Here is a 230,686-nt window from a genome sequence, read left to right as displayed (position 1 = left end):
GGCGAAATCGGCCAGGTATTCCTGACGTCTCGGATCGCTGTCGTCCTTGAGCAACACCGCGCTGTTGTTGGGCCCCTGATAGGTGGTGTAGCGCACCAGATCGCGCATCAGGCGAATGAACGGCAGGTTGATCGACTCCCGCAACGCTTCGCGCAGGGTCGGATTACGGGCGTTATCCTCCCGGCGAAAATTATTGAAATGGTGCAGGCCGCCCCCGGTGAAAAAGCTTTCGCTTGGGCTGGCCGAATACTGACGATCGAGGGCAGCAGCGAGCATCTTCGAGAGGTCGCGATCGGTGTTCTGAATCAGGTAATCCACGGCCCAGCGGCTGAGTCGGTCGGACTCCTCGACCGGGACTTTTTTCAGGGCGCTATTGGGCTGATCGGCGTACTTGTCGTGGAGCTCGGCAATGATCTGCAAGTAGGTCGTCAGCACGCGCATCTTGGCCGTCGAACCCAGCTCCAGCTTGCTGCCCTCGTTGATGTCGAACGGCTGATCGGTGCTGTCAGTTTGCACCCGCACCCGCGAGCCATCCGGGTCGCGCTCAAACAGCGTGAAGCTGTAACGCACCGCCTGGGTGCTGGTGGGTGTCAGTAGATGCTCGCCGATCAAGCCCATCTGACCGGCAAATTCGGGTTTGGCAAGGTCGCGCAAATACTGACCGACGCTGATCTGCAGGTCGTTCTGCAGCGTGCTGGTGGCCGACAGATCCAGGCGATCGAGGTCGTAAAGCGAACGGTTGAGCATGTTCGACAGCCGCGTGCGCGCGACAGTGATGCCTTTGTTGCTCTCAATCGGCTGCACGGTCGGCTGCTGCACCCAGTCGCGATAGGTCACGCTGGCCGCCAGTGCGGCGTCGGCCAACGGTTGATCGATGACATTGTTCTGTGCGAGCACGCGCAGATGGCTGTCGGTCAGATCCGCGAGCTCCTTGCGACCCTTCGCCAGAAAGTGTGAGGGCCTGCGTTGGGCGATCACCAACGACAGGACTTCGCGCAGCGCCAACCCTTTCGCCGCCAGGGTTTTATCGTCTTTGGCCGTCGAAGCCAGCAATTGATTGGTGCGGTCGAAGTCCGCGCCGTACCAGACCCGCAAACCTTCGGCCATGCCGTGGACTTCGCCATGACCAGGAACCGCCGACAGCGGCACGCTGTTGAGATAGTCACGCACCACTCGCTGCCGGGCTTCGAGGGTCTGCTGCCCCGGCTGATAGGCGCGAACGCTGGCGGACACCATCTGACGAATCTTCTCGCTGCCCGACAGCGTCAGGCCGTCCGGCGAGTGCCGGTACTTCTCCAATTGAGTCGCTAGCGTGCTGCCACCGGCCGATTGCCCCGGCAACCCCACCACCTTCGCCACTTGGGAAAGCGCCGCTTTGAAAAACCTTGGCCAGTCCACTGCCGGGTTGGCGAGCGGGCGCTGAGCGTCCAGCAAGTCGCGGTTTTCGATGAACAGCAGGCTGTTGACCAGCACGGGCGGGATGGCGGCGAAGGTCGGATACAGCTGCTGCGGGTAGGTGTACTGATACAGCGGCTCGGCGCGGCAGTCGGTAATGGTCAGGCCGGACTGAATCTTCTCCTGATACGGCACGAAGAAGCCGCGCTTGGCGTAGGCCATAAGATCGGGGGAGAAACGCGCCTGGGCGCTGATCAGGTAGTCACGCTTGAGCAAGCGCGGCAGGAATTCGCCGAGAGCGGAATAGCCCAGACGCTTGTCGAAAGGCCCGTCACCGGGATACACAATCGCGTCGCTGGGACCGGCTTCGACGCGGTAGCTCAGGCCTTGGGCCAGGTGACTGAACTCCTGGGCCTGCAAACGGGAGCTGCGCACTTCGGTCGAAACCACAAATCCCAGGATCACCGCTGCCGTCAGCACCGCCACCAGCAGAAACCGCCACACGTAACGCCGTGGGCGAGCATGGGCTGGCATTGATCCGTTCCCCTGACCGTCAGCCTTGACCGCAGCCTTCTTCGTATCGGAATGCCAAAAAGCGCCCATATCGTTGGCCTGGTCAAACCTGCACATCGCACTTGTTACAAGCGTAGACGCTGGTGGGCACGGAGGGGATTTTGTGCGCAGGGGCGTAAGATCTTTCCGATGTGCAACCTTGGTTCCGGATCGAGGTGGAGCTTATTTGACGAGCGGATGGAGACTCGGAACGGTACGAACCGTGGTGAGAGGCTGTCCGTCAGGCAGTGCGCGACAGCCCCATCAAACCTTCACCACCCGCGCCGCCTTCGGGCTGCCCAACCGCTTGTTCAACTCCAGCCAGTTCGACAACAGCAGCATCAACCCCAGGCCAAGCAACGCGGTGATCACGCGCATTTGCCAGGCGTCATCCGCCAGCGCGTTCGCCATGTCGGCCAGCGGGGCGAGTAGGACGCCGAGGCAGAAAATTTCCAGCGAATAGCGACCCATTCGGCAGGTCTGCTGGACAGGCCAGTTGTCGAGCCAGGTTACCGACGTCGGCAGCGTTTTTGCGACGACATACACCAGCGCAAGGAAATGCAGCAGGCGCACCGGAGACAGGTCTGTCTTGCTGATCGGGTAGATCAATTCAGTGAGCGCGGTAGGCAGGAGCGCGTCATGCACGTCAGGAAATTTCCACAGCACGGTGATGACGCCGGCCATCAGCAGGTAAGCCGCCGCTATGAGAAACAGCGGCTGTTGCCAAAGCGGCCGAGCAGGGGCGATTACGATTGGCGCCCGTTGGGTATGCAGGGCGAAGGCGCCGCCGAGCACGAAGATCAGCTGCCAGGCGACCGGATTGAAATACCAGTAACCGCCGCCTTCGTAGGCGCTCAGGTTCCAGCCGAGCAGCGGCACCATCATGTACAGCGCAATCGACAGGACGATCGCCAGCGCTGCGTTGCGCAGCATGATAGGCAGGATTAGCGGCAACGCGCCCATCAGCAGGATGTACAGCGGCAGCGGGTCGGTGAGGTTGGGTTTGAAGCGCAACAACAGTTCATCGGCCAGCGCCTGCTGCGGGTTGCCGACGAAATACTCCAGGCCCATCTCACGCACCATGTCGCGGGTTTCGACGTGATTGTTGGCGACGAAAACGATGCCCATCAGCAGTGTCAGCAGGAAAATGTGTGCGACGTACAGCACCCATGTGCGCCGCAGGATACGCAGGCAAGCCACCACGTAACCGTCCCGTTGCGCCACGCGGCCATAAGCGAGTACGGCGGCGTAGCCGGCGAGAAACACGAACACTTCGGCGGCGTCGCTGAAACCAAAATTGCGCAGCGTCAGTTGCGCTAAAGGGTTGGCTGGCACGTGATCCCAAAAAATGAAAATCAGCGCCAGACCCCGAAAGAAGTCGATGCGATGGTCGCGTCCGTTCGTCATGACGGTGGGCCTTGCAAAGGTGTTTAAAGAAGAGGGGCCAGTGGCGGCCGTGGTTCCTTGCCGTCAGCAGGGTCTGATCGGCGGCGCGCAGGGTGGCGGGTTTGCGGGGTAAAAGCAAAGGGTGGATGTTGCAGGATGTCTCGATTTGAGACGCTTCACACAGCGAGACAGACCCTTCTTGGCTGGCACCGTCGCGATTGCTTCAATCAGGCAAGCCAGTCCTGCGACTCAAGCGCTCTGCGCTTGAAGAAAAATCGAAAACAGCTCGGATTGCGATTTGATGCCAAGTTTGCTGTACATGTGCTTTTTATGGACGCGCACGGTTTCCGCAGAGATGGCGAGCTTGCGGGCGATTTCCTTGCTCGAACAGCCGCTGAGCATCAGTCGTCCGACGTCCAGCTCCCGCGCAGTCAATTGCGCGCCACGGCTGTGCTGAGCCGATGCTTCGAGCTGTTTGCGCCAGTTGCTCATCGGCAACGGCGTATCGAGCAGCTCTTGGTCGGTTGCCGCAGCTTCAATTTCGAAGGGCAGACGCTGGCGTAACAGGGCGATGACCCACGGCTCGATCATCGACAGCAGGGCAATCTGTTCGGCGCTGAATCGTTGGGTTGAGCCCAGGGACAGGCACAGGGTGCGGTCCTGGTCGATCTGGCAATTGAACTGAATTTCATCGGCGACGACGTTCAGCCGAAAGTAGCGCTGGTAATACTCGGTGAGTTCGAAATGCTCGGGCGCGACTTCGGCAAGGCGGAAAAGGCCGCTTTGCGAGCGCTCGCGGCTGGCGACGTAGAAGGGGTCGAGCAGGTACAGGCCTTTGAGGTAATCCTGAAACAGCTGGTCGGGGCTGCCATCTTCACCCGGGCTCTCGGCGAAAACCTGCGGGCGCTGCCCGGAGCTGAATTGCAGCGCGACCCAACTATCGAAACTGACGTACTGATCAAGCAGCCGCACCAGTTGGGCCCAGAAATTGGGGCGGTCCAGCGCTTCAATCAACTGCCCGACCGAGCGATGCCAGGCCATGTCCTGAAGTGCGATTGTCATCCTCTACCCCTATTGGGTTACTACAGCTGCGTAATTCCCCGTAACACTTACTGATGCGCATACTGCCCGCAGAGCCAATCATCAGGCCAGCATTTTGTGCCTGACCGGCCCGCGACCTTATAAGGAGAACCCATGAAGGTGGAACTCGCCCAATTGACGGGCCAGGACAACGACACCGTCCACAATCTCAAGCGCGCGCTGAATGCCATTGCGGCATGCGCTGACGACACTGCGCTGATCGTGTTCCCGGAAACGCACCTGATGGGCTTCCCCTCCAGCGAGACCGTTGCCCGGGTATCCGAAGCGCTGGACGGCCCCAGTGTCAGCGCCATTCGTGAAGCGGCGCGGGCGCGCGGTGTCTCCGTCGTGATCGGCATGGCCGAAAATGACAACGGCGCGTTCTTCAACACCACGTTGCTCATTACCCCCGAAGGCATCGCCCTGCGTTACCGCAAAACGCATTTGTGGGCGTCCGATCGCGGCGTGTTCAGCGCGGGCGATCGATACGCCACCTGTGAGTGGAACGGGCTGCGGGTCGGCCTGTTGATCTGCTACGACATCGAGTTCCCGGAGTCGGCCCGCGCGCTGGCGCAACTCGGCGTTGATCTGATCATCGTCACCAACGGCAACATGGACCCCTACGGTCCGACCCACCGCACCGCAATCATGGCCCGTGCTCAGGAAAATCAGGCGTTCGCGCTCATGGTCAATCGCGTCGGCGAAGGCGAGGGCGGGCTGGTATTCGCGGGCGGTAGCGCACTGGTTGACCCATTCGGGTCTTTGTTGCACGAGGCGGGTCGGGAAGACACGCAACTCACCGCCGAACTCGACCTTGGGCAGCTACAGGCTGCGCGTCGCGATTACCGCTACCTGGATGACCAGCGCCTGCGACTGCCGGGCGAAGTCATCGAACATGCCAACGGCGTGCGCGAGCTGATCATTCCCTGAAGCGTCAGAAGAGACATCTCTAACAAGCCTAATAAGAAGAATGAACCCTCACTGCCGCGTCGATCGCGGCAGTGGATGCACGCCCTCCAACTAAAAATACGCCTTTGTTCTGCCGCACTTTTCTCTGCCATAAAACCTATAAATTTCGGAGTAGTCGCTCATGGCTCGTTTGCAACGCACCCTTTCATTAGGGTCGGTGGTGCTGTTCGGCATCGCCTACATGACCCCCATCATTGTGCTCGGCACCTTTGGTATCCTCGCGCAAACCACCGGGGGCATGGTCCCCGCGTCTTACCTGGCCGCTCTGGTTGCCATGTTTTTCACGGCCATGAGTTACGGCCGCATGGCGGCTGCGTTTCCGGTGGCCGGCTCTGCCTACAGCTACGTGCGCAAAGCCATCAGCCCCAAGCTGGGGTTTATTGCCGGCTGGGCGGTGCTGCTGGATTACCTGTTCTTGCCCATGGCGATCTGGCTGATCGGTGCCGCGTATCTGGGCTCTGCGTTCCCGTCTGTGCCACAGCCGGTGTGGGTGCTGACGTTCATCGTCGTGACCAGCCTGATCAACATCGTTGGCCTCAAGCTCGCCAATACCATCAACGCCTTGCTGATGATCGTGCAGTTCCTGGTGCTCGCCGCCTTCGTGGCGCTGTGCATCCATTACATCGGCGGCGATGCCAGCAAACCGTTGTGGACGCTGTCGCCCTTCCTGAACGGTGACATGCAGATGCCGTTGATCATGAGCGGAGCGGCGATTGCCTGTTATTCCTTCCTGGGCTTCGACGCCGTCAGCACCCTGACCGAAGAAACCCGCGATCCGCGTCGCACCATTCCCCGGGCGATCATGCTGATCACGCTGATCGGCGGGTTGATCTTTGTCGGCGTGTCGTACTTTGTGCAGCTTGCCCATCCCTCCGCTCAGTTCGAAAATGTCGACTCGGCCGCCTATGAAATCGCGCGCAATATCGGCGGCGACGTGTTCGTGACGATCTTCCTCATTGGCCTTATCGTCGGGCAGTTCGCGTCAGGGCTTTCCGCCCAGGCCAGCGGCTCGCGCCTGCTCTATGCGATGGGTCGCGACGGGGTGTTGCCCAAGTCGTTCTTTGCCAGCCTGAGCGAACGATTCGGCACGCCGGTCAACAGTATTCTGTTGTGCGCGGTGGTGGCCTTGCTGGCGCTGAAACTGGACGTCACCACGTCCACCTCGTTCATCAACTTCGGCGCGTTTCTGGCGTTCAGTCTGGTCAACCTGTCGGTCATTTTTCACTACTGGATTGCGGCCGAGAAACGCGGGCCCCGCGAGCTGCTGCTGTTCCTGATCTGCCCACTGATTGGCCTGATTGCCGATCTGTGGCTGATGATCAGCCTGGACAAACTGGCGATCATGCTCGGTCTGGCCTGGTTGGCCATCGGCTGTGTGTACCTGGCGTGGCTGACCGGCGGATTCCGTCGTCAGCCGCCGGAAATGGATTTTCAAGAAGCGGCCTAGTGACACGGCGGGCGATGCAGCGCGGGCGCCATCCACAGGCGCCCTTTTTGTGCGAGCAGATCCTGAACGCAACCCTGGATTACTGAGGTTCCGGCATCAGCATCGGCTTGCGGTCCAGCGTCTCGCTGACCATTCGATAGATGTCTTCTTTGCCGTCGTCATTGCAGCAGCGGATCTCGTGGAGCACTTCGCGCTCTTTGGGAGACAGCCCGATGTAGTTCCACTCGCACGCCTGGCGCATGAACACGTCGTGGTCATTGACCGGCATGACGTCGTCAGCGGCTTCGTGAAAAGCCTCCACGATCGTGGCGAGCAGGCTGACAAGTTGCTCGGCGTCAGGCTTGCCGTCGGTTGCCTGGACCAGACGCTGCAGATGATTCAACGCGCTGCGGGCGTCAATCAGCTTCATGTGTGCGGGGACGCTCATTTCGTATCGATCAATCAGGTGCATGGCACTACCTCCTGGTGTTGTTCATTCCGTTCCCGTCCGTGACGGGGCTGGGTCGTCAGGGCGCGAACGTTAGCGGCAGGGGAGGCGCCGGAAAAGCCGAAAGTTGTAACGGTTACAAAATCGTTTCCGATTGAACTTTGCTGAATTGATACTGTATAACGTATTACATGATTGCTTACATTCTGGAGAAAGACGATGAAAGCCGACATCCATCCCGACTACCGCCAAGTGCTGTTCCACGACACCGCTGCCGATGTGTTTTTTCTGATCGGCTCCACGGTTGACACCGACCGCACGCACACCCACACCGATGGCAACTCCTACCCTTACGTTGCCCTCGATGTGTCCAGCGCGTCGCATCCCATGTACACCGGCCAACAGCGCAAGACCACCACCGAAGGCCGTATCGCTGGCTTCAACAAGCGCTTCGCCACCTTTGGCTCCGGCGCCAAGAAAGAGGAATGACAGCAGCACCTCCCGCGCTCCGGGCATCGCCAGTCGATCACCCGGGCGCGGGATTTTTTTTGCCGTTTTTCACTGTATTCCGTCTTGCAGGCCACCTTGGCACTGGACTATCGGGCCAAATTGCTTTTAGCTCTGCGGCCTGAAATTCAGGAGCATCCCCCTTTGAAAAAGTCAGTCGCCATCGTTTTCGGTGGGCAATCCTCCGAGCATGAAGTGTCGTTGCAGTCGGCGCGCAACGTGATCAACGCGATTGATCGCAACAACTTCTCCATCATCCTTATCGGCGTCGACAAGCAGGGCCATTGGCTGCGCTTCGACGAGCAGGATTACCTGCAGAACCCCACCGATCCTGCGCACATCAAACTCAGTGAATCCGGCCGCCTTCTTTCGCTGATGCCAGGCGCCAGCGGGCCGCAGTTCGTGGAAGTGCAGACCGGCGCAGAGGTGCCGCGCATCGACGTGGTGTTCCCGTTGATCCACGGCAGTTTCGGGGAAGACGGCTGCCTGCAGGGCATGTTGCGCCTGCTGGACATTCCGTTCGTGGGCCCGGATGTGCTGAGCTCCGCGGCCTGCATGGACAAGGACGTGACCAAACGGCTGCTACGCGATGCGGGTATTTCGGTTGCGCCGTTTGTGGTCCTTCACCGTGGCGAGACGGTGGATTTTGTCAGCGTCTCGGCACAACTGGGCCTGCCGCTTTTCGTCAAGCCGGCGTGTCAGGGATCGTCGGTCGGCGTGAGCAAAGTCGTCGACGAAGCCGGTTATGCCGCTGCGCTGAAGCTGGCTTTTGACTACGACAACAAGGTGCTGATCGAGCAGGGCATCGTCGGTCGTGAAGTGGAATGCGCCGTGCTGGGCAACCACGAACCGAAGGTCAGCGTGTGCGGTGAAGTCGTCGCCAATGACGAGTTTTATGCCTACGACACCAAGTACCTGAACGACGGTCAGGCGCGCATCGCGATCCCCGCGCAGATGCCCGAAGACATGAGCGAAGCCGTGCGTGAAGTGGCGCTGCAGGCCTATCGCGTGCTGGGCTGCGCCGGCCTGGCGCGGGTGGATTTTTTTGTCACAGAGGCACGGGAAAGTATCATCAACGAGGTCAATACGCTCCCCGGTTTCACCTCCATCAGCATGTACCCGAAACTCTGGCAGGCCAGCGGATTGAGCTACGCCGAGCTGATCGACCGGTTGATCACGCTGGCGCTGGAACGCGCCGAAGAAACCCGCGCGCTGAAGACCGAGGTGGTGCTGTGACGGTGAAAACGCTCCGTATCGCCGCCGCGCTGCTGACCCGTGCCGATGGCAAAACATTGCTGGTGCGCAAACGCGGGACCGAAGCGTTCATGCAGCCGGGCGGCAAGATCGACGCCGGTGAGTCGGCGCTCGATGCGCTGGCCCGTGAGCTGAACGAGGAATTGGGGCTGGTCATCGCGCCTGAACACGCGCGGTTTCTGGGCGAGTTTTCGGCGTTAGCGGCGAACGAACCGGGCTTCGAAGTGAACTGCCAGCTGTATGGCGTTCAGGTTGAGGACCCGGTCAATCCGGCGGCCGAGATCGAGGAAGCCATCTGGGTCGACGGCGGAAATATCGACCAGTTGCATCTCGCGCCGCTGACACGGGATTCGATATTGCCGCTGTACCGAAGCCTGCAAAACGCCTGATTTGCAGGGCTACATTGCACGGGGTAAGCAGCGTGGCGGATTAACGAACCGCGCTCACCCCATCCAGTGTCGAAAACGACGTGTCCTTCGCCGTCAGCAGGAAGTCACGCATGTAGGGCGCGTCCAGCATGTCTGCGCGAATCGCCGCGTACAGCGTGGCGAACAATCCTTTTTCCCCCAGCCGCTTGCCCTTCACGTAGCCGCGTGAGCTGTATTCATGCAGCGCCCAGTGCGGCATCCCACAGACGCCGCGTCCGCTGGCGACCAGTTGCATCATCATCACCGTCAGTTCGGACGTGCGCACCTGCGCCGGTTCGATGTCGGCCGGTTCGAGAAAGCGGGTGAAGATGTCCAGACGGTCGCGCTCGACGGGGTAGGTGATCAGGGTTTCATTGATCAGGTCCTCCGGCACCACATAAGGCCTGGCCGCCAGCGGATGCTGATTGGCGACTGCGAGCATGGCCTCGTAGGTGAACAGCGGCACGTAGGTAATGCCTGCCAGCTCCAGCGGGTCCGAGGTCACCACCAGATCCAGATCGCCACGGGCCAGGGCGGGCAGGGGCGCGAAAGCGAAACCCGACGCCAGATCAAGCTCCACCTCCGGCCAGGCATCGCGGAACTGATCGATCGTCGGCATCAGCCACTGAAAGCAACTGTGGCATTCGATGGCCATGTGCAGGCGCCCGGCGACACCGCCGGCGAGCCTCGAGATATCGCGCTCGGCATGGCGCAGTTGCGGCAGCACCGAGTCAGCCAGTTGCAGCAGGCGCAAGCCCGCGCTGGTGAACCGCACCGGTTTGGTCTTGCGCACGAACAGCGGCATGCCCATGCGCTCTTCCAGCTCTTTGAACTGGTGAGACAGCGCCGATTGGGTCAGATGCAATCGGTCAGCCGCATCAACAAGGCTGTCTGCTTCGCGTAATGCATGCAGGGTTTTCAGGTGGCGAATTTCCAGCACCGATGGCGCTCCATGAGTAAATTTTGTGATCAACACGAATTTAATGAGTTTGTCTCATGTAAGGGGAAGTGTCGACAATGGCGCCATCTTTTGAAGGAAGCAGTCAGCATGGGCCAGGTCAACAACTCTAATTTTCCTCACATCGGCGTGGCCAAGGGCTTCAAGCACATCCTCGAGACGCTGGGTGACGGCGTTGAGGTGGATTCAGTGCCGACGTTCACCCCGGATCAACGCTTTAACCTGAACTGGGCGCCGCTGTTCGATGAGGTTGATGAAGCCCGCGCGCAGGGCCAAACGATCCGGCCGGAGCTCATCGGCCCGTTGACGTACCTCTGGCTGGGGCAAGCGGAGGGTGAGGGCTTCGACAAGCTCGACCTGCTGGATCGTCTGCTGCCGGTGTATGGCGAGATCCTCGGTCGGCTGGCGGGCAAGGGCGTCGAGTGGGTGCAGATCGATGAGCCGATCCTGACCCTGGACTTGCCGCAGGACTGGAAGAACGCCTTCGAGCGCGCCTACCACGCCCTGCAATATTCGCCGCTTAAAAAGCTGCTCGCGGTTTCGTGTGGCGGTCTTGGGCTGGGCAGTAACCTCGGCCTCGCGGTGTGCCTGCCCGTGCAAGGGCTGCATGTCGATGTGCTCAGTGCGCCTGAACAAATGCCCTTGGTGCTGGACCGCCTGCCGACCTACAAAGTGCTGTCATTGGGCGTTGTGGGTGAACTGGACGCGGCCAGCGCCAACGCTGAAGCTGCGCTGGAAGTTGTGAAGGAGGCTCAATTGCGCTTCGCCGACAACCTCTGGGTCTCGGATTCGATCAGCACCCCGGCAACAGCGGCCGCGTGAATGCAGGGCGAGATGACCGTTTTGCTACCGCTCAGCCCTCTTCATCAAACTGTCACGCAACTGTGGCAGCGCGCTTGAGCAAACTTCATCAGACTCGCGGCCTACTGGGGTTCTGTGTGTCGGTGTTTTTCCATGCGGGTTTTACTTTTTCTGGCTGCGCTCTTGTGCAGCCTGCCGTCCTTTGCGGCCTCTCGATGCGATGTTGACGTTCCCACGCAAGTGGCCGAGCTTGATGACGTGCACTTGGCGTATCAGAGCATCGGGCGTGATTCCGACCCCGCGCTGCTGTTGGTCATGGGCCTCGGGGGACAACTGATTCACTGGCCGGACGAGGTGGTCGTCGCCCTGTGTCAGCAGGGCTTCCGGGTCATTCGCTACGACAACCGGGATGTCGGATTGTCGACCTGGGTCCAGGCCCCCTCGAGCGCCAACCTCACCTATGAAGTGCTGCGCTACAAGATCGGCCTGCCGGTGTCGGCGCCGTATTCGCTGACCGACATGGCTCAGGATGCGTTAGGCCTGATGGACGCGCTGCATGTTCAGCAATTCCATGTGCTGGGGGCGAGTATGGGCGGCATGATTGCGCAGCATCTGGCCGACATGGCGCCCAAGCGCGTGGAGAGTCTGACGCTGATCATGACCAGCTCCGGCGCGCCCGGCCTGCCGATGCCCAGCCCGGCGTTGTTGCAACTGCTCGCCCGTCGTGGCGCGCCGGACCGGCAGACCGCACTCGAGCAGCAGGCTGATTTGCTGGCTGCGTTGGGCAGCCCGGAGGTCAAGGATGATCGACAGATGCTCCTGCATCAGGCGGCGGTTTCCTACGACCGGGCGTTCAATCCTGAAGGCGTGAAACGGCAGATTCTGGCGATCCTCGCCGAACCCAGCCGCGTGGAGCTGTTGAATCGGCTGCGGGTGCCGACGCTGGTCGTGCACGGCACGGCGGATCCGCTGTTGCCGGTGATGCACGGCATTCATGTAGCGGCGCACATTCAGGGCAGTCAACTGAAGCTCATTCCCGGCCTGGCCCACCGTTTTCAGGAAGCCTTCAAAGCCCCGTTGCTGGCGGCGGTGTTGCCGTATTTGCGCGAGCATCGCGAGGACGCTTCCCACGTCGCCCAGCTCTGATGCAACTGCGGGCTTGACCCGTCTTCTGAGGACAGGCGCCTCGGTGTAGGGTGTGAGCGCCGTCGTGATCGGCGTATCGTGCAACTTTTCCTCCCTTGCACGAGGCTGCCATGAGCATTCCGCTGAAAATCGACTTCATCTCCGACGTGTCCTGCCCCTGGTGCATCGTCGGCCTGCGCGCGCTGGACCAGGCGCTCGAGCATCTGGGCGATGAAGTTCAAGCCGACATCCACTTCCAGCCCTTCGAACTCAATCCGCAAATGCCGCCGGAAGGCCAGGACATCTTCGAGCACATCGCCGAAAAGTACGGCTCGACCCGCGAGCAATTCCAGGCCAATGCCGAAAACATTCGCGAGCGCGGCGCAGAACTCGGGTTTGTCTTCAAGCAGGGCGAGCGACGCATATTCAACACCTTCGACGCCCATCGACTGCTTCATTGGGCCGAGCTGGAAGGCAAGCAACACGCGCTGAAAGAAGCGCTGTTCACCGCCTATTTCAGCCAGCACGCCAACGTATCCAGCCATCAGGTACTGGCGGATGTCGCGCAGAAAGTGGGCCTGGATCGAGTGCGCGCCGAGGCCTTGCTGGGCAGCGACCAGTACGCCAGCGAAGTTCGCGAACTGGAACAATTGTGGGTATCGCGGGGCGTGACTTCGGTGCCGACTATCGTCTTCAACGACCAGTACGCCGTTTCCGGTGGGCAGCCTGTCGACGTGTTCGTCAGCGCCATTCGTCAGATCGTGGGCGAAGAATCGAGCCTGGTTAACCCGGTCGACTAAAGCGGTTAGTCGACCATGACGGGCAGCGCGCCTGTGGGTATTCCTGGCTCTCAGGCTTTGGACACTTATCAACACGCGCGCTGCTGACCGTCATCTGCTGTTACTCATCGACCATTGCATTTCAAAAAACACTTGCTCCTCCCAGCCACTTTCGGATATCAATTTGTACATGATTAGACAGGTTCGATTCGACAAGAAAAAACGCGTGGTGGATGAGCTGGCGCGACGCATCGAGAGCGGCCAGATGGGGTCGGGCGAATTGTTGCCCGGTGAGAACTTGCTCGCGCAGGAATTCAACGTCAGCCGTGGCACGCTCCGGGAAGCGCTGTCCGAGCTCAAGCGACGCAACTACATCGCCACGCAAACCGGCGTCGGTTCGATCGTGACCTATGACGGCATCTCGCTGGATCAGCGTGCCGGGTGGGCACAGGCCCTGGCCGACACCGGCGCCAAGGTCAGCACCGAGATTCTGCGTCTGGTGGCGGTGCAGCGGCCTGATCTGGCGGGCCGGTTTGGCACAGCCGAGTTCATCGCGCTGGATCGCCGTCGAACTGCCGGGGATGGCAGCGTGGTTTCCCTGGAGCGTGTGCTGATTCCGGCCTGCGACGGCCTGGAAAATCTGCCCCGCGACGGGCTGATCGAAGATTCGCTGACAGTCACGCTGGCCGCCCACGGCTATGTCGGTGATCGGGGCGATCAGTGGATCGGCGCCGAGCCCCTGAGCAACGATGACGCGGCACTGATGTTGCGGCAGCCGGGCTCGGTGTTTCTCAAGGCGACGCGCACCACGTTCGATCGCCGCGAACGTTTCATGGAGCACGTGGAAAGTCTTCTGGACCCCGTGCATTTTCGTCTGCATCTGGCTTTTGGATCGTCTACATGACCGCACTGATCGACACCCGCGACCGAGGCCTCGGCGCTTTCTACGGACTGGCACTGGGCGATGCGCTGGGCATGCCAACGCAGTCCCTCAGTCGCGAGCAGATCAGGCAGCGATTCGACCGCATCACAACCTTGCAGGCCGCCGGTGCCGATCAGCCGATTGCGCCGAACATGCCCGCCGGGTCGATCACCGACGACACCGAGCAGGCGGTCCTGGTCGCCGAATTGCTGGTTGCCGGAGAAGGGCGCATCGAGCCTTCGGACCTGGCGCAACACCTGATTGACTGGGAGGCGGTGATGCAGGCCAAAGGGTCGCAAGACCTGCTGGGCCCGTCGACCAAGCGCGCCATCGAGATGATTCTGGCCGGGCACAGCCCTGAGGAGGCCGGGCGTTTCGGCACCACCAACGGCGCCGCCATGCGCATCACGCCGGTGGGCATTGCCTTTGATGTGCGCGAAGAAGCGCGCTTCATCGAGGCGGTCAAACAGGCCTGCCAGGTCACCCACAACACCACTCTCGGCATCTCCAGCGCAGCGGCGGTGGCCGCGGTGGTCTCGGCGGGCATCAGCGGTGCCAGCCTCGGCGAAGCCCTGGAGGTCGGCGCGCGCATCGCCCGAGAGGCCGAGGGCTTCGGCTACTGGATCGCCGGGGGCCGCATTGCCGCGCGCATCCAGTGGGCCAGAGACCTGTGTGCCGGGTGCAGCAACGAACAGCTGCCCGATCTGATTTATGACGTGATCGGCACGTCGGTCGCCTCCCAGGAATCGGTGGTCGCGGCTTTCGCCCTCGCGTATCAAGTGGCTCGCGGGCAGGTCTCGGCATTCGATGCGCTGTGCATGGCCGCCAGTCTGGGCGGCGACACCGACACCATCGCCGCCATTCTAGGGGCGATGCTCGGTGCCTGCGCCGGAATGGGCGCCTGGCCTGAGCCGCTGATCAAACAGATCCAGACCGTCAACGGACTCGACCTGTATCCGGTTGTCGAGCAGTTGCTGTCCCTGCGCGGGGTCTGATCCGACCAACGCCAGCCCGTTTAACGAATAAGACCTACCTCGCGGCTCTATGCAGCGGCGAGTCAGGGCTTTTTGCAGCCTGCAAAAGCCCACGCTGACACGGATGTCGTTTGCTTTGCGCACTGCCCACAACCAGAACAAATGGCACAGGAGCATTCACATGACGTCATCCAACGCCGCTCAAGGCGCAGGTCAGCTTGAAACACGCGGCATCGAACCGGTTCCGGAAAACGAATGCAACGGCCACCCGTTGCAGCTTTTCTGGGTGTGGTTCGCGGCCAATATCAGCATCCTCGGTCTGCCGCTGGGGGCGACGCTCGTGGCCTTTCGCGGGCTGTCGATCGGGCAGGCGATCATCGTGGCGATCCTCGGCGCGGCCGGCTCGTTTGCGGTGGTCGGGGTCATTTCCATTGCCGGCCGCCGGGGCAGGGCGCCGAGTCTTACGCTCTCGCGGGCCATCTTTGGCGTGCGCGGGAATATCGGTCCGACCATCGTTTCGCTGATGTCGCGTCTGGGCTGGGAAACCGTGAACACCACGACCGCCGCTTTCGTACTGCTGTCGCTGTGTTCGATCCTCTTCGCCACACCGGTGGAGGCCAAGAGTGCGCCGGGCCTGACCCTGGTGTTCATCGCCATTTTCGTGCTGATGACGCTGACCGTTTCCGGCCTCGGCCACGCCACTTTGCTGGTCATCCAGAAATGGGCGACGTACATCTTTGGCGCGTTGAACATCATCGTCGGCGGCTTCCTGATCGCGCACATCGACTGGGCCGCTGTGTTCAACGCTGCGCCTGCACCGGTGAGCGCGATGATCATCGGGATCGGCACCATGGCGGCAGGCACGGGCATCGGCTGGGCCAACGCAGGCGCTGATATGTCGCGCTACCAGCATCGCAGCGTCAAGGCCACGCGGCTGGTGGCCTCGGCGGCTTTCGGCGCCGGCATCCCGCTGGTGTTGCTGATCACCCTGGGCGGACTGCTGTCGGTGGGCAACGACCACTTGGCGTCGGCCACCGATCCGATCATCGCGATCCGCGAGCTGCTGCCGACCTGGATGGCCGTGCCGTACCTGATCACGGCGTTCGGCGGGCTGCTGCTCTCGAATAACCTGTCGGTGTACTCGGCAGGGCTGACCACGCTGACGCTAGGCCTGAAGATCAAGCGCGTGCATGCGGTGATTGTCGACATCGTGGCAATCTTCGCCGGATCGATTTACTTCATGCTGATCGCCGACAGTTTTTACGGCCCCTTCATCACGTTCATTTCAATGCTCGCCGTGCCGATTACCGCGTGGGTTGGGATCTTCATCGTCGACCTGATGCACCGCCACTACTACTCACCGGCTGACTTGATGGACGTTTCGCCGCGCAGCGCCTATTGGTATCGCGGCGGCATCGAGTGGCGTGCGCTGGGTGCGTGGGCCCTGGCCATCGTGCTCGGTTACAGTTTCACCACCGTCGCCACCACGCCGGAGAACGTGATATTCAAGGGCTTGCTGTCGGACTCATGGTTTGGCCATAACGGGCTGGGCTGGATCGTCACCTTCCTGGTGGCGGGTGGTCTGTATGCCTTGCTCGGCGGTGCCCGTGACCGTCGTGTCGTTGCAAAAGAGGTTGTTCATGCCCGCTAGATTGCTCTACACCGGCCAGGTCGTGGTCGATCTGGTCATGGCCCTTGACGCTTTGCCACGTTCCGGCGGCGATGTGCTCGCCCGTTCGGCGGCTTTCGAAACCGGCGGCGGATTCAACGTGATGGCCGCGGCACGGCGCAGCGGTATGCCGACGGTGTACCTCGGTCGCCACGGCGCGGGGCGTTTCGGCGATCTGGCGCGGCAGGCCATGGCGGCGGAAGGCATCGACATCGCGGCGGCGTCCACGGCTCAGGACACGGGCCTGTCGGTAGCGCTTATCGAGCCTTCGGCCGAGCGTTCGTTCATTTCCTACGTCGGTGCCGAGGGCGGTTTGTCGGCTGAGGATCTGCACGGCGTTGATGTGCAGGCTGAGGATTTCGTGTTCGTCAGTGGCTACAGCTTGCTGCACGAAGGCAAGGTGTCGACGCTGCTGGATTGGCTCGCGCAGTTGCCGGGAGGGGCGGGCGTGGTGTTCGATCCGGGGCCGCTGATCGATTCGCCGCAGGCGTCCGGCATGTCGGCGGTGTTGCCATTGATCACGCTGTGGACGAGCAATGCCGAAGAGGCGCTGCGCTTCGCCGGGTGCGAGACGATCGATGGGGCCCTCGACAGGCTGGCGCACTGGCTGCGCACTGACGCGCTGATTATTGTGCGCGACGGGCCGAACGGCTGCTGGATTCGTCAGGGTCCCGAGGTCCGACACGTTCGGGGGTTTCCGGTGACGGCCATCGACACCAACGGCGCCGGCGATGCCCATGCGGGGGTGTTGCTGGCCGGGCTGGCGTCAGGGCTTTCAGCGTCGCAAGCGGCATTGCGCGCCAATGCGGCTGCGGCCATTGCCGTCAGCCGCTGGGGCCCGGCGACTGCGCCGACGGCGGCAGAGGTGGATGAGCTAGTGGGCAGCACTGACTTTTAAAACCCGGTCGTCCATGTGCCGCTTTGTGGGGCAGATAACGCGGTCCTTGTGGGAGTGAGCTTGCTCACGAAGACGGTATTTCAGCCACTGAAGAATGGGTGAATATACGCGGACTCTGTGGGAGTGAGCTTGCTCACGAAGACGGTATTTCAGCCGCTGAAGATTAAGCGGATGTACTGTCCCCTTCGCGAGCAAGCTCGCTCCCACAGGTCATGTGTCGGCAGATATCTCGGCGGTGTCGGCATGCTCGATCAGAGCGCCCTCCTAAGGCCAGAATCACCAAGCGGAGATAGTGCTCACCCCAACCCGTATTTCTTCACCTTGTCGAACAACGTGGTCTTGGCCATGCCCAGCTCCTGGCTGGCCTGACTCAGATTCCCGCCGCTGCGCTGCAACGCCTCGCCCAGCAGGTTCTTCTCAAACGCTTCCACCGCTTCGGCAAAATCAAGGCTCTGGGTGGCGACTTCCGCACCGGCGGTCTTGAAAGCCGGCAGGCCCAATGCGTACCGCTCGGCGACGTTGCGCAGCTCGCGGACATTGCCCGGCCAGTCGTGGGCCAGCAGCGCCGAGCGGGTCTGTGCATCCAGCTGCGGCGCTTCACGGTCGAAACGCAGCGACGACTGCTGCAGAAAGTGCTCGAACAACTGCAGGATGTCTTCGCGGCGCTCCCGCAAGGGCGGCAGTTCGAGGGTCACCACGTTCAGCCGGTAATACAGGTCGCTGCGAAACTGGCCCGCCTTGCTCAGCGCATTGAGCTCCGACTTGGTCGCCGCGATCACTCTGCAATCCACCGCCACACTCTGGTTTGAACCAAGTCGCTCCAGCGTGCGCTCCTGCAACACCCGCAGCAGTTTGATCTGCAGGTTGATCGGCATGCTTTCCACTTCGTCGAGAAACAGCGTGCCGTTGTGCGCGTGTTCGATCTTGCCGATGCGGCGTTTGCCGGCGCCGGTGAACGCGTTGGCCTCGTGACCGAAGATCTCGCTCTCGAACAGGCTTTCTGGCAGGCCGCCGCAGTTAAGTGCTACGAACTGATGGTCATGGCGGCGGCTGAAGTCATGCAGGCAACGGGCGACAAGTTCTTTCCCGGTGCCGGTTTCGCCTTCGATCAGCACATTGGCCGAGGTGTCCGCGACGTTGGCGATCAGCGCGCGCAGGGTCTGCATCGCCTGGGAGCGACCGATGATCTTGCCTTCCAGGGAGTTGCGCTCGGCCAGTTGGCGGCGCAGCGACCAGACTTCCCGAGCCAGACCGCGCTGCTCCAGGGCCCGGCGGGCGGCGTCGACCAGGCGCTCGGGAGAGAAGGGCTTTTCCATGAAATCGTACGCGCCATCGCGCATTGCGCCGACGGCCATCGACACGTCGCCGTGACCGGTAATCAGCACCACAGGCAGGGTCCGGTCGCGTTCTTTCAGGCGCTTGAGCAGCTCAAGCCCGTCCATGCCCGGCAGGCGAATGTCACTGATGACGATGCCGGCGAAGTTCTCGCTGACCAACGCCAGCGCTTCTTCCGCGCTGCCCACGCCCTGGCTGTGAATGTCTTCCAGCGCCAGCGCCTGTTGGCAGCCAAGCAGGACATGCGGGTCGTCTTCGACGATGAGGACCGTCAGATCAGTGTTCATGGTGTATTCCAGTGCGTGCCCGCGAAGCGGTGTGTCAGGTTTTTGGACAGGGTGACTGCCTCACTGCTTTCGCGAGCAAACAGGCTCCGAAAATGTCCAACAATGCGTTGATCTCTCATACACCCGCCGCCCCGGGATCGACCAGAGGCAACACCAGCACGAACATCGTGCCGCCCTCGGCCGGGTCTTCAGCGTTGAGCGTGCCGCCTGCCGCAGCGGCGAGGCTGGCGGACAGCGTCAGGCCCAACCCCAGTCCCTGTTCGCCGGGCTTGGTGGTAAAGAAGGGTTCGAACAAATGCTTGCGCGCTTCGGCGTCGATGCCGTGGCCGTTGTCCCGCACCCGCAGCCGATAGCGGCCCTCGAACACGTCACCTTCCAGCCACAGAACCGGCAGCGGCTGCGCCTGCATGGCGTCCAGTGCGTTGCCGATCAGGTTGACCAGAATCTGCTCAAGCCGGGTCTGATCAATCGCCAGTTCGACATCATCGATCTGCTGATGCAGCTCCAATGACGCATTGTCCAGGCGCGCCGCCAGCAACTGCAGTGCAGCCTCGACCGCCTTGCTCAGGGACGCCTGGCCCTTGTCTTCTCCTCGCCGGGCGAAGGCACGCAGGCTGGCCGTGATGCGGCCCATGCGATCCACCAGATCGTTGATGGTGCGCAGGTTGGCACTCGCCGTGTCCAGCGCGCCCCGTTCGAGAAACCGAACGGTGTTGCCCGACAACGTGCGCAGCGCGGCCAGTGGCTGATTCAGTTCATGGGCGATGCTGGTGGACATCTGGCCGATGGCGGCGAGTTTGCCGGCCTGGATCAATTCATCCTGGGCCTGGCGCAGGGTTTCCTCGGCCTGGCGACGTTCACGAATCTGGCCCTTCAGGCGTTCGTTGCTCGCGCGAAGGTCGGCGGTGCGGTCGGTGATGCGCCGTTCCAGCTCGTTGTTCGCCTGTTCCAGCGCTTCACGGGCGGCGAGGCGGGTGGAAATCACCTTGCGGCGCTCGTTCCAGGCAATCAGCAGAAACGCCACCAGCGCGCAGGCGACGGCGACCAGCATTCCCTGATTGGCGGCTTCCCGGCGCAAGTCTTCCAGCGGCGTCAGCAGGGTCAGGTGCCAGGGCGTGTCAGCCAGTTCGCGGGTCTGCGCCAGATAACTCACCACCGTGTGCTCGTGATCGACGCTGGTGTTCGCAGGAAACGTCAGCTTCTCGACCCCGTCGGCAATCGATTCACGTTCCAGCGGCACCAGCTCGTTGAGCGGCCACCAGTAATACTGCAGGCTGCGCGCCAGCCGCTCTTTGATCTCGGCGGTCAGCGGGCGGACTGATTTCAGCCGTCGGGCCGGGTCGCTGGAGAGAATGATGATGCCGTTCTCGTCGCTGACAAACGCTTCCAGGCGCGCGCGCTGCCAGCGTTCTTCCAGGGCTTCGAGCCGGACCTTGATCACCGCGACGCCGATGATCTTGCCTTTCTCTTCCAGCCCGTGGGCCAGGTAATAACCCGGTTCGCCGGTGGTGCTGCCAATGCCGTAGAAGCGGCCCGGCAGACCGCGAATCGCGTCCTGATAATAGGCACGGAAGGACAGGTCTTCACCGAGGTAACTGTCGGCATCGCGCCAGTTGCTGGTCGCCAGCACCCGGCCGGTGGTGTCCAGCACATAGATGGCCCGACTGCGGCTGCGCCGGTTCAGGCCTTCGAGGTAATCGTTGACCTTGGCGCGCAACTCCGCAGACGGATTGTTGAGCAGGTCGGAAACATTGGATTCCAGCTCCAGCACGCTGGGCAGGTAGTTGTACTTGTTGATCTCGCTCTCGACGGTGCGCGCGTGCAGCTCCAGCTGACGCTGACCGTTTTCACCCAACGCCTTGATGGCGTTCTTCTCGCTGTACAGATACGTGACGTAACCCAGCGCAATCATCAGCAGGATGATCAGCGGCGGCACGAACAGATGGCGGATCAGTCGGGGTTTCACGGCGAGTGATGGCGGCGCGGCGCGGTAGAGAGGGGGGTCGCATTTCATCACAGTCGTCCTGGACCGACCAGCCGCTCGTTTCATCATTCATGAACGAGCGGCCGGTGGTTTTTACGCCCTCGAAGGGCTAATGCTTTTAGTGCTGCAGGATTTTGTTGAGGAACTGCTGAGCCCGCTCGGAACGCGCGTTGACGTCGCCGAAGAACTCTTCCTTCTCGCAGTCTTCGACGATCTGACCCTTGTCCATGAAGATCACCCGATCCGCCACTTTGCGGGCGAAGCCCATTTCGTGGGTCACGCACATCATGGTCATGCCTTCGTGGGCCAGTTGCACCATTACGTCGAGCACTTCGTTGACCATTTCCGGGTCGAGCGCGGAGGTCGGTTCGTCGAACAGCATCACCACCGGGTCCATCGCCAGCGCGCGGGCAATCGCCACACGCTGTTGCTGACCGCCCGACAGTTGCCCCGGATGCTTGTGGGCGTGGGCCGACAGACCGACACGTTCGAGCAGTTGCAGGCCTTTTTTCGTGGCTTCTTCCTTGCTGCGGCCCAGCACCTTGATCTGCGCGATGGTCAGGTTTTCGGTGATGGTCAGGTGCGGAAACAGCTCGAAATGCTGGAACACCATGCCGACACGCGAGCGCAGTTTCGGCAGATTGGTCTTCGGGTCAGCGATCGACGTGCCATCGACCACGATGTCGCCTTTCTGAAACGGCTCCAGCGCGTTGACGCACTTGATCAGCGTGGACTTGCCCGAGCCCGACGGACCGCAGACCACAATCACTTCGCCTTTTTTGACCTCAGTGCTGCAATCGGTCAGCACCTGGAAGTCCCCATACCACTTGTTGATATTTTTGATGGAAATCATACGGCTAACCTTTTTTGCATGAACTTGACCAGGCGCGACGCGGCGAAGCTGATCGTGAAGTACACCAGACCGGCGACAATCAGGAACTCGTTGGAGCGCCCGATGATGTCGCCGCTGGAGCGTGCCGAGTTGAGGAAGTCGACCAGACCGACCGTGTAGACCAGCGAGGTGTCCTGAAACAGGATGATGCTCTGCTGCAACAGCAGCGGGGTCATCTTGCGGAACGCCTGGGGCAGGATGATCAGGCGCATCATCTGGCCGTAGGTCATGCCCAATGCTTGAGCGGCGCCCATCTGGCCACGGGAAATCGACTGAACGCCGGCCCGCACGATTTCACAGAAGTAGGCCGCCTCGAACATCATGAACGCCACGACGCAGGAGGTGAACGCGCCGATCGGCGTGTCTTCGCCGGTGATCCAGCGCAGCACGAACGGCACCGCCAGGTAGAACCAGGTGATGACCAGCAGCAGCGGAATCGAACGGAAATAGTTGACGTAGGCGCCGGCAACACGTGACGCCAGCTTGTTCGACGACAACCGCATCAGCGCCAGAATCGTGCCGATGATGATGCCGCCCACGATGCCCATGGCCATCAACTGCAGCGTCATGAGCATGCCGTTCCACATGCCCGGAATCGCAGGAATCACGCCAGAGAAGTCCATTATTTACCTCCCACGGAGATCAGGCCCGGGACCGCGACTTTCTTCTCGACCAGACGCATGAGCAGCATCAGGCTCATGTTCAACGTGAAGTAGATCAGCGTCGCCAGGGTGAAGGCTTCGAACAGGTTCGCGGAAAACTCGGCGGTCTGTTTGGTCTGCGCGAGCAATTCCATCAGGCCGATCAGCGACGCCACGGACGAGTTCTTGAACACGTTGAGGAATTCGGAGGTAAGCGGCGGAATGATGATCCGGTACGCCTGGGGCAGCAGCACGTTCCAGTAGATTTGCGGCAGCTTGAAACCCATGGCGCGGGCGGCGGATTCCTGCCCCACCGGCAACGCCTGAATACCGGTGCGTACCTGTTCGCAGACACGTGCGGCGGTGAACAGCCCCAGGCACACGACAACACTCAGGAACGCCGAGGTGGTCGGATTGAGGTCTTGCTTGTACCACTCCTGCAGATTCTCAGGCAGCAGATCCGGCACCAGGAAGTACCAGATGAACAGCTGCACCAGCAGTGGCACGTTACGGAAAATTTCCACGTAAATCGCGGCGATGGAAGAAACGATGCGGTTTGGCACCGTACGCATCACCCCGAGCACCGAGCCCAGGAGTAACGCAATGATCCAGGCAGCAACGGCAATGGCGATGGTCCAGCCCAGCCCGGTGATGTACCAGTCCAGGTAGGTCTCGCTGCCGACGCCCGTGGACTTGAAGAACACGCCCCAGTCCCAGTTGTAATTCATCAGGGTCTCCCCCTTATCGATCGTTATGCACGCACACGCCAGGTAGCGGCTTCCGAAGACGCAGTGCGTCTCCGGAAGTCAGGCTTTTCACGTTGTCAGAATGGCGGAGCGAAGGACTCAGGCCTTCTTGTCCGGCGCCGGCTTGTCGTTCGGGTTGGCGATCAGCGCTTTGAGCTGTTCGCTCATCGGGAACATCAGGTTCAGGCCTTTTGGCGGAATCGGCTGGGTGAACCACTTGTCGTAGATCTTGTTGATCTCGCCCGATTTGTAGGTCGCAACGATGGCGTCGTCGACGGCTTTCTTGAACGCAGGGTCTTCCTTGCGAACCATGCAGCCGTAGATTTCGTAGGACTGAGGGGTGCCGGTGACGGCCCAGTCGGTCGGCTTCTTGGCCTTGGCCATTTCGCCGGCAAGCAGGGCGTCGTCCATCATGAAAGCAACGGCGCGGCCCGATTCCAGCATCTGGAACGACTCGCCGTGGTCTTTGGCAGAGATGACGTTCATGCCCATCTGCTTGTCGGCGTTCATCGCCTTGAGGATGCGCTCGGACGTGGTGCCGGCCGTGGTCACGACGTTCTTGCCTTTGAGGTCGTCGAAGTCTTTGTAGGACGAGTCAGCCTTGCTCAGCAGACGGGTGCCGATTTCGAAGATGCCGACGGAGAAGTCGACTTGCTGGGCGCGCTCGGCGTTGTTGGTGGTCGAGCCACATTCAACGTCGACGGTACCGTTCTGCACCAGCGGGATACGGGTCTGGGAAGTGACCAGGTTGTACTTGACCTTCAGATCAGGCATGTCCAGGTCTTTCTTGATCGCTTCGACGATCTTCAGCTGGATGTCAGCGGAGTAGCCCACTGGCACGCCGGAAGCGTCAGCGATGTAGGAAAAAGGAATGGAGGAGTCGCGGTGACCGAGGGTGATGGTGCCGGACTCTTTGATTTTCTTCAGAGTGCCCGTCAGTTCGGCGGCGAAAACAGGGGTGGTGATCAAAGCGGCAGCAATGGCTGCGCCCAGGATGTGGGGAACGATGCGCATCTGGTTTACCTCGACATTGTTTTTTTTATTGGGCCGGTGTTGGACGGCCCTATCGTTTCAGAGCGCTTCAACGGCGGCCCAGTGAGGCGACACGCTACATCGAAGCAATCGTGCAAGAGTGTAGAGCATGAGTCATGCCAGAGAGGTGACTGGGGCTAAGCGCATGAAAGTTAGGGATATTTACGCAGAAGGGATGTGTGAGCAGGAACTCGGCCGTCCGGGATTCCGAATCGGGAGGGGGAGGGTGTTCGGGAATCCGAATGGTATCGCAGGGGTTTCAGAGTGGGTAACCAATGGTTTTGCCGTGTGACTTCTGACGCTTTCCCGGCTGAAGCAGGTCCTACAAAATCGCGTCATTTCAGTAGGACCGGCTTTAGCCGGGAATTTGGTCTGGCGAATTATGCGTGGATCTTTGGTGCCGACACTGACCAGTCAAGCCGGTCAATCGCCCCGGTGCTGCTTGCGACATTGTCCAGGTACCGCTGAACGTTCTCGTGCTCCTGGGCATTGGTGAACAAACCAAGCTTGGTCCGGCGCCACAGGATGTCATCGGCCTTGGTCGCCCATTCCTCGCTGCACAGGTAATCCACTTCGCGGCTGTACAGACCGCCGCCCAAGTGTTCGCCCATATCGCTCAGTGTCTGAACGCCCTCCACAATGCGCCAGCTGCGGGAGCCATAAGTAATGGCCCAACGCTTGGCGATCTCTGCCGGCAGCCAGGTGCAACGCTGTTGCAGCTCGGCGGCCAGTGCCTGAGGCGTGGTCATGCTTTCACCGCCCGGCAGACTGGCTTTCGCGGTCCAGCTTGGCTTCATCTGCGGGAAGAACGGCGCGAGTTGCTGCATCGCCGATTCCGCCAGCTTGCGGTAGGTGGTCAGCTTGCCGCCGAACACGGAGAGGATCGGCGCTTCTTGAGCACTGCCCGACAGCGACAAGGTGTAGTCGCGGGTGATCGCCGACGGGTTGTCAGACTCGTCATTGCACAGCGGACGCACACCCGACCACGTGCTCAGAATGTCGGCGCGGCTGAGTTGCTTCTTGAAGTGGTCGTTGACGATTTTCAGCAGGTAATCGGTCTCGCCTTCGGTGATCGCTACTTTCCCCGGATCGCCGGAGTACTCGCGGTCAGTTGTACCGATAATGGTGAAGCGTTCCAGGTACGGAATGGCGAACACGATTCGCTGATCTTCGTTCTGCAGAATGAACGCGTTTTCGCCTTCATACAGCTTCGGCACGATCAAGTGGCTGCCCTGAATCAAACGAATGCCGTACTGCGATTCGAGCTTGAGGTCTTCACGAATGAACTTGGCCACCCATGGACCGGCTGCGTTGACCAGCGCTTTGGCGCGAATGGAAAACAGGCTGCCGTCCGCACGTTCCATGTTCATGTGCCACACGCCGCCGCTGCGACGGGCGCCCAGGCAGCGGGTCTGGGTATGAATGTGCGCGCCTTTTTCACGGGCGGCCATGGCGTTGAGGACCACCAGACGAGCATCGTCAACCCAGCAATCGGAGTACTCGAAGCCCTTGGTGATCGAGCTGTTCAGTGGACTGTTGGCGCCAAAGCGAATGGTCTTTGATGCTGCCAGCTTCTCGCGTTTGCCAAGGTGGTCATACAGGAACAGCCCGGCGCGGATCATCCACGCAGGGCGCAGGTGCGGGCGGTGAGGCAATACGAAGCGCATTGGCTTGACGATGTGCGGCGCTTTTTCCAGCAGCACTTCGCGTTCGGCCAGCGCTTCGCGAACCAGACGGAATTCGTAGTGTTCCAGGTAACGCAGCCCACCGTGGATCAGCTTGCTGCTGGCTGACGAGGTGTGGCTGGCGAGGTCATCCTTCTCGCAGAGAAAGACCGAGAGGCCCCGGCCCGATGCGTCTGCCGCGATACCGACACCATTGATGCCACCACCGATCACGGCAACGTCGTAGACCTCGGAAAGGGGTGGGGTCGGCAAACTGGACTGGGCCATCGGGGCCTCCTGAGTGTTCGATCGCGTTCGAATGCTGCGCTATGGGGAGGGCGAATTCGAACATTTATGTTCATTTCCGAAAATAGTAGCGCAATAAGGCGAACACAGCCACTCAGTATTTATTGAAAATACTGATGGGAGAGCGAGGAAAGGAACAAAAGTGAACATCGGAAGTGAAGCGAGCGCTGGAATCGCGCTCGCCCATGGATCGAGGGTTAAACCACTTCCAGCCGAATCTTGTTCTGCGTCAGCAGTTGCGCCAGTGCGGGCACAGGCGTCTGGTCAGTCACCAGGCAGTCGATCAGCGTGATCGGCCCCAGGCGAACCATCGCGTTACGGCCGAACTTGCTGGAGTCAGCAGCCAGAATCACCTGACGCGCGTTGGCGATGATCGCCTGGGAAACGCGCACTTCCTGATAATCGAAATCCAGCAGACTGCCGTCCTCGTCGATCCCGCTGATGCCCACAAGGGCGAAATCGACCTTGAACTGCGTGATGAAATCCACACTCGCCTGACCGACCACGCCGCCATCCCGGCGCACATTGCCGCCTGCCAGCAGCACTTCGAAGTCGTCCTTGCCGCTGAGAATCGACGCCACGTGCAGGTTGTTGGTGATGATCTTCAAGTGGTTGTGGTTGAGCAGCGCCCGGGCGATGGATTCGGTGGTGGTGCCGATGTTGATGAACAGCGACGCATGATCGGGTATCTGCGCAGCGATGGCCTCGGCGATGCGTTGCTTCTCATCACGCATCTGGTCGGCACGCATGGCGTAGGCAGTGTTTTCGATGCTGGAGTCGTAGGCCGCGCCACCGTGGTAGCGACGCAGGAGGTTCATTTCCGCGAGCTGATTGATGTCGCGGCGAATGGTTTGTGGGGTCACGACGAACAGCTGCGCCATTTCCTCGATGCTGACGTAGCCGCGCTCACGGACCAGCTCGAGGATCTGCTGTTGACGGGGTGGCAGATTCATTTTTTATCCTTCGGGCACGGGCGCCCATGATGCCGCAGGCAGCCATTACCTGTCAGCCGGAAAAAATGCCTCCGCCGCTCCGTTCAGGATCGCGCTTATTCAGCTTCTTCGTGGGGTTCCCAGTCGCGCGTACGGTCCACCGCCTTGCGCCAGCCGGCGTACAGTTTTTCCTTCTCGGCGTCATCGCATTGCGGCTCGAACTTGCGCTCGATGACCGCCTTGCCCTTCAGCTCGTCCAGCCCGCTCCAGAACCCGATCGCGAGGCCGGCCAGGTATGCCGCGCCCAGTGCGGTGGTTTCGCGCATTTTCGGGCGCTCCACCGGCGTGCCGAGAATGTCGGCCTGGAACTGCATGAGGAAGTTGTTTGCCACTGCGCCGCCGTCAACGCGAAGAGCCTTGAGCGGCTCGCCAGCGTCCTGTTGCATGGCGTCGAGCACGTCGCGAGTCTGGTAGGCGATGGACTCCAGCGCCGCACGAATGATGTGATCGACCTTGACGCCACGGGTCAGGCCGAACAAGGCGCCCCGTGCATACGGGTCCCAGTAGGGCGCGCCCAGGCCGGTGAACGCAGGCACCAGATAAACGCCATTGCTGTTCTTCACTTTGGTGGCGAAGTATTCGGTGTCCATGGAGTCGTTGACGATCTTCAGCTCGTCGCGCAGCCACTGCACGGTGGAGCCGCCGTTGAATACAGCACCCTCCAGCGCATACGCCACTTCGCCGCGCGGACCGCAGCCGATGGTGGTCAACAGGCCGTGATTGGATTTCACGGCTTTCTTGCCCGTGTTCATCAGCAGGAAGCAGCCGGTGCCGTAGGTGTTCTTCGCCTGACCCGGCTCGACGCACATCTGGCCGAACAATGCCGATTGCTGATCGCCGGCGATCCCGGCGATGGGGATGCCGCTTTTGCTGTGGCCGTAGACTTCGGACGACGACTTGACCTCCGGCAACATCTCCCGGGGCACGTCGAGCACATCGAGCATGCGCTGATCCCACTCCAGCGTATGGATGTTGAACATCATCGTGCGCGAGGCGTTGGTGTAATCGGTGACGTGCACCTTGCCGCCGGTAAATTTCCAGATCAGCCAGCTATCGACAGTGCCGAAGAGCAGCTCGCCACGGCGGGCGCGCTCGCGGCTGCCCTCAACGTGATCAAGAATCCACTTCAGCTTGCTGCCGGAAAAGTACGGGTCGATGACCAGACCGGTGGTGTCGCGGATGTAGTCTTCCAGACCGTCGCGCTTGAGCTGCTGGCAGATCTCGGTGCTGCGGCGGCATTGCCAGACCACGGCGTTGTAAATCGGCCGGCCGGTGTCTTTCTCCCAGACCACCGTGGTTTCACGCTGGTTGGTGATACCGATCGCGGCGATCTGGTTGTGGTGCAGGTTGGCCTGGGCCAGCACCTTGGTCATGCACGCAGTCTGGGTGGCGAAGATTTCCATCGGATCGTGCTCGACCCAACCAGGCTGGGGATAATGCTGAACGAACTCGCTCTGTGCGCTGCTCACCACGTTGGCATCACGGTCAAAAATGATGGCGCGGGAACTGGTGGTGCCTTGATCCAGAGCGATGATGTAATTCTTATTTTCGGTGTCGGTCATGGTGAATGCCTGTGATGAAACGAGATTCCGGAAACTGCCGTCCGTTTTGTTGCCTGTGCCAAGTGCCTTTGCGCACTGAATACCGGGATGGCGTCAAGGAAGCAAGCGGGATATTCGTATTCGAAAAAATATAGACGTAAACGAACCTTGTCAAAGGTCGAAAGCGAACCTTATCGATGAAAGTTTCGAGTCGCCGATATTAGTGGATAAGTCCTGCGCAAACGCAGGCATTTCGATAACCGATGGCCTAAAGTATCGGCAGCAAACAAGAAAGTGTCTGGCTGTCTGGAGCACTGCATGACCCCTGCATTGGATTTACTGAAAAAGGTTCGCGCCGAACATCGCGTGCACAGTTACGAGCACGATCCCAAAGCCGCCTCCTATGGCCTGGAAGCGGCAGAAAAACTGGATCTGGCCCCCGCTCAGGTGTTCAAGACCCTGCTGGCCAGCACCGAAAAAGGCGAGCTGCTGGTCGCGGTGGTCCCCGTCGTGGGCTCGCTGGACCTGAAAGCGCTGGCCCATGCCGCAGGCGCAAAAAAAGCAGAAATGGCTGACCCGGCCGCCGCCCAGCGTGCCACCGGTTATCTCCTGGGCGGGATCAGCCCGCTGGGACAGAAGAAAAGGCTGCGCACCTTCATCGATGAGTCCGCTCAACCCTTCGCGACGATTTTTGTCAGCGCGGGTCGACGCGGGCTTGAAGTCGAGCTGCCCGCCGCCGTACTTGCACAACACACCGGTGCCTCCTTTGCCCGGATTGGCCGGGAATGATTCGCCAGGTTCGTCAGAAATGCCTGACCCTTTCATGCGGTGATGCTGGCCGCAGATCCGCAGCGCCCGAACCGGGTCGCCGCATTTCTTCACACGGGGATGCCTTCCATGCAGCTTGAATTCCATCAGGTCGATGCCTTCACCGACCGCCCGTTCTCAGGCAACCCGGCAATGGTCTACCGCCTTGACGCCTGGCTTTCCGATCAATTGATGCAGCAGATTGCTTCCGAGCACAATTTGTCGGAGACCGCCTTTCTGGTCCGTGAAGCCCCGGCCTGGCACATCCGCTGGTTCACCCCGACCCATGAAGTGCCGCTCTGCGGGCATGCGACCCTCGCCAGCGCCTTCGTGCTGTTCGAGAAGTACGGCGAGAAGGCCGAAGTGATTCACTTCACCGGTAAATCCGGGCCGCTGAGCGTGAGCCGTGAAAGTCATCGGCTGGTCCTGGACTTTCCGTCGATGCCGCCCGCCGAACAGGGGGTGACGTTGGATATCGAGCGGGCTCTCGGCACCGCCGTCGTCGACGTGCTGAGTGCTGCGGAATTGCTCGTGGTGCTGGAATCCGAGCAGGCGGTTCGCGACTGCAAACCCGACTTTGCCGCCCTCGCGCGGTTGCCATGGCCGGGTGTGATCGTGACTGCCAAGGGTGACGGCGAACGCTACGATTTTGTCTCGCGCTACTTCGCGCCGGGCATCGGCATCAATGAGGACCCGGTCACGGGCTCGACCCACTGCAGCCTGATTCCCTACTGGTCGGCGCGTCTGAACAAGTTCAGCCTGACGGGTTATCAGGCATCGGCGCGGGGAGGGGAGCTGTTCTGCCGGCTGGAGGGTGACCGAGTGAAGATTGGCGGGCACGCGACGCTGGTGGCCAGCGGAGCGTTGATACTTGGATAGTGGATGCGGGGCTGAAGGTGCCTGATCGAGAATGACAGGCCTTCAGATCGCGACGTCCCGATGCACCGGTACGCTGCCCGAGGTTGGAAACAGCACCAGATGCTCGGCCGAGACTTCGAAGCCGACCTGATCCCCGGCGCGCAGATCCACGTGGCTGGGGAACAACGCCTCCAGCTGCGTGCCGGTCGGCAGTTGCAGGCGATACAAAGTGGCAGCGCCCTGAAACGTCAGGCTCGCAACGCGGGCCTTGATCGGGCTGTCGGGCGCATGAATGAGGTCGTCAGGACGCAGCAACACATCCATCGGGGTGCCGCGCGCGCCGGCGTAGGCACGATTGCCCCGCAGCACGCCCAATTCGGTCTGCACCGACTCGGCATCGATCAAGTGCCCGCGAATGAAATAACCCTGTCCGACGAAACTGGCGACATAAGGCGTCGCCGGCTCGTGATAGAGGTTGTAGGGCGTGTCCCACTGTTCCAGCCGACCGTCCTTGAAAACGCCGACATGGTCGCTCACGGCAAAAGCCTCTTCCTGATCGTGGGTCACCAGGATCGCGCTGGTGCCACGGGCCTTGAGAATGTCGCGCACCTCGTGGCTCAGGCGCCGACGCAACTCGCCATCCAGGTTTGAAAACGGCTCATCCAGCAGCAACAACTGCGGCTCCGGCGCGAGTGCGCGGGCCAGCGCCACACGTTGCTGCTGTCCTCCGGAAAGTTCGTGAGGGTGACGCGCGCCCAGTGCGCCCAGGTTAACCAGCTCCAGCATCTCCTGAACCACCTGCTTCTGGCGCGGATGGTTGCGGATGCCGAAGGCGATGTTGTCGGCGACCGTGAGGTGCGGAAACAGCGCGTAGTCCTGAAACACCATGCCGATGCGGCGCTTCTCCGGGGCCAGGGTAAAACCGGCCCGTGAAATGACCTCGCCGGCCAGCGTGATCTCGCCTTCGTGTACCGGCTCGAAACCGGCGATGGCGCGCAGGGTGGTGGTCTTGCCGCAGCCGGACGAACCCAGCAGGCACCCGATGTCGCCGGCATTCAGGTGCAGATTGAGGTTCTGCACCACCCGTTGGTCCTGATAACCGCAGGCGAGGTTATGCAGGGTCAGCAGCAGGGGCTGGCTCATGGGGCAGTAAAGGCCGGCGCCACGAGGAATTCAAGCAGGGCTTTCTGCGCATGCAGCCGGTTCTCGGCCTGATCCCACGCCACCGAACGCGGGTCATCCAGCAAGTCTTCGCTGATCTCTTCGCCACGGTGCGCTGGCAGGCAGTGCATGAAAATCACGTCTTCAGCCGCGCGGTCGAGCATTTCGCGGGTGACCTGGAACGGCTTGAACAGGGCCAGACGCTTGGCGGCTTCCTCTTCCTGCCCCATCGACGTCCAGACATCGGTGGAGACCAGATGCGCACCTTTCACCGCTTCGTGGGGGGCACGAGTCAGGGTCACGCGATCACCCGCCAGGGCCAGGAAATGCGCGCTGGGTTCGTAGCCTTCCGGGCAGGCGACCCGCAACTGAAAGTCGAACTGAATCGCTGCTTCTATATAGCTGTTGCACATGTTGTTGCCATCGCCGATCCACGCGACCGTTTTTCCCTGGATGGAGCCGCGATGCTCGAGGAATGTTTGCATGTCGGCCAGCAACTGGCAGGGATGAAGGTCATCGGACAGGCCGTTGATGACCGGTACGCGGGAATGGGCGGCGAATTCGGTGAGGTTGCTGTGGGCAAAGGTCCGGATCATCACGGCATCGACCATCCGCGACATGACCCGGGCGCCATCGGCAATCGGCTCGCCACGGCCCAGTTGGGTGTCCCGAGGAGAGAGGAAGATGGCCTGGCCGCCCAGCTGGATCATCCCGGCCTCGAACGAGACACGGGTCCGCGTCGAGGATTTCTCGAAGATCATCGCCAGGATGCGGCCCTTCAACGGCTCGAAGAGCACGCCTCGATTTCGCAGGTCCTTCAGCTCAACGCCGCGACGAATCACCCCGACCAGCTCAGCGGGGGTGTAGTCCATCATCGAGAGAAAGTGCCTTGCGCTCATCATTAACTACCTTGTCTGCAACAGACCGCAGATCCTCAAAGCCGGGTTTTTTTCGGAAAAACGGGCGAGACCTGCGGCGAAAGCCGCACGGGGCGACGAATAGGGAAGGCGCGAGGGTATAAGAAAATGTCGCCTGATGCCAAGGCCCGCCGTGACGGAAAATCGTCGTCGGACGTTCGGTAGCCTGAAAGCGGCGTTCGCAGGACGCTTTTCATGTAACGAAGTGCTACAGTCATGTTTCTGCGCAGGCCTTTCGCCATCGCATTAGTCCTGATCAGATCGCTCGCATGTGACACCCTTTGGCGTCACTGCGATTACTGCCTGATCCGTAACAGTCGCAAACCACTTTGCAGCCTTATGCGACATGCTTCACGCCGCGGAAACCCGGACGTTTCCTAAACCATCGGCGTGGGTTATAAAGGCCGCTTATGTCCTCCAAAGAGGTGGGGAATGGATTCAAAAGAGCAACAACTGACGGAACTGCTCGGGCTTACGGCTCGAACCCTTACGCACCTCACGGCGTCCATGACGTCGATGTCGTTCGAACTGATGCGCAGCGAAGACGAGGTCACACGTTCTGCGGGGCGTCGGATGATCGATCGCATGGCCACCATCAGCGCCGGACTCGACGAGCACTGGCGGCTGATCGGCGAACTCACCGGCATCCAGGTGTCTCAGGAGCAGATCGAAACGGTTCATGAGGTGCAGATGCAGCGCAAGGTGGTCACGCCCATCGGTGGCGCTGCTTCCTGAGTGACGCTTCCTTCATCGGGTGAGCTATCGGCTCGCCTGATGCAGCCCGATTCACGGCACTGACGTTTCTGGCGCATCGCCCGGACAGGTCCCATAGTTTTGTATCCGCGATCGGCTTGATCGCCCTATAAAAACTCGAGACTGGCGATGACCAAGACTCTCCACCACCGTGCCTGTCACCTGTGCGAGGCGATTTGCGGCCTCACCCTCGAAACCACCCTGCAGGACGACGCCACCACCCTGATCACCTCGATCAAGGGCGATGCGCAGGACACCTTCAGTCGCGGGCACATCTGCCCCAAAGCCGTCGCGCTGCAAGATATCCAGAATGACCCCGATCGCCTCCGGCAGCCCATGCAGCGCATTGGCAACGACTGGCAGCCGATCGAGTGGCAGGTGGCGTTTGATCTGATCGCCGAGCGCCTGGCCGATATTCAGGCGCGCCATGGTCAGAACGCGGTGGCGGTGTATCAGGGCAACCCCAGCGTGCATAACTATGGGCTGATGACCCACAGCAATTATTTTCTAGGGCTGCTGAAAACCCGCAATCGTTACTCCGCAACGTCTGTAGACCAGCTTCCCCATCACCTGACCAGTCACTTGATGTACGGCCACGGTTTGCTGCTGCCCATCGCCGACATTGACCACACCGATTTCATGCTCATCCTCGGCGGCAATCCGCTGGCGTCCAACGGCAGCATCATGACCGTGCCCGACGTCGAGAAGCGCCTCAAGGCGATTCAGGCCCGTGGCGGCAAAGTCGTCGTGGTCGATCCGCGACGCAGTGAAACCGCCGCGATCGCCGATCAGCACCTGTTCATCCGTCCCGGCGGCGACGCGGCGTTTCTGTTCGGCGTGCTGCACACCCTGTTTGCCGAAGGCCTGACCCGTGAAAGCCACCTTGCCGTTGATGGCCTGGAGGACGTCCGCGCGGCGGTCAGCGAGATGAATGCCGACGCCATGAGCCCTCGATGCGGTGTGCCTGCCGAGCAGATCAGGCAGCTCGCGCGGGACTTCGCCGCTGCCGAAAGTGCGGTGTGTTATGGGCGTATGGGTATTTCCACTCAGGCGTTCGGCACGCTGTGCCACTGGCTCGTGCAACTGATCAATCTGGTCACCGGCAATCTCGACCGTGCAGGCGGTGCGCTGTGCACCGAGCCCGCGCTGGATCTGGTGGCGTCCACCTCCGGCGGCAGCTTCAATCGCTGGCAGAGCCGCGTCTCGCAACTGCCCGAGTACGGCGGCGAGCTGCCGGTTTCTGCACTGGCCGAGGAAATGCTGACCCCTGGAGAAGGGCAGATCAAGGCGCTGGTTACGGTCGCGGGCAACCCGGTGTTGTCGACGCCCAACGGCCGTCAGCTTGACACCGCGCTTGAAGGGCTGGAATTCATGGTCAGCGTCGATTTGTACATCAACGAAACCACGCGGCACGCAGACCTCATCCTGCCATCGACGTCCGCGCTGGAAAACGACCACTACGACACCACGTTCAACATGTTCGCCGTGCGCAACGTCACCCGCTTCAACCGCGCGATCCTGGCCAAGCCCGAAGGCGCGCTGCACGACTGGGAAATCTTTGTCGGCCTCGCCCAGGCGTTCGCACTGAAAACCGGTCGCGAGCTGAAACCGACGATGCCGCCGGCGCAGATGGTCGATCGCGGTCTGCGCGCCGGGCTGTATGGTGATGCTTCGCCGTTTAAGTTGTCCCTGGAAACACTGGCGCAGTATCCCCACGGCCTGGACCTTGGCCCGCTCAAGCCCAACCTCGCTGCGCGCCTCAAAACGGTCAATCAGCGCGTGCAGGCCGCGCCGCCGGTGATCCTTGCCGATCTTGCTCGCTTCGCAGCGCAGACGGCTCCGCACGTCGACGGCCTCATGCTCATCGGTCGGCGCCACGTGCGCAGCAATAATTCATGGATGCACAATTACCATCGTCTGGTGAAAGGCAAGCCGCGGCATCAGTTGCTGATGCACCCCGACGACTTGCTCAGCCGAGGGTTGGTGGACGGACAGCGAGTCAGGGTCAGCTCGCGGGTCGGCGTGATCGAGGTCGAGGTCATGGGCAGCGCCGACATGATGCCCGGGGTCGTCAGCCTGCCCCATGGCTGGGGCCACGGTCGTCCGGGCGTGAAAATGGACATCGCGGCGGCACAGCCAGGTGAAAGCGCGAATGACCTGACTGACGAGCGGGCGCTGGACGGAGTTTCCGGTAACGCCGTGCTGAACGGGGTGCCAGTCACGGTTGCGGCGGCATGACGGTCATCGGGGCGATCAAGGCCAAGACCGAGCGTTATGCTCGGGAATCGTTTAGAATGCGCCACCGTGTCGACACATACAGTCGTAAAGTTTAGCCGAGGTGCTCCATGGATATTATCGAAACGATCAAAGATCAGATTGCCAGCAACACCGTTCTGCTTTACATGAAAGGCGCTCCGAATGCTCCCCAGTGCGGCTTCTCGGCCAAGGCTTCTCAGGCACTCATGGCGTGTGGCGAAAAGTTCGCGTACGTCGATATCCTGCAGAACCCTGAAATCCGCGCCAATCTGCCGAAGTACGCCAATTGGCCAACTTTCCCGCAGCTGTGGGTCGGTGGTGAGCTGGTCGGCGGTAGCGACATCATCACTGAAATGCAGGCCGACGGTTCGCTGCAGAAACTGGTGAAAGACGCTGTTGCGAAGAACGCCACTGCCTGATTTCGGCAGTCGCAAAAAAGCCCCGCTCTCTGCCGAGACGCGGGGCTTTTTATTGGGCGATGCTTTAAGACGATGTCCGGGACTGGAATCAGTCCTCTTCGCCCATCTGCGATTGCAGGTAGTTTTCGATGCCGACCTTGTCGATCAGGCCCAGCTGGGTTTCCAGCCAGTCGATGTGCTCTTCTTCCGACTCCAGAATGTCTTCCAGCATCTCGCGGCTGCCGAAGTCGCCAACGGTTTCGCAGTGCGCGATGGCTGCTTTCAAGTCGGCGTGGCCCTTGCGCTCGATGCGCAGGTCACACTCAAGCATTTCCTTGGTGTGCTCGCCGATCAGGATCTTGCCGAGGTCCTGCAGGTTTGGCAGGCCTTCCAGGAACAGGATGCGCTTGATCAGCTTGTCAGCATGTTTCATTTCGTCGATGGATTCGTGGTACTCGTGTTTGCCCAGCTTGTTCAGGCCCCAGTCTTCGTACATGCGCGCATGCAGGAAGTACTGATTGATCGCGACCAGCTCGTTACCGAGGATCTTGTTGAGATGCTGGATGACTGTGATGTCGCCTTTCATGATCGGGTCCTGTCGAAGGTATAGGTAATACAGGCGGCAAGTCTGAGCCCCCTCTATAACTCTGTCAAACCTAAGTTATTGAATAATAAGTGAAAATAAATAGGAATAAGAATGTTTGTGTTCCGCATCTTGTTGCTAAGCGATTGAATTAAAGGCATAAAAAAACCGGACAGTGTCCGGTTGTGTTTGAAATCGGTAATTCAGGCAGCTGAAAATTCTGCGGGGTAGGCGAGGGCGGCATGACTGGTTTGCAGCTCGGTCAGGGTTTCACGCACCACTTCCTTCGCCAGGCAGGCACATTTGCCGCATTTGCTGGCGACACCCAGGGTCTCGCGGACGTCACGATAACTGCAGCATCCTTCCATGATTGCTTCACGGATTTGTCCGTCGGTAACACCTTGGCAGAGGCAGACATACATATAAGAAACCGTCGCTGAGTGATTGGCTCAATGCGAGGGATACTAATGTTAATGAGAATGCTTGTCAAAACTACTCAGGCTTCTTCGCATGGCTACCGATGAGTGGTCGGCTGAGTTCCAATGCTCGTTCAGAGTGTGCGGTGAGGCGTAAACAGGTCCTGCCTAACGGCAGAACGTTTCGCCTTCGGCGAGTTACTTGGAAAAGCACCCCAAGTAACCAAGGGTGCTTGCTCCTGGTTGGGCCCGACTTCGTCGAGTTCCTTCACTCCGGTCTCGCTCCGTGGGCCCGCGCCGAACGGACATCCATGTCCTGACGGCGCTCTCGCGGCATCCATGCCGCTCGGCCCACTGCGCGAGACCTGCGTTCAGCCTGCACCCAAGTCGCGATTGGTGGTGTTTGAACGCTATGTGTATGAAGATCAAAAGCAGATCAAGGGCTTCCCGGCTGAAGCCGGTCCTACAGTCGGAGCCGATTCTAAGGGGGGGCTGATCGTTCCCGCGCTCTGCGTGGGCATGCATCCCGTGACGCTCCGCGTCACCTGAGCCCGGTCCCGCTGAATGCACCCGCTGCTTTTTAGTGGGACCGGCTTTAGCCGGGAAGGGGCCGGTCGGGGCGCTGACGGAGTGTGAGCCGTTCACTGCCTCTCGCTCCCCATCCCATAAAAAAACCGGCCACTTGGGCCGGTTCTTCAATCGCGCAGCAGCATCGACTTAGTCGTTGAAGTCGTGCCAGCCGCCCATTTCTTTCCACCGGTTGACGATGCCGCAGAACAGCTCGGCAGTCTTCTCGGTGTCGTAACGGGCCGAATGGGCTTCGCGGCCATCGAAATCGATGTCCGCCGACTGGCAGGCTTTCGCCAGGACAGTCTGACCGTACGCCAGGCCCGCCAGGGTCGCGGTGTCAAAGCTGGAGAACGGGTGAAACGGATTACGCTTCATGTCGAGCCGCGCAACTGCTGCGTTGAGAAAGCCCAGGTCGAAGCTGGCATTGTGACCCACCAGAATTGCGCGCTTGCAGCCATTGGCCTTTAGCGCTTTGCGAATGCCGCGGAAGATGTCGGTCAGCGCCGTTTCTTCGCTCACGGCCATGCGCAGCGGGTGATCCAGTTTGATGCCGGTGAACTCCAGTGCCGCCGCTTCAACGTTGGCGCCTTCGAAAGGTTCGACGCGGAAGAAGTAGGTGTGGTCCGGAAAGACAAAGCCTTTCTCGTCCATGCCAATCGTCGTGGCCGCGATTTCCAGCAATGCATCGGTGGCGCAATTGAAACCGCCAGTTTCTACGTCAACGACAACGGGCAGGTAACCGCGAAAACGGGCAGCCATCGGGTGCCGGGACCCTGTACCGCCACCGGAGCCTTCTTGCTCGTCTTCGTAATGTTCTTCACTCACGCGTGTTCCTCCAGCAGGCGCCAGCGCAGTTTTTCACCGGCGCGCAGCGGGATAACAGAAAGCTCGCCAAACGGCAGGCTGGCGGGGGCCGTCCACTCGTCACGAACCAGGGTAATGGTGTCAGTGTTGGCCGGCAGGCCATAAAAGGCCGGGCCGTGGAGACTGGCGAAACCTTCCAGCTTGTCCAGCGCATTGCGTGACTCGAATGCCTCGGCGTACAGCTCGATGGCGGCGAATGCGGTGTAGCAGCCGGCACAACCGCATGCCGCTTCTTTGGCGTGCTGCGCGTGGGGCGCCGAGTCCGTTCCGAGGAAGAACTTGCTGCTGCCGCTGGTGGCGGCATCGAGCAGGGCGACCTGGTGGGTGTTGCGCTTGAGGATCGGCAGGCAATAGAAGTGGGGACGGATACCGCCCACCAGCATGTGATTGCGGTTGTACAGCACATGGTGCGCAGTGATGGTCGCGCCGACATTGGCTGACGCTTCAGTGACGAACTGCACGGCGTCGGCGGTGGTGATGTGTTCGAACACCACTTTCAACGTCGGGAAACGCTCGACGACACGGCGCATGTGTTCATCGATGAAAATTTTCTCGCGGTCGAACACGTCGATGTCGCCGCGGGTCACCTCGCCGTGGATCAACAGCGGCAGTCCCACTTCGGCCATCGCCTCGAGCACCGGGAAGATCTTGTCGACGCTGGTCACGCCCGAATCGGAGTTGGTGGTGGCGCCTGCCGGGTACAACTTGGCGGCGTAGACGAAACCACTGGCCTTCGCGGCGCGAATCTCTTCGGGCTGCGTCAGGTCGGTCAGGTAAAGCACCATCAGCGGCTCGAAGCGACTGCCTTGCGGGCGCGCAGCGAGGATGCGCTGACGATAAGCGTCCGCTTGCTCGGCGTTGCGTACCGGCGGCACGAGGTTCGGCATGATGATCGCGCGGCCAAAAGTGCGCGCTACGTCGGCGACGGTGTGGGGCAAAACAGCGCCATCTCGAAGATGGATGTGCCAGTCGTCGGGGCGCAGGAGGGTCAGGCGTTCGGACATTGGGGATTCCAGGCGGGTCAAACTCGCTGGGAATGCTACCGGAAAAGACTCCTCCAGGCACTCGCTATCAAGTTTTGCGGGAAGTTACCGATAGCCACGTGTAAGTCATAAATCCTGTTACACGTAAATTCAGTGGAGCCTCCCGTGCGCCAGCGATATCTAGCTCTGCTCAGCGCGTTTGCCAGCCTGCCGGCCATGGCGCTCACATTCCAGACCCGTCTGGAGAATATTGAGTGGAAGGTGGAAGGCGACCAGTTCGAGTGCAGGCTGACGCAGCCGATCACCGATTTCGGTGCTGGAGAGTTCGTGCGTCGCGCGGGTGAGCAGCCGACGTTTCGCTTGAAAGCCAATGGCTACAGTCTGGCGTCCGGTTCGGCCATGTTGATTGCCGCCGCGGCGCCGTGGCAGCCGGGTCGCAGTGACCTCAATCTTGGCGCGGTGAGAGTCAGCGGCGGCGAGATTCCTTTCAATACCAACCAGGCCCAGGCCACACGCCTGATCGCGGGCTTGATGGAAGGGCGCAGCCCGGTGTTTCGTCATTCTCTGCGCGATGGCGGCGGCGCGATGGAAGTCCGTCTGTTGCCAGTCAAATTCAGCAAGGCCTACGGCGAGTTTCAAGTGTGTACGGCGAAGCTGTTGCCGATGAATTTCGAGCAAGTGCGTCAGTCCGAGATCGGCTTCCCTGGCGGCGGCATCGAGCTGGACGCCAAGGCCAAACGCCAGCTGGACACCGTGCTGGCTTATATGAAGGCTGATCCGACGGTCAATCACGTCGAACTCGATGGTCACTCTGACAACAGTGGTAACCGATTGACCAACCGCGATCTGTCGCGGCGTCGTGCGCTTTCGGTCATGGACTACCTCAAGGCCCAAGGCATCCCGGAAGAGCAGATAACCCTGCGCTTCCACGGCGAGCAGTACCCGCTGGCGCCCAACACCAACAACGCCAATCGCGCGCGCAACCGCCGGGTGAACATTCACCTGGAGCGTGTGGCGCAGCAGACTCCGGCCATACCGCCCGCTGCTGCACCCGCTCCGGCGCCGGCCCCATTGCCTGGGCCTGCCGCAACGCCAACCCCCGGCGCTGCGCCTGTGACAGCAGCCAGTGCGACCCCCGCCAAGGCGTCTTGATGCTGCGCGGCCAGGTCGTCTGACTGACAGAATCTGTCGCTTTGTCGTCAGAAGCTGTCGCGACACTGTAAATTCCTGCGCGTGATCGGTAAACTCGTCGGTTTTCCGTACAACGCGTTGGAGTGATGGCATGGCGGACGTAAACAAGGTAGTTCTCGCGTATTCCGGTGGCCTGGATACTTCGGTAATCCTCAAGTGGCTGCAAGATACGTACAACTGCGAAGTGGTGACCTTTACCGCTGACCTGGGTCAGGGCGAAGAAGTCGAGCCGGCACGCGCCAAGGCACAAGCCATGGGCGTCAAAGAAATCTACATCGACGATCTGCGCGAAGAATTCGTGCGTGATTTTGTGTTCCCGATGTTCCGCGCCAACACCGTCTATGAAGGCGAGTACCTGCTGGGTACTTCCATCGCGCGCCCCCTGATCGCCAAGCGCCTCATCGAAATCGCCAACGAAACCGGCGCCGACGCCATTTCCCACGGCGCTACCGGTAAAGGCAACGACCAGGTCCGCTTTGAACTGGGCGCCTATGCGCTCAAGCCTGGTGTAAAAGTCATTGCGCCATGGCGCGAGTGGGACCTGCTGTCCCGCGAGAAGCTCATGGACTATGCCGAGAAGCACGCGATCCCGATCGAGCGCCACGGCAAGAAAAAATCCCCGTACTCGATGGACGCCAACCTGTTGCACATCTCCTATGAAGGCGGCGTGCTGGAAGACACCTGGACCGAGCACGAAGAAGACATGTGGCGGTGGACAGTTTCCCCGGAAAACGCGCCGGACAAGCCGCAGTACCTGGAGCTGACCTACCGCAACGGAGACATCGTGGCACTGGACGGCGTTGAAATGACTCCGGCCACTGTACTGGCCACCTTGAACCGCATTGGCGGCGAGCACGGCATCGGTCGTCTGGACATCGTCGAAAACCGCTACGTCGGCATGAAATCCCGCGGCTGCTACGAGACCCCGGGCGGCACCATCATGCTGCGCGCTCACCGTGCGATCGAGTCGATCACCCTGGACCGCGAAGTCGCTCACCTTAAAGACGAGCTGATGCCGAAATACGCCAGCCTGATCTACACCGGCTACTGGTGGAGCCCTGAGCGTCTTATGCTGCAGCAGATGATCGATGCGTCGCAGGCCCACGTGAATGGTGTCGTGCGCCTGAAGCTGTATAAAGGCAACGTCATCGTGACCGGTCGCAAGTCCGACGAGTCGCTGTTCGATGCCAACATCGCGACGTTCGAAGAAGACGGCGGCGCCTACAACCAGGCAGACGCTGCGGGCTTTATCAAGCTCAATGCATTGCGCATGCGGATTGCAGCGAACAAAGGCCGCAAGTTGTTCTGATCGTTGTCGTGATTGATGTGCAGCCCTTGTTCAGGGCTGCACTCATTACAGCTGTCCTCCGTATGCCGCTGCCGCTGCCGCTGCCGCTTCACCTGCAACCGTTACTGATCCGACACCGGCCGGTTGTTGCCGTCGTTCAAGAGCAGTAATACACGCTCTTGCGCTGTGCGTTATCTCCTGCCTCAATCTGGCAAATCTGTCTCCCCGCCAGCGGCTTTCTCAGCCGTATCCCCCTGCGAAGTTGTACGAAACTCAAAACGATAGGCTTTGCCGATGTCCCAGATATCGCGTACGCCGACACCCAGTAGTTGAGCGATCTCCGGAACGGTGTAACCCAGCGCCGAGTAATGCATGGCATGCCCGGCAGTGGCGTCGTCCAGGGTTGCCGGTTCTCGTTGCCGGGATGCGCGTGACCGGCGAACAGGCTGGAAGTAGCGGATTTTCAGGCCGTTCTCGCTGGCCAAACGCTTGATGTCCTTTTGGTTCATGCGCAGCGAGTATTGCAGCGCGGCGACACCAGCTCCCTTGGCCACAAGGCCCTTGAGCAGGTCGACCTTGGTGCACAGCTCGGCTTCCGGATCGGCCTCTCGGGTTTGCCTCGACGCTTCCGTCTCCCGCGACTCTCCTTCTGCAATAACGTTAATGACGCCGCCCTGGGAAACATAGCGCTCTACCGCCTCCGCCAGTTTGATAGGGTCACTGCTTGCGCCAATGGAGTATTTTATTTTCTTGGTCATGGTAGGTTCCTTTGAACATATCAACTAAACAGCCTTCACTGCCGGGACGTTCACGCTTAAGAGCGTTTAAACACTGAATGGCTTATTCAAGCCGAAGAGCGGCCTGCGCACGGATTACTGTCATATAGAAGCGCCAGTATTTATGTGTGCAATAATCTTATATTGTGATAAGAGCCACTAACTATTAGTGGGCTGAACCATTCGCTCATCAAAAAGTAACGACTGGTAATAGGTTTGGCAAGTAAAAAGCCAAAAAATAGGGGGTTTGTTTTTTAATTCCTTTCGGTGAAGTTCTTTGCGGTAATAATAATCCGTTAGTTATGTAGTATTTTTCTGGAATGGCCTGAGGGTGCTGGATGTTATCGTCTGAATGGTATTACGTGAGAGGCGGGCCAGCCCCTCGTTTTAATAGGGGGTGATGTGAGGCGGTCGTTATAAGTTGGGTAACCCGGTTCGAGGGAGGGAAAGTGACGTAACTATCTGGCCCCCTCCCGGTACCCCGTATCAAGGCGGGACCAGTTGAAAGTTAATCCGGACTGTTCAGAAATTTCTGAACACGCTGTAGGTCCTTTCGAGTATTTAAGATGTAATCAAACTCTTCGAGTTCGCCTGTGTCATTTAACCAAGTGTGTGCGGTCGCATACGGTTCCCATGGCCTGCAATATTTTATGATTTTTGTTTGCTGGCGGCCCGGCAATATGGGCATATGCTGAAGCCATACGCCCAAGGTGAATGGGCTTAAACCCATTGGCCTGAGTCAGTGCCCACAGAGATAACCATTTTTCCCGAGCGTCCAGGAAAGCCCTGGATTTCCGCGTATTCAAACCCGTCGGCGGAGCAGGCGGTTCGCCGACCTGCCTTAGGACAAATCGCGCTATCAACCCGGATTCATATAGTGAGAACTGCTCAGCGTATTCAGGATTCAAAAATTACCACTTGCGGTCTCGGACATTATGCGGTCACGTACTGAGACGGGATTGAACATCGTAAAAAATAGAGCGGATAGGGCAGGTTTTGTAGGATTTTTCTGTTGGTTGAGTGAGAAAGGTCTTTGCCTGCTGATCTGCAGGGAGGAGCGCCATGCAAAGCACTAAACGACTAAGCTATTGTGCGGGCTCTGAAAATTCGAACAGCGAAGAATGGACTGCTCATGAATAAAGTGTTGATCGTGGATGATCACCCTGTCATCAGGCTCGCCGTACGCATGTTGATGGAACGCCATGGCTACGAAGTCATTGCCGAGACGGATAACGGCGTGGATGCGTTACAACTGGCGCGCGAGCACTTGCCGGACATTGTCATTCTGGACATCGGTATCCCCAAGCTCGATGGCCTTGAGGTTATCGCCCGATTGTCGGCGATGACGCTGGCCTTCAAGGTGCTGATCCTGACTTCCCAGGCACCGGGGCATTTTTCAATGCGCTGCATGCAGGCGGGTGCTGCAGGTTATGTCTGCAAGCAGCAGGATCTGACCGAGTTGCTCAGCGCCATCAAGGCGGTGTTGTCCGGCTACAGTTATTTCCCCAACCAGGCGTTGCACACTGTGCGCTCCAGTCTCGGCAATGCCAGTGAGGCGGAGATGGTGGATCGTCTGTCGGGAAGGGAAATGATGGTGTTGCAGCAGTTGGCCCGTGGCAAGACCAACAAGGAAATCGCCGACGGCATGTTCCTGAGCAACAAAACCGTCAGCACGTACAAGACGCGCCTGCTGCTCAAGCTCAATGCGCATTCGCTGGTCGACTTGATCGAGCTCGCGCAACGAAACGGGTTGGTCTGATGGCCGTGAGAGGACGGTGTCTGAGGGCGGCGTCATCAGCTGATGCCGCCAAGCCTCTCTGTCGGGAGAGGCCTGCTGCTCGAGTTCCGTCCAGGCCGGCTCAGAAATCGAAGTCGTAATCCGCAAGCTGACGTTGCAGGCGACGCTCTTCCAGAAGGTTGTCGATCGTGCGGCGCTTGCTGAGGTTGGTCTTGGCGGTTTCTACCGGCGCGGGCGGGACTTCGTCCGGGTCCTCGATCACGAAGTCGTCGTCAACTTCGACTTCGATGGTGTCTTTTTCATCGCTCATGATTCAGCCTCAGGCGTGAACGGTCGTTGGCGCTCCTTATAACGACAAACCCTGCGCGGGTAAAAAAGATTTTTTTAATCGATCAAAGCCTTGAGACGCTATCGTTCAATCGTCAGAGGTCTTGGCCTTGTACTCGCACAGGTCTTCGATCCGACAACTGCCACACCGGGGCTTGCGCGCGATACACACGTAACGCCCGTGAAGGATCAGCCAATGGTGCGCATCCATGAGGTAATCCCTTGGCACGAATTTCATCAGCTTGTTTTCAACTTCCACCACGTTCTTTCCTGGCGCGATGCCGGTACGGTTGCTGACGCGGAAGATGTGCGTGTCGACTGCCATCGCCAACTGGCGGAACGCGGTGTTCAGGACCACATTCGCGGTCTTGCGGCCCACGCCGGGGAGGGCTTCGAGGGCCTCTCGGGTCTGAGGCACCTCGCCGCCGTGCAATTCAATCAGCAAACGGCACGTTTCGATCACGTTTCGGGCCTTGCTGTTGTACAGGCCAATGGTTCTGATATAGGCAGACAAACCCTCGACACCCAGCGCGTAAATCGCCTTAGGCGTATTAGCGACCGGGTAGAGACGCGCCGTGGCCTTGTTGACGCTGACATCGGTGGCCTGTGCCGAGAGAATCACGGCGATCAGCAGCTCGAACGGCGTGGTGTAGGCCAGTTCGGTTTTGGGATCGGGATTGTCTTCGTGCAAGCGACGAAAGATCTCAAGGCGTTTGGCGGCGTTCATGGGGTGGGCTTTTCCTGAAAAGACGGTGCTGCGGGCGCCGGGTTCTGCAATTGGGCCAGCGCGTGCTCTGCCTCGTCGAGGCCACGCTGCAGCTGCACGAGTTGCGCAGCTTGTTCGGCAATCGGCGGGTGACCAAAGGCTTTCAACGACTTCAGCAGTTGAGCTCTGCTCATGGCGACCTGGGCGCGTGCCTGTTTTAACGCCGCGTCACTGCCTGTCGACGGTTTTGAGCGAATCCGCGCCAGGGCAGCTTGCGCCGGATCTGGCTGGAGAACGGCCGGCGTGACGGTCCGTAACGGGCGAGCCTGGCGTTCGGCCTGGCGTCGCTGCTCATCGCGCTGCAGGCGGGCCGAGCGCGCATCAAAGCGTTGCCGCGCACGACTGCGTTTGACGGCCCTGACGGATCGCTGCTCTTCATCCATCGCGCAATCACCAATGAACGGCACGGAGGTCACTGGCAACGGCAGCATGTCGATGCAGTCGACCGGGCAGGGCGCAACGCACAGATCACAGCCGGTGCATTCCTGAACGATGACGGTGTGCATCAGCTTGGCGGCGCCAACGATGGCGTCCACGGGGCAGGCTTGAATGCATTTGGTGCAACCGATGCATTCGGCCTCGCGAATGAACGCGACTTGCGCCGGCGCGCGGCCTCGTTCGATGTCCAGTTGCAGCACCGGCACTTTCAGCAGTCGAGCCAGTGCTGCGATGGTCTCGTCGCCGCCGGGTGGACATTTGTTGATGGCTTCGCCGCTCGCAATGCCTTCGGCGTAGGGCTGGCAGCCTGGATGGCCGCACTTCCCACACTGGGTTTGCGGCAGCAAGGCGTCGATGCGCTGAATCAGGCTCATGCTTGGACCAGATCGACGACCCGAGCGGGCCGTCGATAACGTGCAGAATGTTACGGTTCGGGTCGGGTTACTTGATGCGCTGACCGGGCTTGGCGCCGCTGTCAGGGCTCAGCAGGTAAATCTCTTCACCGCCAGGACCCGCTGCCATCACCATTCCTTCCGAGATACCAAAGCGCATTTTCCGCGGCTTCAGGTTGGCGATCATCATGGTCAACCGACCCTCCAGCTCCGCCGGGTTCGGGTAGGCACTCTTGATGCCGGAGAAGACGTTGCGCTTCTCGTCGCCTATATCCAGCGTCAGGCGCAGCAGCTTGTCGGCGCCTTCGACGTGCTCGGCTTTCTCGATGAGCGCGACGCGAAGGTCAATCGCCGCAAAGGCGTCGAAGTCGATCTCCGGAGAGAGCGGGTCTTTCGTCAGCTCGCCATTGCCCTGCGGTGCCGCACCTGTGTCGGTGGCGCTGGCGGCCAGGTCTTCTTTCGATGCGTCGGTCATGGCTTCCACTTTTACGGGGTCGATGCGGGTCATCAGCGGCTGGAACGGGTTGAGCTGATGATTGCTCAGCAGCGTCTGGTGGTCGTTCCAGGTGAGTGGCGCGACGTTGAGGAACTGCTCGGCGTCTGCGGCCAGATTCGGCAGCACAGGCTTGAGGAAGATCACCAACTGACGGAACAGATTGATGCCCAGGGCGCAGATCGCCTGAACCTCGTCCTGTTTGCCTTCCTGCTTGGCCAGCGACCACGGCGCCTTTTCGGCAATCCAGGCGTTGGCGCGGTCGGCCAGCGCCATGATTTCGCGCATCGCGCGGGCAAAGTCACGCGCCTCGTAGGCGTCGGCAATGCTCGGCGCTGCGGTGCGGAAAGCGTCCGTCAACTCGGGCTCGGCATTGCCGGCCACCAGCAGACCTGCGTTGCCTTTCTGAATGAATCCCGCGCAACGGCTGGCAATGTTCACCACCTTGCCGATCAGGTCAGAGTTGACCTTCTGCACGAAGTCTTCAAGGTTCAGGTCGAGATCATCGACGCCACGGCCCAGCTTGGCCGCGTAGTAGTAACGCAGGTATTCCGGCGACAAATGTTCGAGGTAGGTGCGTGCCTTGATGAAGGTACCGCGGGATTTCGACATCTTCTGGCCATTGACGGTCAGGTAGCCGTGTACGTTGATGCCGGTAGGCTTGCGGAATCCCGAACCCTCGAGCATTGCTGGCCAGAACAGCGCGTGGAAGTTGACGATGTCTTTGCCGATGAAGTGGTAAAGCTCGGTGGTCGAATCCTTGCGCCAGAACGCGTCGAAGTCCAGCTCCGGACGGCGCGCGCACAGATTCTTGAAGCTCGCCATGTAGCCGATCGGCGCATCCAGCCATACGTAGAAATATTTGCCCGGCTCGTCGGGGATCTCGAAGCCGAAATACGGCGCATCGCGGGAGATGTCCCACTGCTGCAGGCCGGAATCCAGCCACTCGGCGATCTTGTTCGCCACGGCGTCCTGCAGTGTGCCACTTCGCGTCCAGCTCTTGAGCATGGCATCGAACGCAGGCAGGTCGAAGAAGAAATGCTTGGAATCACGAAGTACCGGGGTTGCACCGGAAATCGCGGACTTGGGGTCTTTCAGGTCAGTCGGGGCGTAGGTGGCACCGCACTTCTCGCAGTTGTCACCGTACTGGTCTTCGGTGCCGCATTTCGGGCAGGTGCCTTTGATGAAGCGGTCGGCCAGGAACATTTTCTTTTCCGGGTCGAAATACTGCGTCACGGAGCGCGTGGCAATGTGGCCGGCGTCGCGAAGATGTTTGTAGATCTCGCTCGACAGCTCGCGGTTTTCTTCGGCGTGGGTCGAGTGGAAGTTGTCGAAATCCACCAGAAAGTCAGCGAAGTCGGCGCTGTGCTCGGCCTGCACGTTGGCGATCAGTTGCTCGGGCGTGATGCCTTCTTTTTCGGCGCGCAGCATGATGGCCGAACCATGGGCGTCGTCTGCGCACACATAAATGCACTGGTTGCCGCGGTGCTTTTGAAAGCGCACCCACATGTCGGTCTGGATGTACTCGAGCATGTGGCCAAGGTGAATGGAACCATTGGCATAGGGCAGGGCGCTGGTGACGAGAATCTTGCGTGGCTCGGACATTGGGCTCGGCTACTTGAAGTGAAACGGAGGTCGGCCACTATAAAGGCCTGAGCGTTTTTTTTCATCCCGCGCTGCATGTCGGAATCTGCCGATGTGCTTGAAAGAAAAACGTCGCTGCGCTCTTTATCGGGCATACAAGGTAGGATGGCCGCCTGTTTTACTCAGTCTTTAAGGAGTCACCCATGAGCGCTGTCAATCGCGCAACGGTGGAAGCCGTCCTTCGCCAGTACATCGATCCTTACCTGAATCAGGACCCGGTCAGTGCCGGGTGTGTCCGCGCCATCGAGATCGACGAGAGTCGCGTGAGCGTCCAGCTGGAGTTGGGATACGCGGCCGCGCTGTTCAAGAACGGCTGGGCGCAGATGCTGCAGATGGCGATTGAAGGGCTGGATGGCGTCGCCTCGGCGAGCGTCCAGATCACGTCGGTGATTCACCCTCACAAAGCCCTCGGCCAAATCCCCGGCCTGGCCAACGTAAAGAACATCGTGGCGGTTGCGTCGGGCAAAGGCGGCGTCGGTAAATCCACGACCGCGGCCAACCTGGCGTTGGCGCTGTCCCGGGAAGGTGCGCGTGTGGGCATTCTTGATGCCGATATTTACGGCCCGAGCCAGGGCGTCATGTTTGGCATTGCCGAAGGCACCCGTCCGAAGATCAAGGATCAGAAGTGGTTCGTGCCCATTGAGGCCCACGGCATTGAAGTGATGTCCATGGCGTTTCTGACCGATGACAACACACCGATGGTCTGGAGAGGGCCGATGGTTTCGGGAGCGCTGCTGCAGCTGGTGACCCAGACCGCCTGGAATGACCTGGATTATCTGGTCATCGACATGCCGCCTGGCACCGGCGATATCCAGCTGACCCTCGCGCAGAAGGTGCCGGTCGCTGGCGCCGTCATCGTCACGACCCCGCAGGACCTTGCATTGCTGGACGCGAAGAAAGGCGTAGAGATGTTCCGCAAGGTCAACATCCCGGTGCTGGGTGTCGTTGAAAACATGGCCGTGCACATCTGTTCGAACTGCGGTCATGCTGAGCATCTATTCGGCGAAGGCGGAGGGGAGAAGCTGGCGACCCAGTATGGCGTCGAGCTGCTGGCCTCGCTGCCACTGTCCATGTTGATTCGAGAACAGGCCGATGGCGGCAAGCCCACGGCGATTGCCGAGCCTGAGAGTCAGATCGCAATGGTGTATCAGGAGCTGGCGCGTCATGTGGGCGCGCGGATCGTGCTGCAGGAAGCTGCCACGGCGGAGATGCCGAGCATTTCTGTCAGCGACGATTGAGGCATTAAGCCGGCAGGCGAGATGCGCGATGTGTCGGATGCTCGGCATGTCGCGCTGATGGGGTTTCAGGTGGAGGTTGCAGGCGGGATGGGCAGAAGTGCTTTTTTGACAGGCATAAAAAAACCCCGCTTTTGAGGGCGGGGTCTTTTAAGCGAATCAGTACAAGTTAGATAACTTGAACTTCTTCAGCTTGCATGCCTTTCTGACCGCGGGTAGCGATGAAAGAGACCTGTTGGCCTTCTTTCAGGCTTTTGAAGCCGTCGGATTGGATAGCTTTGAAGTGAACGAACAGGTCGTCACCGGATTGTGGAGTGATGAAGCCGAAGCCTTTTTCATCGTTGAACCACTTAACGGTACCAGTTTGGCGATTAGACATGGTGTATCTCCTTGGACAAAGTTAACTGCGACTCAGGAAATGCCCTGGCCGAGACTGAGTGCAAAGAGCAGGAAAAATTCTTGGAGATGGTTGGATCGAAATTCAACATCGTGTAGATATTCTCAGTGACACAAGCAACACAGTGGAGCCACCTTACCCCACTTTTTCAGATGTGCAAAGGGGCTGTCTGCGATTTTTTCTTGAGGTGGCTCAACGCCCTTAATGCACACGGCGCGCAATCTTTGAACCCGGAGCGTTCGACCGGTAAGATGCCGGACATCTTTTTCACCTCGCTATTCAGGACACCGCCATGAGCATCAAATCGGACAAGTGGATTCGCCGCATGGCGCAGGAACACGGCATGATCGAGCCGTTTGTGGAGCGTCAGGTGCGCGGCGAAGGCGCTGATCGAGTGATCTCTTTCGGTGTCTCCAGCTACGGCTACGATGTGCGTTGCGCCGACGAATTCAAGGTGTTCACCAACATCAATTCGGCGACGGTGGACCCGAAAAATTTCGATGAAAAAAGTTTTGTCGATATTAAAAGCGATGTCTGCATCATCCCGCCGAACTCGTTTGCACTGGCGCGCACCGTCGAATATTTCCGCATTCCGCGTAACGTGCTGACCATCTGTCTGGGCAAAAGCACTTACGCGCGCTGCGGCATCATCGTCAACGTGACCCCCCTTGAGCCTGAATGGGAAGGCCACGTGACGCTGGAGTTCTCCAACACCACCACGCTGCCAGCGAAGATTTACGCCAATGAAGGCGTCGCACAGATGCTTTTCCTGGAATCCGACGAAGAGTGTGAAGTCTCCTACAAGGACCGTGGCGGCAAGTATCAGGGCCAGCGCGGTGTGACGCTGCCGCGTACCTGATAGCGCCATTTGTCAGCCAGTCACTGAATTTGTCTCGGAATTCGCACTCTATTGACTGAACTGTTCCCATCCGCACCATGCGAATGGGACCAACGCTCAGGAGTGCCCTATGAAGAGACACATCAACACCAGCAGCAAGGAACCCGACCCGAGTGCCAATCAGGTTGGTTTGCTGGCTTGGTCGCTGTTAGCGCATCCACACCTCAATAATATGGTCGCCGGGGGCATTCCCGGGCAGCCAGACCCGGACAGTCCAAACGAGTACCCCCAGCCTGACGAAGGCGGCGTGCCGACAATCCCGGACGAGCCGCCACCCGCGCCGGTTGCCTGATTCATGTCCCGTCGGTGCCGCGGCATTGGCGGGCACAATCTGTCCCCGGGTTGGTCGTCAGCCAATGACCAGCGGTGCCTCGGCGCACGTCGACCCGCGATCTCGAACTCCCCGCTCTTATCAAACCGCCTCCCACACCGCGCCATCTCCTACCACATAGATTTTGCTGTTCTCAGCCCGATCGATATTCATTCCCCCCGTGAACGCGCCGAATGCTGGCAGCAGGCTCACCCGTGGCAGCACGTAGAAGCACGGCAGCCGCAATCGCTGGCGTCCCCGTCCATATAGCCTGTACGCCGGGTGAACATGGCCCGCCAGTACGTGAAAGTCGGGGTGTGGGTCAGGTTCATGCTGTAGCGCGTATGGTCCCAGAAACATCGGCTCCTCGACGACGTCCATGCGCAACGCCGGTGGCGGGTCCCCTGCTCGCTTGTCATGGTTCCCCCGAATGAGGGTGATTGCCAGATCGTGGTGTTTGTCACGCCAAGCCTGAATGGCCGACAGTGTGCGCGCCGCATGGGATTCCGGAGCATGAAGAAAATCCCCCAGAAAGATCAACCGATCGCAGTCGTAGCTCGCCAGCAGTGCATCCAGGCGCTGAAGGTTATCGTCGGTGGTGCCATGGGGCACTGGCTGGCCCAGCCGTCGGTAGGCAGCGGCCTTGCCAAAGTGGGCGTCGGCGATCAACAGCGCGCGCTCCGCCGGGTAATAAATGGCTTTGTCCGCCAGTAACCACAACTCCGCACCTGCCAGCTGAATCGAAAGATACGGCCTCACGTCATGACCTCAGGTCCGGCGGCTTTTTCCAGATCGCTGACCATGCGTGCGATGCGGTCGGAGAGTTTTTCGGTACTGAGGCTTTCGCGCATGCGTTCGACCAGCAGCGGAAAGGCCATCGGGGTGGGGCGTTTGATCACGTGCAAATCCAGGGTCCGGTTATTGATGCGGCTGAGGGTTTGTTCGAGACGGGCGACATCGAGTTCCTGTCGCAGTACTTCCTCCTGCGCTTGGGTCAGCAACAGGTTGCTGGCGTCGTACTGTTTGAACACTTCGAAAAACAAGCCGCTGGAGGCCTGCAGTTGTCGATTGCTCTTCGGGGCGCCGGGGTAGCCGGAGAACACCAGCCCGGCGATGCGGGCAATCTCGCGAAAGCGGCGCAAGGCCAGTTCACCGGCGTTCAGGCTGGCAATGATATCGGCGAGCAGCTCGTCTTCGGAAAACAGCTGAGTCGTCAGACGTTCATTCCAGTCGATCGGGGTGGCGCTGAGCAGTTCGAAGCCATAGTCATTCACGGCGATGGAGAAGGTCAGTGGCGTGTCCCGACTCAGTCGCCAGGCCAATAGGCTCGCTAGCCCCAGGTGAACATGCCGTCCGGCGAAGGGATACAGAAACAAATGCCAGCCTTCCCGGGACTTCAGGACTTCCGCGAGCAGCGTGTCCTTGCGCGGCAACGCTGACCATTGCCGTTGCACCTCGAGCAACGGGCTGACGATGTGCATCTCGGGACTGCTGAAATCGCCCCGGGCAGCCGCATCGAATTTCTCGACAACGGCATCGGCTAACTCGTTGGAGAGCGGCATCCGTCCGCCATTCCAGCGTGGGACGGCGGCTTTTTTACTCGTCGCCTTTTTCACGTACGCGGTCATGTTCTCCACGCGTACCAGTTCCAGCAGACGACCGCTGAACAAAAAGCCGTCGCCCGGTTTCAATCGGGCGATGAAACCTTCTTCAACGCTGCCGAGGGATCCGCCTCCGCCGCCCTTGCTCCAATACTTCACGTTGATGCTGGCGTCGCTGACGATGGTGCCCACGCTCATGCGGTGGCGGCGGGCAAGGCGCGCATCGGGGACGCGCCAGATGCCGTCTTCGTCCGGCTCGACGCGTCGATAATCAGGGTACGCCGTCAGCGACAAGCCGCCGTAGCGCACGAACGCCAGCGCCCATTCCCATTCTTCGTCGGTCAGGTCCCGGTAGGCCCATGCGGTGCGAACTTCGGCGAGCAACGCGTCGGGGGTAAAGCCGCCACCGAGGGCCATGCTCACTAAATGTTGTACGAGGACATCCAGCGGTTTGTGGGGTGATTCGCGGGGTTCGATCAGGCGGGCGTTGACGGCGTCACGGGCAGCGGCGGCCTCCACCAGTTCCAGGCTGTGGGTCGGCACCAGCGTGACCCGTGACGGGCGGCCTGGCGCGTGGCCCGAGCGTCCTGCACGCTGCATCAGCCGCGCGACACCCTTGGCCGAGCCGATCTGCAGCACTCGCTCGACTGGCAGAAAGTCCACGCCCAAATCGAGGCTGGAGGTGCAGACCACCGCTTTCAGGTGGCCTTCTTTAAGGGCGCGTTCAACCCAGTCACGAACCTCGCGGGACAGCGAGCCGTGGTGCAGCGCGATCAGCCCGGCCCAGTCAGGACGGGCTTCCAGCAGCGCCTGATACCAGACTTCCGACTGCGCCCGGGTATTGGTGAACAGCAGGCAACTGGAACTGCTGTCCACTTCGGCCAGCACCTGGGGCAGCATGCGCAAGCCCATGTGCCCGGCCCAGGGGAAGCGCTCGATGGAGGGCGGCAAGAGCGTGTCGACGATCAGTTCCTTGACCACTTTGCCGTGAACGGTGGTGCCGTGGTCGCCCACCAGCACCTGTTGCGCATGATCTTGATTGCCGAGGGTTGCGGAAAGGCCCCAGATGACCAGCTCGGGATTCCACTGGCGCAGCCTGGCCAGCGCCAGTTGCAACTGGATGCCGCGCTTGTTGCCGATCAGCTCGTGCCATTCATCGACAACGACCATCTTCAGCGTCGACATCGTCGCCTGGGCATCGGCGCGGGTCAGCAGCAGTGTCAGGCTCTCCGGCGTAGTGATCAGCGCGGAGGGCAGGCGCCGACCCTGTTTGGCGCGTTCGCTGCTGCTGGTGTCGCCCGTGCGCAGGCCGACGCTCCAGGGAATCTGCAAATCCTGCAGCGGACCTTCCAGCGCCCGTGCGGTGTCGGCAGCGAGGGCGCGCATGGGCGTAATCCACAGCACGCTCAGGGGAGCGGCAACGGGCTTGCGCTTGCGCGGCTTCTGCTCGGTCGGTTCGGGCGCAGGTCTGGCGAACTGGTTGAGTGCGGCAAACCACACAGAGTAGGTCTTGCCCGCGCCGGTGCTGGCGTGCAGCAGCCCCGACTCGCCGCGAGCAACGGCGGCCCAGACTTCCTTCTGGAAGGGGAAGGGTTTCCAGCCACGCTCGGCAAACCAGCGCTTGGCGAAATTGACGGCTTTTGGCATGCGCAGGCTCTGGGAGGGGTTAAGTCAGAGACCGTCGGGAGGGTGCAATAGTTTGATGGAATATCCGTTTGGATCGATTGTTGTCGGGCAGAGATGTACCGGCTGTATCGGGCATTGTGGGACGGCGGGTCAGCAACGGGTAGGCTGACTGACAGAATGCCTTCGCGAGCAAGGTGGAACGCCACCCCGGTCGCTCCCACAGGTTATGCATGCGCGCCTTACAACGGTGAGGCGTCAGGCCCGCAATTATTTCAAATTCCCACTCAAAAACTGCTGCAAGCGCTCGCTCTTCGGGCTGCCCAGCACGTCGTCCGGGTGGCCCATTTCTTCGATCTGGCCTTGGTGCAGGAACACCACCTGATTGGCAACCTTGCGGGCGAAACCCATTTCGTGGGTCACCAGAATCATGGTCCGGCCTTCTTCTGCGAGGCCTTGAATCACCTTCAACACTTCGCCGACCAATTCAGGGTCGAGCGCTGAAGTGGGTTCGTCGAACAGCATGATTTCCGGTTCCATCGCCAGGGCGCGGGCGATGGCCACGCGCTGCTGCTGGCCGCCGGACAGAAACGCCGGGTATTGATCGGCGACGCGCGCGGGCAGCCCGACCTTGTCCAGGTATTTATGCGCGCGGGCCTCGGCCTCGGCTTTTGACACGCCCAGCACCCGGCGCGGGGCCATGGTGATGTTTTCCAGCACCGTCATGTGGCTCCACAGGTTGAAATGCTGGAACACCATCGCCAGCCGCGTGCGAATCCGCTGCAGCTCGGCTGGATCGGCAACGCGCATACCGCCGGCGTCGCTGACCATGCGCACGGGCTGGCCGTCCAGGCTCATGGCGCCGTCATTGGGTTGTTCGAGAAAATTGATGCAGCGCAGGAAGGTGCTCTTGCCCGAGCCGCTGGCGCCGATCAGGCAAATCACGTCGCCAACGCTTGCCTTGAGCGACACCCCTTTGAGCACCTCGTGGTCACCGTAGCTTTTGTGCAGGCCATCGATGGTCAGTTTGTACATGAAGGGCAGTCCTCAAGGAGAAAGTAAGTAGCCGCTGCGGTAGGCTTCGGTGCCGGCGACATGGGCGATGACCATGCCGGCGGTCGCCATGCGTCGCAATGAGCGGGCGTACATAAGGCCAGCGTTGGCCGTGTGGATCGGGGTCACCGTGTCGCTGATCGGGTCGATGACCTCAGCGATCAGTTGCCCCGCCTCGACGTATTCGCCGGGCAGTGTGCAGAACACCAGCAGACCGCCGACCGGCGTGGCAACAGGTTCGACGCCCGCAAGCGGAGTCGCCGGGTAAATCAGTTCAGGGGGCGCAACCGGCTCGCCGGCAATAGCGCCATGGTGCATCAGGTAACTGATGATCGCCTGGCAATCGCGGCTGGCGAGAGCGTGATTGACATCCCCCTGGCCGCGCAACTCTAGGGTCACGGAAAAACTGCCCAGCGGGATCGGGAAGCGCTTGGCAAACCGCTGCTGCAGTTGCCACCAGACCAGCGTGAAACATTCGTCGAATGACTGCCCGCCAGAGTCGGTCGCCAGCAGGCTCGCCTGGGCGCCGAGATAGCGCGACAGCGCCTCGACCTGCGGCCAGGCCTCGGGCGTGGTGTACAGGTGCTCGACGGATTCGAAATCACAATGCAGGTCCAGCACCACATCAGCGTCACAGGCCAGCCGTTGCAACGTCAGGCGCTGGGACTCCAGTTGGGTGCTGCCGACGCAGTTATTCAGTGCGGCCAGCAGGGTTTTCCGGATCAGCGTGATGTTGCCCTTGGGGTCATCGGTCAGCAGCGCTTCGACTTCATCCCCCACTTGCTGGCCGAGGTCGACGAAGCGGCGATTGAAATTCTGCCCGCTCTCAAGCTCGTAACGGCCCAGCGGCATGTCCATCAGGACCTGTTCCAGGCCGACCGGGTTGGCCACCGGAACGACCACCACTTCGCCGAGCAACTGGCCCGCGTTTTCAAGCTCGGCCAGTCGCTGCTTCAAGTACCAGGACACCAGCATGCCCGGCAGTTCGTCGGCGTGCAGGGACGACTGGATATAAACCTTGCAGGCGCCGTTTTCCGGGCCGTAGTGAAAGCTGTGGATCTGCCGCGCGGTGCCGGGCACCGGGGCCAGCAGGTCATGGGTCTGGTGTCGCATGCAGGGTTCCTAGTGAGTCGGGCCGAGGAAGGCCAGCCAGCGGCGTTCAGCCAGTCGGAACAGGCCTACCAGAATGAACGTGACCGTGAGGTAGATCAGCGCCGCGATGCCAAACGACTGGAACGTCAGGAAGGTGGCCGAGTTGGCGTCGCGCGCGACCTTGAGGATGTCCGGCACGGTGGCGGTGAAAGCCACGGTGGTCGAGTGCAGCATCAGGATCACTTCGTTGCTGTAATAAGGCAGCGAACGGCGCAGCGCCGACGGCATGATCACGTAGGCGTACAAGCGCCAGCCGGTCAGGCCGTAAGCCTTGGCCGCCTCGACTTCACCGTGGTTCATGCTGCGAATGGCGCCAGCGAAGATTTCGGTGGTGTAGGCGCAGGTGTTCAGCGCGAAGGCGAGGATGGTGCAGTTCATCGCGTCACGGAAAAACGCGCCGAGCATTGGCTGCTCACGTACGGCGGCGATGCTGTAGATGCCGGTGTAGCAAATCAGCAACTGGATATACAGCGGCGTTCCGCGGAACAGGTAGGTGTAGAACTGCACCGGCCAGCGCACCAGCGGATTGCGCGACACGCGGGCGATGGACAGCGGAATCGAAACGATAAAGCCAATGGCGATGGAGGCACTGAGCAGCCACATCGTCATGGCCAGGCCGGTGATGTTCTGGCCGTCCGTATAAAGGAAGGCGCGCCAGTACTCTTGCAGCAACTCGATCATCGTTGAGCCTCCCGGCTGCCGGCGGCATAACGCCGTTCGGCCCAGCGCAGGGCGAAGTTGGACACGCTGGTGATGACCAGATAGATCAGCGCGGCGAGTACCAGGAAGTAAAACAGCTGATACGTGCTTTTACCCGCGTCCTGCGCGGCCTTGACCAGATCGGCCAGACCGATGATCGACACCAGCGCCGTGGCCTTGAGCACCACTTGCCAGTTGTTGCCGATGCCGGGCAGGGCGAAGCGCATCATCTGAGGGAACACCACCATGCGAAACCGTTGGGAACGGCTGAGCCCGTAAGCCGTAGCGGCTTCGACCTGACCGCGCGGTACGGCGAGGATCGCGCCGCGGAAGGTCTCGGTGAAATACGCGCCATAGATGAAGCCCAACGTGATGACGCCGGCAGAGAAAGGGTCGATCTCGATGTAATCCCATTCCATCGCTTCGGTAAGCGTGGTCAGCCAGGTTTGCAGGCTGTAGAAGATCAGCAGCATCAGCACCAGGTCCGGTATACCCCGGATCAGCGTGGTGTAGATCTGGGCCGGAACCCGCAGCACGGCGGCTTTTGACAGTTTGGCACTGGCGCCCAGCAGGCCGAGCACAATGGCCAGCAGCAGCGACATTACCGATAATTTGACGGTCATCCAGGTGCCTTGCAGCAACAGCGGGCCGAAGCCTTTCAGGCTGAATGCTGACAGTCCCAGGTTTTGCAGGAGAGTTTCGAACATGTGCAACCTATACAGTCAATAAAAACGCCCGTTAACTTCAGCAGCGGATTCTGGCTGAAATCAACGGGCGTCTGTTTGCTTATTTACCGCTGTACAGATTCAGATCGCCGAAGTGCTTCTTCTGGATCTCGGCGTACTTGCCGTCATCGTGTAACGCTTTGATACCTTTGTCCAAAAGCGCTTTCAGGTCCTTGTTACCTTTCGAGATGCCGACGGCCGTTTTGGCTGGCAGCAGGGGATCGTCGATTGGCTTGCTGACTTCGTAGTCAGCGCCTTGTGGCGACTTCAGGAAGCCCAGCTCGGCTTGCAGCATGTCTTGAACCGAGGCGTCCAGACGACCCGAAACGAGGTCGGCATACACCTGATCCTGGTTGGCATAGGCCTGGGTTTTCACGCCCGCCTTGTCCAGAACGGCCTTGGCGTAGGCTTCCTGGATGGTGCCCTGCTCGTAACCTACGGTTTTGCCTTTGAGCGACGCAGTGTCAGCGGTCAGGCCGGAACCTTTTTTGTAGACCAGCGAGGTAGGGCCGGAGAACAGTTCGCTGGAGAAGTCGATGACTTTCTCGCGGGCCGGGGTCACGGTCATGGAGGAGATCACGCCGTCGAACTTGTTGGCTTTCAGGCCCGGAATCATGCCGTCGAAATCGCTTTCGACCCACTTGCACTTGACCTTCAGTTCAGCACAGATCGCGTTGCCCAGATCGATATCGAAGCCCACCAGGCTGCCATCGGCGGCTTTGGATTCGAATGGCGCATAGGAAGGATCGACGCCGAAACGCAGCTCCTTGTATTCCTTGGCCATTGCGTTACCGGCGGCCAGACAGATGGCGAGTGCGGAAAGGGTCAGCCATGCTTTTTTCATCGTTCAGTCCTTAAAACCAAATTGAGCGTTGGGAACACGCGAAGGCTTGCTACCGGCAAAAGCCAGACCGCAAATAGACAGCAATTTCCGAACCAAACAAACGAACGCGCGTTTTAAATGTACGGAGTTGTCGCAATGATGACTTAGAGCCATCTTTTGTCTTTTTTTGAGGCCCCGCAGGCACCGGCAGAGTAGCCGCATCCCGTTGAGAGTGGGCGAAAAAGTTGCAGCCTCAAAGGTCTGCAGCGGTGCTTTTAACAGCTGAGGGGAGATTCGAAACGCCTTGTGGGGCGTGCCGTTGAAAGACTGGGGCTTGTAGTGCGCCCCATTTCAGCGCATTCGACACGGGCGCGAGCCAGCCTCGCGCACCGCTACGGTGCTCAGGCCAGCAGGTCCTGAAGCGTCGCCAGGCTGTCGGCTTCGGCAACGGGTTTGTCGAGGCGCCACCGCAGCATCCTCGGGAACCTGACGGCGATGCCGCTCTTGTGCCGTTTTGATAGCGCAATGCCCTCGAATCCCAACTCGAACACCAGGGTCGGGGTAACACTTCGGACCGGGCCGAACTTGTCGACGGTGGTCTTGCGGATGATCGCATCGACTTTGCGCATCTCTTCGTCGGTCAGGCCTGAATACGCTTTGGCGAAGGGCACCAATGTCCGTTCGCTGGATTCCGGCGGGCCGTCCCAGACCGCGAACGTGTAGTCGCTATACAGACTGGCGCGGCGGCCGTGCCCACGCTGGGCGTAGATCAACACCGCATCGACGCTGAACGGGTCCATTTTCCACTTCCACCACACGCCCATGTCCTTGGTGCGCCCGACGCCGTACAGCGAGTCCCGCGCCTTGAGCATCATGCCTTCCACGCCGAGACTGCGGGAGGCCTCGCGTTGCCGGCCGAGGTCGAGCCAGTCGGTGCCGGTCAGGACGGGAGACGGCATCAGCACCGGGCTCTGGGCGTTGGCGATGACCTTTTCCAGCTGCGTGCGCCGCTCATGTTGCGGGCGGCTGCGCCAATCGTGGCCTTCCCATTCCAGCAGGTCGTAAGCCAGCACGACGACCGGCACGTCTTCCAGAATCTTCTTGCCGAGGGTTTTGCGGCCGATCCGCTGTTGCAGCAGGGCGAAGGGCTGCACCGACGGCGTCGCTTCGCCGGGCGTGCCTGGGGCAGGGGTGTCGAGGGCGAATTCGCCTTCCTCGGCATTCTCCGCAGCCGGGGCTTTCCAGACCACGATCTCGCCGTCGATCACCGTGCCGTCGGGCAGGCATTGGGTCAGGCTGTGCAGTTCGGGGAAGCGATCCGTGACCAGTTCTTCGCCCCGCGACCAGATCCACAGGCGACCTTCGCGCTTGACCACCTGGGCGCGGATGCCGTCCCACTTCCATTCCACCTGCCAGTTTTCGGCAGCGCCCAGCAGGTTCTCGAACTGGTCGACCGGTTGCTGCAAAGCGTGGGCGAGGAAGAAGGGGTAGGGCTGGCCACCTCGTTGTGCGTGTTCGTCGGCCGACTCTTCGGCGATAAGCTTCAAATAGCCTTCGGCGCTGGGGCGGTGGGAAAGATCGGTGTACCCCACCAGCCGCTGGGACACGCGCTTGCTGTCGATATCGGCCAGCGCGGCGAGGGCGCGGGTCACCAGCAGCTTCGAAACACCGACGCGGAAACTGCCGGTGATCAGCTTCAGGCAGACCATCAGGCTTTGCGGGTCCAGTTGCGACCAGAACGTCGGCAGGCGCTCGAGCAATTCTTCCGGGGGCAGGCCACGCAGGGGCAGCAGATGGTTTTCCATCCAGCTGGCCAGGCCTTCCTCTGAGCTGTGCTCGGCTTTAGGGAGCAACAGCGACAGGGTTTCCGCCAGATCGCCTACCGCCTGGTAACTCTCCTCGAACAGCCATTCCGGCAGTCCGGACAGCAGCAGCGCCTGCTCACGCAACATGCGCGTCGGCACCAGTTGCCGTGGGCGTCCGCCGGACAGGAAGTACACCGCCCACGCGGCGTCTTCGGGGGCGGCCTTGCTGAAATAGGCTTTCATGGCCGCCAGTTTGGCGTTGCTGGAGGTGGTGGCGTCCAGGTCGGAATACAGCTCGGCGAAGGCCTTCATGACGAGGCCTCGCCTGTCGATGCAGGTTCGGGTGCGGGTTCGGTCTTGGCCGCTGCGTCGTCCTCTTCGTCGCCGTATTCGGTGGAAAAGCCTTGGGCGTCGAGGCCCAGTTCCCGCAGGTAGCGCACCAGCACGGCCACCGAGCCGTGGGTGACCATCACTCGCTCAGCGCCGGTGTTTTCGATGGCCCAGAGCAGGCCGGGCCAGTCGGCATGGTCCGAGAGGGCGAAGCCGCGATCGACGCCGCGCCGACGTCGTGTGCCGCGAAGCATCATCCAGCCGCTGGCGAAGGCGTCGCTGAATTCGCCGAATCGGCGCATCCAGGTGCTGCCGCCGGCGGATGGCGGTGCGACGATCAGGGCGCTGCGCAAGGCGGGGTCGGTTTTTTTGAAGTCACCGGCGTAGTGGGTTTCCGGGATGCGCACGCCGGCCTCGCGGTAGACGCGGTTCAGCGGCTCGACGGCGCCGTGGACGAGGATCGGGCCGATGCTGGGGTCGATGCCGTGGAGGATGCGTTGGGCTTTGCCGAATGAATAGGCGAAGAGGACGCTGGCTTTGCCGGCGGCGGCATTGGCGCGCCACCATTCGTTGATGCCGGCGAAGATTTCCGATTGGGGCTGCCAACGGTAGATCGGCAGGCCGAAGGTGGATTCGGTGATGAAGGTGTGGCAGCGCACGGGTTCGAAGGGTTCGCAGGTGCCGTCGGGTTCGACTTTGTAGTCGCCTGAGGCGACCCAGATTTCGCCCTGGTATTCGAGGCGGACCTGGGCGGAACCGAGGACGTGGCCGGCCGGGTGAAAGCTGAGTTTGACGCCGTGGTGGGTGATGCTTTCGCCGTAGGCGAGGGTCTGAAGGTTGATGTCCTGGCCCAGTCGGGAGCGCAGTATGCCTTCGCCGGGTGCGGCGGCGAGGTAGTGTTCATTGCCGGTGCGGGCGTGGTCGCCGTGGGCGTGGGTGATGACGGAGCGTTCGACCGGGCGCCACGGATCGATGTAGAAATCACCGGGCGGGCAGTAGAGGCCTTCGGGGCGGGCAATGACGAGATCCATGGTTTGACCGGGTTTGGGGACTTGTCAGGTAGAGCGGTGGCGGGGCGCAGAAGTTCGGGGTTTTGAAGCAAGATCAAGATCAAGATCAGGATCAAGATCAAGCGCGTCGGCCTAACGGCTCGACTGTTTCGCCTTCGGCGAGTTACTTGGAAAAGCACCCCAAGTAACCAAGGGTGCTTGCTCTCGGTTGGGCCCTTCGTTCCTCAGGGTTCCTTCACTCCGGTCTTGCTCCGTGGGCCCGCGCCGAACGGACATCCATGTCCTGACGGCGCTCTCGCCGCATCCATGCGGCTCGGCCCACTGCGCAAGACCTGCGTTCAGCCTGCACCAAAGTCGCGATTGGTGTCGTCTGGGCTATTTGTGTTTGGAGATCAAAAGCAGATCAAAAGCAGATCGAAAGCTTCCCGGCTGAAGCCGGTCCTACGGCGCCGCAGGTCCTGCTGACCACACGCGCTGCTTTTCGTATGACCGGCTTTAGCCGGGAAGAGGCCATTTCAGGCACCATCAATCTTGGATGCACGCATCGCTTTTAGTGGGACCGGCTTTAGCCGGGAAGGGGCCATTTCAGGCGCCACTTCTTTGATCGTTCCCACGCTCTGCGTGGGAATGCATCCCGAGACGCTCCGCGTCATCCCGGATGGCTCGGCTATTTACTTCCCGGGCGTCAGCGTCAAGCGTTGTTTGCCGTAGGCTTTTTCGAAGTTTTCCGGTTGCATCGGCACGGACATGTACAGGCCTTTCATCCAGGGGTCGATGCCGTTGGCGTTGTATGGGCTCGCGGGGTTGCCGGATTGGCCCGCGGCGTTTTGCGCCATCATCGGTTCTTGTTGGGCGAAGTCGACGATGATGCGCATGGCCGGGACGACGGCGGCGTTGAAGTCCTGGCCCCAGTGGAAGCCCGAGGCGTTGAGCGTGGTGTGGTCGCCGCCGGTGGCGATCGGGCCTTTGGTCACGCTTGCCTTGCTGCCGCCCAGCGCAGCGGTGAGTTGGGCGCTTTGAGCGGTCCAAGTGGTCTGGTGCAACTTGCCCCACTGCCAGGCCTTGTGATCGGCGCCCAGTTGGCTTTCACCGACGGTGATCGCGGCGGCCAGGCTACGGGCGAGGATGGCGGGTTTGTCTTCTTTTTGCGGCGTTTTCACGTCGTCCCAATACGGACTGTCTTCGCGGCCCAGCAGGTGATCGGCCTGGGGCGAGTAGGACAGGTCCGCGCTTTGCACCAGCGCTTTCCAGGCAGGGCTGGTTTCCGGGCCGAGTTCGTCGAGGAAGGTCTGGCGGGCGCTTTCTTGCAGGAACAGTTCGTAAATCGCCGCATCAGCCGAACCCGGCGACAATCGGCCGTCGAACGCCATCAGGCGGGTCAGCGCTTCGCGAGCCTTGTCGCGGTCTGGCGCGGGCAGGGCGTCGATGGCCTGTTTCAGCGGCGCTGACATGCCGGGCTCGGAGAACATTTTCTTCAGTTTGGCGGCGAAGCTTGTGGTCTGGTCGTATTGCATGGCGACGGTGCTGCGGGTGTCCTGCTTGCCGGCATTGGCCAGTTCGGCGATGCGTTCGGCGCGCTCCGGATAGTCCCAGGAATTGGACAGCTGCATGCCATAGCCTTTTGGCACGGTGCGCTGGTTGGCGGTGGCGATCCAGCCTTGCTGCGAATCCTGATCGTACGGATGCAGCATCGCGTCGGCATAGCCGTCCCAGTCGAACCGGCCATCCCAGCCCGGCGAAGGAATCAGGCCGAGTCCGTCGCGGCGGTTCGGGTATTTGCCGGTCACTTGCCAGCCGGTGTTGGACGCATCGGCGAACACAATGTTCAGGGTGATGGCGCGGATTTCCCGGGTGGTGTCGAACGCTCGCTGCACGTTTTGCGCGCGGGTCAGATCGAAGAGGGCGTCGAGGGTTTTGTCGTCCTTGGCGTCGGGCATCTGCAGGGCAACGCCCAGGCCGCTGGCCAGTTGCGCAGAACTCGCGTTGAGCAGCGGGCCATGACGGGTTTCGTAGGCAGGCTCGCGCACCGGGCTCTGGCCTTTGACGAAGTAGGTTTCCTCATGGGCGCCCGCCGCGACCCATTTGCCGTCGGCCATGACCATCAGGCGGTTGTTCTCGCGCTTGAGCTTTTCCAGGAACAGGTCCTGATTGTCGCCCATCGCCGGGCCCATGCCCCAGGCCAGTTTGCCGTTGAAGCCGGACAAGACCAGCGGCAAGCCCGCAACGGTCGCGCCTGCAGCCTGGTATTTCGGCGAGCGGATCTGCACGAAATTCCACATCGACGGCAGGGTCGGCGCCAACTGGCTGTCGGTGGCCAGCAGGCTCTTGCCGGCGCGGGCGCGCTGGGGCGAGATCACCCAGTTGTTCGACGCCGAAACGCCCAGCAGGTTGAGGTCCGAAAGCTGCAGCGCCGCTTTGTCCAGATCGCTCAGGCCCGGCAGTTGGCTGCCCAGGTTCAGGCCTTTGAGCTTGTCGGCTTCAGCGAAGGGCAACGCTTCGTCGGGGTAGGTCGGCAGCAGCCAGGCCAGCTTGTCCGCGCCGACTTTCTGCGCCAGCACCAGCGAGGAAATCTCCTCCTGCAGGTTTACCGACAGGCTGAAGTTAAGCAGGCTGAAGATCAGCGCCGAGTCTTCGGGCTTCCAGTATTCAGGCTTGTAACCCGAATCAGCGAGGTCAGTCGGCAGTTTGTCGCGGTAGCGGAACAGGTAAGCGTTGACGCCGCGCGCGTACACCTCGAAGAAGCGTTTCAGGCGCGGCGACGAAGCGGCATACAACTGGCCGGCGGTCTGCTTGAGGTTGGCGGCGCGCATCATGCGGTCGAGATCGAGGGCGCCCGGCCCCGCGATTTCCGACAGTCGGCCCTGGGCGAGCAGGCGCATTTGCATCATTTGCGTAATCCGATCGCTGGCGTGGACATACCCGAGGGTAAACAGCGCGTCATGGAACGTACTGCTTTCTATCAGCGGCATGCCCAGATTGTTGCGGCGAATGGAAACGTTCTGCGCCAGCCCTTTAATGGCAAACACCCCGCTGGCAGGCGGCAGGCTGTCGCGGTCTTCACCGCCCAGCTGGCAACCGGCCAGGCTCAAAAGTCCAATCATGGCAGCGGCCGCGCTCATGCGCGTCTTCAAAGTTGAAAGGGCTGGCGAGGCCATGATGGAGCTCCTGCGGGGGTGGACGTAGAAAAGGCGCTACGTTAGAGAGCAGGCGGGCGTCACGCAAGCCGGGGGAGGGAGTTTATTTTCGGGTTTCAGAGGGGATATCAGCGCGTCCCCTGAACCCTGTCGACCCTGGGATTACGGCTTCGGGGGATTGATCTTGTCCACCAGTGCGTAGGCCCGCTTCACCGCATCGCGATTGGCCACCGCGTCAAACCAGCGCTTGAGGTGCGGGAAGTCATCCAGGTTCTGCTCCTGAAACGTGTGCGGCACGATCCACGGGTAGATCGCCATGTCTGCGATGCCGTAGTCCTCGCCCGCAACGAAGGAGCGATCGGCCAGACGCTCGTTCAACACGCCGTACAAGCGCGCGGTTTCGTCGACGTAGCGCTTGATCGCGTAGGGGATTTTTTCTTTGGCGAACCGGTTGAAATGGTGATTCTGGCCGGCCATCGGGCCCAGGCCGCCCATTTGCCAGAACAGCCATTGCAGGGTTTCCTGCCGGCCGCGCAGGTCTGTCGCAATGAACCGGCCGGTCTTCTCGGCCAGGTACAGCAGGATCGCGCCGGACTCGAACAGGCTCAGCGGTTCGCCGCCGTCAGCAGGCTGGTGGTCGACGATGGCTGGGATTTTGTTGTTGGGGGAGATCTTCAGAAAATCGGATTCGAACTGCTCGTTCGCGCCGATATTGACCGGGAAAATGGTGTACGGCAGACCCGCTTCTTCGAGGAAAATCGAAACTTTGTGGCCGTTGGGGGTGGTCCAGTAGTGCAGATCGATCATTGCGCGCTCCAGGTGAAGTCATCACGACTGCCATTAAGGCTGCACCTGTTTTACGCCTTCAAACGTCCAGCGTACAAATGAAAACGGCCTGAAGATCAGGCCGTGGAAGGAACCGGTGCGTTACGCGCCGTGGCACTTCTTGAATTTTTTCTCGCTGCCACAGGGGCAAGGGTCGTTGCGGCCGACATCCTTGAGCGTGTTGCGTACCGGCTCTTGAAGGGCGTGGCCGCAATGCGGGCCGTGCACGTGGCCGTGGTCATGATGGTGATCGTGATGGTCGTGATCGTGGTCACAATCGGGACCGTGCACGTGGGCTTGCTGGTTCATGGGGTTACTCCGGAATCAAATCGCCGGGGATTATGTCGCCATTGCGCCCGATGCGCACGCTGTGTCCGAATAAAAATCCGGTCTTGAGCTTGCCTTCCAACCGGTAATGCACTGGCTGATTGGCTTTGCCGAGCACCTTGGAGATGTCCTTGAGGTGCTCCCACAGATTGGTGCGGATCGGCACGGAGAAGTTTTTGTGGCTGTTGGCTTTGACGATGAACCAGTCGCTGTAGACGCCTTCGCTGAGCAACATGTCGTTGAGCAGGATCTTGTAGCGCAGGCCGCGGACCAGCAGGCTGGAGTCGTTGGGGTTGTCGACCCGAAAGCGCAGCTTGAAGTCCTGACGCAGCAACTTGGCCTTGACCACCTCGACCTTGAGCAGCTTGACGTCGGGGTCTTCGAAGCCGCCGGTTATCCAGGTCGAGCAGCCCGACAGCGCCAGGAGCGCGAGGAGGCCTGCGATTCTGAGGACGTGTGCTGCAAACATCATGGGTCGCTCCCTTTGTGTCCGGTCTGATAGGCCCGGTCTGACCGCCACTGCACGTGACTCGCCGTTCTCCACAGCCTGCGCCATACTCGCGCCATGTGTCGAAGGAGTATTGACCATGAAGCTCTACGAAATCGTATTTTCCGGCCAACTGGTGCCCGGCGCGCAGCCGGATCTGGTCAAGGCCAACCTGGCGAAGCTGTTTCAGGCGGACGCTCAGCGCATCGCGTTGCTGTTCTCCGGCCGTCGGCTGGTCCTGAAAAACAACCTCGATGAGACGGCCGCCGAAAAGTACCGCTCGACCCTCGAACGTGCCGGAGCCATGGCCCAGGTCGTGCCCATGGCGCATGTCGTGGAGGCCCCTGTTGCAGAAGCGCCGGCCCAGGTTGAAGTAGAAGAGGTCGAACTGGCTCCGCCGCCCGACGAGCCGAGCTGGACGCGCAAGCCCTCAAGCCTGACGGCTCCGCCCAACGACGCCACGCCGACGCGCAAAGCCAGTGTCAAGCCGCGTGATGTTTACATGGCTGCGTTTGTGGACGTCGAGGCGCCTGACTACACGCTCTCCGAGCCGGGCGAGGACGTGCAGGATCCGAGAATGCCGACGCGTGCGCCGCAGTTGGACCTGTCCGGCTTGAGCCTGGCTCCGGCGGGCGCTGATCTGGGTCAGGACAAGCCGGTTGAGCACGTGCTGGTGCCGGACGTTTCCCACATCCGCCTGGCCTGAGGACTGCCTGTCATAGAGTTTACTGCGTTGCCGCTGACAGGTCAGGCGAGATAAGCCGAACAGCACTTCTTGAACTTTTGCCGGCTGCCGCAGGGGCAGGCGTCGTTACGACCGGCTTTGAGCGAGACTGTCGGGTCGATGAAATACCAGCGTCCCTCATGCTGCACGAACGCCGAGCGCTCGCGATGACAATGCTCGCCGTCGGCATCGTGCCAGCGGGCGCTAAAGGTGACGAACGCGTGTTCTGGCTGGCCGCCGATCAACTCGGCGCCTTCCACCTCAAGGCCCAGCCAGGTGCTCTGGGCGCTCCACTGGCTGATGGCATCTCGGTTCAGCCCGGGCTGCTGCGCCGGCATTGTGGTGTCCAACAGATAGTCCACCAATCCCAGCACATAAGCGCTGTAGCGCGAACGCATCAGCGCTTCGGCGCAAGGGGCAGGCTGACCGGCGTGATAGCGACCGCAGCAACCGTCGAGAAGATTGCCGCTGCCGCAGGGACATATTGCGCTGCTCATGATGCGTCTCTCACCACCAGTACTTGCCGTAATTCTCCGGATTGGCCCAGAACTTCGCGTTCAGCCAGTCCGGCACCTGTTTGTATTCCCGCAGATCGTAGGTGAACAGCGTGAGCACTTGTTCATCCCGGGAAAACCGTTCACTGGCCTGGAGTGCCAGCGAGTAGAAATCGGTGGATTGCCAGCCGCAGGCATCAAGGTCGGCCAGCACGGCGATCCGGCTGGCATTGAGGTTGCGGATTCCGCCCAGCAACTCAAGCCCCGCACGCTTGGGTATGTGCTCCAGACAGTCCACCACCAGCGCCAGATCAAAACGCTGCCCGGCCAGATCAGCGGGCAAAAGGCCCGGTGCCGCCTGGGCCAGTTCGGTTTGCGGATGCGCTTCGCGAAAAGCCTGCAACGCCGGAAATTCCTCGGCGCCCACCAGCAGCAAACGCTTCGGCGCATAGAGGTCGAGCAGGGCGGCGAGGGCCTGTTGCGGCGTGCGGCTGGAGAAGCGATCAGTCATTGGAGTTCCTCGGTCAGGCGGGCAAGGGTAGCGCGCTGAACTTCGATGGCCTAGTGCTTGAACTTTTTCATTTCGCAATATGACAAAGCGTACGGAGTGAAGGCAAAAGGCTATTCCCCAAAGAAGAATCCGAATTGTGCGGTGAAATCCCGTAAACCCCTGAAATCGGGGTGGCGAACGGCCCCACACGCGTCTTTACTGCATTTCAGTCGGTTTTAGCCGATACCAAAGGAGAAGAACTGTATGAGCATGATTCGGACAGCGTTACCTCTGATTTTGGTTACCAGTGTATTGACGGGCTGTGCGGGCCTGCAAAAGACCGACTGGCCACTGTGTGCGGCCGGTGGCGCGCTGACTGGCGCGGCGATCGGCGCCTTCCAGACCGCCTCGGTGGCGGCAGGCTTCGGTGGTGCGGTGGGCGTGATGGCAGGCGCGTATTGCTGGGCCCACGGGGACGGTGATGATGACGGCGACGGCGTCCTCAACAGCAAGGACAAATGCCCGAACACGCCGAAAGGCACCCCGGTCGATGCGACCGGTTGCCCGATCGTGACACCTGCGCCTGAGCCAGTTGCTGCTCCGGTGGTGCTGCCGAAAGAAGAAATCATCACCATTCGTGACGTGCACTTCGAGTTCAACAAAGCCACGCTGACACCGGGCGACAAACAGCAGCTGGACATGGTCGCAACCAAACTCAAAACCGAAGCCCCGAACGTGCAACTCCACGTCAGCGGCCACACCGACAGCGTGGGCAGCGATGCGTACAACCAGAAACTGTCGCAAAAACGCGCGCAATCGGTGACCGACTACCTCGTCAGCGCCGGCATCCCGCGTGCCTCGTTTGCGTCTGTAGAAGGTGATGGCGAAGCGCGGCCTGTGGCCGACAACAAAACCGCCGACGGCCGAGCGCTGAACCGCCGCGTCGAGATCAAAATCAACCGTTGAGACAAGGTTGATGCTTCAAAGGAAGCCCCGGTGTGAAAGCCGGGGCTTTTCTATTTCCGGCACTCAGCTTTGATGTTCAGAAAAACCATTGTCCAGACCGGCCCCTTCCCGGCTAAAGCCGGCCCCACTAACAGCCGCGTGTGCATTCAGTGGGACCGGCTTCAGCCGGGAAGCCTTTGATCCGCTCTTGATCTGCTTTTTGATCTTCATACACAAAAGGCTCAAACACTGCAGAACGCGACTTGGGTGCGGGCTGAACGCGAGCAACTTTTGAAACCTGCCTCTGGCATAGTCCCCCGCCTCACCGTACTGTGCGCAAACCGTTTTCACCGCACAAAACCAAAAACTGCAGAGGCACCACATGAGTGTGATTTGGGGAACAGGGAAAGTACTGACAACAGCATTCTGGCTACTGATAATCACCAGCCTCACCATCGCCATGCCACACCCCTTCGACCTGCTGTTCAAACTGGCTGGCGGCCTATTGCTGCTCACCCACATCATCGAACTGATCAGCTACAACGCCAGCCTGCGCGGCCGCCCCCATCCCTGGCGCGATCGCCTCCAGATTCTGCTCTTCGGCCTATTTCACCTGAACACATTCAAACGCCCACAGGCGGAGGTACACCATGCGTAACGCGATGCTGATGACGGCAGGCCTGCTGTCCGCCCTGACCAGCCCCTGGATCATGGCCCAGACCATCTCCGTCGAAACCCACTCGCTCATGCGCCTGCCCTCCAAAACCAGCGTATTGCAACTGGACCGACTCGAAGTCGCCGACTACGGCACCCTGCTGATCCCGGCCGGCCTTACCGAAGTCAAAGTCGGCCAACTTGTCATGGGCCATGAATCACGCATCGCCATCGTCCCGAGCGGCGAGGCGTTCAGCCTGCAGGTCAAACAGGCCGACCTGGGCAGCGGCGCCGAAATCACCGCGCGGGGCGCCCCGGGCACCTTCGAAAAACCACCGACCCCAGGCCGCAACCTCAACCTGCGGATCGAACAACTCAACGCTGACCAGCTCTTTGTCGACGCACGCGGTGGTGCGGGCTCGCCCGGTTACGTCGGCCTTGACGGCGGCAACGGCATCGATCCGGGCTGCACATGGGGTTCTGCCAGTCGCGGGATCGACGGCGACAATGGCGGCAACGGCCGTGACGGCGCGCCGGGTGCGCTCGTTCGTCTAGAACTGCCAGCGACCTTCGGCAATGACCGCATCAAAGTCAATGTCCAGGGCGGTGCGGGTGGTATCGGCGGAGACGGCGGTCGCGGCGGCAAAGGCGGCGCGTCCAAAGGCTGCGTGGTCTACCGCGCTGACGGCGCCAAGTCCGGCAAGAACGGCGACAAGGGCCAGTCCGGCGCAGCAGGGCCAACGGGCGCTATCGTGGTTCGTAACTTATAAGCCCGATAGCCCACAGGCGTTATATACCGTCCAGACGGCTCTCTTTCGTGGAGCCGACACGGTTCATGTGGGAGTGAGCTTGCTCACGAAGACGGCCTTTCAGCCGCCGGATATCCAGCGGGTGGACCGCCTTTTCGCGAGCAGCTCTTCCCCAACTCTCAAAGCATTGGCCTGATGGTAGCGATCGCCACAACGGCCACCCCCACCATCAGATTGATCCCCATCAGACGCCGCATCCCGCCCAGCGCAGCGGCACCCTCAGCCCATTGCTCGGCGAGCACAGCCTTGCGCAACTGCGGCAGGTTCAGCGTCGACACGCGCAGAAACAGCGCCACCATCACCACATACAGACCCATCATCACCTGCACATAGCGTGGCGCGGTCTGAAAGCCGCTGAAGTTGACGTTGATCATGCCAATGCCGGTCACCGCAAGCATGATCACCGCGCACCAGACCCATACGAAGAATCGCGGCAGCACCTGCAGCCACAGCTTCAACCGGGCCGGGCCTTCAAGGGCCGCGATGACCGCCGGTCGAAGAATCATCCAGGCGAAAAACATGCCTCCTACCCACACAATCGCTGCTAACACATGCAAGGCGTAGACAAAGGCTACAGGTGACATCGAGAACTCCGATCTGCGCAGAAAGAATTAGCGCGGTATGATAGCCGCCCGCTGCGACTACTGAAGATATATCCAGCGGTTTTCGTGTTTTCATTCAGCACCCGTGACGCCGAGCCAACGACCCAGCCCATGATCAGCACCGAACTCAAATCCCAGATTCAGGGCGCCTACTCGCGTTTCCTCGAAGCCAAGAGCCTCAAGCCTCGTTACGGCCAGCGCCTGATGATCGCTGAAGTGGCGAAGGTGCTGGGCGACGTCGACACCGACGAAGAAGGCCGCCGTTCGGGTGATCCCGCCGTGGTAGCGGTCGAGGCGGGGACGGGCACCGGCAAGACCGTGGCCTACGCCATCGCGGCCATTCCGACCGCCAAGGCCGCTGGCAAGCGCCTGGTCATCGCCACCGCGACCGTCGCGCTGCAAGAACAGATCGTCTACAAAGACCTGCCCGACCTGATGCGCAACAGCGGCTTGAACTTCACGTTCGCGCTGGCCAAGGGCCGTGGCCGCTACATGTGCCTGTCCAAGCTCGACATGCTGCTGCAGGAGGGCGACGCCCAGAGCGCGACCGCGCAGCTGTTCGAAGAAGAAGGCTTCAAGATCGAAGTGGATGAGGCCAGCCAGAAGCTCTTCACGACCATGATCGAAAAGCTCGCCGGCAACAAATGGGACGGCGACCGCGACAGCTGGCCTCAGGAACTGGCCGACCAGGACTGGGCGCGCCTGACCACCGATCACAGCCAGTGCACCAACCGCCATTGCCCGAACTTCCAGCAGTGCGCCTTTTACAAAGCCCGCGAGGGCATGGGCAAAGTCGACGTCATCGTCACCAACCACGACATGGTCCTGGCCGACCTGGCGCTGGGCGGCGGTGCGGTCCTGCCCGATCCTCGCGACACTCTGTATGTCTTCGACGAAGGCCATCACCTGCCAGACAAGGCGATCGGCCACTTCGCCCATTTCAGTCGCCTGCGCTCCACCGCTGACTGGCTGGAGCAAACCGCCAAGAACCTCACCAAATTGCTCGCCCAGCACCCGCTGCCGGGCGACCTGGGCAAACTGATCGAACAGGTCCCCGAGCTGGCCCGGGAGATCAAGACCCAGCAGCAATTCATGTTCACCGCCTGCGAGCAACTGGCCGACTTCAAGCAAGGCGAAGACATGGAAGGCCGCGAGCGTCCGCGCCATCGCTTCGTCGGCGGCGTGGTCCCCGAACACATGCGCGAGATGGGCATCGAGCTGAAAAAAGGCTTTGCCCGACTCGACGACCTGTTCACGCGTCTGACCGAGCTGCTGAAAGAAGGCATGGACGGCGAGGTCAACATTGGCATCGCCAGCCATCAGGCGGAAGAGTGGTATCCGTTGTTCGGCAGCTTGCAGGCCCGCGCCCATGGCAACTGGGAATTGTGGACCGCCTTCACCGCTGAAGACCCGGAAAACAGCCCGCCCATGGCGCGCTGGCTGACCCTGGCCGACAGCGGCTCGCTGTTCGACATCGAGGTCAACGCCAGCCCGATCCTCGCCGCCGAAATGTTGCGCCGCAACCTGTGGAATGTGGCCTACGGCGCGCTGGTGACCTCGGCCACCCTGACCGCGCTGGGCAAGTTCGACCGTTTCCGCATGCGCGCCGGGTTGCCAAAAGACGCCGTTACTGCCGTGGTGCCGAGTCCGTTCCACCATGCCGACGCAGGCGTGCTGCGCGTGCCGGACCTCAAGGCCGACCCCCGCAACGCGGCCGAACATACGGCCGCCATCATCCGTGAACTGCCGAATCTGGTCGAAGGCTCCAAAGGCACGCTGGTGCTGTTCTCCTCGCGCAAACAGATGCAGGAAGTGTTCGACGGGCTGGAGCGGGACTGGCGCAAGCGGGTGTTCATCCAGGGCAACCTGTCCAAGCAGGAAACCCTGAACAAGCACAAGGCGCGGGTCGACGGTGGCGATGAAAGCGTTCTGTTCGGGCTGGCCAGCTTCGCTGAAGGGGTCGACCTTCCGGGCGCTTACTGCGAGCACGTCGTCATCGCCAAAATTCCCTTCGCCGTGCCGGATGATCCGGTCGAAGCCGCACTGGCGGAGTGGATCGAAGCGCGAGGCGGAAATCCGTTCATGGAAATCGCCGTTCCCGATGCTTCGCTGCGGCTGATCCAGGCCTGCGGTCGTCTGCTGCGCACCGAACAGGACCGCGGCATCATCACGCTGCTGGATCGCCGGGTCGTAACCCAGCGCTATGGCAAAGCCATCCTCAATGCACTGCCGCCATTCCGGCGCGAAATTTCCTGAACCCGTGTTGCAAATGAAACATGGTTGACCGGGTCTTATTCCTGGTCCGTCCGGATGCGCGCGACCTCTGTCGTGCTCCGGGCCTCAGATGATCAAGGAGCTTCCGATCACATGATTCGCCGTTCACTGTCCGCCATCATTGCCACGCTGTGCGCTGGCATGGCCCACGCCGCACCTGACGTGCAGCAGACGCTGTTCAATTTCGTGCGGCCCGCCGATGTGGTGAAGGTCACGACCCAGGATGCCGGGTTTCCCCAGGCGAACGCCGAACAGACCGCCGAAGGCGAAGTGCTGCGTCGTGTGGTTTTCAATCCGGTCGCGAAACCCAGCCTGCAACTGACCCCGCAGACCGGCGTCTGGGACTGGAGCCACGACAGCGCCATGACCTTGCGCCTGCAAAGCGCGATGGATTGGGCGTTGACGGTGTACGTGCAGATCGAAAGCCGCGACGGCAAAATCCTCACCAGCCGCATCGACCTGCCGGCCGGCCCGGCGCAAACCTTGGTGCTGCCGCTCAAGGCCAGTTCGCCGATGACCCAAGGCATGCGCGCCGGCCCACCGATGCCGTGGATGTACGAAGGGCAGCGCGTGTTGCTGGCCAACACCGAAGGTGAGCTGAACAGCGCTGAAGTTTCATCGGTCACCGTGTCGATGTCTCAACCCAACGTTGCCCAGTCCGTCTTGATCGAGAAGTTCGGCGTGCAAGAGGGCGACGCGCTGCAAACCGCGGCCTACAGCAACCTGGTCGACGGCTACGGTCAGTTCACCCGGGGCAAGTGGCCGGAGAAGGTCACCAGCGACGACCAGCTCAAGACATTGGCGGCCAAGGAACAGCAACAACTGCAAACCTGGCTGAAAGACCGCCCGGCCCACGACAAATACGGTGGTTTGCTCAGCGGCCCGTCCTTCGAAGCGAAGGGCTTTTTCCGCACCGAGAAGCGCGACGATCGCTGGTATCTGGTGACGCCGGAAGGCCATCCGTTCTACTCGCTGGGGGTAAACGCCGTCTCCGCTGACGACAGCCAGACCTACGTCGAAGGCCGCGAAGCCATGTTCACCGGCCTGCCCGGCAGTGACGATCCGCTCGCCGTGTTCTACGGCAAGGGCGATGACAACCGCGAGACGGGGGCCAACCGCAACCGTCAATTCGATCAGGGCCGCTGGTTCGATTTCTATGGCGCCAACCTGCAACGCACGTACGGCGTGCCCAAGTGCGTGGAAGTCTCAAAGCCGGTCGAGCCGGCTGACGACGAAGACGAAAGCCCGGCTGCCACTCCTGCAACGACCGTATCCACTGGCGACAGCTCTGCCGAGCAGAGCGCGCCGGCGCCTCAGCCGGAAAAGCCCGCTACGCCCGCGCCTGCCATTGAATGCAAGCCGGTGATCGTGGACAGCAAGCGCTGGGTTGATCACACCCTGCAACGCTTGCAGGCCTGGGGCTTCAACACCGTTGGCAACTGGAGCGATTCGTCGCTGCAGAACCTGGAAAGCAGCAAAAAAGACCGCGTGCCCTACACGCTGCCGCTGTCCATCGTGGGCGACTACGTGAGCATCAGCACCGGTCTGGATTGGTGGGGCGGCATGCCTGACCCGTTCGATCCGCGCTTCGCCATGGCCACCGAGCGGGCCGTTGCCATCGCTGCACGCGACCATCGCGATGATCCGTACCTGATCGGTTACTTCGCGGATAACGAATTGGCCTGGGCGGCGCCGGGCAACGATCCGAAGGATCGCTACGCATTGGCCTACGGCACGCTGAAGTTGACCACCGATGTGCCGGCCAAGCGCGCGTTTCTCAAGCAGTTGCGCGACAAGTACCGCAACGAAGAAGGGCTGTCCAAGGCGTGGGGCATCCATCTCGCCGCGTGGGAGTTGATGGAAGACCCGGGTTTCGAGCCGCCGCTGCCCAGCGCAGAGCACCCGGAGATCGAAAACGACTTCCGGTATTTCCAGCGCGTGTTCGCCGAGACCTATTTCAAAACCATTTCCGACGCGCTCAAGTGGCATGCGCCGAACCATCTGCTGCTCGGTGGCCGCTTTGGCGTCACCAGTCCCGAGGCGGTTGAAGCCTGCGCCAAGTTCTGCGACGTGCTGAGCTTCAACGTCTACACCCTCAAACCCCAGGACGGCGTGGACTTCGCGAAACTGCGCGTGCTCGACAAGCCTGTGATGGTCACCGAGTTTCATTTCGGCTCCCGTGATCGCGGGCCATTCTGGGGCGGAGTGCTCGAAGTGCCCCGTGAGGAAGATCGCGGCCCGGCGTACGCCAATTTCCTGAAAAGCGCGCTGGCCGAGCCCTCCATCGTCGGCGTGCAGTGGTTCCAGTATCTGGATCAGCCTGTCACCGGCCGCTTGCTCGATGGCGAGAACGGCCATCTCGGGCTGGTGGGCATCACCGACGTGCCGTACCAGGGCTTCGTTGAGGCAGTGCGCAAGGCCAATGGACAGGTCGTGGATGTGATCGGCAAACGCCCTTAACCGGGCGGTTCCCAAAGCATTCAATCGCTGGAACAATGTTCGCCATTTTTGCAGCCCGACCGGAGAGCCAGACCGTGCAGATTCAAGGCCATTTCGAGCTTCAGTTTGAGGCCGTACGCGAAGCGTTCGCCGCGCTGTTCGACGACCCGCAGGAGCGTGGCGCTGCGCTGTGCGTGCAGATTGGCGGCGAGACGGTGCTGGATCTGTGGGCGGGCACGGCAGACAAGGACGGCGGCGAGGTCTGGCACAGCGACACCATCGCCAATCTCTTCTCCTGCACCAAGACTTTTACGGCGGTCACGGCCTTGCAATTGGTGGGCGAGGGCAAGCTGAATCTGGATGAGGCTGTCGCCCGTCTCTGGCCCGAGTTTGCGGCCAACGGCAAACAGTCCGTCACGCTGCGCCAGTTGCTGTGTCATCAGGCCGGGCTCCCGGCGATCCGTGAAATATTGCCGGCCGAAGCGCTTTACGACTGGCAGGCCATGACCCGCGTATTGGCTGCCGAGGAACCCTGGTGGACACCGGGTCAGGGCCACGGGTATGCCGCGATCACTTACGGCTGGCTGGTGGGCGAGATGATTCGTCGCGCCGACGGCCGCGGGCCGGGTGAGTCCATCGCTGCGCGTATTTCACGTCCGCTGGGCCTGGACTTCCACGTCGGTCTTGCCGACGAGGAGTTTCACCGCGTCGCCCACATTGCCAGAGGCAAGGGCAATGCCGGTGATGAGGCCGCGCAGCGACTGCTGCAGACCACGATGCGCGAACCTGCGTCCATGACGGCGAGGGCGTTCACCAACCCGCCGTCGATCATGACCAGCACCAACAAGCCGGAATGGCGGCGCATGCAGCAACCTGCCGCCAATGGCCATGGCAACGCGCGCAGTCTGGCCGGCTTCTATAGCGGCTTGCTCGACGGCAGCCTGCTGGACGGCGACTTGCTCAACGAGCTCACGCGCGAGCACAGCATCGGCCAGGACAAGACACTGCTGACCCAGACCCGCTTCGGGCTGGGTTGCATGCTCGATCAACCCGCGGTGCCTAACGCGACGTTCGGGCTGGGTGCCAAGTCATTTGGCCATCCCGGCGCAGGTGGCTCGGTTGGCTTCGCCGATCCCGAGCGCGATGTGGCGTTTGGGTTCGTGACGAACACCCTTGGTCCTTACGTGCTGATGGATCCGCGCGCTCAGGGTCTAGTGCGCGTGCTTGGTGAGTGTTTGCAATAACTATCGCCGTTAAGTGCTTGTTCTACCGACTGTCAGTTAAATCTGGATAACCGAGCCGTAGGGCGGTTTCTTTTTCCAAAACGGTCTTTATGCGTGTTATATGAGCGCTGCTTCGTTCATTTTCTGATCAATTATTCATGTGGGTCACCCATGTCAGCTAACAAAAGCCTCGCATTCGCCATCTGCATCGCCGTCACCGGCTGTGCGCAAACCCCTAAGGATCAGTCGGCCAGCAATGACCACTGGTGGTCGTTCGGTTCGGGCAAGGGCGCCGATGCAGCGCCCGCAGCCCCAGCGCCAAACCCGGCGGCTGCCCAAGTGGCAAAGGCCCAGGCCGAGACCGGTACACGTTGGTACTGGCCGTTTGGTTCTGACCACGGCGAAACCGAGAAGAAGCCAGAAGTAGCAGCCACTCAACCGGCGGCTGCGCCGGCGGTTGCCCAGGCCGGCGACGCCAACAAGTGGTGGTGGCCGTTCGGCGCAACCGAAGCCAAAAAAGACGCCGCGCCGGCTGTTCCCAAAGTCGACCCGAAGGTGACCCAGGCCTGGCTGGATCTGAACGAGCCAAAAATTCGCGAAGCGATCAAGGACAGCCAGTTCCAGCTCGAGCGCCGTGACGACATCCTCGTGGTCACCGCGCCGGTCGACAGCACCTTCAACCCGAAGCGTCCGGAAATGCTCCTGCCGACCAACCTCGGCCCGATCAGCCGCATGGCCAAGATCGTTGAAGTCGACCAGCGCGCCGCCGTTCTGGTGTTGGGCCACAGCGACGTCTCCAGTGATGCCGATCTCAAGATCAGCCAGCAGCGCGCCCAATCGGTTGCGGCGATCTTCCGCCTCAGCGGCCTGCAGCGTAATCGTCTGAACCTGCGTGGCATGGGCGCCGACATGCCCCGTGCGGCCGGTGACAGCGCGCCGGGTCGCGCACTCAACCGTCGCGTGGAAATCATCCTGACGCCGCAGGACACCATGGTTGCCGAAATGGCCAAGTACAACCTGCCGCCAGCGCCGACCCTGCTGGCCGTGCAGACCGCCAACGCGCCGGCGCCGGCACCGGTTGCTGCGCCGACCAAGGCTGCTGCGCCTGCCAAATCGGCTGCACCGGCCAAGAAAGCCGTTGCTACCAAGGCTTCCGCAGCCAAGGCGCCTGCGGCCAAGAAAGCACCTGTGAAGAAAGCAGCGCCGGTGAAAGCCAAGGCAGCGCCTGCGAAAGCAGCGGCCAAAAAACCTGCCCCGGATGCTCAAGCCAGCAACTGAGGTTAAGATCGGGATTCTGTTCACGAATCTCGATTAAGGAAGGCAGTGATGAGCCAGCGTCTGGCCGATATGCGTCGCAACTATGCCCGCGAAGGGTTGACCGAAGCCCAGGCTCCGGGAGAGCCCTTCGCACTGTTCCATCGCTGGTTCAACGAAGCGGTCGAAACCGAGCAAGCGCCGGTCGAGGCCAACGCCATGACGCTGGCGACCGTCGACGCTGACGGTCGCCCCCACTGCCGCGTCCTGCTGCTCAAAGGCCTGGACGCTCAGGGCTTCACGTTTTTTTCCAACTACGAGAGCGCCAAAGGCCAGCAGCTGAGCGCCCGTCCTTTTGCCGCCATGACGTTTTTCTGGCCCTCGCTGGAACGTCAGGTGCGCATCGAAGGCCGCGTATCCAGGGTCAGCCACGAAGAATCCGACGCCTATTTTCAGGTACGCCCCCTCGGCAGCCGCCTGGGTGCCTGGGCATCCCCGCAAAGTCGGGTGATCGCCAACCGTGAAGAGCTCGAAGGTTTGCTCAAAGCCACCGAGGCGCGTTTCATGGACACCCAGCCTGACTGTCCTAATCACTGGGGCGGCTATCGTCTGGTGCCGGATCGCATCGAATTCTGGCAGGGGCGTCCAAGCCGTCTGCATGACCGCCTGAACTATCTTCTGCTGGAAGATGAGTGGCAGCGCGAGCGCCTCGCGCCCTGAGTGCGGGTCTTTCGGACTACCGTGCTGTCAGTTCCAGGGTCGCTGTCACACTTTTCTTTGAATCAATTTCCGGCGCCGTCGTCCACTGAAGTAGACGTCGGCGGGTTGCTGTATCACGCCTGAATAAACGTAAATTATCGGTACAGGACCGTGACATCGATTGGCGTCGCAGAGTCTAATGGCTACCTGTACCTCTGGAGATAACTGTTATGCGTAAGTCTGTTCTGTTGGTTGCTTCGTTCACCGCCATGGCGCTGACGCTGGGCGGCTGTACTTCAAGCCTCACCGGCGACTCGTACTCGCGCGACGAAGCTCGTCAGGTGCAGACCGTACGGCTGGGCACGATCGAATCGTTGCGTCCGGTGAAGATTGAAGGCACCAAAACCCCGATCGGCGCAGGCGCCGGTGCCATCGTCGGTGGCGTGGGTGGCAGCGCCATCGGTGGGGGTCGCGGCAGCATCGTGACGGCCGTGATCGGTGCAGTCGCTGGTGGTCTGCTGGGTTCGGCAGCGGAAGGCGGCCTGACCCGTGCTCAAGGCGTCGAGATCACCGTGCGTGAAGACGATGGCACCATGCGTGCTTATGTGCAGGAAGTTCAGGAAAACGAGATCTTCCGTGTGGGTGAGCGCGTTCGCATCATGACCGTCAACGGCACCAGTCGCGTCAGCCACTAAGCCGCGCTGCATGTCTCGAAGCTGGGCGTAAAATGTCCGCTTGCGAAAACGCCCCGATCATTCGGGGCGTTTTGCATTTCAGCGTTTCATTTCAACGCTGCTGAGCGCGTGCTGCGACTGGCCATTGCGGTGATGCCGTAGCCGATCAGCGCGGCAAGAACAGACCCCGTCAAAATCCCCATTCGATCCATCCCGGCAAACTCGCTTTGTCCCGGCACGAACGCCAGTGAGCCGACAAACAGGCTCATGGTGAAGCCGATCCCGCACAGCATCGAAACCCCCAGCACCTGCCCCCAGTTTGCGCCGGTCGGCAGTGATGCGAGCCCCGTCTTGATTGCCAGCCACGTCAGGCCAAACACACCGATGACTTTGCCCAGCAGCAGACCCAGGGCGATGCCGAGTGGTACGGGATGGGTGAAGCTCTCCAGTGTCACGCCGGCCAAAGGGACGCCGGCGTTGGCGAACGCGAACAGCGGCAGAATGAAATACGCCACCCAGGGATGCAGGGCGTGTTCGAGTTGCTGCAAGGGGGAGGCGACGTCTTTGGGCGTCCGCAGCGGAATGCAGAACGCCAGCACAACGCCGGCCAGCGTGGCGTGGACGCCACTCTTCAGCACGCAGACCCACAAGACGGTGCCGATCAGCAAGTAGGGCGCGAGTCTGGTCACGCCCAGGCGGTTCATGGTGATCAGCCCGGCAATCGACGCGCCTGCCAGCGCCAATGCCAAGTTGGACAGTTCGCCAGAGTAGAACAGCGCGATGACAATGATCGCGCCCAGATCATCGATGATCGCCAGGGTCATGAGAAACAGCTTGAGCGACACCGGCACCCGTTTACCCAGCAACGCCAGCACGCCCAGGGCGAAGGCGATATCGGTGGCCATGGGAATCGCCCAGCCACTCAGGGCGGCGGGATTGTCTGAGTTAAGCGCCCAGAAGAGCAGGGCAGGGATAACCATGCCGCCGATGGCCGCCGCGCCCGGCAGGACAATTTGCGAGGGCCGGGAGAGGTGACCTTGCAGCACCTCGCGCTTGACCTCCAGCCCGATCAGCAGGAAGAACAACGCCATCAGGCCGTCGTTGATCCACAGCAGCAACGGTTTGGCGATTTGCAACGCGCCGATCTGGGCAACGACCGGCGTTTCGAGCCAGCCGTTATAGAGCCAGGACAGGGGAGAATTGTTGATGATAAGGGCGAGGGCCGCGGCGGCGATCAGCAGCAAGCCACCGGCGGCTTCCAGCTGGAAGAAACGTCTGAATGTATTGCGTACGGGCAAGGTCACGCTCCAAGGGCAGCCTAAAAAGGAGCGCCACCCTAACGCGCGTTCTGGTGTCTGAAAACAGGATCTGAAGCCGAATTTGTAATCAAAAATAACGCCCTACAGACACCGCTCACGAATCCTAGGGATTCGTTTCCGAGTGCTGTAGGGCGATGCCTTTGAGTGGCTTATTCAGTGATGCCCAGGATATTTCGGGCCAACGCTTCGGCGATGCGGATCCCGTCGACGCCGGCCGACAGGATGCCGCCGGCATAGCCTGCGCCTTCGCCTGCCGGGAACAGGCCTTTGACGTTGAGGCTCTGCAGGTCCTCGCCACGGGTGATGCGCAGGGGCGAGGAGGTGCGCGTTTCGATGCCGGTGAGGATCGCGTCGTGCTGCGAAAATCCTCTGATCTGTTTCTCGAACGCCGGCAGCGCCTCACGAATGGCTTCGATGGCAAAGGCGGGTAATGCGTCGGCAAGGTCGGTCAGCTTGACGCCCGGCTTGTAGGAAGGTTCTACGCCGCCTAACGCCGTTGACGCTTTGCCCGCGATGAAATCGCCTACCAGTTGCGCCGGTGCCTCGTAGGTTTCGCCGCCCATGATGTAGGCGTGGGACTCCAGTCGCTCCTGCAGTTCGATGCCGGCCAGCGGGCTGCCCGGATAATCCTGCTCGGGGGTGATGCCGACGACGATGCCGGAGTTGGCGTTGCGCTCGTTGCGCGAGTACTGGCTCATGCCGTTGGTGACCACGCGGTTGGGCTCAGAGGTTGCCGCCACCACGGTGCCGCCGGGGCACATGCAGAAGCTATACACCGAACGGCCGTTCTTGGCGTGGTGTACCAGCTTGTAATCGGCAGCGCCAAGCTTCGGGTGACCGGCGTACTTGCCCAGGCGCGCGCGGTCGATCAGACCTTGCGGGTGTTCGATGCGGAAGCCGACCGAAAACGGCTTGGCCTCCATGAACACGCCGCGCCCGTGGAGCATGCGGAAGGTGTCCCGGGCGCTGTGGCCCAGCGCCAGAATGACGTGCCGCGAGTTGATGCGCTCGCCGCTGTCGAGCACAACGCCTTGCATCTGGCCGTCTTCGATCAGTACATCGGTGACCCGCTGCTGGAAACGCACTTCGCCGCCCAGCGCTTCGATCTGATGACGCATGTTCTCGACCACGCCGGTCAACCGGAAGGTGCCGATGTGTGGCTTGCTGACGTAGAGAATCTCTTCCGGCGCGCCGGCTTTGACGAACTCGTGCAAGACCTTGCGACCGATGAATTTCGGGTCTTTGATCTGACTGTAGAGCTTGCCGTCGGAGAACGTCCCCGCGCCGCCCTCGCCGAACTGCACGTTGGACTCCGGGTTGAGCACGTTCTTGCGCCACAGCCCCCAGGTGTCCTTGGTGCGCTGACGGACTTCGGTGCCGCGTTCGAGGATGATTGGCTTGAAGCCCATCTGCGCCAGCAACAGGCCGGCGAAAATCCCGCACGGACCGAAGCCGACTACCAACGGACGCTGGCTCAGATCGGCAGGGGCGTGGCCGACCACTTTGTAACTGACGTCTGGCGCCGGGCCGATGTGTTTGTCGTGGCTCAGGCGCTGGAGCAGGGCGGCTTCGTCGCGCACCTGGAAGTCGATGGTGTAAATGAACTGCAGCTCGGTGGATTTCTTGCGCGCATCATAGCTGCGCTTGAACAGGGTGAAATCCAGAAGCTCGTCGCTGCCGATGGCCAGGCGTTGCAGAAGTGCAGGGCGCAGTTCGTCGTCCGCGTGGTCCAGCGGCAGTTTGAATTCGGTGATTCGTAACATTGAAAGATCCGGTTTCGGGCCGCAGGATCGGCCCGGGAGCACTACAAGAGCGCGCGATTATAAGCCACATTGAGCAGGGAGCGGTGGCCCGAGCGACGACATCCGCCACGCAGCCGCCGTTTAGCTTTGCACCGAGTCAGCTGGGAAAACTTGATCTCAAGGCTAATGGGGAATATGTGGGAGCGAGCTTGCTCGCGAAAGCGTCTTGTCAGTCAGCGCTGTGAGCGCCTGACCTACGGCATTCGCGAGCAAGCTCACTCCCACCAGTGTTGCGCCTGTACAGATTCAGGTTTGAGGTTTCAGGTTCAGCGAAAGGCTATCAATCGTTACGCATCGCCCCGAAGTACGCGCAACCGCGCTGAACCTGGCCGTTGACCCGGAGTTCGGCGGTCAGGTGCTGCACCGAGCCGTTCGACGGGTCCACACAGCGCAACGGCGCGACGTAGAGCTCGACGTGTTGATTGTTGGCGTCGGTGATCAGGTTGAAGCGGCCCTCGGGCATCTGCTCTTCCATGTACGGCACGGCGAACGGCTCCTGGCCTTCGCGCTCAAGCACCAGACCCTTGCCGCTGGCGTTGAGGTTCCATTTCGGGCCGTTGCCGCTGGCATGAATCGTCAGGCGCTTGAAATTGGGGTCCTCGCAGGCACCGCTTGGGCGCTCGACGCGGTAGAGCTGGTAAATGTCAGCCTGACCGTCACTGCCCTGGGCCTTGCTCGCGACGAAGTTGCCACGTACATCGGCGAACGCCTTGCCGTTCTTGTCCACCACCGAAGCGGCTTCCTGCAGGACGCCGGTGTTGCCCTTGTCGGTCACTGCATAGCGGCGCTGTTCGTTGCACGGGGCGAAGAATAGCTTGCCGCCGTCACCGCTGAGGGTGCCCTGCATGCGGATCATGCCAGCGGTCGACACCTTGCTGTCACTGGACGACATGGGCAGCAACTGGCAGCCGGCAAACAGGGGCAACAAGGCGAACATCAGAGCGGAACGAGCAGCGGACATGGGGCGGTCTCCAGACAAGTGCCGCCACGTTACTCAGCCTGCTCGCTCATCACAAGGGGCGATTAGCCGACGCGATACGTCTGTCCGGTTTGTAGCCCTTCGACACTTTTTGCGTACGCCAAGGCTACATCCGCTGCGGGAACCGGCTTGAAGCCACGAAAGTACGGCGCGTAGCTGCCCATGGCTTCGACCAGCACGTTGGGGCTGACCGAATTGACCCGCATGCCCCGCGGCATCTCGATGGCGGCGGCGCGCACGAAGGCGTCGATGGCGCCGTTGACCAAACTGGCTGACGCTCCGGTGCGAATCGGATCGACGCTGGTAATGCCGGTGGTGAAGGTGAAGGACGCACCGTCGTTGGCGAATTCCCGACCGATCAGCAGCAGATTGACCTGACCCATCAGCTTGTCCCGAAGGCCCAGGGCGAAAGAGTCGGCGGTCATCTCGCCCAGCGGCGCGAAGGTGACATTGCCGGCCGCGCAAATCAATGCGTCGAAAGGGCCTGTCCGTTCGAATAGTTTGCGGATCGAGTCGCTGTCACTAATATCGACGTGCTCGTCCACGCCGGTTCTGCCGATGCGAACGATCTCGTGGCGTGGCGCCAACTCTTTCTCGATCGCCGAGCCGATGGTGCCACTGGCGCCAATCAATAGAATTTTCATGATGCGGTTTTCCCTGGTATGGATCAGGCGCTCAGTGTGAGTCGCCTTTTCCCACCGAAACAGGGGCTAAACGGCAATCCCGGTTTGTCAGAAAGGAAACAATCATGAGCGAAATGGACGACCTGGCCGCGTTCGCGATGCTGGTGGAGGCCAACAGCTTCACCCTGGCCGCGCAATGGCTTGACACCAGTACCAGCCAACTGTCCAAGCGCATCAGCAAACTGGAAAAAAACTTCGGCGTGACGCTGCTCCATCGCACTACCCGCAGCCTGACGCTGACCTCGGCGGGCGCCATTCTCCTGCCCGAGGCCCGCGCGCTACTGGCCCAACGCGACCGCGTTCGCGACGCCATGGCCTACCTGAGCGAAAGCCTGATAGGCACCGTTCGCCTGACCGTGCCGGTGTCGTTGGGCGAAACCTTCTTCGAAGGCCTGCTCACCGAATTCGCCCACACCTACCCTGACGTTCAGGTGGAACTGGACCTCAACAACCACTTCCGCGACATGCGCCGTGATGGCTTCGACCTGGGCATACGTTCCAGCGTGGGGATCGACGAACGCCTGGTGGCCAAGCCCTTGCTGTCGCTACAGGAGCTGACCTGCGCCAGCCCGGATTACCTCGCCAGACACGGCACCCCGCAAACCCCGGAAGAACTGCGGGTTCATCGATGCCTGCTCAACAGCCATCACGCCGGCCGCGAATCCTGGGCTTACCACCAGAAACACGAACTGACCCGCGTCAACGTCCGCGGCACCTTCGCCAGCAACCACTACGGCCTCCTGAAAAAAGCAGCCCTCGTCGGCGCCGGCATCGCCCGCCTGCCGTCGTACATGGTCCATGAGGAACTGAAAGAAGGGCGGTTGCACTGGTTGCTGCGTGATTACCAGACGCCGGTTTCGTCCCTGTACTTGGTCCACCCCTTTGAAGGAAGGCTGCCGAGGCGGGTGCAAGTCATGGCGGATTATTTGAGTGAATGGTTCGAGCGCAGCACTGCGGCGCTGGAACAGCTCTGACTTCTGGGGTTATCAAATCGAGCGGGGACAGATTAATTTACGGTGAAGCGCTGTAAATAAATCAGTCCCTTGTAAACAGAAATCAAAATTGATGTCGCAGCCACTGGCCTATTCCCGGCTAAAGCCGGTCCTACAAAAAGCAACGCGTGCAGCCAGTGGCACCGACGGCGACTCCTGTAGGACCGGCTTTAGCCGGGAAGCTTTTGCTTTGGCAATTGATCTTCTACGCGATAGTCCAGACACCGCAAAACGCGACTTGGGTGCAGGCTGAACGCAGGTCTCGCGCAGTGGGCCGAGCCGCAGGGATGCGGCGAGAGCGCCGTCAGGACATGGATGTCCGTTCGGCGCGGGCCCACGGAGCGAGACCGGAGTGAAGGAACCCTGACGAAGGAAGGGCCCAACCAGGAGCACAAAGCCCTTGGTTACTTGGGGCTTTATCAAGTAACTCGCCGAAGGCGAAACGTCTGCCCCCAGGCAGACGCCCTTGATCCTGCTTTACCCGCCTAAATAAGCATCCCGCACTTTCGGATCAACCAGCAACTCCGCCCCCGACCCCTGCATGACCACCCGGCCATTCTCCAGAACATACGCACGATCAGCGATCTTCAACGCCTGATTCGCATTCTGCTCCACCAGAAACACCGTCACCCCATCCCGCCGCAACTGCTCAACAATCTCGAAAATCTGCTGAATAATAATCGGCGCCAGACCCAGCGAAGGCTCATCCAGCAACAACAGCTTCGGCTTGCTCATCAACGCACGCCCGATCGCCAGCATCTGCTGCTCACCGCCGGACATCGTGCCGCCGCGCTGATTGAAGCGCTCCTTCAGACGCGGAAACAACTCAAGCACCTTATCCATCTGCACCTGATAATCGGCCTTGTCCGTGAAGAACCCGCCCATCGCCAGATTCTCCTCCACCGTCAGACGGGCGAACACACGACGGCCCTCCGGCACCACCGCAATACTCTTGCGCATGATCACCGACGACTCCAGACCGACCAGTTCCTCACCCATATAGCGGATGCTGCCACTGTGCGCGCGCGGCGAACCGCACAGCGTCATCAACAGCGTCGACTTGCCCGCGCCATTGGCGCCGATCAACGTGACAATCTCACCCTGCTGCACATCGATGCTGACACCGTGCAATGCCTGGATCTTGCCGTAGAACGTGGAAACGTTATCAAACTGCAGCATTTACGCTTCCCCCAGATAGGCTTTGATCACTTCAGGATTGTCACGGATCTGCTCGGGCGTGCCATCGGCCAGCGGCGTACCCTGATTGATCACCACGATATGGTCGGAAATGCTCATGACCAGCTTCATGTCGTGCTCGATCAGCAACACCGTCGCGTTGTGCTCGTTACGCAGCACGCCGATCAGCGCTTTCAAGTCTTCGGTTTCTTTCGGGTTCAGACCGGCCGCCGGCTCATCGAGCATCAGGATGCGCGGGCGCGTCATCATGCAGCGGGCGATTTCCAGACGCCGCTGCTGACCGTAGGCCAGTGTGCCGGCAGGACGATTGGCGAACTCTTTTAGATCAACCGCTTCCAGCCAATGCTCGGCGTACTCCATCGCCTCGCGCTCGCTTTTGCGGTACGCCGGAGTCTTGAACAGGCCGGACAGGAAATTCGTGTTGAGGTGGCGATGCTGGGCCACCAGCAGGTTTTCCACCGCCGTCATTTCCTTGAACAGACGCACGTTCTGAAACGTACGCACCACGCCTTTGCGGGCGATCTCATGGCCGGCCAGGCCCTGAATCGGCTCGCCGTCCAGCAGGATCGTGCCGGAGGTGGGTTTGTAGAAACCGGTCAGGCAGTTGAAAACAGTGGTCTTGCCGGCGCCGTTCGGGCCGATCATCGACACGACCTGCTTCTCGTTGACGGTCAGACCGACGCCGTTGACGGCCAGCAGACCGCCAAAGCGCATGCACAAGCCGGACGCTTGCAGAAGTGGACGGCTCATCAGCGCTCCCCCTTGAGTTTCATGACGGGACGCTGCATCGGCAGGAAGCCCTGAGGACGCCAGATCATCATCAGCACCATCAAGGCGCCGAAGCCGAGCATCCGGTATTCGCTGAATTCGCGAAGCAGTTCAGGCAACAGGATCATCACGACCGCAGCGAGGATCACGCCCAGCTGCGAGCCCATGCCGCCCAATACCACGATGGCGAGGATGATCGCCGACTCCAGAAAGGTGAACGACTCCGGTGTAATCAAACCCTGACGCGCGGCGAAGAAACTGCCGGCGAAACCGGCGAATGCAGCGCCGAGGGTGAAGGCCGACAGCTTGATGATGGTCGGATTCAGGCCCAGCGCGCGGCAGGCGATTTCGTCTTCACGCAGGGCTTCCCAGGCGCGGCCGATGGGCATGCGCAACAGCCGGTTGATCACGAACAGCGCCAACAGCGCCAGCAGCAGGGCGATGAGGTAGAGAAAGATCACCTTGTTGATGGAGTTGTATTCCAGACCGAAGTATTCGTGGAACGTCTGCATGCCTTCTGCAGCCTTGCGCTCGAACGTCAGGCCGAACAGCGTCGGTTTTTCGATGTTGCTGATGCCGTTCGGACCGCCGGTGATGTCGGTCAGGTTACGCAGGAACAGGCGAATGATTTCACCGAAACCCAGCGTCACGATCGCCAGATAGTCGCCACGCAGCCGCAGGACCGGGAAGCCCAGCAGGAAGCCGAACGTTGCCGAAGCCAGGCCGGCCAGCGGCAGGCAGATCCAGAAACCGAAGCCGAAGTAGTGCTGCAGCAGGGCGTAGGTGTACGCGCCCACGGCGTAAAAGCCGACGTAACCGAGGTCAAGCAGACCCGCCAGACCGACGACGATGTTCAGGCCCAGGCCGAGCATCACGTAGATCAGGATCAGGGTCGCGATGTCCACCGCGCCGCGCGAGCCGAAGAACGGCCATACCAGCGCAGCAATCACCAGCGCGCCGAGGAACCAGCGTTGGGTGGAAGGCAGGGTCAGGAAGTTGCTGGTCTTGTCCGACATCAGCTGTTTCTGCGGACGCGAACGCCACATGGCGCTGATCTGTTCGTTGAACAGCACGCGCAGGAACATCAGCAACGCCGCGGCAAAAATCAGCAGCACGGTGGTGGTGCTGGCGCCGACCACCGCGAGATTGATCCCGACGATGTCCAGTTTGAGCCCGAGGATCGGGTAAGCGACGGCCAGCACCAGCACTGCGCTGAAGAGGGCCGATTTGAGATTCCTGGTCATACTTTTTCAACCTCCGGACGGCCGAGCAGGCCGGTTGGCCGGAACAACAACACCAATACGAGAAGACCGAACGCCACCACATCCTTGTACTGGTCGCCAAAGATGTCGGCGCCAAAGGCTTCGGCGATGCCCAGCACCAGACCGCCGAGCATCGCGCCCGGGATACTGCCGATGCCGCCCAGTACTGCGGCGGTAAAGGCTTTGATGCCGACGAGGAACCCCGCGTTGGGGTTGATCACGCCGTACTGCATGCTCAGCAGCACCGCAGCGACCGCCGCCAGGGCGGCACCGATGACGAAGGTCAGGGCGATGATGTTGTTGGTGTTGATCCCCAGCAGGTTGGCCATCTTGATGTCTTCAGCGCAGGCACGGCAGGCGCGACCCAGGCGAGAGCGGGAGATGAACCAGGTCAGACCGAGCATGGCCACCAGCGTGACGATGAAGATGAGGATCTGCATGTAGGAGATCACCACTTCATGGGTGCTGCCGGGGCCGAAAACGAAGTTGCCGGGAATGAGGTTGGGGATCGATTTGTCTTTCGAGTCCTGCGACAACAGCACGGTGTTCTGCAGGAAAATCGACATGCCGATGGCGGAAATCAGAGGGATCAAACGGTTGCTGCCGCGCAACGGGCGATAGGCAACTCGCTCGATGGCATAACCGTAGGCGCTGGTCACCACAATACTGGCGACGAAGGCTGCGGTAATCAGCAGGGGCAGGCTGTCCAGGCCAAGCATGGTCAGACCGGCCAGGGCGATAAACGCCACATACGAGCCGATCATGTACACCTCGCCGTGGGCGAAGTTGATCATGCCGATGATGCCGTAAACCATGGTGTAGCCAATGGCAATCAAGGCGTAAGTGCTGCCAATGGTCATCCCATTAACCAGCTGTTGAAGAAAGTGATAGAGATCTATCGGCATTGCTGAGTGCTCCTAAAAACCTGCCTGGTGTTTCACTGGTGGTGTCTTTTTCCCGCTCGCGCGTCGTGATCTACGTCCGCGTCCGGCACGAGCCCAGTGGTTCACTGGTGCGGTTTCAAGATGTTCAGGGGTCGGAATTCTTGTGAAATTCGCTGCCCAGCTAAAACAAAGCCCACTGCGGTTGCAGTGGGCTTCGGGTAAGCATGAAGGCTGCGTTATTTCACAGGGGCTTCAGTCTTGGTGCCATCTTTGTGCCAGGTGTAAACGACGAATTTGAAGTCTTTCAAGTCACCCTTGGCGTCGAAGCTCAGATCGCCGGTAGGGGTTTTGAACGTACCGGTGTGAATGGCGGCTGCCACCTTCGCGGTGTCTTCGGACTTGGCGGTCTTGATCGCTTCAGCAATCACTTCCACGGCAGCGTAGGCCGGGAACACGAACGGACCGCTCGGGTCTTCTTTCTTCGCCTTGAACGCAGCAACCAGCTCATTGTTGGCCGGGTCCTGATCGAAGGATTTCGGCAGGGTCACCAGCAGACCTTCGGACGCGTCCTGAGCGATCTGCGAGATGGAGGCGTTGCCCACGCCTTCCGGACCCATGAAGCCGGCTTTCAGGCCTTTTTCCTGCGCCTGACGCAGAATCAGACCCAGCTCAGGGTGGTAGCCGCCGTAGTAAACGAAGTCGACGTTGTTTTGCTTCATCTTGGCGATCAGCGAGGAGAAGTCCTTGTCGCCGGCATTGATGCCTTCGAACAGGGCGACTTTCACGCCGTCTTTTTCCAGGGTTTGCTTGACGGCAGTGGCGATGCCTTCACCGTATTGCTGTTTGTCGTGGATGACCGCAACGATCTTCGGCTTGACCTGCTTGGCGATGTAGTCGCCGGCAGCCGGGCCCTGTGCACTGTCCAGGCCGATGGTACGGAAGATCATTTTGTAGCCACGGGCAGTGATTTCCGGGCTGGTGGCCGCCGGGGTCACCATGATGATGCCTTCGTCTTCGTAGATGTCCGAAGCAGGCTGAGTGGAGCTGGAGCAGAGGTGACCGACCACGAACTTGACGCCGTCGTTGACCACTTTGTTGGCGATGGCGACCGCTTGTTTCGGGTCACAGGCATCATCGTAATCAACCGCTTCAAGCTTCTTGCCGTCGATGCCGCCTTTGGCGTTGATCTGGTCGATGGCCATCTTGGCGCCGCTGAACTGCATGTCGCCGTACTGGGCCACAGCACCGGTTTTAGGGCCGGCAATGCCGATCTTGATTGTGTCAGCTGCGAACGAGTGACTGGCAACCCCCGCCAGAACCAGTGCGGCAAACAGCTTGGAAATCTGATTAATACCCTTAGTCATGATGCTCCACTCTTGCGTTGTCGTTTTTATAATCCTGACGGCCAAAGCTGCAGGACCGGATTGAATCTCCAGGCCGCACCCCCAGCAACTGTACCGGAACAGTTTAGAGCGCCGGTCGATCGCTTGAATAGCTGGCTGCGGGGGGCAAAACCTGTGGATGTCGCTTAATCGACAGAAAGATACACAATCTAGCCGGCTCTATAACCCTGTCGGGCAACGAACCGGTCGGCTTGGGCGAACTTCCCTGCAATCAATCACTTGAATCCGGGTTTGTCCGTACGGAGGGCGGCGCTATCATTGCGCCGATTTTCCAATACGGTGAAAACCCATGACGCAAGAACCTAGCACCCTCTATGCCAAATTGCTTGGCGAAACGGCTTCGATTACGTGGAATGAATTGCAACCATTTTTTGCGAAGGGTGCCCTGTTGTGGGTCGAGCCCAGCCTGGATTTGATCGCCGTGGCCCAGGCATTTGCCGAGAACAGTGAGGCGCAAGTGGCTGCGTGGCTCAAGAGTGGGGACGTCGGCAAGGTCTCTGAATCAAAGGCTCTGGATCTTTTCGAGCGCAATCCGCCTCTCTGGGCAGTGGTTGTCGCGCCGTGGGTGTTGATCCACGAGAGGGCGTGACGCTGGTCACTGCTCAAAAATGGTGCGTCGGATGATGGCAAAGTGGGTAATGCGGTAACTGCCGGTGTGTCGTCGGTAGCGGAATGTCTCACCGAATCCATGCTTCATTTTGGGAAAACCATCAGGGTCGCTCCGGGATTTCTGGCGGACGTTCAATGGATGGGTATCAGCGGGGCGAATGTTCACAGACAGAGTGCCAAGGCGTGACTAGATTTCAGGCAAACCGGAGGCGTCAGCCGGGATAGCCTCCTATAACAAGAAAGAGAGCGCCCCATGGATCAATCGACTCAGGCAAGGAACGCTTGGCGCGTTCTGTTTCTGCTGTTTCTGGCCAACCTGTTCAATTTCTTCGATCGCACGATTCCCGCGATCATCATCGAGCCCATCCGCAAGGAATGGTCGCTGAGCGACTTTCAGCTCGGCATCATCGGCACCGCCTTCACCCTGGTGTACGCAGTGGCGGGTCTGCCGTTGGGGCGCATGGCCGACAACGGTTCGCGTCGCAAGTTGATGGGGTGGGGGCTGGCGGTGTGGAGCGGCCTGACGGCGGTAAACGGTCTGGTCGGCAACTTCTGGGCGTTTCTGCTGGTGCGCATGGGCGTCGGGATCGGAGAGGCGAGCTATGCGCCAGCGGCCAATTCGTTGATCGGCGACCTGTTCCCCGCCCACCGCCGCGCCCGGGCCATGGGCATCTTTATGCTGGGATTGCCCCTGGGGCTGCTGCTGGCGTTCTTTACCATCGGCGCGATGGTGCAGGCGTTCGGCAGCTGGCGCGCGCCGTTCTTCATCGCCGCGGTGCCGGGGCTAGTGCTGGCGGTGTTCATGTTCTTCATTCGCGAGCCGGCCCGGGGCGCCGCTGAAAGCGTGGCCATTTCCCAGGAGAAAATCGACCGGCCGATCCGCCGCGTGCTGTCGATTCCTACGTTCCGCTGGCTGGTGCTCGCCGGTCTGGCGTTCAACTTCGCCACCTACGCGTGCAACTCGTTCATGGTGTCGATGCTGCAGCGCTACTTCCTACTGCCCTTGCAGGAAGCCGCGATGGCCACCGGCATGATCGTCGGCGTGACCGGTCTCGTTGGCCTGACCGTCGGCGGCTGGGTGGCGGACAAGCTGCATCAACGCTGGAGCAACGGCCGCCTGATGTTTGCTGCCATGAGCATGGTGGTTGCGACGCTGTGCACCGGTTATGCGCTGCACGCCGGGCGCATCGAGATCGGCGTGTTCGTCGGGGTGTTCAGTCTTGGCTGGCTGTTTTCCTACAACTTCTACACCTGCGTTTACACCGCGATTCAGGACGTGGTGCAGCCCCGACTGCGCGCCACGGCCATGGCGCTGTTCTTTGCTGGTCTGTATCTGCTGGGCGGCGGGCTGGGACCGGTGGTGGTAGGTCTGTTGTCGGACCATTTCGCTCACTCGGCGATGTACGCCGCACAGGTCGAGCAGATGACCGAACTGTTCAAGGCGGTGGGGCTGCACGATGCGATGTATTTGATACCGGTGGCGTTGTTTTTCGTCCTGGTGTTTCTGGTGCGCGCGTCGAAGTGCTTCAGCGCTGATGCGTTGCGGATGCGCGAGGGGATGGTGGCGGATGAGCCGGTGAGGCAGGGGGTGAAGCCGTCCGTGGCGTGATCCCCCGATCACTCCCACACCACAGCGGCCTACTTTAAAGTAAGTGCACATGCGCTCTGTGGGGTCTAGAAGATCCCGAGCCGAGCGCTATCCCGTGGGAGCGAGCTTCCTCGCGAAGGCTTAAGTTCAGTCAGTAGAGAAAATGGCTGAACGTCCCGGCCTCTTCGTGAGCAAGCTCACTCCCACATTTCCTGCGGCGAACCTGATTAGCCAGCGACCAGCACCCGAATCGCTTCAAGGCGCAGCGCGGCTTTTTCCAGCATCGCCAGGCCTTGCTCACGTTGTTCACGCAATGCCGCCAGTTCGCTGTCGCGCACGGTCGGGTTGACCGCTTGCAACGCGGTCAAACGCGCCAGCTCTTCTTCGGTGTCTGCCGCCAGACGTCGCTGCGCTTCCGCCACACGTTCAGCGTGCTTCGGCGCGATTTTGCTTTCGGCGGCGTTGATCTGCGGGTTGAGCACGTCGCGCTGTGCCTGAATGAACTTGTTGGCGCTGGCCCGGGGCACGCTCTCCAGCTGATCGTTCAGGGTGGTGAAGGACACGCGGCCCGACAGGTCGTTGCCGTTGCCGTCCAGCAGGCAACGCAGCGCGGCCGGCGGCAGGTAGCGGCCCAGTTGCAGCGAGCGCGGCGCGACCACTTCACTGACGTAGAGCAATTCCAGCAACACGGTGCCGGGCTTCAGCGCCTTGTTCTTGATGAGTGCCACGGCGGTGTTGCCCATCGAGCCGGACAGCACCAGATCCATGCCGCCCTGCACCATCGGGTGTTCCCAGGTAATGAACTGCATGTCCTCGCGGGCCAGCGCCTGATTACGGTCGTAGGTGATGGTCACGCCTTCGTCGTCACCCAGCGGGAAGCTGGCGTCGAGCATCTTCTCGCTCGGCCGCAGGATCAGCGCGTTCTCCGAGTGATCCTCGCTGTCGATGCCGAACGCGTCGAACAGGGTTTCCATGTAGATCGGCAGGGTGAACTGATCGTCCTGCTCAAGGATGGCCTCCACCAGCGCTTCGCCTTCGCCGGCACCGCCGGAATTCAGCTCCAGCAGACGGTCGCGGCCGGTGTGCAGTTCGCTTTCCAGACGCACGCGCTCGTTGCGGGCCTCGGTCACCAGCGCCTGCCAGTCGCCCTCGTCGCCGCCTTCCAGCTGCGGCAACAGGCGCGGACCGAATGTATGTTGCAGCGCGTTGCCGGTGGGGCAAGTGTTGAGGAATGCGTTGAGCGCCTCGTGATACCACTGGAACAGCCGCTCTTGCGGGCTGGTTTCCAGATACGGCACGTGCAGCTCGATGATGTGCTTCTGGCCGATCCGGTCCAGACGACCGATCCGCTGCTCCAGCAGGTCCGGGTGCGCAGGCAGGTCGAACAGCACCAGGTGATGGGAGAACTGGAAGTTGCGGCCTTCACTGCCGATTTCCGAACAGATCAGCACCTGGGCGCCGAACTCTTCGTCGGCGAAATACGCCGCCGCGCGGTCACGCTCAAGGATGTTCATGCCTTCGTGGAAGACTGTCGCCGGAATACCGGAACGCACGCGCAGGGCGTCTTCCAGGTCCATCGCGGTTTCGGCGTGGGCGCAGATGACCAGCACCTTCACGCGCTTGAGCATTTTCAGGGTGTCGATCAGCCAGTCAACGCGCGGATCGAAACGCCACCAGCGCTCTTCTTCGCTGAGCTCGCTTTGGGCCTGGAAGCTGACTTCCGGGTACAGGTCGGCGTGTTCGCCAATCGGCAGCTCCAGGTATTCAGCCGGGCAGGGCAGGGGATACGGGTGCAGCTTGCGCTCCGGGAACCCTTGCACGGCGGCGCGGGTGTTGCGGAACAGCACGCGGCCGGTGCCGTGACGGTCAAGCAGTTCGCGGATCAGGCGAGCGCTGGCTTCGGCGTCGCCGGCGGCAACAGCGGTCAGCAGCCCTTCGGCTTCGGCGCCGAGGAAACCACGGATGGTCTCGTTGGCTTTTGGCGACAGCGTGCCTTTGTCCAGCAGCTCCTGAACGGCTTCGGCGACCGGGCGATAGTTTTCGCTCTCGGCGCGGAAGGCGTGCAGGTCGTGAAAACGGTTCGGGTCCAGCAGGCGCAGGCGGGCGAAGTGGCTGTCCTGACCGAGCTGCTCGGGGGTTGCGGTCAGCAGCAGCACGCCGGGAATGACCTCGGCCAGTTGCTCGACCAACGAGTACTCGCGGCTGGCCTTTTCTTCGTGCCAGACCAGGTGGTGGGCCTCGTCGACGACCAGCAGATCCCAGCCCGCCGCGAACAGCGCGTCCTGGGCCTTCTCGTCTTCAACCAGCCACTCCAGCGACACCAGCGCCAGTTGCGTGTCTTCGAACGGGTTGCTGGCATCGCTTTCGATGAAGCGTTCGGCATCGAACAGCGCGACCTGCAGGTTGAAGCGGCGGCGCATTTCCACCAGCCACTGGTGCTGCAGGTTTTCCGGTACCAGGATCAGCACCCGGTTGGCGCGGCCCGACAGCAACTGGCGGTGGATGACCAGGCCGGCTTCGATGGTTTTACCCAGCCCCACTTCGTCCGCCAGCAAGACCCGCGGCGCGATACGGTCGGCGACTTCACGGGCGATGTGCAACTGGTGAGCGATCGGTTGTGCGCGCACGCCGCCCAGGCCCCACAGCGAGGATTGCAGCTGGCGGCTGGTGTGTTCGAGGGTGTGATAACGCAGGGAGAACCACGGGAGTGGGTCGATCTGCCCGGCAAACAGGCGGTCGGTGGCCAGACGGAACTGGATGAAGTTCGACAGCTGGGTTTCCGGCAGGGTCACGGGCTGGTTCTGCGCGTTGAGGCCGTGGTAGACCAGCAGGCCGTCGACGTCGTCGACTTCGCGGACGGTCATCTTCCAGTTTTCGAAATGGGTGATGGTATCACCCGGCGAAAAGCGCACCCGCGTCAGCGGCGCATTGCGCAAAGCATACTGGCGCGTGTCGCCAGTGGCCGGATAGAGCACGGTCAGCAAGCGGCCGTCCTGAGCCAGAACGGTGCCCAAACCCAGCTCGGCTTCGCTGTCGCTAATCCAGCGTTGCCCCGGTTGATACTGCTGCGACATGCTGCCTGACTCCCGCCTTGAAAAAGCCGACTATGTTAACGGAACAAGGCGCCCAGGCCAAAGCCACATTGTAAAAACGCCCGGATATAGTGGGTGGCGCGCCTGAGGCGGGCACTTGCTGCGAAAAACATAGTCGAAACTCGCGCTTGAATCGGCTCAAGTCGACGAAACGGCAGCCGACAGCTTGATAACAGGAGACCATTACCATGCTGCCACCGCTGATCCCACTGAGCGCGGCCCCCGTGACTTCGCAGCTGGACCCGGTCAAACCCACCCCGGACATCCCGCCGGTAACGCCGATTCAAAAGAGTTCGAGCGAAACCAACATCGACATGGGCGAACGTGACCGCGAGCAGGCCGAATTGCTGCTGCGCGAAGAACAACGTCGCCATCAACGCCGCCGCAGCGACCGGCGCGTGGCCGACCGTCACCCTGATCTTCAAGAAGGCCCGGCCATTCCCGGGGATTTCCTCAATGCCGACGACACCGTGCCGGTGGTGCCGATCATTGACGACGAGCCGCGCCAGGGTTTGTGGGTCGATCTGAAAGTCTGAGGCGCTGGTCAGCGCCGCCTCGATTGCGCATTATTGGCGGCAACAGCTATTCACGAGCGATACGCCATGAGCGATGACGGAAAACTGGTAGACCTGAGCGCCGAGCGCGCCAAGCGTGTTCACGACCTCAATGACAAACGCCTCAACGAAGTCCGCAGCGCTTTCGAGCAGGCTATGCCGCTGGGCAAGGGCAAGAAGAAAGCCAAGAGCAAACCGAAAAAACGCTGACCCGCCTTCCGTTCGTCCCCCGTCTGCCGGCTGCTGTTTGTGATTCACGCCGGCATTGACCTGAGTCAATTCCTCTCGTCACCCCACTGATTACTCTGCGCCCATCAAACAGCCTCGGGCAGAAGGAGTGCGCATGTTTCTCGACCACGCAGTGATAGCCGGCGTCATGACGGTGGGGCTGACGATGGTGATTTATTCAAGCGTCGGACTGTTCATCTGGAGAGACCCACCCCCGCGCGGAAGACGCTGAGTCTTCTACACAAAGAGCACGCAAGGCATTTTGGGCAACTTCGGTTGCCCATTTTTTTGCGTGGTGGCCGTGCGTGCTGACTGCTGCGCCGGAAGGAGGCTGGCGCCGGCTCAACCCACGGTGATGGGTGGCAGATCGGCCAGGGTCACGGTCTGCAGCTTGCGTGGCGCGAGGATCTCGGCCTCGCCATCCACCACCAGTTCATCGTTCTGATTGAACACGCGAGTGGCGATGCGCACGCGGAATTTCGGCAGTTTCTCGAGGATTTCCAGGCGCACGGTCAAGGTGTCGCCGATCTTCACCGGCTTCTGGAAGGTCATCTGCTGACCCAGGTAAATCGTGCCCGGGCCAGGCAGTTCGCAAGCCACCGCCGCGCTGATCAATGCGCCGCTGAACATGCCGTGGGCGATGCGATCCTTGAACATGCTTTTGGCCGCGAATTCGGCGTCCAGGTGCACCGGGTTGCGGTCGCCGGACATCTCGGCAAACAGCTGGATATGACGCTCTTCAACGGTTTTGCTGTAGCTGGCAGTCTGACCGACTTCAAGGGCTTCGTAGGGCGTGTTGGTGACTTGGGTCATGGGGTGTCCTGTGACAATTAAGAAAGATGAACCACTGACGTCATTCGCTGCGGCGCGGCCTTGGCTGCTGCAGCGCCTGGTCAAGCCAGGCGAGCAGATCCCGGGTGACTTCTTCACGGTTGGTCTCGATGAGGATCTCGTGACGCGCCTGCGGATAGACCTTCAGCGTAACAAACGGGTGGTCGGTGCCGCTCAGAGCGTCGGCCAGATGCGTGAGACGCTTGCCATCGCTCACCGGATCACATTCGCCACCGATAATCAGGATCGGCAGTCCGGGATCGATCTGCGCCAGGTTCGAACGCTTGCTGATCTGCTGCAGGCCCCCGAGCAGGTCCATCCACAGTTGATTGGTGCAGCGGAAGCCGCACAGCGGGTCGTTGCTGTAGGCGTCAACCTCGGCCGGGTCGCGATTGAGCCAGTCATAGCAAGTGCGCGCAGGCTTGAAGCGTTTGTTGAAGGAGCCGAACGACAAGTGTTCGATCAGCGCACTGCGCCCGGTCGGGCCTTTCCGCCAGCGTTCAACACGGGCTACCAGCGCCGCCGAGCGATAGAAGGTGACGGGATGGTAATTCGAACCGCTGAGGATCACGCCCTGCAAACTGGCGCTGTGGTGCAGCAAATAACCCTGGGCGATGTAACTGCCCATGCTGTGACCCAGCAGGAACACCGGCACCCCCGGATGACGCACCGCAATCGACGCTTTCAGCGTGGCGAGGTCGCCGACCACTTTGTTCCAGCCGTCCTGATCGGCGTAATGGCCCAGGGTGCCATAGGTGGCCGAATGGCCGTGGCCACGCTGATCGGCGCCATACAGGGCGAAACCTGCCCGCATCAATGCCTTGCCCAATCTGTCATAGCGCCCGGCGTGCTCAGCCATGCCGTGGGAAAACAGGACCACCGCCCGGGCATTGCCCATCGGCCTCCAGGCATGCACATAGAGGCGACTGTGATCTTGAGCGTCCAGCCAAAAAGCTTCGTGTTCCATCGCGGTTCCCTGGCCCCTGTAAAAAGTTGTCTCAAAAAACGCAGTGGCGAGCGCTTCGCTTGAGTGTATAGCGGTAGCCGGATGGCAGGCTGGTTACCCGCAAGATTCACACCGGTGATGACGCGGCGACGACTATTTGCCTTCTATGCCATAGCTGCTAACGTCCGGCAAACGCCCGTTTAAATTCCACGGGGCCAGCACACTCAGGTAAGAGGATAAAAACAACATGCAACCTGACTTCTGGAACGACAAGCGCCCCGCTGGCGTTCTTTCTGAGGTGGACCTTCAGGCGTATAGCTCGGTGGTCGAGGTCTTCGAGCGCAGTTGCCGCAAATACGCCGATCGCTCAGCCTACAGCAACATGGGTGTCACCCTGAGCTACGCAGAGCTTGAACGCCAATCGGCGGCGTTCGCCGGTTACCTGCAACAGCAGACCGACCTCAAACCCGGCGACCGCATCGCCGTGCAGATGCCCAACCTTATCCAGTACCCCATTGCCGTGTTCGGTGCCATGCGCGCCGGCCTGATCGTCGTCAACACCAACCCGCTGTACACCGCCCGGGAGATGCGCCACCAGTTCAAGGATTCCGGTGCGCGCGCACTGGTCTACCTCAACGTCTTTGGCAAGAACGTGCAGGAAGTGCTGCCGGACACCGATATTCAGTACCTCATCGAAGTGAAAATGGGCGACATGCAGTCGGCGGCCAAAGGCTGGCTGATCAACACGGTGGTCGAGAAGGTCAAGAAGCTGGTGCCGGCGTATCACTTGCCCCAGGCGATCCCGTTCAAACGTGTGCTCAAGCTCGGCAAGGGCGATCGTCTGCAGCAGGTGACGCTGGCGCTGAAAGACGTTGCTGTATTGCAGTACACCGGCGGCACCACCGGTTCGCCGAAAGGCGCGATGCTGACCCATGGCAATCTGGTCGCCAACATGCAGCAGGTCTACGCCTGCATGCAGCAGCATGGGCCGGACGGGCAGCCGATCTTCAAGCAGGGCAGCGAGATCATGGTGGCGCCGCTGCCGCTTTATCACATCTATGCGTTCACCTGTAATTGCATGTGCATGATGGTCAGCGGCAATCACAACCTGCTGATCACCAACCCGCGGGACATCGGCGGCTTCATCAAGGAACTGAAGAAGTGGAAGTTCTCGGCGATGCTCGGCCTCAATACGCTGTTCGTGGCGCTGATGGACCATCCCGAATTCAAAAACCTCGATTTCTCTACGCTGCGCCTGACCAACTCCGGTGGCACCGCGTTGGTTAAAGCCACCGCCGAGCGCTGGCTGCAGCTGACCGGCTGCCCGATCGTCGAAGGCTACGGCCTGACTGAAACCTCTCCCGTCGCCACCGCCAATCCTTATGGCAATCAGTCCAGGCTAGGGACGGTAGGCATGCCGGTGCCGGGCACCACGGCGAAGGTCATCAGCGACGACGGGATCGAAATGCCCGTCGGTGAGCGCGGCGAGCTGTGCCTCAAGGGGCCGCAGATCATGCGCGGTTACTGGAACAAACCGGAGGCGACCGCCGAGGTGCTGGACAGCGAAGGCTGGCTGAAAACCGGCGATGTCGCGGTGATCGACCCGGACGGGTTCATCCGCATCGTCGATCGCAAGAAGGACCTGATCATCGTTTCGGGCTTCAATGTCTACCCGAACGAGATCGAGGACGTGGTTTCGCGGCATCCGAAAGTGGCGAACTGTGCGGTGATCGGCGTTCCCGACGACCGTTCGGGCGAAGCTGTGAAGCTGTTCGTGGTGCCGAGGGATGCAACGCTGACCAGCGAGGAGTTGAAGGCATACTGCAAGGAGAACTTCACCGGCTACAAGATCCCCAAGCAGATCGTGCTGCGTGAGTCGTTGCCGATGACGCCGGTGGGGAAAATTCTGCGGCGGGAGTTGCGGGATATCGCCTGAGGTTGCGGCGATTGCTCATCAGCTTCTAACCCAGGAAAAACGGCGTGTTGATCACGCCGTTTTTTTTGCCTGGTACTCTCCTGCTGAGTTTAATCGGAGTGCGTAAATGAACATCGACGTAGGACATTTCCGACATTTAGGTTCATTGCTCTAAACGTGACCGTCGCATATTCAAGAGTCAGATATGTGACTGGAGAGCCCGCTTTTGGCTCTAGGCGGCCTCTGGCAAAGCTGATACGCTCGCCCCGCTTTTTGTGCCATCGGTCAACAAAAAGCGGTGACTACAAAATTCCAAACACAAGAAATCATCGCATTAAGTGATGTGTAGAAACGCTGTCGCTGAGGAGTCGGCTTTTATGCTCGAAAACTTCTGGAAGGATAAATATCCGACAGGTATCGCCGCCGATATCGATCCGGATCAGTATCCGAACGTACAGGCCGTATTGAAACAGTCCTGCGAGCGTTTCGCCAACAAACCTGCGTTCAGCAACCTGGGCAAGACCCTCACCTACGGCGAAATGTACACGCTGTCCGGTGCCTTCGCTGCGTATCTGCAACAGCACACCGACCTGCAACCCGGCGACCGCATCGCCGTGCAGTTGCCCAATGTGCTGCAGTACCCGGTCGCGGTGTTCGGTGCCATTCGTGCCGGGCTCATCGTGGTCAACACCAACCCGCTGTACACCGCGCGGGAAATGGAACACCAATTCAACGACTCCGGCGCCAAGGCGCTTGTCTGCCTGGCGAACATGGCGCACTTGGCCGAGAAGGTCGTGCCCAAGACCGGCGTCAAGCACATCATCGTCACCGAAGTTGCCGACCTGCTGCCGCCGCTCAAGCGCCTGCTGGTCAACAGCGTCATCAAGTACGTGAAGAAGATGGTCCCGCCGTTCCACTTGCCCAAGGCGGTCAAGTTCAACGACGTGCTGGCCAAGGGTCACGGCCAGCCGGTGCAGGATGTTTCGCCGAACGGTAACGACGTCGCGGTGCTGCAATACACAGGCGGCACCACCGGCGTGGCCAAGGGCGCGATGCTCACCCACCGCAACCTGATCGCCAACATGCTGCAATGCCGGGCGCTGATGGCGGCCAATCTCAACGAAGGCACGGAGATTCTGATCACGCCGTTGCCGCTGTACCACATCTATGCGTTCACCTTTCACTGCATGGCGATGATGCTGAGCGGCAACCACAACGTGCTGATCAGCAATCCGCGTGATCTGTCGGCGATGGTGAAAGAGCTGTCGAAGTGGAAGTTTTCCGGCTTCGTCGGGCTCAACACGCTGTTCGTTGCGCTGTGCAATAACGCCGACTTCCGCCACCTGGATTTCTCCTCGCTGAAGCTCACCCTCTCGGGCGGCATGGCCCTGCAAACCGCCGCGGCCGAGCGCTGGAAAGAAGTGACCGGTTGCTCGATCTGCGAAGGTTACGGCATGACCGAAACCAGCCCGGTGGCGTCGGTCAACCCGTTCCAGAAGATCCAGATGGGCACCATCGGCATCCCCGTGCCCTCGACCCTGTGCAAGACCATCAATGACGCTGGCGAAGAGCTGCCGTTGGGCGAAGTGGGCGAGCTGTGCATCAAGGGCCCGCAGGTCATGAAAGGCTACTGGCAGCGTCAGGACGCCACCGACGAGATGCTGGACGCCGACGGTTGGTTGAAGACCGGCGACATCGCGATCATTCAGCCGGACGGCTACATGCGCATCGTTGATCGCAAGAAAGACATGATTCTGGTCTCCGGCTTCAACGTGTACCCGAATGAACTGGAAGACGTGCTGGCGACCCTGCCGGGTATTCTCCAGTGCGCGGCCATCGGTATTCCGGACGAGAAATCCGGCGAGGCGATCAAGCTGTTCGTGGTGTGCAAACCGGGCACGACCCTGAGCAAGGATCAGGTCATGGAGCACATGCGCGCCAACGTCACCGCTTATAAAGTGCCGCGCAGCGTGGAATTCCGCGACGCCCTGCCGACCACCAACGTCGGCAAGATCCTGCGCCGCGAACTGCGTGACGAAGAGCTGAAAAAGCTGGCGCTGAAAAAGCCGGCGTAAGTCAGCCGTTAAACCCACAAACCCCGCCAGCGTGCGGGGTTTGTTGTTTAAGGCGGGCATGGATTGTCACGGCGGTATCGCTGAATGCCCTGGCCCCTTCGTGAGCAAGCTCACTCCCACAGGTCCAGCGGCCTTCCCGAGACTGAGTCCATCCCCATCCTGTGGGTTGGTAAAAGACCTCGAATTGGCTGCGATCCTGTGGGAGCGAGCTTGCTCGCGAAGGCTTAGTTTCATTCACTAGAGAAAGCGGCTGAACCCCCCCGGCCCCTTCTTGAGCTCACTCCCACAGGGTTCGCGTTGTGCCACATTGGGTGGCCTGCCACATGCTCTATGAGGGCATAGAGATGCAGACCTGCCTCCACCCCACCAAATCTGCGACAATCCGCGCCCTGCATTCAGATAGAAAGATTCCGCGCCCTGATGACCGACGATTCGACTTCCATCGACCAACTCTTCAAAAACCTCGACCACGCGATGATCAGCGATCGTCATCGCTTGCGCCGGCAATTGCATGAGCTGCGCAAGAAACCGGACGAGACGAAGCGGGCGCAATGGGTCGAGCGCGTGCAGGCATCGTGCGCCCGTGTGCAGAGTCGCGCCCAGAGCGTGCCGACGATGCGCTACGACGAAAACCTGCCCATCGCCGCCAAGCGCGACGAGATCAAGAAAGCGATTCTTGAACATCAGGTGTTGATCATCGCAGGCGAAACCGGCTCGGGCAAAACCACTCAGTTGCCGAAAATCTGCCTGGAAATCGGTCGCGGTCAGCACGGCCTTATCGGCCATACCCAGCCGCGTCGAATCGCAGCCCGCAGCGTTGGCAGCCGGGTCGCCGAAGAAATCGGCACGCCGCTGGGCGGTCTGGTGGGTTATCAGGTGCGCTTCGAAGATCAGAGCGATGAAAACACCCTGATCAAGCTGATGACCGACGGCATCCTGCTCGCCGAAACCCAGCACGACCGCTATCTTGAGCGCTACGACACGATCATCGTCGACGAAGCCCACGAACGCAGTCTGAACATCGACTTCCTCCTCGGTTACCTGAAAACCCTGCTGCCCCGTCGCCCGGACCTGAAAGTCATCATCACCTCGGCGACCATCGACCTCGAACGCTTCTCCGAGCATTTCGACAAGGCGCCGGTCATCGAAGTCTCGGGTCGGACCTTTCCGGTGGAGACCTGGTACCGGCCGATGACCGCCCAGCAGGACGAAGAAGGCAACAGCATTGAGGAAGACCTGACCGTCGATCAGGCGATTCTCGCCGCGCTGGACGAGCTGGCCGCCTTCGAACGCAGCGAGCGCAAGTCCCCTGGCGATGTGCTGGTGTTTCTGCCCGGCGAGCGGGAAATCCGTGACGCCGCCGAGATGCTGCGCAAGGCGCAACTCAAGCACACCGAAATCCTGCCGCTGTACGCGCGCCTGTCGCCGGCCGAACAGCAGCGTATTTTCCAGTCTCACCCGGGCCGTCGCGTGGTCCTGGCTACAAACGTTGCCGAAACCTCGCTGACCGTGCCGGGCATCCGCTACGTCATCGACACCGGCACCGCGCGCATCAGCCGCTACAGCTACCGCGCCAAAGTGCAGCGCCTGCCCATCGAAGCGATTTCCCAGGCCAGCGCCAACCAGCGCAAGGGCCGTTGCGGTCGGGTCGAGCCGGGCCTGTGCGTGCGCCTGTACAGCGAAGAAGATTTCCTCTCGCGGCCTGAATTCACCGATCCGGAAATCCTGCGCACCAACCTCGCGGCGGTCATCCTGCAGATGCTGCATCTGCGACTGGGCCAGATCACCGATTTCCCGTTTATCGAACCGCCGGACGGCAAAGCGATCAGCGACGGCTTCAACCTGTTGCAGGAGCTGTCGGCGGTCGACCGCGAAAACAACCTGACGCCGATGGGTCGACAACTGGCCCGCCTGCCGGTGGACCCGCGCATGGGGCGCATGTTGCTGGAAGCGGCGAAGCAAGGCAGCTTGCAGGAAGTGTTGATTGTCGCCAGCGCCATGTCGATTCAGGACCCGCGCGAGCGTCCGCCGGAGCGTCAGCAGGCTGCCGACCAAGCCCACGCCCAATGGAAAGATCAGGACTCCGACTTCGCCGGGCTGGTCAATCTGTGGCGCGGCTTCGAAGAACAGCGCCAGGCTCTGACCGCCAGTCCGCTGCGTAACTGGTGTCGCCGCAACTTCCTCAACTACCTGCGCCTGCGGGAATGGCGTGACTCCCATCGCCAACTGAGCCTGATCTGCCGCGACCTGCAATTAACGGTCAACAAAGAGCCAGCCGATTTTCCGAAATTCCACAAGGCGGTGCTCTCGGGCCTGCTCAGCCAGATCGGTCAGAAGACCGAAGACGGCGATTACATGGGCGCCCGTCAGCGGCGGTTCTGGGTGCATCCGTCATCGGGGCTGGGCCGCAAGCGCCCGCAATGGATCATGGCTGCCGAGCTGGTGGAAACCACCAAGCTGTATGCGCGCATGGTGGCGAAGATCGAGCCTGACTGGATCGAACCCCTCGCCGGGCACCTGATCAAGAAAAACCACTTCGAACCCCACTGGGAAAAGAAGCGCGGCCAGGTCGTCGCCTTCGAGCAGATCACCCTGTTCGGCCTCATCGTCGTGGGGCGTCGGCCGGTGCATTTCGGGCCGATCGACCCGGTGGTGTCCCGCGAGTTCTTCATTCGCGAAGGGCTGGTGCGCGGCGAGATCCAGTCCCGGGCCAAATGCCTCACGGCCAACACCAAGCTGCTGGAGCAGCTCGACGAACTGGAAGCCAAGGCGCGGCGCCGCGACATCCTGGCTGACGAAGAAACCCTGTACCGCTATTACGACGAACGCTTGCCAGCGGATATTCACCAGACCGCGACGTTCGACGCCTGGTACCGGATGGAAAGCCAGAAGAACCCGCAGCTGCTGATCATGCGCGAGGAAGATGTGCTCGCCCGTGAAGCCAGCGAGGTCACGGCCAATCAGTACCCGGACACCTTGCGTCTCGGCGAACTGACCTTGCCGCTGACTTACCATTTCGAGCCCAACCACCCGCGCGATGGCGTGACCCTGCGGGTGCCGGCGCCGCTGCTGCTGTCGTTGCCGGCCGAGCGCCTGGAATGGCTGGTGCCGGGGCTGCTGGAAACCAAATGCGTGGCGCTGGTGCGCAATCTGCCCAAGGCGCTGCGCAAGAATTTCGTGCCGGTGCCTGACTTCGTCAAAGCCGCGTTGCAACGGATGGTCTTCGCCGAAGGCTCGTTGCCCCAGGCGTTGGGCCGTGAGCTGTTGCGCATGACCGGCGTGCGAGTGACCGACGAAGCTTGGGCCGAAGCGGCACAACAGGTGGAAAGCCACCTGAAAATGAACCTTGAAGTGGTCGACGCCAACGGCAAGTTCCTCGGTGAAGGCCGTGAGCTGGATGAGCTGACCGCCCGTTTCGCCGAGGCCGGACAAGCCGCGTTGGCGGTGCCTCAATCGGCGAAAGGTCAGCAGCCGGTCGAGGCCAAGGGCTTTGCGGCAGTGGCCGAAAAGACTCAACAGCAGATCGCCGGCCTGTCGATGACGGTGTATCCGGCGCTGGTGGAAGAGGGCGGCGCGGTCAAGGAAGGGCGTTTCTCGACCCAGGCCGAAGCCGAATACCAGCACCGTCGAGCCCTGCAACGTCTGCTGTTGCAGCAACTGGCAGAGCCGACCAAGTTCCTGCGCAGCAAGTTGCCGGGACAGACCGAGCTGGCCTTGCTGTACCGCGATCTGGGTCGGGTCGATGCATTGATCGAAGACATTCTGCTGGCGAGCCTCGACAGCTGCATTCTTGAAGGCGAAACGACGTTGCCCCGAGACGGCGCCGGCCTGCTGTCCCTGGCCGAGCGCAAGCGTGGCGGTCTGACCGAGCATGCCGAGCGGCTGGCGAGGCTGACGCTGGAAATCCTCAAGCTCTGGCACGGCCTGCAAAAGCGCTTCAAGGGCAAGATCGATCTGGCCCAGGCCGTGGCGCTGAATGACATCAAAGGTCAGTTGAGCAAGCTGGTGTATCCCGGTTTCGTCCGCGAGACGCCGGCGGTGTGGCTCAAGGAACTGCCGCGTTACCTCAAGGCCATCGAAATCCGTCTTGAGAAACTCGGCAGCCAGGCGCAGAAGGACCGGGTATGGAGCATCGAACTGGGCAATCTCTGGGCGCAGTACCAGACCCGCGCCGACAAACACGCTCAGGAAGGCAAGCGCGACCCGGAACTGGTGGTGTATCGCTGGTGGCTGGAGGAATACCGCGTGTCGCTGTTTGCCCAGCAACTGGGGACCAAAGTACCGATCTCGGACAAGCGCCTGAACAAGCAATGGACCCAGGTAGAGGGTTGATCCCCTCGGCCCGCAGTCCCGATTACATTACCCGATAGCGCGAAATGGCGGCCGTTATGGCAAACTTCGCGGCTAAACTTCATAGCGTCACAAACATCCGTCGTCCGCCAAGCGGGTTGCTGCCTCGTTGCATTGGGACTTTCGTCCCAGAACCACCGACGCCCCGCTTGTGCTGGCTGTTCAGCTGCTGCCGTCAATGAGCTGCTTTTATCTCGAGAGGAACGACCGTGTACGAAGTCGTGATCAGTGGCACCGGGCTTTTCACCCCCGCCAACAGTATTTCCAACGATGAGCTGGTGCAGTCTTTCAACACCTACGTTGCCCAGTTCAACGCCGAAAATGCCGCCGCGATCGAAGCGGGCGAGGTTCAGGCACTGACGGAATCCAACGCGGCGTTCATCGAAAAAGCCAGCGGCATCAAAAGCCGTTACGTGATGGACAAGGACGGCATTCTCGACCCCCAGCGCATGAAGCCGCGTCTGCCCGAGCGCTCCAATGACGAATGGTCGATTCTCTGCGAGATGGGCGTTGCCGCGGCCAAGCAGGCCCTGCAGCGTGCCGGCAAGACCGCCGCTGACATCGACGGCGTTATCGTCGCTTGCTCAAACCTGCAGCGTGCTTACCCGGCGATCTCCATCGAAATCCAGGCGGCGCTGGGCATCCAGGGCTTCGGCTTTGACATGAACGTGGCGTGCTCCTCGGCCACGTTTGGCATTCAGACCGCCTGCAACAGCGTCAAGCTGGGCCAGGCCCGGGCGCTGTTGGTCATCAGCCCGGAAATCTGCACCGCGCACCTCAACTTCCGCGACCGCGACAGCCACTTCATCTTTGGCGATGCAGCCACGGCGGTGGTGGTCGAGCGCGCTGACCTGGCGACCTCCGAGCACCAGTTCGACATCGTCGGCACCAAGCTGCTGACCACGTTTTCCAATAACATCCGCAACAACTTTGGTTTCCTCAACCGCACGGCGGAAGAGGGCGAGGGCAAGGCGGACAAACTGTTCGTGCAGGAGGGCCGCAAGGTGTTCCGCGACGTCTGCCCGATGGTCGCCGAACTGGTGGCTGCGCACCTGGACGAGAACCAGCTGAACGTCGGCGACGTGCAACGGTTCTGGCTGCATCAGGCCAACCTGAGCATGAACCACCTGATCGTGAAGAAACTGCTGGGCCGCGACGCCACGGTCGAGGAAGCCCCGGTGATCCTCGACCGCTACGCCAACACCAGCTCCGCCGGTTCGGTCATCGCATTTCACGAACACCAGGACGACCTGCCAAGCGGCGCGCTGGGCGTGCTCAGCTCGTTCGGTGCGGGGTATTCGATTGGTAGTGTGATTCTGCGCAAGAAGTGATGCGTGCGGCATGACTGCCGGCTAAACATGTGGGAGTGAGCTTGCTCACGAAGAGGCCATGACATCCGCTAAATCTTCAGCGGCTGAAATGCCGCTTTCGTGAGCAAGCTCACTCCCACAGGTACGGTGCCAGCTGCGCGAGAGGGAATCTCTCGTACAGTTGTGGGATCCGCAGAAGATCCTAGAGTCCACAAAAAAAGCCCGGCGCTGCTCTGTCGGAACGGATGATGGGGATCCGACAGCGCAACGGCGGGCTTGAGGTCTGTAGCGGCTTCAAACGGCAAGAACACGCCGCTTGAAGCTTTCAGCTTGTCACTTGCAGCTTATAGCTCGTAGCTGCCTTTCTTAGAACTTCGCCAGCACGTCCAGTTGCAGCGTGTTCGCATCCTGATCACGCGGCAGCGCAGAAGTCGCGAAGTCCGCTTTGGTCAGGAAGTACGTCGCGCCGACCGCGAAGTTCTTGTCGATGTCGTAGGAAATAGCCAGCTTGTGACCGCGCGAACCGGTAGTGCCGTTGGCAAAGTCGGAGTCGGTGAAAGCACCCACCACAGCGTTACGTTGGGTATCGCGGTAGTTGTAGTCCAGACCGAAACCGAACACCTTGGTTTTCACACCGGCCAGCCAGGCCGTGTCTTCGTCGCTGTTGGTGGCGCTGTTGACCACGTACTGACCGTACAGGCCGACCGGCACGACAAAGCCGGTCAGGTCCAGTTGACCGAAGCCTTCATACAGACGGAAGTCAGTGGTGTTGTTGCCGTTGATGCTCAAGCCACAGAACGTCGTGCTGGTGCTGGCAGCGGCCGGATTACAGTCGTTGGAGTTCTCGTAGTTGTAGACCGAGCCACCGACCGTCATCTTCACGTTGTCGGTGATGGCGATCCGCGTACCCAACTGAGCGGCGTTCAGGCGCAGGTCGTTCTTGAACTGCGTCCCTTCGCCGCTGATGTTGTCCTTGAGGGTGTAGGTACCGGCGCTGCCGAACAGCTCGAAGCCCTTGTTGATCGGCAGGCTGTAAGTCGCGGCCAGCCCTTCAGGGTTGATGTCGTTGTCCCAGATTACGTCGCCTTCGCTGACCCATGGCTGAGCCATCTTGCCGCCGATGACGTGCAGGTTCTGGATCGCGGTCGGGTGATAGTCGATGAAGCCCTGATCCAGCCACAGGTCTTTCTTGGTGAAGTAGTCGTTCTGGTCAACGTTGGTGGAGTTGGCCTTGTTGTCGCCACCGGTGGCGATACGGATACCGGTGCTGACTTGCGGGTTGATCTCGCTGTAGGCGCCGAGACGCACACGGATGCGCTGACGGTTTTTGTCCTGGCTGTTGTTCTGGTCGTCGATCTTGACCGTCTCTTGCCGAACGCGAACGTCGCCTTTGAATTGAGTCTTCGCTGCCCATGCCACTTTCTGCTCGAAGGCAGACAGTTCGGAGGACTTGGCAGCGGTGGCGGCGGCGATCTGGTCGGACGTCGCTTTCTGGGCCTGTTGCTGAGCCAGCTGGTCTTTGGTCAGCTCGGTTTGCAGTTCGGCGTACTGGGCAGGTGAGATCGAGCCGTTGGCCTTGAGCATGTCGAGCAGTTTCGCGTCGACTGCGGCGCTGGCCGGAACGCTCATGGCCAGCAGCACACCACCACACAGGGCTGCCGCAGTTTTCGTGGAAGCAAGACGCATATCAATCTCCGTAACTGAGAAGGGATGACCGAATCATCCAGGGATCAACCGACCATTGGCGGGCGGGGAAAGGTCAGAGCGCTTAGAACCTGATGCTCTAAAAACAGGCGCCAGTATTGCGGCCGTTTATGACGAAACAGTGGCAAGGTGATGGCATGTGGATGACATGTGAAAATTTCGTTGGACCTGCGGGCTAGAGCGTTCTGTCGAGTAAATTCACGTGCAGACCCTGTGAATAAGTGATACTGCGCAGACGTTAGCGCGACCACACGACTGCACCAGGAGTGGCGAAATGTCGTTACACCGTTTGGATAAATTGTCGGACCTTGCCCCTGAACAGTGGGACGCCCTGATACCTGGCGACTCACCCTTTCTGCGCCATGCCTTTCTCAGTTCGCTGGAAGACAGCGGCAGCCTCGGGCCCCGTTCCGGCTGGCGCGCCGAGCACTTGCTGCATTACGAGGGCGAGCAACTCATCGCTGCGCTGCCGGCGTACCGCAAGTGGCACTCTTACGGCGAGTACGTCTTCGATCACGCCTGGGCGGACGCCTGCCGGCGCGCCGGTCTGGCCTATTACCCCAAGCTGCTGGTGGCCGTGCCGTTCAGTCCGGTCAGCGGGCCGCGCCTATTGGCAAAGACCCCCGAAGATGGCCGCGAACTGCTCGCCTGCCTGCCGGGCTATGCCCAGGGCGAGGAGCTGTCCAGCGTTCACGTCAACTTCACCGACCCGGTCGCCGACGCATTGCTTGCCGAACAGCCCGGCTGGCTGCAACGCATCGGCTGCCAGTACCACTGGCAGAACCGCGGCTATCGGGATTTTCAGGATTTCCTCGATGCCTTGAGCTCACGCAAGCGCAAGCAGATGCGCAAAGAGCGCGAGCAAGTGGCGGGGCAGGGCTTTGATTTCGACTGGCTGGAAGGGCACGAGCTGAGCGAGGCGCACTGGGATTTCGTCTACGCCTGCTATTCCAATACCTACGAAGTGCGTGGGCAAACGCCGTACCTCACGCGGGAATTCTTCAGCCTTGTGGCCGAGCGCATGCCCGACGCGATTCGTGTGGTGCTGGCGCGACAGGGTTCGCGGCCGGTGGCGATGGCGTTCAGCCTGATCGGCGGCGACAGCTTTTACGGCCGCTACTGGGGCTGCCTGGCCGAGTTCGACCGGCTGCACTTCGAGACGTGTTTCTATCAGGGCATGGATTACGCGATCGCTAATGGCTTCAAGCGCTTCGACGCTGGCGCCCAAGGGGAGCACAAGTTGATTCGCGGTTTCGAGCCGGTCATCACCCACTCATGGCACTACCTGGCGCACCCGGGACTGCGAGAAGCGGTGGCGGATTTTCTGACCCAGGAACGGGCGGGGATTCTGGCGTACGCCGAAGAAGCGCGCGGGGCGTTGCCGTATCGGCAGGTGTAGATCGACCTGTTCGGGTCCGATCAAGGGTGAACAGCTTTGTTGGCTTCGCCCTGACATCGCTGTCTCGTGGCAAGCTCAACCCTTGTGGGAGTGAGCGTGCTCACGAAGACGGCATCGGAACCTCCCAGGACATCCGCCCCGGGCCTTTTTCTTCAAGGGTCAATCCACCCCGACAAACCCACCGGTCTGATGCGCCCACAGCCGGGCATACAACCCTTTGTGCGCCAGCAGCTCGCCATGGGTCCCGCTCTCAGCGATCACGCCGTTTTCCAGCACGATCAGGCGGTCCATCCGTGCGATGGTCGACAGCCGGTGAGCAATCGCAATCACCGTCTTGCCCTGCATCAGCGTTTCCAGACTTTCCTGAATCGCCGCTTCCACCTCCGAATCCAGCGCGGACGTCGCTTCGTCCATGATCAGGATCGGCGCATCCTTGAGCAGCACGCGGGTGATGGCGATGCGCTGACGCTGACCACCGGACAGCTTGACGCCGCGCTCGCCCACATGAGCATCCAGCCCGGTGCGGCCTTCGGAATCGGTCAGCAGCGGGATGAACTCGTCGGCGCGGGCCTTGCGCATGGCTTCCCACAATTCAGCGTCGGTCGCGTCCGGTTTGCCGTAAAGCAGGTTGTCGCGGATCGAGCGGTGCAACAGCGACGTGTCCTGGGTGATCATGCCAATGTGCGAACGCAGACTTTCCTGGGCGACGTGGGAAATATCCTGATCGTCGATCAGGATCCGCCCGCCCTGGACGTCATACAAACGCAGCAGCAGGTTCACCAGCGTGGATTTACCGGCGCCCGACGGCCCGATCAATCCGATCTTCTCGCCCGGCTTGATGTCCAGGTTCAGGCCGTGAATCACGCCCTTGCCCTTGCCGTACTGGAAGTTGAGGTCTTCGAATTTCACCTCGCCACGGCTGACGGCCAGCTTCGGCGCAGCATCCCGATCGGTGATGCCCACCGGCTGAGCGATGCTCTGCAGACCGTCCTGGACCATGCCGATGTTTTCGAAAATGCCGTTGACCACCCACATGATCCAGCCGGACATGTTGACGATGCGAATCGCCAGACCGGTCGCCAGCGCAATCGCGCCCACCGAAATCAACGACTGGGTCCACAGCCACAACGCCAGGCCCGTGGTGGTGACAATCAGAATGCCGTTGAGCGTGGTGATCACGGAGTCCATTTCAGTGATCACGCGGCCGGCCAGTTGAGTCTTCTCGGTCTGTTCGCTGATGGCCTCGCGGGCGTACTGCTGCTCCGAATTGGTATGTGCAAACAGCTTGAGCGTAGCGATGTTGGTGTAGCCATCGACGATGCGGCCCATCAGTTTGGAACGCGCATCGGAGGAGATTACCGAGCGCGCTTTCACTCGCGGCACGAAGTACCGAAGGGCAAGGATGAACGCGATGATCCAGCTCAGCAGCGGAATCATCAGGCGCCAGTCGGCTTCGGCGAACAACACCAGCGCGCTGATCGAATAGATCAGCACGTGCCACAACGCGTCCACCGACTGCACCGCCGAATCACGCAGCGCGTTGCCGGTCTGGACGATGCGTTGGGCGATGCGCCCGGCGAAGTCGTTCTGGAAGAAATTCAGGCTCTGCTTGAGCACGTAACTGTGGTTTTGCCAGTTGATCATGCTGGTCATGCCGGGGCTGATGGTCTGATGCACCAGCAGGTCGTGCAGCGCAACGAAGATCGGCCGCAGCACCAGCGCGACGACGACCATCCACGTCAGCTCGAACGCATGTTCGCGGAAGAAATTCGGGTTGGGCGTGCCCTGGGCCAGATCGATGATGCGGCTCAGGTAGCTGAACAGCGACACCTCGATCAGCGCGCCGATCAATCCGACCACCAGCAGCGCGGCAAAGCTGGGCCACACCTGACGCAGGTAATACGCGTAGAACGACGTGACAGTGTTGGGCGGGGCGGCGGTGGGGGCGTCGCGGAAGATATCGATCAGCTGTTCAAAACGGCGATAGAGCATTGGCAATGACGCCCACGCTTGAGCGGGCTCTCCTTTCAATGAGGATGGGGTACAGCGGCTTGAGAGCAGCTCAATGACAGTCTTCGGTTCAGACCACATGAAAACGTGATTGCTCACGCTGATTCAAGGGCCGGGGCCTGAAAATGCAAAAGCCGGGCAGGCGCCCGGCTTTTGCGCTTGCGGCAGGCTTAGTTCACGCGCTTGGCCGTCTTGATCAGGATCGGGTCAACCGGCACGTTCTGCATCCCGCCTTTGTTGCCGGTCTGCACGTTGACGATCTGGTCAACGACGTCCATGCCTTTCACGACCTTGCCGAACACGGCGTAACCGTAGTCACGGGCGCCGTGGTCGAGCATTGCGTTGTCAACGACGTTGATGAAGAACTGGCTGGTGGCCGAATTCACATCCGAGGTCCGCGCCATGGCGACGGTGCCGCGCACGTTGTGCAGGCCGTTATCGGCTTCGTTCTTGATCGGGTCGTTGGTGGATTTCTGTTGCATCTGCGCGGTGAAGCCGCCGCCCTGCACCATGAAGCCCGGGATGACGCGGTGGAAAATGGTGTTGTTGTAGAAGTTGCTGTCGACGTACTTGAGGAAGTTCTGGGTGCTGACGGGCGCCTTGTCCTGGTTCAGCTCGATTTCCACATCGCCGAAGCTGGTGGTCAGCACAACGTGAGGCGCCGGAGCGGCCATCAGATTGCCGGCGAACAACACGGCAGCGGCGGAGAGGGCGATTTTCTTCAGCATGGGCAGAGTCCTGAAATTGATGTCGACTGCGAAAAAACAGGCGTAAGGGAAGCACGTTTGCGCGGATTTGGACAGTGGGGGGTGTGACGAGGCGTGTTCTCGTAGGACCGGCTTCAGCCGGGAAGAGGCCGGGTTAATCACCACCAATCCTGCGGTGTAACGCCCGACGCTTTCTCGGCTAAAGCCGGTCCCACAGGGTAATGCGGTGCATTCGTAGGACCGGCTTCAGCCGGGAAGGGGCCTGCTTTATCACCCTCACTCCTGCGGTGTGACACCCGACGCCTTCCCGGCTAAAGCCGGTCCCACTGACTGCACGCGTTGTTCACAGCATCTGCTGCGGCGCCGGAAAGGGCGCGTCCAGCGGCGCGGTGTCGAAACTCTGAATCAGCTCAATCAGGATCTGCGTCGCTGGCCCGAGCGGTTTGTCCTTGCTGGAGTACAGATAGAACGTGGGATGCCGACTGCCGCCCTTATCAAGAGGCAGAATTTTCAGCACGCCCTCCTGGATCTCCCGCTCGATGACGTGGCGCGGCAACCAGGCAAAGCCCAACCCGCTGCTGACAAACGCAGCGGCCGTCGCAAGGCTGCCCACCGTCCAGCGCTGTTCGGCGCCGAGCCAGCCGACGTCGCGCGGTTGATTGCGCCCGGAGTCACGAATCACCACCTGCAACTGGCTTTCCAGATCCTGGAAATTCAACTCACGCTGCAGTTGATGCAAGGCATGGCCGGGATGGGCCACGGCGACGAACTCCACCTTGCTCATCTCATTCCCCAGATAACCGGGAATGCTGAAGCCGCTGATGGCGAGATCGGCTACACCTTCCAGCAACACTTCCTCCACCCCCGACAGCACTTCCTCACGCAGCCGCACCCGACATCCGCGGCTTTGCGGCATAAAAGCTGTCAGCGCTCGCACCAGCCGGGCGTTCGGGTAAGCAGCGTCGACCACCAGACGCACCTCGGCCTCCCAACCCTGTTCCATATGATGGGCAAGGTCTTCCAGCTGGCTGGCGTTCTTCACCAGTTGCCGCGAGCGCCGCAACAAGACTTCACCCGCCTCGGTCAGCACGGCTTTGCGGCCGTCGATGCGCAACAGCGGAACGCCGAGCTGGTCCTGCATTCTGGCGACGGTGTAGCTGACCGAGGACTGCGAACGGTGCAGCGCTTCGGCGGCCTGAGCAAAGCCGCCATGGTCGACAACGGCTTGCAGCGTGCGCCATTGATCAAGGGTCACGCGGGGCGCTTTCATCTCTCGCTCCTGTTGTCCTAAGCTGGCGGTCCCTGAATGGAGACTGCCCCATGAAAAGAATCTGTTGTGTGCTGCTGGCGATGCTGCCGCTGAGCGCGTTTGCCTACCCGATTGACGTCGAGAAAGACATCAAGGGCGTGCAGGTGGACTACAACAGTCATGACGTTGCCTACGACATCGGCAACATCACCCTGAATAACTTTGGCGATGTCCCTGCCAAGTGCAGCGTGGTCTTTCGCAACGGGCCGGAAGCCCCGCGCACGCGCCGGGTTCAGGTCGCGCCGAAGAGCAGCACCGAAGTCACCGCGAAATTCACTCGCGACATCGTCAAGCTGCGCATCTCCCTGAGCTGCGAGCCTCTGTAACCCACGCATCAGCGTCGACGGAGCGTACGTCGGCTTCGTCGATAAAACAAATTCTTGGATGGGTTCGGGTCGAAAGCTGGCTTCTTTGATCGATATGCCTGCCGTCGGTACGGCGAGGGGATTGCCCTCCGAACGCTGGCGCGGCATCCGCCTGGACGCCTTAATCGCCCGTTAATCCCACCCCTTGAAGATGCTCGCGTTCATCGACACTCCATTGGCACTCGTTCGCTCCTGAGTGCATCGCCCGATCGACCCGCAGGACTGCGCTGGGTCCATCGGGTTTTTTCTTTCCGGGTCCCGAGTCGCCGCAAACGGTGTCGAGCCGACCTGCTCAATAGACAGGCCATGGCCAACCGGCTAAGGTCGCCGCCTTCAAAAAAGGGGCAACCATGGGCTATCTACTTTTCGTGACGCTGATTCAGGCGTTTTCCTTCAGCCTGATCGGCGTCTATCTGGCCGGGCACGTCGACAGCTACTTCGCCGTGCTGCTTCGCGTCGTGCTGGCTGGATTGGTGTTCATCCCGCTGACGCGCTGGCGTCGCGTCGAGCCTCAATTCATGCGCGGCATGCTATTGATTGGCGCGCTTCAGTTCGGCGTCACCTACGTCTGCCTGTACCTGAGCTTCCGCGTGCTGACCGTCCCCGAAGTGCTGCTGTTTACGATCCTCACGCCCCTTCACGTCACGCTGATCGAAGACGCCCTCAATCGGCGCTTCAATCCGTGGGGCCTATTGGCGGCCATGGTCGCGGTGCTCGGCGCCGTGATCATTCGTTACGATCGGGTTGATCCGGATTTCCTCGGCGGCTTTTTGCTGCTGCAGGTGGCGAATTTCACCTACGCCGCAGGGCAGGTGCTCTACAAACACCTGGTGGCCCGTTACCCCAGCGATCTCCCGCATTACCGTCGCTTCGGCTATTTCTACCTCGGTGCTCTCGCCGTGGCGTTGCCAGCGTTTCTGCTGTTCGGCAATCCGCAGCATCTGCCGGACGCGCCTCAACAGTGGGTTGTGCTGCTGTTCCTCGGCCTGTGTTCAACCGCGCTCGGCATGTATTGGTGGAACAAGGGCGCGTGCCTGGTCAATGGCGCCACACTCGCGGTGATGAATAACCTGCACGTGCCGGTGGGGCTGCTGATCAACTTGCTCATCTGGGGACAGAACGAGGACCTCGGCAAGCTGTTTTTAGGCGGGCTGGTGATTGTTTCTTCGGTGTGGATCAGTCGGCGCGGTCTTGTTCAACGCCGGGCCATTCTCTGAAACCACCGGGTTAGACGCCCGCGTCACCGACATCAGCGAGGGTGATGTTAGATATCTTCATGCGTGGTTTTTCATGTTGGGATCAAGCGAATAGATTGGCCCCAACGAAACGACTTAACCCACTTACCAGCAACTACGCGGAGATCTACATCATGAAAAAGTCCATCGCCTTCGGTTTCGCATTGTCCATCCTGGCTGCCGGTTCTGCCTTCGCCAGCCCTGAGCACATTAACCAACGCGCCATCGTCGATGCTTCGAGCGCTACCGTTCTGGACAGCAAAGTCGCCAGCAAAGAGGCGGCCAAGCCTTTCGCCACTCAGACTTCCGGCACCGTGACCGTTGCTGAAAACCGCAAAGAGTTCGGTTCGAGCTACCAGCGTTATCAGTAAGTCTCTGGGTGTAACAAGACCCACAATAAAAGCCCGGCAGATGCCGGGCTTTTATTGTTTTAATTTCTTTTTATTCATGAGCGCGTCGGCTATCGCGCGGGGCTTGAGCACGATTCTCCAGACTGTAATCTCGCACCACGTCAGCAATGCGCAAGTGGTAATCACCGAATACTTGCCTACGCCCCGTAAGTTGCGCGGCACGATGCAACTCAAGGCCGCGCCATCGTTTAATGGCTTCCTCATCACGCCAAAATGACAGCGACAGAACTTTTTCTGGCTCGCTGAGGCTCTGATAACGCTCCACTGAAATGAACCCATCCAAACCTTCCAGCAATGGCTTCAGTTCAGCCGCAAGATCAAGATACCGCTGGTATTGCTCCTCATGTGGCCACGCTTCAAAAATAACAGCGATCATTGTTGAGTCTCCCGGCTGCGATGGAAATAAGGAATCCGAGCATTAAGCGAGGGCAAGTAGCGCCATTGATGAGCGCGGACAGCGGCGTTGGGCCGTCTACGCAACAGTTCTGAAACCGCTTCAGAGGCAATACGCAAAGCGAGTTGCTGGCCTGGGCATTCGTGTCTGCCTGAGCCAAAGCTGAATATTCGACGGTGTGGCCGTGTGAGCAAAAAGTTGTCGGGATCCGGGTTTGCGCAAGGATCCCTGTTCGCTGAAGCCAGTAACAAAAGAACCGTATCCCCGGCCTTCAGGACGCTGCCTTCGATAACACACTGCCCGGCAACGAACCGCCGGGTGTTTTGTATGGGGGAGTCGTGGCGCGCCGCCTCGGCTACCCACTCTGCAACACGCGCCGGTTGTTGAGGGGGTTCAAACAGGTCGGGGTTACGATGAATTGCTATGAGGGTGTTGCCGATCAAGCCTGCGGTGGCTTCGCAGGTCTGTGACAACAGGCCGATCAGATTAGCGATCAATGCGTCTCGATCTTTCCAGCCCGTCACGTCACATTCCCTCAACACGTGGCTCATGAAGCGACTTCTTTCATCCTCGCCAAGCAGCAACTCTGCGAACAGTTGACTCAACCGAGTCGCTCCGGCATCGGCCTCATCCAGCTTGGTCTTGTCGCTTATGGGGGAAAGGCAGCCCACAAAATTCTGGGTCAGGGTCACAACTTCACGTAACTGGGTGAAAGGAACGCCCATCAAGGTTGCCGTGACGGATACGGGCAACGTCCACATCAATTCGTTGAGGTCGTCAACCGGGGCATGGAGGGACTCGAACAACTGCGACACTATTTCTGCGATGTTTTGGTCATGCACAGAAGCCAAAGCGGGCGCGATGGCCATTCTTGGACACTGGTGTTCAGCTCCTTCGTTCATGCGCATAAGACGACCGAAAATACGTCCCGCGGCGCCCTGTGCAATGGCGAGAGGAACCGGCTCATCAAGAGGGCGGACTCGACAGTCCGAATGTTCCAGAATGGCCTCTATGGCACTGGCATCACTGGCGATCCACATGCGTAGATCTGCATCGAACAACAGCCCCTTTCGTTGCCTTAAACCAGCGTAATAAATATAAGGGTCGGCATGGCTGGCTGCTTCAAACGGCGTCATTTCTGAAAGTCCTGTTCACAAGGAACGGCTAATATCCGGCACTGCGCACGTTAACGATTCGTTCAGGAACGAAATATGGACTCCCCAGGCAATGACATCGCCATTTCAAGGGTCGCCGGCGCAATCGCCGAACCAGCCAGGACGAAGATGCTCTGTTCGTTGATGGATGGGCATGCACGTACCAGCACAGAAATGGCTGTCATCGGCGACGTAAGTGCCTCTACTGCAAGCGCGCATTTGGCGAGGCTCAAAGAGGACGGGCTGCTGAAGCTGCACACGCAGGGCAGGCATCGGTATTACAGTTTGGCGGACGCAGACGTGGCCCGGGCGATTGAGGCCCTCATGGTGATCAGTCAGAAGCCAGACGCCCGGTTCGTCCCGAATACCCCGGGTCGACTCCAAATCGCACGCACCTGTTATGACCACATGGCGGGTTCATTGGCCGTAAAACTGCACGATCGTTTCCTCGAGTCAGGCTGGCTGACCATGTCAGCCCCTGACGACGGTAATTATCAACTCACTGTCAGCGGCGAAAAAGCGATGGCCGACTTGGGGCTCGATGTAGGGACAGTCAGGGCGCAGCGACGTCGCTTCGCCTGCTCATGCCTGGATTGGAGCATGCGCCGCCCGCATCTCGCCGGAGCACTGGGTGCTGCCTTCCTGCACATAGCGACCAGCCGCAAATGGGTTATTCAGGACCTCGACAGTAGGGCGCTGGCGTTGACGCCCAAGGGAACGAAAGAGTTCTCCATTCGATTCGGGGTCAGCACTGAAAACAATGCGCCATAGCTGCACTTGGTCGTTAAACGCCGCCCGGTTGCTGCAGACTTTGATTCGACGACATCTTCTCCAGCCCCAACCGTAAATCCGCCCCACTCGGCTGTTGATAAACCCCCAGCCCGAACTCCGGCAGCACCGCGAGCAGATAATCGAAGATATCCCCCTGAATCCGCTCGTAGTCACCCCAACTGGTCGTGCGGGTAAAGCAGTAGATTTCCAGCGGAACACCCTGGGCCGTGGCTTCCATCTGGCGGACCATGCAGGTCATGTCCGGGTGAATGTCGGCGTGGCTTTTCAGGTACGCCAGTGCGTAGGCGCGGAACGTGCCGATGTTGGTAATGCGCCGACGATTCGCCGACATTTCGGCGACGTTGCCCTGGGCTTGATTCCACGCCTTGAGCTCGGCTTTCTTGCGGCCCATGTAGTCGGTCAGCAGGCGGACCTGGGTCAGCTTCTGTTCTTCTTCATCGGAGACGAAACGCACGCCGCTGGCATCGATGAACAGGCTGCGCTTGATCCTGCGCCCGCCGGACTGCTGCATCCCGCGCCAGTTCTTGAACGACTCGGACATCAGGCGCCAGGTCGGGATCGAGACGATGGTCTTGTCGAAGTTCTGTATTAGTGAGTGAGGGTGGGGTACGTGGACATGTGTTTGTATATAAATCATACAGTTAGTAGAAAAAGAGAAATGTCCATTTTTTCCAACATTGGATGGACATGTTTTAGGCGAATCGATCCACTCCTGCCAACGGAAACGGTGGTCCGACCATGATCTGCTCATTTCGCGCCGAGTGTTTGAGTGACGTTTACGACCTCCTCAGCCGGATAAATAATCGGGTCAGCCGCATCACGATATTCCCCGATCCAACGTACCCAGATGTGGAGGTCGAGCTTGAGGGGGATCTGACGACCTCATTAATTCGGAGAGAGCTAGCTCACATTGATGACGGCCATGTGATGATTGAAACCTTTCGCAGGGTGCCCCGGATCCGCAACGAGATGACCCGTGGATAAAGTTCTCAGGTGCTTGCTGATTCATCAAATTTGCAGTCCCGGCAAAGCGGGCATAACGCCAGGCGAAGCTCTGTGCGTTCAGCGCGTGAAGCGCTATCCGCACAGGTGAGGCAGCGGGCGTAGCACTCAGCACTCAGTTCTCAATCGCCACGAGAGCGGCCAAGGGAAAGGTGGCGGGCGAATCGGCTTAGCCCCCCGGCCTCATGTTCGCCATCTATTCTCAAAGCCATCTCAAGGGATCGAGTCCTTGTCTGGAATACAAATACGACATTGCTCCAACGCTGCCCGACTCCGGCTCAGGTCGAGCTTTGAGCATGCTCGCCACCGTGATGGTTTCTACGATATTAAAAACCCGCCCTAGCTACTCTCGGACTAGTCTTTTCATGGCAAGAGCGGTGAGCGCCGAGCGTCATTATTGTGAAGCATATGGTGGGCACGCCCGTCGCGGGAAAAGAATGCAGCATATTGGTCGCCATCTCGCCATCTCGCCAATTTGTCGGACTGTTACTCGACCGATTGCACCAGAGGAATGTTGGCGGCTGTGCTTGCAGCCCTCAAAGCGGATTGCCGTTAGCTTTGCGCGCTGAAGGGGGGTGGTGAGGATGTGGTTAGAGCGGATCAGGTTATGATTTTCATCAGTCTGGTAACCAGTTCACCAGGCTTTTGTCGCATAGCCGCACCGTATCAGCCGTCCCGCCCCATAGACCGGACTCTGGGCCAAGGCACTCAGTTCAAGGCTGCAAGAACAACTCTTCAACCAGCTTGGCTAACGTTTGGTTAGCTTGCTCTCCGGTGGCGCCTACGGACTTTTCGCTAGCCCGGTCATAAGCCCATAGAATCAGCACAGCTGCATCAACCTCTAACACGCTCGCTATCTGCTCGATCCGCTCAAGAGTTGGCGAATGCTCTCCCTTCTCAAGGCGGCCGATGTATTGCCGGGACGCAGCTGTCCCAAAGGCATCTTGGTTTAGGCCTCGATGCTCTCTTAGCTCCCGAAGCACTGCTCCGAAGGCCTCATCAATATCCAAGCTGCTATCTCCAGCATTTGCAAAGCTGGCATTTAAGCGCAAAAAGGGCTAGGATCTCTGAAATGACCACTATTGTGGTCATTTTATGGTTTTCGAGGGTCACCTCTAAAGGGGAAGGGCGTTGGCCTATGCGGGCGCCCATCGCGATTATGCGACGCCGCTGTGCAGCAGCCGAGTCAATTGAGAAGGGCATAAATTTGGCGCAATTATGTGTCGGTACCAATTCATTCGGACTTACCCGATACAGATACGGCGCCCGTGGGGTGGTCGTTCTTTGAGCCTGCTATTTGCGAATATGCTTGGAACGATCGGTTGTGAAGGCAAGGCGAACACACCCTCCATTACTGCTCGCATTCGGCAATGAATTACGAGAGCCCGTATATGAGTGGTATTGGTCAGTGTCGGCTGCCTTGATCCACGGAACGTCAATGTAATTGTCGTTATAGGAAGAACAAGTGAACGAAGAGCTTGAGCGAACTCTCCTATCAAAATTTCCTGAAATTTTCAATATCAAGGAATCAGACCCTGATGACTATCTGTGGGGGATTCATTGTGGCGATGGCTGGGCTCCCCTGATATCTGCCATGTGCAGGCAGCTTCAGTTTCGCATTGACACCGCAGCTAAGCCTCAGATCGTCGCTACTGAAATCAAGCACAAGATGGGAATACTGAGGTGCACCTTTTCTGGTGCTGATGACTACTGCAACGGCGTAATCGACACCGCTGTCGCTATGTCATACGTAACCTGCGAGCTGTGTGGAAATAAGGGCGTAATGGCCCGAGGGCCAAAAGGCTGGGTCCGTGTGCTGTGCGATCAATGCCGCCTTGATAACCCTGGCTAAGCACACCTAGTACCACTGCAATTCCAACCTGTAAGCAAAGAGGACTAATACCGTGTTTCAAACTCACTCAAAAGCGCCATTGGGTGGTGGTGTCTATAGCGACACCTTCTACGATCACGTCTCGCATTCTTTGGACGCCAGACTGTTCTGCGCGAAAGCCTGCTATCTGGGCGATCGTCTTACAGATTTCCCAGAGCATCGAATGATGATGACTCCCAGCCTTGTGTTGCTCGACCGAGTGTTGAGTGGGAAGGAGAAGGGCGTATCAATCGATACGATCCAAGTTTTGTCCCCAACTGATGCTGACGCTGCGGAGGATGGGGTGTACGGCTTGGGGCGTGTAAACCGGATTACGCGCCTCAAGCCGGGACGAGGACTGCCGCGCTACTTGGTGGAGACCACGGCGGGAAATATTCTGAGCGGCGATGCAGATGGACGTTGGGCTAGCTACACGCGAACTGTCTTGTTCGATTCCACGATTTCGCAGCTTACCGATGAGGCTGTAGCAGACAGCGCAGATCGGGCGATCGCCGACATTCGAACTGATGTGATCGTCCGAGTCTTGGACCTCTATACAGTACATTCGGAGATGACCGAGGGCTGGTGGCAGCAGAAACATCCTGAGTTGGACAACAAGACGCCCAGCGAACTCAAGACCCTAGCTGAGTACCAGAAGCTAACCGCATTGCTTCAGGTGCTTGAGCGCGATTGGCTTGGCAAAGGCGGGCAAGAAAGTGACTGATAGCTCAAGCCTCATGATGGCGAATCATCCACAGCTTCTGCGGCGACTCCTCCAGCATTTCAGTGAGGAGTACACGTTGGATGATGGTCGCACCCCATGGAGAGTGCTCCGCGCGCGCGTCTCATCGCCGCGTCTCGCAGATGTTTATGTGAAGGACTTTGATCCAACAGGGTGCGTTGAAGTGGGCGACAGTTTTTTGGAGAAACACACCATGCTCGCCGACCGACCCCAAAAGACCTATGGAGTAAGTCTTAAGCGTTGGGGGCAAATCTCGTCGTCGATCACCGAAGTCGAGACGTTCGCGTTTAGGGATGCGACTGTGAGCCAAATCCAAATTTGGCCTTTTGATCCGCTGGGTCTGTCGCCGGAGGCGATGAAGATTGCCGTTGCTGTTTCATACACAAGCCTGGAGTTGATCAGGGAGCCAAGGGTAGTCGGAGCCGTCAATGATTTGCTGCGAGAGTTCAACGTCCAGGCAGATCCAGATGAGCGTTAAGGCATCGAAGTCGCAAATACAATAGCTCCTAAGATGCATTCTCAGAGCTGCCTGGATGATTTCCTAGGGTTCATGATCCCTGACAACACAGCACAGCGCGCGTGAATTTACGCGTTTACAAGCGAATTCATTTAGAATACGGTGGAGGATCCAGTGCGCAAAGTGAATCTGCGAAATGCACTGTATTCCTAGCTGAAGCTGGGCAAATCACCAGCAATCGAAATATCTGAGTTCGGGCAAAGGTTCTTGGTCAGGATAGATGATTCCTCCAACTGAGTGGCGCGTAAAGAGTTTCCAGAGTCTGCGGTAGTCAAAGATACAAAGTTGCTGTCCAATAAGCTTCGCTTTAGAAAATATTGAGTTTACTGATTTTAAATTATTTAAGCTAAAATGTGGCAGTGATCTGGATAACTACTTTTCACATGATTGAGTTGCATAAATGACAGGTGTAGCGTCCATTTTTGGGGTGTTATTAAATCTTGTTGAAATTGTCATTTGTGCAATATCAGGGAGTATTGTATAATAATGGTATTGGAATCTATTTTGGTACCGCCAATGCCTTCAGTAAATGAGCAAGACGTTGCTCGCTACATACTCTCCAAGACCGGTGAAATATCGGCGATGAAGCTTCAAAAGCTTCTTTATTACTGCCAGGCTTGGTCGATGGTTTGGGACGAGCGCCCGCTTTTCAAAGCCGACTTTGAGGCTTGGGCTAACGGCCCGGTGCTTCCTTCAATCTACGAGCTTCATCGCGGGCAGTTTTCAGTCGATGTTAAAACTTTCCCCAAGGGGAAGCCTAAGAGATTGACTGAAGAGAGCATCGACACGATTGATAGCGTGTTGAAGGTCTATGGCGACAAAACCGCCCAATGGCTCAGCAACCTCACTCACGAGGAAGATCCTTGGATTGAAGCCCGCGGCGACCTGAAGCCGATGGAAAGATCGAATAACGTGATCAAGAAAGGCAGCATGCACGAGTATTACTCAGGGTTGTAACAGGTGGCTAAAAGGGACGAGAAGAAGGCTGAGAAAAAGCGGCTCAAGGAAGAAAAGTCTAGAAGGCTGTCTGAGGAATTTGTGGCTGAACATGGCCTCAAGACGCCGGTAATCGCGCACGCACCGAAAAATATCGAAAAGGTTGTCACGTTCGCTGAACGTGACGAGGTTATGGCCAAAATCCCCAAGGTCGTCGATAAGCCTAAGGTGTATGACGCCAACATGACTTGGTGCAGCTCCATTTCCGATATTGAAGGCACCTGGTCATGGATCGAGCCCAGGAAATGGTCGGATGACGAGTGGAACGACGAGCTGCTACGAGAGCTTCAGCCCTACACCAATGAGACCTGGGCATCTATCGCCAAGATGTCCACTGGGAACGGTAAGAAAGGTAAGAGGCGCGTTCGGCACCATCCACAAGAGGTGTCCACGCTGGTTGCAGAGGCTCAGCAGCGCTGGAAGGTACTGCATTTGGATCAGTACGACACCGCCTATCGCTTCCGGCTGGGAGGCACTAAACGAGCTTGGGGAATCCAGCTTGGCCCTCACTTCTACCTGGTTTGGTTCGAGAGATACCACAAGATTTACCCAGTTGATCGATAGGTGCTGCAACCGGGGGATGAACCCCCGGCTCCGTTCTCCCGTTTTGATCCTGTACGTCTGCCCTAAAGCTGCATTACCACCCTGGAGGTTTTCGGCATAGCCGGTCATTCATGTCAGCAAAGGGCGAGCGAGGGGAGCTTGAATCCAGCCTTGCCAAGCGCGTGCAGCGAAGTAGCCATTAGGTTATGGCGGGTCTTCCTGATGGCGATTTCCAGGTGGGTTTTGCAGGTCCCCAAAGCCTATTTTGACATTTTGGCTGGAAATCCTGTTGGGGGCTCTGGAGAGCCCGGTTTCATTGGGCAAAAAACAGGCGGCGAAACGTGCTCCCACACCTTGTCTACAAGGTCTACAAGGATTGTAAATAGCGCAGTGTGACATTTCCTGAGCTTAGCCATGGCTGACAACCCGCTTTTCCGCTTACTGGCGCAACATGGCCCCATGTTGAGTAGCGATCTGTCGAAGCTCTCGAAACCCATTATGGGCTCAATCCTGAAGCCGCCCCGGCGGTGGAATGAGTCACTGGCACGAGATTCGGGAAAAACGCTCTGTGTACCTGTCAGATCTGGCTGAATCGCTGGCTGAAGCGGTGGACATAGCAGACTTGATCACCATTGTTTAGCCGGGCTCCAGTGGCGACCAGGTGTGCGTTTTCGATCCTAGATACACCGCACCATATCGAAAGGCTTTATCTCTGCCTGCTTTGTGGACGAAGCCCTGATAGCTTGGTACGAGCGCAGGGGTCGCCCGGTGCGATCTAGACAAGCTCAGATTTGACCCAAAATCTTTCGCCCAGCCTTGATCGCGTCGCTATCGGCCAATGACGTCCGAGCGACGCTGGCCTGGAATTGATGCGTGCCAGGGTCCTCGGCAGTACATGCTGTCAGTAAATCCTTGCACGCCTCTACGAGTGCAGGCGTCCGGTATGTTCCACCTCAGCTTCGGCAATTACAGTCCGTTATTGCTTTGTAGCGAGCTATGAAACGTTGAGATACCCCGAGGCAAAGAACCATTGCGCCAGCCATACGCTCAATCATAAACAATGGGGCTCGATTATTGCCTGCTCCTTCAGCGTTCAGCCTTGCCTCAAGCTCGGTTCGAGTAAACTCTTTCATTGCGAGGTATTTGACAAAACTTCGTTGCGTAAGGAATGGAAGCTTACCGTAATGATTCGGGTCTAAAACACATGACTGATCAACTACTTTATTTTGTGTTCCATTTGCCGATGGCATGCTTGTTATGCACGCTGCTATATATTTGCCGTCATGCTGCTTGTTAAAACGAACCAATTATGAGCGATTCCGCTTCCCTCATCCCATTTGAAGACTCTTCCCCTGAGGGATTCGCGTGGAGTTTCAGATGGCCCAGGTGGGCATGGAGTTGTGCTACGATTTAAAGACAACGTCCTTGAAGTACTTGATGTCTGCTGCATGCGAATTAGCTTCTTCCGAATCGTAACCGAGTTTTTCAAGAATATTTTCAATCGTGATGGGCAGTCGGCTGCCGCTCGGCCATTTCCACTCAGGGCAAACGCTAGAGGAATGGGCGTGCTGAACTATCTCGTCATCGTCCATAGCGCCAAGCTTTGAATAGACTGAATCTACTATCTGTCGATCTTGGAGCGAAAACAAATCGAAATCTACGTTGTCTGGATCGGCAACATCACTTCCAGACGATAGGAGCGAAACATTGCTCAAAGGAAAGCCTTGCGGGCTTTTTCCTGATTTGGCCTTGTCGAAGATACTGCAATATTGCGGGTTGCTGTGGTTGTCGATCAGATTTTTAGCACCACTAAGAACCGGCCCCCGGTTCATGGAGAAATAATCGTCATAAGTCATCGGGTAGCCTGTTTCTTCGATGGACAGGCGATCAGCAAAATAAAGAAGCTTCATGAGCTTTACGTCGGAAACAGTTCCGCCGTTCTTCTCGGCAAAAAAGCGCATTAGCTGTATGGTTTTTTCAGTGTGCATAGTTTCACCCCTGCATGAGAGTATACCAAAAGACGAAATTTTAGTAAATGCATGCGCTCCAAGAAAAGGGTCTATTGTGGGATTTTCTGATTTTTAATATGTAGTTATCATTAGTTAAATATGGTGGATAGGTAAGCTGTTGTTTGCTTAAATTATGGAGAAAAATTATACCAAAGGTCGCAATGTTATTGAGTGCAGTAATTTTCAGACAAAGATCCTAAGACTTAACGTAAGCGCTAATCGAACGGTTTTCGGTAGGGGGGCGTGCTGCCTGCTCGGAATCTAAAGTATCTCCCTCTGAGGATGTAGCAGTCAGGACGCGCCAAGCCCCTTTACTGATAAAATATCGCCATTAATCGTATGCTTGATCATACTGGCGGAAGTTAGGGTTTCTAAGTGACTTCACTCCATTAACATACCAACAGACCTCTTTTCTTTCATTTCCTAGATCGTGCATCCATGGTGCTGTGGAGCAAAGGTCAGGATTGTCTCTCTCTGACTTGAGTGGGCACACACCAAGGTACGGGCAGCTCAAATCGTGAGGGCTGTATGCTAGTTTGCTGGTGTTGTTAAAACTGGCCGATTTTGTTAGGTGGAGATGAGAATACTGTATGGCGCATTGAAGTGTTGACATTGCTCCGATTGCTGTTTCAGAAAGTTCATCAACATTTTTCCCTATCCAAATTAATTGAGCATTGTCATCATGCTTTTTTTGGATAATACATCTAGTTGGGAGGTCTTCGCTGTAGACTATTCTCAGAAAGTCTTCTGGTATTTTAATTTCTTGTGTGAATAAAATTTCTAAGAAAGGGCTTTTTTCCCTTTTTTTTATGGTGTCAGTGACAATGCGGTCTAACACTCTTAAACCTTCATTGACTGCTGATCCTTTGAATACATTGGTCAGGAGTAAATTGACAGTGTCTTTGTATCCTGATAGCACATTTCTATTCTCTACTGTCATCTGGGATGCGAATGCATCAAAAAGGTTTCTACCATTCTTCAGTGCAAGTGTTGCTGCTTTAAGCCCCCAAGATGGAATTTTGTTTTGAAGTGCAAGTGTCCCGACCTCGATCAGCTCGACTAGAGAGCAGCGCCTGCCCACCAGGTGCTCTATGATTGGGCGATAAAACCTATATGGTAGAGGCGGGGTGGCATACTCTAGGGCTTTGCCGCTTTCGCCCGAAATGGTGTTACGAACGTGCATTTCTATTTCGTAGGCTATGCCCTCAGTAATGATGTTATACCCGATATTTTCTATTTTCTTGCTTTGAGGGTTTCCACCTAATTTATAGTTGATGTCTATCCCTAGCATGTTGTAAGGATCGCTTGGGTTATCACTTTCTTCTCGGGATTCAATTGTTTCGAAAGTGAAGTCAGTAAGAAATCCTTCTTGGTTGATTTTATCAACGTTTCCCAGTATTGTGGAATAGTCCGTTTCTATGTTGTTAAGGGCACTTTTATCTATATGCTTGTAAGACTGCCCCTGTCGAATGTAGTGGCCATTGTCATCTGTGCCTGTGGCGAAGATCTGTAGCGCAACTAGCCTGTTTTTTAATAATTATATACCAGCTGTAGTTGAGATGTTGTGCAGTTGGTGGATGTATTCGTGTATGTGTAATCCTAGAGCATTTGAAACATCCTTGGTTTCAGCGGGATTGGAAAAGGAAGTCAGACCCTCAAGGTCTGCCATTTCTGGCAGCACGGTGAACAATGAGTTGTTTTTGTAGCTGGCAGACGCGCTGTATTGTGTTTCAGAATTTTCCATTGATGTTCATCCAGTTATTAGGTGTAAGTAGTATCTGATGATAATGGGAACTGAAGCGACATTGGCTTGGGCCAAGTCGAAGTTTTCCAGGGGGGCGCCATATCCAGCATGGCATACGCCTCGACGCGCTCATCCTCCCTCCACAATGCTCGTAGGGCCTGGTTCGATTTGATCGCTGCCTGCAACGCCCTTGCCTATACCCTTTTCTCCAGTGGTCGTATCGCTCCCGTCTGACTGGTTGCTCCACGGCACAGGGGCCTCGTCGTCCTCCACTGGCGAGTAAAAGCCTTTTCTGATCTTCTTCATGTAGCCTTTCGAATAGAACGTGCCCATCGCATTAGCGAAAAATTTCCTCCACTCGGTTGAAGAGATGGATTTGAGCCCGTTGAAGCGATCATAGAGTTCATCCGCGAGTGCGTTAGCCTCCATCACTGCTCCGGGTTTGGCGGTGGCAATTCTTACCTGAGCGAAAATATACGCGATCAAGTAGAATCTACGTCCGCCAGGAAGCTGAACTTTTAGCACGTTTGAGCGTTTCTTGTTCCGTTCGGCACGGTATAGCGCAGCGGCGGCGGCAATGTTTAGCGGCAGATCAGGTTGCAGTTCACGGATGCGATCTTTCGCCAGCTCTCCGGACACGACGCTATCCATCAGTTTGATCTCATCTACTATGGATTGCTCTGGAAAGGGCGACCTATCTGCTTTTGTTTCACAAAGTGCACAGCTACGCCTGCTATCGAAAGAGTGCGGTGTTAAAGCGTCGCATTTCTTGCATGCATGAAAGTCTTGCGTCTTTGTCAGATAAGAATTTTGAGAATCTATAGGGTCTGGCGATAATGAATCAATCTGAGCTAGGTGTAGGTAGGTTTTTGAGCCTTTCAGCCAATAAAAAATGGGCTGAGCTAGGTTGTGCACCAAATGAGCGATCCACATTTCCACAATGGACTGGTTGTCGTTAATTTCAATGAGCCAGGCTTGCCAAGATGTGGCCCAAGAGATATTAATGCTGGCGCAACTGAATTGCATTCTTTCTGTGGTGAGCGCGATTCTGTTATGGATAAACAGTTTTTCCTGCTCCTCCTCCAGAATTTGTAGGTTCTCAGGAACGCTTTTTAGCCGGGTCCTAAAGACCTCATCGCTGGACCAATTGTTGTTGAGGGCGTCGTAGAAGGCTATGCATTTTGAAGTGGCCCGAGAGTAGGCGCTAAATAACTCAGCAGTATCAAGCAGCTCCGCGCCAAGGATCAGGACAATAGGCGCTTCCAAGCCACGAAATTTTGTGATCCTTTCCCAGCGAGGGTTTTCTCTTAGCAGATACTCAACGTACGCCCCTGAAAGGAACCTAGGGATCAATATTACAATATCCTCAGGGCGCACCCCGCTATCAATCAGTTTGTTCCTGATCTGAGATATTTCCAGGCATGGATCTGCGGTAATTATCTCGACAGCAGTGTCCTGCTCCAATACCCGTGGGGTCGAATGTTGGAGTTTGGGTGGCACCGCCTCTTCGAGAATGCTGGTGACTGCCTTTGGCATCCGCATAATGATGGTAAGTGGGAACGGATCAACGCCAAGTAGCTCGCTGAGGCCTTTCAACGGGATGTTGTCACGCTCGTACGGAAAGACCTGCGTCTCGTCACAGAAAAACGCCTTGGGCTTATCTTGGAACCACTTGGTAAGGGTTTCGCACCAGGATGGGAGGAGGGCTTGAGACTCGTCGACAAGCAGGGCGCTGTAAGCGGCCATACGACCTTGCTCAATAGCGTCGTTAAGATCGAGCACGCATTGCTGCCTGTACCAGTCGTCTTCTTTGCCTGGCTCGCTGGTGCGGCTTAAAGCGTGGCGCGCCTGGCCACATAGACCGTGCCAGGTCACTACATCGCAGCCTTTTGAATCAGCAAGCTGGGTGCGTACATACTCCGTGAGCTTGTTGTTGAACGAAACCACCAGCACCTTTTGCTTCTGGGCGGCTAGTCGCCGTGCAGTTTCGATCACGATTAGCGTTTTCCCGGTTCCGGGCCAGCCGGTCACCAGCAAGGTTTGGCTATTCAGCACCCTGGTTACAACTGTGCTCTGCTCTCCGGTCAGTTGGAGCCACTGTTTGTTGTCGAAGATGATGCGGCTCGCCCAGCACCGCCTGCCGTCGATTTCTGGCGTGAGGTATTCAATGACGCGAGCGGCGCGAGACTCCCCCAAATCCGAATTACCCAAGGCGACTTTCCAGTAATCCATCAAGGCGATGATCCGCTGCGTAACGTTCGGCATTTCGCGATAGTCGATGTAGAGCGGTTGTTGGGGACCAGATGTCGTGTCGTACATGCCTGGCGCGATTGCCTTGCCTGCGAAATCGGAGTCCGGGAAAATAAATCCGTATCCGATCCGGAGGTACAGTGCCGGATCCGACCCTAACCATCTGGCGATTCCATGCACGTTGTTGCGAGTCTGACCGATGGGATCTATCGAGTAGTGATTCTTGAGATGCACGAACTCGTTATTTTTAACGCCGTATCTGCCGCTCTTCACTTCGAGCACGAGCAGCCCTTTCTCCGGATGGATGATCAAGAAGTCAATCTCACCGGTTGGTTTTGCCCGAGGATCGACTTTTCTCACTGCGGAGGAGAGCCATGGAAGGCTATGAATGACAACGTAGTCGTCCGGTAACTCCGCTTTGAGGGTGGTGTAAAGATCTCGCTCACCTTTGCTCTCGGTGCCACGAGGTCCGTTATCCGGGATCATCCTTGCCATACAGCGCCTTCTACAGATTAAGCTCAAAGCCGCAGTTGGACCTGAATCTCGTCAAGTCGTCGGCCAGTGCGGGTTTTGATTGGGTAATTAGGGTTGTTCGCGCACTTGCATCCAATCGAAGAACTCATCAGTGGAGTAGCCAACGCTACAGTTCGCGTTGAACCGCTCATTGATTTTGATCAGCGTCATTCGCTGAGCTTCGTGAGGGGCGGTCGGGAAGAAGGCCCCGCCAGGCTCGCTGTGCATGAAGAAATCCCCGAGTTTTGCACCGCAGTTCTCGCAATGGTTCATCCAGTAGCGGCGGCTTACTGTTTTGCTGTATGCCAATTTGAATTTGCCAGTAAAGCGCTGGATCTGCTTCGTCACCAAAGGGGATAGGGTTTCGACGTTTGAGACCGTTCCGCGATGTCCGCGAAGCTTCCACTCTCCGAGATTGCTGGTGAGTGCGAAATCTTCGTCCTCATCGATGTAGTAGTCGAACTCCTCGTGTCGCTCGGGCAGCTTGAACGAGAAAACGCGGGTCAGGTTCGAGCAGCCCCAGCAGCTCGAAATCGACTCGATGACGTAGTAATAGGGCGCTCTTATGTAGAATTCTGGACCGTGCTCCAGGTCGGCTTCTTGGGTGACTGGCAGCCATCGGGTCAACGGGCCGATCTCTACGCCTTCGGGGATGTACCAGATCTTCTGGGACGGATCCCACCGGGCACCGAGTGATTTCGCCTCATCCTTCTCTAAGAATGGGACAGAGAAATCGATTCTTTCCATTCCTGTATCCATACGTGTTGCTCATGAGTAATCGCAGAAGCCCATGCCAGAGCCTCTGGTGTGACCTGAAGGCTCAGTATCCCAGAAAATCATTTTGTAGGTAGAGGGCATGCGGTGCCAGAGGATGGGCAGGTAATGGCGGTAGGCGAGGGTGGTGCATGGTTTTCAATCAGGCCTTCAAGCCCGCTGCGCGGAAAGTGGCCAGTGGGGGGCTTGGGGGATTCCTAAGGCTCATGGCCAAGGCCCCCGGATATCTGAGCAAAGCTTCTTAGCGGTCGCTGGGCTGCTCAGCACAGGCATCGTTAACCCATTTTATCGTTAACTTCCCAGGTTAACGGAAAAATAGCTTTACGATTTCATCCTGTTCCGAGCCGGGGAGAACCCCGCGTGTCGTTCCTTTATCGTGTTTGAATCGCTGACAGATCACGCCTAGGTCATCTCAGGGCGTCCTTACTCGCCGCGAGCCTGACCTGCACTGACGCAGAAGCTCCGAAGCTTCGGAGCTGCTCTTTGCATCCTTTGGATGGCCCCAACAAGTCGGCTTGAGCTGCCCAGCCCCTTTAAATCCCAGGGTCAGCAGGCGCGAGGCAGAGTCGTTCGGAGGACCTTAAGGTCAACTGGCAGGTGTTGCTCTGCTCGCCTATGCTTGTGTTGCCAACAAAGATGGCGCAAAGCCACTTAGCACTCAGGAGTCACGCGCGTGATCACGGAATTGAACATCGATGGCGTTACCAGCTACAATTCAAAATCTACCCTTTCACCTACCAACAAAACGTCCCTCATTTACGGGCTGAACGGTGCAGGAAAGAGCACCATCTCTGAGTTTTTGTACAATCACGCTGATCCTAGGTTCGCTAAATGCAGCCTGAAAACTAGTCAGCCATGTGAAGTATTGGTCTATAACCAAAGCTTCCTGAATGACTACTTTTACGAGGAGGATAATTTAAAAGGAATTTTCACCCTCTCGAAAGAGAATAAGGTTGCACTTCAGCAAATAGATGCTGAAACCAAAGAGCTGGAGAAACATCTGGCCACTCAGCAAGCCAATTCAGAACTTTCGGCTCAAAATACCACCGCGCTCGACCAGGAAAAGTCCAAGGCAAGCAGTAAGATCTGGGAGATTAAAACGAATTTCGCAGGTGGTGACCGTGTTCTGGAGTTTTGTTTAGATGGCTTGAAAAAGACAGAACTTCTATTTCAGCATATTAATGCTCTGCCGCTACCGGAGGCCGCACCTGGTTATACGGCTGATGATTTGAAGGTCGAGGCTTCGTCAATCGAGGGTGAGGGTGCAGCACCGTTTGCGAGAATCCCAACCCTTTCGGCTGGCTGGTTTGGAATTGAAGGGGATTCGCTCTGGGCCAAAATCATCGTTGGTAGCCAGGAGGGTTCAGTTGCTCAGTTCATTTCCAAGGCAGGGAATTCTGATTGGGTAAAGCAAGGGCTTCAGTACATTGAAGATGATCAGGACCCTCAAGCTTGCCCGTTCTGTCAGCAGGAGACGATTACTCAAAAAGTCGTCGACTCGATCCGGCAAGTGTTCGATGAGGCCTATGAACTGGATGTTAACCAGCTGGAGTCATACAAGACACGGTACGAAACGCAAACCTCAAGCCTGAATTTTCAGGATATTTCGAACTCACCGCTTGCCAGCAAGGAGCTTGTGGATGCGTGGAGCATCGCATGCGAAGCTCTGAAAGCGTCAATCCGCGAGAACGTCCTTCTCATCGGCAACAAGCTCAAAAGCCCAAGCACGCCGGTTGTCCTCACAGACACTCAGCCTGCCTTCAACACGATCAACGAATTGATCGGCGGTCTGAACGAACTGATCGATACCCATAACACCAAACTGGCGAACAAGAAAAAGACCCTGGATGACATCAGGTCGCGCTTTTGGGCTCTGATGCGTTGGGATTATGACCAGACAATTTCTGCTTACTCGCAGTCAGCTTCTGAGCTTTACACTAAGGCTAAAGAAATCAGCCAACATGGCATTCAGATAAATGCTGAGGTGGCGGCTTCAAATAATAAACTTGCCGCTCTCCGGAAACAGACGGTTAATATCGAAGAATCCATTGAGAACATTAATGCTGGGCTGGTAGAAATTGGCATCGATGGCTTTTCTGTGGTGCCATATGGCGATGATTTCTACCGGGTTTCGAGAGCAACTGATCAGGCGAATGCGTTCCACTCGCTTAGCGAGGGTGAGAAAACGGTCATTAGCTTTCTGTACTTTATGGAGCTTTGCAAAGGGCAGAAGACAGCTACGGCCGTGCCTCAAGCCAAAGTCGTAGTGATTGATGATCCAATTTCCAGCCTTTCTCACCTCTATGTGTTCAATATCGGCCAGCTGATCAAAAAGTATTTCATCAATGATAATCTCTACAAGCAAGTCTTCGTGTTGACTCACAGCTTGTATTTTTTTTATGAGTTAACGCACACCAATAAAGAAAATCGTGCGAAGACTCAGCATCTGTATAGGGTTTTCAAAAACAAAAATGGAAGCTCCGTAGTTCCTATGAAATACGAGGAGATTCAGAACGATTACCAATCATACTGGTCAATCATAAAAGATCAAGCCTCGCCACCCGCGCTGATTGCGAACTGTATGCGAAACATTGTCGAGTATTTCTTCAATTTTGTTCAGAAGAAGGATTTTAACAATGTTTTCCAGAAGCCAGCCTTGTCGACTGATAGATTTGCGACGTTCTACAGGTACATGAATCGAGAGTCTCATTCATTGGGTCAAAATATTTTTGACATAAAGGAATTTGATCATGACGTGTTTAAGGACGGCCTCAGGCTGATCTTTGAGGAATGTGGATATGCTGAACACTATCAAGCGATGAGCAAGTAAATCTGCCCTGACCGGGCACTCGCACGAGTCCTGATCGAGTGCCAGTCCAGCCTATATTCGAGCACTGTTTGAGGGCAGCGCAGGCGCTGAAAAGGTGCCAAGGGATGTTGGTTGGTTGGTTGAAAGGCTGCCATACGTATCTGTGGTGCCTGATAGAGTGCTTTAGGCATGGTAGTGCCGTACCGAAAGCGTTTTGGTTTGCTCGCAGCTCTCTTTTACTGGTGTTGAAGCTCTGGGGCGGTTACTGACGCAGTCGTAGCCAATCGCGTTCAAGTGCAGCAGTGGATTGAGCTACGAAGCTTTTTTCGCTGCGCCGGATGAAGAACCGTATGATAACCAAGGCAATGATCAACATCACCCCTATGACGATATGGTGGTGGACAGTGTCCTGAAGCGTTACCCCCTTGTTAACAAAACCTCTACTGTTCGCTTTGTTGGCAGAGGTGAGTGCAAGCCTGCCAGGAAACGAAAGAAACGGCCTCGTCATCATCACGGCTGACTCCGTTGGAAGGCTGCTTGATATTCATGACAGGAGGTCAGTTGTGTTGAGCCCTGAACATGCTCGGGAGTGGGGCGAGTGGGGCACCTCACCGCGACGCGCAGAGGATCTAGCCAGTAGTTACTTGTCGTGCGCTAGCCGAATTCGAGCGGCATCCAGTTGGAAAGGCCGTTGGTGACGTGCGAAGCTCATAAAAATCACCATCGCCATGCACTTCTTTCAGGATTCTTAGCACTTTACCTACCAGCGCTGCATCCAGTGCTGGGAGCTGAGTAGCACCTGTAGAGTCATTATTGCGTTTCTTCAACTATGTGTAGTATTTTCTGTCCGACTGATGGGTGATGGCTTTCGGCCGGTCGAGCGACGATCCATCCCAGAAGGACATAAAATGCATATTGTTAGGTTTTTCTTAATCGGAAACGCCGATATGCAGAAATTTAAATGGGATGGACTGCAAGTGGATAGAGCGGTTGGAGAGGCAGGCGAGCAAATCGTCCATGCGCAGTTCAAAGAGCACTGATAGTCGGTTGAGGTATCGTTGCCGGGATAATATCGGATAACGATCTGCTCTGATAAGTATTTCGACCGGTGAGCACATAGTGAGAGAAGGTTTTGAAAAGAATTAGAAGGGAATACGGATTAGAACTGGATCCATCCGCTTGCTATAAAATGGAGATCATGCACGAGGAGGCGAAAGAGGATTTTGAATCAACGGAGAAGTGGCTGTACTTAGGGGCTAATTCTAGAGATAGTGGATTTGCCAAAGTTGGTATCACTATGGGGAATCTCACGACTAGGTCGTCTAGTTCAGAAAGTCCAGGATATTACCTTTTCTGCGCCTTTAAGTGTAAAAGCAGTGTTTCTGGATCTAAGTTGAAGCATGTTGAGCAGGCGGCTTTAAATTATCTGGAGAATTCATTTTTGTACTCTGATGGATCTACCAAGCGAGCCACGCATCATGATTCCAAGCGAATCTCAGAGTGCTTTTATGATGTTGATTTTTTGGATTTTTTTGGCTCGCTTCACTATTATTTATATGAGAACTATTGTAATTGTTTTCTGCTTTCTGGATTTGAAAATGATGAGGGTTTTGATGAGGGGCAATTCCTCGACTGTGAATTCAATGCTCAACACATGTCGCGAAATCAAATCAATAGCTATATAAGGATGATTCTCCAGTAGTCTATGGTTTCAATCGGTGAGGATGTGTCTCCAGAAAAGTTTTTCTAGGCTCAAAGTCATTGCTTTCCGCTGATTGTGCTGGCTAGATCCTAAACTAATCCCACGGAAGGTCAACAGGGGTATCGAATGGCTGTTCGCTGTTTGTCTCGGGACGGCTAGATTTATATTCGGTAGCCACTAGGCTACCTCGTTGAACTGATCTGTTAAATTCAATAGCTGCGGGAAGGTGGGTAGCATCGAGATATGCCGCTTCCCCAAGCAATCCTCCCAATTTGTACTCAAGTTCCTTTTTTGAAAGGCCATGAGTGCCTTTGCCGCTGGTAATAGCGGCTTTAATTAACCTCATCTTCCTGTGTCGAGCGTTCGGTACTCGAATAACGCCATCGTGGACAATAACGCCAGTGATGTGGGCAGGTCTCCCATTCTTAAATACCTTGGTTTTGTCACTAGCAACAACGTGTCCGTGTGCAGCAATAGTCTGCTCAATTTGCCACATAAACCCGTCACTAATTTTGTCACCTGAGAACGTCAGATCGTCCACGTAGCAGGTAAACGTCAGATTGTGGGCTTTTGCTATATTGTTTATGTTGTCGAAAAGGCTTTTGTTTGCATAGAATGAAATTAATGGGCTGAGCGGACTGCCAGTAGGTAGGCAGTTATCAAACGTGATCAAGTCCGCGTACAAGTTTGCGACATCACCTGGTGCCTTGAGAGCTTCCTTGAAAAAGTTGAATACTTTTGACTTTGACGTGGAGCCGAAAAAATTCCGAATGTCCAGCGTGGCGACGCTGTTTTTTCCAAGGTGCGATTCGGCGTTTATTTTATAGGATGTACCTTTTAGCGCGAATTGCATATATTCAGGAACACACACACAGCGCAGAAGCTTCAAAATTCGCTCATGAATGACTAATAGGCGAGGCGATGGCTTCTGCACCTGCCGAATTTTGGGTGGCTTGCCAGCCTTGAAGGGGTCTGACTCCGGTTTAAGCTGGAACTGGCGATAATCGCCAATACACTCTTTTAATTCTTGGATCCCAATCGAGAACAGCGACGCCAACTTAGATTTCGTCGACGTATTGTATAATGCGCTTTGGCAAATTTCGTAGGATTTACGCTCGCGCTTAACTACCTTTTCTCGCTTTTGCCTCATTTTTATTTTCCACCCATTCCAAAATGTTTATGACCTTTTTTGCAATGCTGGCTCGCAGCTTGGAGGTAGGTTTGGGGGTATCCATATTTTCAGAGAAAAAAAGTATGGAGGATAGCGGTATCTCGAAGTGATCGCTGTATTTAGTGAGTAGCTCAATCGTGGGCTGCTTTTTTCCTGACTCAATCTCTGATAGATATGAGTTTGAAATGCCAAGCTCTTTACAAAGCTCGGTCTGAGACAAGTCATGGTAAGTGCGAATCAAGCGCAGCGCCTGGTTCAACATCATAGGGCTCCTTTACGAGTGACAACAGCGGGGGTAGACAGTTAGAGCAGATCACGTAAGCTTTCCGAGAGCTTGGGCCAGTGCTTGTCGACCAGGGATAACGCGAACCCGATCCAACGTACAGCACCGAAAATCACCTTTAGCCATTTCAACTTACGTCGTTTCTTCACTGTCGAGCGTCGCTTGGCGGGTTTATCAGTTTTCATTTTTTTATCCTCGTTGCCCTCTCTGAATTGAGAGGTCTCGCGTGCAACTGGATTGAAAGCTGGAGCAAGCAACACTTTTCCCCCCTTCTGAGCACCTGCTTCCGTCTCGCGCGGAAGCAGTATCCCTTCGCGGCCCGGTGGCCAGTGGTGCTGAGGCCTCGGCGCGCGTGGGGAAGGGTTAGAGGCGAACCCCCACAGGGCCGAAGCCCCCACAACTGCGAGTAAATCTCCCTACCGCATATGCAGGCTATGCCTGATCGAGAGAGATGTCAAAATAAATTCGCTATTAGCGAAAATATTTCTATAAGGAGGGTGGCCTAGCACCTGTAAGCGCGGCTGCCACACACCTTGCGGTTGCTCGGGAAAACGGCTTCAACGCCAATCAGAAGGCTTCGGTTGAATTTGGTTGCAACGTGGGACGGCAAGGCTTTTAAATGGGTGATCTCAGGGCAAGGAGGCGATCTATGTTCAATTTGCTAGTAATGGCAAACGGCTGGAGCGGTCGGCGCGACGAGCTTTCTCTAGGACGTGTCTATGTTGATGCGGCTCTAGGGCCACAGTGGAAGACTGGGGATCTGCCCAATTTTGATCTGATGAGGCGATTGCCTGCTGTTTTTTCCCCGGAAAACTCTAGGTTTGAGCCTGATCAAGTTGCTCGTGTAGGGGAGATTACCAGCACGCGATTGCAGGGCAGCAATGTTGTGGTCGAGTATCGCTACGACCCCGATATCCCCCCGATTCCTCTGGATGATCTGATGGCGCTTGCTCCCGCTTTAGGGATCCAGGTCCCGCGTAAGGGATTTGGCCCGTTTGAACACAGTCATTGGGCGATCAAGGACGCCGATTTGTTCAAAGTCTTGTTGACGGAGTGGCGACGCCCCATTCGGCAGCCTACTGTTTTCGAGCTAGCAACGCCTCAGCGTGTTCGCCCTAATTTACTCTCTGCAATGATGCCTTTCGCGGGGTTTGGGCCTGTCTGGGATGCCATTCAACGAGCTGCCACAGCGAATGGGATGGACAGTGGGCGGGCCGACAACAGATGGGACCACCCGGCGATTATCCAAGATGTTGTTGCTTTGATTGACGAAGCCGCGATAGTCATTTGCGATTGCACCGGCAAGAATGCCAACGTTTTCTATGAGATGGGGATCGCTCATTCCTACGGTAAGGAAGTGATCATTATTACCCAAAACGCCGCTGACATCCCATTCGATATTGCACACCTACGGCATATCAGGTATCTCGCAAATGACCAAGGGATAGCGCAGCTTGAGGTGGATTTGGCCGCAAGGATTCGGACACTTAGGACGTAAATTTCAAATCCTGGCGCCGCTGAGCTGGCGGCGCGCAGGCCGTACCTTAATCAGTCGCCATTAATATCGAGTTCGCGTCTAGTTTCTTCTATAGGGTTTTTGAGCAAAATTCCATATGGCAGATCTACATCGAAGCTAACGCTGTTAAGTAGTTGTCCTCGTAGAATAATCTGGCTTCTACAGAGATCGGCAGCTCAAATTTTCGAATAGCCTCTGATTCCAGCACAAAAGGATAGCTGTTGTCCTCGTGATCAAATGGGCTTCTGTCATAATCTTTGATGCTTTCAGTTGTCTCGATTATGGCTGTGTACTCTAATTCGTATTCGCATTGTTCATCATCAACAGAAATAAGGTTGGAGCTTGAGAGTTTTAACTCTTGAATATCTATGTTTTCAATTTCCGCAGTCCAGTCTACGGAGCGTATTTCGTAATCTGCCTCAGGCAGATATCGCTCGACATAGTCCAAAATCTCGTCGGCTACTTTGTTCAGCGCTTCAGTTGCAAATGCAGATGGTTCTACAGAAACTCTGAGGTTTACTGCGCTAATGAATTCATCGATGGATTTGCTGAATACTAATCTCGGGTTGTCGGCGCAATACTTCTCCATGTCCGCATCGTTGCTAATTACATGGATTGAGTGGGTTCTTTCAACTGAGAAGTCGGCTAGTCTTTCTAACACAAAAGCGTCTGCAAATTCCTTCTCTTTTGCCCCGGTGGCGAAGGGCGGTGTTACTGAAAAATAACGTTCGAACACCCTGCCGGGCGCAATACCGTCAACGCTGATTTGCTCAATTCCTTCGCCCGTTATGAATAATTTCCAATTTTGTAATAGCCTTTCCTCGATTTCCTCCGCAGAAATGTCGGTAAAAATCCCGTGTGCAGGTACATCAGGTAGGTTTCGAAGCAGCATCGCTTCTTTTTTAACCTTTTTGAGGGCTGCGGCAGTGGCGACTGATTCCGCGCGGATATGGGACCTAACTTCCCTATCGGTAGCGTCGGGGATGAGAATACGTATCTCATCTGCTTCTCGGAGCTGTTTGAGTGAGCCCAATGCGTGGGTTAAAAATTGATAGTTTTTCGAGATGTAGATATTGGTATCGATGAATACGATTCGTGACTGTAGCTCCACTGCCCTAGCTCCTTGGCGCTGATGGTTAACTGTCAGGATGTTACGAATTAAAAGCTTGTTTTATCAATCGCGGCATCACTTAGCCTTAGAAATGTCCATTGCTCCTACCGGGAGCTTTGCCCTGGGTGGAAAGGACGAAGCCGGACGCTCCAGCAAGGTGCTGCGGGATCTTTGGCATTGATGCTGCTGGTTAACGATAGGCGACTGAGGAGGTGCGGTCTAGCGCATAGCCCTTGGGTTCACCGTCGGGATGGTGCTGTAGCGCTCTTGATCGGCGAGCAGGGCTTCGCTGCCAAGTAAATCGGCCACTTGTGCGGCTGCCTCAACTTCTTTCAGCAAGCGTGGGATGGCCAGCTTCATGAGCCAATGAGGTGTCCGTTCCAGTCCTTCCGAAGCTGCACTTATGCGTGCTCGGGTGCGCTCGTCGAGCTTGATGCCTAGGGGAGCGAGTCATGGTCGGACCTGATTAAGGTATGTAGCCATTCTACCATTAGTGTCTGAGAGATTAGATGGCTGAACAAAGGCGAACCTCACTGGCCGCTTCCTGTGAGCGGAGTGAGCAGGGTGCTTTCACAGGCAGCGCAGATCCAGCCGTCATGATCTGCGGGCAGCTCCGGTCTGGTTCAAGACAGGAGCAGAAGCTCAGGCTCGCCTAAGAAATGCCCAACGGGTGCCATGCGGCGTGGCTGATTCCGTACGTAGTCTTTAGAGCCCATTCACCAAGCCCCCACAACCGTAGCGTCCTGAAGCCTTACCTGACTCACCTGACCTTTCTCATCGCCGATGGTTAGAACCGAAGGGATGGCTTTGGGTGCCCTTCTATACCAGTCACTACACCCTTGGATCACATCTCTCCAAAAGGTATAAGGCAAACAGACTGCTTCTGGCCGATTTCTGCCGGTGGCCACTCAGCCGAGCACAGATTGCTCGTCCTGCGTGGAGCGCAACAATTGGTGGTGATATGCGTCCAGCTCTGACGAGGTCTTGAACTCTGCATGGCTGTGCTGGCCGACGGTGCCGGCTAGCGCAACAAAAGGGTAGGAATAGGCTTCACGGTGTTCTTTGAACTTCATCAGAGCACTCTCGAAATAAAGGAGGCACTATGCCATACAGGTATATGATCCGGAAATTGATAGACGCGGTGCACTCGCAATCGGAATCAGCAACGTTTCGTGCTGCCGGTTTGTAAGTGTCAAGCCGTCTGGGTCAGCCATGAGCGGCGACAGCGGTTGAGCTTGTGGCGGGATCGTGTGTGGTGATAGCCTTATGATGTCATTCAGATTTTCAGGGAAGAAGTCGTGCTAAAAAATATCCGTTTGTGTCTATTCGCCCTATGCGCTTCGGCATCGAGTTACGCCAGTGCGGAGGACATCCTTTTCAAAACGTACGCCCACGACTCACCCATCGCTAGCTACACCTCGGCTCAAGGCTACTACGATTGCTCGGACGATATTGGCGCCAAAGCCCTGTGTCTAGATGATGTGAAATTTATAGACAACAGCTTCACCGCCATCCTGGTCTTTTCAGCTGATAAGCTGGTATCGGTATCTTTAGTCGCAGGTTTCGACCAAACCCTCTACGGTAAAGCGATTGGGGCCCTTGCCCAGTCTTTCACTCTCGCGACATTGGCTGATAATAAATCCCAATTGGATGTGCTCGAACTCGCGAGCAAGAGCGCCAGCAAGTCCGATTATGCGACGACCTTGGCGAATTACGAGTCGGTTGGGATCAATTCCGGAAGCTTGACTTATACCTTTATCGAGAAAGGCGCTGAGACGGCAGGGCGTAAAAGCTTTGTCAGTGCACCTGCTGCCGCGCCCAACAATATCAGGGCTGCCGAGCTAATGCTGCTCAGTGAAGGCAGCGAGAATAGCTTGATGATCCGCTTCACGCTCCCCAAGCTGGAAGCTAATAAAGTTCTGAGTGAGGTCAAAAAGCCAGTCGAAAAATTCTAGTCAATTCTACCGCGCAGGTACTGGGCGGTTTATCACTTGTGACGTAAAAATATTAAGCGGAGCACTGTATGAAATTTGTAGCTGGTTTGATTGGCGGGCTAATTCTTGCGGTGCTTGCCACCACGGTTGTGGGGCTTGCTGGCGCGGCTTCTGGAAGCGGGGCAGGCAGTGCAGGCGTATTCTTTGGAGCGTGGGTCATCGCATTCGTAATCGCCTTGACTGCACCAAGAGCAGGGAAGGCCTGGCGCCGATTATTAATCATCTCAGGGCTCATGGCTTTTATGCTCCCCTTGTCGGGGATCATATTCACTGGCAGCTATGTCGCGACGAAAGTGGATCATACGAGCGCTCATGCCGCGGCTGAAACGGCTGGCGCAACGATCGGAGGGGCGCTAGTCAGTGGAACACTAGGGTTCATTGGGTTCTTCCTCGGGGTCATCCTGATCATTGTTGGGCTGTTGACCGGTCGTGATAAACAGGTGGTGTATGTACAGGCTCCTCCGGCCGCGATCGAAAAATAGGTGGCACTGACAAGAAAAGTCAAGATCGCTCAGCGAACGTGCCAGATGATGAATATCAGGCGAGTATGTCTTGTAATCAAACCGCAAACCAAGAACCGGGGGGGAAGGGCGGGTGAATATGCCAAATTTTAGCTGTAACGCGATGTGGTTATGATTGCTTCGTCAGAGAGTGCCGTTTTTATGACCCAATCGTTCTACACATACGAGAGTCTGTGGAAGGTTTATGACAACGGCGCGGGAGAGCAATCGCTGCGTTCCGCTTCAGATGAAGAGGCGCAGCGCATGATCTACGCGCTCGTGAATACTGATGAAGCGTGGAAGGAAGTTAACTGCATGGGGCTACTAAGGTGTATCAGACCTCGATTGCATAAGTTTATCGCGAGCTGGACGGGTGGCCATTTTAAGGCGATTCGAGAATGTCAGGAAAGTGGAGAGACATCCGAATTATTAAAAGACTTTTTGGAAGATATGCGTCTTTTACCAAGTTACCCATTTGGGTTCGTGCATTATTCTAAAGATTCGAGCTGGGTAGGCCGCTATCCAGTTGGCAGTACATTAGAGATTAAAAGCTTCATGGGATGCGCAGCCCAAGGTTCAAGCTTTGTTCATGCAAAGGACCCGCGTATTTTTTTCCAAGCGTCATCTCAAGTGCGTTATCTCGGTTCACTTACGACCACGCCGCCGGAGAGGGAAGTTATTGTGATGTCAGGCGCATCTTTCAAAGTCATTCACTCCGAAGGTGGTGCAATCTACGTTGAGGATCTTTGCTGATCTGTCGCTGCTTTAGACTGGGGTTGAGCAGGATGAATCAGCCCTTCAATCTCAGCGATAGCAGCGGCTGTCTTCCAGAGCATTAGACGCAGGCCGTCCATCGTGTTCATGATTACATCAGCGGGAAGCAGGCAATCGTCGCGGGAGCCAAAGCGTAATCGGGAGCGGGCTCGGGGGCGGGCAAGCGCTGCGGGCCCATCAGGACAAACGCAACATCAACACCTGCTTGAGCGATGTTCGAAAGGTGCTCAACGCTGGGAACCCGGGCGCCGCGCTCGTAGTGTATTTGCGCGTTTTTCTCCACCCTACCCATCTTGCTAAAGGCGGTTAGAATTAGGCCTAAGCGGAGGCGCTCCTTGCCGGAGCCTCAACGCAAAACTGTCCATGCTCGCCTCTGTTATTCCGGTGCAGCTGGCGGTATTGCAGATCATTGACCGGTCGGTACGATTAGCGAAAGGTGGATAGCGTTCAATCTTCGAGCAAGCCGCAGATCCGTTCGCTATGTGTCGAGGTTCAAAGCTCTACACCGCTTGCTGGAATAACAGGGCATGGTAACTTTCCACCCCTGTACGCTCATCTGGACTCGATCACAAATCTCTGTCAGTTGCCGCTGGTGAGTTCGACGCCTTTTGTTTCTTGGAGCGTAAACACCATGACGGCAGCCAACGCATACGAAACGGATGCGAGTGAGATGGTTGCGGTAAAGCCTACTAGTGGGATCAAGACTGGAACCAGTTTAATTCCTGCGATTGCACCGACTCTCCCGAAGTTGAAACAAAATCCTGATGCGGTGGAGCGAATACTGGTAGGGAATAGCTCGGAATACCAGGCGCCGAATCCACTGAAATAACCGGTGAAAAAGCCCAGAAGCGCAGCTAGGGATCCTAGCGTGATGACGTTCTGTGTGGTGAACATCAGCTTGCCGTCGGTCAGTGGCATGAGCGTCGCCGAGTATGCAAATACGGGCACCATGATCGCCATACCGCTAAAAAAGATCGCGAATGACATGCGACGACCTAACTGCTCGGCCAGAAATCCATAAGCCAAGTAGCCGATGGTGGCTCCGATACCAATCCAGATCACAAACACTGGAGCTTGGTCGATTCGCACATTCAAGATGTTTTGCAGGTAAGAGGGCATGAACGTCGTGATGATCCAGTAGCCGTACATGCCCAAAACAGAAATGCTCAGGCCGAGCAGGGTTACTTTCAAATACTGGGGGCTGAAGATTTCTAACAGTCTGCCCTTGTCACTATTTCGACGCATGAACTCCCGATTAGCCAGCCAGATTGGCGACTCCTTTACGAACAGCCAGATAAACGCAAAAGTGAAGTAGGCTGGGATTGAGGCGTAGATGAACAGCGTGCGCCAGGATTCTGGATTGTCGCTGTCTAGGAAGCTCCAGGCGAAAATTGCTGCAAGCAGGCCACCCCCAGACCATCCGGTTTGCATAACGGAAAATGCTTTCGCCCGGCCTTCCAAAGCCCACCTACGGCGATACCCACGCAAAAGCGGAACAGGTTGAGTTCCCACAGGCTATCGGCGAACCCACAAAGTAGCGTGCCGGTGCCATACACAAATACCGACAGGAGCATCGTCTTTTTACGGCCGATTCTGTCGGAGATGTTTCCAAGAAAAAAGCCTCCGATGCCGGTGGCCAAGAGGAACCAAGCAACTGTCGACACAACGTCGGCTAGCCCGACTGAGAAAGTGTTCGCGATTGCCAGCAACACAAACCCAAAGACGGTTGCATCAAGGGCATCAAACAGCCAGGCGGCCCAAGAGCCACCCAACGTCACGTAGCGTTGGCCGACGCTCAGTTGAGCGCCAGTCATGGTTGAAACTGGGACAGTAACAGGTCCAGCAGCCAAATTTTTCATGGGCGCAACCTCATGAGTGTCGAATTATTATTTTTGGATCTTCGCGCCGCGTTATCGGAGTTTGCGTGCACGATCATGTGAGCCAATCTTAGGGTGGGCGAGGTGAGGCCGTACATAAAGCATTCGCGAGCTTGCCATCGTAAACGACGATGGCGTCGTGTCTGTCGGGTCGGCGGAGTTCCAAGAGATGGAGGTTTGGGAATCACGTGTGCGAAGGACTGCGGAGCACAAGTATTTACCGAGCATGTACCTGCCGGTTATGGTGGTGATAGCCGGATTTTTATCGCGGCCGCCGTTACCATTTCTATCGTCTCGCATGAATCGAAAGCATAGATGCGGAAGATGACTGAGGGCCCGCTTAAAGCCTCTCTGCCTCGGAATCAAGCCTGCGCCTTCGGCCAGCGAGCAGGGAAAGCGGTTTCAACTCCTTCTGTTCCAATAGTTTGGCGGCCGTACTTCAACAGACGACATTCTAGACAGTGCCCAGCTCATGACAGAGGAATCATTATGGCTTGCGTCATCCCAAGCGACCTCGACACTCCCCTGTTCTCCAAGTTTTTGAGATGTTGGGTGCACAGGGCCTGATACCCCTCTTACGGCTCCAAGCCGAAATTTTGTGATTAACCCGATCACCTTCAGCGACTATCGTTTTCTCCGTGATACTTGATCTCACCGTCATAAAGAAGTTGTGAGACTAACGAAAAATTGGTCACGGTAAAATACTAAATAAATTGCAAAATTTGAGCGCTCGCTCATCTTGCAGTTGTCGATTTTTATGCTGATAATTTACGCAGTGCTCGCACCCCACTGATGGAGCGGCTGCTAATATGATTATCATGTAAATATCGCTTCTTATGATCAGGGGAGACACATGTCGAAGCTCGCCGAGTTCCGTCAGCTTGAGCAACACCTTGCAGCGCAGCTGGCTGCCCTCGAAGCCTTGAAGGTGGATGCAGGTCTTCAGCAGGAAATTGAATTTGAGACCAAACTTCGCGATCTGCTTGCCCAATACGGCAAGAGCTTGAAAGACGTAGTTTCCATCATCGATCCGAAAGCTGGGTCCAAAGCGGCTCCAGTCAGCACGAAAGCTGTCCGGCGTGCGCGCTCCGTCAAGGTTTACAAGAACCCTCACAACGGCGAAGTGGTTGAGACTAAGGGTGGCAACCATAAGACCCTGAAGCAATGGAAAGGCGAATACGGCAGCGATGTCGTCGAGTCCTGGGTATCGTAAGTCGACGCGAATGGGTTGAGGCAGGGCGGGTAGGGTGCTTATCCTGCCCGCATCAGCGACGCCACTGATAACACTGCTGGGTGAACGGCTACAAAGAGACTACACATGAGTGATCTTGAAGAAGAAATGCGGCGCGCGCTTTTCGGCCCCGTGGGTGAGGCTGCGACACACTCGCCAACTGATCGTCCTGTTTCGCCCAAGCCGAAGGCCAAATCGCTGTCACCAAAAATTAGGGTGACATTGAAGGTCTCTAAGGTCTATGAGGGGGCAACTGAGCTGTTTGTTTATGAGGCTGACACTCTCAGCACGCTGACCGCTGAGATTGATGCCAAAGCGGCTGCTCGCAAGAAAAAATTCAAATACTTCGAAGTGGTTTCGGTCAAAACCATCTGACGATGATCGCTTCGCGATCAATGGCCCCAAGGTATGCCAATCCTTGCGGTGCCAGCACTACCGGCTTGCCTCAATTACCAGCTGTTTATCTGGATGCTTGTTGGGTGGTGGGCTAGCATATTCAGCCGTTCACGATGGTCGCGCAGAGTGAGGGATCCGTCTACGCACTCGCTCTGTTTGCGTCTGACGTCTTTTGTGCTCACTACCGAGGTCTTCGTATGACTTACTTGCTTAGGGTTGGTGACCTCTCACATGAGGATGTGCCCGGATCCCTGAAGTCGATCCTAGAGGACATGGCAGCTTATCCGGAGCGCGTCACGCCACTTGATACTGCATTGGTGCAGCGAGTCCGTGATCTGGTCAAGGGTGTCGAGATTGACCTTGATGCCCCACTGGCAGCCTTGGATGAGTGAGACGGATTACTCTGCATTCGGTATAGGACAGTCGTTAGGTTAGCCCTCCCGGCTATCCATTTGGATATTGGTGATGTGAAGGTTCAAAGCAATGAACAAGCCTGTTGAGATGCCTCCGTTAGCGGCAGACTGTGACAGTTGGGAATGCTCCTACGATGAAGCTGCGTCGCCCCACCAAGCCCGAATGTGCGCTTTGGAGCGACATCGCCAAGTTGCAAGGCAGCTTGAGATCCCTTGGGATAGATACAAAACGCTGAATGGCATCCACGAATAGGTTCTTTGTCTCGTAGGACATTTCAGGACTGCGCCAAGCGCGTTTTAAAGATTCCGGCCGTATTCGTAAATCCGGCCTCGGCGGCAATACCTTCCGCAAAACGGCGGCGAGGAATGCTTAACAAGCAGGGAGCAAATGCCATGAACTTAGATCTGACTGCGATCCAACGGAACATCCGGCTGTTTGCTGTGCCGATCCTCCTCAGCACTATCGGCCTGATCGGAATGCTGATTTGCGCTGGTCACGATGACCAGGTTACGCCGTTGGCAGCAATGATGACCGCAGTCCTACAGATCGCGTTTTGGCCAGCGTTGGCCCTCGCTCTGATAGGAGCCTCATTGTTGGCTCGAAATACCTGGCTGTTATGGCGATGGGAAAGCGGCGAGCTGATCGGCAGCTGCACAAGATGCGGCGGGGTGATGCAGCACAGGGATGGACGTTGGAGCCAATACAGCCGGTGCAATATGTGCGGCTCGACGCGGCAGGGTTGGCACTGATCGGTCTTCGGGGGCGATATTTCCAACCAAGGTGGGCTCGCTACCTGGTAGTGCGAGCAACCCGCTGAGATTCTGCCGTATGGGTCAAATCTATACGAGATTTGACGGCTTTTAACCGCACGAACATAGCGAGCGCGAGTGCAACGACCTCACTATCAGTCATCTCATCCAGAACACATTCTCGTGCCTGCCGCCATAAATCGTCATCAATCGAGATATCGTGATCCATTGGTATCCCCTTACCCTCAGACATAAAATAGCGCCTGCTTCGCGGCGCATTTGCCCAGTTGCTGTCGCTTATTTCGCCACAGTCATCCCGCACGAGAATTGCCGATCTGTCTCGCCGTGGTTCTACTATTTTCTCTAAGTGAGTCGCCCAGTTCCCACCCTAGCCTGGTGACTTCAAGTGCTAGCGCGTCTCGCTGCTTTGCTGCCTGTGAATGCATGGCTAAAAGCTTCTGAATGCTGCGACGTGCATCGGATAGGTCCCTTTGCAAGTCACCGACCTCGCAGGCCAGCAGATGGGCCTGTTGCTTCCAGCACTCTAGCGGAGTGGGGATGCCCAAGTCTTCAAATCCAGAGCAGTCGATAAGGTCATCTTTCATGGGTTGTCCACCAAGAGAACATTTGTACTCTCGGCAGGATATCGGTGGGTACTGGATGTATCAACAGTGATCAGACGAAAAGGCGATGTGCTTACCCCGCTCGCGAGCTGGCAGGTATAGCCGCGCATCAAAGTCAGCCGGGGGGCATCTTTCATTGTTTCGAGTGAGCAGAAAACGATTTCCAGGCCGCAGACTGGCCATTGTGACGAGCATCGCAACGGTGATATCAACTCCAGCGGATGAGGGCCCCGAAATCCACTCTCAATACAGCTCATTCTGCGGCTGTAGCCATGGCGACTGCTGGAGTCTGCTATCGACCCATAGCGGACATATCGCTCAAATGCTACGGGGTGGGTAATCCGAGGCGGTGTGCTTCCGCGCTCACACTCATCGGTTTGTCTTTCAGCATCGGCTTATGCCCTAGCAGGGCGATTGCCGGCTCAAGGCTGTCGTCCGAAGGTACCAGCAGGGCTTGCAGGCTTACAGGGTCGATTACTCCCCAGTTCGATAAATCATGGCACCCGCTGCCGCCGCAGACGGCCTGATAGATCACCCGGCTAGCGTGGTTTGCATCGGTGTCGCATTCGCCGCCAACGAAATCCACATTGCTGTACCGCAAGATGGTGGAGCGTGGGCCTCGTTCTACTCGGAGAATAACGTCTGCGCCCTCTGTTGAACGCAATGGCCTGGTCTCATCTACCGCAATAGTGACGGTTGCCCCAGCACACTGGAATCGCTCCTGTGCCGACGCTGGCAGGGAAAAGATGGCCGTGAAAACAAAGAGGATTGCAATCCGTCGCATGGAAAGATCTCAGGTTATCAATAAGTGGATGCTAGCAGCGGGCTGAGTGTAGGGGCGAGCCGCTTTGAGTAAGAAAGGAGTGACCGCTCCTGGCCGACTGCGGCCAGTCACGATAACGCTCATCCTCAAGCCTCTCAAGATGGAGGTTATGACATGAACGTACCATGCGACTCTGCACACCAGGTCTGGAATAAAGGCAAATTGGTTGGGCAAAAAGCGCCGCTCCGCCTGCGCGACATCTGGGGCATCAGGATCAGACTGGAGCTTGCCCGAAACGTCAGAGATTTAGCGCTTTTCGATTTAGCGATAGACAGCAAGCTCCGAGCCTGTGATCTAACGAAGCTACGTGTTCGTGATGTCGCTCACGGGAGTCACGTTGCGGCACGGGCCATCGTCATGCAGCAAAAGACACAACGGCCCGTACAGTTCGAAATCACCGCGCAGACGCGGCTCGCAGTGGAAGGATGGGTTAAACAGGCACGACTGGGAAGTGAAGACTTCTTGTTTCCAAGTCGCCTGAAAACCTCGGAGCACCTATCCACGCGTCAATACTCACGCATCGTTAAGACTTGGGTAACTTCCATCGGCCTCGACCCCGTTCCATATGGTACCCATACGATGCGTCGGACCAAGGCCTCGCTGATCTATCGGAGAACCAAAAATATCAGAGCAGTCCAGGTACTTCTCGGCCACACCAAGCTGGAAAGCACAGTCAGATATCTTGGCATCGAAGTAGATGACGCGCTTGAGATGGCGGAGCAGACTGAAGTGTGACCTGGGATCGGCGACGGGGAGCACCCCGTCGCTTTCGGAGATTAGGAGCCAGTCGCAGGTCCTGCGCGTAGAATATTGTCTGAGTACGGCAGCCGAGAATGGAGCGAGCGTCCGATGAGTGAGGCAATGCAAACAACTGTGGTTTGCCAGGATCCAGGGGATGGCAGCGGTGATGTCATCATCGATCTCCATCCGGACTTCCTCAAAGCACTGAACATCGGTCTCGGTGATTCGTTGAGCATTGAGTTGGCCGATGGATCTCTGGTCCTAAAGCCAATCCGTGAAGTTGATGCGAAGTCATGAGGCTGGTTTCGACCCAAAGCGGACGCTCCCGGCTACGCTTGATATAATATGCGAGCTCACCAGCGCTCACCAGGACGTGATTATGTTCGATGGTTTTCAGCTTGAGATGATGGAGTTGCCCGAGGCAACCTTACGTGTTCGCTACGGCGGTTCAGGTCCTCCGTTGCTACTGCTTCATGGTCATCCCCGTACCCATACGACGTGGCATGCGGTGGCACCTCTGCTCGCAACTTCCTTCACAGTGATTTGCCCTGATCTGAGAGGCTTTGGCAAGTCCAGCAAGCCAGTCAATCATCATGATTACGAGGCTTCTTCAAAAAGAGCAAAAGCGCGTGACTGCGTTGCCCTTATGGATCGCCTTGGATTTGAAGAGTTTTACTTAGCGGGCCATGACCGTGGAAGCTACGTTGCTTTCCGCGCAGCACTTGACCATCCCGCAAGAGTGCTGAAATTAGCCATCCTCGATGGAGTCCCAATCTTGGAAGCGCTCGAACGGTGTGACGCGAAGTTCGCCTCCAAATGGTGGCACTGGTTCTTCTACGCCCAGCGTGACAAACCAGAACGAGCAATTCTCTCTGATCCTGCGGATTGGTATCAGGGTAACGTTGAATCGATGGGAAGGGAGAATTATGAGGATTTTCAATCCGCCATCCACGACCCTGAAACTGTTGTCGGCATGCTCGGTGATTATCGCGCAGGGATCGCGGTTGACCAGGTACATGATAGGGAAGACCGTGAGGCGGGCCGCATAATCAAATGCCCGCTCCACGTCATCTGGTCTTTGAAGGACGACTTGGAAGACCTCTATGGCGACGTTCTATCCGTTTGGCAGCCTTGGGCGGAAAAGGCAGTAACTGGCGCAGGAATCGACTGCGCGCATCACATGGCTGAAGAAGCCCCCGTGGAATTGGCTCACGCGCTGAAAACCTTCTTCGGCGGAATATGAACACTGCGACAGTCTAGTGACCGCTTTTGGCCGAAAGCTGACTATCTGATTGAAAAGGCCGAGCTTGAAGGGTTGATAGGCAGTTGGTACGTTTGGGAACCTCTACTGGTGGGAGCCTGACATGGGAACTGATTCCTCGCTACAGATCGAACGCGCTGCTTATGAGGAGTTTATCCGGCTCTGGGGCCAAGGGAGCTTCGAGCATCAGCGACTGGGTCAAGCGTTCTACAACCACTTCAATCTACACAAACTCACCGATCAGGCCCGATTGCACGGTCTATACGAGGCCAACGGTGAGAAAGCTTCGGGCTTGATCTCGAGGCTTTTCCACCTTCACTGAGTGGCAGCTATCGGCCAGAAGCGGTCGGCTGGCTTTTTTTGAGCGCCATCGGCTGGGAGAATGGCCATTGCGATTGATGTCAAACTCGCATTACCCTTGGGTTGAGTGCTGTGGCAATGGCGAGTTGCCTTTCCGTATTTGATGCCATACGGACGACTAAATGCTTAAATTTCCTGGAAGATTAAAAAGGATGGCCAAAAGAAACGCTACGCAAGGTACCCAGCCCATGCCAGATGTCACCTCGCTGCCACCGACACAACCTACATTGAACGCTGTTCCGAAAGTCTGCCTGGTTGACACCGCACCCGACGTCTCAGCTCTGCTAACCCAGAAACTCTACGATTGCACGACAGCCACTCTAGGCGGCGATGTAAAGACCCCCAAAAACAGAGAGGGTATGCAGACTTACCTCCGCCCATTGGTAATGCTGCCTTCCAACCTGCACGAATTTCACGTGGTCGTGGTTGACTTGGCGAAGACCGACAGCATAGACGAGTCTGAAGCACGCGCCGAGTTGAAAAACACCACCGGTAAAATAGTATATGCGCTGATTAGTTCCTATCCAGAGCAAGTTTTCAACTCGAAGGGATTCGGAGCAACCAGATTTTCTACTGAAATCGAGGAAGTTCTCAAGAAGCAATCCGTTATTGTAATTTTCGCAGCTGAAAATGAAAAAATCCATTACGACGTTGCTGAGATTGGAATACATGGCGCAAACGTAGTTGATCAATTCAACTGCGAAACCTTACGCCTTTGCAGTGGAATAAAAGAGTTCAAGAACAAATTTGGAAAAACAGTTGAACTGCATAAAGAAGAGACACGATTCCACTCATTTATCGGCAAGTACCTCAAAGACGCTCACTACGAAGTAATTTTTCCCCATCCCATGGTCTGGAGGAACGGGAACAGCAAGCCGGATGAACGATTCGTTCCTATTCTGGCCAATGCAGGGGGTGAAATCGTTGGGTACGCGATGTTTGTTGATGAAGGTGCCGTCTTCGTCCTTCCGCAGTTGGCGCGCAAAGCAGAATTTCTGGTTGAATTCTTTGACAACCTTGCGGGGGTGTTTCCAGACGTTTTTCCGTACAACGGCATGTTTGCATGGCTGGACGACAGCTCTCATCCACTCCCCGGCGAAGAGGAGATTCGTGAACAACGTGCAGCGATTGAAGCAAAGTACATAACTGATGTCGCTGAGAATGATACCGCTATTGCAAATCTGAAAAGTGAATTCAGCTTCCTTCGTGTAATGCTTTCAGGAACGGGAGACGAGTTAGTAGAAGCTGTACGCGAATATTTTGTCTGGCTGGGCTACTCCTCCGCAAAAGCCATGGATGAGCACAGCGAGGATACGCTGGAAGAAGATATTCAAATTGAACTGGAGCCTGGCCTCTTGGTGGTAGAGGTCAAAGGCATCGGCGGAACGTCCAAAGACAAGGAATGCGCTCAGATCTCCAAGATTAAGAATCGACGCCAAGAGGAAAGAAAAGCGTGGGACGTATCAGCTCTGTACATCGTGAACCACCAACGATACGTTTCTCCCAAGCTGCGGATAAACCCGCCTTTTACTCCAAACCAGATAAAAGACGCGCTGCTGGACAAGCGGGGGCTGATTACGACGTATCAACTCTACAACGCCTATTTCGATATCCTTCGCGGATTGATTACCAAGGACGATGTTCGAAACCAGTTGCTGGGGTTCGGACATGTAAAAATCGCACCGCCGGAGCTGACCGAGATCGGCGTCGTCGACGAAGTTTTCCAAAACGGCCGCGTGGTTATTTTGCAACTATATGAAGCAACGGTGTCTGTTGGCAGCAAGCTGTATATCCTAAAAAACGACGTATACGAAACTCGGAATGTCTTAAGTCTTCAGCTAGACGGCGTGTCAGTAGACCGAGCCTTCGGTGGCGAGTTAGGCATTCAGGTGGACGCACCGATCAAGAAAGGGAGCCGGATTCTCATTCCAACTCAGACGGAGGAGCCAACTGGCATGGCAGGATGACACTCTCGTTTCTGAAAACCGCTCCATAGAAGCATGAGCATGAAGAGACGGCACATCGGCGAGCGAAAACCTAGCATGGGGAATGAGAAGTGCCATCTGCAAAAACTGTGATGAAGACGCCTGAGTTACTGGTGTTTGGGAGGTTTCTAGCTGCTGGTTTTATGGCGGCAGAGGTCTGGCGTGTTGCATTTTCTCTTGGGAAAAATTTCGCACCTAAAATGCAAGGCATAGCCTCTTGCTTCGTGATTACAGGTATCGCTGCGGGATTGACGCTATGTCTGATCTACATCTTCGCTCGTGGGGCGTGCAGCCTTGTAACACGGATGGTAAGCAGCGCCCGAGTAGACCTCTTACTTACGGTCATCCTTGGAGTTTGGGTTGATGAACTCGTATCGCCCTGGCTCACAAAAATTCACACGGCTGTTGCTGCGGCGGACCCAAACTGGGCGCCGACCTTGCTCCTTTTTTTCAGTGCAATGCTGCTGTCTCCACTGGTGCAACAATACCGGCCTAGAGCTAGGGCGCTACCCCAGCTGTACTTCCTTTCTGATACAGAGGTAAATCGTAAGGAAGAGGACTCGCTCACAACCGAACCACAAGCTGAATCTTTTGCAAGGACAGTGCTCGCCAGCGGTGCTCACACGGGACTAGTCTTTGGAGTGGACGGCCCATGGGGCGTAGGCAAAACCAGCTTCATCAATCTCGCTGAGCGCTACTGGACGCAAGCTCCAGATAAAGTGATAGTCTGCCGATTTGAACCGTTGCGCTATGCCTCGGAACCAGACCTTGCGGATCGGCTGATAAAAGACCTCTCAGCCGCAATTCAGCGGGAAGTATTCGCCCCTGAATTTCGACCAGCTGCCTCCCGATACTCCCGCTTGCTCAAAGGCAAAGCCGACTTTTCCTTCCTTGGCTTCAAGCTTTCTCTTGAACCGTCGCAAGAAACCTTGGATGAGCTGCTGGAGGACATAGATGAGGTTCTTCGTCGCATCGATAGACGGGTAATCATCGTGATCGATGACCTCGATCGACTTGACGCGAGAACCGTCAACTCTGTGTTATTTGCTACAAGGCGAACTTTTAGACTGTCGCGGGCTACATATATCTTGTGCTACGACACTGAAATACTAGCCGGTGCGCAGGAGGAAGGAACGAGAGCAAGGGAGTTTCTTGAGAAATTTGTCACTGTCAAGCTGAGCCTTTTTGTCGACAGCTCAAGCATCAAAAATTACTTAGAGCGCGACTGGCAGGGCGAGGGAAGCGAGCTGGGCTCGATCCCTGCTGACACCATGTTCAAACTTGGAGCAGTACTCGGAGAGCTGGGGAAAATTCTTGACGGAAGCTTGGCACCAGCCTATCTGCCGCTCGTTGGAAATTTGCGTAAAGTAAAACGTTTTTTCAACGCCATGCTGCTCATGCAGCTTGAACGCAGCGACCTTGCGCGGACAGACTTTAACAAACGCGATCTTATCAACCTCATACTGATCCACCTCCATTATCCAGGGCTCTTCAGAACGATCTATGCAGAAGAAACTGAGCGACGCTCAGGAGTCTTTTCTCTCCACAAAGCACCTGGAGAACGGGAGTTTCAAAACTCAGAGGCGTTTTCGAGCGTGGTTAACAGCCAGCCAAGCCCTGCCCAGTTACTCCTGAATCAGCTTTTCAACGTCAGGACTTTAGAGCTTTCAGTGCACATGGATGTCGATGAAGCGACATTGGCTACACGTGCCTGCTTCAACAGTGGCTTATATAGGAATTTGGAAAATTACCTAAAACTTATCGTTCGATTCGCTGCACCCGAACCCCAAAAAACCTACATTTTGTATTCCCAAGCAGTAGACAAAGTTCGAAATGGCGAGAGCATCGCTGCCCTCCTAGCGTCGTCTGATTTTAATCTACAGCAAGGCGAGCATCCCCATGATCAATTTTGGAGGCTGCTGATCAATAAATCCTATGATCTTAGCCAAGCTGTCGCCGACGATGCGATCAATATGTTGATCGATTTCATTCCTAAGTATTCATCGGTGACGGACAGCATGGCCTCTCTCCGTCAACGATCAATTTACTCCCTATTACACCTTCTCGACCGAGCTGGATGGGGCAGATCCGCAGTTCGGCGTCACAACATTCCGGAAAATATTCGAGAAATTGCATCTCGGATTTTTGGCGATCACGGCTATGAGGGAAAAGACATAATTGGCAGACTCGCAAGCACTGAACGCGGAGTGCTTGGCTGGAACGATCTGATGCTCTTTCGGCTTCAATGCTCTGCCGATCGACAAGGGCAACTGCACAACCTTCAGTCAGCACTCGTGCAACATGAGGATCCTACCGCGCCCACTACCGGCTACGTGGATGCACTTGCGCGACTAGGTATGCGTGCATTGTCTCAACAGGTGTTTGCGCTGTTTAAGTCCACTTACATCGATCAAGAGCGTAATTTTTATGACAATGCCAACGATACCCCTGACAGAGATTTCCTTGGAACAACCGGGAGCTTGGTAGCCGCAGGTGATTCTCCAAACGCTGAAGAAACTCAATCGCGCTCCCTGGCGGAGCGTGTTGCATCAATACGCTCCAGTATCAAATCTTTCGTGATTTACCAACTCAGCAACACCTTTGGTCCTACCGGGTCAGGAATTGGTTGCGGGTTCTACGACGCTCAAGGGACAGGCGATGCAGCAGAGATAGCCAGATTGATGAATGACTACGTATTTGAATTCTGCTTCAACCCAGAGCTTCAGCAGGAAAACGCATATCACTTCACTGATCATTGCCTGGCCAATCTGAGCAATTCGTTCTTCACAGACAGCGATCAAGTTGGTTTTATTCCGACCAGGTCAGGATTGGTGGGAGGGTTTAATGCGCGGGCCCTGGGGAGCTACTGGGCTCGTCACCAAGCAGTCATTCGACAAGCGAATGCGCTTGTGCAAGAGAGATACGTGTACACGATTAATTACATGGCCTCATACAGCGACGATCTCGAACAAGTTTACTCTGTGCTCGACGAACTGGCCGCAGACCCTGCGAGAGATATGACGTAAAGCTTGGGCGCTTGTTTATTAGCTTACTCCATAAACTGTTCGTCTACGGCAAGCGTCTACAGAGCATGTGTCGATTTGCTCGGACCCCAGAGGCGATTAGTTAATGTGGTCAGATCAACTTTTTAATTAGTAGCCTATGGGGCAATTCTGCTTAGCGGGTTTCGTACGCCATAGACCGCTTCGTAGCCAGGGGTGGAGGCGTGTTGATCTGGTCAATTCTTGCCAAACGGCAGATATCGGCCAGAAGAAAACACTCAGCGCCCTGACTGATCACGCAGCGCATCCAGAAGCAAACGAAAAGCCGGTTTGTGCTGGCGCCGGCTTGGGTAGTAGAGGTGATACCCGGTGACGGTGCCAGTCCAGTCCTCCATCAGCCGCACCAGGCGACCTTGTGCCAGATCCTGCTCCACCAGATGCTCCGGGAAGTAGCCCAGTCCGGCGCCCGCCCTGACAAAATCACGCATGAGCCAGATGTTGTTACTCACCAGATGCCCGTCGGCGCGTACTTTGATTTCTCTCCCGTTTTTTGCGAAAGGCCAAGCCCACAATCCTCCTGAGGTGGGCTGGCGCAGGTTGATACAGGCGTGCTCGGTCAGATCCTGTGGCGTCAGTGGTTTAGCGCGGTGTTCCAGATAGGCGGGGGCGGCCACTAGTGCCAGGCGAAAATCCCGGCCGATGGGCATGCTGATCATGTCCTGAGCCAGCTGCGGCCCCGGGCGGATACCGGCATCGAAGCGCTCTGCAAAGATATCGACCAATGCGTAGCTGTCGTTGATTTCGACCTTTATGCCCGGATAGTCAGTCATCAATTGCAGCGCAGCCGGGGCAAGGACGAGATGGGTTGCGTGCTCCATGGAGGTGATGCGCAGGCTACCCGCCGGCATGCCGCTCAATTCGCTCAGCTCGTTGAGCCCTGACTCGATCCCGTCAAAATGCGGCCCGATGCTGTCGATCAGGCGCGCGCCGGCTTCGGTCGGCGCGACGCTGCGGGTACTGCGGGTCAGCAATTGCACACCCAGGCGCGATTCCAGTTTGGTGATGGTGCGGCTCAGCGCAGGCTGGGAAACGCCAAGCTGCGCCGCCGCTTTGGTAAAACTGCCTTCACGGGCGACCCGAAGGAGGGCCAGGAGATCGGTTACGTTGTCGCGCACGATTGATGCTCTGCGGTTATATGTCAACGCCAACCCAAAACTGACCCCCTCGGCCTGCTTTTAAACGCTCTTCACCGCTCGCGCAGGGCTGGTACCCGCCTTGCGTTTATCCTTGAGCCGGTAGCTATCGCCGGATATCTGCACGATGTGCGCGTGATGTAACAACCGATCCAGCATCGCGGCCGTCAACGTCTGATCATCGGCGAAAGTGCCCGCCCACTGGGTGAACGGCAGGTTGCTGGTGAGGATCATGCTGCCGCGCTCGTATCGGCGGGCAACGACGTTGAAGAACAGATTGGCTTCATCACGTCCGAAAGGCAGGTATCCGATCTCGTCGATCACCAACAGTCGTGGCCCCATCACCGCACGGTTGAAGTATTCCTTTAGGCGATCCTGCCGGTGTGCGGCGGCGAGTTGCAGCATCAGGTCAGCAGCGGTGATGAAGCGAGTTTTGATGCCAGCCAACGTGGCACGATAGGCCAATGCGCAGGCCAGATGCGTTTTGCCCACACCGCTGGGGCCGAGCAAAACGATGTTCTCGGCGCGCTCGATGAAGCTCAGTCCCGCCAGTTCTTGCAGCTGCGCGCGTGGCGCGCCGCTGGCGAAGGCAAAATCGTATTGCTCCAGCGTTTTGAGAGCGGGCAGTGTCGCCATCTTCAGTAGGGTTTGGCGTGATCGCTCGGTGCGTGCCTCAGCCTCTACGCGCAGCAAATGCTCCAGGAAGTCGGCGAAGCTCTGCTCCTGAGCGGCGGCTTGCTGCGCCAAGCCAGCCCAGTCTGCGGCCATCCGCTCCAGCTTGAGCTGCTGGCACATTTCGATGATGCGCGCGTGCTGAAGGTTCATCGACGTGTCTCCAGCAACTCATCGTAAACCGAGAGCGGGTGCTGCAAGCTCTCGTGCGGTAGCACGCGGCCTGGCCGCAAAAGAGGTAGCGCCAGAGTGCTCACCCTGCTGGCCGGTAGCGGTAACAAGACGTCGCGCTCTTCGGCCAGACGCGCTGCCGGCTTAACCCCTGTGGTGCCATGAATCCGCTGATGCGCGACTTCATCGAGCCAGCGCCCGATGTGGGCATTGGCGGTTGCGACGTCCAACGGCAAACCCGCGCTCTTGAGTGTGGCCGCCAGTGGCGTGATGAAACTGCCTTTGAGGTAGCCGTTGAAACGCTCGACCTTACCCTTGGTTTTTGCGCGGTAGGGCCGGCAAACGCGCGGCCGAAAACCGTATTCGTCGGGCAGTGCCAGCAGTCGAGGATGCCAGCGATGCTGGCCAGCACCATACGCATCGCGCTCAAGGATGATCGCGCCGGCGTTGTCGAACAGCGCCTCTTCCGGCACTCCACCGAAAAAGGCGAAGGCCTCGCGCAAACCGTTTAGCCACGCATCGCTGTCCTCGCGAGCGCCGAAGCAGACGAAGGTGGCGCGGCTGTAGCCAAGCGTGGCGACAAAGGCCTTGAGTGGGTCGCGGCCCCTGCGAATGGTGGTGAAGTCGACCTGAAGTTGCTGGCCAGGCAATGTCTCAAAGCGCACAACCGGGTCGTACACCGGACGCTTGAAGGGCGCCAGCCAGGATTTGAGCCGGCTGACCCCACCGGCATAGCCTTGCGCCTGAATTTCGCGAAGCAGCACTGTCGCGGGAATCCAATGCGGCCGGGCTGCATCTATGCGCTCTTGCAGGTAGGCCTTGAAGGGGGCGAGCTTGGCCGGCCGGGTCGGCCTTGCCGGATAACACGGCTGATCGGCTTCGCCGCGCAGATACCTGCGCACGGTGTTGCGCGACAGCCCGAGCGTGCGCGCGATGGTTTTGATACCCATGCCCTGACGGGCCAATACCTTGATTTCCACTGACTGCTCCTGGGTCAACATCTCGGCAGCTCAAAGCCACCATGATCGCCCAGGGGGTCAATTGAGTTGGCGTTAGGGGGTCAGTTTTACATTGGCGGTGACAGCTATCGAGGTACCGACGCCTCCAATGCCCCCGTTGACGTTGACTGCCGGGAGCATCGCGGCCCGTGCAACGCCGATGTGGGAGTTCGCTGCTTCCATTTTATGCTGCGCGATAACGATGTCTGCGCGACGCTGTAGCAGCGTCGCAGGCATGCATGTCGGGATCTGCGGCAGCGAGGCAATGTCTTTGAGCGGCCGACTGCTGGCGGAGAAATTCGACGCTGGCTTGCCCAACGGAACGGCGAGCGCACGCTCATTGGTCCTTCTTTGCTGTTGCAGGGCGACCGCCTCAGCGCGCGCCGTTTACAATTCTGTCTTGGCTCGCGAAGAGTCGAACTCGCCTACATCCCCAGATCGAATCGGCTCTGCGTGACGTGAACGGTCTGTTCACGCCAGCGCGCGGTCTCATTCAGGGTTGTCAGGTCTACCTCGGTTTCGCGCAGCCGGAAATAGGTTCGCGCGACGTCCGCGTGTAGAGAAAGCCCCGACAATTGCTCTCCTAGGTCGGTTGGATCCATTCTGAAAATACTGTAACCTATATATCGTGCTACCGAGCTGGCTTTGGCACTACATGTGGTGATGGCGGTTTGATTTTGAGGGGCCAGAAGGACGTGATGACTGACGAAGATGTTCCTACGTACCACGTGCTCGCGCTGTCTGGCGGAGGGTACCGCGCCCTTTATACGGCTACGATCCTCAAGGAGTTTGAGCAGGTGCTTGGTCGGCCGATTGCCTCTCACTTCGACTTGGTTTGCGGCACCTCTGCTGGTGGGCTCCTGGCACTTGGTCTCGCCAGTGAGATCCCGGCGGGTGAGCTGAAGTCCTTGTTCGAGGACCAAGGTAGGCAGATTTTCGGTGCTCGCGATTTTATGCGGAAACGGCTGGGTTTTTTGACCAGAGCGAAGCATTCTAATGCAGGCTTACGCGCGGTGCTTGAGCAACGGTTTGGTGAAGCAAAGATTGGTGACCTAAGGCATCGAGTTCTCATACCTGCGGTTAATTACACCACAGGGCGAGGGCAGTTCTTCAAAACTCCCCATCACCAATCGTTCGAGCTAGATCACCGCATGAGTCTGGTCGATGTTGCGTTAGCTACATCGGCAGCTCCTGTGTATTTCCCGTCGGTCCGAAACGAAAGAGGAGTATTCGTCGACGGCGGACTAGTGGGTAACGCTCCTGGTCTTTTCGGACTGCATGAGGTTCGGACCTTTCTCGCTCCCAACCAAGACGTGCGAGTGCGTGTGCTTGCTATCGGCACCATGACTGTGGGTGCGACCGTGAGCGGCGGTCGGGATTTGGATCAAGGGATAATCGGTTGGGGAGGAAGCATTTTCGACCTTGTCATCTCAGCTCAAGAATCTTCCGTCGACTACATGCTTACCCAGTCCTTGGGTGACAGCTATTTCAAAATTGACGATCAAGTTACTCCCCAGCAAAGCGGCGACGTGAAGGCATTAGACGACGTCTCTGAGGCGTCGACCAACACACTCCGCGATCGAGGAAGCGCAGCTGCCCAACGCGCTTTAGGCGATCGTCGATTCGCCCCTTTTCGAGCACACCAACCTTCACGTCCTACCTTCTACCACGGCCCAAACAAAAACTCGGGGGATATCTAAATGCTGAACCTTTCACCGCTTTTTAACACCTCCGAGGATGAGCCGTGCTTGCTTCAGGCGCTTGAGTTGACGGCAGCGCAACGGCTCCAAATCACGTCCGCTAAGAATGAGGTCAGGCAGTGCCTTAGACATGGCATTCCCAAGGTACTGATTGAGCAAGGCTACAACGGGAATATCCCCCAGCCTCGTTTTTTTACCCAAGGATCATGGGCGTACAAGACAATCAATAGTCCGGCTCATCTGCCTCCTCAGCAATCGGATGTTGATGACGGCGCATACCTGCCTATCAGTTTCCTTAAAAACAGCAGACGACCTAGCACTGCGAGCGCCATTTTCTTCGCAGCGGCTGAAGAGGCCTTGGCTCGACTTGTAGCGACTAAACGACACGAGAATTGGAAGCTTGTGACCGACAAACCAACCTGCATTCGGATTGAGATATCGGCCACTGCTCATATCGACATTCCGTTGTACTCCATTCCTGATGATGAGTACGTGACCCTTGAGAGGGCCGCAAACAGGTATGGTTACGACAGTCTCATGGAGGCTGTAAATGTGCGGCGCGCAGATTCTTGGACCACGCTTCCAGTGGGTGAGGTGCTTCTGGCACACCGCGAAGAAGACTGGATCACTTCGGACCCTAGGCCGGTGAAAGACTGGTTCGTGGATGAGGTTGAGTCGAAGGGTGAACAGCTTCGCCGGGTTGTCCGCTACCTCAAAGCCTTCCGTGATTGGCAATGGAAAAAGGGTGGCCCTTCCTCGATTTTGTTGATGGCAGCCGCTGCCCCTTTGTTCACAAAAATGGATCGCAGAGATGACCTAGCGTTGCTCGAAGTATTGAAAGGACTTCCCGCAGCGCTTCGAGATGGTGTGGCTAACCCAGTGGATACCGACGAAAGCCTGAGTGATCGTCTCCCGGCTGATGAACTGGAAGAGGCGGCCAAAAAGTTCGAGACGTTTGAGCAGTATCTGAACGGCGCTGTGAACGCCTCTGACGAAACCACCGCGTGCAACTGGATGATTCGCATGTTCGGGCCGCGCTTCCCCAATCGCCCTAATAGAGTCAAACAGGTCAGTGTCGCCGCGACTATTGCATCAGTACCAGCCCAGGCCGCTGCCAGTGAACTGGTCGGTCGTACTAAGGCTGGCTAGCAGATGGGAGAGGTCCTACCTGAGCTGGTTTCAGAAATGCGATCCCGAGGTTTTAAACACATTGGGAGAACACCTGATCGCTGGATACGATTTGAAGGTCCCCTCAAGACAACTGAAGGCGAATTTCAGTGTGATTTCGCAGTCGACCCGACCTTCTTTTCGTTGCCGATTGTGCGGCTAAAAGAGCTTCCTCCTAAGCTGGCCCCAGTGACGCCTCACCTAGGGGCCAGTGGGTGGCTCTGTTACCTGACACCAAGCTCAGTAGTGCTGGATATCTTCGACCTGATCGGCCAGACGCTCAGATGTTTGACGGAAGCAGAGCGTGTTCTTGGATGCATCATCAGAGGGGAAATGGTCGAGGATCTTACCGAGGAGTTTCTCGTCCACTGGTTTAGCCAGCTGTGCGTTTTCGATGTACAGAACTTGCAGCGCGGCGCGATCCCCGCTTTTTGCGTTGTCTCGCAACGCGGCGTGAGAACACCAGTGCTCACAGATGACTTAGAACGCACTGTTCATAAGATCGACGCGCTTCATTTTTTGCCTAAGAGGCAAATGACAGTGGCATACGTTGTTGGCTCGATCGCCCAGCCTCGTCCCAGTCAAACCGCTTGGCCGCCAGAGACCGTTGCTGACATCCTGAGCTGGCAGCGAGAGCTGGACTCAAGCTGCGCTCGTAAAATCCAGCAGCGAATCGCAGATGCTTACCGACACAAGCAGACTGACGCGGTGATTGTTATTCAATCGCCGAAGCTCAACTACGGCTTTCAGGTGCATTTTGAGCAGTCCGTCCTAGACGACGAAAAGCTCGCGCGCTCCAGAGGAACGCAGAGGCTCTTCAGCTTCCGTATAACCAGGCTTGCACCCATTCGAATCGACGATCACTACATTGCTCAGCGCAGCACCCCATCTATGAAGACGCTGGCTGGGCTGAAGATCGCATTAGTAGGGTGTGGAACCATCGGTGGGTATCTTGCGAGTCTTCTTTCAAAGGCTGGTGCAGGCACAGGCGGAGGCCAGTTGACGCTGGTCGATTTCGATATGTTGATGCCTGAGAACGTAGGTAGGCACTGCTTGGGGCTTCGGTATTTCAACGCCAATAAGGCCCTCAGCACTAGCATAATGCTTGAGTTCGACGCCCCGGGGATATCTACGCGTGCTTTAGAAGTCGATGTGCGTCAAGCGCATTTAGGCGAGATTGACCTGCTGATCGATGCCACGGGAGAAGAGGCTCTCGGTCACTGGTTAACCGCCAATTACGTGCCGGCCACCCCAATGTTGTCGGTGTGGGTAGAGGGCCCGGGGACAGCGGTTCGTGCGCTTCTCAAGACGGCTGGAGGCGGAGCTTGTTACCGCTGCCTCTCAACCCACACCCGCCTGGGACAATTCCTGACCGTCGAGGGAGGGGTCCCTTATGTCATGGCAGGACACGGCTGCGAAGGTCTGTATGTTCCTTTTCCCGCGACGGTATCGGTCCAAGCCGCAGCTCTTGGAGCAGAGATGGCACTGGCATGGGCGAATGGGAAGAACTCACCATCGCTTCGAACAAAGATCACCGATTACGCATTCGCATCCGCTACATCCGACTGCGACCCACCCAAGATTGAGGCGTGTCCAGCATGCAGTTCGTAGCAGAGTGGTCAGCCAATGAAGGCCGCAATCTGATCTATATCCATCCTGTTGTGCTCGATGTTTTTCAACGTCACGTTCAAGCCGGGCCAGCAGATCTAGAAGGAGGAGGGCTGCTTCTGGGCTATGTTCGTGGCTCTCATCTTGAGATCGTCGAGGCAACAGTCCCCACAAAATTCGACCGTCGATTTCGGGCGTTTTTTGAACGGATGAAAGATATGCATGAGCACATCGCACAGAAGCGCTGGATCGATAGCGATGGGTTGGTCAGATATATCGGGGAGTGGCACACGCACCCGCAAGATCACCCTACGCCGTCCGGAACCGATCTGACCGAATGGAGGAAGCTCGCCTTTAAGCGCAAAGATAAGCGCCCTGTGCTTGGGCTGATCGTGGGGCGTAAATCGCTATATCTGGAAAGCATGCCCAGCGAGGGTCGAGGCATGGAGTATTCTGCTGCCGATAGCCAATCGTCCTTATAAGAGTGGATTCTCGAAAGGGGCATTCTCATAACTAAGCAATGTGGCTTGGTCGACCATTTGTACATGACTCACCTTCCGTAGCGCAATTGGGGTGTTGGTATCGATCAAATTGTAGTAACCGAAAATCATATTCAGATCGGTCGGCAGGTTTTGCCAGTCTCGGGCGTTATCGGCGAGGCCATAAACATGTCTATGGCGGCATCAATGCAACTGTCGCTATCCAAAATCCCTCCGCTCAGAACCCAGCTTGTTGCGACTCAGCGACACATCGAAGGATTACTCAAGGATCCAAATAAGTATGCGGATGAGGAGTACCTACGACGTAGGTTGGTCTCCGACGGCCTGATTCGTTAAGCCAGACGCTATTAATGCCTCCTTCGCCAGTTTCGCTGTCTGCTGTATGTCGCTGCCAGGCGCATCTAGAGGTCTGCGTTAGGGCAGTTACGCATCGAAAGCTGACGCACGAACGGCTTTTCTGACCGAGATCTGCTGGTGACGTCCGATCCAACTTTGGCCATGCGTCGAGAACTCAAGAGCCAGAGCTTTACCACGAAACTGGACCAGCTATTGGATGTTAGGTGAGCGGCTCGGCCTGCTTACCGGTTCTGCCGATCTCCTACCTTCTAGACCTTTCGGTTGAGCAGGTTTTGGCTGAGCAAAACGGTTGGATCGGCATGCTGATGCCCAAGCCTGATTCACCGATTGCGACCAGAATCGAACGGGATGACATTGGCTCTGTTCCCGAGTAATCGCTCCAATTCATCAATGCGAAGTAGTAGCATCAGCTCCCGTGCCAGTGCTTGTTCCCACAGCTCCTTAAAGCCTTCAGTCTTGGCCTTGGCTGCACGGAGGCGTTCGTTAGCGTCAGATACTTTCCTCGCTCCGGGCGCCCGCTTCTCAGCTTGCTTCTTTGCTGCACTATCAATTGCGGCGTTCAGATTGTTGAATACCGCACGGTTTCGTTTGATCGCGCTCTCGCTTCTGCTTGCTTCAAGGGCAACCGTTTTACGCGATATACGAGTGCCTGGTTGAACGATGAGTGTCTCGCCCCTGATCATGCGCTCCAGTGCATCGTAGTAATCGCGTAACGCGGGCTTATCATCGTAGTGATACATGGGGATCGCTCCTTGTGTGAACCGAAATTAAGGTCGTGGCCTCGCGAGGACCGAATTGGATCAGTGTCGTGCGTGACCATTAGGTGGCGGCGGCAGAGAGACCTCTGGTGTATAAGGTGGAGGTCCAGAACTGGCAATCCACCTTCGCCAGAGAAGCTCCCGCTAACGTACCGCGATGAGTCGATCACGCATCAGCTCAAAGTCTTTAAGATTTTGCTCTTCTGCTCTGTATTCAACAGTCCCTGGCTTCAACTGCCCCAGATCGAATTTCAGCTCAGCAATCGTAGAGTCGATCGTAGAGGGAATCACGACGCAGTGTTCGCAGCCAGAGCATGAGGTAATGTCTGAATGCGCTCGTTTGTCACACGGACCAGGGGAAACGCATCCACCAAAACAATTTGGCTCAAATGACTGGAGGCCCTGTTTTATTCGACGATTAAACAGATCTTTGTTATAGATCCAGACATCTTCGACTTTTTGCTGCTGCTGGATCCTTTTTCCGTGAAAACCACCAAGTACTTCTTTGGTAAGAAGAACATTGCGAAGGTAGAGTGCATTATCTGCGTCTGCTTTGGCTTCCATCATAATTTTTGCCAATTCCGGATCCTGGAACCCAATGATATAGTTTTCTGCGGCGCAGCCTCTTTGATAATGGATGGACATGGTCTCAGTGAGGTGCTGAAGAAGTCGTTTCAAGGATTGGATAGTCACCAATCCCGACTGCCCGGCGTATACTGCAATCGACCGACGGAATTGGTGCGAATTGAGAATCCATGGCTTACCTATCCCAAATTTTTTTTCAGCCCGCCAGTTTCGGGTCGGGTCAATGCTTTCTAACTCCATTATGTCCTGATCGGTAATGTACACGGGAGGCATTAGGTCTTTATCAAAGTATCGCTGAACCTTGTCTTCACTCGGCGAAGTCCCAGAGGAAGGCACAAAAGAGGGGGAGACCATGAGCCATTGCTTCATCTCCTCATTCGGGATATATGGACAAATAAAGCGATGAATGGATTCGAGCACTTCAAAAGGCTCTTTAACCGCGTTTATTGTAATCCACTTTAAATGCTCTGGCTCTCCCGATAGTTTGGTCGTTACGGAATTAACGTAGAGCGCTGTACCGTTCCACCCAGGCGCATATTCGATACAGTTAGGCTTCAGATTGAGCGCCTCATGGTCACGCATAAGCGTAAGCAAATGTATGAGATTCTTAGCGCAGCATTGGACTCTTCTGAGGTGCTTCGTCAAGCTTCTAACGTTACGCCAGTTGTATTTTTTAGCTAGATCAGTCAGCCCATGCTTCGCCACAGCTTCTTCGAAACTGGGATGGTTCGTTCGGCTTCGCCCGTATCTAGGGCCGTTTCTGCCATAATTTTTGTTTTTAGAAAACTCTGTGATCAGAGCAAGTAGGTTGGACTCGTTATAGTTATATTCCTTTATGCATGTTTTGTATTGTATGTATTTTTTTGCCAAAATCCGGCTCGGTATGACGGGTGTTTGTTCAGATTCGTGCAAACTGCGAGCAGTACATGCATTGTCGGCGATGTAAGAATATACACGGGAGTCAATCGTTATGTCATGCATTGACAGATCATTGGTGGCAATGGCGAGAGCGATGTTTTTCAGTGCCTTAAGCTGGGGGGCGGTGCATTTCGATATGTACGATTGCATTAGAGTCTTGGAGTTGAACAAGTCTTTAGCCAATATATCGTTCAGCTCCGCATGATACACAATGTGATTAAGCGCATTGTGTATCATATGCATCCCTCCAAGCCGCCTAATGGCGCCTGTTTTAGTGTGCGGGGAAAACATTGTGGCAATAAAAATTTTTTTCACAAACAAATCATTTTGACAGGCATGTGCACTAAATGGCCTAGGGATGTTGAAATAAAAATCAGGTCGATCCGTCGATGCATGCATCAGTCCAGGAAAGCGCCAATAATTATGTGTGAATAAGCTTGCAATGCTACCGTCTAGTTCGCGTGACACAACTAAACTGGCTCCTATTCGATCAAAAGACATTCCTCGGTAGGCATCAGTTTCGTGTTGATGCTTGAGCACGCGATGCCCTGACACGAGTTTTGACTGCAATTTTTCTGTAGATTTTGTCGTTTTCATTAGGCTACTCCAAGGTTAATCAAACGCGAGTACTGACGTTCCCAGTAATCTGTCAGTTCAAAGTTTTCAGTAATGTCAAGTGATACTTTAGCAATCAGCTTGACGGATTCTGGGCGCTTCGAGCTGAGTGTGTTTAATAGCAAGTCAATATGGTCGATCGCAGGTTGGTGAACCGCCAGAAACTGGTCCATGTTTTTGCACTTGGTAATTCGCTGCTTGATGACGAAGCGCATGCTGAGCAATTTTCTGACGTCTGCTTCATTCGGATGCAATCTGAAATGGACGCAATAAATGCAGCCTTCGAGTTTTTTGCAATCTGGCTTATATCCTTGGGGTGCTTCGATTTCATCTTCAGCGTCGCCAGGTTTATCACACCCACCCGCAGGTATGTCCTCATCAGTGTAATCATCAAGTAATTGAATAAGACGATTAAGCATCGCAGCTATTTCACTCACTGCTCCTGCTTCATCGGGGGTGGTGTAGTGCTTCCGCGTAGTACTTGGAGTGTTGCTGATCGTTTGGGCAATTTGCTCAGTCGACTTCCCGGTCTTGTGCAAATAAGCTGCTTTATAGGCTCTAAGCTCTTGAACGTTCAATCCGTTAAAGTTTTGGTCGTAGTAGTGCTTGAGTCGCTGATTAAAATTAAAAAGCTCGTTTGGTCTAAGTTCGGTGATTTTTTCAGGGTTGTAAACGGTCATCCCCAAAAATAAAAATTTCGATTCGCTGCTTCCTAGCAAATATTTGCGGAGCTTGACAAACTTGTGGAAGTCTTTCACAAAAGTGGATTCGATATCGACCTCTACGATTCGATTGTCGGCACGAAATTTAATCGTCTTGAACCCTGCTCTCGTGCTCGTGGCAATCTTGTAGTTTTCATCCCAAGGGATTTTTCTGAGTGGAGCTTCATTAAGACCCGTGTTAGCAAAAAACAAAGCGAGGAATGCATCATGGCCCAGCTTGCCCAATCGCAGTCTTCTTTCATGACGAGGCTCATTATTTGCCGCCAGAAGTAACTCGGCCTGGACCTTGTGGCGATTTTTAACACTGTCAATCGAACTGATTGAGTAAGAACAGGCTTCTTTTACCGATCTCAGCCTACCGTTCTCATAGTCCCAATAGAGATAATCTTTCGGCTTAGAAGACGATGCCAATACAGCTTTCGTAGCGAATGGAAGTTCACCGATTAACAACCAAGGCCTGTCAACGCCTAGTTCTAGTCGAGCTGGGAAGCTTTTGTAGCCGAGAAGAAAGTCAGTTAGACCGTTGAATAGGTGATCACAAACGCTTGTATAAGCGCCAACTGCATCAGCTGACGGAGGTTGCGTCGGATTTGCTGTAGGTTTTGGGTTAGATATTAGGGGAACGTCGCGGCGAAAGTCGTAGTTATCGTCAGGGAAGAACAGTGAGGCGGACTCATAAGCTCCCACCTGGTCTCTATTTCCAGTGAAAGCTATGATCTGGCCTGTCGCTAATCTTTCCATCAAAACTGCTGTGTACTCGCCATAAGCCGCGTGATAGTTCTCCGCTGTGGCAAGGAAGTGCTGGTGTCCATTTTGATCTGACCAATTAGCAAATTTTGCAAAATTAGCCGCATTGGCGTAACATGACATTCCACTTAAATTTATGTACGACTCAGAAACTATCGCGATTATCCACTCTTGGATTTTAGGAAGGCGATAATCTAAGACAGAGCTGGCTTCCACTGGCCGGGACTGTTTTCTGATGGCGAAAAATCGCGCTGTGTAACATAGAGATCCCACATCGTAGCGACGATTATCGGTAAATCGAATTGCTAGATCTTCAACCGGAATAGATCGTATTGCCTGAGCGATGGAGCTTAGGTCGTAATCACGTATGTCAATTTCACGTGTCGTGCGCTCTAGTAGTACCATTACGTAACCTTTCGATAGCTATAGTTGACCTAATGTGATCCTCATATTCCGACTGGGCTGCCGCCCGTTGTTCTTTCGTGGGCATGAAGTTTGCGTACCGTTTGGTGGTTTCAACGGAAGCGTGGTTAAGCCGGTTTTTGAGTGTGTCTAATGCAGCAAGCTCGCTCATGCCAATCTTCTTCAACTCTTCTAATAGGTTCATGCCGAATGTCGCTCTCAGGTCGTGAAATCGATACTTGAAAAAATTACCAGACCTTTTCAGGATTTTTTCAAGCGTTTCTTTCTGGAATTTTCTAATTGCTGAGCCAGACTCAGTACTGCTGAAGATAGCCTGGTCTTTCTTTCCAACGTAGTACGGCCTTCCGGTTTCAGTAAGAAAAATATATTGGTCTTCGGTCGTGCCAATGTTGGATTTAGCTGCTCGACTTTTATATCGATTAGATTCAAGGTACTCTGCTATCAACATATGTACCCATTCAGGGAGGTGAATTCTTTCCCTTTTGTTATGCTTAGTATCGACCATTGTGTCACCGCCCGCATCGAACCCATGGAGAACCATTAGATCTTCGGCGTCTTTTTTAATGCAGCTCTGGCGCATGGTGAAGATAGTCTGCATGCGGGGCCCACCCGTCAATGCTACGATGTGTGCGAGCAGCATCTCCTCGTTTCCAGATGCTGCAAGCGCGTCTATCAATGCATCCTGATTTTCCTTGCCAATGGGGTAAAGCTTCCCCCCATCCACAACGTACCTGCCATTAGGCACATTGTAATTTTCTTTTGCTGTCTTGAAAGTTAAGTCTGTACCTTCTACTTCTCTTAGTTGAGAAAACCCATATTTGTCTTCGTATTTGATACGTGTTTTTCGCGGCTTCCACATTTCTTGCTCGGGCTTGAACCCTCGCTCGACATGGTGTTTGTAAAAAGCTACCATCCTAGTAATTTTTCTGTTCTCGGTATCCCTGCAATCAGGGTTTTCCATAACTCTTTTTTTGAATATGCTTTTAATGAAATAAGTCGGCCTGGTAGCTTTGGGGCCGCTGAAATCCCACATGTTCTTACCACCAAGTGACAGGGCATTCGCAAAGCTGCACAGGTCACCTGCCATCCCAGCGATTGTCTGATGTTGAGCACCATTCAGAGCGCTTTCGAGTAAATAGAGGCTTCCTTCTTTCCAGATATTACCGTCTGGACCAAGAATTACATGAAAACGAAACAGATCAGATTGGGCAGGGAGTGGCATTACAGGGTAGGGAATACTGTCTGCGAGCTGCGTCCCATGATCGCTGCTCCATTCAGCCGCATTTTCGCTTTCCGCAGCCGTGCACTTCCGCCAGAGAACCAAGTTCTTGAGCAGCACTTTACTGTATCCGCCATTTACTGGGGCTTCTATTGTGGAAGACATAATGCCTCGGAGAACGATCGACTATGGTTAGTTGGTGCCTGACGTGTTTGATTTAACTCACTCGTAGGGCAATCCTATTCTCACAAAAGTGGAGTTGGCAAGCGATTTTTTCACCGTACGTTAGTTGTCAGCTTAGTTGACGTTATTGATATTTATATTAATTTATATGTAGGCTGGCGAGGTGGGATAAGTAGTGCCGCAATTTCTGTATCAACGTTCTAACCGGCTGAATTGCTTACGGTTAATCTGTTCGATCATGCATATCCCATCGCTTCAGATGGGTTGTGTGGGATTGGGGAAGGGCCACTGTAGATCCATGATGAGCTGTCCGCATGCTCGCATCGCTGCTGGCCGACATGCCGCGACCACTGTGCAAAAGGCGCGCGGTTGATGATTGTTCGAAGGAGAGGGCGTGTGGCAGTGACAAGTGAGGACGGCATTCCCGGACTCATAGACATCCGATAATCGCGACTCTCTACCTGTAGTCGTCCAAGTACTGGGGTATTACCTTAGGTTGGGGCTGTGGCGACTCAAGGGGCTCTTTCTTGGGTTGTCCGGGAATGGTGAATCATCCCTACACAAGGTTCGTCCAAAAACGTTGGTGTCGGATTTGATTCAGCTTGATCCGGGCAGTGGGTGCCGTAGTTAACAGATGAGGTGTTTCGCCCAGCTCGGATCCGCGAAAAGTGAGGGCTAAGAGTCCTGTGGCATGGGCGGAGTTGCGGGATAATGGCGACTGGCGCGCATTTAGTCAAAACCCAGGGTGGGAGCCGAACCATGATGGGGCTTATCGTCGCGTTACACGACCCCTCTACGAGTTCAACCAGCCACATTAGCTTTGAGTCGTATCGGAAGGGGATGCCAAGTGAACGCAGCGGCCGAATGCTCGTCCCCCTGCATCAGCATTCCAAGCCGTGCTAGGGGGCGGAGCGTTACGATTTTTTCGTGATCACTGGAGCTGTACGTGTCGACTAGCTAGTGCATTTGTGAATCGTGGAGGGGGTGACACTTACGGGGGACTCGGATTTGTCTTTCCTAGCTAAGAATGCGCACCTGCCCACATACGGTTCCGTTTGCCTATGCCAATCCACTCCCTTTCCACCTAGCTGCGATCAGGACTTGGTTGTGTTTGGTAGGGAGGGGCGGACGTGCAGAAATCCTGGTGTCTTTAAAGCTTTTGTTCGGACGCGGATCGATTAGGCCTGCCTAGGAAAGGGCGAGCCACGAGGGGCATGTCAGGGCGTTGGTTTCTGGGAAGCTGTCTTTGATGTCTGTCTAGAAACCAGAACTCACAGATCTTTGGTTTCGTCTTTCACTCACGAGTAGTTCTGCACCTTGACGGTGTGCAGGGTGATGTCCACCACGTCGCCGTCGGCGCCAACTTGTGGCATTTCGATCCAGTCGCCGACGCGCAGCATGTCGTTGCTGGTCAGTTGCACGCTGGCGACGAAGGACAGCAGGGTGTCTTTGTAGACCAGCAGAATCACCGCTGACATCGCGCCCAGTCCGGAAAGCAGCAGCAACGGCGATCGATCAATCAACGTGGCGACGATGATGATCCCGGCGAACACGTACAGGATCATTTTCGTCAGCTGCACGTAGCCTTTGATCGAGCGGGTGCGGGCGTGCTCGGTGCGCGCATAGATGTCCAGCAACGCGTTGAGCAGCGCGCCGACGGTGAGCATGAGGAAGAGGATGGTGAACGCCAGCGCGATGTTGCCGAGTACGTGGTTGGCAGCGTTGCTGAGGTTCGGGACCAGATTGAGACCGAACTGGATCACCACCGAGGGCGTGACCTGGGCCAGTCGGTGGAAGACTTTGTTATGGAGAAAGTCATTGAGCCAGAACAGCGACGGCTGGCGGCTCAGGGCTTTCATGGCGTAGAGGATCATCCATCGCGCCAGCCGCCCGAGCATGAAGGCGGCGATGAGCAGTAACAGCAAGCCGGTGATCGTGCGCAGCATTGGCTGGTTTTCCAGCAGCGTCCAGATTTCCTGGGCGCGTAGCCAAAGCGAATGGGTGTCCATGGGCGCTGGATCTCCTGATCAAAATGGGGGGCGCGATTAGAGCATTGATAGGGAAGCGAGGGCAGGGTAGGCCAAATCCGGTAACAAAATAGGCCCTTTGAGCTAAAGAGGCTCGGCGAATCCGGCTTAAACCGGTACCCTATGCGACTGTTTTTTTGTATTACGCCGAGGTAACACCCGTGTTCTCCCAATTCGCCCTGCACGAACGCCTGCTAAAAGCCGTGGCCGAACTCAATTTCGTCGAGCCTACGCCTGTGCAAACAGCGGCCATTCCGCTGGCGCTGGAAGGACACGATCTACGGGTGACGGCGCAGACCGGCAGCGGCAAGACTGCCGCGTTCGTGTTACCGATGCTCAATCGCCTGATGGGCCCGGCCAAGGTTCGCGTCGACATCCGCGCGGTGATCCTGCTGCCGACCCGCGAGCTGGCCCAGCAGACGCTCAAGGAAGTGGAGCGTTTCTCCCAGTTCACGTTCATCAAGGCCGGGCTGATCACCGGCGGCGAAGACTTCAAGGTCCAGGCCGCGATGCTGCGCAAAGTGCCGGACATCCTGATCGGTACGCCGGGCCGTCTGCTGGAGCAACTCAACGCGGGCAACCTCGACCTCAAGCAGGTTGAACTGTTGGTCCTCGACGAAGCCGACCGCATGCTCGACATGGGTTTTGCCGAAGACGTCGAGCGTCTGGCCGGCGAATGCGCCAACCGTCAGCAGACCATGCTGTTCTCGGCCACTACCGGTGGTTCGGGCCTGCGCGAAATGATCGGCAAAGTCCTGAAAGACCCGCAGCACCTGCAGGTCAACAGTGTCAGCGAACTGGCTCCGGGCACCCGTCAGCAGATCATCACTGCCGACCACAACGTGCACAAAGAGCAGGTCCTCAACTGGCTGCTGGCCAACGAGACCTACCAGAAAGCAATCATCTTCACCAACACGCGCGCCATGGCCGACCGCATCTACGGTCGCCTTGTGGCGCTCGAGTACAAGGCGTTCGTGCTGCACGGCGATAAAGACCAGAAGGATCGCAAGCTGGCGATCGACCGTCTGAAGCAGGGCGGCGTGAAGATCCTGGTGGCGACCGATGTCGCGGCCCGTGGTCTGGACGTCGACGGCCTGGACATGGTCATCAACTTCGACATGCCGCGCACCGGCGACGACTACGTTCACCGCATTGGCCGCACCGGCCGTGCCGGCGGCGAAGGTCTGGCGATCTCGCTGATCACCCACGGTGACTGGAACCTGATGTCCAGCATCGAGCGATACCTGAAGCAGAAGTTCGAGCGCCGCACGATTAAGGAAGTCAAAGGCACCTACACCGGGCCGAAGAAGGTCAAGGCGTCGGGCAAGGCGGTCGGCGTGAAGAAGAAAAAAACCGATGGCAAAGGTGACAAGAAGGGCGACAAAAAGAAAGCCGTCGCCAAGGGTCCAACCAAGCGCAAATCGGTAAATCGTCCGAAGGCCGAGCCTTTGGTCAGCCAGGACGGGATGGCGCCGCTGAAAAAGCGCGTCACGCGTCCTCCAGTCGCTGAATAACCCCATTCTGCCTCCCGGCCAGCCCGCTGAACGGCTGGCCCTCCACTGGGTCACAACACCTGAGCATCAAGCCCGATGACCGGACGTCACGGGTATTGCCCTGTTGGCCCACTGGAGGATGAAACATGTCTAAACGATACGACTGGGACCTGATCGAGCGTCTGTTGCACCACGTACAAAACAGCGTCGCAATCGCCGATGCATCAGAGGCGTCTGCCGCAGAATTGAGAGCGTTGTTGCTCGAACGTGGGTTCATTGCCGCCCACACGAGTGGTGATGGCGGGAATAGCGAAGGCGCGACCCTTACGCCTCGAGGCGCGAGCTTGCTGGCGATGATCGACAGCAGCATTCCAGGCAACGACCATCCGCGTCAGGTGCTGGATGAACAGGCCGATGCGCTGGATAAGGCGACCTTTGATGAGGTGGCCTCAAAGGCGCAAATCGCCTGATGCTGAAAGCGTCCTGATCAGGACGCTTTTTTTATGCTCTTGTAGCAACTCAAGTCTGTGAAGTCCTTGCGCACATCGGCGATTTTCGCCAGCAACTTCTGCCGTTGATCAGCCGTGCTTTGCGCCATCAGGTCCGCAATCAGAGAAATCGCTGCCTGCTCGGTATGGTCGTAGGTGGCGCGATATTCGGGCGTCCAGAAGGTCTGGCGATCCTGCAACAGACTGGCAATCTTCTGATCAAAATCCCCGGCCTTGCGCTGTTTCACCGCCGCCAGCAGCAGCGACTGCCAGTGCGCGCGGTTGTCGATCCACAGCCGGTTCTGCTCGCCTAGCGAGGTCGACCACTGCATCACGCGAGCCTGTTGGCCTGCATTCAGCTTGCCCATCCAGGGCGTCAGACGTTTCTCCATCCGTTGAGCGCGTTCACTGATCTGCTTGTCCAGCGGCTGGTCGACGTACTCGTCCTCATGCTTGCGCAGGTCCTTGGCGAATGCGGCTTCCATCTCGGCCACCTGCTGATCGTCCAGCTGACGAAGCAGCTCGACCGCCGAGGGCGTGATTTCTTTGGAGAGGGTGGCGATGGCTTGCCGCGCTTCGGCGGTGCGTGCCTTGAGCTGCTCCTGATTGACCTGGTTGTTTTCGACCATCCCTTGCAGACGGTCCAGCCAGTCGAGGTAACCGGGAATCTGAGTGGTGCAGTGCCAGCTCAAGTGCTCTTTCAAGCGCTCATCGAGCCAGTCTTTCTGCGAAGCGTTCATGTCCAGGTAGTCGTTGAGCGACCAGGGAATGATGAAGTCCAGATGTCGATACGTCAGACCAATCTGACTGCACCCCGCCAACAGCGTCAGGCTCAGCCACAGCGAAATAAAGGTCTTCAACACAATGCCCATGACAGCTCCTTGCCGGTTCGTCTCACCGTTATAGAGCAAGTCAGGTCATGGCGGTTCAACCCATCAGAAAAACGAGCGCACGACCTTAAGGGTAACGGTGCTTTCGCACTGGGTGTTGTGGCCGCTGTAGGCGCTGCAATCGGCGCCGGTCAGGCTCGAGCCGCTGTACATCAGGTTCATGTCCATGCCCAGAACAGGGCGCGACACGTTGAACGACCAGTCGCTGTAGGCGTTGACCACGCCGCCGCCGTCGATGATCGTGGGCGAATCGAGCTGGTGGTTGCCGTACTGCATGCGCAGGTCCAGGCCCAGGGGAATCATGCTGCCCAGGTCGAGAAACACGGTGCTGTCCTGGCGACCGGCGTCGGTGCTGAAGGCAGTGCCGATGCGGCTGTCGAAGATGCGGAAACCGGCATAAAGCTCGTGGCTGTCGAGCTGGTCGGTATTCGGGTAGCTGTAGCGAATGACGCCAAGCTCGTAACCGAGGGTTTTGTCGAAGGGCTTCTTGAAGCCCATGTAGGAGTCGACTTCCAGCGCGGTGTCGGGGGTCAGCCCTGCGCTGGGGGACCATTGCCCGAAGTAGAAACCGCTGTCGTGGGTCAGATCGAGTCCGCCGTGGAACTTGGTATCGGCACCGCTCGGTGTCACCAGGCCCTGGGCCATGGTGCGGCTGGGCGTCGTGCCGAGCTTCAGGCTGAAGTCGCCCAGTTCCCGCTCGATGACTTGAGCGCTGGCGGCGTGATGCATGAGGGCGGCGCAGGTAAACACCGCACCGGTCCAACGGTTGAAACAGCGAGCATAAGGCATGCTTCACTCCTTTCAGGTTTCAGAGGAGTGGGTCGAAGGTTTCTATCCGAAAGCCGAATGGCCTGGCAAGAACCGCGAGCTAGAGCGGTGCAAGGATACCGCCGATTGGCGCCATCTCACGACCATTGGTCGATTCGAGGCAGATGCGCAGAACTTTGCGATCAGTTCGCGGGGGAAATCAGCTGATTGACGACGATCAAGGCTTGAGGAAAAGACGGATAACCGCTGGTGGCTACGTCCAGTTTTTCGTACTGGGTGCGGTACTTCTGTGCCTTTTCCTGATCGTCCATTCCGGCCCTTTGCGCAAGCAGGGCGATGGCCAGCGGGTAGTTGCGATCTGCAGAATCATTGAGCCTGGCATCGATCAGCTTCGGCTCGGCGTTCTGACGCAGAAGCAGTATGGCCTGGTAAAACTCGGCTTCGCCGGTTGTGTCTTCGCGTGCTGCCCGTTCAAGAAGCGCGCTGGCGAGTTCGTCGTTTTCGGCGCGACGTTCGTTGGTCAGTAGCTTGGCCTGGAGCATGTCGTTCTGGTACAGCAGGTAGTCGGCACGGCAGGCGCTGCCCGGTATCGAGGTGTCACATCCGTGGGTCACACAGCCGGTGAGCCCGAGGCTGAGCAGGGCGCCAATGATCATCCGTTTGTTCATATCGGTTTCCGCAGAGACGTCAGCAGATCAGGGCATCGTCCGCTCTTTTCCATGACCCATGGGTAACAGCATCGAGGAGCAGTCATGTGACGAGAGTAAAGCAGAGCTTTGTACAGCGAGGGAGCGATAGACCTGGCGCTTTGTGATCAAAGCGCCTGGATGTCGACCGCGGAGGCGGGAGAAAATTTACTTTTTGCCGAGGGAGATCTGTTTGGATGGGCCGAAGGTCTGGCCGCTGACACCTTTGGCGATCTGTTGGATCTCGCCACCGGATTTCAGGAAAGCTGCAATTTGTGCGTTGATCGAATCGCTGGTCTCAACGGCAGGAGCTGGCTTGGCTTTCGAATTGGATGCTTTTACACGCATGGCTGCTATTGACCTATATAAATTTAATACGGCCGGCCATCCTATCGGAATTGACCGGAAATTGCTTGGGTATTATCGGACGGGGGGAGGCGTCACGGTCGCAAGGATGAGCGCAATTATTTTCCGAAAGCAGCGGCTAAATGACTGTTTTAATTGCGATGTTTAATCTGGCGTTCCGTCGATTATGCCCGGCGTTCAAGGCGGCCGAACGGCTCGACGACCTGACGAATGGCTTTAGCTCGGCACCGCTTGCGTTGCGTGGTTCATCCAGGCGTTGATTTCCAGGGCGGCGATGCCGGCGGCAGATGTCGATCCGAAATGGCCACCGGAATGCCCGCCCGAATTCGGGTAGAATGCCGCCCACGTAACGAGGGTATCTGCACATGGCTTTAGTCGGGCGCTACAACAGTTTGCAAGTGGTTAAACACACTAACTTCGGTTTATATCTGGACGGGGCACAAGACGGCGAAATTTTGCTGCCCAACCGATATATTCCCAAAGATATTCCCAGCGAAGATGAAGACTGGCTCAACGTCTTTATTTATCTGGACAGCGATGACAAGTTAATCGCCACCACCGAGAAACCTAAGGTTCAAGTGGGTGAATTTGCCAGCCTCAAAGTGGTTGAAGTCAACAGCATTGGCATCTTTCTGGATTGGGGTCTGCCCAAGGATTTGCTGCTGCCGTACTCGGAAGAGAAGCAGCCGCTAAAGGCCGGTGATTACTGCGTTGTGCATGTCTACCTCGACAAGCACACCCGCCGCATCACTGCTACCACGCGTCTGGATCGTTATCTGGACAAGGTGCCGGCCAACTACACCGTCGGGCAGGAAGTGGACTTGCTGGTGGCGGAAGAAACCGCGATGGGTTTCAAGGCGATCATCAACAACAAGCACTGGGGCCTGATTCACAAGAACGAGGTGTTCAAGTTCCTGCGTTCGGGCAAACAGGAAAAAGGCTTCATCAAGGAAGTGCGCAGCGACGGCAACATCAGCCTGAGCCTGCAACCGGTGGGCGAGCAGCTTGCCAGCAGCCTCAACGCGCAGATCCTCGGCAAGTTGCGTGACAACAACGGCGTATTGCCCGTCAGCGACAAGAGCGATCCGCAGGTCATCAGCAACCTGTTCGGCGTCAGCAAAGGCAACTTCAAGAAAGCGATCGGCGCACTGTACAAACAGGGCCAGATCGTCATCCACGCCGACCGTATCGAACTGGTCTGACGTGACACTCGGCTGCAGCGCGGGATGGCCTGCGCTGCGGTCGTCTGATTAGTCTTGCCAGATCACTTCTGTATGAAACTGGCGAAGCTCAGGTTTGCGCCGTTCGGGCGCATGTCCTTCAAGTACGAATCCTTGTCAGCCGAGAGCTCCAGGCTCACGGTGGACTTGCGCTTGCCTTCGTTGCGAACCACCACCGCGTCTTTCTGATCGCGCAGGAACTTGGTGGTCACCTTCAGGTGAATCAACTCATCCGTGCTCGGCGTGTGCAACAGCAGATGCAGCCACTCGTACTGACCCACCGCCAGACGGCTCATGGGCAAATCAAACCACCAGATATTGCGCTTGGGGTCGAGCACGGCGAAGTGCGTGTTATTGGTGCCGAGCACGGCGCCGCCGAGCTGTTCATTACGGCGCGCAATGGCCTGCTGCTTATCGAGTTTCATAACATTCCTGGATCACGGTCTCGTCAACCTGGCCCGACGCCCTGAGCGCCGCCGGTTCGGTCGCGCATTCTCCGGGGTTCTCGGGGAAACATAAAGGCAAAATTGGCTGGCGCGATTCGCGGGCTTTCATGGGGACGCGGAGCGTCCCGGGCTGCATTTCCACGCGGAGCGTGGGAACGATCAAATGTCAGCGCCTGGACTGGCCTCTTCCCGGCTAAAGCCGGTCCCACTAAAAAGCACCGCGTGCCGTCAGTGCGACCGGAGGCGCCTCGCGTAGGACCGGCTTCAGCCGGGAAGCTTTTGATGTGCCTACCGCTGGTTATTAGGATGGATTCCGATCCCTCCAGGTGCATGGAAAACCCAAACTCAAGGCGCCATTTCAATCCATTCGCGAAATAATTGAACCTCTGATTCACCGCTCCGGTCAGTTCTAGTGTCGAGGTAATGACAACCTATTCTCACCCTGGAGTTAACCCTATGAGCAGCACCGGCGATAAAGTCAAAGGCTTGGCCAACGAAGCGGTAGGCAACGTCAAGCAGGGCGTCGGCAAAGTGACCGACAATGACAAACTGCGTGCCGAAGGCAAAGCGCAGGAAATCAAAGGCGAAGCGCAACAAACCGTTGGCGACGCAAAAGACGCTGTGAAAAAAGGCGTCGACAAGGTCTAAATCCCTTGCGCTCGGGGCTGCCATGCTCCCGGCGACCTGATTTGCATCACCGTAACGGCCATCCTTCGATGGCCGTTATCGTTTGCGCCCTCGACCGCCTGAAACACATCAAATGTAGCCAATACCCCGGGCGCCCTGTAAAAAGCCAGCCCGTTCGGGCAACTGACGGAATTTCAACGCAATTGCCCGCTCGTATGCATACCGCTTGTAGAAACGCCTGAATCAATAACCGTGCTTCGGCTACATCTGTGTCGCGAAGGAGACGCCATGATATTCCCGGACTTGCGCCAGCTCAGCATCAAGACAGTGTTGGTCAGAACGGTCAAAGAGTTTCTCGATGACGAGATGTCGACCTATGCCTCGGCACTGGCCTACCAGATGCTGTTTTCGCTGTTCCCGTTCCTGCTCTTCCTGATTGCCCTCATCGGCTTCCTGCACCTGCCGGACTTTTTCAGCTGGTTGCGGCTGCAATCCGAACTGGTCCTGCCGCCCCAGGCCCTCGACCAGGTCAATCCGGTCATTGACCAGTTGCAACAATCCAAAGGCGGCTTGCTGTCGATCGGTATCGTCATCGCACTCTGGACCGCCTCGGCTGGCGTGCGCCTGATGATGAGCGCCATGAACGCCGCGTACGACGTAGTCGAAGCGCGCCCGGCCTGGAAACGCATTCCGCTGTCGGTGTTCTACACCATCGGTATCGCTGGCATGCTGTTAACGGTTGCCGCGCTGATGGTCACCGGCCCGGTGGTCATGAACTGGCTCGCCGCGCAGATTGGCATGGAAGATTTCATCGTCACCTTGTGGACGGTTCTGCGCTGGCCGCTGATCATCATCCTGCTCATGGTGGCGGTGGCGATCATGTACTACGTCATGCCCGACGTTAAACAGAGCTTCCGCTTCATTACCCCAGGCTCAGTGCTTGCGGTCGTGGTGTGGATTGTTGCTTCGCTGGGCTTTGCCTACTACGTGAAAACCTTCGCTGACTACAATGCGATGTACGGCAGCATCGGCGCGATCATCGTGCTGTTGCTGTATTTCTACATCTCGGCAGCGGTGTTGTTGCTGGGCGCCGAGATGAACGCGGTGATCGAGCACATGTCAGCCGAGGGCAAAGAGAAAGGCGAGAAGGAAGAAGGTGAGCGCGATGGCACGGCCGATTTCAATACGGTGCACCTCAAGCAGCACGTCTCGGGTCTCGGCCGCGATCACAGCCATGACCACGATTACACCCCAACGCCGCCGGTGCTGAAGACCGACAAATTCTGATCACGCTCTAGGCAGACGGCGCCCGCTTGTGGGGCCTCTGCCCGTTGCAGAGGGTCCGCAATGATTCGCGAAATTCTGAAAATGGGCGACGAGCGCTTGCTGCGCATCGCGCCGCCTGTCCCCGAGTCGATGTTCGGTTCGCAAGAGCTGAAGACACTTATCGAGGACATGTTCGAAACCATGGAAAGCGTCGGCGGTGTCGGCCTGGCTGCGCCGCAGATTGGCATTGATCTGCAACTGGTGATCTTCGGTTTCGAGAGCAGCGATCGTTATCCGGATGCGGAGGCCGTTCCCCAGACCATCCTGCTCAATCCGTTGATTACGCCGCTTGAGCAAACCCTGGAAGAGGGCTGGGAAGGCTGTCTGTCCGTGCCGGGCCTGCGCGGTGTGGTTGATCGCTACGAGCACATCCGCTACGAGGGTTTCGACCCGGACGGCAAGCTTATCCAGCGTGAAGCCCGCGGTTTTCATGCGCGGGTCGTCCAGCATGAATGCGATCACCTGATCGGCCGGTTGTACCCGTCACGCATTACCGACTTCAGCCGCTTCGGCTTCATCGAAGTGCTGTTCCCGGGGATGGACCCGAACGCGGACGAATAACGGCTTCGTTGTGCAACGAAACTTGTCGGCATACGAGTAACCCTGTGGGAGTGAGCTTGCTCGCGAAGAGGCAGGTACATCCGCTAAACATTCGGCGGCTGAGCCACCGCTTTCGTGAGCAAGCTCACTCCCACAAGTTTTGCAGCGGCATCGTAAACAACTTCGCTCCCACAGGCTTTTCAGCGTTATCAAAGGCGAACACATTCCGCCTGGACTATCTGCAGCTCATATTATTTATCTGGCTTGATGAACCGCAGGGTCATGCGGTCGGACTCGCCGATTGCCAGATAATTCGCCTTGTCCTGCTCACCCTTGACCAGCGCCGGCGGCAGTGTCCAGACGCCGTCGGGGTAGTCCTTGGTGTCTTTGAGGTTGGCGTTGATTTCGCTCTCGCCAGCCAGCTTGAAACCCGCCTGCTGCGCCAGTTTCACGACGTAGTCCGTCGGCAGGTAACCGTTCTTTTCGTTCTCCTTGGCGGTGGTGCCGGGTTTGGCCCGGTGATCGACCACGCCCAGCGTCCCGCCCGGTTTCAATACCTCGTAAAACGCCTTGAATGTGGCCGCTTCGTTGCCGGCGTCGACCCAGTTGTGCACGTTGCGGAAGGTCAGCACCGTGTCGGCCGAGCCTGGCGTGCCGAACACCGGCGCCTGAGGCGCATAGGGCACGACCTCGACCTTGCCGTAATGGGCAGGGTCAGCGGCGTATTTCTGCTTCAGGCTGTCGGCGGATTTCTTCGCGTAATCGCTGATGGCGGGGTCGACGATGGCGGCCACGTAATGGCCTTTATCCCTAAGCAGCGGCGCCAACAGTTCGCTGTACCAGCCATTGCCCGGCGTGATTTCAATGACCGTCTGATCAGGGCGCAGGCCGAAGAATTTCAGCGTTTGCTCGGGGTGACGGTATTGATCACGGGCCGCATTTTGCGGCACTCGCCAGTCGCCACCTAGCAGGGTCGCGAATTGCTCATGGCTGACGGTGGATTCTGGCGCAGCAATCGCCGCCACTGCCAAGCCCGTCGCCGAAAGTGCCGCGAGAGAGAAAACCATAAGCGCCAGCTTCATGTGCGTCCTGCCTGACCAAGAAATGATCGGCGAGGCTAGCACGCGAGGCAGGGCCTCCGATGGCACGTTTGGTTTGGTCCACCGCAGGAAAGGTTCTAAGCCGCTATTGGGTTACTGGCCAGTCAAATGAGCCAGTGCCACCAATCGCTTGGTCTGGCGATAACGCTCCAGGCGTGAGGCCAGTTCCTGGGGCAGCTGCAATGTTTCTACGAAACCGAGTCGCTGATAAAACCCGCTCAGCTCAGGTTCACAGAACAACCAGACGTTTCCTTCAACCGACGTCAGCGCTGCGGCGATCAGCCCCGCCGCGACACCCCGCCCGCGCTCGGTGGGCGCAACGAACAGCCCGGTTAACCAGTGCCCGCCCGCAACAGGCGTCAGGCACATACCGCCAATAATCTCCGACCTGCGCGCCACCCACATCTGCGCCTCGCCCCTGGCGCGCATGGGCGAGCGATGGGCGCGGTAGAACTTCTCCAGCAACGGGCGCTGCACGTCGGGAAGGGGCGAAAACTGGATGTCGGGCATGGGCTGCGGGCGTCGGATAAAGGATCGATTGGGCGCATGGTTCTACCGTCATAACCAATCGATCTACAAGTTTTTCCTGCGTCGTTGCACAACCGGTTATCAGCCCGAATGCAGGAACCGGCAATGCCCCACTACCTGGACGACGCGCAGCGCGAAGAGATCAAGCGTTTGCGCGCAAGCTTTACGGGCCGCACGGAATGGCCGACCTGGTTGCTGCTGATCGGTCTGTACACAGGCTGGCCGACGTTGCTGGTTGCCAGTCCGCACCTGGGCGTGTGGCCGACAACGCTGTTGATGATCCCGCTGCTGGTGCTGTGGATGTCCGTGCAACACGAGGTGCTCCATGGCCATCCGACCCGTTCGTTGCGATTGAACAAGGTGCTCGGTTACGCGCCATTTGCGGTGTGGTACCCGTACACCTTGTATCGCGACACCCATATGCAGCACCACTGCGACGAAGACCTGACCGTCCCCGGTCGTGACCCTGAGAGCCGCTACCTGAGCCGGTCGCACTGGAAGCAGACTGGCAAAGTGATGCGTTTCTTGCGCTGGCTCGACAAGACCCCGCCGGGGCGTCTGGTGTTTGGCGTGCCGTTGGCGCTGAGCAGTCTGATCATTGGCGAAACCCGGCGATTGCTGCGTGGCGAGCGCCAGGCCTGGGCGATGTGGTCGACCCATGGTGGATTGTTGGTGCTGATGTTTTGGTTCATCGAGCATTACAGCGCGATCTCGGTCTTGCATTACGTGTTCTTCTGCGGCGTCCCGGCGCTGGCGGTGTCGATGGTTCGCTCCTATTACGAGCATCGCCCGGGCGAGCAACCCCAGGAGCGCACGGTGATCAACGAAGCCTCATGGCCGTGGGCCTGGCTGTTCCTGAATCTGAATCTGCACCTCGTGCACCACGATTTGCCCGGCTTGTCGTGGTATCACATGCCCGTCGTCTATCGGGCGCGGCGTGAGGCGTGGCTGGCACGCAGCGGCGGATTTCTGGTGGCCGGTTACGCGGAACTCTTTCGTCGCCACAGCTTCAATCCTATCGACAGCCCGCAACATCCCTACGTCTGATCAGGAATATCGAACATGCCCCAAGGCTTCGCCGAACTGTTGATGTACGTCTCGCCGCCGCGCGTTCAGCAGGCGCAAGGGCAGTGGCTGAAACGAACAATGGAAATCCTTGGCGTGCAGCGTCTCGATGCTGCGGATCTGGACCTGAAAGCGCTGTGGCTGTCGCCGCACTTGCTGCTGACGCAAACCTGCGGCTATCCGTTGATGACTGAATTGCGTGGCAAGGTGCAGGTGGTCGGGCGTCCTGTGTATCAATTGCCCCACAGCGCCAACGGCAATCACTGCAGCCTGTTGGTCGCCCGTGAGGACGATCCGCGTCAGGCGCTGGTCGAGTTCAAGGGCAGTCATGGCCTGCTCAATTCACGGGATTCCAATTCGGGCATGAACCTGTTCCGCCACGCATTAGCCCCACTTCAACAGGATGGCAGGTTCTTCGCCGACATCACGCTCACCGGCGGTCATCGCGCCAGCCTCGCTGCGATCAAAGCGGGCAATGGTGACCTGGCGGCCATCGACAGCGTGACCTTCGACTACCTGGCCCGCGACGCCAGCGAGGAGGTCGCCGGGGTAAAGGTGATTGCGCGTACGGCGGAGGGGCCGTGCCTGCCCTACATCACCCGCCTCGGCGCCGATGCTGATGCCATCCGCGCGGCCATGAATCAGGCGCTGAGGGAACTCCCCGATGTTGCCCACGTGTTGGCGATCAGCGACGTGTTACCGGCGAGCGAGGCGGATTACCAAGTGCTGCTCGACTACCAGCAGCAAGCTGAATCCCTAGGGTTTCCGTCACTCTAGTTATTCCTTGATGATCTATAAGAATCACTTTTAAGTATTTTTACTGCATAACCGCCCTTGCTAGCATGGCCTCTCGGAAAGTCCCGATGAAAAAAATTCAGGGCAGGGGATGTCTTATGGCGGGCGCCGACGTTATGCATCGCCACTACCTCAGCGAACTCTTTGTGCAGCACCATGCGTGGCTGTGCCTGCGCTTGCGTCGGCTGCTCGACTCCGAGCAGAGCGCCGAAGACGTCGCGTCCGAAACCTTCCTGCAATTGCTGGCCTCGCCCAACGTTGTGCCGATTCGCGACCCGCGGGCGTTGCTGACTACCATCGCCCAGCGACTGGTCTATGAGCGCTGGCGGCGGCGCGATCAGGAGCGCGATTATCTGGAGGGATTGGCCCTGGAAGACGCTGTTCCTTTTGCGTCCCCAGAAAGCCACGCCGCTACGCTGCAAATCCTTGACCGTCTGGATCGCCGCCTTGACCGCCTGCCTGCAAAGATCAAATCAACCTTTGTGCTCTCCCGCCGCGGCGGTCTGACCTATCCTGAGATCGCCGCGCGTCTGGGCATTTCGCAGCGTTCGGTGAGCGACTACATGGATAAGGCTGAAACCTGTTGCCGTCGCGCTTGTCTGGAATAAAGCGTGTGCTGTGCCCGGCCAACTGTGCCAAACCGATTGAGCTCCTCCCATCCCCGAGCGACGAGAGACATCCATGACACCAATCAAAAAATTGCTGGGCGGCTCGCTGCTGGCACTGGCTGCCCTGACGGGCTCGGCGTACGGCGCAGAAAAAACCGCGCCGATTCATTTCGGTGACATCACTTGGGAGAGCGGCAGCCTGATCACCGAAATCCTGCGCACCATCGTGGAAAAAGGCTACGGCTATCCCACCGACAAACTGCCCGGCAGCACGGTGAGTCTGGAAGCGGCGCTGGCGAAGAACGACATTCAGGTGATCGGCGAAGAGTGGGCCGGACGCAGCCCTGCGTGGGTCAAGGCGGAGGCTGAAGGCAAGGTCCACGGCCTCGGCAACATCGTCAAAGGCGCAACCGAAGGCTGGTGGGTGCCGGAGTTTGTCATCAAGGGCGACCCGGAACGCGGCATCAAGCCGCTGGCGCCGGACTTGAAATCGGTGTCGGACCTGCCCAAATACAAAGACGTCTTCAAGGACCCGGAATCCCCGGACAAGGGCCGCTTCCTCAACAGTCCGACCGGCTGGACGTCCGAGATCGTCAACACCCAGAAGCTCAAGGCCTACAAGCTCAACGACAGCTACGTGAACTTCCGCACCGGTTCGGGCGCGGCGCTGGATGCTGAAGTCGCATCGTCCATCCGCCGTGGCAAGCCGGTGTTGTTCTACTACTGGTCGCCGACGCCGCTGCTGGGTCGCTTCAAGCTGATCAAGCTGGAAGAGCCACCGTTCAACGAAGCCGCCTGGAAAACCCTCACCGACGCCAGCAATCCCAACCCGATCGGCTCCAGCTCCCTCGCTGCGCACTTGGCCATTGGCGTGTCTGAACCGTTCCGTCAGCAGTACCCGGATCTGGTGAGCTTCTTCGAGAAGGTGGACCTGCCCATCGACCAGCTGAACAAAACCCTGGGCGAGATGAGTGAGAAGCGCTTGGAGCCAAGCGTTGTGGCGAAAAGCTTCCTGAAGGATCACCCGGACGTCTGGACCGCCTGGGTGCCGGCTGAGGTTGTCAGCAAGGTGAAGGCGGGCCTGTAAGCGCTTTCTCTTCAAACTGTGGGACAAGCGGGCCGCCGCTTGTCCCACAGGCAATCCCGTCCATGCACGAGTGACACTTCTTGAACCCCTCATTCATTCCTCTGCATACCGAACGCCTGATCCTGCGTGAACTCGCCCCTGACGACACCCCGGCGCTGGCGCAAATCCTGGGCGATGCCGAGGTGATGCGGCATTCGGTGGCGGGCGCGTTGTCGGAAAAGGCCACCGGCGAGTTCATCGACTGGTGTCGGTTTTCCTACCGTGAACGTGGCTTTGGTCCCTGGGCGGTGGTGGAAAAATCCACCTCAACCCTGGCTGGTTTCTGCGGTCTCAACGCCGAGCTGGTGGATGAGCAGCACGAGATCGAGATTGGCTACCGGCTCGCAACCGGGTTCTAGGGGAGGGGTTTTGGCACCGAAGCGGCGCGCGGTGCTCTGGCTTATGGCTTTGAACAGCTGGGCTTGTCATCGCTGATCGCCATCGTCCAGCCGACTAATTTTGCATCGGTCAATGTGATCAAAAAACTCGGGTTCGGTGGGTTCGTCCACAGCCAGTATCATCGCCAGGGCGTGAGGATTTACCGCATGACCGCACAGCAGTGGGCGCTGGGTGGCTCAGCAGAATTGGCTTGAGCCTTCCCAGCTAAAGCCGGTCCCACAAAGTACGCGATCCCCGTAGGGCCGGCTTTTTCAAGACCCCGCAGGACCGACTTTAGCCGGGAAGAGGCCAGCGCAGGCACTCTTGATTGTGTGGCGTGACATCCGGCGCCTTCCCGGCTAAAGCCAGTCCTACACGTTTCCCTGCGCAGCCGGGATGGATATCTCGCCCCTCAACTGTTAGCGTCCAGCTGACAATCAAAGCGTTGATCACCGATAAAAAGTCGCCGGGAGAGGACATGGGATATTGCAGATCGACAGCGTTGACGATGATGAAGGCGTCACTCGGACTGACGTTGATGGGCCTGATGGCCCTGCAGAACGTGACGCTGGCCGGCGAAACCGCACCTGCCCCCGTGGCCGCAGATTCCGCGCTGAGCTTCGTGCAGGATAAGCATCTGGGCGAAAGCCTGGGCTGGCTGGGTTACCAAGTCGCTTCCCACACGGTGACCTTCGCCACGATCGTCGAAACCGTCGGCCGCACCAAGGCGCAGGAAATCGTGCAGGACGAACTGCAAAGCCTGCAGCCGCAGTATCAGCAGGAATGGGACCGCAACCTTGCGGCCGCCTACGCCGCATCGTTCAGCCCCGAAGAGCTGCAAGCACTGGACGCCGCAGACCCCGCGCCAGACGTCGCCAACAAATTCCGCAACAAGCAGCGCGACGTTGGCGCTGACATGAAGGACCGTTCCAGCGAGCTGCTCAAGGTTTACGTGTCCACCGCGCTGGACAACGCGCTGAAAAAAGCCAAGCCTTGAGCGCGCGCTTGTTCTAAAGCGTTTTTTCGATCATCCCCCGTCACGAAGGAAAGGAGAGACCATGGACCCGTTCATGCAAGCGGCCATTGATGAAGCGCAGAAGGGCCTGGACGAGGGCGGTATTCCGATCGGCTCGGTCATCGTCCACGACGGCAAGATCATCGGCCGTGGCCACAATCGTCGCGTCCAGGAAGGCAGCGCTATCAAGCACGGCGAAATGGACGCCTTCGAAAACGCCGGCCGCCAGCCCGCCCGCGTCTACCGCGAAGCCACGCTCTACACCACCCTGTCGCCCTGCGCGATGTGCAGCGGCGCGATCCTGCTGTACGGCATCCGCAAAATCATCGTCGGCGAACATGAGACGTTCATGGGTGAAGAAGAGCTGCTCAAGTCCCGTGGCGTGGAGGTGAATGTGCTGCACGACGAGACCTGCGTCGGACTGATGAAGCAGTTCATTGCCGACAAGCCTGAACTATGGACTGAGGACATTGGCGAGTAGTCAGCGTCAGGCTTTGACTCGCGCCGTCCCGAACAACTGCACCTGCTGCAACTGCCCGTCGCGCTCGATCAGGCGCAACGGCGCAGTGCCGCCGGGCATCACCACTTCTACCAGGCCTGCTTCAACCCAACCGCAGAGCCACGCCGCCGATGCAACCGCGCTGGCGCTGGTGCCGGATGACGCCGTCGGGCCTTCGCCCCGTTCGAACACGCGCGCTGCGATTCGATTCGCTCCCAGGCGCGCGGCCCATTGCAGATTGACCCCGCCAGCGCAGGGATCGCCGCTTCCTGATTCCCCAGCGACGAAAGCGATGCGGGTCAGGGCAGCGTTCAACTCGGTTTGGTGAAGGTTTTCGAAGCTGGGCAGATCATCCACATCCGCCACCAGCGTGACGCAATGCGGGTTGCCCACCCTGACGAACACGCTGGTCTGCCATGCCGGGTGCAATTCCGCCACGCGCTCGACCCGGTTGACCTCCCGCTCATTGAGCATCGCTCTGCCGACACCGGTTCCTGTCGCGCCCACTGCCTGCGGGCCGAAACCGGGCGCGCCGATGTCCAGCCAGAAGCCATTCACGCCTTCGACCGTTGCCGGGACAGCTTGGGTTGCAACGGGGCTGGGCGAGTCAGCATTGTCGTGATGAACGCGCAGGGTGAACGGCGCGCTGCCGGTGATAAGGCCTGCGTCGGTCAGTGACTGGGCGAAGATGGTCAGGCCGTTGCCGCTGCGTTCGGCGAGGGTGCCGTCGGTGTTGACGATCAACAGGTCGAACGGCGCCGCGTCCTGAAACGGGCCGACCAGAAGACCGTCCGAGCGATGAGATTTGCTGCCGGGTGGGCGCTGGCCAGCAGGCCAGTCACAGATCACTGCGACGGCTTGAGCCGTCCAGGCGTGGCGGCGAGTGGCGGCTTCCGTCGGTGAGTGAGGAAGGAGAACTCCGAGGGTGCGCAGGGCATCGGGAGCAATCACCGCGTAGATATTGCCGCGAGCGTCGTAGAAACGAGCCATGGTCAGTCCGGATCAGGGAGTCAGCGCGCATTAAATCACGCCGACCCGCGCGTTGCTGCCCGCCCTTCACACCACCAACGTCAACCACGCCGATACCAGCAACAACACCGCCATTACTTGATTGAAGCGCTTCATGCTCTGCGCCGAGCGGCAGAATTTAGCGGCGCTGACGCCCAGGTAGGCCCAGGCGCTCATGCACAGGATCGACACCAGGAAGAACGCCAGCGACAGCCACATCACCCGCAGCATGCGGTCGGCGTCGGTGCCCGCAAAGACGCTGACCACGGCCAGCGCCATCATCCAGGTTTTCGGGTTGACCAGTTGCAGGCTCGCCGCGCCCCACAAGCCCAGAGTCGGACCGCTGCGGGTTTGCGTCGTGTCGACTGCTTCGGCGGGCGCGGTGAAAATCTGCCACGCCAGCCAGGTCAGCCAGCCAATGCCGACCCATGACATCAGCGTTTGCACCTGTCGATGACGGACCAGCACATCCCCCAGCCCAGTGCCGACCATCAGCACCAGCAATGCCGCACCGGCGCAGGCCCCGAGGACAATCGGCAACGTGCGGAGCAGGCCGTAGCGCGAGCTGTTGGTCAGTACGAGGATGTTCGTCGGGCCGGGCGTGATGGAAGCGACGAAGGCGAACAGCAGAAAGGGCAGGAGGGTTTGCATAAGGCCACTCGGCGGTCATTGATCGTGGAGCAATGATCGGCGCGCAGTCGGCGGTCAGTCTGGAACGTTTGAGCAGCGTCGGCGGTAGTCGGCCGGGGTCATGCGATAGGCGCGCTGGAACCAGCGGCCCAGATGGCTTTGATCCGCGAAACCCAACGCAGCCGCGACGCTGACAGGCGCCTCGCCCCGCGCCAGCAGATGCCGGGCGCGGGTCAGGCGCAGTTGGATCAGGTAGGCGTGGGGCGCCAGGCCGAATGCGGCCTTGAACGCGCGGCTCAGGCGGAAGCGGTCAACGCCTGTCACCTGCGCCAGATCGTCCAGGCCGATGTCCTGATGCAAGTGGCTGTGCAGATAATCACGCGCTCGCTGGGCCACCAATGGCAGGCGCGGATCGGGGTCGATCAGGGTGCGCCAGCGCAAGTGACTGGTCAGGTTGGCGAGCAGGTGATCCAGCGCGGTCTGGCGAACGATGCGCAGTTCATCATGGTGCATCGCTTCGAATGCGTCGGCGGTGGCGATGGCGAGGCGCGGGTCTTCAGCCAGCGTCGCTGCGAAGGTCAGTTGGGCGTTGTCCGGCGCTTCTTCAAACTGCGCGCGCAATTCCCGGTCCAGCCAGCGCGGATCCAGGTACAACGTGCGGTAGGTGAAGCCGCCCGCTTCCGGAGCCGTGCCGTCGTGGATGTCGCCCGGTTCGAGCAGAAACACCTTGCCCGGCGTGCTGTTGTGCTGCTGTCGACGGCAATTGAATTGCTGCAGACCCTGTTCGGTGATGCCCACCAGATAACTGTCGTGCCAGTGCGGATCGTAGGCATGGCCCTCGAAATGCGCGCGCACTGTCTCGATGCCGGACGTAGCGTCCTGCTTGAGCTCGATCCAGTTACGGTCGGACATTGCGAGGCCTCAGAAGGGGCTGGTTTTGATAGGGGAACAGTCAATCCTGAATACGTTACCGCGCCGCTTGCGGCAGGTCTGGAAGAATCGTGCAGCGGGCGACGAAGTGTCGGCGCGCGTGAAGGTCCGGCGGGTCGCCGACTACTCTTGTTACAAAGCGAAAGGTCCTACACGTTGCTCATCCACCGTGACAGCGCGAACCTACGCGCTCGATCGCCATCAAAGACCGGAATCGTTACCCATCCCACAGAAGGTAAATGATGAACCCTTTTCCGCGACGCCTCGCCGTCGTCTTGCTCGGCGGGCTGTTATCCGCTGGCCTGGCGCAGGCTGATGATCACACCGCGCACTCGCCGCCGCTTCTGGCGGCCGCAGGGTATCCGAGCCGCTCGATCAACGTTCCCGACAACGGCGCCGTCCGCCGCGCCAACCCCAACAGCCGTCAGGGCACCGAATCCATCGCACCACGTGTCGGAGGGCCTAATCCAGGGCCCACTCAAACCCGTCCGCCCACCCTTGAAAACGGTGGCGTCGGCAACGGTTATCCAACCCGGCAGCAACCCGCTCGGCCCAGCGGCGATGCCGAACACCGCAGCAACTGAAACCACTGCCAGCATCTCTTCCATTTCGAAGGAATCGCCTATGTTGCGTACCACATCTCTCCGCAAAACCTTGCTAGCGACCTTATGCGCCTCCGCATTACTGGGCCTCTCCGTGCAGGCCACTGCCGCGACCTACCAGAGCGAGACTGGCACGCTGACCGTCGATGAGGTCGTCGGCGGGTTGCAGCATCCGTGGGCCGTGGCGTTTTTGCCGAACGCCCAGGGCATGTTGGTCACCGAGCGTACGGGCAACCTGCGTCGGGTGACGCCTGACGGCAAACTGTCGGCGCCGATCTCCGGCGTGCCGAAGGTCTGGGTGCAAGGGCAGGGCGGTTTGCTGGACGTCGAGCTGTCGCCGGATTTTGCCAAGGACCGCATGGTGTACCTGACCTACTCCGAGGCCGCGAGCGATGGTAAAACCGGCGGCACGGCGGCGGGGCGCGCAAGACTCTCGGAAGACATGACCCAACTGGAAGGCTTCACCCGTATCTTCCAGCAACAGCCGAAACTATCGGTGGGCAACCACTTCGGCTCGCGCATCGTCTTTGATCGCGACGGTTATATGTTCATCGCGCTGGGCGAAAACAACGACAAAGCCACGGCTCAGGATCTCGACAAGCTTCAGGGCAAGGTCGTGCGTCTGTACCCCGACGGCACCGTGCCCAAGGACAACCCCTTTGTCGGCCAGCAAAACGTGCGGCCGGAAATCTGGAGCTACGGCCATCGCAACCAGCAGGGGGCCGCGCTCAACCCCTGGACCGGCACGCTGTGGACCAACGAGCACGGCCCCCGTGGCGGCGACGAAATCAACATCATCGAACGCGCCGCCAACTACGGCTGGCCGATCTCGACCTTCGGCATCGACTACAGCGGCCAGCCGATTGCCGAGTCCAAAGGCAAGATCGTCGAGGGCGTGAAAAATCCCTTCCACGTGTGGGAGAAGTCCCCGGGCGTGAGTGGCATGGCGTTTTACGACTCAAGCACGTTCAAGGCGTGGGACCACAACGTCTTCATTGGCGCGCTGGCGTCCGAGGAGCTGATTCGTCTGGAGCTCAAGGACGACAAGGTGGTGCACGAAGAGCGTTTGCTCGGTGAGCTCAAGTCCCGCATCCGCGACGTGCGGCAAGGGCCGGACGGGTACGTGTATGTGCTGACGGACGAGGATGACGGAAAGTTGCTGAAGGTTGGGTTGAAGGTGGAGCAATAGCCCTACCTTGAAATTATCGCCCAAGCGCCTGATTAACTGCATCTAGTAGGACCCCCTTAAGCCGGGAAGGGGCCAGTACATTCGACGCATTTTTTCCGCCAATGCCGCAGTCTTCCCGGCTGAAGCCGGTCCTACAAAAGCTCGTCCCATTCGAAATTGCTATGTCGGCCAGAAGTGGACTGTAGGACCGGCTTTAGCCGGGAAGGGGGCGGTACGTTCAACGCATTTGTTTCGCCAATGCCGTAGTCTTCCCGGCTGAAGCCGGTCCTACAAAAGCTCGTCCTGCTCACCATCTCTATTCCAGCCAGTAATGGACTGTGGGACCGGCTTTAGCCGGGAAGGGGCCAGTACATTCGACATATCTCTCTCATCAGTACCGCAGCCCTCCAGGCTGAAGCGGGTCCTGCAAAAATCACCTGCACACCGAATTCCAAGTCAATCCCGGTTGTAAAAACGCCGCGCAGAACGTAAAAGAGGCGCCGCCGAACTGGCTTGCGTTTCTCCCTGCCCGACTGTCCATCACCAGGAACTCACCCGCCGATGATCACCTCGTCCCGTCCCGCTGCCGGTTTCACCCGTCGGCTGTTGCCGCTGAGTATCGCTTTCGCTTCGCCGTGGCTGGCGGCTCAGGAAGCCGAGCCGGTGACGCTGGATGCGCTGCGGGTGACGGGGGAGCAGGAGTCGATCTATCAGGCGAGCAGCGCGTCGGTTGGCGGGTTCAGCGAAGCGCCGCTGCGCGATACGCCGGCCTCGATATCGGTGTTCACCGCCGAGCGGCTGAAGGACCAGCAGGCCAAGCTGCTCAGCGATGTCCTGCGCAACGACGCGTCGGTGGGCGACAGCTATGCGCCGGTGGGTTACTACGAGAATTTCGTCGTGCGCGGTTTCTCGCTCAATGCGGCCAACAGCTACCGCATCAACGGGCGGAGCATCACCGGTGAGCAGAACGTGGCACTGGAAAACAAGGAACAGGTCGAGCTGCTCAAGGGGCTGTCGGGCCTGCAGAGTGGCGTGTCCGAGCCTGCGGGCGTGATCAATTACAAGACCAAGCGCCCGGAAGACGTGCGCTCGGTGACGGTCTCGACCAACGAGCACGGCGAGCGCTACATCGCCACGGACGTCGGCGGCTGGTTCGGCAGCGAGAAACAATTCGGCCTGCGCGCCAACGTCGCCCACGAGGACATTCGCTCTTACGTCGAGCACGCCAATGGCCAACGGGATTTCGCCTCGCTGGCCTTCGACTGGAACATCAACGACCAGTCCACCCTGCAGCTCGACGTCGAATACCAGACCAAAGAACAGCGCTCGGTGCCGGGCTATCAGTTGCTGGGCGGCACCGAGCTGCCCCACGACGCCTCACCGCGCAAACTGTTGGGCTATCAAAGCGGCTCGAATCCGGTGGGCATCGACTCGCTGAACATGACCGGCCGCTACGAATACCGCCTCAGCGACGACTGGAAAGCCAGCCTCATCGCATCTCGCAGCCGCGTGGTCATCGACGACTACAGCGCTTTCGCCTACGGCTGCTATTACCAGAGCGACTGCCCTGCCGAGCCGCTGACCGGGCACTTTACGCCGAGCGGCGGCTACGACATCTACGATTTCCGCAGCCCGGACGACACGCGGCGCAACGATGAAGTTGAAGCGTCGATGACCGGCCTGTTCGACACCGGCTGGCTCAAGCATGAGCTGACGTTCGGCAGCAGCGCGTTCCGGCGCACGGTCGACACTCGGCCATATTTCAGCGAATACGTCGGCTCCGGCAACATCCACGGGACGCCGGAAACCTTCGCGCCGTCGGAGCTGTCCGTGGGCCACACCGAACGGCGCCTGGACAGCCGTCAGTACGGGCTTTTCGCCACCGACCGCATCAGCTTTAACAAACACTGGCAAATGGTGATCGGCGGGCGTGAAGTGAAGCTCGACGAAAAAGCCTACAACGAGGATGGCAGCGAGAACCGTCACACCGAGCGCTCGATCTTCCTGCCCCAGGCTGCGCTGATCTACAAACCGATCGACAACGTTTCGCTGTACACCAGCTACAGCAAAGGCTTGTCCCTGGGCGGCACGGCGTCGGTGTTCGACAGCAATGTCGGGGAAATCCTCGCGCCGACGATCTCTCGCCAACTGGAAGCCGGGGTCAAATACGACTGGCGCCGCATGAGCTTCACCGCAGCGGTGTTTCAAACGCGTCAGGCCTATCAGTATTCGAAACCCCAGGACGACGGCAGCCTGACTTTCGTCCAGCAGGGCCAGCAGAAGAACACCGGCGTCGAGCTGAGCGCCAACGGCTACGTGACCTCCCAGCTGCAGATGTCGGCCAGCGTCGCGGCCATTCGCGCGCGGGTTGAAGACAGCGGAACAGCGGCTTACGAAGATCAGGCGATCAACGTGCCGAAATTCCGCAGCAGTTTGTCAGCGGATTACGCACTGCCGATTCAAGGCTTGGCGCTGCTGGGCGGCGTGCAATACAGCTCCAGCAAGTTCGCCAACCGCGAAGGCTCGGTGAAAGTCGATGACTACGCGGTGTTCAACGCGGGCAGCCGCTACACCACAAAAATCGAGGGCTACGACACGGTCTTGCGCCTGACCGTCGACAACCTGTTCGACAAGCGCTACTGGCGCGACGCGGGCGAATACCTGGGGGACGATTACCTGTTCCTCGGCGCACCGCGTACGGCGCGGGTTTCGGCGACGGTGAATTTTTAAATCAGCCGCTGAAACGCGTCAGCCGTCAGCGATCCGCCCGCAAGCCGTCAGCTTTGTTATCCTGCGCGCCTTTGTCGCACCCAAGTGCGTTTCAACCTGTGATTTGGGGTCTTTCATGACAGCCATTCTTCGACCGCGCCCACAACCCATCAGCCGGGGAGACTACAAAACTCTTGGCCTGGCGGCACTGGGCGGGGCGCTGGAAATCTACGATTTCATCATCTTCGTGTTTTTCGCCCTGACGCTCAGTCAGCTGTTCTTCCCGCCGGAAATGCCCGAGTGGCTGCGCCTGCTACAAAGCTTTGGCATCTTCGTCACCGGCTACCTGGCGCGGCCGCTGGGCGGCATTCTGATGGCGCACTTCGCCGACAAACTGGGTCGCAAGCGCGTGTTCAGCCTCAGCATTCTGATGATGGCGCTGCCCTGTCTGCTGATCGGCGTGATGCCGACGTACGCTGAAATCGGCTACTGGGCACCGCTGATCCTGCTGGCGCTGCGCATCCTTCAGGGCGCGGCCGTTGGCGGCGAAGTGCCGAGCGCCTGGGTGTTCGTCGCCGAGCACGCACCGAAGGGCCATCGCGGTTATGCGCTGGGTGTTCTGCAAGCCGGTCTGACTTTCGGTTACCTGATCGGGGCGCTGACGGCGACCTGGTTGGCGAAAGTGTTCAGCCACGCCGAAATCCTCGATTACGCCTGGCGCATCCCGTTTCTGCTGGGCGGCGTCTTCGGCGTCATTGGCGTATGGCTGCGACGCTGGCTCAGCGAGACGCCGGTGTTCATGGCGATGCACGCCCAGCGCGAGGGCATGACTGAACTGCCGCTGCGCGCTGTCCTACGCCAGCACCGGCAATCTCTGCTGCCGGCTGCGTTGCTGACCTGCGTGCTGACGTCCGCTGTTGTCACCCTGGTGGTCATCACGCCTACGGTGATGCAGCAGCGCTTCGGCATGAGCCCCAGCGACACCTTCGCCCTGAGCAGCGTCGGCATCGTCTTCCTCAACATCGGCTGCGTGCTGGCCGGCATGCTGGTCGATCGCATTGGCGCCTGGCGCGGCGTGGTGCTGTACAGCCTGTTGCTGCCCATCGGTGTTGGCGTGCTCTACGCTAGTCTGGTCAGTCACTGGCTGCCGTTGAGCCTCGCCTACGCAGTGGCCGGTCTGGCCTGCGGCATTGTCGGCGTCGTCCCTTCGGTCATGGTCGGACTGTTCCCTGCGAATATTCGCGTCTCCGGCATCTCGCTGACCTACAACATCAGCTACGCGCTGTGGGCAAGCACCACGCCGCTGGCGCTGATCGCCTTGATGCCGTGGAGTCCGTGGGTGTGCGTGGGCTATTGCGTGATCATGGGCGCGGTCGGTCTGGTGACGGCCATGTTCTTCGGCCTGCGCAAGGGCATGCAGGTCGATGATCCGCGGGTAGTGCAGGCTGGAAACTGAAAGAGCGAGGGCGTCGCAATGGCGCCCGTGTCGACTCGATGGTGCGGATTTCAAATCCGTGCCATTACAGCTCAGATTGACCCGCTGATTTGTAACAGATGATTGTAATTATCATTTGCAGCGTTTATTGTCCCCGTCTATACAACTGACCCGCTTTTATATATCCACACGGCCTGCATTTGGGGCGTGTTCGAATACCTTGTCTGCGTGTTTAAGTAGGGATGCTTCGCAAATATCTGTAGGAAAATTTACTTGTTATTGTTCGGTTATTAACCGGGCTTGACCGTGTAAATGATTAAAGCGCTAAAAACCTGAATATCAATAAAAACAATGTCACGGCCCTGGCAGATGTAATGCCATGGCCGGCAAGTCGCGGAGACGGTTGAGGGCCAATGTTGGAAGAAGAACGCAAGCGCAAACGGTTGAACAAAGCCACTCCCCGAGAGCAGGAAGTCCTGCTTCTATTGCTGCAGGGGCATACCAACAAAGACATCGCGCAGCGGCTGGGGATCAGTGATTACACGGCCCGCGACCACGTTTCAGCGTTGCTGCGAAAGAACGAGGTGAAGAACCGCGCACAGCTCATTGCACTGCACATCACGGCGTCTCGAAAGAAAAAACTACTCCCACCCCTACATCTGACGGATTGTTCCGTTGAACGGTAAGTGCATAATTAACCCAATTTGATAACCAAACTTCCAATCCGTCGGCAGCGTGATTTGCTACGGTGAAGTTGATTTCGCGATGCGCGGTTTTCTGCGTTACTACTTCGCTGCCAGTGCTTTTTTGTTTTTTCAATAAAAGTGCTCGCCATGGCGCACCCAAAATAACAACCAATAATAAGGATGGAATCGATGACCCTTCAAATCGCAACCTCTGAGCCCTTGAAGCAAGCGTGCATCGATGCAGACTTTAATGTGGACGCCTCGTCCGCGTTTCAGCAATTGGTCGATGAGCAAAGCCGGCTGTCCCGAGACCAACTGAGCGAGCTGCACAAGCGATGGCTCGGGCCCCATGGCGTGTTTGCCACCTTCAGCGCAGAGGTCGAGCGACTGGGGCGTCAGGCTCCTGCGCTGGATGATCTCTCCAGCCTTGGCAGCGCAGAGCGTATGAACGAGGCCGAACGGGCGGTGGCCTTCGCGCTGGCGCAGAGCAATCGCCGGCGCGCGGTGAACAACCCGTTCGGCTCACGCTCGCGTCAGGACCTGTGCTGCGTGGTGTTCAACGAGACCGACGCATACACCTTGGCGGAGCGATACGCCGCGTACGAAGCCATGCGTCAGAGCGACTCGGATTTCTTCATCAAACTCATCGCCACCACCCGCGGCGTCACCGAGCGGCGCATCGTCTTTCGCGGCCTGCTCGAACATTACGACCGCCTGCTGCCGATCGAAAAAAGCATCTACCCCGAGGCCTACCGCGACGTGCAGCAAACGCATCTGGATCGGGAAGAAGGGTTATATGGGCCGTTGATATTGGGCGACAGCCTGCACAATCTGCTGTCACGCATGACACCGCTTGAGCTGCTCAAGCAGGTCAAGGCACCGACCGATGCCATGGCCTGCAGTGAATAGCGAATCTTTCGGACCTCAATTACGTCGCTGACTCACCCCAGCGCAGCACCCTCGCGCGCCCCCGCTTTGCTGGACGGCTGCGCTGGTGTGACCCGATTGCGCCCGGCGCTTTTTGCGTCGTACAGCGCCATGTCGGCTTCGTGGAGCCACATGCCGGCGTCGTTCTGGTGCGCGCCGTACGCCGCGACGCCGATACTCAGGCTCAGCTTGAGATCGGGCAGCGCCGAGTGGGCGTGCTCGTGGACCGTGCGGCGCAGGCGTTCGAGTATCTCGATCGCCTGGGTCAGGGGGGTGTCGGGCAAAATGACGCAGAACTCGTCGCCGCCGTAACGGCCGGCCAGATCGGTCTGCCGCAGGCTGGCGGACAGCGCGTTGCTCAGTTGCTTGAGCACATTGTCGCCGGTGATGTGGCCGTAGGTGTCGTTGATGGTCTTGAAGTGGTCGATGTCGATCAGCGCCACGCTGTGCTGGCGATTGAGCGTCTGGCATTTATCGAACTCCAGCGCCAGTCGATCCTTCCACGCGCCGTGGTTCATGAGGCCTGTGAGGCTGTCGGTGGTGCTGAGCTTTTCCAGCGCTTTCTTGCTTCTGGACAGCTGCACGGCCACGCGATAACAGACCAGCCCGATGGCCATCGGGTAGATCACCAGCATGGGCAGGCAGGCGAATACCTGCAGCTGAGTGACATGCGGAAACAACGCCGGCAGGAATATCTTGTACGCCACCAGTGCGCCTGCTACCTGCGCCAGCGAACCCAATACAAACAGACGCAAACCACCGGACGCGATGTTGTTCATCGCCATCATCGACAGCACCGTCACGGTGGGCAACGGACTGATCCCCATCGCCCCCGCCCAGAAGCCGCCGCCCAGCGAGTCATAAATCATGTTGCGGCGTTCGGCGGCGTACGGGTGACGTGAACGCTTGGCGAGCAGGTAAGCCAGGTGCGGCCAGCCGTAACCGTGGGCGATCATGGCGATCCACACCCAGGCCGGCGGATGGGAAGGGTACAGCGCTGCAGCCACCGCGAAGAACCCAATACCCAGACCGATACTGCGCGGCAGGTACATGCGTCTGGCGAAGGAGAGACCTTTTGGGACCGAAGTGTTCATAGCGCTTCACCGGGTTGTGACGCTGCATCCCGACTGCCACATCGGTCACGACCAACGACTCCGAGTGTCCCTCGCCAACGGGACGCTGGGAAGAGCCCTTTGCCACTATTGAGCAAATAATTCACGCCGGCTGTCGCCACAGGGTGAGGTGATGCATGTGTCGTTTGGCTCAGCGTTGGGTGTCGTCTGTCATGGCGTGTTTTCCGGGCATCTGTGTATAGACCGTTCTACAAAGGTTGGCTGAAATGGGGCGGCAATTCGGCGCGGTCCGGATGCATATTCCGTCACGCCGGCAGGAGCCCACGATGCCCGAACTCTCGAACCTCATCGCTTTTTCACTGATAGCCCTCGGTATGGTGCTGACGCCAGGGCCGAACATGATTTACGTCATTTCGCGATCCATCTCACAAGGGCGCAAGGCGGGGCTGATCTCCCTCGGCGGCGTGGCAGTCGGCTTTATCTTCTACATGCTCTGCGCGGCCTTTGGCATCACCGGCCTGGTCATGGCGGTCCCGTATGCCTACGACACACTGCGCATGGCGGGTGTCGTGTATTTGCTGTACCTCGCCTGGCAGGCCGTGAAACCGGGCGGTCGCTCGCCTTTTCAGGTGAGGGATTTGCCTCAGGACAGTAACCGACAGCTGTTCCTGATGGGCCTGATGACCAACCTGTTCAACCCCAAAGTGGCGGTGCTTTACCTGTCGCTGCTGCCGCAGTTCATCACCGTCGACAACGGCACCAGCGTGCTCAGCCAGTCGCTGATCTTGGGCAGCGCGCAGATTCTGGTGAGCCTGAGTGTGAATGCGACGGTCGCCATGGCGGCGGGCTCCATCGCCGTTTTTCTGACCCAGAAGCCCGGGTGGGCGACCGTGCAGCGTTGGCTGATGGGCACGGTGTTGTTCGGGTTCGCGGTGCGGATGGCGGCGGAGGGCAGGCGGTAACCGCGCTGTCACGCTTCGAGGAATTACGGCTGGCCCTTGCCAGACGCTCCGCGATTCGGGAGATTACTGGCCCGACTCGTTAGCATCATCACAAGGGACGTCTGATGCCTGTTTCTCTTTCCGTTTTGCGTATCACCTGCCTCGCCGCGCTGATCGCGCCATTTACCCTGCACGCCGAGAATGCGGTCCATGTGCTGACAGGCACCTTGGGTAAATCACCCATCGTCGTCGAGCTGGACCTCACCAGCGCTGAAGACGTGACGGGCCGCTATTTCTACGAGAAGTACCACAAGGACCTGCCGCTTTCCGGCACTTCCAAAGGCAATGATCTGACGCTCACTGAGGGCTTGAGCTACGACGACGAAGCCAAGTTGCCGAAGCTGGTCCTTCATAAAAATCCGGACGCGACCTGGACCGGGGACTGGAGCAGCAAGGGCAAGTCATACAAGGTGCAACTGGCCGAGCGCGCCGTCACCGCGCCGGATGCTTCCGCCGAACCGGGTTGGCAGGACATTTACAAACAGTCGACCTATGACTACCTGCGGCTCACACACCTGCCGCTCAAGGCAGACAAAAAAGCCACGTTCATGGGCCACGGGCTGCAATGGTGGGTCGAGCCGGAGTCGGGCGTCTCGATGTTTGAAATCACGTCGGGTTACGCGCCGGAGCAGGCCGCAGGAATCAATCAGCAGTTGCGCTCGCGCTTGTGGCAGGAGGTTGTCAGCTACAACCAGTGCATGCTCAATGCCAGTCGCAACGGTGGTGATTTTGCGCAGACGGTCACGCCGCGCTTGCTGACGCCTGGCATCGTGAGCCTAAGCGTCTTCACCGATTATGATTGCGGCGGCGCGCACCCGGACTTCGGCGACTCGCCGCTGAATCTGGATGCCAGCATGGGGAAGGAGTTGACGCTGGAAGATGTGGTGTGGGTCGGCAAAGGCGCGCCGTTTCATTACGAACGTGATGAAGAAGGTGGTGTGAGTTTCGACACGTATTCGGACTACCGCGGCAAAGCCTTCGCCCCCTGGCTCGTTGAGCAGTTAAAAGCGGCGCACCCTGCAGACATGGTGAAGCCTGCTACCGAAGACGGCTGCGACTACACAGACCCGTCGGTCTGGGAGTTTCCGTCGTGGTATTTCACTGAAAAAGGCATCGTGTTCGGCCCCTCTTTCGCTCGCGTCATGCGCGCGTGTGAAAGTCCCGAATGGTCGACCGTGCCTTACAGCGTGATCAAGGCGCATCCGGGCGGGACCAAACTGACGTTGCCGGAATGATCAAGCCCACGTGATCAGATTGATGATCTGACATCGCTGCTTTTTCGGCTGCAACCGCTGCCGCAAAAGCAGCAACCCTCACTTCCCGCCGGTCACACCCTTGACCACCTCGGCGTGGGCCTTGGCATCCTTCGCCAGGGAGATCACGTTCACCATCGCCGTGCGTTTGCCGTAGGCCGCGGTAATCGTCGTGCTCAGCACCCGACCGCCGTCTACGCTCCCTGAGATATCCAGCTGACGCATGCCGAGGCCTTTTCGTACGATCTTCTTCTCGCCCAGCTTCTTGAAGTCCTTGTAGCTGGACTGCTGCTGTTGCAGCGTGTCGGCGATGATGCCGTCGAGGGTTGGCTTGTCGTTGGCGCCGACCTTCTGGTCATTGGGCAGCGGCGCTTCGGTGATGATCACCACGCGCTTGGCCGGCTTGTTCATGTACAGCGAGCCGGTGACGCCTGCAGCTCTGGCCTTGGCGTCGATCTCTTCCATGGGGCCTTTGACGTAGTCCTTCGGCAGGGTGAAGGCAAATTTGCCGCCGAGCATCGCGACTTTTTGCCCGGAAGGTTTCGGCGCGGGTTTGGCTTTGGTCGCGGCCTGCGCGCCGACCATGCCCAGGCATGAAGCCAACGCGGTGCAGACCAGCAGGGTTCTTAAACTGAACAAGCGCATTCCGACCACTCCTGGGGATGATTCCTACATAGGTCCGGCATTTTGCCTGAGGGTGATGGCAGGTTGATAGTCGTGAGGGTGAGGGTGAGGGTGAGGGTGTCAGCGGCAATCCTTAATGCCGGTCCGATGGCGCGAACGGGTATCTACGTAGGACCGGCTTCAGCCGGGAAGAGGCCAGTTCAAGCACCGCAGATTTCCATTCGTGCATTGGCTTTCCAGGCCAAAGGTGTACATTGAATTCAAAATACAATAAGCACAGGAGACAGACATGACCCATGCCACTGATCGCACCTTGCAAGTCCCTTTCGCCGGTCCCACGTTGTTGGGTACTCCACTTCTCAACAAAGGCACCGCGTTCAGCCTCGACGAGCGTGAAGCGCTGGCCCTGCAGGGTCTGCTGCCCGAACGCGTCGAGACCATCGAACAACAGGCGAGCCGCGCCTATCACCAGTACCAGGCCTGCGCGACCGATCTGGACAAACACATACTTCTGCGCTCGATCCAGGATTCCAACGAAACACTCTTCTACCGCGTCGTCGACGACCACCTCGACGAGATGCTGCCGATCATCTACACCCCCACCGTCGGCAAGGTCTGCCAGGAATTTTCCCGCATCTACCGCAGCCATCGCGGCTTGTTCATCAGCATCGCCGACAAGGACCGCATCGACGAGATCCTCAACAACGTCACCAAAGACAACGTCAAAGTCATCGTCGTCAGTGATTGCGAGCGCATTCTCGGCCTTGGTGATCAGGGTGTCGGCGGCATGGGCATCCCCATCGGCAAGCTGTCGTTGTACACGGCGTGCGGCGGCATCAGCCCGGCCTACACGCTGCCGGTGGTGCTCGACGTGGGCACCAACAACCCGGCGCTGCTGGCGGATCCGCTGTATTTCGGCCGTGGCCAGGAGCGTGTTCGCGGCGCCGAATATGACGCGTTCGTACAGGCATTCGTCGAAGGCGTTCAGCGGCGTTGGCCGGAAGCCATTCTGCAGTTCGAAGACTTCGCGCTGACCAATGCCATGCCGTTGCTCGCGCGCTTTCGCGATCAACTCTGCTGCTTCAACGATGACATCCAGGGCACAGCCGCCGTCACCGTCGGCACCTTGCTGGCCGCCTGCAAGATGAAGGGCCAGCGCTTGTCCGATCAGACCGTCGCCTTTGTAGGCGCCGGGTCAGCGGGTTGTGGGATCGCCGAGCAGATCATCGCCGCCATGCAGCTCGAAGGCTTGTCCGAAGCCCAGTCCCGCAGTCAGGTCTTTCTGCTTAACAGCAAAGGGCTGCTGACCGATCGCCAGCCGGACCTCTACGACTTCCAACAGCGACTGGCCCACTCCAGCGATTCACTCAGCGACTGGGATTTCAGCGCCGACTGGCCCTCGCTGCTTGATGTGGTCAGCAACGCCAAACCCACCGTGCTGATTGGCGTGTCGGGCAAGGCCGGACTGTTCACCCAGCAGATCGTCGAGACCATGCACAGCCACTGCCCGCAGCCGATCATCATGCCGCTGTCCAACCCGACCTCGCAGATCGAAGCGCACCCCAAGGACATTCTGCAATGGACCGACGGACAGGCGCTGGTGGCGACGGGCAGTCCGTTTCTGCCCATCGAGGTGCTGGGCAAAACCTTTCCCATCGCCCAGTGCAATAACTCCTACATCTTCCCCGGCATCGGCCTCGGCGCCATCGCGAGCAAGGCCACACGCGTCACCGACGGCATGCTGATGGCGTCGGCCCAGGCGCTGGCTGAGTGCGCAGCGGCAGGACAGATGCTGCCGCCGTTGCGGGATGTTCAAGCGGTCAGCAAGCGCATCGCGTTCGCCGTCGGCATGGCGGCCCAGCGCGACAGTGTGGCGCCACCGCAATCGGAAGATGAATTGTCAGCAGCGATTGAGAAAGACTTCTGGCAGCCCGTTTACCGGTCGTATGTCCGCCGCCCTGACTAAACGCTGCACAGCAAAAAGAACCCGCCACATCGGCGGGTTTTTTTATCGCAGCGAGGTAAAGCGTCAGGCCAGCGTCAATGAAACCGGTGGCAACCCGTCGATCTGTCCCAGCACCTCAGCCATGCCCTGGGCGAAGTGCATGCCGGTATAAGAACCCGTGGTGATCACGAAATCCTCGGGCAACGGCAGACCATTGAGGGTGTGATGGTTGACCAGCCACGGCAGCAACCGGCGCGGATCGCCAGCAGGATTGGCGACCGTCGACGGCACAACGCTCTCGCCATTCAGCGTGAATGAAAGCGTCGGTTCAACGAAGGGAAAGGACGCGTCGTAGGGTACGAAATCACCCACCACCAAGGCGCCGTGGTTAAGCAGATCGGCCAATTGCGTCAGCGGCTCGATCTTCGGCCACGCCGCAAACCGACTGGACACCACCTCAATGGACGCCGCCATCTCGCCAATGCCGGCCATGACTTCCTCGTCGCTGTATGCCTCATCCTGGGGGCTGAAGGTGCGGTTGAAACGGAAGGCGATTTCCAGCTCCAGACCCACCGGCGGATAGACGCTGCGGTCCAGTGTGCCGGTCGACGGGAACAGGCAGTCGCGGGGCAGGGGCGAGCCCTGAATCGGCCCGTCCGGAGATTTCGAGCCGATCTTCCAGCCGCCGGCCTCAACGCCACGCAAGCGCAGGATTTTCTGTTGCGTGAGGTACGCCGCGTCGCGGTCTGTCGGGTTCAGGTCGAATTCCAGCTCGCCTAACAGGCTGCGCTTGTTCTGCGCATCGACGATCAGCTGCGCCAGGCGCGAAGGTTGGGTGTCAGTGTCCAAAAGCGTTCTCCAGTGAAGGGGTTCGATTGCAGCGTGCGGGGCTGAAGCTTCATGGATCAGATCGCCGCCCGAAGGCGGCTTCCGGTGTCGCTTTATTTACTGATCACTGAAGCAGGTTCCGCATTCGGCGTCAGCGGCGCAGCCGGCTGCCCGTAGTCAAACCGGTTCTGCGGCTTCATTCGGAATGACAGCACGACGCCAATCGCCAGTAGAACAATGCTGACCAGAAACGGCAGCTGCCAGTTGCCAAACTTGTCGATCAACAGACCGGCGGCCACCGGGCTGACGATGGCGGCCATGGCCGATCCGGTGTTCATCATGCCGCTCGCGGTACCGCAGTGGTCCGGCGCGATGTCCATCGGAATCGCCCACATCGGGCCGATGGTCATCTCCGAGAAGAAAAAACCGATGGCCAGGCAGGCCAGGGAAATGTGCATGTCCTTGGTGAACATCAATGGCACCAGCGACAGCAGCGTCAGGCCAAGGCAAACGGCGACCATCAGGCTGCGCGCTTTGTTCAGGTCCTTGGTCCGCGTATAAATGCGGTCGCTGACAATGCCGCCCAACGTATCGCCGACCACGCCGCCGAAGAACACCGTCGACGCGAAAATAGCCGTGCCCTTCAAATCCAGGCCCATGTTCATGAAGTACATCGGCACCCAGCTGAGCAGCAGCCACAGCGTCCAGCCGTAGCAGAAGTAAACGATCGTGACCGGGGCCATACGCTTGAACAGGCGACCCCACGGTAGCACGACGCTGGATTTCACTTTCGGCGGCGGCAGCGTGTCCAGTTCCTGTTTGGAGATGCGCGGATGGTCTTTCGGATGCTCGGTGAACACCGCCATCCACAGGATGACCCAGACGAAGCTGGTGGCCGCGCAGACATAAAACGATTCGCGCCAGCCATACGTGGCCATCACCGCGATCATTGCTGCTGGCGCCAGCGCATTACCGAGGCGGGCGAAGGCGTGGGTGATGCCTTGGGCGAAGCCGCGTTTTTCCTTGGGGATCCAGCGGGACATTGCCGCCGTTGCTGCGGGGAACGTCGCGCCTTCACCGAGGCCGAGGAGTATCCGCGCGACGATCAGCGAGACGAAACCGCCGGCCAGGCCGGTCAGCACCGTGGCGCTGGCCCAGATCAGCCCGCACACCACCAGCGTTCGCTTGGCGCCGAAGCGGTCGCTGACCCAGCCGCCGATGATTTGGAAGATCAGGTAGGGATACGCGAAGGCCGAGAAGACGATGCCGATCTCGGTTTTGCTCAGGTTGAACTCTTTACCGAAACCGACCGCGGCGGTGCTGACGTTGACGCGGTCCAGGTAGGTAATGAAATACATGGCGCACAGCATGAACAGCACCACCGTGGTGGGGCGCAGACGTAAAAACTTCATGTGCTATCTCCAGTTTCTTATTGTGTTCGCTGACAACGCGATGATTCGGGATAGTGAGATGTGTCAAAAAAGCTGCGGGTGTGCCGCAGCCGGGCGGAGCGGGGTGGAGACGGAGCGGCGCGTTATTCGCGTCGCAGCGGCACCGATTGCCCTCCCAGGTAATCCATGGCGGCCAGAACGCCGCTGGACTGCAGTTTTACGCCGGCCATTTGCAGGCCCATTTCGCAGCCGGTGAGGGTCGCCATCAGCATCAGGTCGTTGCAGTCGCCCAGGTGGCCGATACGGAACATGCGGCCTTTCATCTTGCCCAGGCCGGTGCCCAGGGACATGTCGAAGCGCTCGTAAATGGTCTTGCGCACCTGGTCGGCGTCGATGCCGTCGGGCGTCATCACGCCGGTGAGCACGGGGCTGTAGACGCTCGGGTCGGCGCACTGGATTTCCAGGCCCCAGGCGGTCACGGCGGTGCGGCAGGCTTTTGCCAGACGGTTGTGACGGATGAACACGTTGTCCAGGCCTTCGCCGAGGATCATGTCCAGCGCTTCCGATAATCCGTACAACAAGTTGGTGTTCGGCGTGTAGGGCCAGTAACCGGTCTTGTTCATCTCGATGATCTCGTCCCACGCCCAGAAACTGCGGGGCAGACCGGCACTTTTGCTGGCCTCGATGGCTTTGGGCGAGAGCGCGTTGAAGCTGATGCCGGGCGGCAGCATCAGGCCCTTCTGCGAGCCGGAAACGGTCACGTCCACGCCCCACTCATCATGACGATAGTCGGCGGAGGCCAGGCCGGAGATGGTGTCGACCAGCAGCAGGGCAGGGTGGCCCGCCGCATCAATGGCCTTGCGCACGGAAGCGATGTCCGAGGTGACGCCGGTGCTGGTCTCGTTGTGCACGACGCAGACAGCCTTGATGCGATGCCCGCCGTCAGCGCGCAGGTGGTCTTCGATCATTTGCGCATCGACGCCACCGCGCCAGCCCTCAATGCCGGGCCGACCAATGAACTGCGGCTTGAGGCCGAGACTCAGCGCCATCTTCTGCCACAGCGTCGCGAAGTGGCCGGTCTCGAACATCAACACTTCGTCGCCCGAACTCAGGGTGTTGCACAGCGCCGCTTCCCATGCACCAGTGCCCGACGCGGGATAAATCACCACCGGATGCACGGTCTTGAAAATCTTCTTGATGCCTTCCAGCACCTTGAGCCCCAGCGCGCCGAACTCCGGGCCGCGGTGGTCAATGGTGGGGTAACTCATCGCGCGCAGGATGCGATCCGGCACCGGACTAGGCCCCGGAATCTGAAGGAAGTGGCGACCGGCAGGGTGGAAATCGAGCTTCAGCATCGGTGTCTCCTTGTCTTTTTATAATTTTGTATTTTGCATTCAAAATTAACTTAGCACAGGGCAATGCTGTGTCAAACGGCTTAATTACGCTAATCTCCCCAGCGAACTGGAGCATTTTCGAATAAGGACTCGGCGCTAGAGCGGGTCCAGGAAGGATGTATTGAATGCAAAATACTAAAGAAATGAGCGTTCAACCCGACGCCCGGCCAATGCCCAAAGTCGAACGCCAACGCCTCCACGACATCGTCATCGATCACCTGCGCGGCTTTATCACCGAAGGCGTGCTCGCCCCAGGCACCAAGCTCAACGAGCGCGAGCTGTGCGAAACCCTCGGCATCTCCCGCACGCCATTGCGTGAAGCACTGAAAGTGCTGGCCGTGGAAGGGCTGATCGAAATCAACCCGAACCGGGGCGCGAGCGTCGCGCGCATGTCGGAGCTGGAGATCCGCGAAACCTTCGAACTGATGAGCGGCATCGAAGCCTTCGCCGGAGAGCTGGCCTGTGAGCGCATCACCGCCCAGGAAATCGACGACATCAAAGCGCTGCACTACGCCATGGTGGTCAGCAAAAACCAGAACGACCTGCCGGGTTACTACCAGCGCAACCGCGCCATCCACGACCTGATCAACCTTGCCGCGCGCAACTCGGCACTGCGTCAGGTCTACCTGTCGCTGAACCGGCGCATCCACGCATTACGCTTTCTCTCCAACCACCAGGCCCCGAAGTGGGACCGCGCGTTGCACGATCACGAAGAAATGATCGAGGCCCTGCAAACCCGGGACGGCAAGCGCCTGAGCAGCATCCTGCGCCACCACCTGCTGGAAAAACGCGACGCCCTGATGTTGCTGGTCAGGGATGAATCCGAGCACCCGGATTCGATCCGTCGTTGATTCGTGATTAAGGAAGCTGCCGACCATGCCCCGTGATCTCGATGCATTGCTCGCCGCCTGCGCCGACCGATTGCCGCAACTGGAAACCCAGCGCCTGATGCTCTACGCCGGCGCCAACCTCCCCAGCGCCCGCGCCATGGCCGCCTACACCCCCGCGCTCAGCGCCTACCCGGCGATGGGCCCGACCGGTCACAAAGAACAGCCCGACACCGAGCTGGTCAGCGAGCTTGAAACCTTCACCCGTCAGGCCGCCATGACCCTGTTCGGCGCAGCATGGGCCGAAGTCCGCCTGGCCAGCTGCACCTTGGCCAACCTGGCCATCTTCCACGCCTACTGCCGACCGGGCGACAAAGTGCTCGCACCCGCTGCCGAGCACGGTGGGCATCTGAGCCAACGCCGTGGCGGGACTGCAGAATTGGCAGGTCTCATCGTTGAAGACTTGCCGTTCGACCGCCGCAACTGCCAGCTCGACGCGGAGCGCGCGGCGGAAATGATCACCCAAACGCGGCCCAGGCTCGTCGTGCTCGGACGCAGCGTCATGATCAAGGCCGACGACATCGCCCCCGTGGTCAGCGCAGCGCGCGCGGTCGGCGCCAGAACACTGTTCGACGCCTCCCACGTGCTGGGCCTGATCGGTGGCGGCGCGTACCCCAATCCGTTTGACGCCGGCGTCGACCTCATCAGCAGTTCCACTTACAAAACCCTGCCCGGACGCCCGCAAGGGCTGGTGCTTGGCCGCGACCCCGAAGACGCGATGGCCCTGCGCGAGTTGCTCGACACCCGCCTGCTCGCCAACTACGACGCCGGCCGGCTGCCCTCCCTGGCGGTCACCCTCACTGAAGCCCAGGCCACTGGCCGCGAATATGCCACCAGTATTGTCGGCAACAGCGCGGCGCTGCATCGCGCGCTGGTCGATGCGGGTTTGCCTGTCATAGGGGCGAATGACGGCGAGGTGCACACCCATCAACTCTTACTGCCGCTGTCACTTGATGCTGATCCGCGGGCTGTGATGCACGCGTTGGAGGCGCAGGGGATTCTGATCGGCACCTGCGTCGATCCTTCCCGCGCCGGGCATCAGGCGCTGCGGTTGGGGACGCAGTTCATCACGCGGCAGGGGATGAACGCGCGGGATATGGAGGATGTGGCGCTTTTGCTGGGGAATGCTTTGCGCGTCGGCGTGTGCGGGCGGCTGCATGCTCGGCCGGTCGCTGATAGCGCGCAGATGACAGGTCGGATTCAGCAAATGCTGAGCAAAAAAAAGCCGCTGGGGAGCGGCTGAAGTTTGGAGCTTGGAGGCACCACGTCGGGAGCAACGACGCAGCGAAACGACAGAAACAAAATGCTAAAAGCTGATCAGGCGTTTGACGTTCTCCGGCTTGGGTGTGGATTTCCATTGTTCCCGCGCTGGGCGGGTTCGATGGGGTGAAGCCACTTTAGGAACGATGGGGGGGCGGGGGCAAATGAAACCCGGGTAACTATTTGTTAGCGAAAATGTTATGTGCGGGGAGGGGGTGGGGGGGGCTTTCTCGGTTTCGTAGTGCTTCGCGGCACGGCGCTTTGTATGAGGGCCGCCAAACAGTCCCTGCCAAGCACACATCCACTGTAGGAGCGCGCTTGCCCGCGAAAATCGTGTCAGCACCTGATTCGTCACTGACACACTGCCATCTCATCACGCCGCTAGCGTGTTTGCGCGGCTGGGGCTTGGTGCGAGGTTTGTGCGGAGCACGTCAGGGGTTGGCTGACGTGCTCATTTGGTCTGGCGGTGTTACTTCACCGTCATCGGCGCGAAAATCGCCCGGATTCCACGGCATTTCGGATAAGCGACGCAACCCCAGAAATTCCCTCCAGCGTTGGCGCCGGTTCTGGCGACACGTATCATCATGGATTTGCGACAGTGCGACGCTGTGTGACTTAAATTAGGCGAGTTTTACAATCGGGCTTTTCGACAATAGTCCAGCCGGGCCTTAGCAGCTGGGTAACGAATGATTGTAATACTTAGATTCTTTAATCACTATGCAAAGAAAGTTCGCAAAGATTGCTTGTCATCGGAGATGGTTTCTGCCCGTTGGCGTCAGCATATAACGTGAATTTGGTTTAATGCCTATTATGACGGTCTTTGATTAGAAGGTCCTAAGATATGAGATTCTGGCTGCGCGCCGGCATTTAAAAATGGCGCGACTGAGCCAATTAAGTTTGAATATCCTACTAGCGATGCCGACAAAAATAAAAAATTCAGTTGGACTAGGTATAGCCGAATTATTAATCCATCCTAAGCTGCTGATGATATTTTTAGGCGAAGCTAAATTTCGAATTTTGGCTAGATAACAATCGACATTTTTTTGTTTGATTTTTAGCAAGGTTTTTCGTATATTCTCTACTTTCTAACTAGGGATGGGGTAGCGTATGGAGGTCAAAGGAAAGGTAGAAACTGTATTTGATTCGACAGTCAACAGGATTGCCGGGTTAATGCTGCTGTTGGCCGTAGCTTGTTGCATTGGGGTCGCTTACGAGTATAGAAAAAATTTCCCCGGGGACGTCATTGCGACGCATGAGGCCTGGGGGCAATTTGGTGATTTCTTTGGGGGGACCTTAAATCCCATATTAGCAATGCTTTCGCTCTTCGCGATATTGGGCGCATTGATAATTCAGTCTAGAGAGCTTTCGCATTCTACCGCAGCGTTAAGGGAGCAAAGTGATCACCTAAGTCTGCAGGCGTTTGAAAATACGTTTTTTGCTATGCTTCAAATAAATTCCGAAAATGCTCGAAGCCTAGATCTCGAGGACACTGAAAAAAGCGAAGGATACAATCCGGGACGAGGGGCGTTCCGTTTTCTAGTCTCGAGACTTAAAACTGCTTATGAGCTTGCGAGCAAAAAAAATTCAAATGGTAAAGATGAGCGAGAAGTTATAGCTGCGGCTTATCAGGTGTTTTCTTCAACAAATGACGGATTTATAGGTCATTATCTGAACGGCCTGGAAAGAGTCATTGAATTTATTGAGCTGCGGAGCCCCGCGGACCGGGAGCAGTACTATTTGATCGTATGTGCTCAACTTTCTCAGAATGAATTAATTTTGTTGTTCTATCACTCCTTGAGATGCTCAGGATTGCTAGCGATTGAAAACCTTAACAAGTATGGATTTTATGAAAAGCTGCCAAGTAGGTCGCTTTTCAACGAAAAAAGCCATCAATCCTTGACTAATAAATCGAGTGACAAGTAATGAATCCTAGTCAGCAGCTCGTAACCAAATCATCAAACATCAGTGAACTTATGAAGGCGACCTATTTTGAGGTGCCGTCGAATCAGCGGGAGTATAGGTGGGGTAAAGATCAAACCCAAAAGCTATGGGAGGATCTATTGGTTGCCGTAAAAAATGACGAGCCTGGCGAGGAGGCAATAGGACATTTTCTTGGGGCTATTGTTGTTATTGGGCAGGAGCAATCCCATGATAATGATCGATGGGAAATAATTGACGGTCAACAGAGGCTGACCACAATCACAATTCTATCGGAGTGCCTGAGAGGGTATCTAGATGAAATTAAAGATAATAAACTTAGAAAAAAATTAGAGCATGTACTGCTTGATTGCGTGGTTGCTCCACATGCCAATTATGTTCCGCGGTTGAAGCTCAACAGAGAGAATGATTTTTATGCAAATAGCCTTTTTGAAAATGAATCTAAGGCTGAAAAATTATCATATTGGGCGACCGCTTTTGACAAGCAATCCGAGGTGCAGTCAAATATAAAAGGCGCGTTCGATTACTTCTACTCTATGATCGATAGCTGTTTGGAAGGTCTTGATGCGGACGATCGAGAAGCATTAATAAGGAATCTAGCCGAAGCTCTAACGGACTCATTCTATGTCCTCGTCGTTAGGACCGCTAAGCTAAGTTTGGCTTACAGACTCTTTGAAACACTTAACGAACGAGGTTTAGATTTATCTCAGGCTGATTTGATCAAAAACGTGTTGTTACAATATGCGCAAGTTGCGGGCGGTGGGGTAGTCGATAAAGTTACATCCCTTTGGGCAAGATTCATAGATAATTATGAAGATCAATCCCCCAAGAAATTAGATCTTCCACAGCTAATTCAATTCTCATTTACTTACCGTCACTCTCGGGTGAAAAAAGAGATGATCTTTGAAGAAGTATCGAAAAAGCTAGAGCTTTACCAAGCCATTGATCTGGCAAGTGAGCTAACTCACGATGCCGCAAGTTGGCGTGCATTCCTACTCAGCGACCTGGAGGGATGGGACAACGAACTGAGCGATGTACAGTATGCCATTGTGGATCCTCTCTGGAAGTCGCACTGTGCTTCATTTATTATTGCCTCTATGGACAAGTTTGGGAACGATATACCATCTCTAAAAAAATGTCTGCACTTGACTGAAAGCTACTTGTTCAGGCAGGGGTTTATAGGCAAAGACTCTGTGGGGTCTATGCAAGAGTTTTTTTCTGAAGCTGCCGCGCTTGTTCGAGCAGACGCTTCGATAATAGACATCGCGAAATATTTCTCCAAAAAGAGCTCAGACGATCTATTCAAAGAGAATTTTGCCAAGGCGGCTGTGAACAATGTCAGGCAAGCGTTTTACACTATATGGAAAATTGAAAATCACCTTGAGCAATGCACAAAGATGCGACCAAGGAATGACACCGCATCTCAATGCGTTGACTACATTATGCCTCGCAAGCCAGGCCCTGAATGGAACGGAATTGAAACTAGCGATGAGTATGCTGGTTACATAAATAGAATAGGAAATTTGTTAGTCCTGCCGCCGAAAATTACTCAGACTATAAAAAACCAAGCGTTTACCGTGAAGTGCGAAAACTCTGCGGAGTTTGATTACTTGCATAGCGGGCTAAAGCTACCTGTTGCTGTTTCTAAGAATACGAACAGCTGGCTTACAGATGGTGAATGGGTGTTTGATAGCATAGTAAAGCGTCAAAAATATATGGCAGAAAAATACGTATTAGAAGTATGGGGCTTTGACGTGAGCTGAATTCCAAACAGATCATTCCGCGAGGCTCTCAGCTGCGCTTTTACATGCTCACAGGTCGAGACGGATTGAATCTTTCTACTACGGACATTGTCAGGCCGCTATGGATATCCACAGCGGCTTTTTTAAGCCATCAGTATATGGCGTACAGGAAGTCCTTTAGAGATCTGTGATTTCGAAGTGAAGCTAACCCATCATGCACGTGCGCTGCCCATGCCTTGGCCATTTCTTTAGGGTCATAAGAGTCGTAATGAAGTTTCAGCAACAACTCAATAACTGAAGATGTCTCGCCGAGCCATGTCACCTTATCTAGTACCAGCGCTCCATCCAGTTTTTTGTCGTCGAGTGTGTAAACAAATCCCGACTCTATGGACTTAAAGAATGCGATACGCGCAGCAACATTGGGAGTAATTCCCGTATATGCCTTGAGTTTCTTAAGCTGGTCTTCCGTATCAAGGGAAAGCTGCATCCTGTTAGGCAGCATTGAATCGCTCCTCAGTTGCAGGCTTCCAGAAATATCCGTCTATCACACGTGAGGACCTGCTGGACTCATCGAATTCGATAAGGTAAGCATGGGATATTGAGGTAGCTAAGTTCTTAGTATAGTGCTCATGCACTTCAGTGTCTGTCGAAAGAATAATAACCTGATGACTAGCGCTTGGGAGGTAGTTGTCAATTAGCGTATCACGGTGGCTAGAATCTAGCCTTCCTAAAGGAGTATCAATAATCACAGGTAGCTGGCGACCTGATGTCTTGGCTAAAGCGTCCAAGACCGCTAGCGCATAGATTTGTTTTTCACCGGCGGAGAGGCTTGCTCTATCAATCAGGGTCCCAGTCTCATCTAGTAATTCGACTTCGAATGTCTCCGCGTTTATTTGGGCTGAAATTTGCAAGTCTTTTTTTCGTGCTAGGCGTTGATAAGCATTAGTAAAATTAGCTACCAGTTTATCTACCCGCGCTTCAGCTAATTTCTTTTCATAACGATCTAGCATCTCGAGGGCGGCTTCAGCATTTTTAACTGCTGATGACGCGTCATGTTGCGATCGTCGACTGTCATGTAGTCGTTGCAGTTTTTTACTACATTCCAGCTGATCATTAAGAGATGTTTTCGCTTTCAGCAGTAAAGAGCAATATTCCGCCAGTGCAGTTTGACGTTTTGTATCTAACTCCCGAATGGATGCGACAATAGCGAAAAGTTGTTCATCGTCAGGGGCGCGCTCGATATTTGCCGCGGCTTGCTCTAAAGCGAATTCTGTTTCAAACAAGCCCTTGCGTGCTTGCTCGAAACGCGACTTACCACGAGAGGCTTCCGCTCCAGTTAAGCTAGTAAGCACGCCGAGTTCTCGTTCAGAAACGTCGAGCTTCACATCTCCTTGAATGTGCTCAGCCATATAGCTCAAAAGCTGGCTTTTTAAAGTGCTAATAGTGTTGGTCCTAACCTCGATTGAATCGAAGCCCTCACCTCCTTCAAGGCGATGCAAGAATCGCGAAAAGTGAGTGCTGAACGCTGATGCTTGTTTGATCTCAGCTTCTATCTTTAATTGGTCAATTAGACGCGACACAGCCTTAGGAGCCAAATTTACTGGAAATACGCTTTCCAGTTCTGATCTGATTAATCGTTCAAACTGCGCTTTATCCCGAATAAGAATATCCACGTTTGACTGCTCTTGCGCCCGTGATGCTGCGAAGGCCCCTCCTTGGATAGCGAGATTTCCTTCCTTTTTCTTTATTTCACTATCCAGCAATCCGACTGACATCTTTGCTAGGTCGGCAGCATACCTAAAGTTTTCTGCACTCTTAGAAAACCTGTCTACCTTGTCTTCCAGTTCTAATAATTCTCTTATAAAATCTGCATCACCGCCTCGCGCGGCATTTCGTTTCAGGTATATAACCAAATCGTTTTTTAATTTTTCAATTATATCTAGGCCGAATAAGCGACGAACTGCTGACTGCAGAGCTTTTCCGGTACGATCCTCTGCTAGTTCCGAAATCTTTTCTCCATCAAAGAAGAATAAATCAGCGATGCCGTTGGGTATCAATTCATTTAAAAAACCCTGGCATTGATCGTAATTCAGCTCGCTTAATAAAGCGCCATCTTGATGTAGCGAAAGTTCATCTTTCTGACCTTTTCTCCAATGCCTGCTGACAAAAAATTCGGATTGGATTCCGGATTTGTTGTAAGAAAAGGTTAACTCAACTGATGCATGTTCCAGTAGTGTGGAGGAATCACTCCGGTGAATTAGTGACGACAGTATTCCGATATAATCCTGAGTACTGTTACATTCGGGAAAGGCAAGGCGACCATATAGCGCTAACCTGATGGCGGTCAGAATTGAAGTTTTACCTGATCCGTTTAGTCCGCCGAGCAGAACAATAGGTCTGTCATTCCCAGATTTCGGTTCAAGCAAAATTTCATGTATCCCTTGGAATACTCTGAAATTACTAAAACTCACCTTTTTAATAATCATCTTGCCGTCCCGCTTGTTTTGGTTGGAGCTTTTGATTCGCGACCAGCAGCTGGGCCGAAACCACTTGAAGCTCCTTTTCTATTTTATCGATTTCAAGTTTATGTATATCCCTCTCATGCTTTTGTTGAAGCTGAGCTTGGCCTTCGCGGATTTCGGCAAGGGAGCCCCAATCTTTGGACAAAATCCGCTCAATTTTTTCAAAGATACCGTGTCGACGGCTCAGCCCTTCCACAGAGACTTCTAGCTCTATAAGCTTCATCACCATTTCAGCAGGAGTACCATTTTCTACAGATACCTCTTTCAACAGCTCAGCGTCATGATGATCAAACTGCGATTGATCATCTACAACCCAAGCCAGATTTTTGTTGTAGATGCTAAAAAAGATATTTGGTAATTCATCGGCCCAGTCAGGCTCGTTAGGGTCTCTGAGCCAATGCTGCCTGATTGCATGTAGCTCGGGTTCTGTAATTAGGGAAATTGGATGCCCACTTTCATTTAATTTTTTTTCAAGAAAGAGCAGTTCTGTTAGCCACTCTTTCCTGTATTTCAACCAGTATGGACCGGGAATATGCTTTCTTTCAGCAGACAAATCATCCCCATCTTTCGCATACTGATAAGTCACACGACCATTTCGTCGTTTATAATTACGATAGGTGTCTTTCTGCTCTGGCTCTGTCGTTTTCGCTAAAACGTCTCGAAATGAGAGCAAAGGAAGCATCCAGTCCTCACCATTTTGGATGAGGTTTTCCATCGCCTTATCTTTTGTAACTACTGTGCAGGTCCAACAGCCAAAACGTGAATTTCCACATGAGGGAGTGCTTTCATCAATCACCAGTGGACATTCACCTTGACTGGAAGAGTGCATATATAGAGTCCAGAGAGGGCGGTTGTTTCCTCCCCAGGGAGTCTCCCATTCTTCGATATCATTTTTGGCATATTTGAAAGCACCTCTCAATAGCCCCCAGACCTCTTCAGTACTCCACGTGTCTATGGGAGTGTAGATGAAAGCATTGGCGAGTGAGGTGTGTCTAGCCAGTCTTGATCCGTCGATTTTATGTTTCGCTATAACTTGCGCACGCGACGCACTTTCATCGCTGCGAGCGCCCAATAGAATAACAACCTCGTCATAATGACTGATTTTTTCTTTAATAAACTCGCTCACTGGGTCGATCTTCATTCGTTCTGTACACCAACGAAAGCTTCGGCTTGGAGCTGGATAACCCTTACCTAATAGGTTCACCCAAAATGTTTCACTGGTTTTAGGCATCACCGTGTGCTGCGATATCGGTAGTCTGTCACGTTTTGCAGATTGCTCGATCAGCTTCATACTGTTTTTAATCAGATCTACTACTACTGGCGTCTCTACCAGGGTGTCTGATGTAACCAGGAATACATTTTTGGACCTGGACTCAGGTGGAAGGCCAAGTAGTGCCAGATAAACCAGCGTCGCAACCGCTGTAGAATCCTTTCCCCCGCTGTAACCAATTATCCAAGGACGACTATCAGCGCAGTAGATTCTTTGAACCTCAGCGACATATTCAGAGAGGGGACGTCCAGCGACGACTTCACCATTGATGAATTCTATGTAATCTTCGAGGTCATGTGATAGTGTTAACATTGTATTCATAGTTCCGGTAGTTGCCGTTCTAATTCAGCTTCTTCTTCTGTAAGTGGAATTTGAACTATATTTTTTAGCGCGTTGCATGTTAAACGGATTGCCGATATTGATTTGCTGAGTTTCCCGTGGGACATCGTCCTGCGAAGCCATTCAGGATTAGTCTTTCGCCAATCAACGTCTCGGAGTTTTTCTAGCTCCATTCGCCAACTGTCTGGCTTTTCAGCGATTAGACTCCGTCCAAATAAGCCTAGAGCATGTAATCCCACGGCATGGGCGTGTACATATTCTTGCCGAAGGTGTGCTGGTGAGATGTCCTTTGATCTCGCCATCTGCCAGTCGGGCATATGATCATAAAGGTTTTCCCAGAATGACACCGCGAGGGCTGCATCCTCGCTGCTATATCCGTCTTTAGGTCCTTTGCCCAACAGCGCCCTTGTAGCCTGCTTGATACTGCTTAATGTGAATAGTTTGCTAGATAGGGCGGAAACGCTCGAGCGCTCCATTTCGGTCAGACCAACGAAAGGAACCGAGTTTTTGGAAAGATGGCGTGCTAGCTCTGAGGACGGGTCCCGGAGGTCATACAAAGCAGCAAGAGAAGGACTTGGCTTTATGGCATGTTTGTTAAGGTCTGCAAACATCTGCTGGCTTCTTTTCAAGCCCTCGTCCACGAAAAAAAGGACCGGAATGTTGTCTTGTCCTAGCTCAGGACGCTCCTGCAGTGCTTGTTCAATCGCCTTCCGGCGGTGCTGGCCATCATTGATTAGGATTTGCGCATCCATGGGCACCCGTAACGTTCCTAAGTTATGCGACTCTGGATATTCTTCAAATGCGATTTCCACCGCGATGGATGCCGTCAGCGCCGAAAATACATAGTCTTCCGGATTATCCAGAAGGTACCGAACCATTTCGGGTATCCGCATTTTATTGAGAGATCTCTGCGCCCGAAGCTCGGGGGGGACCTCGGTCTCATCGAAGCTGAAGATCTTCGGGATAATTCTCATGGGACAGGTGGCGATATAAAACGGCCGTCCTGCCTGCATCCCGCGTACAGCTGGGAACGAATAACAATAGTCAGCGTCAAGGATTTTCATTTTGATCCAGCGGGTGAGTCAGAGCGTGCGTCATTTTACCCGCGCTACGTCATTTTTTCACGCAGAAAAATGATTTTCTGACGCGCTGCGTCATTAGCTGCGCGCGCCTGTACTTTATATCTGACAAAGCTAACGTGCGTTGGATGCACAGGATCGCGTTCTGCCACAGCGCCGGTTCTGTGGCAACTCACACGCCGTCCGCTGCACCTTAATTTGCTAGGTGATGGTTTTACGCTCGAAGTGGTTGCATCTGGACACTAGCTAGAAACGTGCCTGGTTGAGCTCGGTATGCATTTGCGGTAGCGTTATGCGACTAATGTACTCAGCCTTATCCACGCTGGGTGAATTTCATAGAACTCTTCGCAAACCCGCCGCCTCTAGCGCCTTCAGGTGAGATCTAGCAATTTCGAAACAGACCTTAGATTTCCGTTACTGAACTCATCTAACTTGCCAGATAGCCCGACGACGCCTCTGACCGAAGCCGGGTTGTCGAATACTTCCTTCCATAGTCCCAACCACGTCTTGCCTTCCCTTGGGCTTCGAGTTGTCTTTACGCATTGTAAGTTTGCTGCAATGACACTTTTTGAGGTTTTGATAACGCAATGGTACAGGCTTGACTAAGACGTTATTCGAGAGGGGAACATCAGTGCTGGAGATGAGCGGCATCTCTATCGAGAGGATAGCCCTTAGGTTACCCTCTCGATAGATTTCGCTCATTTCTGATGAGGCGGGTTCACACAGCTGCAAGCTAACCAAATCAATCCCAGCTCAACGCCCCACCCGTCTGATACTCAATAACCCGCGTCTCAAAGAAGTTCTTCTCTTTCTTCAAGTCCATGATCTCGCTCATCCACGGGAACGGATTTGTCGTCCCTGGATACTCTTCCTTCAACCCAATCTGGCTCAGACGACGGTTCGCGATGAACTTGAGGTAGTCCTCCATCATCGCGGCGTTCATGCCGAGTACGCCGCGGGGCATGGTGTCGCGGGCGTATTCGATTTCCAGTTGGGTCCCTTGCAGGATCATCTGGGTTGCTTCTTCCTTCATTTCTGCGTCCCACAGGTGTGGGTTTTCGATTTTGATCTGGTTGATCACGTCGATGCCGAAGTTCAGGTGCATGGACTCGTCACGCAGGATGTACTGGAACTGTTCTGCGACGCCGGTCATTTTGTTGCGGCGACCCATGGAGAGGATCTGGGTGAAGCCGCAGTAGAAGAAGATGCCTTCCAGGACGCAGTAGTAGGCAATCAGGTTGCGCAGCAGTTCTTTGTCGGTTTCGACGGTGCCGGTTTCGAACTTCGGATCGGAGATAGAACGGGTGTATTTGAGACCCCAGGCTGCCTTTTTGGCGACCGACGGGATCTCGTGGTACATGTTGAAGATCTCGCCTTCGTCCATGCCCAGCGATTCGATGCAGTACTGGTAGGCGTGGGTGTGGATCGCTTCCTCGAAGGCCTGGCGCAGGATGTACTGGCGGCATTCAGGGTTGGTGATGAGGCGATACACGGCCAGCACGAGGTTGTTGGCAACCAGGGAGTCGGCGGTGGAGAAAAAGCCCAGGTTGCGCAGGACGATGCGGCGCTCGTCGTCGGTCAGGCCTTCCGGATCTTTCCAGAGAGCGATGTCCGTGGTCATGTTGACCTCTTGCGGCATCCAGTGGTTGGCGCAGCCGTCGAGGTATTTCTGCCAGGCCCAGTCGTACTTGAAAGGCACGAGTTGGTTAAGGTCGGCGCGGCAGTTGATCATGCGTTTTTCGTCGACCGCGACGCGGGCGGCGGAGCCTTCGAGTTCGGCAAGACCTTCAGCGACGTCCAGCTTGTCCAGCGCGGCTTTGGCGCGGGCAATGGCGTCGGAGTCGTTTGCGCTGACGGCGCGGGCTTCAAGCGCAGCAGCACCACCGGCGCTGTCGAGTTTGTCCATCGCGGCTTCGGAAGCGTGGCCGGCGTTGGCGCCTTTGGCGGGTTCAGCGGCGTCTTCTTTGTCGAATTCGTCCCAGCTCAGCATGGTGAGGAGGCTCCTGCTAGAGGACCGGTTTTACGCGGCCTGTGGATTTCAAAGTATGCGTTGCCAGCGTTGCTGATAGCGGGGCTGGCAACGGGAATAGGTTGGGCGGTTCTTAGTGCTTACTGTGATTGATCGACAAAGGCGCTAAACGCTGCTTCGGATCGATCGACGAACATACTGCGAGGGTTGCCTGCGATGCGCCTGCGAAACAAGTCAACGGAAGCTGATTTCAGAGTGACGGTTTTGCGAGTGCAAGCGGTCATTTTGAGTACCCTGGATGAGCGCGGGATTATACAGATTTTGCCCGGCGCAGGTTCGTCCGTGACGGAATTTGAGGGACGATTTGCCGTCATTTTCCTTTGCGTTAACTCCCGATTCGTGCGTTGGAGAAAACGGCCACTGAATCAGGTTGGATCACGTATCTAGTGTGTCTTCGTGTTGCGAGACACATCATATAGTGCGTCAGATCGCTCGGCAATCGGTTGACAGGCGTCAATGTGTCGCTACGAATGCGGCGAAAGAAGCGGTTGTTTTGCTTTCAGACGGTAATCGTTGCGGATTCAAAGGGCCGCAGCTTCAGCCGCCATTGCATCGGCATTTAACGGCCTGCAATGTTGATGCAAAAATTGGGGCCTAATCGCGACGAGTGGCGTTCCGCACGTGCTCGTTCACGCCAATCGAGCTTCTTTGCAATCAATTGCAATCAGCCCCAATCGTCCCCCCAACACACCGCTCAAACACCCGCACCATCCCCTCGTAATCACACCCCACCGCATCCACATTCGCCCGTATCCATTCCTCCGCCTCCACCGGCCACCAACTGATCTCGAACCCCGCATTCACAATGATGTGCTCGAACAGAATCCGCTGAGCCCGCCCATTCCCCTCTCGAAACGGATGAACCACGTTCAAATCCCCAAACAGCTCCGCACTCGCCGCAATCAAGGCTCCACGATCCAGCTCCTGAAACCAGTTCGCGTCGGCCAGCACCTTGAACAGCTTATTGGCCTCGGGCTCGATGCGGTGGGTCACGCAGAAGTGGGTCTGGTCTTTGGAGATGTCGACGGTGCGCAATTCGCCCGCCCAATCGTAGAGATCAGCGAACAGTTGGCGGTGGATGGCTTGAAGGTAGGGCAGGTCGTAGGGAGGAGGGGAGAAGTCGATGGATTCAGCGGCGACTTCGGACAGGTCGCGCTCGGCTTGCGCCAGGGGTTTTGCGTCGGTGAGGTCGAGACGGTTGCGCAGCACGGTGCTGCCGGGCGGACAGTAAGGGTCTTGTCCGACGCCGTATTTGTCGACCATCAGGCCTGTTTTTTGCGGTAGCTGTTGAGCAGCTCTTCCCGAGAGGGCAGGCGGCGTTCGGAGTCGGCGGGCGAGCTCTCGTAACCTTCCAGACGCAGGCTGGCGGCGTAGTTGGAGCGGCGCGTTTTGGCGCAGTAGGCTTTTTTGGACTCTAGCGAGGCAGTTGGCATGGGGCGATCTCCTGGCTTGGCAAGAGGGGAGTGTAGCTGAAACCGGGGAGGGGCAGCGAGGGCCGGGAGTGTTTGGGCTCCCGGGGCGCGGTGTTGCTAGAACCGCTTCGCGAGCAAGCTCACTCCTACAATTGAGCGAGCTGTTCACGGGCAAGCGCGCCTACAGAGAGGCGCGCTTGCCAGCGGGTGTTACTGGCAGGCTTCGCAGTCCGGCTCGTCGATCGCGCAGGCTTTCGGCACTGGCGCTGGACCGGCCGGTGCGGCTTCGGCTGGACGCGGGGCGGTGATCGCCGAGTCGTCCGGGCCGTGGCCACCGCTGGAAACGGCGTTCAGCTTGCCGGTGTTGATGGTCGACTTCTCGGTGCTGGTCGCGGCCAGGGCACGGAGGTAGTAAGTGGTTTTCAGACCACGGTACCAGGCCATGCGGTAGGTCACGTCCAGCTTCTTGCCCGAGGCGCCGGCGATGTACAGGTTCAGCGACTGGGCCTGGTCGATCCACTTCTGACGACGGCTGGCCGCGTCAACGATCCACTTGGTGTCCACTTCGAAGGCGGTCGCGTAGAGGTCTTTCAACTCCTGCGGGATGCGCTCGATCTGCTGCACCGAACCGTCGTAGTACTTCAGGTCGTTGATCATGACCGAGTCCCACAGGTCGCGGGCTTTCAGGTCGCGAACCAGGTACGGGTTGATCACGGTGAATTCGCCCGAGAGGTTCGATTTCACGTACAGGTTCTGGTAAGTCGGTTCGATCGACTGCGACACGCCGGTGATGTTGGCGATGGTCGCGGTCGGTGCGATGGCCATGATGTTCGAGTTACGAATGCCTTTCTGAACGCGAGCACGCACAGGCGCCCAGTCCAGGCTTTCGTTCAGGTCGACGTCGATGTACTTCTGGCCACGCTGCTCGATCAGGATCTGTTGCGAATCCAGCGGCAGGATGCCCTTGGACCACAGCGAACCCTGGAACGTCTCGTAGGCACCGCGCTCGTCCGCCAGATCGCAGGAGGCCTGGATCGCGTAGTAGCTGACGGCTTCCATCGAGCGGTCGGCAAATTCCACGGCCGCATCGGAACCGTAAGGAATGTGCTGCAGGTACAGCGCGTCCTGGAAGCCCATGATGCCCAGACCGACCGGACGGTGACGGAAGTTGGAGTTCTTCGCTTGCGGCACCGAGTAGTAGTTGATGTCGATCACGTTATCGAGCATGCGCACGGCAACGTCGATGGTGCGCTTGAGCTTGTCGGTGTCCAGCTTGCCGTCGACGATGTGGTTCGGCAGGTTGATCGAGCCCAGGTTGCAGACCGCGATCTCGTCCTTGTTGGTGTTCAGGGTGATCTCGGTGCACAGGTTCGAGCTGTGAACCACGCCGACGTGCTGCTGCGGGCTGCGCAGGTTGCACGGGTCCTTGAACGTCAGCCATGGGTGGCCGGTTTCGAACAGCATGGACAGCATTTTGCGCCACAGGTCTTTGGCCTGGATGGTCTTGAACAGCTTGACCTTGCCCGGGTACTCGGTCAGCGCTTCGTAGTACTCGTAGCGCTCTTCAAAGGCTTTACCGGTCAGGTCGTGCAGATCCGGGACTTCGGACGGCGAGAACAGGGTCCATTTGCCGTCGTCGAAGACACGCTTCATGAACAGGTCAGGGATCCAGTTGGCGGTGTTCATGTCGTGGGTACGACGACGATCATCACCGGTGTTCTTGCGCAGCTCGATGAACTCTTCGATGTCCATGTGCCAGGTTTCCAGGTACGCACAGACAGCGCCTTTGCGCTTGCCGCCCTGGTTCACTGCTACGGCGGTGTCGTTCACGACTTTCAGGAACGGCACGACGCCCTGGGATTTGCCGTTGGTGCCCTTGATGTAAGAGCCCAGCGCGCGAACCGGAGTCCAGTCGTTGCCCAGACCGCCTGCGAATTTGGACAGCATGGCGTTGTCGTGGATGGCGTGGTAAATGCCCGACAGGTCATCCGGAACGGTGGTCAGGTAGCAGCTCGACAGCTGTGGACGCAGGGTGCCGGCGTTGAACAGCGTCGGGGTCGAGGCCATGTAGTCGAAGGACGACAACAGGTTGTAGAACTCGATGGCGCGGTCTTCACGGGCTTTCTCTTCGATCGCCAGGCCCATGGCCACACGCATGAAGAAGATCTGCGGCAGTTCGAAACGGATACCGTCTTTATGGATGAAGTAACGGTCGTACAGGGTCTGCAGGCCCAGGTAGGTGAACTGCTGATCGCGCTCGTGGTTGATCGCCTTGCCCAGTTTTTCCAGGTCAAATTCGGCCAGCACAGGGTTCAGCAGTTCGAACTGGATGCCTTTCTCGACGTAGGCCGGCAGCGCCTTGGCGTACAGGTCAACCATTTCGTGGTGGGTGGCGCTTTCGGCGACACCGAGGAAACCCAGGCCTTCGGCACGCAGGGTGTCCATCAACAGGCGGGCGGTGACGAACGAGTAGTTCGGCTCACGCTCGACCAAGGTACGCGCGGTCATCACCAGTGCGGTGTTGACGTCGGTCAGCGCAACGCCGTCGTACAGGTTCTTCAGGGTTTCGCTCTGGATCAGGTCGGCATCGACCTCGGCCAGGCCTTCGCACGCTTCGGTGACGATGGTGTTCAGGCGGCCCATGTCCAGCGGCGCGAGGCTGCCGTCTTTGGCGGTGATGCGAATCGACGGGTGCGCTTGCACTGGGGTTTCGCCAGCGGTGCGACCGGCACGCTCCTTGGAGCGCTCGTTGCGGTAGATCACGTAGTCGCGGGCAACTTTCTGCTCGCCGGCGCGCATCAGCGCCAGTTCGACCTGATCCTGGATTTCTTCGATGTGGATGGTGCCGCCCGACGGCATGCGGCGCTTGAAGGTCGCGGAGACCTGTTCGGTCAGGCGCGCAACGGTGTCGTGGATACGCGACGAAGCGGCAGCGGTGCCGCCTTCAACTGCGAGAAAGGCCTTGGTGATGGCGACGGTGATCTTGTCATCGGTGTACGCAACGACGGTGCCGTTACGCTTGATCACACGCAGCTGACCCGGCGCGGTGGCGGACAGGTCCTGCTGGGTCGCACCTGTCTGCGGCGCGGTGGCCTGCGGATTCTCGCGAGTTGTGTCGGTTTGCATGGGTGTCTCCACGTTCTCTAAGTTTGTTTGGGCGCCAAGTGCACGCCCACCGTTTCGTCTTGCGGCAGTGAACTGACAAACGTCAGGCCATGACTTCAGGACGAATGGGAAGGTGGATTTACCCTCCCTGGCGTTGAAGTCGAAAAGGGTGCCGGACTTGAGCCCGTCAACCGAAAAACTGTTGCAGAATGCGCATGTGATGTTGCAACTCGTGTACCGCTGCGCGCAGATCCCAAGGCTGGGTGGTCTGCCATTCGCGCTGGCGGGGTAGCGCGGTAGATTCGGGGGTTATTCAGCCCTTCGTACACAGGTAACGCGCGAGAAAAAAACCTTGAAATCGCGCCACGACTTGTGTTTGTGATTTCGGCGAAAACGCTACATGTAGGGTCTCCGCCGTCGAAGGGCTACAAGATATGCGTTTCGGACACTTACTGCAACGCATGACCTGTGGATAAAGCTGTGTGTAATTTGTGTGTGAAACAGGGAAATCCCGTGTAGGCCGCATGGCGTCTGGCATGAGCGCTTTGTCGGCGACCAAAATCATTTTTTGCGGATTTCAGCGGGCGTTAACGCTGTCGCAAAAGCCCGATGCGCAAGCACTATCAATAAGAAAAAACAAGGAGCCTCACCGTGCAGCCACAACCCTGGCAGGTGCTGATCGTCGAGGATGACCAGCGGCTGGCCGAGCTCACCCGCGACTACCTCGAAAACAACGGCCTGCGCGTGAGCGTGGAAGGGGACGGCGCGCGGGCGGCCCGGCGCATCATCGACGAGCAGCCGGATCTGGTGATCCTCGACCTCATGCTCCCCGGCGAAGACGGCCTGAGCATCTGCCGCAAGGTTCGCAGCCACTACGACGGCCCGATCCTGATGCTCACCGCGCGCACCGACGACAGTGATCAGATCCAGGGCCTGGACATGGGCGCCGACGATTACGTGGGTAAGCCGGTGCATCCCCGGGTTTTGCTTGCGCGCATTCATGCGTTGTTGCGGCGCAGCGAGGCGCCCGAAAGCCCCGCCGAGGAACCGCACCGGCTGGAATTCGGCGCGCTGGTGGTGGACAACGCCCTGCGCGAGGCCTGGCTCAACGACCAGAGCGTCGAGCTGACCAGCGCCGAATTCGACCTGTTGTGGCTGTTGGTCGCCAACGCCGGGCGCATTCTCTCTCGCGAGGAAATTTTCACGGCCCTGCGCGGCGTCGGCTACGACGGCCAGGACCGCTCCATCGACGTGCGCATCTCGAAAATCCGCCCGCGCATCGGCGACGACCCCGATCACCCGCGCCTGATCAAGACCGTGCGCAACAAAGGTTATCTGTTCGTGCCCCACGCCGCCGCGCAACTGCAATCCCTCAAGCGCGACGGCTGACCGATGAATTCCATCTTCCTGCGCATTTATGGCGGCATGCTCGGCGTTCTGGTGCTGGTGGCGTTGCTGGGCGTGCTGACCCTGCATCTGGTCAACGCCGTGCGCGCCGAGCAGTACCGCGAGCAGTTGGCCCACGGCACCTTCACATTGATGGCCGACAACCTGCGCGGCATGGACAGCATCGAACGCACCCGAGCCCTCGCGGTGTGGGAACGTCTGCTCGGCATCCCGCTGACACTGGAAACCGCCGAGCACGCGCATCTGGACGGCAGCGCGCGCAGCCGTCTGAGTCGCGGGCAGGTGGTGGTCGAACAGACCGGACCCCATGCCGCGCAGGTGTTTCGGGAGGTCGAGCCGGCGATGTCGGGCAATCCGTCCAGCGGCTTGCTGCTGACGGGCGAGGTGCGGCAGATCAGCGAGCAACTGGCCCGCGCCACGATCTTTCTGTTGCTGGACGAGCTGGTGCGTCTGCCTGTCGATGAGCAGCCGGCGCGGCTGGAAGCGTTGCGCCAGAGCAAGGGTTTCGGCTTCGACATGCAGCTGATCCGGCTGGAGAAGCTGGATGTCGACGATGACCAGCGTCGGCGCATCGACGAGGGTGACACGGTGATGGCGCTGGGCAAGGGCGGCGATTCGATCCGCGTACTGTCCGGCGTCGGAGAGACCCCGTGGGTGCTGGAGATCGGCCCGCTGTTTCAGATGAACCCCTATCCGCCGGAGCTGCTGATCCT

The 230,686-nt window shown here is 57.8% G+C and carries 202 protein-coding genes and 8 pseudogenes (2 of these 210 running past the window's edge); 102 read left to right on the top strand and 108 right to left on the bottom strand.

Features of this window, described 5'->3' with window-relative positions; translation table 11 throughout:
• The 3 genes from AC07VF_RS02430 to AC07VF_RS02420 form a co-directional block, all read right to left on the bottom strand.
• Positions 1-1,998, bottom strand: partial view of a transglycosylase domain-containing protein gene (locus AC07VF_RS02430; protein ID WP_495008681.1) — the 5' portion only. Its footprint begins 1,125 nt before the window's first position; 1,998 of the gene's 3,123 nt are visible here — the first part of the coding sequence; the start codon lies at positions 1,996-1,998; its stop codon lies off the left edge, out of view.
• 213 nt (positions 1,999-2,211) lie between these two features.
• Positions 2,212-3,354, bottom strand: a complete 1,143-nt coding sequence (locus AC07VF_RS02425) for an OpgC domain-containing protein (RefSeq protein WP_495008682.1) — start codon at positions 3,352-3,354, stop codon at positions 2,212-2,214.
• A 228-nt stretch (positions 3,355-3,582) separates the two neighbouring features.
• Entirely contained in the window at positions 3,583-4,395 is an 813-nt protein-coding gene (locus AC07VF_RS02420) for a response regulator transcription factor (RefSeq protein WP_495008683.1), read from the bottom strand.
• Between the two features lie 132 nt (positions 4,396-4,527).
• Here AC07VF_RS02420 and AC07VF_RS02415 point away from each other — a divergent pair, with 132 nt between their 5' ends.
• Complete coding sequence (locus AC07VF_RS02415; protein WP_495008684.1) at positions 4,528-5,343, top strand: carbon-nitrogen hydrolase family protein; 816 nt, start codon at positions 4,528-4,530, stop codon at positions 5,341-5,343.
• 160 nt (positions 5,344-5,503) lie between these two features.
• Entirely contained in the window at positions 5,504-6,829 is a 1,326-nt protein-coding gene (locus tag AC07VF_RS02410; RefSeq protein WP_495008685.1) for an APC family permease, read from the top strand.
• A 79-nt stretch (positions 6,830-6,908) separates the two neighbouring features.
• Here AC07VF_RS02410 and AC07VF_RS02405 read toward each other — a convergent pair whose 3' ends face one another.
• Complete coding sequence (locus tag AC07VF_RS02405; protein ID WP_423572211.1) at positions 6,909-7,280, bottom strand: hypothetical protein; 372 nt, start codon at positions 7,278-7,280, stop codon at positions 6,909-6,911.
• Between the two features lie 195 nt (positions 7,281-7,475).
• On the opposite strand from AC07VF_RS02405, the gene AC07VF_RS02400 reads away from it, so the two are divergent.
• From AC07VF_RS02400 to AC07VF_RS02390, 3 genes are all read left to right on the top strand, one after another.
• Positions 7,476-7,745 carry a type B 50S ribosomal protein L31 gene (locus tag AC07VF_RS02400; protein WP_122536087.1) on the top strand — a complete coding sequence of 90 codons (270 nt, stop codon included), beginning with the start codon at positions 7,476-7,478 and terminating at the stop codon, positions 7,743-7,745.
• 162 nt (positions 7,746-7,907) lie between these two features.
• Positions 7,908-8,999, top strand: coding sequence for a D-alanine--D-alanine ligase (gene ddlA / locus AC07VF_RS02395; protein ID WP_495008686.1), 1,092 nt, complete (start codon positions 7,908-7,910; stop codon positions 8,997-8,999).
• A gap of 2 nt (positions 9,000-9,001) precedes the next feature.
• Positions 9,002-9,406, top strand: coding sequence for an NUDIX hydrolase (locus AC07VF_RS02390; RefSeq protein ID WP_282366224.1), 405 nt, complete (start codon positions 9,002-9,004; stop codon positions 9,404-9,406).
• 40 nt (positions 9,407-9,446) lie between these two features.
• Here AC07VF_RS02390 and metR read toward each other — a convergent pair whose 3' ends face one another.
• A complete protein-coding gene (gene metR, locus AC07VF_RS02385; protein WP_065992512.1) occupies positions 9,447-10,364 on the bottom strand; it encodes a transcriptional regulator MetR in 918 nt (305 codons plus the stop codon).
• A 207-nt stretch (positions 10,365-10,571) separates the two neighbouring features.
• Between metR and AC07VF_RS02380 the strand changes: the two are divergent.
• The 7 genes and pseudogenes from AC07VF_RS02380 to AC07VF_RS02350 all read left to right on the top strand — a co-directional run.
• A pseudogene (locus AC07VF_RS02380) lies at positions 10,572-11,180 on the top strand (uroporphyrinogen decarboxylase/cobalamine-independent methonine synthase family protein); the annotation flags it as partial.
• Positions 11,181-11,336: 156 nt separating this feature from the next.
• Positions 11,337-12,329 (top strand): alpha/beta fold hydrolase, encoded by a 993-nt coding sequence (locus AC07VF_RS02375; protein WP_282366226.1) that lies wholly within the window; start codon positions 11,337-11,339, stop codon positions 12,327-12,329.
• 110 nt (positions 12,330-12,439) lie between these two features.
• Positions 12,440-13,108, top strand: a complete 669-nt coding sequence (locus tag AC07VF_RS02370; protein WP_495008687.1) for a DsbA family oxidoreductase — start codon at positions 12,440-12,442, stop codon at positions 13,106-13,108.
• Between the two features lie 169 nt (positions 13,109-13,277).
• Entirely contained in the window at positions 13,278-13,991 is a 714-nt protein-coding gene (locus tag AC07VF_RS02365; protein ID WP_192171602.1) for a GntR family transcriptional regulator, read from the top strand.
• Positions 13,988-15,004 (top strand): ADP-ribosylglycohydrolase family protein, encoded by a 1,017-nt coding sequence (locus AC07VF_RS02360; RefSeq protein ID WP_495008688.1) that lies wholly within the window; start codon positions 13,988-13,990, stop codon positions 15,002-15,004. The genes AC07VF_RS02365 and AC07VF_RS02360 overlap by 4 nt, the downstream gene beginning before the upstream one ends.
• 160 nt (positions 15,005-15,164) lie before the next feature.
• On the top strand, positions 15,165-16,634 hold the full coding sequence (locus AC07VF_RS02355; protein WP_495008689.1) for a purine-cytosine permease family protein: 1,470 nt from the start codon (positions 15,165-15,167) through the stop codon (positions 16,632-16,634).
• Positions 16,624-17,550, top strand: a complete 927-nt coding sequence (locus AC07VF_RS02350; protein WP_495008690.1) for a PfkB family carbohydrate kinase — start codon at positions 16,624-16,626, stop codon at positions 17,548-17,550. The genes AC07VF_RS02355 and AC07VF_RS02350 overlap by 11 nt, the downstream gene beginning before the upstream one ends.
• 296 nt (positions 17,551-17,846) lie before the next feature.
• Here AC07VF_RS02350 and aauR read toward each other — a convergent pair whose 3' ends face one another.
• From aauR to glpK, 9 genes are all read right to left on the bottom strand, one after another.
• A complete protein-coding gene (aauR, locus tag AC07VF_RS02345; protein WP_192171598.1) occupies positions 17,847-19,172 on the bottom strand; it encodes a two-component response regulator AauR in 1,326 nt (441 codons plus the stop codon).
• Between the two features lie 115 nt (positions 19,173-19,287).
• On the bottom strand, positions 19,288-21,186 hold the full coding sequence (gene aauS / locus AC07VF_RS02340; protein ID WP_495008691.1) for a two-component sensor histidine kinase AauS: 1,899 nt from the start codon (positions 21,184-21,186) through the stop codon (positions 19,288-19,290).
• A gap of 88 nt (positions 21,187-21,274) precedes the next feature.
• Complete coding sequence (locus tag AC07VF_RS02335; protein ID WP_037012313.1) at positions 21,275-22,009, bottom strand: amino acid ABC transporter ATP-binding protein; 735 nt, start codon at positions 22,007-22,009, stop codon at positions 21,275-21,277.
• Positions 22,006-22,674 (bottom strand): amino acid ABC transporter permease, encoded by a 669-nt coding sequence (locus AC07VF_RS02330; protein WP_172612954.1) that lies wholly within the window; start codon positions 22,672-22,674, stop codon positions 22,006-22,008. Before AC07VF_RS02330 ends, AC07VF_RS02335 begins: the two co-directional genes overlap by 4 nt.
• Positions 22,671-23,417 carry an amino acid ABC transporter permease gene (locus tag AC07VF_RS02325; RefSeq protein WP_065992535.1) on the bottom strand — a complete coding sequence of 249 codons (747 nt, stop codon included), beginning with the start codon at positions 23,415-23,417 and terminating at the stop codon, positions 22,671-22,673. The genes AC07VF_RS02330 and AC07VF_RS02325 overlap by 4 nt, the downstream gene beginning before the upstream one ends.
• A 117-nt stretch (positions 23,418-23,534) precedes the next feature.
• Positions 23,535-24,449, bottom strand: coding sequence for a glutamate/aspartate ABC transporter substrate-binding protein (locus AC07VF_RS02320; protein WP_122622341.1), 915 nt, complete (start codon positions 24,447-24,449; stop codon positions 23,535-23,537).
• A 398-nt stretch (positions 24,450-24,847) separates the two neighbouring features.
• Entirely contained in the window at positions 24,848-26,419 is a 1,572-nt protein-coding gene (gene glpD, locus AC07VF_RS02315; RefSeq protein WP_495008692.1) for a glycerol-3-phosphate dehydrogenase, read from the bottom strand.
• Between the two features lie 215 nt (positions 26,420-26,634).
• Entirely contained in the window at positions 26,635-27,390 is a 756-nt protein-coding gene (locus AC07VF_RS02310) for a DeoR/GlpR family transcriptional regulator (protein WP_074888955.1), read from the bottom strand.
• A gap of 95 nt (positions 27,391-27,485) precedes the next feature.
• Entirely contained in the window at positions 27,486-28,991 is a 1,506-nt protein-coding gene (glpK, locus tag AC07VF_RS02305) for a glycerol kinase GlpK (RefSeq protein ID WP_192171593.1), read from the bottom strand.
• Between the two features lie 297 nt (positions 28,992-29,288).
• On the opposite strand from glpK, the gene ybaK reads away from it, so the two are divergent.
• Positions 29,289-29,759 carry a Cys-tRNA(Pro) deacylase gene (ybaK, locus tag AC07VF_RS02300; protein WP_192171592.1) on the top strand — a complete coding sequence of 157 codons (471 nt, stop codon included), beginning with the start codon at positions 29,289-29,291 and terminating at the stop codon, positions 29,757-29,759.
• Between the two features lie 108 nt (positions 29,760-29,867).
• Positions 29,868-30,656 carry a PhzF family phenazine biosynthesis protein gene (locus tag AC07VF_RS02295; RefSeq protein WP_346627491.1) on the top strand — a complete coding sequence of 263 codons (789 nt, stop codon included), beginning with the start codon at positions 29,868-29,870 and terminating at the stop codon, positions 30,654-30,656.
• A 42-nt stretch (positions 30,657-30,698) separates the two neighbouring features.
• On the opposite strand, the gene AC07VF_RS02290 is transcribed toward AC07VF_RS02295, so the two are convergent.
• Both AC07VF_RS02290 and argF read right to left on the bottom strand, forming a co-directional pair.
• Complete coding sequence (locus tag AC07VF_RS02290) at positions 30,699-31,778, bottom strand: ABC transporter ATP-binding protein (RefSeq protein WP_192171590.1); 1,080 nt, start codon at positions 31,776-31,778, stop codon at positions 30,699-30,701.
• On the bottom strand, positions 31,775-32,695 hold the full coding sequence (gene argF, locus AC07VF_RS02285) for an ornithine carbamoyltransferase (RefSeq protein WP_192171589.1): 921 nt from the start codon (positions 32,693-32,695) through the stop codon (positions 31,775-31,777). The genes AC07VF_RS02290 and argF overlap by 4 nt, the downstream gene beginning before the upstream one ends.
• Positions 32,696-33,145: 450 nt before the next feature.
• Between argF and plzR the strand changes: the two genes are divergently transcribed.
• The 3 genes from plzR to grxD all read left to right on the top strand — a co-directional run bounded on the left by plzR (position 33,146) and on the right by grxD (position 36,141).
• Positions 33,146-33,448: a PlzR type 4 pili assembly inhibitor gene (gene plzR, locus AC07VF_RS02280; RefSeq protein ID WP_192171588.1), complete on the top strand. Its 303-nt coding sequence runs from the start codon at positions 33,146-33,148 to the stop codon at positions 33,446-33,448.
• A gap of 147 nt (positions 33,449-33,595) precedes the next feature.
• A complete protein-coding gene (locus AC07VF_RS02275) occupies positions 33,596-35,704 on the top strand; it encodes a molybdopterin oxidoreductase family protein (protein ID WP_495008693.1) in 2,109 nt (702 codons plus the stop codon).
• A 107-nt stretch (positions 35,705-35,811) separates the two neighbouring features.
• Entirely contained in the window at positions 35,812-36,141 is a 330-nt protein-coding gene (gene grxD / locus AC07VF_RS02270) for a Grx4 family monothiol glutaredoxin (RefSeq protein ID WP_065992552.1), read from the top strand.
• 88 nt (positions 36,142-36,229) lie between these two features.
• On the opposite strand, the gene bfr is transcribed toward grxD, so the two are convergent.
• The 4 genes from bfr to pyrC all read right to left on the bottom strand — a co-directional run bounded on the left by bfr (position 36,230) and on the right by pyrC (position 39,557).
• Complete coding sequence (gene bfr, locus AC07VF_RS02265; RefSeq protein WP_065992554.1) at positions 36,230-36,706, bottom strand: bacterioferritin; 477 nt, start codon at positions 36,704-36,706, stop codon at positions 36,230-36,232.
• 200 nt (positions 36,707-36,906) lie between these two features.
• Positions 36,907-37,125 (bottom strand): bacterioferritin-associated ferredoxin, encoded by a 219-nt coding sequence (locus AC07VF_RS02260; RefSeq protein WP_065992556.1) that lies wholly within the window; start codon positions 37,123-37,125, stop codon positions 36,907-36,909.
• A 711-nt stretch (positions 37,126-37,836) separates the two neighbouring features.
• Positions 37,837-38,514 carry a ribonuclease T gene (rnt, locus tag AC07VF_RS02255; protein WP_122536107.1) on the bottom strand — a complete coding sequence of 226 codons (678 nt, stop codon included), beginning with the start codon at positions 38,512-38,514 and terminating at the stop codon, positions 37,837-37,839.
• A complete protein-coding gene (gene pyrC, locus AC07VF_RS02250; protein ID WP_495008694.1) occupies positions 38,511-39,557 on the bottom strand; it encodes a dihydroorotase in 1,047 nt (348 codons plus the stop codon). The genes rnt and pyrC overlap by 4 nt, the downstream gene beginning before the upstream one ends.
• A gap of 144 nt (positions 39,558-39,701) precedes the next feature.
• Between pyrC and AC07VF_RS02245 the strand changes: the two genes are divergently transcribed.
• Entirely contained in the window at positions 39,702-40,688 is a 987-nt protein-coding gene (locus AC07VF_RS02245; protein WP_423572193.1) for a flagellar protein MotY, read from the top strand.
• Positions 40,689-40,818: 130 nt separating this feature from the next.
• Positions 40,819-42,036, top strand: a complete 1,218-nt coding sequence (locus AC07VF_RS02240) for an argininosuccinate synthase (RefSeq protein WP_007938916.1) — start codon at positions 40,819-40,821, stop codon at positions 42,034-42,036.
• Between the two features lie 182 nt (positions 42,037-42,218).
• Here the strand turns inward: AC07VF_RS02240 and AC07VF_RS02235 are convergent, their stop codons facing one another.
• The gene (locus AC07VF_RS02235; protein ID WP_495008695.1) at positions 42,219-42,773 is read right to left on the bottom strand and encodes a hypothetical protein; all 555 of its coding nucleotides are present in this window, start codon (positions 42,771-42,773) and stop codon (positions 42,219-42,221) included.
• A 1,150-nt stretch (positions 42,774-43,923) separates the two neighbouring features.
• Here AC07VF_RS02235 and AC07VF_RS02230 point away from each other — a divergent pair.
• Positions 43,924-44,550, top strand: a complete 627-nt coding sequence (locus AC07VF_RS02230; protein WP_037012286.1) for a response regulator transcription factor — start codon at positions 43,924-43,926, stop codon at positions 44,548-44,550.
• A gap of 100 nt (positions 44,551-44,650) precedes the next feature.
• Here the strand turns inward: AC07VF_RS02230 and AC07VF_RS02225 are convergent, their stop codons facing one another.
• The 4 genes and pseudogenes from AC07VF_RS02225 to metG all read right to left on the bottom strand — a co-directional run bounded on the left by AC07VF_RS02225 (position 44,651) and on the right by metG (position 48,550).
• Entirely contained in the window at positions 44,651-44,839 is a 189-nt protein-coding gene (locus tag AC07VF_RS02225; RefSeq protein ID WP_192171584.1) for a PA3496 family putative envelope integrity protein, read from the bottom strand.
• A gap of 105 nt (positions 44,840-44,944) precedes the next feature.
• On the bottom strand, positions 44,945-45,583 hold the full coding sequence (nth, locus tag AC07VF_RS02220; protein WP_495008696.1) for an endonuclease III: 639 nt from the start codon (positions 45,581-45,583) through the stop codon (positions 44,945-44,947).
• 20 nt (positions 45,584-45,603) lie between these two features.
• Positions 45,604-46,539 (bottom strand): annotated as a pseudogene (gene rsxB, locus AC07VF_RS02215) (electron transport complex subunit RsxB); the annotation flags it as partial.
• Positions 46,502-48,550, bottom strand: a complete 2,049-nt coding sequence (gene metG / locus AC07VF_RS02210) for a methionine--tRNA ligase (protein WP_495008697.1) — start codon at positions 48,548-48,550, stop codon at positions 46,502-46,504. The gene metG and the pseudogene rsxB, both read right to left, overlap by 38 nt.
• A 182-nt stretch (positions 48,551-48,732) precedes the next feature.
• Here metG and apbC point away from each other — a divergent pair, with 182 nt between their 5' ends.
• Positions 48,733-49,827 carry an iron-sulfur cluster carrier protein ApbC gene (gene apbC, locus AC07VF_RS02205; protein ID WP_495008698.1) on the top strand — a complete coding sequence of 365 codons (1,095 nt, stop codon included), beginning with the start codon at positions 48,733-48,735 and terminating at the stop codon, positions 49,825-49,827.
• A gap of 166 nt (positions 49,828-49,993) precedes the next feature.
• Here the strand turns inward: apbC and AC07VF_RS02200 are convergent, their stop codons facing one another.
• Complete coding sequence (locus AC07VF_RS02200; RefSeq protein ID WP_002554837.1) at positions 49,994-50,203, bottom strand: cold-shock protein; 210 nt, start codon at positions 50,201-50,203, stop codon at positions 49,994-49,996.
• A 310-nt stretch (positions 50,204-50,513) separates the two neighbouring features.
• Here AC07VF_RS02200 and dcd point away from each other — a divergent pair, with 310 nt between their 5' ends.
• Positions 50,514-51,080 carry a dCTP deaminase gene (gene dcd, locus AC07VF_RS02195; protein WP_002554836.1) on the top strand — a complete coding sequence of 189 codons (567 nt, stop codon included), beginning with the start codon at positions 50,514-50,516 and terminating at the stop codon, positions 51,078-51,080.
• 109 nt (positions 51,081-51,189) lie between these two features.
• Positions 51,190-51,411, top strand: a complete 222-nt coding sequence (locus AC07VF_RS02190; protein ID WP_074889014.1) for a hypothetical protein — start codon at positions 51,190-51,192, stop codon at positions 51,409-51,411.
• Between the two features lie 120 nt (positions 51,412-51,531).
• Here the strand turns inward: AC07VF_RS02190 and pdeM are convergent, their stop codons facing one another.
• The 13 genes from pdeM to AC07VF_RS02125 form a co-directional block, all read right to left on the bottom strand.
• Complete coding sequence (pdeM, locus tag AC07VF_RS02185) at positions 51,532-52,188, bottom strand: ligase-associated DNA damage response endonuclease PdeM (RefSeq protein WP_495008699.1); 657 nt, start codon at positions 52,186-52,188, stop codon at positions 51,532-51,534.
• On the bottom strand, positions 52,185-54,677 hold the full coding sequence (locus AC07VF_RS02180) for a ligase-associated DNA damage response DEXH box helicase (protein ID WP_192171579.1): 2,493 nt from the start codon (positions 54,675-54,677) through the stop codon (positions 52,185-52,187). The genes pdeM and AC07VF_RS02180 overlap by 4 nt, the downstream gene beginning before the upstream one ends.
• A gap of 246 nt (positions 54,678-54,923) precedes the next feature.
• Complete coding sequence (locus AC07VF_RS02175; protein WP_192171578.1) at positions 54,924-55,688, bottom strand: ABC transporter ATP-binding protein; 765 nt, start codon at positions 55,686-55,688, stop codon at positions 54,924-54,926.
• 12 nt (positions 55,689-55,700) lie between these two features.
• Positions 55,701-56,819: a succinylglutamate desuccinylase/aspartoacylase family protein gene (locus AC07VF_RS02170; RefSeq protein WP_463581907.1), complete on the bottom strand. Its 1,119-nt coding sequence runs from the start codon at positions 56,817-56,819 to the stop codon at positions 55,701-55,703.
• Between the two features lie 9 nt (positions 56,820-56,828).
• Positions 56,829-57,539, bottom strand: coding sequence for a histidine ABC transporter permease HisM (locus AC07VF_RS02165; protein ID WP_108122169.1), 711 nt, complete (start codon positions 57,537-57,539; stop codon positions 56,829-56,831).
• Positions 57,536-58,264, bottom strand: a complete 729-nt coding sequence (locus tag AC07VF_RS02160; protein WP_172609418.1) for an ABC transporter permease — start codon at positions 58,262-58,264, stop codon at positions 57,536-57,538. Before AC07VF_RS02160 ends, AC07VF_RS02165 begins: the two co-directional genes overlap by 4 nt.
• Positions 58,265-58,343: 79 nt before the next feature.
• Positions 58,344-59,126, bottom strand: coding sequence for a transporter substrate-binding domain-containing protein (locus AC07VF_RS02155; RefSeq protein ID WP_282366877.1), 783 nt, complete (start codon positions 59,124-59,126; stop codon positions 58,344-58,346).
• 380 nt (positions 59,127-59,506) lie between these two features.
• Complete coding sequence (locus AC07VF_RS02150) at positions 59,507-61,222, bottom strand: ATP-dependent DNA ligase (protein ID WP_495008700.1); 1,716 nt, start codon at positions 61,220-61,222, stop codon at positions 59,507-59,509.
• Complete coding sequence (locus AC07VF_RS02145; RefSeq protein WP_192171573.1) at positions 61,219-62,271, bottom strand: ligase-associated DNA damage response exonuclease; 1,053 nt, start codon at positions 62,269-62,271, stop codon at positions 61,219-61,221. The genes AC07VF_RS02150 and AC07VF_RS02145 overlap by 4 nt, the downstream gene beginning before the upstream one ends.
• A 650-nt stretch (positions 62,272-62,921) precedes the next feature.
• Positions 62,922-65,405 (bottom strand): penicillin acylase family protein, encoded by a 2,484-nt coding sequence (locus AC07VF_RS02140; RefSeq protein WP_495008701.1) that lies wholly within the window; start codon positions 65,403-65,405, stop codon positions 62,922-62,924.
• Between the two features lie 141 nt (positions 65,406-65,546).
• On the bottom strand, positions 65,547-66,191 hold the full coding sequence (locus AC07VF_RS02135) for a glutathione binding-like protein (RefSeq protein ID WP_495008702.1): 645 nt from the start codon (positions 66,189-66,191) through the stop codon (positions 65,547-65,549).
• A 120-nt stretch (positions 66,192-66,311) separates the two neighbouring features.
• Positions 66,312-66,518, bottom strand: a complete 207-nt coding sequence (locus tag AC07VF_RS02130) for an SEC-C metal-binding domain-containing protein (RefSeq protein ID WP_495008703.1) — start codon at positions 66,516-66,518, stop codon at positions 66,312-66,314.
• A 4-nt stretch (positions 66,519-66,522) separates the two neighbouring features.
• Complete coding sequence (locus AC07VF_RS02125) at positions 66,523-67,008, bottom strand: LEA/WHy family protein (RefSeq protein WP_463581903.1); 486 nt, start codon at positions 67,006-67,008, stop codon at positions 66,523-66,525.
• Between the two features lie 115 nt (positions 67,009-67,123).
• Here AC07VF_RS02125 and AC07VF_RS02120 point away from each other — a divergent pair, with 115 nt between their 5' ends.
• Positions 67,124-67,729, top strand: coding sequence for a hypothetical protein (locus AC07VF_RS02120; protein ID WP_346631503.1), 606 nt, complete (start codon positions 67,124-67,126; stop codon positions 67,727-67,729).
• A 41-nt stretch (positions 67,730-67,770) separates the two neighbouring features.
• On the opposite strand, the gene AC07VF_RS02115 is transcribed toward AC07VF_RS02120, so the two are convergent.
• A complete protein-coding gene (locus tag AC07VF_RS02115; protein ID WP_192171568.1) occupies positions 67,771-68,244 on the bottom strand; it encodes a YchJ family protein in 474 nt (157 codons plus the stop codon).
• Positions 68,245-68,254: 10 nt separating this feature from the next.
• Positions 68,255-68,752 carry a DUF6231 family protein gene (locus AC07VF_RS02110; protein ID WP_423572178.1) on the bottom strand — a complete coding sequence of 166 codons (498 nt, stop codon included), beginning with the start codon at positions 68,750-68,752 and terminating at the stop codon, positions 68,255-68,257.
• 243 nt (positions 68,753-68,995) lie between these two features.
• Here AC07VF_RS02110 and AC07VF_RS02105 point away from each other — a divergent pair, with 243 nt between their 5' ends.
• The 3 genes from AC07VF_RS02105 (at position 68,996) to AC07VF_RS02095 (ending at position 71,100) form a co-directional block, all read left to right on the top strand.
• Positions 68,996-69,697 (top strand): PA1041 family peptidoglycan-binding anchor lipoprotein, encoded by a 702-nt coding sequence (locus AC07VF_RS02105; protein WP_495008704.1) that lies wholly within the window; start codon positions 68,996-68,998, stop codon positions 69,695-69,697.
• A 361-nt stretch (positions 69,698-70,058) separates the two neighbouring features.
• Positions 70,059-70,334 (top strand): DUF1145 domain-containing protein, encoded by a 276-nt coding sequence (locus tag AC07VF_RS02100; RefSeq protein WP_192171566.1) that lies wholly within the window; start codon positions 70,059-70,061, stop codon positions 70,332-70,334.
• Positions 70,327-71,100, top strand: a complete 774-nt coding sequence (locus tag AC07VF_RS02095) for a collagen-like protein (protein ID WP_423572175.1) — start codon at positions 70,327-70,329, stop codon at positions 71,098-71,100. The genes AC07VF_RS02100 and AC07VF_RS02095 overlap by 8 nt, the downstream gene beginning before the upstream one ends.
• Before the next feature lie 158 nt (positions 71,101-71,258).
• Here the strand turns inward: AC07VF_RS02095 and AC07VF_RS02090 are convergent, their stop codons facing one another.
• Positions 71,259-71,723 (bottom strand): CopD family protein, encoded by a 465-nt coding sequence (locus AC07VF_RS02090; protein ID WP_495008705.1) that lies wholly within the window; start codon positions 71,721-71,723, stop codon positions 71,259-71,261.
• A gap of 129 nt (positions 71,724-71,852) precedes the next feature.
• Here AC07VF_RS02090 and dinG point away from each other — a divergent pair, with 129 nt between their 5' ends.
• From dinG to AC07VF_RS02060, 6 genes are all read left to right on the top strand, one after another.
• Positions 71,853-73,997 (top strand): ATP-dependent DNA helicase DinG, encoded by a 2,145-nt coding sequence (gene dinG, locus AC07VF_RS02085; protein ID WP_495008706.1) that lies wholly within the window; start codon positions 71,853-71,855, stop codon positions 73,995-73,997.
• A gap of 111 nt (positions 73,998-74,108) precedes the next feature.
• Positions 74,109-76,475, top strand: a complete 2,367-nt coding sequence (locus tag AC07VF_RS02080) for a beta-agarase (RefSeq protein WP_495008707.1) — start codon at positions 74,109-74,111, stop codon at positions 76,473-76,475.
• Positions 76,476-76,549: 74 nt separating this feature from the next.
• Positions 76,550-77,698, top strand: coding sequence for a serine hydrolase domain-containing protein (locus AC07VF_RS02075; RefSeq protein ID WP_346627599.1), 1,149 nt, complete (start codon positions 76,550-76,552; stop codon positions 77,696-77,698).
• Between the two features lie 150 nt (positions 77,699-77,848).
• Complete coding sequence (locus AC07VF_RS02070) at positions 77,849-78,955, top strand: OmpA family protein (protein ID WP_495008708.1); 1,107 nt, start codon at positions 77,849-77,851, stop codon at positions 78,953-78,955.
• Positions 78,956-79,003: 48 nt separating this feature from the next.
• Positions 79,004-79,651, top strand: coding sequence for a pyridoxamine 5'-phosphate oxidase (gene pdxH / locus AC07VF_RS02065; protein WP_495008709.1), 648 nt, complete (start codon positions 79,004-79,006; stop codon positions 79,649-79,651).
• A gap of 209 nt (positions 79,652-79,860) precedes the next feature.
• On the top strand, positions 79,861-80,325 hold the full coding sequence (locus AC07VF_RS02060) for an outer membrane lipoprotein (protein ID WP_037012225.1): 465 nt from the start codon (positions 79,861-79,863) through the stop codon (positions 80,323-80,325).
• A gap of 86 nt (positions 80,326-80,411) precedes the next feature.
• Here the strand turns inward: AC07VF_RS02060 and nhaA are convergent, their stop codons facing one another.
• The 4 genes from nhaA to AC07VF_RS02040 form a co-directional block, all read right to left on the bottom strand.
• Positions 80,412-81,602: a Na+/H+ antiporter NhaA gene (nhaA, locus tag AC07VF_RS02055; RefSeq protein ID WP_495008710.1), complete on the bottom strand. Its 1,191-nt coding sequence runs from the start codon at positions 81,600-81,602 to the stop codon at positions 80,412-80,414.
• 170 nt (positions 81,603-81,772) lie between these two features.
• Positions 81,773-83,386 (bottom strand): NAD(P)/FAD-dependent oxidoreductase, encoded by a 1,614-nt coding sequence (locus AC07VF_RS02050; RefSeq protein ID WP_346631496.1) that lies wholly within the window; start codon positions 83,384-83,386, stop codon positions 81,773-81,775.
• 319 nt (positions 83,387-83,705) lie between these two features.
• Entirely contained in the window at positions 83,706-84,386 is a 681-nt protein-coding gene (locus tag AC07VF_RS02045) for a hypothetical protein (protein ID WP_346631495.1), read from the bottom strand.
• 62 nt (positions 84,387-84,448) lie between these two features.
• On the bottom strand, positions 84,449-85,048 hold the full coding sequence (locus AC07VF_RS02040) for a short chain dehydrogenase (protein WP_495008711.1): 600 nt from the start codon (positions 85,046-85,048) through the stop codon (positions 84,449-84,451).
• Between the two features lie 104 nt (positions 85,049-85,152).
• On the opposite strand from AC07VF_RS02040, the gene AC07VF_RS02035 reads away from it, so the two are divergent.
• Complete coding sequence (locus AC07VF_RS02035) at positions 85,153-86,061, top strand: LysR family transcriptional regulator (protein ID WP_423572165.1); 909 nt, start codon at positions 85,153-85,155, stop codon at positions 86,059-86,061.
• Between the two features lie 495 nt (positions 86,062-86,556).
• Here the strand turns inward: AC07VF_RS02035 and AC07VF_RS02030 are convergent, their stop codons facing one another.
• The 5 genes from AC07VF_RS02030 to AC07VF_RS02010 all read right to left on the bottom strand — a co-directional run bounded on the left by AC07VF_RS02030 (position 86,557) and on the right by AC07VF_RS02010 (position 91,554).
• Positions 86,557-87,258: an ABC transporter ATP-binding protein gene (locus AC07VF_RS02030; protein ID WP_192171555.1), complete on the bottom strand. Its 702-nt coding sequence runs from the start codon at positions 87,256-87,258 to the stop codon at positions 86,557-86,559.
• Positions 87,259-88,026 (bottom strand): high-affinity branched-chain amino acid ABC transporter ATP-binding protein LivG, encoded by a 768-nt coding sequence (gene livG / locus AC07VF_RS02025; protein WP_122536637.1) that lies wholly within the window; start codon positions 88,024-88,026, stop codon positions 87,259-87,261.
• Positions 88,026-89,288, bottom strand: a complete 1,263-nt coding sequence (locus AC07VF_RS02020; RefSeq protein WP_192171554.1) for a high-affinity branched-chain amino acid ABC transporter permease LivM — start codon at positions 89,286-89,288, stop codon at positions 88,026-88,028. Before AC07VF_RS02020 ends, livG begins: the two co-directional genes overlap by 1 nt.
• Complete coding sequence (gene livH / locus AC07VF_RS02015) at positions 89,285-90,211, bottom strand: high-affinity branched-chain amino acid ABC transporter permease LivH (RefSeq protein WP_172609396.1); 927 nt, start codon at positions 90,209-90,211, stop codon at positions 89,285-89,287. Before livH ends, AC07VF_RS02020 begins: the two co-directional genes overlap by 4 nt.
• Positions 90,212-90,426: 215 nt before the next feature.
• A complete protein-coding gene (locus AC07VF_RS02010; RefSeq protein WP_495008712.1) occupies positions 90,427-91,554 on the bottom strand; it encodes a branched-chain amino acid ABC transporter substrate-binding protein in 1,128 nt (375 codons plus the stop codon).
• Positions 91,555-91,882: 328 nt separating this feature from the next.
• On the opposite strand from AC07VF_RS02010, the gene AC07VF_RS02005 reads away from it, so the two are divergent.
• Both AC07VF_RS02005 and AC07VF_RS02000 read left to right on the top strand, forming a co-directional pair.
• Positions 91,883-92,182: a DUF2288 domain-containing protein gene (locus AC07VF_RS02005; protein ID WP_192171552.1), complete on the top strand. Its 300-nt coding sequence runs from the start codon at positions 91,883-91,885 to the stop codon at positions 92,180-92,182.
• A gap of 273 nt (positions 92,183-92,455) precedes the next feature.
• Positions 92,456-93,811, top strand: coding sequence for a spinster family MFS transporter (locus AC07VF_RS02000; RefSeq protein ID WP_495008713.1), 1,356 nt, complete (start codon positions 92,456-92,458; stop codon positions 93,809-93,811).
• A 206-nt stretch (positions 93,812-94,017) separates the two neighbouring features.
• On the opposite strand, the gene rapA is transcribed toward AC07VF_RS02000, so the two are convergent.
• Positions 94,018-96,864, bottom strand: coding sequence for an RNA polymerase-associated protein RapA (gene rapA / locus AC07VF_RS01995; RefSeq protein WP_495008714.1), 2,847 nt, complete (start codon positions 96,862-96,864; stop codon positions 94,018-94,020).
• 206 nt (positions 96,865-97,070) lie between these two features.
• On the opposite strand from rapA, the gene AC07VF_RS01990 reads away from it, so the two are divergent.
• From AC07VF_RS01990 to ccoM, 3 genes are all read left to right on the top strand, one after another.
• Positions 97,071-97,418 carry an aspartate-semialdehyde dehydrogenase gene (locus tag AC07VF_RS01990; RefSeq protein ID WP_065992645.1) on the top strand — a complete coding sequence of 116 codons (348 nt, stop codon included), beginning with the start codon at positions 97,071-97,073 and terminating at the stop codon, positions 97,416-97,418.
• A 66-nt stretch (positions 97,419-97,484) separates the two neighbouring features.
• Complete coding sequence (locus AC07VF_RS01985; protein WP_192171548.1) at positions 97,485-97,646, top strand: hypothetical protein; 162 nt, start codon at positions 97,485-97,487, stop codon at positions 97,644-97,646.
• 133 nt (positions 97,647-97,779) lie between these two features.
• Positions 97,780-97,896: a cytochrome c oxidase subunit CcoM gene (gene ccoM, locus AC07VF_RS01980; protein WP_495008715.1), complete on the top strand. Its 117-nt coding sequence runs from the start codon at positions 97,780-97,782 to the stop codon at positions 97,894-97,896.
• Positions 97,897-98,006: 110 nt separating this feature from the next.
• Here ccoM and AC07VF_RS01975 read toward each other — a convergent pair whose 3' ends face one another.
• On the bottom strand, positions 98,007-98,477 hold the full coding sequence (locus AC07VF_RS01975) for a MaoC family dehydratase (RefSeq protein WP_192171547.1): 471 nt from the start codon (positions 98,475-98,477) through the stop codon (positions 98,007-98,009).
• 40 nt (positions 98,478-98,517) lie between these two features.
• Entirely contained in the window at positions 98,518-99,462 is a 945-nt protein-coding gene (locus tag AC07VF_RS01970) for an alpha/beta hydrolase (RefSeq protein ID WP_495008716.1), read from the bottom strand.
• 226 nt (positions 99,463-99,688) lie between these two features.
• Between AC07VF_RS01970 and fadD2 the strand changes: the two genes are divergently transcribed.
• From fadD2 to AC07VF_RS01950, 4 genes are all read left to right on the top strand, one after another.
• Entirely contained in the window at positions 99,689-101,377 is a 1,689-nt protein-coding gene (gene fadD2, locus AC07VF_RS01965; protein WP_495008717.1) for a long-chain-fatty-acid--CoA ligase FadD2, read from the top strand.
• Positions 101,378-101,733: 356 nt separating this feature from the next.
• Positions 101,734-103,431: a long-chain-fatty-acid--CoA ligase FadD1 gene (gene fadD1, locus AC07VF_RS01960; protein WP_495008718.1), complete on the top strand. Its 1,698-nt coding sequence runs from the start codon at positions 101,734-101,736 to the stop codon at positions 103,429-103,431.
• Between the two features lie 420 nt (positions 103,432-103,851).
• Positions 103,852-107,763: an ATP-dependent RNA helicase HrpA gene (gene hrpA, locus AC07VF_RS01955; RefSeq protein ID WP_495008719.1), complete on the top strand. Its 3,912-nt coding sequence runs from the start codon at positions 103,852-103,854 to the stop codon at positions 107,761-107,763.
• 227 nt (positions 107,764-107,990) lie between these two features.
• Complete coding sequence (locus tag AC07VF_RS01950) at positions 107,991-109,112, top strand: beta-ketoacyl-ACP synthase III (protein WP_346627522.1); 1,122 nt, start codon at positions 107,991-107,993, stop codon at positions 109,110-109,112.
• Between the two features lie 345 nt (positions 109,113-109,457).
• Here AC07VF_RS01950 and AC07VF_RS01945 read toward each other — a convergent pair whose 3' ends face one another.
• Positions 109,458-110,777: a putative porin gene (locus tag AC07VF_RS01945; protein ID WP_192171541.1), complete on the bottom strand. Its 1,320-nt coding sequence runs from the start codon at positions 110,775-110,777 to the stop codon at positions 109,458-109,460.
• 292 nt (positions 110,778-111,069) lie between these two features.
• Here AC07VF_RS01945 and AC07VF_RS01940 point away from each other — a divergent pair, with 292 nt between their 5' ends.
• On the top strand, positions 111,070-112,194 hold the full coding sequence (locus AC07VF_RS01940; RefSeq protein ID WP_192171540.1) for a GNAT family N-acetyltransferase: 1,125 nt from the start codon (positions 111,070-111,072) through the stop codon (positions 112,192-112,194).
• Positions 112,195-112,353: 159 nt separating this feature from the next.
• Here AC07VF_RS01940 and AC07VF_RS01935 read toward each other — a convergent pair whose 3' ends face one another.
• From AC07VF_RS01935 to AC07VF_RS01925, 3 genes are all read right to left on the bottom strand, one after another.
• Complete coding sequence (locus AC07VF_RS01935; RefSeq protein ID WP_495008720.1) at positions 112,354-114,186, bottom strand: ABC transporter ATP-binding protein; 1,833 nt, start codon at positions 114,184-114,186, stop codon at positions 112,354-112,356.
• Positions 114,187-114,374: 188 nt separating this feature from the next.
• Complete coding sequence (locus AC07VF_RS01930) at positions 114,375-114,932, bottom strand: peptidylprolyl isomerase (protein ID WP_192171538.1); 558 nt, start codon at positions 114,930-114,932, stop codon at positions 114,375-114,377.
• Positions 114,933-115,254: 322 nt separating this feature from the next.
• The gene (locus AC07VF_RS01925) at positions 115,255-116,181 is read right to left on the bottom strand and encodes a LysR family transcriptional regulator (protein ID WP_192171537.1); all 927 of its coding nucleotides are present in this window, start codon (positions 116,179-116,181) and stop codon (positions 115,255-115,257) included.
• Between the two features lie 50 nt (positions 116,182-116,231).
• On the opposite strand from AC07VF_RS01925, the gene AC07VF_RS01920 reads away from it, so the two are divergent.
• The 3 genes from AC07VF_RS01920 to AC07VF_RS01910 all read left to right on the top strand — a co-directional run bounded on the left by AC07VF_RS01920 (position 116,232) and on the right by AC07VF_RS01910 (position 118,191).
• Positions 116,232-116,546, top strand: coding sequence for a 3-phosphoglycerate kinase (locus AC07VF_RS01920; RefSeq protein WP_065992674.1), 315 nt, complete (start codon positions 116,232-116,234; stop codon positions 116,544-116,546).
• 389 nt (positions 116,547-116,935) lie between these two features.
• Positions 116,936-117,802 carry a carboxylate/amino acid/amine transporter gene (locus AC07VF_RS01915; RefSeq protein ID WP_495008721.1) on the top strand — a complete coding sequence of 289 codons (867 nt, stop codon included), beginning with the start codon at positions 116,936-116,938 and terminating at the stop codon, positions 117,800-117,802.
• A 152-nt stretch (positions 117,803-117,954) separates the two neighbouring features.
• Positions 117,955-118,191 (top strand): hypothetical protein, encoded by a 237-nt coding sequence (locus AC07VF_RS01910; RefSeq protein ID WP_495008722.1) that lies wholly within the window; start codon positions 117,955-117,957, stop codon positions 118,189-118,191.
• A gap of 70 nt (positions 118,192-118,261) precedes the next feature.
• On the opposite strand, the gene AC07VF_RS01905 is transcribed toward AC07VF_RS01910, so the two are convergent.
• Both AC07VF_RS01905 and AC07VF_RS01900 read right to left on the bottom strand, forming a co-directional pair.
• Positions 118,262-118,606 carry an antibiotic biosynthesis monooxygenase family protein gene (locus AC07VF_RS01905; RefSeq protein WP_192171533.1) on the bottom strand — a complete coding sequence of 115 codons (345 nt, stop codon included), beginning with the start codon at positions 118,604-118,606 and terminating at the stop codon, positions 118,262-118,264.
• Positions 118,603-119,760: a cytochrome P450 gene (locus tag AC07VF_RS01900; RefSeq protein ID WP_192171532.1), complete on the bottom strand. Its 1,158-nt coding sequence runs from the start codon at positions 119,758-119,760 to the stop codon at positions 118,603-118,605. The genes AC07VF_RS01905 and AC07VF_RS01900 overlap by 4 nt, the downstream gene beginning before the upstream one ends.
• Before the next feature lie 75 nt (positions 119,761-119,835).
• On the opposite strand from AC07VF_RS01900, the gene AC07VF_RS01895 reads away from it, so the two are divergent.
• Positions 119,836-120,549, top strand: a complete 714-nt coding sequence (locus AC07VF_RS01895) for an ArsR/SmtB family transcription factor (RefSeq protein WP_192171531.1) — start codon at positions 119,836-119,838, stop codon at positions 120,547-120,549.
• A 13-nt stretch (positions 120,550-120,562) separates the two neighbouring features.
• On the opposite strand, the pseudogene AC07VF_RS01890 reads toward AC07VF_RS01895, so the two are convergent.
• A pseudogene (locus tag AC07VF_RS01890) lies at positions 120,563-121,159 on the bottom strand (mechanosensitive ion channel family protein); the annotation flags it as partial.
• 1,126 nt (positions 121,160-122,285) lie between these two features.
• Positions 122,286-122,582, bottom strand: a complete 297-nt coding sequence (locus tag AC07VF_RS01885) for a helix-turn-helix domain-containing protein (protein WP_495008723.1) — start codon at positions 122,580-122,582, stop codon at positions 122,286-122,288.
• Between the two features lie 455 nt (positions 122,583-123,037).
• On the opposite strand from AC07VF_RS01885, the gene AC07VF_RS01880 reads away from it, so the two are divergent.
• The 5 genes from AC07VF_RS01880 to AC07VF_RS01860 all read left to right on the top strand — a co-directional run bounded on the left by AC07VF_RS01880 (position 123,038) and on the right by AC07VF_RS01860 (position 126,261).
• Positions 123,038-123,424, top strand: coding sequence for a hypothetical protein (locus AC07VF_RS01880; RefSeq protein ID WP_495008724.1), 387 nt, complete (start codon positions 123,038-123,040; stop codon positions 123,422-123,424).
• A gap of 52 nt (positions 123,425-123,476) precedes the next feature.
• Complete coding sequence (locus AC07VF_RS01875) at positions 123,477-124,166, top strand: hypothetical protein (RefSeq protein WP_495008725.1); 690 nt, start codon at positions 123,477-123,479, stop codon at positions 124,164-124,166.
• 76 nt (positions 124,167-124,242) lie between these two features.
• Complete coding sequence (locus tag AC07VF_RS01870) at positions 124,243-124,662, top strand: hypothetical protein (protein ID WP_495008726.1); 420 nt, start codon at positions 124,243-124,245, stop codon at positions 124,660-124,662.
• 525 nt (positions 124,663-125,187) lie between these two features.
• On the top strand, positions 125,188-125,658 hold the full coding sequence (locus AC07VF_RS01865) for a Panacea domain-containing protein (protein ID WP_495008727.1): 471 nt from the start codon (positions 125,188-125,190) through the stop codon (positions 125,656-125,658).
• 3 nt (positions 125,659-125,661) lie between these two features.
• A complete protein-coding gene (locus AC07VF_RS01860) occupies positions 125,662-126,261 on the top strand; it encodes a hypothetical protein (RefSeq protein ID WP_495008728.1) in 600 nt (199 codons plus the stop codon).
• Between the two features lie 1,382 nt (positions 126,262-127,643).
• On the opposite strand, the gene AC07VF_RS01855 is transcribed toward AC07VF_RS01860, so the two are convergent.
• From AC07VF_RS01855 to AC07VF_RS01835, 5 genes are all read right to left on the bottom strand, one after another.
• Positions 127,644-128,228 (bottom strand): Panacea domain-containing protein, encoded by a 585-nt coding sequence (locus AC07VF_RS01855; protein WP_495008729.1) that lies wholly within the window; start codon positions 128,226-128,228, stop codon positions 127,644-127,646.
• Positions 128,229-128,580: 352 nt separating this feature from the next.
• Complete coding sequence (locus AC07VF_RS01850; RefSeq protein WP_495008730.1) at positions 128,581-129,540, bottom strand: hypothetical protein; 960 nt, start codon at positions 129,538-129,540, stop codon at positions 128,581-128,583.
• 246 nt (positions 129,541-129,786) lie between these two features.
• The gene (locus tag AC07VF_RS01845; protein ID WP_495008731.1) at positions 129,787-129,993 is read right to left on the bottom strand and encodes a hypothetical protein; all 207 of its coding nucleotides are present in this window, start codon (positions 129,991-129,993) and stop codon (positions 129,787-129,789) included.
• A gap of 129 nt (positions 129,994-130,122) precedes the next feature.
• Positions 130,123-132,738: an NERD domain-containing protein/DEAD/DEAH box helicase gene (locus AC07VF_RS01840; protein WP_495008732.1), complete on the bottom strand. Its 2,616-nt coding sequence runs from the start codon at positions 132,736-132,738 to the stop codon at positions 130,123-130,125.
• A gap of 87 nt (positions 132,739-132,825) precedes the next feature.
• Positions 132,826-133,503 carry a DUF5710 domain-containing protein gene (locus tag AC07VF_RS01835; RefSeq protein WP_495008733.1) on the bottom strand — a complete coding sequence of 226 codons (678 nt, stop codon included), beginning with the start codon at positions 133,501-133,503 and terminating at the stop codon, positions 132,826-132,828.
• A 700-nt stretch (positions 133,504-134,203) separates the two neighbouring features.
• Here AC07VF_RS01835 and AC07VF_RS01830 point away from each other — a divergent pair.
• The 3 genes from AC07VF_RS01830 (at position 134,204) to AC07VF_RS01820 (ending at position 138,041) form a co-directional block, all read left to right on the top strand.
• On the top strand, positions 134,204-136,360 hold the full coding sequence (locus AC07VF_RS01830) for an AAA family ATPase (protein ID WP_495008734.1): 2,157 nt from the start codon (positions 134,204-134,206) through the stop codon (positions 136,358-136,360).
• Between the two features lie 404 nt (positions 136,361-136,764).
• Positions 136,765-137,037 carry an SOS response-associated peptidase family protein gene (locus tag AC07VF_RS01825; protein ID WP_495008735.1) on the top strand — a complete coding sequence of 91 codons (273 nt, stop codon included), beginning with the start codon at positions 136,765-136,767 and terminating at the stop codon, positions 137,035-137,037.
• Positions 137,038-137,471: 434 nt separating this feature from the next.
• The gene (locus tag AC07VF_RS01820; RefSeq protein ID WP_495008736.1) at positions 137,472-138,041 is read left to right on the top strand and encodes a hypothetical protein; all 570 of its coding nucleotides are present in this window, start codon (positions 137,472-137,474) and stop codon (positions 138,039-138,041) included.
• A 94-nt stretch (positions 138,042-138,135) separates the two neighbouring features.
• Here AC07VF_RS01820 and AC07VF_RS01815 read toward each other — a convergent pair whose 3' ends face one another.
• From AC07VF_RS01815 to AC07VF_RS01805, 3 genes are all read right to left on the bottom strand, one after another.
• The gene (locus tag AC07VF_RS01815) at positions 138,136-139,098 is read right to left on the bottom strand and encodes a reverse transcriptase family protein (RefSeq protein WP_495008737.1); all 963 of its coding nucleotides are present in this window, start codon (positions 139,096-139,098) and stop codon (positions 138,136-138,138) included.
• 64 nt (positions 139,099-139,162) lie between these two features.
• Entirely contained in the window at positions 139,163-139,474 is a 312-nt protein-coding gene (locus AC07VF_RS01810; RefSeq protein WP_495008738.1) for a helix-turn-helix transcriptional regulator, read from the bottom strand.
• A gap of 41 nt (positions 139,475-139,515) precedes the next feature.
• Positions 139,516-139,680 (bottom strand): hypothetical protein, encoded by a 165-nt coding sequence (locus AC07VF_RS01805; protein ID WP_495008739.1) that lies wholly within the window; start codon positions 139,678-139,680, stop codon positions 139,516-139,518.
• Between the two features lie 464 nt (positions 139,681-140,144).
• Between AC07VF_RS01805 and AC07VF_RS01800 the strand changes: the two genes are divergently transcribed.
• Positions 140,145-140,993, top strand: a complete 849-nt coding sequence (locus tag AC07VF_RS01800) for a hypothetical protein (RefSeq protein WP_495008740.1) — start codon at positions 140,145-140,147, stop codon at positions 140,991-140,993.
• Between the two features lie 124 nt (positions 140,994-141,117).
• Here the strand turns inward: AC07VF_RS01800 and AC07VF_RS01795 are convergent, their stop codons facing one another.
• The 4 genes from AC07VF_RS01795 to AC07VF_RS01780 form a co-directional block, all read right to left on the bottom strand.
• A complete protein-coding gene (locus AC07VF_RS01795; protein ID WP_495008741.1) occupies positions 141,118-142,122 on the bottom strand; it encodes a PIN domain-containing protein in 1,005 nt (334 codons plus the stop codon).
• A 219-nt stretch (positions 142,123-142,341) separates the two neighbouring features.
• Positions 142,342-142,557 carry a transcriptional regulator gene (locus AC07VF_RS01790; protein WP_495008780.1) on the bottom strand — a complete coding sequence of 72 codons (216 nt, stop codon included), beginning with the start codon at positions 142,555-142,557 and terminating at the stop codon, positions 142,342-142,344.
• 281 nt (positions 142,558-142,838) lie between these two features.
• On the bottom strand, positions 142,839-142,970 hold the full coding sequence (locus AC07VF_RS01785) for a DUF2026 family protein (protein WP_495031048.1): 132 nt from the start codon (positions 142,968-142,970) through the stop codon (positions 142,839-142,841).
• Positions 142,971-143,030: 60 nt separating this feature from the next.
• Positions 143,031-143,195, bottom strand: a complete 165-nt coding sequence (locus AC07VF_RS01780) for a hypothetical protein (protein WP_495008743.1) — start codon at positions 143,193-143,195, stop codon at positions 143,031-143,033.
• Positions 143,196-143,420: 225 nt separating this feature from the next.
• On the opposite strand from AC07VF_RS01780, the gene AC07VF_RS01775 reads away from it, so the two are divergent.
• The 3 genes from AC07VF_RS01775 (at position 143,421) to AC07VF_RS01765 (ending at position 145,369) form a co-directional block, all read left to right on the top strand.
• Entirely contained in the window at positions 143,421-144,077 is a 657-nt protein-coding gene (locus AC07VF_RS01775) for a hypothetical protein (protein WP_495008744.1), read from the top strand.
• Positions 144,078-144,145: 68 nt separating this feature from the next.
• Positions 144,146-144,598, top strand: coding sequence for a hypothetical protein (locus AC07VF_RS01770; protein WP_495008745.1), 453 nt, complete (start codon positions 144,146-144,148; stop codon positions 144,596-144,598).
• 180 nt (positions 144,599-144,778) lie between these two features.
• Complete coding sequence (locus AC07VF_RS01765) at positions 144,779-145,369, top strand: hypothetical protein (RefSeq protein ID WP_495008746.1); 591 nt, start codon at positions 144,779-144,781, stop codon at positions 145,367-145,369.
• A gap of 600 nt (positions 145,370-145,969) precedes the next feature.
• On the opposite strand, the pseudogene AC07VF_RS01760 reads toward AC07VF_RS01765, so the two are convergent.
• Positions 145,970-147,204, bottom strand: a pseudogene (locus AC07VF_RS01760) (MFS transporter).
• Positions 147,205-148,120: 916 nt separating this feature from the next.
• Between AC07VF_RS01760 and AC07VF_RS01755 the strand changes: the two are divergent.
• From AC07VF_RS01755 to AC07VF_RS01715, 9 genes are all read left to right on the top strand, one after another.
• Positions 148,121-148,480: a histone-like nucleoid-structuring protein, MvaT/MvaU family gene (locus tag AC07VF_RS01755; RefSeq protein ID WP_495008747.1), complete on the top strand. Its 360-nt coding sequence runs from the start codon at positions 148,121-148,123 to the stop codon at positions 148,478-148,480.
• 105 nt (positions 148,481-148,585) lie between these two features.
• A complete protein-coding gene (locus tag AC07VF_RS01750) occupies positions 148,586-148,873 on the top strand; it encodes a hypothetical protein (protein WP_495008748.1) in 288 nt (95 codons plus the stop codon).
• Between the two features lie 218 nt (positions 148,874-149,091).
• Positions 149,092-149,286 carry a type II toxin-antitoxin system PrlF family antitoxin gene (locus tag AC07VF_RS01745; protein ID WP_495008749.1) on the top strand — a complete coding sequence of 65 codons (195 nt, stop codon included), beginning with the start codon at positions 149,092-149,094 and terminating at the stop codon, positions 149,284-149,286.
• Between the two features lie 414 nt (positions 149,287-149,700).
• The gene (locus AC07VF_RS01740; protein ID WP_495008750.1) at positions 149,701-150,057 is read left to right on the top strand and encodes a hypothetical protein; all 357 of its coding nucleotides are present in this window, start codon (positions 149,701-149,703) and stop codon (positions 150,055-150,057) included.
• Between the two features lie 1,560 nt (positions 150,058-151,617).
• Positions 151,618-152,238, top strand: coding sequence for a tyrosine-type recombinase/integrase (locus AC07VF_RS01735; RefSeq protein ID WP_495008751.1), 621 nt, complete (start codon positions 151,618-151,620; stop codon positions 152,236-152,238).
• Positions 152,239-152,352: 114 nt separating this feature from the next.
• The gene (locus tag AC07VF_RS01730; RefSeq protein WP_495008752.1) at positions 152,353-152,541 is read left to right on the top strand and encodes an AbrB/MazE/SpoVT family DNA-binding domain-containing protein; all 189 of its coding nucleotides are present in this window, start codon (positions 152,353-152,355) and stop codon (positions 152,539-152,541) included.
• A gap of 82 nt (positions 152,542-152,623) precedes the next feature.
• Positions 152,624-153,487: an alpha/beta fold hydrolase gene (locus AC07VF_RS01725; protein ID WP_495008753.1), complete on the top strand. Its 864-nt coding sequence runs from the start codon at positions 152,624-152,626 to the stop codon at positions 153,485-153,487.
• 566 nt (positions 153,488-154,053) lie between these two features.
• Positions 154,054-155,832, top strand: coding sequence for a hypothetical protein (locus tag AC07VF_RS01720; RefSeq protein ID WP_495008754.1), 1,779 nt, complete (start codon positions 154,054-154,056; stop codon positions 155,830-155,832).
• 89 nt (positions 155,833-155,921) lie between these two features.
• The gene (locus tag AC07VF_RS01715; RefSeq protein ID WP_495008755.1) at positions 155,922-158,876 is read left to right on the top strand and encodes a KAP family NTPase; all 2,955 of its coding nucleotides are present in this window, start codon (positions 155,922-155,924) and stop codon (positions 158,874-158,876) included.
• Positions 158,877-159,130: 254 nt separating this feature from the next.
• Here AC07VF_RS01715 and AC07VF_RS01710 read toward each other — a convergent pair whose 3' ends face one another.
• The 3 genes from AC07VF_RS01710 to istA are packed head-to-tail and all read right to left on the bottom strand — an operon-like array spanning position 159,131 to position 161,889.
• Complete coding sequence (locus AC07VF_RS01710) at positions 159,131-160,030, bottom strand: LysR family transcriptional regulator (protein WP_495008781.1); 900 nt, start codon at positions 160,028-160,030, stop codon at positions 159,131-159,133.
• A gap of 57 nt (positions 160,031-160,087) precedes the next feature.
• The gene (gene istB / locus AC07VF_RS01705; RefSeq protein ID WP_226507529.1) at positions 160,088-160,870 is read right to left on the bottom strand and encodes an IS21-like element helper ATPase IstB; all 783 of its coding nucleotides are present in this window, start codon (positions 160,868-160,870) and stop codon (positions 160,088-160,090) included.
• Complete coding sequence (gene istA, locus AC07VF_RS01700; RefSeq protein ID WP_495008756.1) at positions 160,867-161,889, bottom strand: IS21 family transposase; 1,023 nt, start codon at positions 161,887-161,889, stop codon at positions 160,867-160,869. The genes istB and istA overlap by 4 nt, the downstream gene beginning before the upstream one ends.
• 695 nt (positions 161,890-162,584) lie before the next feature.
• Here istA and AC07VF_RS01695 point away from each other — a divergent pair.
• The 4 genes from AC07VF_RS01695 to AC07VF_RS01680 are packed head-to-tail and all read left to right on the top strand — an operon-like array spanning position 162,585 to position 166,843.
• Positions 162,585-163,586, top strand: coding sequence for a CBASS cGAMP-activated phospholipase (locus tag AC07VF_RS01695; RefSeq protein WP_495008757.1), 1,002 nt, complete (start codon positions 162,585-162,587; stop codon positions 163,584-163,586).
• Positions 163,587-164,735, top strand: coding sequence for a CBASS cGAMP synthase (locus tag AC07VF_RS01690; protein WP_495008758.1), 1,149 nt, complete (start codon positions 163,587-163,589; stop codon positions 164,733-164,735).
• A 3-nt stretch (positions 164,736-164,738) separates the two neighbouring features.
• Positions 164,739-166,364 (top strand): ThiF family adenylyltransferase, encoded by a 1,626-nt coding sequence (locus AC07VF_RS01685; protein WP_495031047.1) that lies wholly within the window; start codon positions 164,739-164,741, stop codon positions 166,362-166,364.
• Positions 166,352-166,843: a Mov34/MPN/PAD-1 family protein gene (locus AC07VF_RS01680; protein ID WP_495008759.1), complete on the top strand. Its 492-nt coding sequence runs from the start codon at positions 166,352-166,354 to the stop codon at positions 166,841-166,843. Before AC07VF_RS01685 ends, AC07VF_RS01680 begins: the two co-directional genes overlap by 13 nt.
• Before the next feature lie 84 nt (positions 166,844-166,927).
• Here AC07VF_RS01680 and AC07VF_RS01675 read toward each other — a convergent pair.
• The 6 genes and pseudogenes from AC07VF_RS01675 to AC07VF_RS01650 all read right to left on the bottom strand — a co-directional run.
• A pseudogene (locus AC07VF_RS01675) lies at positions 166,928-167,023 on the bottom strand (transporter); the annotation flags it as partial.
• A 515-nt stretch (positions 167,024-167,538) separates the two neighbouring features.
• A complete protein-coding gene (locus AC07VF_RS01670) occupies positions 167,539-167,958 on the bottom strand; it encodes a hypothetical protein (RefSeq protein WP_495008760.1) in 420 nt (139 codons plus the stop codon).
• A gap of 162 nt (positions 167,959-168,120) precedes the next feature.
• Complete coding sequence (locus AC07VF_RS01665; RefSeq protein WP_495008761.1) at positions 168,121-170,076, bottom strand: hypothetical protein; 1,956 nt, start codon at positions 170,074-170,076, stop codon at positions 168,121-168,123.
• A complete protein-coding gene (locus AC07VF_RS01660; protein ID WP_495008762.1) occupies positions 170,076-171,968 on the bottom strand; it encodes a hypothetical protein in 1,893 nt (630 codons plus the stop codon). Before AC07VF_RS01660 ends, AC07VF_RS01665 begins: the two co-directional genes overlap by 1 nt.
• On the bottom strand, positions 171,940-173,370 hold the full coding sequence (locus AC07VF_RS01655) for a tyrosine-type recombinase/integrase (protein ID WP_495008763.1): 1,431 nt from the start codon (positions 173,368-173,370) through the stop codon (positions 171,940-171,942). Before AC07VF_RS01655 ends, AC07VF_RS01660 begins: the two co-directional genes overlap by 29 nt.
• Positions 173,371-174,692: 1,322 nt before the next feature.
• Positions 174,693-175,397, bottom strand: a pseudogene (locus AC07VF_RS01650) (mechanosensitive ion channel domain-containing protein); the annotation flags it as partial.
• A 179-nt stretch (positions 175,398-175,576) separates the two neighbouring features.
• Between AC07VF_RS01650 and AC07VF_RS01645 the strand changes: the two are divergent.
• Positions 175,577-176,929 carry a DEAD/DEAH box helicase gene (locus tag AC07VF_RS01645; RefSeq protein WP_074891698.1) on the top strand — a complete coding sequence of 451 codons (1,353 nt, stop codon included), beginning with the start codon at positions 175,577-175,579 and terminating at the stop codon, positions 176,927-176,929.
• A gap of 125 nt (positions 176,930-177,054) precedes the next feature.
• Positions 177,055-177,378, top strand: a complete 324-nt coding sequence (locus tag AC07VF_RS01640; protein WP_282366806.1) for a transcriptional regulator — start codon at positions 177,055-177,057, stop codon at positions 177,376-177,378.
• 17 nt (positions 177,379-177,395) lie between these two features.
• On the opposite strand, the gene AC07VF_RS01635 is transcribed toward AC07VF_RS01640, so the two are convergent.
• The 4 genes from AC07VF_RS01635 to AC07VF_RS01620 all read right to left on the bottom strand — a co-directional run bounded on the left by AC07VF_RS01635 (position 177,396) and on the right by AC07VF_RS01620 (position 180,088).
• A complete protein-coding gene (locus AC07VF_RS01635) occupies positions 177,396-178,268 on the bottom strand; it encodes a DUF6279 family lipoprotein (protein WP_495008764.1) in 873 nt (290 codons plus the stop codon).
• A gap of 63 nt (positions 178,269-178,331) precedes the next feature.
• Positions 178,332-179,075, bottom strand: coding sequence for a TorF family putative porin (locus AC07VF_RS01630; RefSeq protein WP_192171527.1), 744 nt, complete (start codon positions 179,073-179,075; stop codon positions 178,332-178,334).
• 161 nt (positions 179,076-179,236) lie between these two features.
• The gene (locus tag AC07VF_RS01625; protein WP_192171526.1) at positions 179,237-179,722 is read right to left on the bottom strand and encodes a hypothetical protein; all 486 of its coding nucleotides are present in this window, start codon (positions 179,720-179,722) and stop codon (positions 179,237-179,239) included.
• A gap of 186 nt (positions 179,723-179,908) precedes the next feature.
• The gene (locus tag AC07VF_RS01620) at positions 179,909-180,088 is read right to left on the bottom strand and encodes a PFL_1563 family small protein (RefSeq protein ID WP_037012170.1); all 180 of its coding nucleotides are present in this window, start codon (positions 180,086-180,088) and stop codon (positions 179,909-179,911) included.
• A gap of 140 nt (positions 180,089-180,228) precedes the next feature.
• Between AC07VF_RS01620 and AC07VF_RS01615 the strand changes: the two genes are divergently transcribed.
• Positions 180,229-180,366: a hypothetical protein gene (locus AC07VF_RS01615; protein WP_192171525.1), complete on the top strand. Its 138-nt coding sequence runs from the start codon at positions 180,229-180,231 to the stop codon at positions 180,364-180,366.
• A gap of 105 nt (positions 180,367-180,471) precedes the next feature.
• The gene (locus tag AC07VF_RS01610; protein ID WP_192171524.1) at positions 180,472-181,308 is read left to right on the top strand and encodes a CvfB family protein; all 837 of its coding nucleotides are present in this window, start codon (positions 180,472-180,474) and stop codon (positions 181,306-181,308) included.
• Between the two features lie 62 nt (positions 181,309-181,370).
• Here AC07VF_RS01610 and AC07VF_RS01605 read toward each other — a convergent pair whose 3' ends face one another.
• Positions 181,371-181,751, bottom strand: a complete 381-nt coding sequence (locus AC07VF_RS01605; RefSeq protein WP_192171523.1) for a hypothetical protein — start codon at positions 181,749-181,751, stop codon at positions 181,371-181,373.
• A 477-nt stretch (positions 181,752-182,228) separates the two neighbouring features.
• On the opposite strand from AC07VF_RS01605, the gene AC07VF_RS01600 reads away from it, so the two are divergent.
• The 3 genes from AC07VF_RS01600 (at position 182,229) to def (ending at position 184,286) form a co-directional block, all read left to right on the top strand.
• Positions 182,229-182,420, top strand: a complete 192-nt coding sequence (locus AC07VF_RS01600; protein WP_192171522.1) for a CsbD family protein — start codon at positions 182,229-182,231, stop codon at positions 182,418-182,420.
• A 267-nt stretch (positions 182,421-182,687) separates the two neighbouring features.
• Entirely contained in the window at positions 182,688-183,686 is a 999-nt protein-coding gene (locus tag AC07VF_RS01595; RefSeq protein ID WP_192171521.1) for a YihY/virulence factor BrkB family protein, read from the top strand.
• A gap of 60 nt (positions 183,687-183,746) precedes the next feature.
• On the top strand, positions 183,747-184,286 hold the full coding sequence (gene def / locus AC07VF_RS01590) for a peptide deformylase (protein WP_192171520.1): 540 nt from the start codon (positions 183,747-183,749) through the stop codon (positions 184,284-184,286).
• Between the two features lie 230 nt (positions 184,287-184,516).
• Here def and AC07VF_RS01585 read toward each other — a convergent pair whose 3' ends face one another.
• Together AC07VF_RS01585 and AC07VF_RS01580 are read right to left on the bottom strand one after the other, a co-directional pair.
• The gene (locus AC07VF_RS01585; protein WP_495008765.1) at positions 184,517-185,347 is read right to left on the bottom strand and encodes a class I SAM-dependent methyltransferase; all 831 of its coding nucleotides are present in this window, start codon (positions 185,345-185,347) and stop codon (positions 184,517-184,519) included.
• A 111-nt stretch (positions 185,348-185,458) separates the two neighbouring features.
• On the bottom strand, positions 185,459-185,875 hold the full coding sequence (locus AC07VF_RS01580) for a GNAT family N-acetyltransferase (protein ID WP_495008766.1): 417 nt from the start codon (positions 185,873-185,875) through the stop codon (positions 185,459-185,461).
• A gap of 123 nt (positions 185,876-185,998) precedes the next feature.
• On the opposite strand from AC07VF_RS01580, the gene AC07VF_RS01575 reads away from it, so the two are divergent.
• The 7 genes and pseudogenes from AC07VF_RS01575 (at position 185,999) to AC07VF_RS01545 (ending at position 191,361) form a co-directional block, all read left to right on the top strand.
• Positions 185,999-186,940, top strand: coding sequence for a fatty acid desaturase (locus AC07VF_RS01575; RefSeq protein ID WP_495008767.1), 942 nt, complete (start codon positions 185,999-186,001; stop codon positions 186,938-186,940).
• A 15-nt stretch (positions 186,941-186,955) separates the two neighbouring features.
• The gene (locus AC07VF_RS01570) at positions 186,956-187,735 is read left to right on the top strand and encodes a phosphate/phosphite/phosphonate ABC transporter substrate-binding protein (RefSeq protein ID WP_495008768.1); all 780 of its coding nucleotides are present in this window, start codon (positions 186,956-186,958) and stop codon (positions 187,733-187,735) included.
• Between the two features lie 116 nt (positions 187,736-187,851).
• Entirely contained in the window at positions 187,852-188,361 is a 510-nt protein-coding gene (locus tag AC07VF_RS01565) for a sigma-70 family RNA polymerase sigma factor (RefSeq protein ID WP_495008769.1), read from the top strand.
• Between the two features lie 73 nt (positions 188,362-188,434).
• On the top strand, positions 188,435-189,448 hold the full coding sequence (locus AC07VF_RS01560) for an ABC transporter substrate-binding protein (RefSeq protein ID WP_495008770.1): 1,014 nt from the start codon (positions 188,435-188,437) through the stop codon (positions 189,446-189,448).
• An 80-nt stretch (positions 189,449-189,528) separates the two neighbouring features.
• Positions 189,529-190,080, top strand: a pseudogene (locus tag AC07VF_RS01555) (GNAT family N-acetyltransferase).
• A gap of 263 nt (positions 190,081-190,343) precedes the next feature.
• Positions 190,344-190,862: a type 2 periplasmic-binding domain-containing protein gene (locus tag AC07VF_RS01550; RefSeq protein WP_346630678.1), complete on the top strand. Its 519-nt coding sequence runs from the start codon at positions 190,344-190,346 to the stop codon at positions 190,860-190,862.
• Between the two features lie 61 nt (positions 190,863-190,923).
• Positions 190,924-191,361 (top strand): nucleoside deaminase, encoded by a 438-nt coding sequence (locus tag AC07VF_RS01545; RefSeq protein WP_495008771.1) that lies wholly within the window; start codon positions 190,924-190,926, stop codon positions 191,359-191,361.
• A gap of 6 nt (positions 191,362-191,367) precedes the next feature.
• Here AC07VF_RS01545 and AC07VF_RS01540 read toward each other — a convergent pair whose 3' ends face one another.
• From AC07VF_RS01540 to AC07VF_RS01530, 3 genes are all read right to left on the bottom strand, one after another.
• Positions 191,368-192,369 carry a diaminopimelate epimerase gene (locus AC07VF_RS01540; RefSeq protein ID WP_192171510.1) on the bottom strand — a complete coding sequence of 334 codons (1,002 nt, stop codon included), beginning with the start codon at positions 192,367-192,369 and terminating at the stop codon, positions 191,368-191,370.
• Positions 192,370-192,435: 66 nt separating this feature from the next.
• Positions 192,436-193,038, bottom strand: coding sequence for a LysE family translocator (locus AC07VF_RS01535; RefSeq protein WP_192171509.1), 603 nt, complete (start codon positions 193,036-193,038; stop codon positions 192,436-192,438).
• A 54-nt stretch (positions 193,039-193,092) separates the two neighbouring features.
• Positions 193,093-193,929: an AraC family ligand binding domain-containing protein gene (locus AC07VF_RS01530; protein ID WP_495008772.1), complete on the bottom strand. Its 837-nt coding sequence runs from the start codon at positions 193,927-193,929 to the stop codon at positions 193,093-193,095.
• Positions 193,930-194,189: 260 nt separating this feature from the next.
• Here AC07VF_RS01530 and AC07VF_RS01525 point away from each other — a divergent pair, with 260 nt between their 5' ends.
• The 6 genes from AC07VF_RS01525 to AC07VF_RS01500 all read left to right on the top strand — a co-directional run bounded on the left by AC07VF_RS01525 (position 194,190) and on the right by AC07VF_RS01500 (position 201,456).
• A complete protein-coding gene (locus tag AC07VF_RS01525) occupies positions 194,190-194,531 on the top strand; it encodes a hypothetical protein (protein WP_495008773.1) in 342 nt (113 codons plus the stop codon).
• 40 nt (positions 194,532-194,571) lie between these two features.
• A complete protein-coding gene (locus AC07VF_RS01520) occupies positions 194,572-195,738 on the top strand; it encodes a PQQ-dependent sugar dehydrogenase (RefSeq protein ID WP_495031046.1) in 1,167 nt (388 codons plus the stop codon).
• A 540-nt stretch (positions 195,739-196,278) separates the two neighbouring features.
• Complete coding sequence (locus AC07VF_RS01515) at positions 196,279-198,447, top strand: TonB-dependent siderophore receptor (RefSeq protein ID WP_495008784.1); 2,169 nt, start codon at positions 196,279-196,281, stop codon at positions 198,445-198,447.
• 115 nt (positions 198,448-198,562) lie between these two features.
• Positions 198,563-199,882: an MFS transporter gene (locus AC07VF_RS01510; protein WP_495008785.1), complete on the top strand. Its 1,320-nt coding sequence runs from the start codon at positions 198,563-198,565 to the stop codon at positions 199,880-199,882.
• A gap of 392 nt (positions 199,883-200,274) precedes the next feature.
• Positions 200,275-200,547, top strand: coding sequence for a LuxR C-terminal-related transcriptional regulator (locus tag AC07VF_RS01505; RefSeq protein WP_192171504.1), 273 nt, complete (start codon positions 200,275-200,277; stop codon positions 200,545-200,547).
• 189 nt (positions 200,548-200,736) lie between these two features.
• Positions 200,737-201,456 carry a hypothetical protein gene (locus tag AC07VF_RS01500; RefSeq protein WP_495008786.1) on the top strand — a complete coding sequence of 240 codons (720 nt, stop codon included), beginning with the start codon at positions 200,737-200,739 and terminating at the stop codon, positions 201,454-201,456.
• 32 nt (positions 201,457-201,488) lie between these two features.
• Here the strand turns inward: AC07VF_RS01500 and AC07VF_RS01495 are convergent, their stop codons facing one another.
• Positions 201,489-202,568 carry a diguanylate cyclase gene (locus AC07VF_RS01495; protein WP_495008787.1) on the bottom strand — a complete coding sequence of 360 codons (1,080 nt, stop codon included), beginning with the start codon at positions 202,566-202,568 and terminating at the stop codon, positions 201,489-201,491.
• 305 nt (positions 202,569-202,873) lie between these two features.
• On the opposite strand from AC07VF_RS01495, the gene AC07VF_RS01490 reads away from it, so the two are divergent.
• Positions 202,874-203,509 (top strand): LysE family translocator, encoded by a 636-nt coding sequence (locus AC07VF_RS01490; RefSeq protein WP_423574681.1) that lies wholly within the window; start codon positions 202,874-202,876, stop codon positions 203,507-203,509.
• A 104-nt stretch (positions 203,510-203,613) separates the two neighbouring features.
• Positions 203,614-204,783: an RsiV family protein gene (locus AC07VF_RS01485; protein ID WP_495008788.1), complete on the top strand. Its 1,170-nt coding sequence runs from the start codon at positions 203,614-203,616 to the stop codon at positions 204,781-204,783.
• Positions 204,784-204,861: 78 nt separating this feature from the next.
• On the opposite strand, the gene AC07VF_RS01480 is transcribed toward AC07VF_RS01485, so the two are convergent.
• Positions 204,862-205,446, bottom strand: coding sequence for a DcrB/PsbP domain-containing protein (locus AC07VF_RS01480; RefSeq protein ID WP_282366751.1), 585 nt, complete (start codon positions 205,444-205,446; stop codon positions 204,862-204,864).
• Positions 205,447-205,714: 268 nt separating this feature from the next.
• Here AC07VF_RS01480 and AC07VF_RS01475 point away from each other — a divergent pair, with 268 nt between their 5' ends.
• Complete coding sequence (locus tag AC07VF_RS01475; protein WP_495008789.1) at positions 205,715-207,391, top strand: NAD-dependent malic enzyme; 1,677 nt, start codon at positions 205,715-205,717, stop codon at positions 207,389-207,391.
• A gap of 63 nt (positions 207,392-207,454) precedes the next feature.
• On the opposite strand, the gene AC07VF_RS01470 is transcribed toward AC07VF_RS01475, so the two are convergent.
• The 3 genes from AC07VF_RS01470 to AC07VF_RS01460 all read right to left on the bottom strand — a co-directional run bounded on the left by AC07VF_RS01470 (position 207,455) and on the right by AC07VF_RS01460 (position 210,944).
• Entirely contained in the window at positions 207,455-208,219 is a 765-nt protein-coding gene (locus AC07VF_RS01470; protein ID WP_495008790.1) for a 2-keto-4-pentenoate hydratase, read from the bottom strand.
• Between the two features lie 92 nt (positions 208,220-208,311).
• Positions 208,312-209,610 (bottom strand): MFS transporter, encoded by a 1,299-nt coding sequence (locus tag AC07VF_RS01465; protein ID WP_495008791.1) that lies wholly within the window; start codon positions 209,608-209,610, stop codon positions 208,312-208,314.
• Between the two features lie 122 nt (positions 209,611-209,732).
• Positions 209,733-210,944: a pyridoxal-phosphate-dependent aminotransferase family protein gene (locus tag AC07VF_RS01460; protein ID WP_495008792.1), complete on the bottom strand. Its 1,212-nt coding sequence runs from the start codon at positions 210,942-210,944 to the stop codon at positions 209,733-209,735.
• Positions 210,945-211,108: 164 nt separating this feature from the next.
• On the opposite strand from AC07VF_RS01460, the gene AC07VF_RS01455 reads away from it, so the two are divergent.
• Together AC07VF_RS01455 and AC07VF_RS01450 are read left to right on the top strand one after the other, a co-directional pair.
• Positions 211,109-211,834: a GntR family transcriptional regulator gene (locus AC07VF_RS01455; protein ID WP_495008793.1), complete on the top strand. Its 726-nt coding sequence runs from the start codon at positions 211,109-211,111 to the stop codon at positions 211,832-211,834.
• A 25-nt stretch (positions 211,835-211,859) separates the two neighbouring features.
• Positions 211,860-213,113, top strand: coding sequence for a glycine hydroxymethyltransferase (locus tag AC07VF_RS01450; RefSeq protein ID WP_495008794.1), 1,254 nt, complete (start codon positions 211,860-211,862; stop codon positions 213,111-213,113).
• A gap of 486 nt (positions 213,114-213,599) precedes the next feature.
• On the opposite strand, the pseudogene AC07VF_RS01445 reads toward AC07VF_RS01450, so the two are convergent.
• Positions 213,600-213,731, bottom strand: a pseudogene (locus AC07VF_RS01445) (restriction endonuclease); the annotation flags it as partial.
• A 506-nt stretch (positions 213,732-214,237) separates the two neighbouring features.
• Here AC07VF_RS01445 and AC07VF_RS01440 point away from each other — a divergent pair.
• Positions 214,238-215,053, top strand: coding sequence for a putative phage abortive infection protein (locus AC07VF_RS01440; protein WP_495008795.1), 816 nt, complete (start codon positions 214,238-214,240; stop codon positions 215,051-215,053).
• Positions 215,053-216,831, top strand: coding sequence for a DUF262 domain-containing protein (locus AC07VF_RS01435; RefSeq protein ID WP_495008796.1), 1,779 nt, complete (start codon positions 215,053-215,055; stop codon positions 216,829-216,831). The genes AC07VF_RS01440 and AC07VF_RS01435 overlap by 1 nt, the downstream gene beginning before the upstream one ends.
• Before the next feature lie 130 nt (positions 216,832-216,961).
• Here the strand turns inward: AC07VF_RS01435 and dndE are convergent, their stop codons facing one another.
• The 8 genes from dndE to AC07VF_RS01395 all read right to left on the bottom strand — a co-directional run bounded on the left by dndE (position 216,962) and on the right by AC07VF_RS01395 (position 228,587).
• Positions 216,962-217,312, bottom strand: a complete 351-nt coding sequence (gene dndE / locus AC07VF_RS01430; protein ID WP_495008797.1) for a DNA sulfur modification protein DndE — start codon at positions 217,310-217,312, stop codon at positions 216,962-216,964.
• Complete coding sequence (gene dndD, locus AC07VF_RS01425; protein WP_495008798.1) at positions 217,302-219,296, bottom strand: DNA sulfur modification protein DndD; 1,995 nt, start codon at positions 219,294-219,296, stop codon at positions 217,302-217,304. The genes dndE and dndD overlap by 11 nt, the downstream gene beginning before the upstream one ends.
• Entirely contained in the window at positions 219,286-220,914 is a 1,629-nt protein-coding gene (gene dndC, locus AC07VF_RS01420; RefSeq protein WP_495008799.1) for a DNA phosphorothioation system sulfurtransferase DndC, read from the bottom strand. The genes dndD and dndC overlap by 11 nt, the downstream gene beginning before the upstream one ends.
• Before the next feature lie 5 nt (positions 220,915-220,919).
• Positions 220,920-222,005, bottom strand: a complete 1,086-nt coding sequence (gene dndB, locus AC07VF_RS01415) for a DNA sulfur modification protein DndB (protein WP_495008800.1) — start codon at positions 222,003-222,005, stop codon at positions 220,920-220,922.
• A gap of 757 nt (positions 222,006-222,762) precedes the next feature.
• Entirely contained in the window at positions 222,763-224,010 is a 1,248-nt protein-coding gene (locus tag AC07VF_RS01410; protein WP_037012114.1) for a ribonucleotide-diphosphate reductase subunit beta, read from the bottom strand.
• Between the two features lie 693 nt (positions 224,011-224,703).
• Complete coding sequence (locus AC07VF_RS01405; RefSeq protein WP_495008801.1) at positions 224,704-225,312, bottom strand: putative adenosine monophosphate-protein transferase Fic; 609 nt, start codon at positions 225,310-225,312, stop codon at positions 224,704-224,706.
• On the bottom strand, positions 225,312-225,482 hold the full coding sequence (locus AC07VF_RS01400) for a YhfG family protein (protein WP_495008802.1): 171 nt from the start codon (positions 225,480-225,482) through the stop codon (positions 225,312-225,314). The genes AC07VF_RS01405 and AC07VF_RS01400 overlap by 1 nt, the downstream gene beginning before the upstream one ends.
• A gap of 189 nt (positions 225,483-225,671) precedes the next feature.
• Entirely contained in the window at positions 225,672-228,587 is a 2,916-nt protein-coding gene (locus AC07VF_RS01395) for a ribonucleoside-diphosphate reductase subunit alpha (protein WP_346630666.1), read from the bottom strand.
• A 630-nt stretch (positions 228,588-229,217) separates the two neighbouring features.
• Between AC07VF_RS01395 and AC07VF_RS01390 the strand changes: the two genes are divergently transcribed.
• Together AC07VF_RS01390 and AC07VF_RS01385 are read left to right on the top strand one after the other, a co-directional pair.
• Positions 229,218-229,955, top strand: a complete 738-nt coding sequence (locus AC07VF_RS01390; RefSeq protein ID WP_495008803.1) for a response regulator — start codon at positions 229,218-229,220, stop codon at positions 229,953-229,955.
• 3 nt (positions 229,956-229,958) lie between these two features.
• Positions 229,959-230,686: the start of an ATP-binding protein gene (locus tag AC07VF_RS01385; protein ID WP_495008804.1), read on the top strand. 913 nt of this gene lie beyond the right edge of the window; only the first 728 of its 1,641 coding nucleotides appear in the window; the start codon lies at positions 229,959-229,961; the stop codon falls past the right edge of the window.

Source organism: Pseudomonas sp. GW821-FHT02H06 (assembly GCF_059421525.1).
This window is presented reverse-complemented; position numbering and strand designations above follow the sequence as displayed.

What these genes read in the sequence shown, in the direction of transcription:
- AC07VF_RS01635 (WP_495008764.1), bottom strand. Translation starts at nt 178,268, where the DNA reads ATGGGCATTGTGTTGAAGACCTTTATTTCGCTGTGGCTGAGCCTGACG.
- AC07VF_RS01560 (WP_495008770.1), top strand. Translation starts at nt 188,435, where the DNA reads ATGACACCAATCAAAAAATTGCTGGGCGGCTCGCTGCTGGCACTGGCT.
- AC07VF_RS01800 (WP_495008740.1), top strand. Translation starts at nt 140,145, where the DNA reads ATGTTCAATTTGCTAGTAATGGCAAACGGCTGGAGCGGTCGGCGCGAC.
- AC07VF_RS01680 (WP_495008759.1), top strand. Translation starts at nt 166,352, where the DNA reads ATGCAGTTCGTAGCAGAGTGGTCAGCCAATGAAGGCCGCAATCTGATC.
- AC07VF_RS01500 (WP_495008786.1), top strand. Translation starts at nt 200,737, where the DNA reads ATGACCCTTCAAATCGCAACCTCTGAGCCCTTGAAGCAAGCGTGCATC.
- AC07VF_RS02240 (WP_007938916.1), top strand. Translation starts at nt 40,819, where the DNA reads ATGGCGGACGTAAACAAGGTAGTTCTCGCGTATTCCGGTGGCCTGGAT.
- AC07VF_RS02295 (WP_346627491.1), top strand. Translation starts at nt 29,868, where the DNA reads ATGCAGCTTGAATTCCATCAGGTCGATGCCTTCACCGACCGCCCGTTC.
- AC07VF_RS02260 (WP_065992556.1), bottom strand. Translation starts at nt 37,125, where the DNA reads ATGTATGTCTGCCTCTGCCAAGGTGTTACCGACGGACAAATCCGTGAA.
- AC07VF_RS02415 (WP_495008684.1), top strand. Translation starts at nt 4,528, where the DNA reads ATGAAGGTGGAACTCGCCCAATTGACGGGCCAGGACAACGACACCGTC.
- AC07VF_RS01565 (WP_495008769.1), top strand. Translation starts at nt 187,852, where the DNA reads ATGGCGGGCGCCGACGTTATGCATCGCCACTACCTCAGCGAACTCTTT.
- AC07VF_RS02095 (WP_423572175.1), top strand. Translation starts at nt 70,327, where the DNA reads ATGCGTAACGCGATGCTGATGACGGCAGGCCTGCTGTCCGCCCTGACC.
- AC07VF_RS01695 (WP_495008757.1), top strand. Translation starts at nt 162,585, where the DNA reads ATGACTGACGAAGATGTTCCTACGTACCACGTGCTCGCGCTGTCTGGC.
- AC07VF_RS02035 (WP_423572165.1), top strand. Translation starts at nt 85,153, where the DNA reads ATGAGCGAAATGGACGACCTGGCCGCGTTCGCGATGCTGGTGGAGGCC.
- AC07VF_RS01780 (WP_495008743.1), bottom strand. Translation starts at nt 143,195, where the DNA reads ATGAAGTTCAAAGAACACCGTGAAGCCTATTCCTACCCTTTTGTTGCG.
- aauR (WP_192171598.1), bottom strand. Translation starts at nt 19,172, where the DNA reads ATGAACACTGATCTGACGGTCCTCATCGTCGAAGACGACCCGCATGTC.
- AC07VF_RS01925 (WP_192171537.1), bottom strand. Translation starts at nt 116,181, where the DNA reads ATGAAAGCGCCCCGCGTGACCCTTGATCAATGGCGCACGCTGCAAGCC.
- AC07VF_RS01805 (WP_495008739.1), bottom strand. Translation starts at nt 139,680, where the DNA reads ATGAAAACTGATAAACCCGCCAAGCGACGCTCGACAGTGAAGAAACGA.
- metG (WP_495008697.1), bottom strand. Translation starts at nt 48,550, where the DNA reads ATGTCCGAGCCACGCAAGATTCTCGTCACCAGCGCCCTGCCCTATGCC.
- AC07VF_RS02320 (WP_122622341.1), bottom strand. Translation starts at nt 24,449, where the DNA reads ATGCGCATCGTTCCCCACATCCTGGGCGCAGCCATTGCTGCCGCTTTG.
- AC07VF_RS01540 (WP_192171510.1), bottom strand. Translation starts at nt 192,369, where the DNA reads ATGGCTCGTTTCTACGACGCTCGCGGCAATATCTACGCGGTGATTGCT.
- AC07VF_RS01740 (WP_495008750.1), top strand. Translation starts at nt 149,701, where the DNA reads ATGAACTTAGATCTGACTGCGATCCAACGGAACATCCGGCTGTTTGCT.
- AC07VF_RS02235 (WP_495008695.1), bottom strand. Translation starts at nt 42,773, where the DNA reads ATGACCAAGAAAATAAAATACTCCATTGGCGCAAGCAGTGACCCTATC.
- dndC (WP_495008799.1), bottom strand. Translation starts at nt 220,914, where the DNA reads ATGTTAACACTATCACATGACCTCGAAGATTACATAGAATTCATCAAT.
- AC07VF_RS02410 (WP_495008685.1), top strand. Translation starts at nt 5,504, where the DNA reads ATGGCTCGTTTGCAACGCACCCTTTCATTAGGGTCGGTGGTGCTGTTC.
- AC07VF_RS01605 (WP_192171523.1), bottom strand. Translation starts at nt 181,751, where the DNA reads ATGAAACTCGATAAGCAGCAGGCCATTGCGCGCCGTAATGAACAGCTC.
- AC07VF_RS01865 (WP_495008727.1), top strand. Translation starts at nt 125,188, where the DNA reads ATGGTATTGGAATCTATTTTGGTACCGCCAATGCCTTCAGTAAATGAG.
- AC07VF_RS01855 (WP_495008729.1), bottom strand. Translation starts at nt 128,228, where the DNA reads ATGCACACTGAAAAAACCATACAGCTAATGCGCTTTTTTGCCGAGAAG.
- AC07VF_RS02350 (WP_495008690.1), top strand. Translation starts at nt 16,624, where the DNA reads ATGCCCGCTAGATTGCTCTACACCGGCCAGGTCGTGGTCGATCTGGTC.
- AC07VF_RS01550 (WP_346630678.1), top strand. Translation starts at nt 190,344, where the DNA reads ATGGGATATTGCAGATCGACAGCGTTGACGATGATGAAGGCGTCACTC.
- AC07VF_RS02400 (WP_122536087.1), top strand. Translation starts at nt 7,476, where the DNA reads ATGAAAGCCGACATCCATCCCGACTACCGCCAAGTGCTGTTCCACGAC.
- AC07VF_RS01570 (WP_495008768.1), top strand. Translation starts at nt 186,956, where the DNA reads ATGCCCCAAGGCTTCGCCGAACTGTTGATGTACGTCTCGCCGCCGCGC.
- AC07VF_RS02420 (WP_495008683.1), bottom strand. Translation starts at nt 4,395, where the DNA reads ATGACAATCGCACTTCAGGACATGGCCTGGCATCGCTCGGTCGGGCAG.
- AC07VF_RS01730 (WP_495008752.1), top strand. Translation starts at nt 152,353, where the DNA reads ATGAGTGAGGCAATGCAAACAACTGTGGTTTGCCAGGATCCAGGGGAT.
- AC07VF_RS01475 (WP_495008789.1), top strand. Translation starts at nt 205,715, where the DNA reads ATGACCCATGCCACTGATCGCACCTTGCAAGTCCCTTTCGCCGGTCCC.
- aauS (WP_495008691.1), bottom strand. Translation starts at nt 21,186, where the DNA reads ATGAAATGCGACCCCCCTCTCTACCGCGCCGCGCCGCCATCACTCGCC.
- AC07VF_RS01630 (WP_192171527.1), bottom strand. Translation starts at nt 179,075, where the DNA reads ATGCCTTATGCTCGCTGTTTCAACCGTTGGACCGGTGCGGTGTTTACC.
- AC07VF_RS01410 (WP_037012114.1), bottom strand. Translation starts at nt 224,010, where the DNA reads ATGCTGAGCTGGGACGAATTCGACAAAGAAGACGCCGCTGAACCCGCC.
- AC07VF_RS01910 (WP_495008722.1), top strand. Translation starts at nt 117,955, where the DNA reads ATGAAAAAGTCCATCGCCTTCGGTTTCGCATTGTCCATCCTGGCTGCC.
- AC07VF_RS02060 (WP_037012225.1), top strand. Translation starts at nt 79,861, where the DNA reads ATGCGTAAGTCTGTTCTGTTGGTTGCTTCGTTCACCGCCATGGCGCTG.
- def (WP_192171520.1), top strand. Translation starts at nt 183,747, where the DNA reads ATGATTCGCGAAATTCTGAAAATGGGCGACGAGCGCTTGCTGCGCATC.
- AC07VF_RS01755 (WP_495008747.1), top strand. Translation starts at nt 148,121, where the DNA reads ATGTCGAAGCTCGCCGAGTTCCGTCAGCTTGAGCAACACCTTGCAGCG.
- AC07VF_RS01495 (WP_495008787.1), bottom strand. Translation starts at nt 202,568, where the DNA reads ATGAACACTTCGGTCCCAAAAGGTCTCTCCTTCGCCAGACGCATGTAC.
- AC07VF_RS01515 (WP_495008784.1), top strand. Translation starts at nt 196,279, where the DNA reads ATGATCACCTCGTCCCGTCCCGCTGCCGGTTTCACCCGTCGGCTGTTG.
- AC07VF_RS02325 (WP_065992535.1), bottom strand. Translation starts at nt 23,417, where the DNA reads ATGAATTACAACTGGGACTGGGGCGTGTTCTTCAAGTCCACGGGCGTC.
- AC07VF_RS01480 (WP_282366751.1), bottom strand. Translation starts at nt 205,446, where the DNA reads ATGCGCTTGTTCAGTTTAAGAACCCTGCTGGTCTGCACCGCGTTGGCT.
- AC07VF_RS01615 (WP_192171525.1), top strand. Translation starts at nt 180,229, where the DNA reads ATGACTGTTTTAATTGCGATGTTTAATCTGGCGTTCCGTCGATTATGC.
- AC07VF_RS01940 (WP_192171540.1), top strand. Translation starts at nt 111,070, where the DNA reads ATGTCGTTACACCGTTTGGATAAATTGTCGGACCTTGCCCCTGAACAG.
- AC07VF_RS02010 (WP_495008712.1), bottom strand. Translation starts at nt 91,554, where the DNA reads ATGACTAAGGGTATTAATCAGATTTCCAAGCTGTTTGCCGCACTGGTT.
- AC07VF_RS01685 (WP_495031047.1), top strand. Translation starts at nt 164,739, where the DNA reads ATGGGAGAGGTCCTACCTGAGCTGGTTTCAGAAATGCGATCCCGAGGT.
- AC07VF_RS01625 (WP_192171526.1), bottom strand. Translation starts at nt 179,722, where the DNA reads ATGAACAAACGGATGATCATTGGCGCCCTGCTCAGCCTCGGGCTCACC.
- AC07VF_RS02070 (WP_495008708.1), top strand. Translation starts at nt 77,849, where the DNA reads ATGTCAGCTAACAAAAGCCTCGCATTCGCCATCTGCATCGCCGTCACC.
- AC07VF_RS01640 (WP_282366806.1), top strand. Translation starts at nt 177,055, where the DNA reads ATGTCTAAACGATACGACTGGGACCTGATCGAGCGTCTGTTGCACCAC.
- AC07VF_RS01970 (WP_495008716.1), bottom strand. Translation starts at nt 99,462, where the DNA reads ATGGAACACGAAGCTTTTTGGCTGGACGCTCAAGATCACAGTCGCCTC.
- AC07VF_RS02175 (WP_192171578.1), bottom strand. Translation starts at nt 55,688, where the DNA reads ATGTACAAACTGACCATCGATGGCCTGCACAAAAGCTACGGTGACCAC.
- AC07VF_RS02190 (WP_074889014.1), top strand. Translation starts at nt 51,190, where the DNA reads ATGAAGAGACACATCAACACCAGCAGCAAGGAACCCGACCCGAGTGCC.
- fadD2 (WP_495008717.1), top strand. Translation starts at nt 99,689, where the DNA reads ATGCAACCTGACTTCTGGAACGACAAGCGCCCCGCTGGCGTTCTTTCT.
- AC07VF_RS01985 (WP_192171548.1), top strand. Translation starts at nt 97,485, where the DNA reads ATGAGCGATGACGGAAAACTGGTAGACCTGAGCGCCGAGCGCGCCAAG.
- AC07VF_RS01930 (WP_192171538.1), bottom strand. Translation starts at nt 114,932, where the DNA reads ATGCTGAAGAAAATCGCCCTCTCCGCCGCTGCCGTGTTGTTCGCCGGC.
- AC07VF_RS01835 (WP_495008733.1), bottom strand. Translation starts at nt 133,503, where the DNA reads ATGGAAAGAATCGATTTCTCTGTCCCATTCTTAGAGAAGGATGAGGCG.
- dndE (WP_495008797.1), bottom strand. Translation starts at nt 217,312, where the DNA reads ATGCTGCCTAACAGGATGCAGCTTTCCCTTGATACGGAAGACCAGCTT.
- AC07VF_RS01575 (WP_495008767.1), top strand. Translation starts at nt 185,999, where the DNA reads ATGCCCCACTACCTGGACGACGCGCAGCGCGAAGAGATCAAGCGTTTG.
- pyrC (WP_495008694.1), bottom strand. Translation starts at nt 39,557, where the DNA reads ATGTCCGAACGCCTGACCCTCCTGCGCCCCGACGACTGGCACATCCAT.
- AC07VF_RS02180 (WP_192171579.1), bottom strand. Translation starts at nt 54,677, where the DNA reads ATGCCAAAAGCCGTCAATTTCGCCAAGCGCTGGTTTGCCGAGCGTGGC.
- AC07VF_RS02375 (WP_282366226.1), top strand. Translation starts at nt 11,337, where the DNA reads ATGCGGGTTTTACTTTTTCTGGCTGCGCTCTTGTGCAGCCTGCCGTCC.
- ccoM (WP_495008715.1), top strand. Translation starts at nt 97,780, where the DNA reads ATGTTTCTCGACCACGCAGTGATAGCCGGCGTCATGACGGTGGGGCTG.
- AC07VF_RS01975 (WP_192171547.1), bottom strand. Translation starts at nt 98,477, where the DNA reads ATGACCCAAGTCACCAACACGCCCTACGAAGCCCTTGAAGTCGGTCAG.
- AC07VF_RS01690 (WP_495008758.1), top strand. Translation starts at nt 163,587, where the DNA reads ATGCTGAACCTTTCACCGCTTTTTAACACCTCCGAGGATGAGCCGTGC.
- grxD (WP_065992552.1), top strand. Translation starts at nt 35,812, where the DNA reads ATGGATATTATCGAAACGATCAAAGATCAGATTGCCAGCAACACCGTT.
- AC07VF_RS02310 (WP_074888955.1), bottom strand. Translation starts at nt 27,390, where the DNA reads ATGAATCTGCCACCCCGTCAACAGCAGATCCTCGAGCTGGTCCGTGAG.
- AC07VF_RS02165 (WP_108122169.1), bottom strand. Translation starts at nt 57,539, where the DNA reads ATGATCGAGTTGCTGCAAGAGTACTGGCGCGCCTTCCTTTATACGGAC.
- AC07VF_RS02005 (WP_192171552.1), top strand. Translation starts at nt 91,883, where the DNA reads ATGACGCAAGAACCTAGCACCCTCTATGCCAAATTGCTTGGCGAAACG.
- AC07VF_RS01405 (WP_495008801.1), bottom strand. Translation starts at nt 225,312, where the DNA reads ATGGTCGACAAATACGGCGTCGGACAAGACCCTTACTGTCCGCCCGGC.
- AC07VF_RS01905 (WP_192171533.1), bottom strand. Translation starts at nt 118,606, where the DNA reads ATGATCGCTGTTATTTTTGAAGCGTGGCCACATGAGGAGCAATACCAG.
- dndB (WP_495008800.1), bottom strand. Translation starts at nt 222,005, where the DNA reads ATGAAAATCCTTGACGCTGACTATTGTTATTCGTTCCCAGCTGTACGC.
- AC07VF_RS01520 (WP_495031046.1), top strand. Translation starts at nt 194,572, where the DNA reads ATGTTGCGTACCACATCTCTCCGCAAAACCTTGCTAGCGACCTTATGC.
- AC07VF_RS01450 (WP_495008794.1), top strand. Translation starts at nt 211,860, where the DNA reads ATGCCCCGTGATCTCGATGCATTGCTCGCCGCCTGCGCCGACCGATTG.
- pdxH (WP_495008709.1), top strand. Translation starts at nt 79,004, where the DNA reads ATGAGCCAGCGTCTGGCCGATATGCGTCGCAACTATGCCCGCGAAGGG.
- AC07VF_RS02080 (WP_495008707.1), top strand. Translation starts at nt 74,109, where the DNA reads ATGATTCGCCGTTCACTGTCCGCCATCATTGCCACGCTGTGCGCTGGC.
- AC07VF_RS01990 (WP_065992645.1), top strand. Translation starts at nt 97,071, where the DNA reads ATGCTGCCACCGCTGATCCCACTGAGCGCGGCCCCCGTGACTTCGCAG.
- AC07VF_RS02040 (WP_495008711.1), bottom strand. Translation starts at nt 85,048, where the DNA reads ATGAAAATTCTATTGATTGGCGCCAGTGGCACCATCGGCTCGGCGATC.
- AC07VF_RS02160 (WP_172609418.1), bottom strand. Translation starts at nt 58,264, where the DNA reads ATGTTCGAAACTCTCCTGCAAAACCTGGGACTGTCAGCATTCAGCCTG.
- AC07VF_RS01900 (WP_192171532.1), bottom strand. Translation starts at nt 119,760, where the DNA reads ATGACGCCGTTTGAAGCAGCCAGCCATGCCGACCCTTATATTTATTAC.
- AC07VF_RS02130 (WP_495008703.1), bottom strand. Translation starts at nt 66,518, where the DNA reads ATGAACCAGCAAGCCCACGTGCACGGTCCCGATTGTGACCACGATCAC.
- fadD1 (WP_495008718.1), top strand. Translation starts at nt 101,734, where the DNA reads ATGCTCGAAAACTTCTGGAAGGATAAATATCCGACAGGTATCGCCGCC.
- AC07VF_RS01725 (WP_495008753.1), top strand. Translation starts at nt 152,624, where the DNA reads ATGTTCGATGGTTTTCAGCTTGAGATGATGGAGTTGCCCGAGGCAACC.
- istA (WP_495008756.1), bottom strand. Translation starts at nt 161,889, where the DNA reads ATGTTGACCCAGGAGCAGTCAGTGGAAATCAAGGTATTGGCCCGTCAG.
- AC07VF_RS02140 (WP_495008701.1), bottom strand. Translation starts at nt 65,405, where the DNA reads ATGGCCTCGCCAGCCCTTTCAACTTTGAAGACGCGCATGAGCGCGGCC.
- AC07VF_RS01400 (WP_495008802.1), bottom strand. Translation starts at nt 225,482, where the DNA reads ATGCCAACTGCCTCGCTAGAGTCCAAAAAAGCCTACTGCGCCAAAACG.
- AC07VF_RS02425 (WP_495008682.1), bottom strand. Translation starts at nt 3,354, where the DNA reads ATGACGAACGGACGCGACCATCGCATCGACTTCTTTCGGGGTCTGGCG.
- AC07VF_RS01465 (WP_495008791.1), bottom strand. Translation starts at nt 209,610, where the DNA reads ATGAAGTTTTTACGTCTGCGCCCCACCACGGTGGTGCTGTTCATGCTG.
- AC07VF_RS02405 (WP_423572211.1), bottom strand. Translation starts at nt 7,280, where the DNA reads ATGCACCTGATTGATCGATACGAAATGAGCGTCCCCGCACACATGAAG.
- AC07VF_RS01945 (WP_192171541.1), bottom strand. Translation starts at nt 110,777, where the DNA reads ATGCGTCTTGCTTCCACGAAAACTGCGGCAGCCCTGTGTGGTGGTGTG.
- glpD (WP_495008692.1), bottom strand. Translation starts at nt 26,419, where the DNA reads ATGGCCCAGTCCAGTTTGCCGACCCCACCCCTTTCCGAGGTCTACGAC.
- AC07VF_RS01505 (WP_192171504.1), top strand. Translation starts at nt 200,275, where the DNA reads ATGTTGGAAGAAGAACGCAAGCGCAAACGGTTGAACAAAGCCACTCCC.
- AC07VF_RS02335 (WP_037012313.1), bottom strand. Translation starts at nt 22,009, where the DNA reads ATGATTTCCATCAAAAATATCAACAAGTGGTATGGGGACTTCCAGGTG.
- AC07VF_RS02290 (WP_192171590.1), bottom strand. Translation starts at nt 31,778, where the DNA reads ATGAGCCAGCCCCTGCTGCTGACCCTGCATAACCTCGCCTGCGGTTAT.
- AC07VF_RS01850 (WP_495008730.1), bottom strand. Translation starts at nt 129,540, where the DNA reads ATGCTAGGGATAGACATCAACTATAAATTAGGTGGAAACCCTCAAAGC.
- AC07VF_RS01395 (WP_346630666.1), bottom strand. Translation starts at nt 228,587, where the DNA reads ATGCAAACCGACACAACTCGCGAGAATCCGCAGGCCACCGCGCCGCAG.
- dcd (WP_002554836.1), top strand. Translation starts at nt 50,514, where the DNA reads ATGAGCATCAAATCGGACAAGTGGATTCGCCGCATGGCGCAGGAACAC.
- AC07VF_RS02115 (WP_192171568.1), bottom strand. Translation starts at nt 68,244, where the DNA reads ATGAGCAGCGCAATATGTCCCTGCGGCAGCGGCAATCTTCTCGACGGT.
- AC07VF_RS02105 (WP_495008704.1), top strand. Translation starts at nt 68,996, where the DNA reads ATGAGCATGATTCGGACAGCGTTACCTCTGATTTTGGTTACCAGTGTA.
- AC07VF_RS01935 (WP_495008720.1), bottom strand. Translation starts at nt 114,186, where the DNA reads ATGCTCTATCGCCGTTTTGAACAGCTGATCGATATCTTCCGCGACGCC.
- istB (WP_226507529.1), bottom strand. Translation starts at nt 160,870, where the DNA reads ATGAACCTTCAGCACGCGCGCATCATCGAAATGTGCCAGCAGCTCAAG.
- AC07VF_RS02225 (WP_192171584.1), bottom strand. Translation starts at nt 44,839, where the DNA reads ATGAGCGATGAAAAAGACACCATCGAAGTCGAAGTTGACGACGACTTC.
- dinG (WP_495008706.1), top strand. Translation starts at nt 71,853, where the DNA reads ATGATCAGCACCGAACTCAAATCCCAGATTCAGGGCGCCTACTCGCGT.
- dndD (WP_495008798.1), bottom strand. Translation starts at nt 219,296, where the DNA reads ATGATTATTAAAAAGGTGAGTTTTAGTAATTTCAGAGTATTCCAAGGG.
- AC07VF_RS01660 (WP_495008762.1), bottom strand. Translation starts at nt 171,968, where the DNA reads ATGGTACTACTAGAGCGCACGACACGTGAAATTGACATACGTGATTAC.
- AC07VF_RS02170 (WP_463581907.1), bottom strand. Translation starts at nt 56,819, where the DNA reads ATGCGACACCAGACCCATGACCTGCTGGCCCCGGTGCCCGGCACCGCG.
- AC07VF_RS02200 (WP_002554837.1), bottom strand. Translation starts at nt 50,203, where the DNA reads ATGTCTAATCGCCAAACTGGTACCGTTAAGTGGTTCAACGATGAAAAA.
- apbC (WP_495008698.1), top strand. Translation starts at nt 48,733, where the DNA reads ATGAGCGCTGTCAATCGCGCAACGGTGGAAGCCGTCCTTCGCCAGTAC.
- AC07VF_RS02145 (WP_192171573.1), bottom strand. Translation starts at nt 62,271, where the DNA reads ATGGATCTCGTCATTGCCCGCCCCGAAGGCCTCTACTGCCCGCCCGGT.
- hrpA (WP_495008719.1), top strand. Translation starts at nt 103,852, where the DNA reads ATGACCGACGATTCGACTTCCATCGACCAACTCTTCAAAAACCTCGAC.
- livG (WP_122536637.1), bottom strand. Translation starts at nt 88,026, where the DNA reads ATGAGCCGTCCACTTCTGCAAGCGTCCGGCTTGTGCATGCGCTTTGGC.
- AC07VF_RS02125 (WP_463581903.1), bottom strand. Translation starts at nt 67,008, where the DNA reads ATGATGTTTGCAGCACACGTCCTCAGAATCGCAGGCCTCCTCGCGCTC.
- AC07VF_RS02110 (WP_423572178.1), bottom strand. Translation starts at nt 68,752, where the DNA reads ATGACTGATCGCTTCTCCAGCCGCACGCCGCAACAGGCCCTCGCCGCC.
- AC07VF_RS02230 (WP_037012286.1), top strand. Translation starts at nt 43,924, where the DNA reads ATGAATAAAGTGTTGATCGTGGATGATCACCCTGTCATCAGGCTCGCC.
- AC07VF_RS01770 (WP_495008745.1), top strand. Translation starts at nt 144,146, where the DNA reads ATGAAATTTGTAGCTGGTTTGATTGGCGGGCTAATTCTTGCGGTGCTT.
- AC07VF_RS01525 (WP_495008773.1), top strand. Translation starts at nt 194,190, where the DNA reads ATGAACCCTTTTCCGCGACGCCTCGCCGTCGTCTTGCTCGGCGGGCTG.
- AC07VF_RS01845 (WP_495008731.1), bottom strand. Translation starts at nt 129,993, where the DNA reads ATGGAAAATTCTGAAACACAATACAGCGCGTCTGCCAGCTACAAAAAC.
- AC07VF_RS01595 (WP_192171521.1), top strand. Translation starts at nt 182,688, where the DNA reads ATGATATTCCCGGACTTGCGCCAGCTCAGCATCAAGACAGTGTTGGTC.
- AC07VF_RS02020 (WP_192171554.1), bottom strand. Translation starts at nt 89,288, where the DNA reads ATGACCAGGAATCTCAAATCGGCCCTCTTCAGCGCAGTGCTGGTGCTG.
- AC07VF_RS01745 (WP_495008749.1), top strand. Translation starts at nt 149,092, where the DNA reads ATGACTTACTTGCTTAGGGTTGGTGACCTCTCACATGAGGATGTGCCC.
- AC07VF_RS01915 (WP_495008721.1), top strand. Translation starts at nt 116,936, where the DNA reads ATGGGCTATCTACTTTTCGTGACGCTGATTCAGGCGTTTTCCTTCAGC.
- AC07VF_RS02045 (WP_346631495.1), bottom strand. Translation starts at nt 84,386, where the DNA reads ATGTCCGCTGCTCGTTCCGCTCTGATGTTCGCCTTGTTGCCCCTGTTT.
- AC07VF_RS01735 (WP_495008751.1), top strand. Translation starts at nt 151,618, where the DNA reads ATGAACGTACCATGCGACTCTGCACACCAGGTCTGGAATAAAGGCAAA.
- AC07VF_RS01840 (WP_495008732.1), bottom strand. Translation starts at nt 132,738, where the DNA reads ATGGCAAGGATGATCCCGGATAACGGACCTCGTGGCACCGAGAGCAAA.
- bfr (WP_065992554.1), bottom strand. Translation starts at nt 36,706, where the DNA reads ATGAAAGGCGACATCACAGTCATCCAGCATCTCAACAAGATCCTCGGT.
- AC07VF_RS01720 (WP_495008754.1), top strand. Translation starts at nt 154,054, where the DNA reads ATGCCAGATGTCACCTCGCTGCCACCGACACAACCTACATTGAACGCT.
- AC07VF_RS01810 (WP_495008738.1), bottom strand. Translation starts at nt 139,474, where the DNA reads ATGTTGAACCAGGCGCTGCGCTTGATTCGCACTTACCATGACTTGTCT.
- AC07VF_RS02155 (WP_282366877.1), bottom strand. Translation starts at nt 59,126, where the DNA reads ATGAAAAAAGCATGGCTGACCCTTTCCGCACTCGCCATCTGTCTGGCC.
- AC07VF_RS02370 (WP_495008687.1), top strand. Translation starts at nt 12,440, where the DNA reads ATGAGCATTCCGCTGAAAATCGACTTCATCTCCGACGTGTCCTGCCCC.
- AC07VF_RS02120 (WP_346631503.1), top strand. Translation starts at nt 67,124, where the DNA reads ATGAAGCTCTACGAAATCGTATTTTCCGGCCAACTGGTGCCCGGCGCG.
- AC07VF_RS01460 (WP_495008792.1), bottom strand. Translation starts at nt 210,944, where the DNA reads ATGCTGAAGCTCGATTTCCACCCTGCCGGTCGCCACTTCCTTCAGATT.
- AC07VF_RS02275 (WP_495008693.1), top strand. Translation starts at nt 33,596, where the DNA reads ATGACCAAGACTCTCCACCACCGTGCCTGTCACCTGTGCGAGGCGATT.
- AC07VF_RS02355 (WP_495008689.1), top strand. Translation starts at nt 15,165, where the DNA reads ATGACGTCATCCAACGCCGCTCAAGGCGCAGGTCAGCTTGAAACACGC.
- AC07VF_RS02030 (WP_192171555.1), bottom strand. Translation starts at nt 87,258, where the DNA reads ATGCTGCAGTTTGATAACGTTTCCACGTTCTACGGCAAGATCCAGGCA.
- AC07VF_RS01665 (WP_495008761.1), bottom strand. Translation starts at nt 170,076, where the DNA reads ATGAAAACGACAAAATCTACAGAAAAATTGCAGTCAAAACTCGTGTCA.
- livH (WP_172609396.1), bottom strand. Translation starts at nt 90,211, where the DNA reads ATGCCGATAGATCTCTATCACTTTCTTCAACAGCTGGTTAATGGGATG.
- AC07VF_RS02135 (WP_495008702.1), bottom strand. Translation starts at nt 66,191, where the DNA reads ATGATCGATCTGCACTACTGGACCACCCCCAACGGCCACAAAGTTTCG.
- AC07VF_RS01750 (WP_495008748.1), top strand. Translation starts at nt 148,586, where the DNA reads ATGAGTGATCTTGAAGAAGAAATGCGGCGCGCGCTTTTCGGCCCCGTG.
- AC07VF_RS02360 (WP_495008688.1), top strand. Translation starts at nt 13,988, where the DNA reads ATGACCGCACTGATCGACACCCGCGACCGAGGCCTCGGCGCTTTCTAC.
- AC07VF_RS01510 (WP_495008785.1), top strand. Translation starts at nt 198,563, where the DNA reads ATGACAGCCATTCTTCGACCGCGCCCACAACCCATCAGCCGGGGAGAC.
- AC07VF_RS01620 (WP_037012170.1), bottom strand. Translation starts at nt 180,088, where the DNA reads ATGCGTGTAAAAGCATCCAATTCGAAAGCCAAGCCAGCTCCTGCCGTT.
- AC07VF_RS01765 (WP_495008746.1), top strand. Translation starts at nt 144,779, where the DNA reads ATGACCCAATCGTTCTACACATACGAGAGTCTGTGGAAGGTTTATGAC.
- AC07VF_RS01490 (WP_423574681.1), top strand. Translation starts at nt 202,874, where the DNA reads ATGCCCGAACTCTCGAACCTCATCGCTTTTTCACTGATAGCCCTCGGT.
- AC07VF_RS01610 (WP_192171524.1), top strand. Translation starts at nt 180,472, where the DNA reads ATGGCTTTAGTCGGGCGCTACAACAGTTTGCAAGTGGTTAAACACACT.
- AC07VF_RS01585 (WP_495008765.1), bottom strand. Translation starts at nt 185,347, where the DNA reads ATGAAGCTGGCGCTTATGGTTTTCTCTCTCGCGGCACTTTCGGCGACG.
- AC07VF_RS02100 (WP_192171566.1), top strand. Translation starts at nt 70,059, where the DNA reads ATGAGTGTGATTTGGGGAACAGGGAAAGTACTGACAACAGCATTCTGG.
- rapA (WP_495008714.1), bottom strand. Translation starts at nt 96,864, where the DNA reads ATGTCGCAGCAGTATCAACCGGGGCAACGCTGGATTAGCGACAGCGAA.
- AC07VF_RS02000 (WP_495008713.1), top strand. Translation starts at nt 92,456, where the DNA reads ATGGATCAATCGACTCAGGCAAGGAACGCTTGGCGCGTTCTGTTTCTG.
- AC07VF_RS01435 (WP_495008796.1), top strand. Translation starts at nt 215,053, where the DNA reads ATGAATCCTAGTCAGCAGCTCGTAACCAAATCATCAAACATCAGTGAA.
- AC07VF_RS01895 (WP_192171531.1), top strand. Translation starts at nt 119,836, where the DNA reads ATGGACTCCCCAGGCAATGACATCGCCATTTCAAGGGTCGCCGGCGCA.
- AC07VF_RS01535 (WP_192171509.1), bottom strand. Translation starts at nt 193,038, where the DNA reads ATGCAAACCCTCCTGCCCTTTCTGCTGTTCGCCTTCGTCGCTTCCATC.
- AC07VF_RS01580 (WP_495008766.1), bottom strand. Translation starts at nt 185,875, where the DNA reads ATGCCCGACATCCAGTTTTCGCCCCTTCCCGACGTGCAGCGCCCGTTG.
- nth (WP_495008696.1), bottom strand. Translation starts at nt 45,583, where the DNA reads ATGAACGCCGCCAAACGCCTTGAGATCTTTCGTCGCTTGCACGAAGAC.
- AC07VF_RS01600 (WP_192171522.1), top strand. Translation starts at nt 182,229, where the DNA reads ATGAGCAGCACCGGCGATAAAGTCAAAGGCTTGGCCAACGAAGCGGTA.
- AC07VF_RS01485 (WP_495008788.1), top strand. Translation starts at nt 203,614, where the DNA reads ATGCCTGTTTCTCTTTCCGTTTTGCGTATCACCTGCCTCGCCGCGCTG.
- AC07VF_RS01440 (WP_495008795.1), top strand. Translation starts at nt 214,238, where the DNA reads ATGGAGGTCAAAGGAAAGGTAGAAACTGTATTTGATTCGACAGTCAAC.
- AC07VF_RS01530 (WP_495008772.1), bottom strand. Translation starts at nt 193,929, where the DNA reads ATGTCCGACCGTAACTGGATCGAGCTCAAGCAGGACGCTACGTCCGGC.
- ybaK (WP_192171592.1), top strand. Translation starts at nt 29,289, where the DNA reads ATGACCCCTGCATTGGATTTACTGAAAAAGGTTCGCGCCGAACATCGC.
- AC07VF_RS02050 (WP_346631496.1), bottom strand. Translation starts at nt 83,386, where the DNA reads ATGTTACGAATCACCGAATTCAAACTGCCGCTGGACCACGCGGACGAC.
- argF (WP_192171589.1), bottom strand. Translation starts at nt 32,695, where the DNA reads ATGAGCGCAAGGCACTTTCTCTCGATGATGGACTACACCCCCGCTGAG.
- AC07VF_RS01920 (WP_065992674.1), top strand. Translation starts at nt 116,232, where the DNA reads ATGAAAAGAATCTGTTGTGTGCTGCTGGCGATGCTGCCGCTGAGCGCG.
- AC07VF_RS02090 (WP_495008705.1), bottom strand. Translation starts at nt 71,723, where the DNA reads ATGTCACCTGTAGCCTTTGTCTACGCCTTGCATGTGTTAGCAGCGATT.
- AC07VF_RS01655 (WP_495008763.1), bottom strand. Translation starts at nt 173,370, where the DNA reads ATGTCTTCCACAATAGAAGCCCCAGTAAATGGCGGATACAGTAAAGTG.
- AC07VF_RS02150 (WP_495008700.1), bottom strand. Translation starts at nt 61,222, where the DNA reads ATGAAGGCCTTCGCCGAGCTGTATTCCGACCTGGACGCCACCACCTCC.
- AC07VF_RS01670 (WP_495008760.1), bottom strand. Translation starts at nt 167,958, where the DNA reads ATGTATCACTACGATGATAAGCCCGCGTTACGCGATTACTACGATGCA.
- AC07VF_RS01455 (WP_495008793.1), top strand. Translation starts at nt 211,109, where the DNA reads ATGCAAAATACTAAAGAAATGAGCGTTCAACCCGACGCCCGGCCAATG.
- AC07VF_RS01545 (WP_495008771.1), top strand. Translation starts at nt 190,924, where the DNA reads ATGGACCCGTTCATGCAAGCGGCCATTGATGAAGCGCAGAAGGGCCTG.
- glpK (WP_192171593.1), bottom strand. Translation starts at nt 28,991, where the DNA reads ATGACCGACACCGAAAATAAGAATTACATCATCGCTCTGGATCAAGGC.
- AC07VF_RS02365 (WP_192171602.1), top strand. Translation starts at nt 13,278, where the DNA reads ATGATTAGACAGGTTCGATTCGACAAGAAAAAACGCGTGGTGGATGAG.
- plzR (WP_192171588.1), top strand. Translation starts at nt 33,146, where the DNA reads ATGGATTCAAAAGAGCAACAACTGACGGAACTGCTCGGGCTTACGGCT.